The sequence below is a fragment of the Phyllobacterium sp. SB3 genome (assembly GCF_040009165.1).
Classification (GTDB): Bacteria; Pseudomonadota; Alphaproteobacteria; order Rhizobiales; family Rhizobiaceae; genus Phyllobacterium.
Genome location: NZ_JBDYKI010000004.1, coordinates 112926 through 341859, shown reverse-complemented (window position 1 = coordinate 341859; position 228934 = coordinate 112926). Strand labels below are relative to the sequence as shown.

Genomic DNA, 228934 nt, shown 5'->3' with positions numbered 1-228934 from the left:
AACGCCCGCTTCGCGCCTCGCGCTGATTGGTGTGATCCTGCTCTGCATTGCATCAGCCTATCTCGTGTTTTTCGTCGCCGAGCGCGTCGATCGCTTTCTGGGTGAAACCGGACGTTCGATCCTCACGCGTCTGCTGGGTGTTATTCTCGCGGCGTTGGCGGTGCAATTCGTTGCCGACGGCATAAAAACATTCATCACAGCGTGATTATATCGGCTTGTCCTCCTCCGCAGCTTCCCGCTGGGTGATCAAACGGGCGCTACGTGCGCCTGTTACCGATATCCATAACCAGCTTAATGCAACCGCAAGCCGGTTTCGTACGCCAATCAAGAAGTAGATATGGGCCAGTCCCCACAGCCACCAAGCTGGATAGCCTTTTAGCTTGATAAACCCGAAATCTGTTACCGCGGCACGTTTGCCGATTGTCGCCAAATCGCCAGCATGTCGATAGCGAAACGGCTTGGGTCCATTGTCCCCGGCGAGACGGGCTTTGATTGTTTTCGCCACATGCGCGCCCTGTTGCTTTGCGGCCGGAGCTATGCCCGGAACCATGCCCTTATCGCCATTGGCAACTGTCGCTGTATCACCAATCACGAAGATTTCGGGGTGATCCGGTGCTGTCAGGTCGGGATTGACGGCAAGGCGCCCTGCCCGATCGGATGAAGCATTCAACCATTTGGCAGCGGGAGATGCCTGCACGCCAGCTGCCCAGATAATCGTCTTAGCCTGCAGTGATTGCCCTGCGAATTCGACGCCATCGGCATGGCACGCGGTGACAGGATTGCCGACATGTACTGTAACGCCCAGCTTTTCGAGCGCGCGTTGCGCGTATGCAGAAAGCTCTTCGTTGAAGGCCCCGAGCACGCGAGTACCGCCCTCTATCAGCACGACCCGTGCTGTGGCTGGATCAATCACACGGAAATCGCCCTTTAGTGTATCGCGCGACAGATCGGCCAATGTTCCGGCAATTTCCACGCCTGTGGGTCCGCCACCAATAATGACAAATGTGAGCAGTTCCTGACGCTTTGCCGGATCTGGCTCGCGCTCGGCTTTTTCGAATGCGGTCAGAATACGCCGGCGTATCATAGTGGCATCTTCCAAGGTTTTCAGCCCGGGCGCAAAGGGCTCCCAATCGTCGTGACCGAAATACGCGTGCCGGGCGCCGGTTGCCAGAACAAGCGTATCGTACGGAATGGTTTCCCCATCGAGCGTTGAAACAGTCTTTGCAGTCGTATCAACACTGTGCACCGTGCCGAGCAGCGTTTTCACATTCTTGAATTTTCGCAAAAGGTGCCGGATCGGCCAGGCGATCTCCGACGTTGCCAGTGTCGAGGTTGCGACTTGATAGAGCAACGGCTGGAACAGGTGGTGATTGCGTTGATCGATCAATGTTATGTCGATATCGACATTGCGAAGGTTTTGAACTGTGACCAGACCGCCAAAGCCTGCGCCAACGATAACGAGACGATGACGGGGTGCGGCTGGTGTTTCGACTTGTGTCATAACCGGGCTCCAATGCACTTGCGCAACAGGTCTAACAGACCCCTCAGCTTGCGACAATTGCACTAAAGTCCGGTCAGCAATGCATTATCAATCGGGCCAATAGCGGGCTTACGCCACGGTTGCCGGCTCACGCTGTATATGCGTCTCGAAAAGAGACGTGCCAATATTATGCGCAGTATCGAAATGCTTGGCGGGGTCTTGCGAGTCCGATTCCAGAAGCAGAGTTGATGACACTACGGGAGCGCCGCAATAGTCGAATATCCCATGATCGATCTGTGTTTTCATGGCGTCATCATAGCCATGTTTCTCATAGGTTCCGGCGTCCGCCCCACCAATCCCGACAAGATGAATTGGAAGATGGCCGAGCTTTTTCTCCAATTTCCCATCCCCGTCATCATAGGCCCAGCCATTTGAAAACACGCGATCAATCCATCCCTTTAGAAGGCCGGGCATAGACCACCAATAGACTGGAAAGACGAGTACCAAAGCATCGGACTTGTCTATCCGCGCCTGCTCATCTGCGACATCGGACGGTGCAGGCGCTTTCTTTCGGTGGGCCGCAATGTCACCTTCACTAAATCTTGGATCAAAACCTTCTGCGGTAAGGTCAGCCAGTTCGTAGGAATGACCGGTCCCGGAATGCAATAAGCCCTCTCCGATCCTGGCAGCAATGCTGCTGGTCAGCGAGTTTGGTTCCGGGTGCGAGATAACAATAAGCGCATGCATGTCGATAACTCCTGAAGAGCGGTTGCAGATAGCAGTACAATACTATATACTTTTAGTAAGTTACTTTTGGTATATAGCGATGTCAAGCACAGAATCTACAAACCTTCCTTCCCAATCCTCTCCACGTCAGCGACTTTCAAGGCAGGCACGGCATCGTCAATTGCTGGATGTCTCATGGCGGCTGATACGGGACGAAGGAACAGAAGCCCTGACGCTCGGGCGCCTCGCCGAGCAGTCGGGCGTCACCAAACCGGTCGTCTATGATCATTTCGGCACGCGCCCCGGTTTGCTCGCGGCTCTCTTTATGGAGTTTGATGCCCGTCAGACTGCAATCATGGATGCCGCCCTTGAACGTGCAGCGCACAGTTTGATTGATGTCGCCAAGACGATCGCTTCTTCGTATGTCGATTGTGTTCTCACACAGGGACGTGAAATACCTGGTATCATTGCAGCGCTGAAAGGTTCACCGGAACTTGAAAAAATAAAGCACGATTTTGAAGCGATCTTCATAGAAAAATGCAGAGGCCTTCTGGATGCTTTTTCTGGCGTAGAAGGTGTTTCATCAGCGGGACTATGGGGAATGCTTGGTGCCGCTGAAGGCTTGTCGAATGCCGCAGTGGGCGGCGATATCACACCGTTACAGGCTAAGAACGAGCTTTACGAGATAATCATTTCGATGGTTCAACGAAGCGCATAAAGCGACTGACGGGCCACTCCGGCCAGCCGTTACTAGTCGGAATAAGCTCGGCTTAAATGCGATTTGTGCCGAATGACTATACAAAGTCACCCGGCACGCTCAATCAGTTTATGGTGCAATCAAGCAGCGCAGATCAGAACGGAATTTCGTCGTCGAGATCGCGCGAGAAGTTCCCGCCGCTTGAGCTGGAAGAACTACCTGCATTGGAGCGGCCGAAATCGGAGCCGCCGCGATCATCACCCACTTGCCCGCGACCGGAATTGCTCTCGAATGAACGTCCGCCGCCAGCTCCCGCACCCTCACCGCGCGAATCCAGCATTTGCAGTTCACCACGGAATTTTTGCAATACTACTTCTGTCGAATAGCGGTCATTGCCAGTCTGGTCCTGCCACTTACGGGTTTGAAGCGCACCTTCCAGATAAACCTTCATGCCCTTCTTCAGGTACTGTTCGGCAACTTTGGCAAGATTGTCATTAAAGATGACAACCTGATGCCATTCGGTCTTTTCCTTGCGTTCTCCGCTATTCTTGTCGCGCCAGCTTTCCGAGGTCGCAATACGCAGATTTACAACGGGATCGCCTGAACCAAGCCGCCGGACTTCCGGGTCAGCGCCAAGATTTCCAACCAAAATGACCTTGTTGACACTGCCTGCCATGTTAAAAACTCCACAAATTCCAATTTTAAATTTTGGCTATCATACAGAAGCCGTGGCAGCGGCGGACAATTGATTGCCACTATCCACAATATACAACTCGTTACCGAACCGTGCTTCAATCTCCAATGCAACACTCCTGCCAGATTTGTCAGGAGACATTCCCGCACTGCTTACATACTTCGATCATCTCTGATGGACGTATCAGCCGTCAGCCCGCCGTCGAACACATTCACAAACGTCAAGAGTCAGTGTCCGTAATTTTTGTTCTTTCTTTGTTCTATCACTTGCTCTAACAATGTCAACATGGCTATGGTGATTCAAGACGGTGGGTAAAACCCGGCCTCGTAAATTATCCATAACGCACTAAATAAAGGGAACGCTTCTCCTAGAGAGCAATTCCCCAAAATAGCGGCATGCCCTGTCAAAGGCGAACGAACATGAGCGATCAGAAGTACATTTCCATTCGCGGTGCGCGCGAACATAATTTGAAGAATATCGATCTTGACCTGCCGCGGGACAAGCTGATTGTCATGACCGGCTTGTCCGGTTCGGGCAAATCATCCCTCGCCTTTGATACGATCTATGCCGAAGGTCAGAGACGCTATGTCGAAAGTCTTTCGGCTTATGCGCGGCAATTTCTGGAAATGATGCAGAAGCCGGATGTCGACCAGATCGACGGCCTGTCTCCTGCAATTTCCATTGAACAGAAGACAACCAGCCGCAATCCGCGCTCGACAGTGGGAACTGTCACAGAGATTTATGACTATCTGCGCCTGCTTTATGCACGCGTTGGCGTTCCCTATTCGCCGGCAACAGGATTGCCGATCGAGAGTCAGACCGTCAGCCAGATGGTGGACCGCGTCATGGCACTTGAGGAAGGCGCTCGCCTGTTCATTCTCGCGCCTATCGTGCGTGGTCGTAAGGGCGAATATCGCAAGGAACTCGCTGACCTGCAAAAACGCGGCTTTCAGCGTGTAAAGGTCGATGGCACATTCTATGAAATCGCGGATGTCCCGGCGCTGGACAAGAAGTACAAGCACGACATCGACGTTGTGGTCGACCGTATCGTCGTACGCCCGGACATTTCTGCGCGCCTCGCTGATAGCCTGGAAACCTGCCTGAAACTTGCTGATGGCATCGCTATTGCGGAATTTGCTGACAAGCCGCTACCTGCGGATGAAACGTCCAGTGAATCGGCCAATAAATCCAAGAACGAAACGCATGAGCGTATCATGTTCTCGGAAAAATTTGCCTGCCCCGTGTCAGGCTTTACCATCACGGAAATTGAACCGCGCCTGTTCTCGTTCAATAATCCGTTTGGCGCCTGCCCGACCTGCGATGGCCTTGGTACGCAAAAGGCAATCGATCCGACGATGATCATTCCGGACGAGGCGTTGACGCTGAAAAACGGCGCGATTGCGCCTTGGGCGAAGTCAAGTTCTCCCTACTACAGCCAGACGTTGCAGGCGCTTGGTGAAGCCTACGGATTCAAGCTTGGCGATCGCTGGCGCGACCTGAATGAGGATGCACGCGAGGCTATTCTTTATGGCACCGGCAGCCGCGAGATCGCATTCTCCTATGATGATGGCCTGCGCTCTTACCGCACGACCAAATCATTCGAGGGTGTCATTCCCAATCTGGAGCGCCGCTGGAAAGAGACGGATTCTGCCTGGTCGCGTGAGGAAATAGAACGCTTCATGTCCGGCACGCCCTGCCCGGCCTGCAAAGGTTATCGTCTGAAGCCCGAAGCGCTCGCCGTGAAAATTGGTGGCCTGCACATCGGTCAGATCACTGAGAAATCCATTCGTCATGCGGATGCATGGTTCAGCGATATCGACAAGAGTTTCAATGAGAAACAGACTGAGATCGCGGCGCGTATTCTCAAGGAAATTCGCGAACGCCTGCGGTTTCTCAACGATGTCGGCCTCGATTATCTCGCGCTTTCACGTAATTCAGGCACATTATCGGGCGGCGAAAGCCAGCGCATCCGGCTTGCATCGCAGATTGGCTCAGGTCTCACCGGCGTACTCTATGTTCTGGATGAGCCATCCATCGGCCTGCATCAGCGTGATAACGAACAATTGCTCAAGACATTGCGTCACCTGCGCGATCTTGGAAACACGGTCATCGTCGTTGAACATGATGAAGACGCGATTCTGACCGCAGATTACGTTGTTGATATCGGCCCCGCAGCCGGTATTCACGGTGGCGAAATCATTGCGGAAGGCAGTCCGGCAGACATTATGGCGAGCCCGAAATCTCTGACCGGCAAATATCTGTCCGGCGAGATAGAAGTGGCTGTTCCGGCGGAACGCCGCAAGGTCAACAAAAAGCGGATCAAGATTGCCGGAGCGCGGGGCAACAATCTGAAAAACGTCTCGGCAGAAATTCCGCTGGGTACCTTCACCGCCGTAACCGGCGTTTCGGGTGGCGGAAAGTCAACATTCCTTATCGAGACGCTGTTCAAAGCCGCATCGCGCCGGATCATGGGTTCGCGTGAACATCCTGCCGAGCATGATCATATTGAGGGGCTCGAATTTCTCGACAAGGTCATTGATATCGATCAGTCGCCGATCGGACGCACGCCGCGTTCCAATCCAGCTACCTATACGGGCGCGTTCACGCCAATCCGCGACTGGTTTGCCGGTTTGCCCGAAGCCAAGGCGCGGGGTTATCAGCCTGGTCGCTTTTCGTTCAACGTTAAAGGTGGGCGCTGCGAAGCATGTCAGGGCGATGGCGTTATCAAGATCGAAATGCACTTCCTGCCTGACGTCTATGTCACCTGCGATGTCTGTCACGGCAAACGTTACAACCGCGAAACACTGGAAGTTCTGTTCAAGGGCAAATCGATTGCCGACGTGCTCGATATGACTGTTGAAGAAGGTGCCGAGTTCTTTGCTGCGGTCCCCGCCGTTCGTGACAAATTGCAGACACTGGCCAAAGTCGGGCTTGGTTATATCCATGTCGGCCAGCAGGCAAATACGCTTTCCGGCGGCGAAGCGCAGCGCATCAAGCTTGCCAAGGAACTATCCCGCAAGGCAACGGGACGGACACTCTACATTCTGGATGAACCAACAACTGGCCTGCATTTCCATGACGTAGCAAAACTTCTTGAAGTTTTGCATGAGCTTGTGGATCAGGGTAATACGGTTGTGGTGATCGAGCATAATCTCGAAGTCATCAAAACTGCGGATTGGGTGATTGATCTGGGGCCGGAAGGCGGCGATGGCGGGGGTGAGATCGTTGCAGTCGGGCGACCGGAGGATATTGTCGATGTCGAACGCTCTTACACAGGTCAGTTCCTGAAAGAGCTTTTGCGGCGCCGCCCGGGACACAGGGCACAGGCCGCAGCGGAATAGAAGAGGTTCGGTTAAGTACAAAAGCTGGGTGGTCGTTTCCACCCGGTTAGAGGGAGGAGATTGAGATGGCGGGCACCATTCGCGCAGGTATCGGCGGCTGGATTTTCGAACCATGGCGCGGAACCTTCTATCCTGAAGGTCTCGCGCAAGCCAAAGAACTCAATTATGCGGGCCAGCATCTCCAGACAATAGAGATCAACAGCACCTATTATGGCACACAGAAGCCGGAAACCTTTGCCAAATGGGCTGGTCAGGTGCCGGACGGTTTCATTTTTGCCGTCAAGGGCAACCGTTTTGTCACCAACCGCAAGGTGCTGGCCGAAGCTGGCGAGTCCATGGAGCGGTTCATTAAATCCGGTCTTGCCGAACTTGGAGATCGTCTGGGTCCATTGATCTGGCAGTTTGCACCGACGAAAAAGTTCAACGCCGAGGATTTTGGCGCGTTTCTTGACCTCCTTCCCCGTAAAGAAGCGGGCCTGCCGCTTCGTCACGCTGTTGAAGTACGCAATCCTTCGTTTATCGATCCTGATTTTATCGCCTTGGCTCGCAAGAAAGACGTTGCAGTCGTCTATGCCGAACATTTTGACTATCCCGAAATCGCCGACGTAACTTCAGATTTTGTCTATGCCCGGCTTCAAAAGGGCGATGATAATATTGAAACAGCTTATTCAGCTAAGGCTTTGGACAAGTGGGCTGAGCGGTCACAGCTTTGGTCTAAGGGGGGTGTGCCGGATGATCTTCCCTTGGCCGCTCCCGACCAGAAGATAGAGAAACGGCCTCGCGATGTGTTCGTTTATTTCATTCACGAAGGCAAAGTGCGCGCTCCGCAGGCAGCTCAAGCACTCGCGAAACGGATTAAGTAGCCTCCACCCCACACCTTGCCTAAATAATGAGCACTATGCATAATTTTTATGCGACACAGGACTTCACATATTGCCCTTTCAATCGAGGGTATCTTGCAAAAATCAAAAACTCCGCACGGCTACAGGCTTAGATTACTGTTTCAAATTTATTCTTCAAAAGCGATGGAATTGGCACGCTTCATGCTTTTAATATGGACAAGCGGGCATAGGCCCGCCGGTTACATAGGGAGATCGATCTCTGATGAAGAAAATCGAAGCCATCATCAAGCCGTTCAAGCTGGACGAGGTGAAAGAAGCACTGCAGGAAGTGGGGCTTCAGGGCATCACGGTCACTGAAGCCAAGGGCTTTGGCCGCCAAAAGGGTCACACGGAATTGTATCGTGGCGCAGAATATGTCGTCGACTTCTTGCCGAAGGTTAAGGTGGAAATCGTCTTGGGCGATGAATCCGTTGAAGCAGCGATAGAAGCAATTCGCAAAGCTGCACAAACAGGGCGCATCGGCGACGGAAAAATCTTTGTCTCGAATATCGAGGAAGTTGTCCGCATTCGTACCGGTGAATCCGGTATCGACGCCATTTGATCCAATCCGTTGCCGGCAACGCATCCGGCACCCAATCATCGCGCTTAATAAGGAAAATTGGTATGACGACTGCAAATGATATTCTCAAGCAGATCAAGGACAACGACGTAAAGTTCCTCGACCTGCGCTTTACAGATCCCAAGGGCAAGCTGCAGCACGTGACGATGGATGTCGCTGAAGTCGACGAAGACATGTTCGCTGATGGTGTCATGTTCGATGGCTCGTCTATTGCCGGCTGGAAGGCCATCAACGAATCCGACATGGTTCTCATGCCCGACACTGATACGGTTCACATGGACCCGTTCTTCGCGCAGTCGACCATGGTTATTCTTTGCGACATTCTCGATCCGGTCTCGGGCGAATCCTACAATCGCGACCCGCGCGGCACAGCCAAGAAGGCCGAAGCCTATATGAAGGCGGAAGGCGTTGGCGATACGATTTTTGTTGGCCCGGAAGCTGAGTTCTTTGTTTTCGATGACGTGAAATACAAGGTAGATCCATATAATACAGGCTTCAAGCTCGATTCCACAGAACTGCCGTCCAACGATGACACCGACTATGAGACGGGCAATCTGGGTCACCGTCCGCGCGTCAAGGGCGGCTATTTCCCTGTGCCTCCTATCGATAGCGCACAGGACATGCGCTCCGAGATGCTCACCGTTTTGACGGAAATGGGCGTTCGCGTTGAAAAACATCACCACGAAGTGGCTGCTGCTCAGCACGAACTTGGCATCAAGTTCGATCATCTGACACGCAACGCCGACAAGATGTTGATCTACAAGTATGTCGTGCATCAGGTTGCCAATGCCTATGGCAAGACTGCTACCTTCATGCCGAAGCCAATCTTCGGCGATAATGGCTCGGGCATGCACGTCCACATGTCGATCTGGAAAGATGGCAAGCCGACATTTGCAGGCAATGAGTATGCTGGCCTGTCAGAAAGCTGCCTGTTCTTCATCGGCGGCATCATCAAGCACGCCAAGGCAATCAACGCCTTCACAAATCCGTCGACCAACTCCTACAAGCGTCTGGTCCCGGGTTATGAAGCTCCGGTTCTTTTGGCCTACTCTGCCCGTAACCGTTCAGCTTCTTGCCGTATTCCGTTCGGTTCTTCGCCGAAGTCAAAGCGCGTTGAAATCCGTTTCCCGGACCCGACAGCAAACCCATATCTCGGCTTTGCCGCCATGTTGATGGCTGGTCTTGATGGCATCAAGAACAAGATCCACCCCGGCCAGCCGATGGACAAGGACCTTTATGATCTTCCTGCAAAGGAACTCAAGAAGATCCCGACCGTTTGCGCTTCGCTGCGTGAAGCTCTCCAGAGCCTCGACAAGGATCGCGCCTTCCTCAAGGCTGGCGGTGTATTCGATGATGATCAGATCGACTCGTTCATCGAACTGAAGATGGCTGAAGTGATGCGTTTTGAGATGACCCCGCATCCGGTCGAATACGACATGTACTACTCGGTTTGATTTGATCCAGAGCAGAATACAAAACCCCGGCCAACGCCGGGGTTTTTCGTTTGGAGCATTATGGGCAGATCAGCCTTCTAGACCGATACAGCTTCCAGTATTTTGACTGCGGCCTGCATTTCACGCTGACGAATTGCGCGGCGTGCCGCAGCTTCGGCATCCACGCCCCACTGTTCTGCTGTCCAGTCTTCTTCAAGATGAGCAAGCTTCCAAGCCTCGTCGCCGGAAATTTCACCTTTTGCAACAGCGAGCGCTAAAATGGCTGAGCCGGTCAGCGTCGTGATCGTATGGAGCGATGCAATCGCGAAAGGATCGGTGAAGCCGCCAAGATGAACGCTGAAAGCACCGAGGGCTTCGCGCGGCTGTTCCACATGCATCACACCTTCTGCCAGAATAAAGCGCGCATTAAGTGTTGTTGCTGCCCAATCGACAATCGGGTCCCAGGATTCTGTCTGGCGCTGTACCAGTCGTTCGGGTGAACCGGCGCGATAGCAAAGCATATCTGACGACGCAAACCGCAGCACATCTTCAAGCACGACCTGTGGATCATTGACGATCCCGTCAATTGCGGTGTTGGCAAGGCGTGTCGCCGGCATGCGCGCCGGATCGATTTCTTTTTCCTGCACGGAAAATTCGTCAGCGATGATCTGTGCTGCTGCGCGGGTGGGAAGCAACAGGTTCTGCCGCGCAGGTGTTTTTACGCCGCGCCCGTCCAGTTCCACGGCAAACTGTCCATCGCGCTCAGCGACTGCCGCTTCTTTATAGAACCGTTTTGGCAAGGGCAATTTCGAGGTGATTTGCGCACGGCGAACAGGGTCCGGATCGGTAAGCTCCTGCTTTGTGTCCATGCTGAAAAGTTCATCGCGCATATCAATGCCTATACTTAATTGTCTTCGTTTCCGTCATTTTCGTCCAGACCCAACAGGTTCCATGTCTGCACCATATGCGGTGGCAGTGGCGCGGTAACATCGATAATGCCACCTGATGGATTTGGTATGCGGATGCGCCTCGCGTGAAGATGCAACCGATTCTGAATGCCGCCGGGGAAAGACCAATTGGTATCGGCTTCGAAATATTTTGGATCACCGATAATCGGGCAACCAATGTGTGCTGCATGAACGCGAAGCTGATGTGTCCGGCCGGTATATGGCTCCATTTCCAGCCAGGTCAGCACCTGCCCGGCAGATTCTATCACGCGGTAATAGGAGATTGCGTGGTCCGAATCCGGCTCGCCATGCGGGACCACCCGCATGCGGTCACCATCTTCCGTCGCTTCCTTGGCAAGCCATGTGGCAATCTTGTCCTCGCGCTTGCGCGGGATACCTTTGACCAGTGCCCAATAGGTTTTCTTGGTCTCGCGTTCGCGGAATGCTGCAGTCAGCGCCTGCGCTGCGCCGCGGGTGCGGGCAACCACAAGCACGCCGGAAGTATCACGGTCCAGCCGATGAACCAGTCGGGGCTTTTCGCCCTTTTTGTTGCGCCACGCTTCCAGCATGTCGTCGACGTGCCGATTTACGCCGGAACCGCCCTGCACTGCCAATCCCGCAGGCTTGTTGAAAACATAGACCTTCGGGTCTTCGTAAAGCAGCATCTGCTTGAGAACATCGCCATCGTCACGGCCGCGTATGCTTTTGCCGGTCAAGTGCCCCTCAGCCTTGGAATCGACCGGCAGTGGCGGAATGCGAACAGTCTGCCCGGCTTGCAGGCGCGTGTCGGATTTGGCGCGTGATCCATCGATGCGGATTTGCCCGGAGCGCAACAATTTCTGCAGATGCCCGAACCCCAAGCCCGGGTAATGTACTTTGAACCAACGATCGAGGCGCATTTCCGCCTCACCCGTATCGACTGTTTTTTGTTCTACCGCTGCCATCAGCTCAAGCCTTTTAATCCCAGACCTTCAGATTCGGCGTGTCCTGAGCGTTTGAAACGCGGAAATCGCATCGAATGATTATTTATGGAGTTATAAAGGTCTTGTCGGCAGCGCTTAGCATTAAGCGACCGTTCTTGCGAGCCATAATCCTAAAAACAGTGCAGCAATGCTCAATACGACGCTCAACAGCACGTAAAATGCGGCACTTGCAGCCTCGCCCCGCTGCCAAAGCAACACAACATCGAGCGAAAAAGACGAGAAAGTCGTGTAACCGCCCAAAATCCCGATTGCCACGAACAGGCGAAGTTCTTCAGAACCATCAAAGCGGCGTGCCAGCAATTCAATGAACAGCCCCATCAGCAATCCGCCGATCACATTGACCGCAAGCGTACCATAGGGAAAGGCTGCACCAAAGAAGCGCGTCATGAGGATACCGGTGAGATATCTCAAGACCGAGCCGATGGCGCCTCCGGATGCGACGAGTAATATTGCGTTCATGTTACATTCAGTTCAGCTGGTTTAATTTGCAATCTCAGTAAGTTGACTCATCACGGGACGTTACGAGCCGTAGAAAAATGTTCCCATCCCGACAGGGAACAATCAAGACTTTAGAGCATTGAATATTGCGGTGCACAAGAGTCTGATGCAGTGTCATTTCTACGCGCGAGTGGCGGACCAAGCAATCGGAGTGGCAAAGTGTCATTATTAAACATCTATTGGAGATCCCTCCAATATCTCGGCGCCGAGAGGCGTGCGACCATGTTTATATGCATCGCCAATATCGCACTCGCTGCAAGCATGATCGTAGAACCATGGCTTGCCGGCCGTGTGATTCAGGCCATCGCAACCAAAACAGCTATCATTCCTCCGCTCAGCCAACTGGCTGCTGTGGGCTTGTTCCATATCGGAGCCAACGTTCTGGTATCTCGCGAAGCAGACAGGTTGGCCCATCGCCGCAAGCTTGCTGTTCTTACCGAATCCTATAATCGCGTTATCAGCATGCCACTTGCCTGGCATCATCAGCGCGGTACATCAAATGCCCTGCACACATTGCTTCGTGCGGTTGAAACTCTTTTCGGCCTGTGGCTCGAATTCATGCGCACCCATCTGGCGACTGCCGTTGGCCTCGTGCTGCTGTTCCCGCTCGCTCTCAGCCAGGATTGGCGTTTAACCTCGGTCCTCGTTGTGCTTGGCGTGGTCTACATGATGGTTGTGCGTGTCGTCACCAGCAAGACCAAGGACGGTCAGGCTCAGGTGGAACGTCACCACATCACAGCGTTCAGCCATGTTAGTGACTCCATGAGCAATATCTCGGTATTGCAGAGCTACAACCGCGTTGAAGAAGAAACCCGCGCATTGCAGACTTATACAAAGAACCTGCTGGAATCCCAGTATCCGGTTCTGAACTGGTGGGCTCTTGCTGCCGGTATCAATCGGATGGCATCAACGATTTCGATGATTATCGTTCTGCTGCTTGGTTCTTACTTCGTCATGCGTGACGAGATGAATGTTGGTCAGGTTGTCGCCTTTACAGGTTTTGCCGGTCTGCTTATCGGCCGCCTCGACCAGCTAAGCGCTTTCGTCAACCAGATCTTCGCTGCCCGCGCCAAGCTCGAAGACTTCTATGCAATGGAAGAATCGGCCGCCTATGCTGTCGAACCGAAGTCCGTACATGATATCGATAATGTTACTGGCGATGTGGAATTCCAGAATGTTTCCTTTGAGTTCCCGCATTCTTCGCAGGGCTTGAAAAACGTAACGTTCAAGGCGAAGGCTGGTCAGACTGTTGCTATCGTTGGGCCTACGGGTGCCGGCAAGACAACGCTGATCAATCTCCTGCAGCGCGTTTACGATCCCAAGGAAGGCCGTATTCTTGTCGATGATATCGACACGAAGACAATCAGCCGCCGCTCGTTGCGTAATGCCATTGCGACAGTGTTCCAGGATGCGGGTATGTTCAACCGCACGATCGAAGACAATATCCGTGTTGGTCGGCCTAAAGCCTCCGATGAAGATGTCTTCGCCGCTGCGGAAGCTGCCGATGCAAGCGACTTCATCCTCTCGAAGTCAGCCGGTTATGACACTGTTGTCGGCGAGCGCGGTTCGCAGTTGTCCGGTGGTGAGCGCCAGCGTGTGGCCATCGCCCGTGCGATCCTCAAGGATGCACCCATTCTTGTACTGGACGAAGCAACGAGTGCCCTCGACGTTGAGACAGAAGCCCGTGTGAAAGTTGCGGTTGATAAGCTTTGCCAGAACCGTACGACATTCATCATTGCGCACCGCTTGTCGACTGTACGTGACGCCGATCTCGTATTGTTCATGGATCAGGGTGAAGTTGTTGAATCTGGCAGCTTCGATGAACTGGCTCACCAGAATGGCCGTTTCACCTCACTGCTGAAAGCCGGTGGTTTGAAGCTCGACGATGATACGGCGAATGTAACGCCCTTCCCGCGCAAGCCGGCAGCGGCCTGAAAGACTAGCGAATAAACAAAAGGCCGCTGATCAGCGGCCTTTTTCTTTTGATGCTATGCTCCAGTATCGCCAAGGCAAATACCAGACGAAACGCGCTCCAAGCGCTACTGGCACCGGGTCCAATCCACTGGTGCCGCCCGGCCCACAGCGGGCAAATCTGAATAGACCCATCCAGCCACCAGCCCAAAAGCCATGCCGGGCAATTGCTTCATAGGTGTATTCCGAGCAAGTCGGCAGATGCCTGCACGAGTTCCCGATAAATCCCGAGAGGGTCAGTTGATAAAGACGGACCAGCCCCGTGCCAAGTAGACGTCCGGGCGTCTTGCGCCACGGGCCACCCCAATTGCGGGAGTATTTGGCTGGATGCTTATGCGCTGGGTCATTGCACATAAGTCAGGCTGCGGCTTCTGCGTTTTTCCTGTCAATCTGATCAAGACAATCAACCACGGCATCGAAGGTCAGCATGGTAGAATTGTGCCGCGCCTTGTAGTCGCGCACAGGTTCGAGAAACTTCAGCTCCTCGAAGCGTCCTTCAGGTGGTGCGCCGTTTTCCTTCAACATACGCAACATCGTCAAGCGTAATGCACGGAGTTCTTCGGGAGTTGCACCAACCACGTGCCTTGCCATGATTGAGGACGAGGCTTGCCCCAGCGCGCATGCCTTAACATCATGAGCAAAATCCGAAACGACGCCATTTTCGACTTTTAAATCAACGATGACAGTTGATCCGCACAATTTGGAATGCGCTTTCGCAGATGCATCGGGAGCATCGAGACGGCCTAACCGCTGAATATTGCCGGCAAACTCCAGAATTCGCGTATTGTAAACGTCATTGATCATGATGTGCCAATCTTCATCTTAAACGCGTCACAACTCGACGTTGATGCTCTATGAATTCTCTATAGACTACCTATATAGTATGCGAGCAGGCATGCATAAAGTCGCATAGATTAATTTTGCAATGGGATGTATGACTATCGGGCGGCTAATTGATCCGCTCTTACTTCAATACACCGTCCGTTCCGTGACAGGGAACGATTATCGTGTATTGCCGTTTAACTCGTCGCTCCTTTGAGGGCGGCTACGGGAGATCGCGATGGATGCGGTAGTGAAGAACTTGCAGTCAGCCACTGCAAAGCAAAATAATGTTCGCCGTCCAACTCAGGAAGAAGCAGAAGCAGCGGTACGCACCCTGCTCCTTTGGGCAGGTGATAATCCTGACCGCGAAGGTCTGCTGGACACGCCTGAACGTGTCGTCAAATCATACAAGGAACTGTTTTCCGGCTACGCACTCGACCCCGCCGATGTGTTGGGGCGAACCTTTGAAGAAATTGCCGGCTATGAGGATATGGTCCTCATTCAGGACATTCCTTTCTTTTCTCACTGTGAACACCACATGGTTCCGATCATCGGCAAGGCGCATGTCGCCTATCTGCCTGATGGGGAGAAGGTTGTCGGGCTGTCAAAGATAGCGCGCGTTGTTGATATCTTTGCGCATCGCCTGCAAACGCAGGAAAGCATGACGGCACAGATTGCAAGTGCAATACAAGACTCGCTGCGCCCACGCGGTGTTGCAGTCATGATCGAAGCTGAGCATATGTGCATGGCCATGCGCGGCATCCGCAAATCCGGCTCGCTGACCACGACAACGACTTTCACAGGCTCGTTCAAGAATGAGGTCAATGATCAGGTTCGGTTTATGACCATGGTGCGGGGCCGCTGAGGATAAGAATGGCCGATACTTCACTTTCTGCTGCCTCCGGTCACAATCATGATGTCGAAGAAGGCACTGTATTTACCCCGCGGTTTGACGCTGCGGGGTTGATAACGGCTGTGGTGACGGACGCGCGGGATGGCGAATTGCTTATGGTTGCGCATATGAATGCGGAAGCTTTGCAGCTGACGATTGACACGGGAATTGCCCATTACTGGTCCCGATCACGTCAAACGCTATGGAAGAAAGGCGAAACCTCCGGCAATCTGCAAACTGTTGTCGAACTTGGCACCGATTGCGATCAGGACGCCCTGTGGTTGAAAGTAACTGTTGCTGGCGACGGGCCGACTTGCCACACGGGTCGCCGGTCATGTTTCTATCGCAATGTTGTCGCGCAAGATGGAAAGCCATCATTGGTAATGAAGTTTTAGATGAAGCGATGCCTCGCATCCGCCGTTTTCGACGTTTGTAGTCGCGTTTCATTGGTCAGCTAAGAACTGTTATTCACGCAATATTCAGGTTTTAGTTACCACAATCGAAGTCGAATGAAAGTCCACGACTCTAGGAGTTTATGCCATGCTCGAATGGGCATCGCGCCGGACACGTGCAGCAGAATCGATCGGCATCAGCAATGGTTCTGATGAGAAGGCCGTAGCACCTGAAAGGCCCGTTCAAAGCAAAACGCCCATCGCCCTCGCGCTTGGCGGCGGCGCTGCGCGTGGTTGGGCCCATATTGGTGTGCTGCGTGCGCTGGATGAAGCAGGCATCGAAATCTCGATGATTGCCGGAACATCGATTGGCGCGCTTGTTGGCGGCTGCTATCTTGGCGGGAAACTTGATCAGCTTGAAGAGTTTGCGCGCAGCCTCACCAAACGCGGTATTTTCAGCCTGCTCGATTTGCGTTTTGGTGGCAACGGCCTGTTCGGCGGCATGAAGCTGGATCGCAGACTGCGTGAACATCTCGAAGAACTATCCATCGAAGATTTGCCCAAGCCTTTCATCGCCGTCTGTACTGAAATCAACACAGGCCATGAGATATGGCTGACCCGCGGCAGTCTTATCACTTCGATGCGCGCATCCTACGCCCTGCCCGGTGTTTTCGAGCCTGTCGAATGTAATGGACGCATTCTGGTCGATGGTGCCTTGGTCAATCCCGTGCCAGTTGCCGTATGCCGGTCATATGAGCAACCACTGGTTGTTGCGGTCAACCTTCACTATGATCAATTTGGCCGCGCTGCTGTCATCAAACATTCCGCCGAAGCACCGCATCCACAGGCTGGCGATGTTGAGGGTTCAGGCTCGCGTCGCCCGGCCTATTCGAAGCGCCTCGGGATTACCGGCGTTATGATGGAATCCTTCAACATCATTCAGGATCGGATTTCGCGCGCGCGCATGGCAGGAGATCCGCCGGATATTGCGTTGCTGCCCAAAGTTGGCACGATTGGCCTTGCGGAGTTCCATCGCGCCGACGAAGCAATCCGAAGCGGGTATGAGGAGACAATGGCCCGCCTCGGCGAACTTGAACGCATGCAGAAACTGGTTTTCTAAGTTCTTGTCCACTCGGCAACAAGGTTCCGAAAGATAATCAATCCGAGATTTCAGAGTAGAAATGGCTCACTCATACGTTCGAGTGCCAGCTGCTGGAAAATTGATGGTGCCCTTCTGACGGACCACGCCGACAGGACCTGGCTTGCATACTCCTGCACGGTCCGTCCTGCAGACAGCTCCAAATCATATCTCTGACCAACATGAATTCGATGATAGTCATCGGCTGCGCTTCCTATCGGTCGGTCTGCGCGTATTGTTTCCCTTTTGACGAGTTCATCAAGATTGCAGTGAAGCCCGACGAAGAAGACATCAAATGGCGCGAAAAGCACCGCCAGATCGGATACCCATTGGGGTTCCTCAAGGATATGTTCGAGCACAATATTATTGCCGGCCGAGGCATAGGCTACGAGCGAATGATGGAATCCCTCAAAAAATGCGCTGCGATGCTCTCCCCAGTTGAAATCTCCGCGCCGAAAGCGGTCCAGTGGCAAGATTCCGGAATCACGGAGATGATCAATCGAAACATGCCAGAAAGGCTCAGGCAATTGTGACTGAAGAGCGCGCGCAAGGGTAGACTTGCCACTACTTGATGCACCATGGATGAAGATTATCTTTGCTGTCTTTTTCAACCCGCACCTGAACCCCGCGATGAATTATTGCGGTATTACGTCGGCTTCGTTGCAGCAAAATGAACCCTTAGTGCTTTGATGAATTCGCACTAAGCAGTTGCAATATAACTGCGGATTTCCTGCGACTCGCGCTCTACTTCTTCAATGCGAAGCTTCACAACGTCACCAATCGAGACAATTCCGTGCAGGCGCCCGTCTTTTTCAACCGGCAAATGGCGGAAACGGCCTTGAGTCATCGTTTCCATTACCTGATTGATCGTGTGACTTTCGCTGCATACCTTCACTTTGATTGTCATGATCTCCGAAATCGGCTTCCACAGAGCATCAGCACCTTCGGCTGCGATGGCGCGAACGACATCGCGTTCCGACAAGATGCCTTTGATAGCCTTTTTCTCATCGCAAACAACAATCGCACCGATTTTATGCTTTGCCAAAACCGTGATTGCATCTGCCAGTGACATATCAGGATTAGTGCTGAAAACGTCATAGCCCTTGCGTTCAAGAATCAATCTGACTGTCATGTGCATCCTCCTTCATGTTCGACCGCTGCATCTCCCCCGATGCGCTTCTGCGATCTAACTCATCGTGCTTATATGTTGCACCTATTGCAACTGCATTGCAATTACGTGGATCACTTGAAAGTTGGTCTGCACAAAGAGATTTGGCTAAATCGGATTCAAAGTATCGCGCCGTAACCATTTGATTTGACGCGATAGCTTGTACTCATGCTTTTACAAGATTGTTCAGGCATTGCGCCGGTCGAACAGCGATATCCCAAAGAAACCGATGATAAATCCGCCTATATGAGCCTCCCAGGCAATCGATGCGGAGCCTTCCGCCCCGAGCGACAACACCCCGGTAACAATATTGGTGACAAACCAGACGCCAAGGAAGGTAAGAACCGTACGCATGCGCAGGGCAACGCCGATGGGGAGTATTTCTCCAATGAAGGCCGCCGAATTGCGTGACGTAGAGCGCCGGAAGCCAAATCGGGCGGCAGCACCCATCATGCCGGAAACAGCGCCTGACGCGCCGACAAGAGGCGCCATGCTATCGGGATAGATCGCGTAATGGGTTAGCGCGGCGGCGATTGACGTAACAATCCAAAAGAGCGTTGAACGCAAGGGGCCGATACGTGCCGCCAGCGGAGATCCGAACGCTGCCAGCCAGATCATGTTCAGCGCAATATGAGCCACGCTTCCGTGCATGAATGAATAGGAAATGCTGGTGAACCATGCCAGTGCTGAACCGCCGCCGCCAAACTGCGAAAAGCGTGCAGGAATAAAGGCGTAGTTCCACAGGAATTCAATGGCCTGCCCGCCTGTCAGAATATAGGTCTGATAGACGAAAACGGCTATGCAAATGCCAATAGCTGCAAGGATGATACCCGGAATATTGAACATCGGTTCTCCTCCCGATGGTCTGGCTCGCATGCTTTCTGGTTCAGTCATTGCTGTATCGACCTCGTTTCATCCCGGCACGTTAGAGCCATTCTTGTTGAAACAGAACGATTCTATTTCAGCAAGAAAGGCTCTAACGGCTTCCGGTTTCCACGCCAAGGCGGGGAACCGATAAGTCAGCTGTTTCAAACAGAAAGAAGGCCGCCCGGTGACGGACGGCCTCAAATTTAAGGTCAGGTATGAAATCTTGTAGGCTTTTGTCCCACATTCCTTGCAACGGCTCAACGTAAACCACTTGTTAACCTTAACGGGCCGCCGCGGTGGACATGGGCACATCTAACGTGGCGTTGATATCCCGTCGGTGACACAGTCCGCCCACATCCTGATCGGACGAACGGATATATGCAGCCTGGAAAATCACAAGAGCTAATCGCCTACTGGGAGCAACTGCGCGGGCCACGCGCAGCGCCCGAACGTAGCGAAATAGCGCCTGCTGCCATCGCCCGGCAATTGGCAGATATTTTCATTCTCCAGGCAAGTCCGGGAGGCGAGCCGAAGTTTCGTCTCGCAGGAACCCGCATCTGCTCTATTCATGGCCGCGAACTGAAAGATACGTCATTTGCTGCGCTTTGGCAGGCACAGGACCGTCACAGCATTCTACGGCTGATTGCCAATTCAATGACCGGCAAAAGTCCTGTGGGTATAAATGCCGAAGGTACAAGCGCACGTGAACGTGCGGCACTTTTCGAGTTTACTTTATTGCCGCTGGCCAACGAGATACACGAACAGTTTCTGATTGGAATGATCGTCACGCTGGGGCAACCATTTTGGCTCGAATCTGATTCCATCGTTGAAAACCGCATAAGATCGATCGCGACACTGGAACCTCGCCGGATCAGAACTGATCAAAGCGTTGCGCGACTGGCGCAAGGTCCGAAAAGCGCTATTCACACAATTATCGGTGGCAAGGCAGACCACCTGCAGTTGCTGGACGGCGGAAAAACCTCAAGACAGGTTAAAGGAGATGTGAAACCATTACCGCGACGTTAAGAATTATGGCATAGTTTAGCGCCAACAGGCTTAACGAATTCCATTATCTGGACAGAACGATGCAACTCACCCGCGATGGCTCAAGTCCAGGCTCTGCCACCACGGCCAAGTATTACAGCGTCAAAGTCCAGCTCTATGGCCGGTTCATGCTCGAAGATCGTACTGAGCACGTCTGCCAGATCAATGAAATGTCTCCCGGCGATGTCGTCATCAGCACGGACGTGATGGCTAATAATGGCGAACGCGTTATAGCCTATATCGATCATATCGGTCGGGTCGAAGGCACTGTTGAACGGCTCGTGAGCGGCGGTTTTCTTGTGTCACTCATCGCTTCGGACCGCAAGAAGAACAAGATCGCCGCCCAATTGACCTGGCTTGCCAACAAGCATGAGCTGGATATGCCCGAAGACCGCAGGCATCAGCGTATTGCGCCACGCAATCCGATTACCAGTCTTTCCATGGCGGATGGACGGAAATATCCATGCCGGATCGTTGATCTTTCCATTTCCGGTGCGGCGGTGGAGCTTCGCATGCGCCCTGCCCTTAACAGCCAGGTTATTCTCGGCACCATGCGCGGACGCGTTGTCCGGCATTTTGAGGAAGGTGTCGCCATTGAATTTTCTTCCGTGCAAAGTCGCGAAGCCATTGATGCGGCCTTTGAGGAACAGCCGTAACCCGTCACCTTGGCATTATTTTCAGTTTTTTCTTCATATCGCAGAAATATTTTTGTCGCGATTGCTGCGAGAGCATGGCAATTGTCCGGCGATACTTTCTCAAGCGTTAAGCCAATATAAATGATAAGATATTTATTTAAACCAATGCTTAATTCTAATATTCTCAGATTTATTCAAAACGTTACTACTTTAAACTGAATAATAACTATTATTAATACATAGTAACTCCCCAATTCCTTTATTTTTTACTACTTAATTCAATCACATTTACTCATCGAGATTTCCGCTCAATCAAACTCTGTCTGCCATTGTCACCTCAACCGGGGAGACGACGGTAATGATAAAAAAGACAATCCTACTTGGCGCTGCATTCTTTTTAATGTGCATCGCCGCCTATGCTGAAGCGGGTGTTTCAGCGTCAATCATGAAAACAGGTGGGCGCACCTCGCAGCCAATCGGCCATTATGAGTTCTGCCAGACATATCGCAGCGAATGCAGCGTCAAGAGCAGCAATGATACGCCGCTCAGCCTGACATCAAAGACATGGAATATGCTTGTTCAGGTCAACAGTCAGGTAAATGCGCAGGTTCGTCCTGAAACTGATATGGACATATGGGGTAAGGCGGAAGTCTGGTCCTATCCGACGACAGTTGGGGACTGTGAGGATTATGTCCTCTTAAAGCGCAGGCTGCTTAATGAAGGCGGCATTCCGCTCAGCAATCTGTTGATCACGGTCGTCCGTCAGATGAATGGTGAAGGTCATGCTGTGTTGACGGTCCGCACCGGCCAAGGTGATTACGTCCTCGATAATCTCGAAGCGCGCATCAAGCCATGGAATGAAACAAACTATGATTACCTCAAGCGCCAATCAACGAAGAACACCGGCGCATGGGTTTCAATCAATGATGATCGCCAGGTATTGGTTGGCAGCATTGAAAAATAATAAGTCCTGACCCTAGGCGATCTCCAAGCCACTCATGAAGCGTTTGCCATTCTCAACATAATGGGCAGCTGAAAGCTTTAACTGCTCTATCGCTGCATCATCCAGCGTACGAACAACTCTGGCGGGAGAGCCGACGATTAATGAATTATCCGGAAACTCCTTGCGCTCGGTGACCAATGCACCCGCCCCGACCAGAGAATTCTTGCCGATCTTTGCGCCATTGAGAATGATCGCCCCTATACCGATCAAGGTATTTTCCCCGATTGTGCAACCATGCAGCATGGCCCGATGCCCGATTGTGCACCCGTCACCTATTGTCAGCGGATAGCCCATATCCGTGTGCATGATCGTGTGTTCCTGCACGTTGGTGTTACGGCCAACGTGGATGAGTTCATTATCACCGCGCAGCACTGCCCCAAACCAGATGCCGGCATTCTCACCGATGAACACTTTACCGATAATCGTTGCATCAGGCGCTATCCAGTTTGACTTGAGGTGCTCAAACTGCGGCTCATGGCCATCAAGCATGAAAATCGGCATTGGCTTTCCTCCAGAATCACCCGGCTCATTGATATTCAGTTAACCATAAATCAGCACATAAGCCGCTACATTGCCTGCAGGAATCTCTTACGGGTAAGAATTCATGCAGGCGACAACGCAAAAGATTGAGGCGATTTCGGCAAGCCTGCTCTTGCGGAAGGTCTTTTATTGCGTGGCTGCGCTTGGCGCATTATCGCTGTGCCTGACTATAGCAGGTTATTTTCTGGGCCATACGATTTCGCTCGGCGGTCACACCGAGGACACCTCAGTTCAGGAAATCGTCATCGGCAATGACATACTGCAAATTCCGGCAAACATGATCCGCTTTGACAGGCAACGCCGTAATGGAATTGCGGAGCGTGTCGATCTTTACCTCCACTGGCCGGAAATGCAGGGTTATTCCCCCGAATTCAAGGATGATTTCAATGGCGCCGGATCAGAAAAGAAATTGCTATTCCTGACGTTTGAAACGCGACAGGGAAGTCAGGATATGTCCGGACGCTACGGTCCGGTCTATCTTCCGCTAACCGAAGGACCCGGTGTTGCAGGCCCCGCTGATTTGACGATCCAGCGCTTCAGGAGCGATAGCGGCTTTGTCAATGAGGAGCTTCTTGTTGCACCGGATCATGGTGCGAAACGTCCCTTCGTCGCCCGCTGCCTTGATGAGCAGTCATCGCGCGATAACCTTGCTTCCTGCCAAAGTGACATTTTCGTCGGCGGCGATTTGCAGCTGACATATCGGTTTCCAAGGGAAATGCTTGAAGACTGGCAGATTTTGGATAGGCAAATTGCAGAGTTTGCGCGTGGGCACATTAAAAGTGCCGAGTGAAATCCACATCAAGTTGCGAAGAGATTCCCGATATGCCGTACCGAAAATGGTTATTTTTGAGAACCGGCGCGGAGCGTACATTAGGTACGTGAGCACGGGATCGAAGAAAATCTCCATTTGCAGCACGGCATAGCGCGAATATCAAGACAACTGACTATAGATCCATTTCCAGAATTGCCATGGAGAAGTTGTAGGACAACTCACCCTCGTCTTCGTCCTTGTAGACCAGACCGAGAAACTCGTCGCCCAGATAAAGTTCTGCGGAATCATCCTTCCGTGGGCGGGCCTTCACTACCAATTCCGTATTGCGGAATGTCCGCTTGAAGTAGCTGTCGAGTTTTTTCAGTTCTTCGGGTTTCACCTAAAATCTCCTGTCATATTCGTCGAGTCAGAGCGGTTTGCCATGCGGCACTGTTCCCTGTAAAGGGCTGACTGCAATCGTTTGTAATACAGAAACGCGCTTATTCGAAATTGGTTACAAGCTGGTCCATGGCACGTGATGGCTCCGAGCAGCCTGCTTCTCCAACAATGCGTGCAGGAACACCAGCTACGGTCACATTGTGCGGAACAGGCTTCAGAACGACCGAGCCGGATGCCACTTTCGAGCAATGACCGATCTCGATATTGCCAAGAATATTTGCTCCGGCACCAATAAGAACGCCGTTGCGAATTTTGGGATGACGATCGCCGGTTTCTTTGCCCGTACCGCCGAGCGTAACGCCCTGAAGAATAGAGACATTATCCTCAATAACAGCGGTCATACCGACGACGATGCCCGTGGCGTGGTCGAAGAACACGCCCTGCCCCATGGGAACTGCCGGATGAATATCTGTCTGGAAAACGGAAGATGAGCGGCTTTGCAGATAAAGCGCAAAATCATTGCGGCCTTCATGCCATAACCAATGTGCAAGACGATGAGTCTGGATGGCCTGAAATCCCTTGAAATAGAGGATAGGCTCCATAAACCGCGTGCAGGCAGGGTCACGATCATAAACAGCTTGTATATCGACGCGCAGAATCTGCGACCAGGATGGATTCGCTTCAAGCATCGCCGTAAATGTCTGGCGCAATAGCTCGGACTCGACATCCGGGTGATCGAGGCGCTGGGAAATACGATGAATAACCGCCTGTTCCAGCGACTGATGATTCAAAATAGTTGTGTAAAGAAACGTCGCAAGCAATGGTTCATTGCGCACGACTTCTTCTGCTTCGGCCCGGATTGCATGCCAGATCGGATCGATCTGCTTGATCGAGCTAGTCATCTTTATCGGAACGCTTGCTGACATTTTCTAGCTCCAGGCATTCAGTCGAATTTTATACTCTGCGGTCGATTATACGGCAAAAGCGGTTTCTTGACACCTCAAATTCCAAAGCAGGAAGCGCAAGTAATTTTGAAGATGCCGTTCATATGCTTGATCATTGCCACTATCGACAAACGCCATGCCTAGGCCAAACTACGCGTTTCTGCAAGGAATGAAGCTGGTTTTGCTTAGCGAGTGATAGGATTACGCTGATAAAACTCCAGCACCGCCTGCTTGAACACTTTATCGCCCACCGCCAGCATATGGTCGCGATTTGGAATGTCGATTGCTTCGCCATGAGGCATCAGCGCAGCAAGCCTTTGAGCGCTGCCCCCGATATCATCCTTTGTGCCCACGGCAACGAGTGTCGGCTGCTTGATACGCGCCATATTTTCAGCGCTGATTTCTTCCTTTGAAGTAATGACGCAAGCTGCCAGCGCGATCTTGTCGCTTCTGGTCTTGTCCGCGAACATCCTGAACATCTTGCCCCGCGGGTGCGTGATCGCTTCGGGATCATCTGCCATCAGCGCTTCAGCGATAGGTGACCAATCGCCGGCGCCTTCAACCATGCCCATGCCCAAACCGCCAAACACCAGATCATGCACGCGGTCCGGATGCTCCAAAGCGAGAAAAGCGCTGATGCGCGCGCCCATTGAATAGCCCATTACATGGGCTGACTTTATTTCGAGATGGTCGAGCAATGCCGCAGCATCGCCCGCCATGCGTGTTGGCGTATAAACTGACTTGTCATGCGGTTTGTCGGATTCGCCGTGGCCGCGATTATCTATCGCAATCGTCCGATAGCCAGCGGCCGTCAATGCAGGAATCCAGCCCGGCTGCACCCAATTGTAAAATGACGATGAAGCAAAGCCATGAATGAGCAGGACGGGCTCGCCCTCGCCTTCATCGACATAGGCAAGCTTTAACCCGTCATTTTCAAAGAATTGCATTTTTCTGTCCGTTATTTGACTTCAATTGCGGGATGCCGCACCTTGTCGCCAACTCTTAAACCGAGACGTTGTGCCGTTCCAGCCTTTACTTCAACGACAAACCTTACCGGCCCGCCAGACGAAATAGTATCACGCGAAAACGGCACGGCATTTTGGCGGATTGCCGCGATGCGGCCGCTTTCATTGAGGAAGAGCATGTCCAATGCAGAGGGCGTGTTCTCCATCCACATGGTAACAAGCCTTGTCCGGTCAAACACAAACAGCATGGCGCTGTTATCCTTGAGGTCGGTCCGGAACATCAACCCACGTTGACGCTCTTCTTCCTCATCAGCAACTTCAACACTGAACGGCACGTCGCCTTTGGCTGTGTTGATCGTCAGCAGCACGGGATCTACCGGCAAATGCATAGGTTCGTTTTCCTGCGCCAGCGCAGGAAAAGCGGATATCAGGGAAAACAGAATAGCGGTCAGAAATAGCTTCAGGCGGCTCATCAACTGGTCTTCAGTGAGAAACTGGCAATTGCGTGCCGATGTCAGGATGAATTTCCGAAGCCATAAGGCCCTTTTCGCCATTGCCGAAACGGATCAGTACAACTTGTCCGGGCCGTAGCTCGGTAAGTCCGAAATGGCGCAACGTTTCCATATGAATGAAAATGTCTTCCGTACCCTCGCCGCGTGTCAGAAACCCGAACCCTTTGGTGCGGTTGAACCACTTGACCAGAACGCGTTCCAGACCGCTGGAGGGCGTCACAGTCACATGCGTACGTACAGGAGGAAGCTCGGTCGGATGCACCGCAGTCGAATTGTCCATCGACTTGACGTGGAAACATTGCATGCCACGCTCGCCCTGCTTGACTTCGCAAACCACGCGCGCGCCTTCGAGGGCAGTCTGGAAACCATCACGGCGCAGACAGGTTACATGAAGCAGAATGTCAGGAAGATCAGAATTATCCGGAACGATGAACCCGTAACCCTTGGCAACATCGAACCATTTGATCGCGCCGGAAACCTCGATGAGATCAAGACTATCGTTTGCGCCTTCGTCATTGTGGGAGATTTCGGTCGATACTGTTCTGTCTGACATGAAGCGAGCCCCTCCTCTCCCGAAAACGAAACACTGATTCTCTTATTGAAGAATAACACCTGTCCGATAGCGGAGAGCAAGTATCAACTTGGTGTTTTCTTTCAAACTATAACCAAAACCTGCGTTTATCCTCAATCAGTCTCATGAAATTAGCTCGCGGGTTTGTTCGCGTAAGCAATAAGTGTTATCGATATTGCCAGTCACTTGCCCTTGCTGGCGAGACGACATTGCTGTTTCAATCCCACGAAAAGAACCCAAAGGCTAAAGATGCGCTATCTCCACACAATGGTCCGCGTCCGCGACATCGACGAATCGCTGGATTTTTATTGCAACAAGTTCGGCCTGAAAGAAGTTCGCCGCACCGAAAATGAAAAGGGACGTTTCACGCTCATCTTCCTCGCAGCATCGGAAGATGAAGGCCGCTCGGCGGCCGAACGCGCGCCTGAACTGGAACTGACCTACAATTGGGACCCGGAGGAATATACGGGTGGCCGTAATTTCGGTCATCTAGCCTATGTTGTCGATAATATCTACGAAACGTGCCAGAATCTGTCAGACAAGGGCGTCGTCATCAACCGTCCTCCCCGTGACGGCAATATGGCTTTCATCCGCTCGCCCGATGGCATTTCCATCGAGCTGATCCAGAAAGGTCCGGCACTGGCACCGCAGGAGCCATGGCTATCCATGCCAAATACCGGCACCTGGTAATTATTGAATCCGATATAGCCTGTCCGGCCATTCCGGGCAGGCCAAGCCACAACCCGGCTAAATTCAATCCTCTTGCATCTTCCAAGGTCCACGCTCTCCTGTTATCAGAAATGAGCAATTTGGAGGAACGCCATGAAGGATGTGCTTATCGAGCTTGAGCGCCGCAGGACTATTGCGCGCGAAGGTGGCGGCAAGACCCGTATCGAGGCCCAGCACAAGCGCGGCAAACTCACTGCGCGCGAACGTATCGATATTTTCCTCGATGAAGGCTCCTTTGAAGAGTTCGACATGTTCGTCGAACACCGTTCCACTGATTTTGGCATGGAAGACACCAAATTTGCCGGTGATGGCGTTGTCACCGGCTGGGGCACCGTCAATGGCCGCACTGTCTTTGTGTTTGCCAAGGATTTTACCGTCTTCGGTGGTTCACTCTCCGAAGCTCATGCTGAAAAAGTTCAGAAAATACAGGATATGGCGCTGCGCAATCGCGCACCTGTTATTGGGCTGTATGACGCTGGTGGTGCGCGTATTCAGGAAGGTGTGGCAGCGCTTGGCGGCTATGCTGAAATTTTCCAGCGCAATGTACTTGCATCCGGTGTCATCCCGCAAATATCGGTGATTATGGGCCCTTGTGCAGGCGGCGATGTTTATTCGCCGGCCATGACTGACTTCATCTTCATGGTGCGTGACACTTCATATATGTTTGTCACGGGGCCGGACGTTGTGAAAACCGTCACCAATGAGACCGTGACCTCCGAACAGCTCGGCGGAGCGTCGATCCACACGACCAAATCGTCAATTGCAGACGGTGCCTATGACAATGATGTCGCAGCACTTCTCCAGATGCGCCGCCTGATCGATTTTCTGCCCGCTTCAAACACTGCCGAGCTGCCGCAGATCGAATGCTATCAGCCGACAGACGAGATGGATTACTCACTTGATCGCCTTGTGCCGGATAACGCGAACAAGCCCTATGATATCAAAGAGCTGATCCGCAAAACTGTCGATGAAGCGGATTTCTTTGAAATTCAGGAAAGCTTCGCCAAAAACATCGTTATAGGTTTTGGCCGGATAGAAGGCCGCACTGTCGGTATTGTCGGCAACCAGCCAATGGTGCTTGCTGGCGTCCTCGATAGTGATGCTTCCCGCAAAGCCGCACGTTTCGTACGCTTCTGCGATTGCTTCAACATTCCCATCGTCACCTTCGTCGATGTACCCGGCTTCCTTCCCGGCACAGCGCAGGAATATGGCGGGTTGATCAAACATGGTGCCAAGCTGCTTTTTGCCTACGCGGAAGCCACTGTTCCCAAAATTACGCTCATCACGCGCAAAGCCTATGGCGGCGCTTATGATGTGATGGCTTCAAAACACCTGCGGGGTGATATCAATTATGCCTGGCCTTCGGCGCAGATTGCCGTCATGGGTGCCAAGGGTGCCGTGGAGATCATCTACCGTAAGGATATTGGCGATGCCGACAAGATTGCCGAGCACACCAAACGCTATGAAGATCGCTTCCTGTCACCATTCGTTGCCGCTGAACGCGGCTATGTCGATGAAGTGATCATGCCCCATTCCACCCGCAAGCGGATTTCACGAGCGTTGCGCATGTTGCGTAACAAGGATCTCGAAAACCCTTGGAAGAAACACGACAATATCCCGCTTTAAACGTACCAAATTGAACTTCATCATTACCAGCAAGCGTGGCTAAAACAAAAGGCTCCCCACAGGAGAGCCTTCAACATCCAATATATCTGGAATTACCGGCGGAAGCTGAAGCCGCCGCTTGAGTCCCGCAAAATCTGGGAAATCGAGCGCTTATCGCATGGCTCGCTAAGCTTTTTTGCAGCTTTGACAAGCTTGGAATTGGTTTTGGCCACCTGTGCCATCTTCAGTACATTTGTATCAACTGTCGATGACGTATCGTTATTTATTGTTATCATTATTTGATACCTCCATAAAAATACCCTCAGAGAGAGTAAACCCCTACCGGCATACAGTTTAAATTCCGTTGCATTATGGCTTTCTACGAAAACTAAACCGATTTAACAAATCACTATTTGTATCCGATTTTGACTTGTATTTGATATAACAAGTGAAACGCGCAAAGGTTCCGGCAAAGCCAAGAAAAGCGCAATGAATGTTTCGGGCTTCACACCCTGCCCGCAACTTAATGATCGCGCAGCGGTAATATTTGTGCCAAAAATTTCCCGGAACAAAATGAAGGGTCTGCGCCTTCCACAGGAATGACGGGCGCGCGTGCCGCTCCTGCAGTCCCGCTGGAAGTCAGAACAGGCAACTTGCGAACAAATAAGGCCAAAGTAGCTGGCGATCAGTTGCCGCCAGTTCTACGGTCACTTTGGCTGCACAGTCTGAAAAGGCTTAACTGCTCTTCACGCCGACCTTGTTTTGGATATCTTCGGCGGTTTCTTTGACGAAAAAGGTCAGCCCCGTCGTGATCGTGACAATATGGGTGCCCGTCCCATAGGGATTAAACGAGACAACATGATCGAAGTTCAACGTGATGTGATCGCCATTTACGTCTGTAAGCTTGATCCACATGGCCTTACCTCCCTGTATGATGAAGAGCGTCTCCAGAAGAGGGAAGCAGGATTCTTTCAATCAAGCAATCACTTACCAGAGATTCCTTCCGTCAACCTCGTCCACCCGCAGCGAAGCGATGTCAAAATCTTCGAAGAGCCGCGCATTCACGCTGATACGCGGGTTTTCCCAGTCGGGCTGGTAGTCCACCCAGGTTGGTACCTCTGAGAAAGTGCCACAACCGCAAACATTGCAGTGGTGATGTTTTGCCATACCGTTTTTCGAGTATATGGCATCAGCTTCCGGCTTTACTGAAAGCTTCACCTGATCAGGTGTGTAGTAGGCCCAAAGCGCTCCGCGCTTCGCGCAAAATGTGCAACTGCAAACCGTGACAGATTCAGGAACTTCACTGACTTCAAATTTGATTGCCCCGCAATGACATCCGGCCGGAATAGTCATGGTTCTCTCCCGTTCGATGAGTATCTCAACGCAGGGAATACATGAGACCTCCTGACAACCTAGTGTCAGGAGCATCATTATTTTGTCTTTCTCCGGTAGTGATAACTATAGAGTTCCTGGTTGAATCCGAGCGAAGCATAAAGCGCCCGTGCAGGCTGATTGTCAGTAGCAACTTGCAGACATGCCGCCGTTGCTCCCTCGTCTTTCGCCCAATCCAGTAAAGCGCCTACCGTTCGCTGACCAAGACCACGCTTTCGGTAATCCGGATCAGTAGCTACCGACTCCAATACAAGAAGACCATTGCTTATGGCACCATATGCCTTGGCAACGATTTTGCCATCCACACTAACGGAGGCAAAAGCCTTGGGCACCACGATCGACGCAACCATGGCGCTGAATATGACCTGTTCTTCGTTGGACCAACCGGCGATGCGTGCGCTGTCGCGCAACCAGTCGGGAGTCATTTCGCGGGAAAGGCCAGCCGCCGAGGCATTTTGTGCCTTGTGCTGTGCCAAATCGCAGCGAAGCACGGTACTTCCACCTTCAAAGTCGTAATTGCGCTCTACGAGTAGCGGCTCCATTTCATTGGCGATGGCGGGAATGCGGAAAATGAAATCGCGTCCAAGCGATTGATAAAGCTTTTCAGCGGCATCAATGACGCCAGCCGGTTTAGCGCGGGGACCACCCAAAGGATTGACCGAATTGGCACGACGGACGCCGCCACCGGAAAATCGCATCAGCCAGCCACCATGCAGAACCTGCCTTGGCGATGGCCAGGCATTGAAACAGGCTTCCTCGACCCGCCAGTTCAGATCGTCATCCAAATTGTGTGCTCCTATACCGCCTGCCCTGCCACCCAGCCGGATGACCATGCCCATTGAAAATTATACCCGCCAAGCCAACCAGTTACGTCTACAACCTCACCTATGAAATAAAGGCCCTTTGCAGCTTTCGCTTCCATGGTTTTCTGGTCCAGCCCATCGGTATCTACACCGCCAAGCGTCACTTCGGCAGTGCGGTAACCTTCCGAACCTGCGGGCTTGACCTGCCATTCATTCACGGCCTTCTCGACTGCCAGCAATTGTTTGTCTGAAAGATCAGCAAGATGCTTATCGATACCACTGTTTTCAGCAATCAACTGCGCCAGCCGCTTTGGCAGCAATTCACTCAAGGCGGTCTGCAATGCCTGACGACCATTGCGCGTTCTCGCGGCGCGCAAGGCATCAAGTACCTTTACACCGGGCAGCATGGCCACGCTGATCGTGTCACCTTCCCGCCAAAATGAAGAAATCTGCAATATGGATGGTCCGCTGAGACCACGATGAGTGAAAAGCATGGCCTCGGCGAATTTGGTCTTGCCATGACTGACCACCGCGTCAACGGAGATGCCCGAAAGCGGCTTGAGTGGTGCCAGAGTGTTCTCGTCAAAGGTTAGCGGGACCAATGCCGGACGAGTTTCTGTAACGTCCAGACCAAACTGTCGGGCGATGTCATAACCGAACCCTGTTGCGCCCATTTTCGGTATGGATTTACCACCGCAAGCAACAACAAGAGAACTGCATTTTATCTTGTCGCCAGCCAGATCGACCAGATAGCCGCCGTCGCTTTGCGCGATTGAATCGACAGTTGTCCGCAGGCGCAGGTCCACTCCCGCCTGCTTCATTTCCGTCACCAGCAAATCGATGATCTGCTTTGCAGAGCCATCACAGAAAAGCTGGCCGAGTGTCTTTTCATGCCATGCAATGCCGTACCGGTTTACTAAGCCCAGAAAATCGCGCTGCGTGTAGCGACGTAAGGCGGAGATACAGAAATGCGGGTTCTTGCCGATGTAGTTCTGCGGTGCCGCATTGATATTGGTGAAATTACAGCGCCCGCCGCCGGAAATACGTATCTTGTCGCCGGGCGAAGCAGCATGGTCGACAATCAGCACGGATCTGCCACGTTTGCCCGCCTCAATGGCGCACATCATGCCTGCCGCACCCGCTCCAATGATGAGAACGTCGACTTGCGGGATCATGGCGCAGGAAACAGCTGATCGGTGCGCCCCGCCAGCCAATAGGCCAGCAGTCCGGCCCATTCACGCCCTGCGATAGCCACGTTCTGCAAGGAATCCTGTGGGTTATCCTCCGCGAGCCCGATGGTTTCAGCCCCGGATGCGCGGTAATCCGCCGGCCATGGCACCACATCAAAACCCGCCTTGCGGAACAGCCCCATGGAGCGCGGCATATGGAATGCCGATGTAATGAGCAGCCAGGTTTCTCCCGGTTTTGCTTCCACCATTTCTTTGGTAAACACCGCATTCTCATAGGTATTGCGTGATTTGCTCTCAAGGATCAGCCGTTCTGATGCCATACCAAGGGCTGTCAGCAGGCGCGGCGCGGTTACACCGTCTGCTTCACCATCCAGCAACAAGGTGCCCGTTCCACCCGTCACCACAACCTTTGCTTCCGGATGACGGCGCGCCAGAATGGCAGCTTCAACGAAACGATCGCCGCTGGCATTGAGTTCATAGCCGCCGCGCACCAGATTGACACCGCCTTCGAAACCGCCGCCGAGCACAATAATGCCGTCGACCTTTTGCGGCAGTGTATCCGGTCGCTGAAAACGATCCTCCAGTGGATTGATCATAAGTGCGCCAAGCGTCGTCCACGCGCCAAGACCCAGCACCAGAAACGCAATTGCCGCCGTCGTCATTGCCAGACGCCGCCAGCGCCAGATCAGCAACAGGAATGTAAGAGCCATAAGAATGATGGCGAAGTTCAGCGGTTGCGCGAAAAACCAGAAAATCTTTGAAAATACAAAAAACATGATTACCCTAAATGAGCCAGCATCTGCACCTTGTCGATTTCGCGCTCAAGGCTTGTCGACCACTCCGGCCCCTGCTCGACAATGTTGAAGCCTTCGCGCTGATAGAGTCTGATTGCGCCGGTATTGCGGGCATGCGTGCTGATCCGAGCCTTCAAATACCCAGCCCGCTGTATTGCCGCTTTCATTTCACGCAACAGTGTCGATCCAATACCCTGTCCCTGTACCGCCGGAAGGACCCAGAGATCGGAAATGTAGTCATTATCTTCTTCCCGCGCACCCCAACCGGCCACTTCCTGCCCGACTTCAGCAACGAGTACGGTAGGATAAGAAGTTTCAGCGAAATCCCGGAAGGCCTTCTCCACATGCGTACGCATGCCGGGCATTTCCGGTTCAAACGAAAAGATATTGGAAGCCCAGGCGCTGGAGCCGACAGCAGCGATTGCTCCTATGTCGGCTGTTGTTGCGCGCCTGATTACCACCATTTCGGAGCGTTGAACTTGCCTGCCGCCTGCTCGATCACATAGGCGGTCTGGAACAGTGTTTCTTCGTCGAATGGCCGCCCGATCAGCTGGAGGCCAAGCGGCAGACCGCGGCTGTCCAGACCAGCGGGAACAGCAATGCCCGGCAGGCCTGCCATGTTCACGGTAACAGTGAAAATATCATTCAGATACATTTTCACCGGATCGGAATTCATCTCCTGATCCGCAATACAGAAAGCTGCCGAGGGCGTGGCAGGTGTAAGGATCGCATCAACGCCCGCATGGAAAACGTCTTCGAAATCCTTCTTGATCAGCGTGCGTACCTTCTGTGCCTGTAGATAATAGGCATCGTAATAGCCAGCAGACAGCACATAGGTGCCGATCATGATACGACGCTTTACCTCTTCGCCGAATCCTGCGGCGCGGGTGTTTTCGTACATATCAACAATGTCCTTGCCCGGAACACGCAAGCCGTAGCGAACGCCATCATAGCGCGCGAGGTTCGATGAGGCTTCTGCTGGGGCAACAATGTAATAGGCCGGAAGCGCGTATTTCGTATGCGGCAATGAAATATCAACAATCGTCGCACCGGCATCCTTGAGCCAGCTAATCCCCTGCTGCCAAAGCTTTTCGATTTCCTCGGGCATGCCGTCAACGCGGTATTCTTTTGGAATGCCGATCTTGATGCCCGCAAGCGGCTTGCCGATCACGGCTTCATAGTCAGGCACTGCGATATCAACGGAGGTTGTATCCTTGGCATCGACGGAAGCCATCGACCTCAACATGATAGCCGCGTCACGCACGTCGCGGGCAATCGGCCCTGCCTGATCCAGCGATGATGCGAAGGCAACAACGCCCCAACGCGAGCAACGGCCGTAAGTCGGCTTGATACCAACTGTGCCGGTAAAAGCTGCTGGCTGGCGGATTGACCCACCCGTATCGGTCGCAGTGGCACCGGCGCAAAGCCGCGCAGCGACCGCTGCGGCAGAACCGCCTGATGAGCCACCTGGCACGAGATCGGTGTTGGAGCCTTTTGCGCGCCAAGGGTTTTTCACGGGCCCGTAATAGGAACTCTCATTGGAGGACCCCATGGCAAACTCGTCCATGTTCAGCTTGCCGAGCATGACAGCGCCATCTGCCCAAAGATTGGCTGTAACAGTCGACTCGTAATGCGGCTTGAACCCGTCCAGAATATGCGATGCCGCCTGCGTGTGGACGCCTTCAGTGCCGAACAGATCCTTGATACCGAGCGGAATGCCTTCAAGCGCACCGGCATTGCCGGCAGCGAGACGGGCATCGGAAGCTTTCGCCATCTCGAGCGCCTTTTCAGGTGTCGTGACGATATAGGCGTTCAGCGCCTCGTTTGCGTTCTCGATTGCCTGAATATAGGCGCCAGTCAGTTCCGTGGCAGTAATTGCCTTGGCTTTCAGCTGGTCGCGCGCCTCGGCAATGGTGAGAGCGGTTAGATCGGTCATCGTAAGTCCTTATTGGGCTGGCGCTAATGCGAGCCGCTTTTCGTAAAATGCACTATATTCAGAATCCGGATAGTCGAGCAGTGCGCCGCAACGCGTGAACCCTGAGCGCTCATAAAGGCGCCAGGCCGGTTCAAATCCGGACGTCGATCCAGTTTCCAGAACCAGCCGGTTCATCCCTTTGTCACTGGCAAGCGCCGTAATTGCCTCAAGCAAAGCTGAGCCGATGCGTTGTCCGCGAACCGTTGGTCGGGTAAACATGCGCTTGACCTCACCGACACCATCGCCATGGTCTTTCAACGCGCCACAGCCTATTGCCTGTCCCGTTTCATCGCGCGCTACTAGCACCGTAGTATCCGCGTCAGCCATCTGTTCGACTGTCATCTTGAACTGAAATTCCAGAGGCGAAAGCGGCAGAAGGTGATCATTGAGATCGCTCACCAGCGATCGCACATCATCCTGCAAGGGGGTTTCTATCGCAACAGAAACAGCCATGACGAAATTACTCCACGACCTTTGGTACGACGAAGAAGTTTTCTTCAGTTGTCGGCGCGTTGGCAACGATATCGGCAACCTTGTCGCCATCATTGACAACATCCTGACGCTTCTTCATGGCCATGGGCGTTACAGAGGTCATCGGCTCGACACCCTCGACATTCACTTCGTTCAGTTGCTCAACGAAACCGAGGATCGTATTCAGTTGGCCGGTCATCCGGGAAACATCATCCTCGGTGACCGCGATGCGGGCAAGGTTCGCAACGCGTTTTACGGTGGCAGTATCGACGGACATGGGAATTCCTGAATTCAGATTTTGATGTTGCAGCTATAGTGTCCGTTACGCTCGAGCGCAACGGACAACAACAGATACGCGTTACTGCGCAGGGTCTGGCGCTACTTCCTGCTGTTCGTCGTCCAGTGGAGCGTCTTCCGTGTCTATTGAATCGTCATCCAATGTGGCTGCATCATCGTCGTCGGTGACAGCGGAATCGTCATCCGGGGTCAGACCAAAGATGGAGCTGTCAAACAGAGGCTTTCCGGCAGCGTCCGGACCTTTGACGGCATTGCCGTTGATCTGGATCGAACCATCCACTTTCTGATCGACAACCCATTGGATTCGTCCATCGGGTAATTCGTTGCCGAAATCCTTAGCCAGCTTGGCGAAGACGATATAATTTTTGATCTCCGGCTCTTCTTCCGAAGCCTTGTTGAGCCGATCCACCAGCTTGTCAAATCCGGCCATTTCCCATGTGGTACGGCTCTGCGGTTTGAGCATCGGGAACGTCACCTCACCCTCTACCGAAAGTTCCGCATCGATTGTTCTGACAAGACTTTTCGAGATAACAACCTTTGGCGGATTAAGCATGAAGGCGGCCGCTGTGTTTTCGGTAAACTCATCCGAAAGCGGGCGTTCCTTGTTCAAATCCATTTCCTTGATGGCGCCGCGAACAACCGTATCGAGATCGAGCCCCTCCGTGCCGAAAGAAAGCTCAACATCGGTCGGAAGGAATGGAGCGCTCCAGTCCGGAATAGGTAAAACCGGATACTGGAGGCCATTCGTCCGCACAGCGTAATTATAGGTGCCATTTTTGCTGATACCGTCGAGGTTCAATTCCTGCGAAATATTCTTGGCAAGAAACGGCCCTACTGGCGACTCAACATTCAAATTCGAAAAATGATACGACCCAACCAGTTTTTCCCAGAGCGGCAAGACAGCAAGCAGTTTTGTCTTCAGTTCAGCCTGATTGGTTTCCGTGAGCTTGGTCTTTTCTTCCGGCGTCTTGGCAAAGTCGTCTGAGTGCGCAACAAAAAATGCCCAAAGATCCAAAAGCTCTACGTATCTGAAACCATTACCTTTCCCATCAACACCAAGGCTCGCGGCACTAACGCCGATCTTCATCAACTCCTCAGATGCAGCCGGATCGGTTGGCTTTACTTCACCATCAGTCACTGTCTCGTCAGCAGCAGGGTCGGACTTGAATGAAATCGTTTCCTTGAAATCGTCAATTGTTTGGACTTGTGTGAAATCCACGCCGCCAGACGCATTGGCTGTTGCAACCATTTCGGCTTTCGCCTTGCCCGCTGTCGCTTCCATTTGCTGCGTTGGGGCAGTTGAACTCATCTTGAAGCCATCATATGTGGCTGTTGCCTTGGAGAAAGTTCCAATCTTCGGATCGAAATTGCCCTTCAAATCCATATTGTCAGCTGACCACTGCGTGCTTTCTTTGCCGGTCGGCGCATCTATTTCAATCGAACCTTTGAACGACGTCTTCGACGAGACATCCCATGATCCGTCAGCCAATGGCTTGGTCAAAAAACTGTATTCGCCGAAGTCACCTTTGAAAAACTCCTGCTTCGGCAGAACTTCGAGCAGCTTGGCCGTGCTCAAGGTGACCTTGTAGTTGTCACCCTCCGGCTTGACACTCAGGATATTCTTTTCGATGGCAGTCTTGCCGAAATACTTCGACAAGGTCGTTGCAAGTTCCTTCGCGCCATTGGCGTCGACTGTTTGCGCGGCAGCGGGTGTAAGAGCCAGAAGCGAGCAGGAAATCAGCAGCAATTTACGCAAGATATTCTCCAAGGTTTTCCGGTGATGTGCATCACCGCTGCAAACGGCTCTAACAAACCAAAATCAAACAGTAAAATGCTTATTTACCTCAGCGACAACAACTTCGCTGTCTCCCCCTTCCATTCCGGCAACAAATTTGTCAGCGGTCTGGTCGATGATAGGGAAGGATGCGTAGTGGCACGGGATGACTTTTCCGAATTTGAAATAGCGGCGTGCTGCAAGTGCTGCGACTGCTCCACCCATGGTAAAACGGTCGCCAATCGGCACAATGCCGATCTCCGGCTGATGCAGTTCATTAATCAAAGCCATATCGGAAAAGATGTCTGTATCGCCCATATGATAAAGCGTCGGCTCATCTTCAAAATGCAGCACGATGCCGTTTGCATTGCCGAGAGAGTGCGAAACCCCATCCTCAGTCATGTGTGCAGATGAATGCAGCGCATTGACGTAAGTAACTGTAAAACCGTCATAAGAAACAGTTCCACCCGTATTTGTCGGATCGACGCGCGCGACACCTTTTGAACCCAGCCACGTGACCAGATCAGCATTGCCTGTAACCAAGGCGCCCGTATCGCCGGATATCCCAACGGTATCGCCAACGTGATCGCCATGGCCATGCGTAAGGATGATATGGTTGACGCCTTTGGTCGCTTCCTTGAAATCAACGCCTTTGGCACCAGGATTTCCATTGAGGAATGGATCGATCAGAATGATGTTCTTCGCAGTTTCAATACGGAAACCGGAATGGCCCAGCCAGGTGATTTTCATTGTTCTCAATCCTTCGTCAGTTAAGTCATGCCTCGCCAGAAGCGCTTATTATGTTTATGTGACAGATTAAACCGATCAATCAACGATCAATCAACGATCAGACAACAGCAGGAAGCAAAAGACTTTGACGATTTTGGCCATTGAGCAACTGGAAGAGCATGTCGCTGGTGGCAAGACCGTTGCAGGACTTGATCTCGGCACCAAGACAATCGGGATTGCTATTTCAGACCGGGGTTTTTCCTTTGCAAATCCGCGGCCCGTGCTGAGGCGCGCCAAATTTACTCATGACGCACGGGATCTGCTGAAAATGCTCGCCGCTGATAATGTCGGGGCGATTGTCATTGGTTTACCGGTCAATATGGATGGCAGTGAGGGACCCCGTGTACAGGCGACCCGCGCCTTCGTTCGCAACATGGAAAAGCTTACCGATCTTCCATTTGTCTATTGGGATGAGCGCCTGTCAACCGTTGCGGCCGAACGCGCCCTTATCGGTATGGATGTCTCAAGACAAAAGCGGGCGGAACGAATTGACTCGGCCGCCGCTGCTTTCATTTTGCAGGGCGCATTGGATCGCCTGCAAAGCCTGCGTCAGGAAACCGACGCAGACGGCAATTCCTTTGCATAGGAAGCAGCCGCGCGTTCAGCGCGCCATGCCTTCACCCAGGCGATGATCTTGCGGCGACGCCGGAATGCAATCAGCAGCAACACCAAGCCAGTATCGAAAATGCACGCTCTGGCAACCAGCGGCGGAATGCTCTCCGGCGCTATTCCGAGGATATTGCCGTAGATCGTGAAGACCTGATCATGCAATTCGCGGCTGAAAAAGTGCATGCCCATGCTTATGTCGTAGTAGGACAAGAAGTACCATCCCCACAAGAAAAGCAGCGGTCCGCCCCAGAAAATCAGGAAGTTGCGCATTGAATGCTCCTTGATGGGATGACAGGCTTCATTGGCTTAACCCACGGTTTTTACGAAGTGTTTCGACTCAAACTGATATCTGTTAAGAGGTTAGCCGCAACGTAAACCATTTGTTAAGGTTAATTTAAGAAAATTTAATTCAAATTGAAGGAATTAGCGAGAGCCCTCTTTGGCCTCGACAGCAGTTTTTACGTGTCATTTTAGAAAAATTTGACTCAAATGCCGTTTAGGCGACGCTGGCAAACGGTTGGTTTACCGCATCCCCGCCGAATCAGGCAGCAGATGGATACAGCGAATTGACGATATTTGAGGCGTTATGCCGGGCATCGAGCATGCCATAGGTCGTACGCCACTGACCGCCGAGACGTGTTTCGATGAATGCGTCGGCTATGTCTTCCGAATGAAGATAACGCAGTTCGGCACCTGCGGCGGCCAGCGCCAGTTGCTCGGTCAGGATGCGCGCTGCACCCTCGTCGTTTTCAGCCACGCGCATGGCAGCGCGAAGCACTTCCACAGTACCCTGCCCGCCACGCCCAAGCTGCGAGCCGATCCAGTTCAGAACTTCATCGAAAAGCTGTGGCCCGCGCTTCAGCACGCGCAGCACATCGAGCGCCATGACATTGCCGGAGCCTTCCCAGATCGCATTGACCGGAGCCTCACGATAGAAGCGCGCAAGATTGCCTTCTTCGATGTAGCCATTGCCGCCGAGACATTCCATTGCTTCATAAAGCATCGCCGGTGCGATCTTTGCCACCCAGTATTTGACCACTGGCGTCATGACGCGGGCAAAAGCCGCCTCGCCGCGATCCCGGGCTGCGTTGTCGAATGCTCGGGCAAGGCGCATGGTCAGCGCTGTGGCAGCCGCTGAATCCAGTGCCATATCGGCGAGCACACGTAGCATCAAAGGCTTGTCGATAAGCGGACCACCGAAGACGATGCGATGACGGGCGTGGTGCACGGCTTCCGCCAGCCCTGCCCGCATCAAACCCGCCGAGGCAATCGAGCAATCGAGCCGTGTCAGCGTCACCATATCGATGATGGTTTTAACGCCATCGCCGGGATTGCCGACCATCTGACCGAGCGCATTCTCGAACTCAACCTCGGACGAGGCATTTGAACGGTTGCCGAGCTTGTCTTTCAGCCGTTGGAAGCGGAAACCATTCGATGAGCCATCAGGCAGGATACGCGGCACCAGAAAGCACGACAGCCCTTCGCGCGCCTGAGCCAGCACCAGAAACGCATCGGACATCGGAGCAGACATGAACCACTTATGCCCGGTGATGCGATAGAAACCGCTGCCAGCGGGTTCCGCCTTGGTCGTGTTGGTGTTGACGTCCGTGCCGCCCTGTTTTTCGGTCATGCCCATGCCGAGGGTCAGGCCCGTCTTCTTTGCTGGCGATTTATTACTTGAATCATATTTGCGCGGCACGATCAGCGGCGACCATTCGCGGTACAGGTTTGGTGCGGCCATCAAAGCGGCCAGCGATGCACTGGTCATTGTCAATGGGCAAAGGTGCCCGCATTCCAGTTGCGAGGTGAGGAAAAAGCGGCTGGCGCGTGCCTGATGCCGCAAACCGGACTCCGCTTTGCCATCCTCCCATATGGACGAATGCAGGCCCTGCCCGACAGAGCGGCGCATCAAGGCATGATAAGCCGGATGATACTCAACCACGTCAGCGCGAAAGCCCTGACGATCATGCGTCCGCAGCTTCGGCGTTTCTGTATTGGCAAGCCGCGCCAGATCCAGTGCATCGGCAGACAGCACGAAACGCCCGCTCTGTTCCAGTTCATCACGCACGCTTTTCGGGAATCGCTTGGTGATCTGCATCAATAGCGGATCGCCCAGATAAGCGTTTTGCCCGGTCATTGGTGGGGTCTGGTTAAGCACGTCGTGGGTTTTCAAGAAACTGTCCTGATTCAAATTCGCTTTTCTTCTATATGGAGCGAACATTCTGACAAGCGGTTAATATATGGACTCTTTCCTGATAGTCGATATTCATCGTGGCGATGCACAGCCATTTCGACTTTTCAGACAATTAATTGGGGAGCGAGGGATAATGGCGTCCGGCAGCGCTTGCAGCCAGGAGTTATCGCGCTTATAGGGGACACTTGATATGACATCAAAAACCTCTCCTTTGCTTTTTCCCCACCGCCACTTGCTTGGCATCAAGGGGCTTTCCCCGCAAGACATCATCCAGCTTCTCGATCTCGCCGACAGCGAAGTCGCCGTTTCACGGCAATCGGAGAAGAAAAAGACGACCCTGCGGGGCCGCACCCAGATCAACCTGTTCTTTGAGGCATCCACGCGAACGCAATCCTCCTTTGAGCTTGCGGGCAAGCGCCTCGGCGCGGACGTGATGAATATGTCCGTTGGCAATTCGTCGGTGAAAAAAGGCGAAACGCTGATTGACACGGCGATGACGCTCAATGCGATGCGCCCTGATATCCTGATCATCCGCCATGCTTCCGCCGGTGCCGCAGCGCTTCTGGCGCAAAAGGTCGGCTGTTCGGTGGTCAATGCCGGTGACGGCGCGCATGAACATCCAACCCAAGCCCTGCTCGATGCGCTGACAATCCGCCGTGCCAAGGGCAAGGTTGCCCGGCTGACGGTCGCGATTTGCGGCGATGTCCTGCATTCGCGCGTCGCGCGGTCAAACATTATCCTGCTCAATGCCTTGGGCGCGCGCGTTCGTGTGATTGCGCCTTCAACACTCCTGCCTGCCGGTATTGCCCATATGGGTGCTGAAGTCTTCCACAGCATGGAAGAAGGTCTGAAAGACGTGGATGTCGTCATGATGCTGCGTTTGCAGCGCGAGCGCATGGCCGGCTCTTTCGTGCCGTCGGTGCGAGAATATTTCCGCTATCACGGGCTTGATCGTGAAAAGCTCAAATACGCCAAGCCCGACGCTCTGGTCATGCATCCCGGCCCAATGAATCGCGGTGTTGAGATCGCGTCCGATGTCGCCGATGGTTCGCAGAGCGTCATTCAGGAACAGGTGGAAATGGGCGTCGCTGTGCGCATGGCGGTCATGGAAGCCTTGCTTGATCCGCGCCGTAATCCGGAAGGAGTTGCCGGATGAGCACCACCGTTCTCAACAATGCCCGCATTGTCGATCCCTCGCGCGGTCTCGATGAAGTCGGCACTCTCATTATAAAGGACGGCAAGATCGTCGCCAGCGGTGCCGATGCCCGCAATCAGGGTGCACCTGCTGGCTCCACCATTATTGATTGCCGTGGCAAGGCGGTGTTGCCCGGGCTTGTAGACTCTCGCGTGTTTATCGGCGAACCGGGCGGTGAACATCGCGAAACCATTGCATCGGCAAGCCATGCGGCAGCGGCTGGCGGCGTAACCTCCATCATCATGATGCCGGACACTGATCCGGTCATCGACAATGTTGCGCTGGTCGAATTCGTCAAGCGCACAGCGCGCGATACCGCAGTCGTCAATGTTTACCCGGCAGCGGCAGTTACCAAGGGCTTGTCCGGCGAGGAAATGACCGAGATTGGCCTGCTTCGCGAAGCCGGAGCCGTGGCAATTACCGAGGGTCGCCATTCGATCGCGAATACGCAGCTGATGCGCCGCGCCCTAACCTATGCGCGGGATTTTGGCGTCGTTCTTGCCCATGAAACGCAGGACGCTCATCTTGGCGTCAATGGCGTGATGAATGAAGGGCTTTATGCCAGCTGGCTTGGCCTTTCCGGCACGCCGCGCGAAGCCGAAGTCATTCCGCTGGAGCGCGACATGCGCCTTGCTGCCTTGACCAAAGGCGCCTATCACGCGGCACAGATTTCCACTGCCATGTCTGCCGAGGTGATAGGTCGGGCAAAGCAGAATGGGCTGAACGTTACCTCAGCGGTATCGATCAATCATCTTTCGCTCAACGAAAATGACATTGGCGAGTTCCGCACCTTCTTCCGCCTGCAACCTCCGCTGCGTCTGGAGGAAGATCGCCTCGCCATGGTCGAAAGCCTGCGCGATGGCACCATCGACATTATAGTTTCTGCGCATGATCCACAGGATGTCGATACGAAGCGCCTGCCCTTTGCGGATGCGGCCGCAGGTGCAATCGGCCTCGAAACCCTGCTTGGTGCAGCACTGCGTCTTTACCACAATGGCGATGTACCGCTTCTTCGCATCATTGAAACTCTGTCCACGGCCCCTGCCCGGATTTTCGGTCTTGAAGCAGGTTCACTGCAGCCTGGCGCGATAGCGGATATGACCATAGTTGATCTTGACGAACCGTGGATTGTCAGGGAAGAAGATTTGACGTCTCGCTCAAAGAACACCTGTTTTGAAGGCGCACGTTTTCAGGGCCGCGTTGTCCAGACATTTGTTGCAGGAAAATCGGTCTTTTCAATTTAAACCCAAGGGAACGGGTATATGTCGGATTTCTTCAACGCCGGAATTCCACTTCTGCTCCTCTCATTGGTCTTCGGCTATCTGCTGGGGTCCATACCGTTTGGTCTGATTTTGACACGAATGGCTGGCCTCGGCGATGTGCGTAGCATCGGCTCCGGCAATATTGGCGCGACGAACGTGCTGCGTACCGGCAACAAGAAGCTCGCCGCAGCTACCCTCATCCTTGATATGTTGAAAGGCACCGCCGCTGTTCTTATCGCTGGCATAGCCGGTCCCGAAGCTGCCATTGCTGCTGGTCTCGGCGCCTTTCTTGGCCATATCTTTCCTGTATGGCTTAAATTCAAAGGCGGTAAAGGCGTAGCTACCTATATCGGCGTCCTGCTCGGCCTGTTCTGGCAAGGTGCGCTCATATTCGCAGCCGTTTGGCTCATCATCGCTTTTACAACCCGCTATTCATCCCTTGCCGCGCTCATCGCCGCCATAATTACCCCTGTCGCATTATATTTTATCGGTGTTCACCAGATCGCATTTTTATTTCTCATTTTGACAATCATCGTTTTCTTTAAACACCGCGCCAATATTGAGCGGCTTGTTTCAGGTACCGAAGGTAGAATCGGCTCTAAATAATGAATGAAAAAGAGAAAGGCATTCGCCTTTCTGACGAGCAGAGGCTGAACTGGCTTCGGCTTATCCGTAGCGAAAATGTAGGCCCGGCGACGTTTCGTGACCTGATCGCCCATTGTGGATCTGCGTCCAATGCAATCCAAATGCTTCCCGAACTTGTCCGCCGTGGCGGGCGGGGCAAACCGATCCGCATAGCCAGTATGGATGACGCCGAACGGGAACTGCGTGCTGCGGCAAAAATGGGTGTCTGTTTCACGGGCATAGGTGAACCGGATTATCCGCACTATCTGCGGCAAAGCGACAATCCGCCGCCATTGGTGGCGATCAAAGGAAATCCTGATGTTTTCAGATTGCCTCCGGTTGCAATCGTTGGCGCACGCAACGCTTCGCTTGTTGGCATCAAGTTTGCCCGTATGATTGCACGCGAGCTTGGCGAGGCAGGCTTCGCCACCATTTCAGGCCTTGCCCGGGGTATTGATACCGCCGCACATGAAGCAAGCTTACAGTACGGAACCGTGGCCGCCATGGCTGGTGGTCTTGATCATCCCTATCCTCCAGAAAATCTCGGACTCTATAAAGCCATTCCGGAACAGGGTGGTGCTGTTGTCAGCGAGATGCCGCTTGGCTGGGAACCCCGAGCGCGGGATTTTCCACGGCGTAACCGCATAATCGCAGCATTATCCCTAGGTCTGGTGGTTGTGGAAGCTGCCGAAAGGTCCGGCTCGCTCATCAGTGCGCGTCTGGCCGGCGAACTCGGCAGACTTGTGTTCGCCGTACCCGGATCGCCGCTTGATCCAAGAGCAAAGGGCACCAACGAGCTTTTGAAAAATGGCGCCATTGTAACAACAGGAACGGATGACATCATCAGCGCGCTTACTCCCCTTATAGAGCGGCCCACTCTTGAAGATTCGGCCTTCCTTGCACCTGCGAGCGAGCTTACCTCGCCCGCCTCGCCGGATGAGACCGAAAGGGACCGGCTGTTTAGCTTGCTTGGGCCGGTGCCTGTCGATGTGGATGACATCATTCGAACCAGTGAATTGCACCCCTCGGCGGTAATGCTGATTCTTCTGGAGCTGGATCTTGCAGGCCGATTACAGCGACACTCAGGAGGACACGTTTCGTTGGCGTATGTCTGATACCTTGCGAATATTCTTTCGCAGTTGGTCGCTGCTCTCTATATAAGCAATTTCGATAAGATAGGCTAACATGTCCATATTATTGGTTTTAGCCATTGCTCTTAATTCTCCGAGCATCAACTGAATGAATCTGGCGTGCTCAGTTTGATTATTTTGATTGCCACTCATAATATCATCCTTAGATATAATTCTTAATCAAAAATATGCGGTATACCTGGATCGTAATATCTTAGATCATGCCTATATAAGTCGCTGTTTTACAATCCTTTATCTATTCAATGAAAAAATATGGACAGTGAATCAATCCTGCGGTTGGATCTGAACACAAAATACCATTAATTGTATAAGCTCGACGAGCAACTCTGGGTTGTATTTGACGATTTTTCGCTTACAGACCTTGACGTTGTCTCTAAGCCTGTTCATTTCACAGGCCTATTCCGAACTAAAATTAGTGCTTTTGCAATCTGACAAGGGCAGGAAAGCTCAATTCTGTAATGAACGTTGTTGTCGTCGAATCGCCTGCCAAGGCCAAAACCATCAATAAGTATCTCGGATCGGGTTACACCGTCCTGGCGTCCTTCGGCCATGTCCGCGATCTGCCGGCCAAGGATGGCTCAGTGCGCCCGGACGATGATTTTTCGATGTCCTGGGAGGTAGACTCTGCCTCATCCAAGCGTCTTGGCGATATTGTGAAGGCTTTGAAGGACAGCGACGGCCTTATTCTCGCAACCGATCCGGATCGCGAGGGAGAGGCCATTTCGTGGCACGTGCTGGAAGTTTTGCAGCAGAAAAAGGCAATTGGCAAAAAGCCGGTCAAGCGTGTTGTATTCAATGCAATTACCAAAGGCGCAGTGCTTGAGGCGATGGCCAATCCACGTGACATCGATATGCCGCTGGTCGACGCTTACCTTGCGCGCCGTGCTCTCGATTATCTCTTCGGATTCACTCTTTCGCCGGTACTTTGGCGCAAATTGCCGGGTGCCCGCTCGGCTGGCCGTGTGCAATCGGTTGCATTGCGCCTTGTCGCCGACCGCGAAGCCGAGATCGAACGCTTCATCCGTGAAGAATACTGGAACATTGCCGCGCTTCTGAAAACGCCACGCAATGATGGCTTTGAAGCCCGTCTGGTTTCCGTGGATGGCAAGAAGCTCGGCAAGCTCGATATCAAGAATGGCGAGCAGGCTGGTGAAATCCGCGTTATGCTCGAAGGCGCGACTTTCAAGGCGGCTTCTGTTGAAGCCAAGCCGATCAAGCGCAGCCCCGGACCTCCCTTCACCACGTCAAGCCTGCAGCAGGCAGCTTCCGGACAGCTTGGCTTTTCTGCCTCGCGTACCATGCAGGTAGCGCAAAAGCTCTATGAAGGCATGGATCTCGGCACAGAAACCGCCGGTCTGATCACCTATATGCGTACTGACGGCGTGCAGATGGCGCCGGAAGCGGTGCAAGCCGCTCGTCAAACCATCGGCAAAGTCTTTGGCGAGAAATACGTGCCTGAAAAGCCGCGTTTCTATTCCACCAAGGCCAAAAATGCGCAGGAAGCCCACGAAGCTGTCCGCCCTACGGATTTTAATCGGCATCCAAAGGATATGCGCAAGTTCCTCGATGCCGATCAGGCCAAGCTTTATGAACTGATCTGGAAGCGTGCGATTGCGAGCCAGATGCAATCGGCTGATATCGAGCGTACCACTGTCGAGATCGATGCAAATAACGGTTCGCGTGCTGCTCAGCTTCGTGCAACCGGCTCTGTCGTACGCTTTGATGGCTTCCTTGGTGCCTATACGGATCACCGCGAAGAAGAAGACGTGGATGAGGATGGTGGTCGCCTTCCAGAGGTTCGTGCTGGCGAAGCCTTGGCCCGTGAAAAGATCAACGCGACACAGCACTCAACCGAACCGCCTCCACGTTATTCGGAAGCCACACTCATCAAGAAGATGGAAGAACTTGGTATCGGCCGTCCGTCCACCTATGCCTCGACGCTCGCAACCTTGCGGGATCGCGAATACATAACAATCGACAAGCGCAAGCTTATCCCCGAAGCCAAAGGCCGTCTGGTTATCGCGTTTCTAGAAAGCTTCTTCCAGCGCTATGTCGAATACGACTTCACAGCCGATCTTGAAGAAAAGCTCGATGAGATTTCCGATGGAAAGCTTAAGTGGAAAGATGTCCTGCGTGCCTTCTGGACGGATTTCTTCGGTTCCGTCGACGGCATCAAGGAATTGCGTGTAACCAATGTTCTTGACGCATTGAATGACCGGCTCGGACCTTTGGTCTTCCCGCCCCGCGAAGATGGCAGCGATCCGCGTATCTGTCAGGTTTGCGGCACGGGCAATCTTTCACTGAAGCTCGGTAAATACGGCGCTTTCGTAGGTTGCTCGAACTATCCGGAATGCAAGTTCACCCGTCAGCTTGGTGGCAGTGAGGCTGCAAACGAAAATGGCAATGGCGGCGATGAACCGAAGGTGCTCGGCAAGGACCCTTATACGGACGAGGACATTACTGCCCGCAGCGGACGTTTTGGCCCCTATGTCCAGCGCGGCGAAGGCAAGGAAGCCAAGCGCGCCAGCCTGCCAAAGGGTTGGACTCTGGATACACTCGATCACGAGAAAGCACTGGCACTCCTCTCCTTGCCGCGGGATGTAGGGCAGCATCCGGAAACGCAGAAAATGATCTCGGCAGGTATCGGCCGCTATGGCCCCTACCTTACTCATGATGGCACTTACGCCAATCTGGAAAATGCCGAGGAAGTATTCACGATCGGCCTCAACCGCGCTGTGACTGTCATTGCTGAAAAGCAGGCAAAGGGTCCGGGGCGTGGACGCGGCACACCGGCAGCGCTGAAAGATCTCGGCGAGCATCCGGATGGTGGCCCTATAACAGTTCGCGATGGCAAATATGGTCCTTATGTCAATTGGGGCAAGGTCAATGCGACACTTCCCAAGGGCAAAGATCCCGCTGGCGTCAGCGTTGAAGAGGCCCTTGCGTTGATTGCCGCAAAGGCCGGTTCAGCGCCAAAGAAGAAGGCACCTGCCAAAAAAGCAGCGGCGGCAAAGAAGCCGGCAGCGAAAAAGGCAGCTCCTAAAAAAGCTGCAGCGAAAAAAGCAAGTTAGGATCAGATAATTGGCACGCCGTATCTCTCCACCTAGCGGAAAAAAGCGGCCTGCCCATTCTGCTTCCTCCGGTCTTATCAAACCAGTGCGCGAGGCCCGCATGCCCAGCCGCGAAGAGATTCTCCAGTTCATCAAGGAGAATCCAGATCTCGCGGGTAAGCGCGATATAGCCAAGGCGTTTAATCTTAAAGGCGATGCCCGCATTGCCCTGAAAGATATCCTGCGCGATCTGGCTGGCGATGGGCTTGTTGAAAAACGCGCCAAACGCCTTGCCATGCCGGGCAGCCTGCCTAGTGTCGCCGTGCTCGACATTACAGGACGCGAGGGTGATGGCGGCCTGATCGCCAAGCCAGCCGAATGGGATGCGAACCATACGGAACGCCCCCCGGTTGTCTTTATTCGCACTTCGCGTAACCAGAAAAGCCCGACTGTGGGTGTCGGCGACCGGGTTCTTGCCCGTATTTTTCAGAGCGCTGATCCGAGCGGACCTGCCTACACTGGTCGCGTCATAAAAAAGATCGAGCATCGCAAGGATGCAGTGCTTGGCGTGCTGCGCAAACTCGATAATGGCGAATGGCGTCTTGAGCCGGTAGAGCGGCGTCAGGCGGAGCTTGCCATCGACCCCGCACAACTCGACAACGCCAAGGCCAATGATCTTGTTGAAGTCGAGGTTTCAAAAATAAGCCGTTATGGCCTCGCACTTGGCCGCATTACCCAGATCGTAGGCTCTGTCGCCAGCGAAAAAGCGCTGTCCATGATCGCTATTCACGAGCATGAAATCCCGCATGTTTTCCCTGACAGCGTGATGAGCGAGGCTGAAAAAGCGAAGCCTGCCACCATGGCGCATCGCGAAGACTGGCGGAAAGTTCCGCTGGTGACGATCGATCCGGCTGACGCCAAGGATCACGACGATGCGGTTTACGCGGAACCTGATACCGACGAAAAGAACGTCGGTGGGTACATAGCAACCGTCGCGATTGCCGATGTTGCGGCTTATGTCACACCGGATTCGCAGCTTGATCGCGAGGCTTTGAAGCGCGGTAATTCCGTATATTTCCCGGATCGGGTTGTCCCGATGCTACCAGAACGCATCTCCAACGATCTATGCTCCCTGAAAGAGCTGGTGGATCGCCCTGCCCTTGCTGTCCGCATGACATTCGACAGCGAAGGCCGCAAAGTCTCCCACACATTCCACCGCATCATGATGCGTTCGCATGCACGCCTGTCCTATCCGCAGGCGCAGGCAGCAATAGACGGCACAACGGATGAGAAAACAGCGCCGATCCTTGATACTATTCTCAAGCCGCTTTGGGCCGCCTATGCAGCACTGAAGCGTGGCCGCGATGCCCGCGAGCCGCTTGAGCTGGATTTGCCTGAAAAGAAGATATTGCTGACGCCGGACGGCGGTGTCGACAAGGTTATCATTCCGCCGAGGCTCGATGCGCACAAGCTCATCGAAGAGTTCATGATCCAGGCGAATGTTGCTGCTGCCGAAACGCTGGAGCGCAAAAAGCAGCCGCTCATCTTCCGCATCCATGATGCTCCGTCACTGCAAAAGCAGGAAAGCCTGCGCGAATTCCTGCGCACGCTCGATATCTCGCTTGCCCGTGGTGCGGACATGCGCCCGAACCACTTCAACAACATACTGAAGCGGGTGGACGGTACCGAACAGCAGGATATGGTCAATCAGGTCGTGCTGCGCTCGCAATCACAGGCCGAGTATAATCCTGCCAATATTGGCCATTTCGGGCTCAATCTGATGCGTTATGCGCATTTCACCTCGCCGATCCGCCGTTATGCCGATCTGATTGTGCATCGCGCGCTGATATCTGCACTCGGCCTTGGTCCAGATGGTATCACGCTCAAGGAAGAATCTGCCCTGCCTGAAATTGCAGCGCTGATTTCGACATCGGAACGCCGTGCCATGGCGGCAGAGCGTGCAACGGTAGACCGGCTCATAGCGCATCATCTTGCCGATAAAATCGGTGCAAGTTTCGAAGGCCGTGTGCAGGGTGTGACCAAAGCTGGTCTTTTTGTCTCACTTGCGACATATGGCGCGGATGGCTTCATCCCCATTTCAACTCTCGGTGATGACTACTATCATTATGACGAAACCAATCATGCGCTCTCCGGCGAACGCAGCGGCAAAGGCTTCCGCCTCGGCGATAATGTCGAAGTTCGTCTTGTAGAAGCCTTGCCCGTCGCCGGCGCATTGCGGTTTGAAATGCTGACAGAGCCACACCCGGTTCCCAGCGGCGTACGCTCGCATCATAAGGCGACACGCTCTGCACGTACCAGCCAGAAACGTTTCCCGGGCGGGTCACGTGGCAAGCCGGGAGGCCGGAGAGGTCGAGGATGACAGAACAGATCATTGGCAAAGATATCGCACACACGAGGCCGCACCGGCCTGTGGGTCAGGCGATGTGGCGTGGCTTCCTGGGGCGCTGCCCGCACTGCGGACAGGGCAAACTCTTCCGGGCCTTCGTCAAATCGGTCGATAATTGCTCGGTCTGCGGCGAAGATTATACCCATCATCAGGCCGACGATTTTCCAGCCTATATAACCATCACAATTGTCGGGCATATTGTGCTTGGTGGCTTTCTGGCGATGGAAACACTTGTCATATTGTCGAACTGGGCGCATCTGGCAATCTGGGTGCCGCTGACGATCATCATGTCGCTTGCGCTGCTCCAACCGATAAAGGGCGCGATCATAGGCTTGCAATGGGCAAATTACATGCACGGGTTTGGCGAGAGCAGCGATCCCAAGCCATCGGAATAGCAATTTTATGGCCGTGAATGACCAGAGGAAACAGATTCCCTCCGAGCAGGGTATTGTGAAGAAGCACCTCCGCCCTCGGGATGCTGCTTCTCTGCTTATTGTTGACCGGTCCGGTGATGATCTGCGTATCCTGATGGGCAAGCGCCATATGCGTCATGTCTTTATGCCGGGCAAATTCGTCTTTCCCGGCGGGCGAACCGAATCGGCCGACGGGCGTATGAAAGCAATTGCCGAACTGTCGGAACATGACCGCAGCAAGCTGCTTGATAATATGGCCGGACGCTCGAGCATTACCCGGTGCCGTGCGCTGGCTCTTTCGGCAATTCGCGAGACCTATGAAGAAGCAGGGTTGTTTCTTGGCCGGAAAACCGAGTTTTCGGATGTTTCGCACCCCGACTGGGCAGCATTTGCCGAGCGCAATGTGATGCCGGACCTTTCGGCCCTTCGCTATTTTGCAAGAGCAATTACACCGCCCGGCATGCCACGCCGCTTTGATACGCGGTTCTTTCTGGCATTTCGCGAGGCGGTTGCCGATTCGCTTCCTGAACAGACTGGTCCCTCACAGGAACTGGAAGAACTGGCTTGGCTTTCATTTGCTGAAGCGCTTGAACTCGACATTCCGGATATCACCAGAATTATCATACGCGAAGCCCAAGGCGTGCTTGCGGCAAACCCCTCCCTTGATCCCGGCAATCCTGTTATCCGGTACCGCGTAAAGTACGGACGATTCGTCCGGGAGGTTTTTTGATCAATGGATGCAACAACGTCTGACCAGATAAAAGCCGGGTCGTCCTGGCGTGCGCTAGTCGCTGCCATCGCGACAATCAGCGCGGTCGGTGTGGCTATCGGGCTTGGAATTCCGCTGTTGAGCGTGATTCTGGAGAATCGCGGCCACTCAGCCACTATGATCGGCCTGAATGCTGCTGTTGCCGGTATTGCTTCCATTGTCGCTGCGCCCTTTGCAGCGCCCATTGCTGCCCGATTCGGTGTTGTTCCGACACTGCTGGCGATGCTTCTGATGGGCGGCCTTGCCTTTTTTGGCTTTCATTTTTTCACCGACTTCTGGATGTGGGTTGTCCTGCGTGTGTTCCTGCACTTCGCTCTGACCATGCTATTCATCCTGTCGGAATACTGGATCAATGCCGCCGCCCCACCCGAAAGACGCGGGCTGGTGCTCGGTATTTATGGCACAGTGCTGTCCATGGGTTTTGCGCTCGGGCCTTGGCTGTTTGCACAGATCGGCAGCGTTGGAATTACACCCTTCGCTGTTGGGTTCGGCATTATCATCGTAGCCATGCTGCCCGTGATGTTTGCATGGAAAGAAAGCCCGGATTTTCACGAGGAAGAGCACGTTCCGTTCGCTCCCTTCATCTGGGCCGTCCCGACTGCAACCGCAGCTGTCTTTGTTTTCGGTGCTGTTGAAACAGGCGGCTTCGCTTTGTTTCCGGTATTCGGCGCGCGCATCGGCTATAGTGAAGCCAATGCGGCCCTGCTTCTTACGACCATCGGCCTTGGCAATGTTCTTATGCAAATCCCGATTGGCCTGCTGAGCGACCACGTGAAAGACCGCCGCAAAATCCTCCTTGCCTGTACGCTGATCGGTCTCCTCGGCATGGGGTTACTGCCGTTCATCTATTATAGCTGGTATCTCGTTGCCGCCCTGCTGTTCGTCTGGGGCGGCGCAGTTGCAGGCCTCTATACAGTTGGCCTGGCTCACCTTGGCTCGCAACTGACCGGGCGTGAACTTGCATCCGCCAATGCCGCCTTCGTGTTTTGCTATGCGGTCGGAATGCTCGTCGGACCGCAGGCAATAGGTATCGGAATGGATGCCATGGGCCCAAGTGGTTTTGCCGTTGCGCTGGCTGTGTTCTTTGCCGCTTATGCGCTTCTGGTCGGCTCAAGGCTGATCAGCCGGAAGGGCTGAGGCTTTATCTCTCCCCTTGTGGGAGAGAAAGTGATTTCAGCATCTTAGCTCTTGCTAAGTGCTAGAAATCACAAGAGAGGGGAAGGTGCTCTAAGGATTCTGCAAACTCGCCTCGTGTAGAATCTGCGAACAGACACCGTCGAGATTATCGAGAACCTCATGGTTCCAGAAACGCAGAATCTTAAATCCTGCCTTGTTTAAACTCTCATCCCGCACAGCGTCTGCTGCTGACTCAGAATGCTGGCCACCGTCCAGCTCAACAATAAGTCTCTGTTTCAGGCAGGCAAAGTCAACAATATAGGTCAAAATTGGCACTTGCCGCTTAAATTTAAGATCGCTCAAGCGATGGTTCCTGATTGCCTGCCACAACAAATTTTCCGGCAAAGTAGCGTCCTGCCGCATGTTTCGTGCATAGGATCGAATTCTGAGTGGTATTTCCTGCCTGATAATTGTTTCCCCTCTCTTGGATTTTCTAAGGATTTAGCAAAGTGGCTAAATCCAAGAAAATCCTTTCTCCCCCACAAAGGGGGAGATACTCAGCGTCGCACTAATGTGACGCCTGTAACAACAAACGCAGGGTTGAATATGTTCGAGACGAATCTTCGCGCCGGTTGTCCAGACATCTCAAGGCGCTTTAAAGTGCGGTGGATCGCCAGCCGAGGGTTGACTTTTAACGCCGTTGGTTTATGTGTCCGACCAACTTTCCGCTTGATGCCACACTGCTGGACTTGAATAGCGGTCCTTCATACTCAGAACAGGTAGTTTAAAATGGCTAAGGCTGCGAATATCAAGATCAAGCTTCTGTCGACCGCTGATACCGGTTTCTTTTACGTTACGAGCAAGAACAGCCGTACGAAGACAGAAAAGATGTCCTTCCGCAAGTACGACCCGGTCGCGCGCAAGCATGTTGAATTCAAGGAAACCAAGATCAAGTAATCTTGTTTTTCCTTACACAGATCAGCCGCCTTCGGGCGGCTTTTTTGTTTTTAAGTGCTTGGCAGTCGTATCGCCCGCCGACTTATGCCGCAGCAGATACGACCTTATTCCGGCCCGACGATTTGGCACCATAAAGTGCATCATCGGCACGTTTCATCAAATTATGCACCGTATCGCCATCAGGTAGTACGCTTGCAATGCCGATGCTGATCGTCATGGGCACGGACGTCCCCGTATTATTGATCTCGAACGGCGTCGATGCGACTTCGCGACGAATACGTTCAGCGACGATCGATGCCAGTGTCTGATCCGTATCCGGCATAACGATAAAGAACTCTTCACCGCCATAACGGCTGGCGAGATCGCTGCCGCGTACATTGCGACGCAACCGTCTGGCGAACTCACGCAGAACCTCGTCGCCGCCATCGTGCCCATAGGTATCGTTTATGGACTTGAAACGATCAATGTCCGTCATGAGAATCGAAAGTGGGCGTCGGCGCTCTACAGCACGTTTGAACAACGTAGCCAAATGGGTTTCGAGATAAAGCCGGTTGTGCAAACCTGTCAGGCTGTCAGTCACAGCCATCTCATAGGTTTTAACGACGCTTGCCCGTAGCCCATCATGATAGGCCTTGCGGCGTAATTGGGTGCGCAGGCGCGCAAGAAGCTCATTCGGGTTAACCGGCCGCACCAGATAATCATTGATGCCCAGCTCCAGCGCGCGGCGTATCAGGGGCTCCTCACCCATATCCGCAACAAGAATAATCGGCAGCGAGCGCGTATTATCAAGCGAACGCAATTGCGCACAAATCCGCAATGGATCGAACCCGGCGAAACTTGATGAAATAATAAGGCAATCGTGGTTCCCCTGCACTGCCTTGAAGAAGCCGGCTTGCGGATCATTCTCCACATCGACAGAGCATTCCTCGCCCAATATGCGCTTTATCTTTTCAATGCTTTCCGGCCGCTCATCGATCAACAGCACGCGGGAAAACTTCGCGGCATCATTACCGGTTGGCAGACGCAGAATGGATTCGAGGCCAACATCGCGTGTCGTGGCCACACGCAACCGCAGCTCGTCCGTCAGGTTTTTGAGGCGAACCAGACTTTTCACCCGGGCAAGCAGCTGGAGATCGTTCACCGGCTTTGTCAGGAAATCGTCGGCACCGAAGTTCAATCCGGTGATCCGGTCGGAATCCTGATCAAGCGCAGTCACAAGTATCACCGGGATATGGGCTGTTGCAGCTCGCGACTTCAACCTGCGGCAAACTTCGAACCCGTCCAGGCCCGGCATCATAATATCAAGCAGGATGACATCGATATTGCTGTTCTCGGCAATCTCAAGCGCTTCATAACCATCCGTCGCCGTAACAACTTCATAGTACTCGGCGCGAAGTCTAGCCTCCAGAAGCTTCACATTGGCTGGAACGTCGTCAACGACAAGTATGCGGGCCGTCATATTCAATTCTCCCGACGGTCAAGCGTCGCCCAAATAGGATTTAATTGTTTCGATGAATTTTGGAACCGAAATCGGTTTGGAAATATAGGCTTCGCATCCACCCTGCCGAATACGCTCTTCATCGCCTTTCATGGCGAAAGCGGTTACCGCTATGACAGGAATGACATGCAGATCGTCGTCCGCCTTGAGCCACTTCGTGACCTCCAGTCCCGATACTTCCGGTAATTGAATGTCCATAAGGATAAGGTCTGGACGATGCTCCCGCGCCAGATCAAGTGCTTCCAGACCATTGCGTGTGCGTATCGTCTCATATCCACTGGCTTCGATAAGATCGCGGAAGAGCTTCATATTAAGCTCGTTATCCTCGACGATCATGACTTTCTTCACCATTGGCAGTTTCCTGTTGATCACTCTCGAACGATACTGGCCACCTGTGAATCTTTTATACCAAGGGTGGAAAGTCCCGACTTTATTGATTTCTGAAATAACGTCTGATGATTGATGAAAAGAAAACTCTTCCGCTCAATTCAGAAATGCCGTTGATCATGTTTAACCAAGCATTTATTCAACATCTTCTTTTGGCTATGTTCAACAGCTATTAACCAAATTTTCCAATCACCCCACCGGGCGTGAGCCTGGAATTTCCTCTACTGCGGTTCGCATGCAGCACAACTTACGGATGAATTAATTAAAATGCAGAAGATCGATTCTGATGAAGCGCATAGTCTTGCGATCAATGCTCTTGTGTTTTTATCGCAAGACAGCGAATTACTCTCCCGTTTTCTGGCGTTGACAGGCATCACCGCAGATCAGATTCGCCTCGCTGCGCAGGAGCCCGGTTTTCTTGCGGGCGTGCTGCAATTTTTTCTCGCGCACGAACCTACCCTGCTGCACTATTGCACGGAGACTGACACCGATCCAGCCTTGTTCCAGCAAGCTCTTCGCTTGCTGCCCGGCGGACATCAGGAAGCTTACTGAATAGTTGGTAAGCCGTTGAGGCTTGTTGCAACGGCTGACGCTGTTCGCTAAGGTCGGAACGTTCATTTTATGTTCCGGGCACCATGGCCAGTCTTAACAATCCGCAATTCGGTTTTTGCCGTGACTGTCTGGCAGCACAGGCGAGCGAGGCAAAACGTTGCCAGCTTTGCGGAAGCCCGCGACTGCTCCGCCATAAGGAACTTTATCAGCTGGGTATTGCCCACGTTGATTGCGATGCCTTTTATGCATCCGTGGAAAAGCGCGATAATCCTGAACTGCGCAACAAGCCTGTCATTATTGGCGGCGGAAAACGTGGTGTTGTCTCAACAGCTTGCTACATTGCGCGCATCCATGGTGTGAGGTCTGCCATGCCCATGTTCAAAGCGTTGGAGGCTTGTCCGCATGCCGTTGTCATTAAACCGGATATGGAGAAATATGTCCGGGTCGGGCGTGAAATCCGGCAGATGATGCGCGACCTGACGCCCCTTGTTGAGCCTCTATCGATTGACGAGGCTTTTCTGGATTTATCCGGTACGGAACGCTTGCACCATGATCCGCCGGCAAGGGTCATGGCGCAATTTTCAAATAGGGTGGAACGGGAGCTTGGGCTCTCCGTTTCAGTCGGCCTTTCCTACTGCAAATTCCTGGCCAAGATCGCGTCGGACTTTGAAAAACCACGCGGCTTTTCAATCATTGGAGAAGAAGAGGCCCTCACCTTTTTGCACGATAAGCCCGTTACAATGATTTGGGGTGTCGGCAAGGCGTTTGCAGCAACACTGGACCGGGATGGCATTCGCACAATTGGCCAACTCCAGACAATGGAACTTGGCCCGTTGATGCGCGCCTATGGTACCATGGGACAGCGGCTTTATCGCTTGTCTCGTGGTTTGGATACGAGACGGGTCGAGCCTGAAGGCGAAAGCAAAAGCGTTTCTGCCGAAACGACCTTCAACGAAGATATCGCCGCTTTGGAAGAGCTTGTTCCTATCCTCCGCTCACTCTCCGAAAAAGTTTCGAGACGACTCAAAGCTTCTGATATTGCCGGGCGCACCGTCGTGCTCAAATTGAAGTCCCGCGATTTCAAATTGAAGACGCGTAACCGCCAGCTTGCCGATCCGACACAACTCGCCGACAGGATTTTTCGCACGGGCGTTTCTTTGCTGGAGAAAGAAATCGACGGAACACGTTTTCGTTTGATCGGAATTGGCGTGAGCGACCTCAGCGATGACGGTCGGGCTGACCCTCTCGATCTCGTTGATGTGCAGGCAACTAAACGTGCAGTTGCCGAAACTGCCATAGACAAGCTACGCGGGAAATTTGGCAATCATGCCGTCGAAACCGGCTATACGTTCGGCAAGATCAGAGCACGCACAAAAGAACCGCCGGATGAGATCGATTAGAGTCAAAACACGCGGCAATTCGAGCAGATTCATGTAGAACGCTAGAAAAACGGTTGATTTTTGCAGCAAATTCGCAATCTGTGACTGTAATTTGGTTGTGTGTAGTTGAAATCAACCCATTTCGACTTCGACAATTCCCGGAATTGCTTTCATGGCACTCGCAATCTGCGGACCAACACGATAGCGGTTCGGCAACTCGATCTCGACCTCGTTTGCGCCATTCTGCTTGATCAGAATCAGGCTCACGACCTGCCCGTCATTTTGCGGCGTCAGATAAGGCGTAATGGCTGCCAGAGGCTCACTGGAGCGCATGTAGAGCCGCAATGCCTTCTGCATGCGTGTTGCCTCATCCTCAAGTGAATGTGCCGTCTGTATGCGCAAGCTGATGCCTTCCGGCCTGTCCTCCGCGCCAACCGTAATGACAACGGATCTGCCCGGCTCCAGCAAATCGCGGAACTGCGCCAAAGCTTCCGAAAACAGTATCGCTTCAAATTGCCCTGAAGAATCAGAGAATTGGATGATCCCCATCTTGTTGCCAGTCTTGGTACGGCGCTCCTGTTTGGCTGTGATTGTTCCTGCCAGCCGCCCGGCATTGGCACCGCGCTTCACAGCCGCAGAAAATTCCGACCAGGTTTGCACACGCATCTTGTCGAGGATCGGTTGATACTCATCAAGCGGATGCGCCGACAAATAAAATCCGGCATCTTCAAATTCACGCCTCAACTTTTCTGAAGAAAGCCAAGGGCTTACAGATGGAAGTTGAATTGTTTGTGCAGTAGCAGCCATGCCACCGAAAATGTCGGCTTGACCGCTGACGCTGTCTTCCTGTGTGCGTTGCGCATGACCGATAATGCGATCCAGACCAGCAATGAGCGCTGGTCGCTCGCGCCCGAAGCAATCGAATGCCCCGACATTGATCAGGCTTTCAAACACACGCCGATTAACGACTCGCGGATCAATTCGTTCACAGAAATCCTCAAGGCTGGCGTAGGGCGTCGCCCCGCGTTTTTCGACAATATGGTCAACCGCCGCCTCACCAACGCCCTTTATCGCTGCCAACGAATAATAGATGCGGTTTTCACCAACTTCGAATAGCCGGTACGATGTATTTACCGAAGGCGTTACAACCTCGATACCCAGCCGCACCGCCTCCCGGCGGAAATCATTGAGCTTATCGGTATTCGACATATCGTAAGTCATTGATGCGGCTAGGAATTCAACCGGAAAATGCGCCTTCATATAGGCGGTCTGGAACGATACGATCGCATAGGCCGCAGCGTGCGATTTGTTGAAACCGTAATCGGCAAACTTCGCCAGAAGGTCGAAAATGAAGTTGGCCTGTGGTTTGGTTACACCGCGCTCTACAGCACCGTCGACGAACCTCACCCGTTGCAAATCCATCTCGGAACGGATCTTCTTGCCCATGGCGCGCCGCAGTAGATCCGCTTCACCCAAGGTGTAACCAGACATTTCCTGCGCGATCTGCATCACCTGTTCCTGATAGATGATGACGCCTTGCGTTTCCTTGACGAGATGGTCGATCTTTGGATGGATCGACGCCATCTCCTCATCGCCGTTCTTGCGCGCATTATAGGTCGGGATGTTCTCCATCGGACCCGGACGGTAAAGCGCTACAAGCGCAATAATATCCTCGATCCGGTCAGGCTTCATGCCGATAAGCGCCTTGCGCATACCGGTACTTTCCACCTGAAACACGCCGACTGTCTCGCCGCGTGACAGCATCTCGTAGGTCGGTTGATCATCAAAAGGCAGGTTCGAAAGATCAACAATAATATCGCGGCGGCGCACCAGATTGACCGCAGTTTGCAGCACAGTCAGCGTTTTAAGGCCCAGAAAGTCGAATTTGACCAGTCCGGCCTCTTCAACCATTTTCATGTTGAACTGTGTTACCGGCATATCCGAACGCGGATCACGATACATTGGAACCAGTTCGGATAGCGGCCGGTCGCCAATGACTATGCCTGCGGCATGTGTAGATGCGTGCCGGTAAAGCCCTTCAAGTTTCAGGGCGATATCGAGCAATCGCTCGACAACCGGCTCCTTGTCACGCTCCTCGCGCAAACGCGGTTCGTCCTCGATGGCCTTTGAAAGTGTTACAGGATTGGCCGGATTGGCGGGTACCATCTTGGTCAGACGATCCACCTGCCCATAGGGCATTTCGAGAACACGTCCAACGTCACGCAACACGGCGCGCGCCTGCAATGTTCCGAAAGTGATGATCTGCGCTACCTGATCGCGGCCATACTTTGCCTGAACGTAGCGGATGACCTCATCGCGCCGTTCCTGGCAGAAGTCGATATCAAAGTCCGGCATGGAAACGCGGTCGGGATTGAGAAACCGCTCGAACAGCAGCGAGAATCGAAGCGGGTCAACGTCAGTGATCGTAAGCGCATAGGCAACAAGCGAGCCAGCACCCGAACCACGCCCCGGCCCTACGGGAATATCGTGGGCTTTCGCCCATTTGATAAAGTCCGCAACGATGAGAAAGTAACCCGGATATTTCATGCGGGTGATAACTGCGATCTCATATTCGAGGCGCTCGGCATATTCCTCGCGTGTATGCACTCCGGCAAGCCCGGCGGTCGCAATACGCTGCTCAAGTCCCTCACGCGCCTGACGAGCCAGTTCCTCGGCTTCTGCGGCCAATGCGGCTTCCGGATCATCACTCTCACCCGTAAACCGCGGCAGGATGGGCGCACGACTTTTGGGATAATAAGAGCACCGCATCGCAATCTCGACGGTGTTTTCCACAGCCTCCGGCAAGTCGGCAAAGAGCTGTACCATCTCCTCTTCGCTCTTGAGATAGTGATCCGGACTCAGGCGCCGTCTGTCATCAATGGACAGCAATGACCCCGACGCAATTGCCAGCAATGCATCATGCGCCTCATAGTCAGCGCTCTTGGAAAAGAATACATCATTGGTGGCAACGAGCGGCAATTCCAACTCGTAAGCCAGATCGACCTGTACTGCCTCTAATGACTTGTCGTAACCACGATGACGCTGCAACTCAATATAGAGCCTGTCACCGAACAGCGATTTGAGCGTGAGCAGCCGTTGGCGGGCGCGGTCGGTCCGATCATCTTTGATTGCCTTGGCTATAGCGCCGTCCGGTCCGCCGGACAGAATAATGATTCCATCCGTTCTTCCGGTCAGCCACTCGGAGGCTATATGAACCGGATCACCCGCCGGCGTCTCCAGATAGGCGCGGCTAACCAGCCGAACGAGATTGGCATAGCCTTCCTCCGTTGCAGCAAGAAGAATGATCGGGGCAAGACCAAGTGCCTCACGCCTGTTTACGTTGCGGCTTTCTTCGGTCTGATCGTGAAATGCGATATCGAGTTGGCAACCGATAATCGGTTGCAGGCCCGCTTTTGATCCTTTTTGCGCAAACTCAAGTGCCCCAAAAAGGTTGTTCGTATCGGTAATCGCTATGGCTGGCGCCTTGTTGGCTGCTGCAAGGTCAATAACCTTGGGAACCTGCAGCGCGCCTTCAAGCAACGAGTATGCTGAATGGACCCTCAGATGGACAAAGCGCAGCGGGCGCTTTTCTGCATTACCTATGCTGTCCTGCCCATCTGCCACTATTCATCTCCGAACTGTTGAACGGAGAACCGATTCCACCGCGCCTACATAGTCCAATATGCGCGATGTGGTGTCCACCCGAATTGATTGGCAGGGCCATGTGAACGGTGGATAGTTGGCACCTGCTCAATCGTCTTTCGGGTGTTGATTGTTTCAGATTACACTCACCCACATTGCGAAGGTTGCAATGAAAAGGCTGATCGTAACAAATGACATGACATCCTGGAAAAGTTCGCTCATCGGTAAAACCCTTCTTCGTTTGCTCTATGTATATGTTTTGTTCTATTTTTGTTCCGAAGTCAAGCGAAACCGATAGCGCGATTAACGCTATGGTTTTCAAATTGCTAATGGGAAGTAAATAAGGGTGCCAAATCAGAGATTGGTGATTTTACCGTCCTTCAACGTAACCCGTCGATCCATCCGTCGAGCCAGTTCGTGGTTATGCGTGGCGATCATTGCCGAAAGGCCGGATTGACGCACAAGTGCCTCAAGAGCCTCGAACACATAAGATGACGTAACGGGATCAAGATTGCCTGTAGGCTCGTCAGCGAGCAGTACAAGCGGTGCATTGGCTACGGCGCGAGCAATAGCCACGCGCTGCTGTTCACCACCGGAGAGTTCACTTGGGCGATGCGATGCCCTCGCCCCAACCTTCATGTAATCAAGCAACTGCTGCGCACGCTCCGATGCCACCGCTGGCTTCATGCCGCGTATCATCTGGGGCATCATCACATTTTCCAGAGCCGAGAACTCAGGCAACAGATGATGGAACTGATAGACAAATCCCACATCGTTGCGGCGTATCGCTGTCCGCTCTTCATCCGACAACGCACCACAAGAGCGGCCGTCGAGAATCACATCGCCGCTGTCCGGGCGTTCAAGCAAACCGGCGGTGTGCAACAAGGTTGACTTGCCAGCACCGGATGGTGCAACGAGGGCAACCATCTCGCCCTTGCCCAAGGAAAAACTCGCATCGTCAAGGATGATGAGTTCCCGTCCGATTTCATCATAGCGGCGGCCGACACTAATCAGCTGCAGAATAGGCCCAGCCATATTATTCGTACCTCAGAGCTTCAACGGGATCGAGTTTGGCAGCGCGCCAAGCGGGGAAAAGCGTCGCCAGAAACGACAGGACAAGCGCCATGAGAATAACGGTAAACGTCTCGTTGAAATCCATCTTGGCCGGCAATGTACTAAGGAAATAAAGCTCGGGATTGAACAACGTCGTTCCGGACAACCAGGAGAAGAACTCCCGGATGCGTTCAACATTCAGGCAAACCACAACGCCTAATGCCACGCCGGCAATCGTGCCGGTAACTCCGATGGCCGCCCCCGTCATCAGGAATATGCGCAGGATTGAATTTCGTGTCGCGCCCATCGTGCGGAGGATAGCGATATCACGCCCCTTATCCTTCACGAGCATAATCAGTCCTGAGATGATATTCAGCGCTGCGACCAGAACAATGAGCGTCAGGATCATGAACATGACGTTGCGTTCGACCTGAAGTGCCGAGAAGAATGTCTGGTTGCGCTGTCGCCAGTCAGTCAGCATGACGGAACGTTGAGCCGCTTCTTCAATGGGCTTTTTCAAAGCATCAACATCGTCGGGCTTGTCAGCAAATATTTCGATGGATTGAACCTTGTTGTCCTGATTGAAATAAAGCTGCGACTCCTCAAGCGGCATCAACACAATCGAAGCGTCATATTCTGACATGCCAATCTCAAAGATGGCGGTAACGGGATAAGACTTGACACGCGGTGCCATCCCAAGCGGAGTGACATCGCCATCGGGAGATATGAGCGTCAGCCTGTCGCCGAGGCCCAGTCCCATATTCTCCGCCATGCGCGTGCCTATTGCCACACCGCCTGCGGTATTGAAGCCTTGAAACGTACCCTGCCGGACATTCTTTGCTACGAGTTGAAGCTTGTTGATATCGTCTTCGCGTAAGCCTCGGACAAGCGCACCGGACCCGGCTCCCACATTGCCTTTTGCCAGCACCTGTCCTTCGACAACCGGAATCGCGAAGGATACGCCCGGGACTGCATCGATGCGCTTGATGACTGCATCAAAATCGTCGAGAGGGCGGTCCATCGGCTGCATGATGACATGGCCATTGATCCCGAGAATTCGCGTCAAAAGCTCTGCACGAAAACCGTTCATGACCGCCATGACGATGATCAACGTCGCAACGCCAAGCATGATACCGGTGAAGGAAAAGCCCGCGATAACAGAGATAAAAGTCTCCTTGCGCCGTGCACGCAGATAGCGCCAGGCAATCATACGCTCAAAGGCGGAGAACGGCTTGGGGCCGGATGGAGCGGTCGCTACTTTTTCTGTCATAAAGTTCCCGCCTGAAAGTCCGCAGGTCCGGCCAGTTTGTTGATTGCTGCTTCAATGGTCAGGGTTTCGCGCTCACCCGTGGCACGGTCCTTGATTTCAATTTCGCCAGCGGCAACACCGCGCGGCCCGACGATCACTTGCGTCGGCAATCCGATCAGATCCATCTTCGCGAATTTCGCGCCAGGACGATCATCGGTATCATCAAGCAATGGCTCAAGACCGGCCTTGGTCAAGGCATCGTAGAGCTTCTGCGAGACTGCATCGCATCCTTCATCGCCCGGCTTCATATTAACGATACCGGCACCGAATGGAGCAACGGCCTTTGGCCAGATGATTCCATTTTCGTCATGGGAAGCTTCGATGATCGCCGCAATAACCCGCGATGGGCCAATGCCGTAAGACCCCATTGAAACCATATGTTCCTTGCCATCAGGTCCGTTGACCTTGGCGCCCATTGGCTCGGAGTACTTCGTGCCGAAGTGGAAAATATGGCCGACTTCAATACCGCGCGCCGCCATTTGATGAGATCCTTCGACCTTTGACCAGGCGGCCTCGTCGTGCATTTCATCAGTCGCGGCGTAAGGCGTTGTCCACCGCGTCACGATATCGGCAATCTGCTGATTGTCATCGAAATCTGTATCAGCGCCCGGCACTGGCAGATCAAGATAGGCTCGGTCACAGTAAACCTGGCTCTCACCGGTTTCCGCAAGGATAATGAATTCGTGACTCAGATCACCGCCGATTGGCCCCGTATCCGCACGCATGGGAATGACCTTGATACCGAGACGCGAGAATGTGCGCAGATATGCAACAAACATACGGTTATAAGCAGCCTTGGCCCCTTCGAAATCTATATCGAAGGAATAGGCATCTTTCATCAGGAATTCGCGCGAACGCATAACACCAAAGCGGGGACGGCGCTCATCACGGAACTTCCACTGAATATGATAAAGATTCAGCGGCAAGTCCTTGTAGGATTTGACATAAGCGCGGAAAATCTCGGTAATCATTTCCTCATTTGTCGGACCGAACAACATCTCGCGGTCACCACGATCCTTGATGCGAAGCATCTCGTCACCGTAAGCGTCGTAGCGACCGCTTTCGCGCCAAAGATCGGCGGACTGGATCGTCGGCATCAATAGCTCTATTGCGCCTGAGCGATTCTGTTCTTCACGGATAATATTGCTTACTTTGTTGAGAATGCGCAGTCCCGCCGGCAACCAGGCATAAATACCTGCTGATTCCTGGCGAATCAGGCCAGCACGAAGCATGAGCCTGTGCGAGACGATTTCAGCCTCTTTAGGATTTTCTTTAAGGATAGGCAGAAAGTAACGGGAAAGCCGCATTGAAGGTCACCAAAATTGAACAACGCCTGAGTGCTTGAAGAATCAGGCAAAACCAAGTGCAAAGTCGATATTTCTTACCGACTTCACAGCTGATTGGGAACCCGCAACTGCATATCACACAGGTTGATATTGAGACGAGATTCACTCTCCTGCAAGATTTCTAATCAAAAGATGACAGGAACGAATATTTTTCGTGACATTTCGAAGGCAGTCCGCTATTTTTTTAAGCATAAGGAGAAAGTAAGAATATTTCTGCTTTCCTACGCGGTCAAAGTCTTGGGAGGATGTGACCCGGGCGCGGTTTCCGCAGCCGCCACGCAAGTGGATGGGTCAGACGCGATCTTTAAATGCAAGGCGAAAGCCTTGCATTTTTTTGTCTTCATTTATGAATTGCGCTCGTTACCAAGTCACGAAAATCGTGAACAAATAACCAACTGTTATTATTACATTTTTTAAAATTTATACACACTCGTTTGCTGCATCAGGCAGCTAAAAGACTTCAGATAAAGCAATACAACATCGAATTTGCCACTTCTTAAAAAGAATCCCGAGCGTCCAAAACAGTATTTTTATTCAAACGTTATTCTAAGTAATTTCAGGCTAATCATTTAATGACCCAACCATTACGTACTATCTGCGTGGGAACAGTTACCCGCAATCGCCCTATTATGTTGCAAGCACTCCTTGATTCTTATGCAACGATGGAGACGCCGATTCATACCAGGCTGGTTTTTGTCATTATCGAGAACAACGAAACGGCAACTCTTCACGACATTGTCGAACGCTTTAGGGCGAAGGTTACAGGCTGCACTGTCGAGTATGGCATTGAATCGCGTCTCGGCATCTCGTTTGTACGCAACCGTGTACTTGATTTTGCCATTTCGAGCGGCTGCGACCTGCTCACTTTTGCCGATGATGATGAAGTCGTAGAGCCAGACTGGCTGGTTCAGCTACTTGCAGAGCGGGATTCTGCTGATCTGGACATTGTTGGTGGCCCGGTACGGCTCTCATCCGTAGAGAACATCTCCGTCTGGAAGAGAATGATTTGGCAAGCTATTAAGAACATGATGAACAAAGGAGAAATGGAAACCTACTCCAAACGTGCTAGTGGCGCAGCCGATAAATTATGGATAGCGACCAACAACTGGATGGGTGACCTAGATTTTTTTCGTTCGACCGGCCTACGTTTTGACGAAGGGCTTGGTTTGAATGGTGGAGAAGACTGGAAGCTATATCGTCAAGCCAAAAAAGCCGGGGCAAAAACCGGTTGGGCACCGAACGCAATCGTCTACGAGACGGCAGCGCCAGAACGATTGACTTTGGCTTATCAATTCAAACGAAGCCGAGATCATTGTGCAATTGAAACAAGAGCAAAGCTGAAGAACAGGCGACTATATACGTGCTATCGGACGCCGGGATCGATTCTGGCGCGACTGCTAAAGCTCATTATTCAACTCATAGCGACGCCATTTACGCCGGGTGAGTCGCTTGTAAGGATAGCAGCGTACATAGGTGGCATTGTAGGCTTAATACAAGCGTTCACTCACTACCACTCACCGCATTATCAAAAAACGACGGGATACTGATTTTACTCAGTCCAGCTGCGGGAAGAATACCGGGAGATCGTTCACGCCGTAACCGAGCTTTTCGTTGACCACGTAGAAAATCGCAAAAATGACGGCGGAAACGATTGTTGTCCAAAGAAACACTCGTCCCATGCGCTGCTTATGCGGCGCGCTGGGCGTCGTTCCCAAGGTAACATCATCTTCGTCGGCTTGAGTGCGTAGACCGATTGGTAGCATCGTGAAAAGTGTCAGCCACCAGAATATGAAATAGACGGCCATCGCTGTTGCAATCGGCATCACTCTTGCTCCAGTTCGATCAATGTCCCGTTAAAGTCCTTCGGGTGGAGAAACAAAACAGGTTTGCCGTGTGCGCCAATTTTTGGCTCTCCATCACCCAGAACACGGGCACCCTGTTCTTTTAGCTGGTCGCGCGCCGCCAGTATATCGGGCACTTCGTAGCATACATGGTGGATACCGCCGGACGGGTTCTTTGTGAGGAACGCCGAAATCGGCGACTCGGCAGATAGCGGTTCAAGCAGCTCGATTTTGGTATTACCCACATCGATGAACACAACCGTAACGCCATGCTCGGGTAGAATTTGCGGCTCGCTCAGCTTTGCTCCGAGCGTATCCCGATAAATGGCAGAAGCCGCCCCCATATCAGGAACTGCAATCGCCACGTGGTTGAGCCGTCCAAGCATTGCTTAACCTCAGACCTTTGTCACAAACACGGTGACAATCGGCTTCTTGCCCCATGCCTCATTGGCAGCGGAGCGAACTGCGCGGCGAATTGCTTCCCTCACCATGGCAAGATCGCGTCGTTTCTCGCGTGGGATACTTTGCAAGGCACCTACGGCAGCATCGTAGAGCAGATCTTCGAGAAGCTCGCCTTCATCATCCACTTCAGGAATACCGAAAGGCACAAGCTCCGGATCTTCAAGGATGTTGTACTTGGCGTCGAGGATGAAAGAAACAGCAACGTGGCCGACATAAGAGAGCTTGCGGCGATCGACGATCCCAACCTCTTCTTCGTCACCAATCAGCCTGCCGTCTTTTATCAGCCGGCCAAAAGGCGCTTCGCCGATAATTTCAGCACGGCCCGGCGCAAGACGCAGGATATCGCCATTTCGTACTTGTGGCACTTCGGGAATGCCAGCCATGGCAGCAAGCGAACCCTGCCCGACAAGATGAGCCGCCTCACCATGAACGGGAACCAGAATGCGCGGACGAACCCACTCGTACATACGCTTCAACTCGTTTCGGCGTGGATGCCCGGATACGTGAACCAGTTGATCGCCATCGGAAATGATCTGCACACCCTGCTCAATCAAAAGATTTTTGGTATCGTTGATGGCCTTTTCATTTCCCGGAATGGCACGCGACGAATAAATCACGGTATCACCTGGAGACAGCGCAACGCTGCGCATCTCGTCACGTGCAAGCTTGGCAAGCGCGGCGCGCGGCTCGCCTTGGCTGCCGGTGAGAATGATGACCATATTTTCCCGCGGAATATAACCATAATCATCTTCTGACAGGAATTCCGGTACGCCGTCGAGATAGCCAAGTTCGGTCGCAACATCGATCATGCGCTTCATGGAACGGCCGAGTACGAGCGTCTGCCTGCCCGCATCCCTTGCGGCGAGAGCGATAGAACGGATGCGCCCGACATTGGAAGAGAACGAGGTGATGGCGACGCGGCCACGCGCGGTTTCAATGATCTGCCGCAGGCTTTCGCCAACTTCCTGCTCTGATGGAGACTCACCATCGCGCAAGGCGTTTGTGGAATCGCACATCAGGGCAAGAACGCCTTCATCGCCCAAAGCGCGGAACCGCGCTTCGTTGATAAGCGGTCCGATGGATGGCTCAGGGTCCATCTTCCAGTCGCCGGTGTGAATGACAGTGCCAAGCGGCGTCTTGATCGCCAGCGATACTGGCTCGGGGATTGAGTGCGTTACAGCCAGAGCTTCAAATTCGAAGGGGCCGACATTGAAGGTTTCGCCAGCGCGGTAAATCGTAACCGGAATGTTGGGGGCTCCGGGTTCTGAATGACGCTTGGCTTCAAGCAGTCCGGCAGTGAACGGCGTAGCATAAACGGGTACGTTGAGTAGCGGCCACAGATCCAGTAGTGCGCCGTAATGATCTTCATGCGCATGCGTAATGACAATGCCCTTGAGATTGTTACGCTCGGCTTGCAGAAAACGGATGTCTGGGAGGATCAGGTCAGCACCGGGAAGATCCGGCCCAGCGAAGCTTACACCCATGTCAACCACGACCCATTCGCGTTTGCGTGCGGGGCCATAACCATAAAGGGCCAGATTCATGCCGATTTCACCGACACCACCTAAAGGCAGAAAAACAAGTTCCGCTTGATCGGAATTTGCCATTTATACTCCTAAAAACTGAAGCTCATTCAGCGTTTGCCGATGCCACTGTTCCAAAATGAACGTCACCGGCTGCAATCTTTTGCCGTACGCCGTCATTATCACGAATGACGAACTGGCAGTCTTCGTCAATTGTTTCAAATATACCACGCAGTACCGTTCCGTCTATTCGAACGGCGACTTCACTGCCAATTCCTGCGGCCTGTGAGAGCCAGCGCTTGCGAATATCACTCAAGCCGCGTCCGTTTGCCCAAATGCGATAGTTCTCTTCCCAGGCATCCGACAAAGCCAGAAACAAGGTTTCGGCATCGCAAGTCGCGCCAAGTCGAGCCAATGAAGTAGCTGGATAAGGGACATCTTCCGGATAGGCAACAACATTAACGCCAATGCCAATGACTACTGCCAAACGCCCGTCTGGCATAATGGTCGACTCAAGCAGAATACCGGCCATTTTTGCACCGCCTGCGAGAAGGTCATTTGGCCATTTGAGTTCTACTCGTAGCGGCGCTTTTCCTGCTCCAGCGTTACCAGCACCGTCCATGCCTACGGAAAAGTTGGCTGTCGGGCACACCGCATTGAGTGCATCAGCCAGAGAGAGCCCCGCAACAAAGCCCAGCGTGGCCGCGCTTTTCAGCTCAACATTGCCGGTAAGCAGCAGTGAAGCAGCGAGATTTCCCTCAGGGGAAGACCATGCCCTGCCGCGTCGCCCTCGCCCGCTTGCCTGCTTCTTGGACACTATCCAGAGTTTGCCGGGGTCACCCGCTTGCGCTCGCTCCAGGGCGACAGCATTGGTTGAGCCAATCGTTTCGAAAGCTTCCAGCCGAAAACCATTCTGCTGGGCGATTGGCGATAGGGAAAATCCCGTCAAACTCTTAGACCTAGAAGAAAGACTTGGATGCGGCTTCCGCATAGGTGCTGACCGGACCGCCGATCAGGACATATAACAGAACAAGCAATCCGGACGCGCCAAGCACAAGACGAAGCTCGCCAGCGACGGGCACGAACCCGCCGACAGGCTCATCGAACCACATAATCTTGATGATGCGAAGATAGTAGAATGCACCAACAACTGAAGCGACGATACCGATAATGGCAAGCGCATAGAGATTGGCCTGCATCGCGGCAAGGAATGTATACCATTTACCCCAGAACCCGGCGAGTGGCGGAATGCCTGCCAGCGAGAACATGAGAATTGTCAGAATGGTTGCCATGATCGGGTTTGTGCGCGACAGACCCGCAAGATCGCCGATCTGTTCGACGTTTCCGTCCTTACGGCGCATCGCCAGAATGAAAGCAAATGTGCCAAGCGTTGTGACCAGGTAGATCAGCATGTAAATGGCAACGCCCTTGACGCCAACCTGTGTACCGGCAGCAAGACCCACAAGCGCATAGCCCATGTGGCTGATCGACGAATATGCCATCAGACGCTTGATATTACGCTGACCGATAGCTGCAAAAGCACCAAGGATCATCGAAGCAATAGCAATGAAAACGACAATCTGCTGCCAGTCATGAGTGATCGGTTGGAATGTATCGACCGATACGCGGGTCAGCAAAGCCATCGCCGCCATTTTTGGCGCTGTTGCAAAGAACGCAGTTACCGGAGTCGGCGCGCCTTCGTAAACGTCAGGTGTCCACATGTGAAATGGAACCGCGGAAATCTTGAATGCAAGACCTGCGAAGATAAACACCAAGCCGAACACAACGCCAAGCTGACGTTCGGAACTGGCGAGCGACTGTGCAATACCCTCAAAGCCGGTATGGCCGGTAAAGCCGTAAACGAGTGAAATACCGTAGAGCAGCATACCCGACGACAACGCACCGAGAACGAAATATTTCAAACCGGCTTCCGTTGAGCGAACACTGTCACGATTGATAGCGGCAACGACGTAGAGTGCCAATGATTGCAGTTCGAGGCTCAGATAAAGGGACAGCGTATCATTCGCCGAAATCATCAGCAGCATGCCGACATTGGCAAGAAGGATCAGGATCGGGAATTCGAACTTGTCGAACTTTTCGCTTTTGGCAAAGCCGGCCGACATGATCAAGGTAACAATCGAGCCAACCAGTGTCAGCACCTTCATGAAGCCCGAGAACGAGTCATTGATGAATGCGCGACCGAAAGCATTGCCCTGCTGTGGAAACACGGCAACAAGTGCCAGAGCCAGCAAAAGCAGCACAACGCTGAGACCATTGACCAGCTTGTACGACTTCTCGCCGGAGAATGCTCCGACCATCAGGAGAGCCATTGCTCCCACTGCCAGAAGCAGTTCGGGAGCCATGAGCGTCAGGTTGGCAATCATATCGGTCTGCATCGGCCTTGGCCTCTTCCTGCTATTTCAACGCCAGAGTGGCGGCTGAGGACAGCGCGTTATTGTATTGATTGATAAGTGCATGGACGGAGCTTGCCGTCGCATCGAATACCGGCATCGGGTAAACGCCGTAGAAGATCGTCAGGATCAGCAGCGGATAGATCACTGCCTTCTCACGTGGCGACATATCCAGAAGCGCTTTCAGGCTTTCCTTGTCCAGCGAGCCGAACACAACGCGGCGGTAGAGCCACAGGGCATAGGCAGCGGAGAAAATCACGCCTGAAGTAGCAAACAACGCTACCCACGTGTTGACGCGGAATACACCCATCAAGGTCAGGAATTCACCGATGAAACCGGAGGTGCCGGGCAATCCGACATTCGCCATGGTGAATATCAAAAACGCCACGGCGTATTTCGGCATGTTGTTGACAAGACCACCATAGGCCGAGATTTCACGTGTATGGGTGCGGTCATAAACAATACCGACGCACAGGAACAGCGCTGCAGAAACCAGACCATGCGAGAGCATCTGGAACAATGCGCCCTGAATACCCTGCTCGTTTGCCGCAAAAATACCCATCGTCACATAGCCCATATGAGCAACAGACGAGTAAGCAATCAGCTTCTTGATGTCTTCCTGCATGAGGGCGACAAGCGATGTGTAGACGATAGCGACAACTGAAAGCGTGTAGATGATCGGTGCAAAGTCAGCGGAGGCAACCGGGAACATCGGAAGTGAGAAGCGCAGGAAGCCATAGCCGCCGAGCTTCAACAGAATGCCGGCCAGAATGGCAGAAGCGGCGGTCGGCGCTTCAACGTGTGCATCAGGCAACCAGGTGTGGACCGGCCACATCGGCATCTTCACCGCAAAGGAAGCGAAGAATGCGAACCAGAGCCATGTCTGCATCGAAACCGGGAAGGAATGTGCCAACAGTGTCGGAATATCCGTTGTTCCAGCCTGCCAATACATTGCCATGATGGCGAGCAGCATCAGAACCGAGCCAAGCAACGTATAAAGGAAAAACTTGAAGCTGGCATAGACACGGCGCTTACCGCCCCAGACACCGATGATAATGAACATCGGGACCAGAACCGCTTCGAAGAACACGTAGAACAACACGATATCCAGCGCACAGAATACGCCAATCATAAGCGTTTCCAGAACCAGAAACGCGATCATATATTCCTTCACACGCGTCTGGATCGCTTCCCAGCTGGCCAGAATGCAAAGCGGCATAAGGAACGTCGTCAGGATGACGAACAGCATGGAAATGCCGTCAACGCCCATATGATATGAAATACCGCTATCGAGCCATGCCGCCTTTTCTACAAACTGGAAGCCTGCTTCCGCGTTGTCGAAATAGTACCAGATCGGCAATGACAGCAGGAAGGTAATGATCGTCGTCCACAGTGCAACATTGCGAATGTTACGGCGTGCAGCATCGCTGTCATCACGAATGAGCAGGATCAGAAAGGCACCGACCAATGGCAAGAAGGTAACGGTGGTAAGAATTGGCCAGTCGGTCATCAGAAGTTGCTCCCGAGCATCATCCACGTGACGAGTGCGGCGACCCCGATGAGCATCGCGAACGCATAGTGATAAAGGTAACCGGTTTGCAGACGCACGACACGGTTGGTGACATCGACAACACGGGCTGAAATGCCGTCCGGTCCATGGCCATCAATCAGCCAGCCATCGCCACGCTTCCAGAGGAACTTGCCGAGAGCCATGGCCGGGCGAACGAACAGGAAGTCGTAAAGTTCGTCGAAATACCATTTGTTCAAAAGGAACTGGTAGAGGCCGGAATGCTGTTCGGCTAGGCGCTTGGGTGTCTCTGGCGAGCGGATATAGAAATACCAGGCACCGATGAAACCGGCGACCATTGCCAGGAATGGCGACATGGCGACGATAAATGGCACGTGATGGTATTCCGCCAAAATCTCATTCTCGGGACCGGTAAACAGTGCACCCTTCCAGAATTCGGCATACTCGTGACCGAAGAAGTATTCCTTGAACACGACACCGGCAAACAGGGCACCAATTGCCAGAATGAACAGCGGTACCAGCATGATGTAAGGTGATTCATGCACGTGATGCATGACATCGTGACTGGCGCGAGGCTTGCCATGGAACGTCATGAAAATCAGGCGCCATGAATAGAAACTGGTGAATACGGCCGCAATCACGAGCAGGATGAACGCGTAGCCGGAAGCCGGATTATGCGATGCAAAGGCAGACTCGATAATAGCATCCTTGGAGAAGAACCCTGCCGTTCCGATAACTGTACCCGGAATGCCGAGACCAGTCAGCGCAACCGTGCCAATGACCATCATCCAATAGGTCTTGGGAATGAGTTTGCGCAGACCACCCATGTGGCGCATGTCCTGTTCATCGGACACGGCATGGATTACCGAACCGGCGCAAAGGAACAACAAAGCTTTGAAGAATGCGTGCGTGAACAGATGGAACACGCCTGCGCCATAAGCACCAAGGCCAAGCGCCACGAACATATAACCCAGCTGTGAACAGGTCGAATAAGCGATGACGCGCTTGATATCGTTCTGAACAAGACCAACTGTTGCTGCAAAGAATGCAGTCGTCGCTCCGATAAAGGTAACAAAGATCAAAGCTGTATGCGACAGCTCGAATATCGGCGACAGACGCGCAACCATGAACACACCGGCAGTGACCATCGTTGCCGCATGGATCAGCGCGGACACTGGTGTCGGGCCTTCCATGGCATCTGGCAACCATGTGTGCAGCAGGAACTGCGCAGATTTACCCATGGCACCCATGAACAACAGCAGACAGGCAATGGTAATCGCGCCCTGCTTGTCGAGTTCATAGCCAAGGAAGTTCAGGACAACCTTGCCAGCATCCGCAGCGCCTTCAGCTGGCAGGTAGGTTGCCGCTGCGCTGAACAATGTATCGAATTGCACTGTGTCAAAAAGCACGAAAAGCGAGAAGATACCGAGCAGAAAACCAAAGTCACCAACGCGGTTGACGATAAACGCCTTCATGGCGGCGGCATTTGCAGAAGGCTTCTTGAACCAGAAACCGATAAGCAGATAGGAAGCCAGACCAACGCCTTCCCAGCCGAAGAACATCTGAACCAGATTGTCGCCGGTCACCAGCATCAGCATGGCGAAGGTAAAGAGCGAAAGGTAGGCAAAGAAGCGCGGGCGATGCGGATCGTGATGCATATAGCCGATTGAATAAGTATGCACGAGCGCAGAGACCGTATTGACCACGACGAGCATAACGACCGTCAGTGTGTCGATACGCAGAGCCCAATCGAAGCTAAGCGAACCGGATTCCACCCAATGCAGAACAGGAACCTTGAACGCTTCACCGTGACCGAGACCAACCGTCACAAAGGCTATCCACGACAGGATAGCGACCAGGATCAACAGACCAGTCGTTACATACTCACTCGCCTTGGCACCGATTGACGAGCCAAAAAGGCCCGCTATCAGAAAGCCGATCAGCGGCAGGAAGACAATCGCCAGATACAGCATGCCCCCGTCAACCTTTCATCATATTGACGTCTTCCACGGCAATCGACCCACGATTGCGGTAGAATACGACGAGAATTGCAAGACCAATTGCAGCTTCAGCGGCGGCAACAGTCAGAACAAACAATGCGAAAATCTGGCCAACCAGATCACCTAGCGCGGCGGAGAAAGCCACGAAATTCAAATTAACGGCCAAAAGGATCAGTTCGACCGACATCAGGATAATGATGACATTCTTCCTGTTGAGGAAAATGCCGAAGATACCCATTGTGAATAGCAGGGCAGAGACAGTGAGATAGTGAGCGATACCGATTTCCATCATCAAATACCTTTGCCTGTTTCGACCTGTTTGATTTCGACAGACGTTTCAGGCGTCCGCGCGACCTGTTGCGAAATGTTCTGACGCTTGACACCTTCCTTGTGGCGCAGTGTCAGGACGATCGCACCGATCATCGCAACCAGAAGCACGAGACCGGCAATCTGGAAGAAATAAACGTAATCCGTGTAGAGAATGTCGCCGAGCGCTGCCGTGTTGGTACGCGTAGCGATATCCGGTGTCGGCTGAACGACAACCGAAGCAACATTGGGCGCGAACACAGAGCCACCGAGAACGACGATCAGTTCAACCGCGAGGATGATCCCTACAAGCGCACCCACTGGTGCATATTGCAAGGCGCCGCTTTTCAGTTCGGCGAAGTCCACGTCCAGCATCATGACGACGAAGAGGAAGAGAACCGCTACCGCGCCGACGTAAACAACCAGAAGGATCATCGCCAGGAATTCAGCGCCGGTCAGTAGGAAGAGCCCCGCCGCGTTGAAGAAGGCAAGGATAAGGAACAGCACGGAATGCACTGGATTGCGGGCTGCAATCACCATGAAAGCACTGGCGATTGTTATGAAGGCGAAGAGGTAAAAAAACGCCGCCGCTATACCTGTCAGCATGGGTTCCCCCGATTTCCATTCCGGCAGAATCTTCTGCCATTTTCAACGAATCGGCTGCTCAACCGGCAACCGATCCTCTAAATTTCATGCGTCTTAGCGCATGTTCCTGTCCGGTTGAAGCGGCCGGACATGGACACAAGCGCGCAGTCAACAATCAGCGGTAAGGCGCATCCATGGCGATGTTACGCGCCAGTTCCCGCTCCCATCGATCGCCGTTGGCGATCAACCGCTCCTTGTCATAGTAAAGTTCTTCACGGGTTTCCGTGGCGAACTCGAAATTCGGTCCTTCAACAATCGCGTCAACCGGGCAGGCTTCCTGACAGAAGCCGCAATAAATGCACTTCACCATGTCGATGTCGTAGCGCACCGTGCGGCGCGTACCGTCATTGCGGCGCGGACCAGCTTCGATGGTGATTGCCTGTGCCGGGCAAATGGCTTCACACAGCTTGCAGGCGATGCAACGCTCTTCACCATTTGGATATCGGCGCAAAGCATGCTCACCACGAAAACGCGGGCTGATCGGCCCCTTTTCATAAGGATAGTTCAGCGTTGCCTTTGGCGCGAAGAACTGGCGCATCGACAGGAAGAACGCATTGACGAACTCCAGCAGGAGCAGCGATTTGGCAGCTTGTGCGAGCGAACTCATGGTGTAAGCCCCGTAATTTTGAGAAAGGCTGCGGTCGCGACAACCATGAACAGCGAGATCGGCAGGAATACTTTCCAGCCAAGACGCATCAATTGGTCATAGCGGTAGCGCGGAACAAATGCCTTCACCATGGCGAACATGAAGAAGCACATGAAGAGTTTCAGAAGGAACCAGATTACACCCGGCACCCAGTTAAGGAACCATACGTCAACCGGAGGCAGCCATCCACCAAGGAACATGATGGTCGTCAACGCGCACATCAGGGTGATGGCAACATATTCGCCAAGGAAGAACAGCAGGAACGCGGTCGACGAATATTCAATCATATGACCGGCGACGAGTTCCGATTCAGCTTCCACGAGATCGAAAGGCGGGCGGTTTGTCTCGGCCAGAGCCGAAATGAAGAAGATGATGAACATCGGGAACAGGCCGAGCCAGTACCAGTCAAGGAAGGAGCTTGGCAGGCCAGCCATCGTACCAAGGCCATCTCTCTGCGAATTCACGATATCCGTCAGGTTCAATGAACCGACGCAAAGCAGGACCGTGACAATCACAAAGCCGATGGAAACTTCATAGGAAACCATCTGCGCGGCAGAACGCAGTGCGCCGAGGAATGGATACTTCGAGTTGGATGCCCAACCGGCCATGATCACGCCGTATACTTCCAGCGAGGAGATCGCCAGGACATAAAGAATACCGACATTGACGTTGGCGACAGCCCAGCCTTCATTGACCGGGATAACCGCCCATGCGGCCATGGCCAAAACCGACGAAACCAGTGGTGCCAGAAGGAAAATACCCTTGTTTGCGCCGGATGGAATGATCGGTTCCTTGACAACGAACTTGAGAAGATCGGCGAAAGACTGCAACAAGCCGAACGGCCCGACAACGTTTGGACCGCGACGCAACTGTACAGCGGCCCAGATCTTGCGATCGGCCAGCAGCAGGTACGCGATGATCAGCAACATCACGACAAGCAGCAGCAGCGATTTTCCGAGGATAATCAGCAGCGGGACGATGTAAGTGTAGAATATTTCTTCCATGTCAGTCTCTTCCCGCCTACTCGGCTGCCTGCTTGAAGCCGCCCTTGGCAAGCGCAGAGCACTCCGCCATCACAGCAGAAGCCCGCGCTATCGGGTTGGTTAGGTAAAAATCAGCTACCGGCGAAACAAAGGCCGTCTTTTCGACCGAGCCAGATGCGTTTGCCAGCTTTGCTACATCGGCAGAAGAACCGGATTCGATTGCATCAACCGCAGCGAGATGCGGATACTCCGCATAGAGCTTCGAACGCAAGGCTGCCAGAGAGTCGAATGGGAGTTTTTTACCAAGAACATCCGACAAGGCACGCAGTACGGCCCAATCTTCCTTGGCATTGCCCGGAGCAAAACCGGCGCGATTGGTCATCTGCACGCGGCCTTCCGTATTGACGTAAGTACCCGACTTTTCAGTGTACGTCGCGCCGGGCAGGATAACGTCTGCATTGTGCGCGCCTTGATCACCATGCGTACCGATATAGATCGTGAATGCGCTGCTCTTGTCTGACCATGGAAGTTCGTCAGCGCCGAGCAGGAACAGCACGTCAAGCGCACCATTCATTTCGGCAACCTTTTTGCCGCCTTCGCCCGGTACGAAACCGATATCGAGCGAACCGACGCGGCTGGCAGCTGTGTGAACAACGCCGAAACCATTCCACTCATCGCCAAGTGCACCCGTGTCGGCAGCAATCTTGGCGGCAAGGCCCAGCACCGCAGCACTGTCGGCACGGTTGAGAGCACCCTGCCCGATGAGGATCAGCGGGTTCTTTGCCTTCTTCAGCACACTATGGAATTTCAATGAACCTGCAGCGAGATCCGCCAAGGTTTCAGCGCCGGCACCGAGATACTCGTATTTGAGGCGCATATCTGCCTGTTCGCCGATAACCGCAATCGGGATGCCTGCAGCGCGCCAGCGCTTGCGTAGACGTGCGTTGAGCAGCGAAGCCTCAAAGCGCGGGTTCGAACCGATTATCAAAACCGCATCGGCCTGTTCGATACCGTCGATTGACGGGTTGAAAATATAAGATGCACGGCCATTGGCTGTGTTCAGCACAGAACCATCCTGACGGGCATCGATATTTGCAGAACTGAGCGACTGCATCAGCAATTTCAAGGCGTACATTTCTTCAACAGTTGCCAGATCGCCGGCAATCGCACCGATTTTCTCACCGCTTGTCTTCGCGACAGCCTCTTTGATCGCGTCAAATGCTTCTGGCCAGCTGGCAGCAACAAGCCGCCCACCCTTGCGGATATAAGGCCGGTCAAGACGTTGTGTACGCAAGCCATCCCAGATGAAACGTGTCTTGTCGGAAATCCATTCCTCGTTCACCTGCTCGTTGACGCGCGGCAGAATGCGCATCACTTCGCGGCCACGCGTATCAACACGGATCGCAGAACCAACAGCGTCCATAACATCGATGGATTCGGTCTTGGTCAGTTCCCATGGACGCGCCTGAAAGGCATAAGGCTTCGAGGTCAATGCACCGACCGGGCAAAGGTCGATAACATTGCCTTGCAGTTCCGAGGTCATCGCCTGTTCGAGATAGGTGGTGATTTCAGCATCTTCGCCACGGCCGATCAGGCCAAGCTCCGAGATACCCGCAACTTCAGTGGTAAAGCGAACGCAGCGCGTGCAGTGGATGCAGCGTGTCATGATCGTCTTGACCAATGGTCCGATATATTTGTCTTCAACGGCGCGCTTGTTTTCCTTATAGCGCGATGAATCAACGCCGAAAGCCATCGCCTGATCCTGCAGATCGCACTCGCCGCCCTGATCGCAGATCGGGCAATCCAGCGGGTGATTGATCAGCAGAAATTCCATAACGCCCTCACGGGCCTTCTTGACCATAGGCGTATTGGTGAAGATTTCGGGCGTTTCGCCATTCGGGCCGGGACGCAGATCACGCACACCCATGGCACAGGAAGCGGCAGGCTTGGGTGGTCCGCCCTTTACCTCGATAAGGCACATACGGCAGTTGCCGGCGATCGACAAACGCTCATGGAAACAGAAACGCGGCACTTCCGCACCCGCCGTTTCTGCTGCCTGCAGAAGCGTGTAGTGATCCGGTACCTCGATCTCATTACCGTCGACTTTGATCTTCGCCATCGTCTGTCCAACCTCGCGGAACATTCCGCATTTTCTTCCGGCTGCCTTGAAGGCTGCCAACAATTTCATACCGCCGGTACGACCGGCATGCTCTTTATTTTACTTCGCTCACCAAACGGTTTACCTGGCCAATCCAGTCATCCCGCGAGATACGCCCGTTTAATTTCAACTGCTCATCGATTTTGGCAGCATCTGCCGCCGACCATGCTGCAATCTGTGCATAAGACCGAACGCCCATAGCATTGAGAACTTGCTCGAGCTTCGGTCCAACACCCGAAATCTTTTTCAGATCATCCGTCACCTTTGGTGAGATGCTGTCGGTCAGACCCGCCGCAGCCGATTTAACTACCGGCTGAGCGACCGGAGGCTTTGTGTCCGCCCTGGCCTTTTCACGAATAACCGTCTTTAGAGCTGCGATATCAACAGGAGCATCAGCTTTCGCTTCAGACTGAGTAGTTGCAGTCTTCAAATCGAATGAGCCAAGCATCGCATTTGTCCAGATACCGAACATGCGGGTTGCAATTTCGGTGCTTGCAACGGAAACCGCCGCTGCAACCTCAAGCTGAGGCCCCAGCAGATTGACAACTGGAATCATCTGTTTCGGCAAAAGAGCCGTCCAGTCAGATCCCAGTGGTTTGTTTCCGATGTCGGACATCAATCTTTCAACCTTATTCCGCTGCAACAAGCACGGGACGGCTTGCATCTGCGTTGCGTGAGAACTCATCGATGCGGCGTTCAATTTCCGGACGGAAATGACGGATCAAACCTTGAACCGGCCAAGCAGCAGCGTCACCCAACGCACAAATCGTGTGCCCTTCAATCTGCTTTGTCACATCGAGCAGCATGTCGATTTCGCGCTTCTGAGCGTTACCGGTCACCATGCGTTCCATGACACGCCACATCCAGCCTGTCCCCTCGCGGCAAGGAGTGCACTGGCCACAGCTCTCATGCTTGAAGAAGTAAGAAAGGCGGGCAATCGCACGTACAATATCCGTCGACTTATCCATGACGATAACGGCAGCCGTCCCGAACGATGATTTGACAGCACGGAGTCCATCAAAATCCATAGGGCAGTCGATAATGTCAGCAGCCGGAACGACGGGACAGGAAGCGCCACCGGGAATAACCGCGAGCAAATTATCCCAGCCGCCGCGAATACCACCTGCATGACGCTCGATCAATTCACGGAAGGGAATGCCCATCTCTTCTTCGACCGTGCATGGATTGTTCACGTGGCCGGAGACCATGAAAAGCTTGGTGCCAACGTTGTTCGGGCGACCGATACTGGAAAACCATGCTGCGCCGCGGCGCAAAATGGTTGGGGCGACAGCGATCGACTCGACATTGTTCACAGTTGTCGGGCAGCCATAGAGGCCCATATTGGCGGGGAATGGCGGCTTCAGGCGTGGCTGACCCTTCTTGCCTTCAAGGCTTTCAAGCAGCGCAGTTTCTTCACCGCAAATGTAAGCTCCGGCACCGTGATGGACATAGATGTCGTAATCCCAGCCGTTCTTGTTATTCTTGCCAAGGAGACCTGCATCGTAGCATTCGTCGATAGCAAGCTGCAGCGCTTCACGCTCACGGATATATTCGCCGCGTACATAAATGTAGCAGGTGTGAGCAGCCATGGCGAAACCGGCGATCAGACAGCCTTCGATCAGCGTGTGCGGATCATGGCGCATGATATCGCGATCCTTGCAGGTGCCAGGTTCGGATTCGTCGGCATTGATAACGAGGTAGTGTGGACGGCCGTCGCTTTCCTTCGGCATGAAGGACCATTTCAGACCAGTCGGGAAGCCCGCACCACCGCGTCCGCGCAGCCCGGAAGCCTTCATTTCGTTGATGATCCAGTCACGACCCTTGGCGATGATGCCCGCTGTGCCATCCCAATGGCCGCGTGACATCACGCCCTTCAACGACTTGTCGTGAAGGCCATAGATATTATTGAAGATGCGGTCCTTATCAGCAAGCATTTCGCACCGGTCCTACTCTCTTCGTCCATACGAGCGAATGCACATTCTGCATTCGCCATTCCAATTTATCTCGGCTTCTTGCCGAAAACCTTGATGTATTCCGCTTCGCCGCCCTTGGCCAAAGCCTTGGCTTGCTTGACCCAATCGTCGCGTTCGATACGGCCCTTGAAATTCAGGTAGTTATCGACCCATTCACGCTCGGCTTTCTTCCACGCTGCGACCTGCGCAAAAGTAAATATACCAAGATCGTGAAGAATGGTTTCGATCTTCGGGCCAACGCCCGCGATTAGCTTCAGATCATCGATAGCTGCTGGCTTTTCGATACCGGCGGGGCGGCTCTTGTCGGTCAGCGATACAGCCTTCGCCGGAGCCTTTATTGTCTGCACGGCAGGCTTTTCGCCAAGAGAGCCTTCAGCCAATGGCGGATTCTTGATCAGACGTGCAGCGGCGCTGGCTTGCGGCGCTGGCTCCGAAACGGCTTGTTCAGCGCCCTTTGGAGCTTTTACCTTCGATGGCGATTTGATAGCCGGATTGGTTGCATCGTCGCTCGTAACCGGCTTGCTTGCATTTGATGGCGGCACTTGCGCCTTGTCCCCACCTGACTTTGAACCACGCGCGGATTTGGAAGCAGTATTGTCATTAAGCGATGTCGGGCCACCCTGCGGAGCCGAGAAATGACGATCAATCTGCGGGCCCACAGGCACCGAGGCACCATTGCCTGCTTCGAAAGCATCAATGATTTCTTCGAGGCGTTCCGGCGTCAAATCCTCATATGTATCCTTGAACACCATGATCATTGGAGCATTGACGCAGGCACCGAGGCACTCGACTTCTTCCCACGACAAAGTGCCGGATTCATTGAGATGGAATTGCTCATGATGAATCTTGTGCTGGCAGATTTTCTTCAGGTCTTCCGAACCGCGCAGCATGCACGGCGTTGTGCCGCAAACTTGAATGTGCGCGCGTGTGCCAACAGGCTTCAATTGAAACTGAGTATAGAAAGTCGCAACTTCAAGCACACGGATCATCGGCATGTCGAGCATTTCCGCAACATGTTCAATGCATGCCTTGGTAACCCAACCATCCTGCTCCTGCGCCCGCATCAATAGCGGTATGACAGCAGATTGCTCACGGCCTTTAGGGTATTTCTTGATTGTAAGCTTCGCCCAAGCGCTGTTTTCGCGATTAAACGCGAATTGAGCAGGCTGGACGTTATCTTCGGCTAGACGACGGACTGACATTAACGATCAACCTCACCAAATACGATATCGAGCGAGCCGAGGATTGCAGATACGTCGGCTAGCATGTGGCCACGGCAGAGAAAATCCATGGCTTGAAGATGAGCAAATCCCGGTGCGCGCAACTTCACGCGGTACGGCTTGTTTGACCCATCGGAAACGAGGAACACGCCGAATTCGCCTTTCGGCGCTTCGACAGCAGCGTAAACTTCACCGGCAGGCACATGGTAACCTTCGGTATAGAGTTTGAAGTGGTGGATTAGCGCTTCCATGGAACGCTTCATCTCACCGCGCTTCGGCGGGACAATCTTTGCAGACGTATTGGAAACAGGCCCTACCCGCTCCTTGCCCAGCAACAGCTCAACGCACTGGCGCATAATGCGAACAGACTGGCGCATCTCTTCCATGCGGATCAGATAACGATCATAGCAATCACCGTTCTTGCCGATCGGAACATCGAATTCCATTTCCGAGTAGCATTCGTAAGGCTGCGATTTGCGCAAATCCCAAGCGGCACCTGAGCCACGGACCATAACGCCCGAAAAGCCCCAAGCCCAAGCATCTTCAAGTGTGACGACGCCGATATCGACATTGCGCTGCTTGAAAATACGGTTCGGTGTGATCAGGTCGTCAAGATTTTTAACAGTCGTCAGGAACGGATCGCACCATTTGCCGATATCTTCAATCAACTGGTCCGGCAAATCCTGATGCACGCCGCCCGGACGGAAATAGGCAGCATGCATGCGCGCGCCGCAGGCACGCTCGTAGAATACCATCAACTTTTCGCGCTCTTCAAAGCCCCAGAGCGGCGGCGTCAATGCGCCAACGTCCATGGCCTGTGTCGTCACGTTCAGCAGATGCGAAAGAATACGGCCGATTTCCGAGAACAGAACGCGGATAAGCTGACCGCGCTTCGGAACTTCGATTTTGAGCAAACGTTCGACCGCCAGGGCATAGGCGTGTTCCTGATTCATCGGCGCCACATAGTCGAGGCGATCAAGATACGGCACAGCCTGCAAATAGGTCTTGGCTTCCATCAACTTCTCTGTGCCGCGATGCAGCAGGCCGATATGCGGATCGACGCGAGCTACAACTTCGCCGTCCAGCTCAAGCACCAGACGCAAAACGCCATGTGCCGCAGGATGTTGCGGGCCGAAGTTAATGTTGAAATTACGAACCTGAGTTTCAGCCATTGTTGGCTTCCTGACATTGTGCGGATGGATTGCTGTTCTCGCTCATCGGGAGGACCTCAATTCACCTGGGCCTTCTCGTCGCCCGGAAGCACGTAGTCCGTGCCTTCCCAAGGAGACTGGAAGTCAAAATTGCGGAATTCCTGCCTAAGCTCGACAGGCTCGTAGACGACGCGCTTTACTTCGTCATCGTAGCGAACTTCGACGAATCCTGTCAGGGGGAAATCTTTGCGAAGTGGATGCCCCTCAAAGCCATAATCCGTGAGGATGCGGCGAAGGTCCGGATGCCCGGAAAACAGGACGCCATAAAGATCGTACGTCTCGCGCTCGTACCAGTCAGCACCCGGATATACCGGTGTTGCCGAAGGAACCGGCGTATCTTCGTCGGTTGCCACCTTCACGCGGATGCGCAGGTTCTGGCGGGGTGAAAGCAGATGATAAACCACATCAAAGCGATGAACACGCGATGGATAGTCAACGCCGCTAATATCGATCAATGAGATGAACTGGCACTGCACATCGTCGCGAAGGAATGTCAGCGTGGCGAGCAGTGCATCAGCATCAACTTCGATGGACAGATCGCCATAGGCAATGCCGACTGACTTTAATGTCAGGCCCGGCTTTTCTGTCAGGTAGCTCGCCAGTTCGTTCAATGCTTCTTCAAACATCGCGCTCACCTTATCGCTCGATCGTGCCGGTTCGGCGGATTTTCTTTTGCAGCATCAAAACGCCGTACAAGAGCGCCTCAGCGGTTGGCGGGCATCCCGGCACATAAATGTCGACGGGAACAACGCGGTCACAACCACGAACTACTGAGTACGAGTAATGATAGTACCCACCGCCGTTCGCGCACGAGCCCATGGAGATAACATAGCGGGGCTCCGGCATCTGGTCATAGACCTTGCGAAGCGCTGGCGCCATCTTGTTGGTCAGCGTCCCGGCAACGATCATCACGTCTGACTGACGCGGTGAAGCGCGGGGTGCAAAACCAAACCGTTCGCCATCATAGCGCGGCATGGACGTGTGCATCATTTCAACGGCGCAGCACGCAAGACCGAAAGTCATCCACATCAGCGAGCCGGTACGTGCCCATGTTACCAATGCGTCGGCAGAGGTGACCAGAAATCCCTTATCGGCCAGCTCATTGTTTATCTCGCCGAAAAATGCATCGTCGGAACCGATCAGTTTGCCTGTGTTCGGATCGATAATACCTTTTGGCTGCGGTGCCACGAGGGTGGTGGTGCTGTCGGTCAATCCCATTCCAGCGCTCCCTTTCTCCACTCATAAATAAAGCCGACCGTGAGGACGCCCAGAAATACCATCATTGACCAGAAGCCGAACCAGCCCACATCACCGAACGATATCGCCCAGGGGAAAAGGAAGGCCACTTCCAGATCGAAAATAATGAAAAGGATAGAGACAAGATAGAAGCGCACGTCAAACTTCATGCGGGCGTCGTCAAAGGCGTTAAAGCCGCACTCGTATGCCGACAATTTTTCAGGGTCAGGCGCGCTGTATGCAACCAGAAACGGCGCAATCAACAGTGCCAGACCGATTACCAGCGCCACACCGATAAAGATAACGATGGGCAGGTAGGAACTTAATAGCTCGTTCATGATCCGTCTTTTTCTGCCTTGTGAACTCAGGCTGACAAGAATGCCATGTCATACACATGACTGCCGATAATGCACGGCAGATCGCGCCGTCTTTTGAAGTTGGCTCGATGGCCGAGGGTTAGCGCGTTAGCGCCATGCACGCAAGTGCAACAATCGTCGCGAAGGTATGCGCCAATTATCATCTGCACGGTATTCCGTAATGTAAAAAGCAGTTGTTTTGGGCATTTTCACCCCCATTTTGCTGGAAAAAGGCCGCAAAAGGCTTTTTAGAATGATATTAATGTAGATTGTCGGGTTCAACGCTGCGGCATGGCAAATCCCAACTGCGACATTCGGTCCTATAACCGATTTAGGCTTAATAGCGGGCATGCATGCGGGTGCCGTAAAGCCGTTTTGGCTTTCACCTGATTTATACGCTTCCCGCATTGGAAAAAGTTCAAATACCTGCAAGTGGCTCAAGGCCGAATTGCTGACCTTCGTCAGAAATCATTTTCGCCCGATGCGCCTTTCGGTCCAGCAGCGTGGACCATATGGCCACGGCGAGACCGGCCAGCGTCAAAGCTGCTCCGACAAATGGCAAATACTGATACGGAACACCCAAAGTAAGCGCGGCACCGCCAATCCATGCGCCAGAGGCGTTACCGACATTGAAAGCACCCTGATTGAGGGTCGCTGCGAGATTCGGCGCCTCATCTGCGGATTCGACCACCCGCATCTGCAGCGGCGGCACGATAACGAAGGTCAGTACCCCCCAGAAGAACACGGTGGCAATCGCGGCTGTTGGCAGGCCTGTCACCTCAGCAAAGATGACATGTACAAAAGCCAGTGCAATCAACGTGCCAATAACAGTTGGCATTAGCTTCCAGTCAGCCAGCTTACCGCCAATGACATTGCCGACGGTCATACCTGCACCGAACAGAAGCAACACCCAGGTTACTGCCGAGGTGGAAATACCCGACACATCGGTCAGGATTGGTTTGATATAGGTGAACACCGCGAAAAGGCTGGCCGATGCCAGTGCCGAGATCGCCATGGCCAGCCAAACCTGCAGTTTGCCCAGGACCTTGACCTCACTGAGTATCCCTCCGCCTTTCTGCTCACCCTTTGACGATGGAACAAGCACTATGATGGAAATAACCGATGCAATACCTATCGCGACAACCGCAAAGAATGTAGCTCGCCAGCCATAAACTTCGCCGAGGGCCGTTCCGGCAGGAACGCCAAGGATGTTGGCAAGCGTAAGCCCGGCGAACATCAGCGCGATTGCGCTTGCCCGCTTGTGACGAGGCACAAGATTTGCCGCAACGACAGAGCCAATTCCAAAGAATGCGCCGTGACCGAACGCGGTCACAACCCGCGCAATCATCAGCATCCAGTAATTAGGGGCAATTGCACAGAAGAGATTACCGATCACAAACAGCAAAGCCAGTCCGACCAGCACTGGCTTTCGCGGCAGTGAAGCGGTTGCGATTGCGATGATCGGCGCGCCGATAACGACACCTAGCGCATATCCGGTTACCAGAAGGCCTGCACTCGGGATCGATACTGAAAGATCGGCCGCAACCTCCGGCAACAGCCCCATGATGACGAACTCGGTCGTACCTATGCAGAATGAGGCGATGGCTAGGGCTAGAATCGGCAAAGGCATGGCAGGCAACCGCAAATGAGAGAAAGTACGATGCTGCATACACTACAAAAGTAATACAACTGTTTTTTGTGCAATGCAGCAATGCATTATCGGTTGGCCTGCACAATTGTCATTGGACAGAGCGGTCAAATTCAACCGAAGCGCGATAGTTCCTACTGCTGCCCGCTTTCGATGGCTTTCAAATCTTCTGCCTGCTGCTGCCGCAGCAATCGAATCTCCGCCTGCTTGCGTGCAGCGGCTGCCGGATCAGCGGAAGGGCCTTTTTGGCTGTTCTTTGCAGCCGTGGTCCTGTTGCGCAGATCATCTTTCTCCTGCGGGGTAAATTGAGTCGTCTCGCCTTTCGGATCAGGCGTGAAATGAGGATAGGTTCCGGTGTTGACCGGCCCCGTCAGCGGCGAATTCGACATTGGCGCAGGGCTTGTATTGGCGCACGCGCTCAAGCCAATGATCATAACGGCGCCTGCCGAGCAGCGCATGAGCAGTTTGAGCGAGATTTTCATTGTGTGTCCTGACTCAGAAAAACGATATTTATCATGGCTACAATAAATGCACCTTGGAGGGATAGCACCAACTTATGTTATCATGTCAATAATGCTGAGCGGGAGAATTGGCGGGAGGATGCCACTGTATGGACAATCAAGGCGATAAAAGCACAAAGACACCCAATCTGGATCACTATGTGGTCAAGGACCCGGAAGCCTTTGCCCGCAATGTCGCCCATATGATCGAACAAGCAGGAAAAGCTGCTTCTGCATGGGTTGAGCCACGCGAAAAAGGTTTGAAACGCGACACGCTCGCCGATCCTGTCACCGATGTTGTCAAAACACTGTCGAAAGTTTCCGAGTATTGGCTGTCCGAGCCCAGCAGAGCGCTTGAGGCCCAGACAAAACTATTCGCGAGCTACATGACAATCTGGTCAAACTCCATCCGGCGCATGAGCGGCGAGGATGTCGAGGATGTCGCTACACCCGAAAAAGGCGACAAGCGCTTTACAGACGAAGACTGGGGCCGCAATGCTTTCTTTGACTTTTTGAAGCAGGCATATCTTGTCACGGCTCGCTGGGCTGGCGATCTGGTCGAGAACGCCGAAGGCCTTGATGAGCACACACGCCACAAGGCTTCGTTTTACGTGAAGCAGATTACAACTGCCGCCTCGCCCAGCAATTTCCTTTTGACCAACCCTGAACTTTACAAGGAAACAGTAGCGAGCAATGGCGAGAATCTTGTTCGCGGCATGAAGATGCTGGCGGAAGACATCGTTGCGGGTGGCGGCGACCTGCGCTTACGTCAATCGGATTTGACCAAGTTCGCGCTCGGAGAAAACGTTGCGACAACCCCCGGAAAGGTTATCGCCAGAAGCGACGTGGCGGAAATCATCCAATATGAACCAACGACCAAAGATGTGCTCAAGCGCCCTCTCCTGATCTGCCCGCCATGGATCAACAAATTCTATATTCTCGATCTCAACCCCGAAAAGTCTTTCATCAAATGGGCGATCGACCACGGGCATACTGTTTTCGTCATCTCCTGGGTCAATCCGGATCAGCGTCATGCTCAAAAAGACTGGGTTGCCTATATCAATGAAGGCTTGCGCTTCGGGCTCGATGCGGTCGAGACAGCGACCGGCGAACGGGCCGTGAATGCAATCGGCTATTGCGTTGGTGGAACTCTGCTCAGCGCAGCACTGGCACTGTTTGCCAAGGAGGGTGAAGATCGAATCAAAAGCGCGACGCTTTTCACCACTCAGGTAGATTTCACCTATGCCGGGGATTTGAAGGTGTTTGTCGATGAGGATCAGATAACGGCGCTGGAGAATGCCATGTCGGCGGAGGGCTATCTTGATGGCACGCGCATGGCAACCGCGTTCAATATGCTGCGATCCGGTGATCTGGTCTGGCCCTATGTCGTCAATAACTACATGCGTGGTCGCGATCCGGTGCCGTTTGACCTGCTTTACTGGAACGCCGATGCAACGCGTATGAGTGCTGCCAACCACTCCTATTACCTGCGCAATTGCTATCTCGATAATAATCTCGTGCGTGGAATGATGAAGCTGGCTGGCGAAAGTCTGTCACTGGCCGATGTGAAGATCCCAATCTACAATCTTGCTGCAAAAGAAGACCATATCGCTCCCGCACTATCTGTGTTTACCGGCTGCAAGTATTTTGGCGGTGATGTTACTTATGTACTGTCTGGTTCGGGACATATTGCCGGTGTGGTCAATCCTCCTGCCAAGAACAAGTATCAATATTGGACTGGAGCGGCACCCATTGGTTCATTCGATGCGTGGCTTGAGAAAAGCGGTGAGCATCCGGGGTCTTGGTGGAATCACTGGCATGCCTGGATAGAAAATCAGGACAACACGCGCGTCGCCCCACGAATACCGGGTGAAAATAACGTGCAGGTTCTCGCCGATGCACCGGGTACATATGTGAGAATACGCGTGTAGTCTTACAGCAAATACGCCAGTATTTGCTGTAACTAACGGTTAAAGACCATGGCAGAAACATGTCCGATCACGCTTTCGCCTCATTGCGTATATAGTTCGTGTCTTGTGCAGATGGGTAAAAACAATTAGTTATTGTCGCTCTCTGCCGGTGTATTTACGCCTCAATAGAACTTCGTGGGCTTATTGCTCTTATAAAACGGGCCGGATTGAATTATCGAATCGTGCCGGACGTCCATACGGGGGAATCGTTGAAAACACTGCCGCGTTCAGTTTCAGCCTTACGGGCAAGTACAGTCGTATGCGTTATTGGTCTTGCTGCCTTTGCAGCAACATCTTGTACGTCGACTGGCTCAAGCCCCGGCGTTACTTCCGCATTGGCGGTTGCACCAACTGATACGGCTGCGGGCGACGCTCAAACCTCCCTACCCTCCGGCGGCAACACGCAAGTTACACCTGAAGCACTTGCATTGGCCGGCACCACCGAAACAAATGCCCTTCAGGCGATCAATGGCGCTGCAAAGCCAGCCGAAGGCAAAGCTGAATTAGCCAAAGCTAATGAAAAGACCGAAGCGCAGGGCTCAGCAGAGACTAAAACCGAAGAGGTGCAAGTTGCCAGCGCAGCAACAGTTGTTGCGCAGCCTCCCGTCAGAACGTCACTTTTTGGGAGCATGACCAAAACGCCCGCTCCCGTGCCTGAGACACCTGCGGCAGCAGCTGAACCAGTGAAGCCTGAAGGCAAGGCAGCCCCGGAAACGACCGTCGCTGACTCAGCTCCTCCGGAAGAAACCAAACCGGCAGCTACTGCACAGAAGAATAATGGTGCGCTGTTACGTTTGTTCTCAAATAATCGTTCAAAGCCCGCAGGTCAGCGTCTTGTCGCGGTCATCGAACCAAAATCCAAGCCAAGTGCACCAGCCGACTCATCTGATGGTGATCTTCCGTCAGCGGAATCCTTTGCAGGCCGGACCGAGCATCTCGCGTCGCTGCCGGGCGTTCGACCAAATGCTGGCATCCAGATCATGCAACGCGACAGTTTGTATGACGATGATGACGTTGAAGCAGCGGGGGCTCCGGTGATTTTGGCATCGGCCGCGGGACTTGCCCGCCTTGCTCCGAACGGACTGAAAGTTCAGCGCGAAAGCGTCGATGTTGCCTGCCTGAAACCGCAATTGGTCGGCATTCTCAAGCTGATCGAGCGGAAATACGGCAAATCCGTCATCGTCACGTCCGGCTACCGCAGCCCGCCTTACAATCGCAAGGTGAATGGTGCCAAGGCATCCCTGCATATGTCCTGCGCTGCAGCAGATATTCAGGTTCCTGGAATCAGCAAGTGGGAACTCGCCAATTATGCACGCGCCATGACCGGTCGCGGCGGCGTTGGAACTTACTGCCATACCGAATCGGTACATGTGGATATCGGTCCGCGCCGTGACTGGAATTGGCGCTGTTCCAAGGGAAAAGGTTGATCCAGGCCGGATTGTGTTCCGCAGATAATGGCTGCCCTGCGACCGTCCGCTGAACAAAATTCGCACAAATTGAACTTTTTCTAAAAAAGAATGCTTTATGGGGTTGCGGCGGAAATACTGTTTCACTATAAGCCGCTTCACCGGAGGCGCCCATCGTCTAGCGGTTAGGACGGCGCCCTTTCACGGCGCAAACAGGGGTTCGATTCCCCTTGGGCGTACCACTTCTTTCTCAATGAAAATCAGCGACTTGTATGGCAATGCTAAATTGCCCTTGCGATTATGTATGCAAAAACGGCCAGCTCTGGGTGAGCTGGCCGTTTTTTCGTCTCGGATAAATTAGTTCGCAGGCGCAGGCTGTGCCGGCGCAGGTGCTGGCTCTGCAGGGGCTGGCGCTGCAGGCGGAGTTGTGGGCTCTGTGGTGGTTGCAGGTGGAGTGCTCGTGCCTTCCGCAGGCTTGTTATCACAGGCTGCAAGGGAGAAAGCCGCAACTGCCATCAGAGGCAGGAAAATCTTGTATTTCATGAAAGTCCTCCTAACGTTTTGTCCCTCCGCACAGCATGTGACACTCTGGAGAATTAGAACACCCCGGTTTTTTCAAGCTTTGTCACGGCATGTTAGACAAAGTTATGAGGCTGATATGATGAGCTGACATATCATGAATCGCTGTCATGATTCCGATCGTGGCAGCAGGACTCGGTTTATACCTCCAACGAGTCCGATTCTCCCACCCCAGAGCAAACTTGCCTGCCTTTCCCAAGGCAGGTTTTTTGCGGGCAGCACGCCTCTGAACAAACTTCATTCCAACATATTGTTGGCCTGTTTCCCGCTAGTATGGCGGTATGCAGGAAATCACGACGATGAATAACAACACCAAGACGACATTGAAATTTCTGGCAGCCGGAATTGCGGCTGCTGCCATGGTTATGATGGCGGATACCACGCTGGCAGAAGTAATAAATGCGGTCCTGCAAAATCGTTGAAAGCTGTCGATTTAACGAGCAGGTTGCGTTAATCCTCCCGGATGATCTTTGCTTCCCCGCTCATTACCGGCACGCTGGTGCAACGCTACAAGCGCTTTCTCGCGGACATCATTCTGGATGACGGCACGGCCATTACCAGCTCGGTTCCCAATACCGGCTCAATGCTGGGACTGACAGACCCCGGCATAAAGGTTTGGCTCTCGCACAGCGATGATCTCAAGCGCAAATACCCCCACACGCTGCAAATGGTTGAAGTGGCAGGGCATATCGTCGGCATAAACACCGGCTTGCCCAACCGGATCGCCGAGGAGGCAATTCTCGCAGGACTGATTCCATCGCTTGCCGGTTATGCTACCCTTAAACGGGAGCAACGTTACGGCGCCAACTCACGCATTGATCTGTTGCTTTACGATTCGGACCGCCCGAGCGCCTATGTCGAAGTAAAGAATGTGCACTTCTCACGCACACCGGGGCTGGCAGAATTTCCTGATTCTCCGACTATTCGTGGCGCAAAACATCTGGACGAGCTTGGCAACATGGTGGAAATTGGCCATCGCGGCGTCATGCTCTATGTCATTCAGCGTGGCGATTGCGATAGTTTGAGGATATGCGGCGATCTGGACCCGGTTTATGCGGCTGCTTTTGAGCGGGCAATGCGGCGCGGGGTTGAAGCTTACGCCGTAAAATGCCACATCACGCCTGAAGGTATTGTTGCAGTCAGTACAATGCCTATTATCGATTAACGCCAACGGTTAAGTTTAATGGTTAGCTATCTAGACGCACAGAGCGCTCCCCTGAAGAATACAGGGCAGATTCGGCTTCATGGCCCCGAAGGCTTCGAAGCAATGCGTAAGGCTTGTCAAATCACGGCACGTTGCCTGGATGAACTCGCCTCGATTGTAGCTCCCGGTGTAACGACCAACACCATTGACCGTTTTGTTTTTGAGTTTGGTGCCGATCAGGGCGCACTACCCGCCACCTTGAACTATCGTGGCTATACCAAGTCCAGCTGCACATCCATCAACCACGTTGTTTGCCACGGCATTCCGGATGACAAGCCGCTGCGTGAAGGCGATATCGTCAATATCGATGTTACCTACATTGTCGATGGCTGGCACGGCGATTCCAGCCGCATGTATCCGGTTGGCGAGATCAAGCGCGCCGCAGAACGGCTTATGGAAGTGACGCATGAAAGCCTGATGCGTGGTATAGAAGCCGTTCGGCCCGGCGCCCGCACAGGTGCCATCGGTGCTGCAATCCAGACTTACGCTGAAGCTGAACGTTGTTCCGTCGTGCGAGACTTCTGTGGCCATGGCGTGGGGCAATTGTTCCATGATGCGCCGAACATCCTGCATTATGGGACGCCAAACGAAGGCGTGGAACTGCGCGAAGGTATGATTTTCACCATCGAACCTATGATCAATCTTGGCCGCCCGCATGTGAAAGTGCTGGCCGATGGCTGGACCGCTGTCACCCGTGACCGGTCGCTGACGGCTCAATACGAGCACACTGTCGGTGTTACAAAGGATGGTTGCGAGGTTTTCACAGTATCACCTGCCGGGTTGTTCGCACCCGGTTTAAAACTCGGATAACGCCGTATGAGTGAAGAAAAGCCCGAGTTGCCTTTCTTCCTCAACGAAACCTCCCCAGCAATCTCTTCAGATCAACCTGTCGTTGAGACAGGTAAAGCTCCACTCAACGTGGAGCCACAATTGGGGCCCACTGAAACGCTGCCGCACTATCTCGGGCACCGTGAACGCATGAAAGAGCGATTTCAAAGCATCGGCCATGTTGGCTTTGCCGACTATGAAATGCTGGAAATGCTGCTCTATAGATCGATCAGGCAGGGCGACACAAAACCGCTGGCCAAGGCGCTGATCGCACGCTTTGGCTCACTTGCAGAGGTTCTAGGAGCGCCGGAGCACCTCCTGCGTGAGGTGAAAGGTTGTGGTCCGGCAATAGCTTTCGATCTGAAGTTTATGTCCGCCGTCACTCATCGCATGATCCGCAGCGAGATTCGTGAAAAGATCGTTCTTGGTTCATGGGCGAAGGTAATGGATTATTGCGTGGCTGCGATGGCCTACGAACCACGCGAACAGTTTCGCATTCTTTTTCTTGATAAGAAAAATGCTCTTATCGCGGATGAGGTTCAACAGGTCGGCACCGTCGATCATACGCCCGTCTATCCACGCGAGGTTATTGCCCGTGCCTTGCAGCTCTCAGCCAGCGCAATCATTCTCGCGCATAACCATCCATCCGGCGATCCGACACCTTCTAAAGCTGACATCGATATGACGAAGACGATTGCCAATATCGGCACTCAAATGGGGATCGTTGTGCATGATCACATCATTATCGGAAAAAATGGCCATTCAAGCCTGAAAGGACTTGGCCTCTTTTAGGTTCAAGGCTTTGATCTGAAGAGATACACGGCGCTTGCATCTGGCGAACTGGCTTCGCCGTCGCCAAAATCAGGCACTGAATGTTTCGATAGTACACGCAGCCGCTCCCGCGGCAAATACTCTCTTCCGGGGTCACCCACGATAACAGTAATTCTCGCAGCAATACATTTATCAAGATAGGCCGTAACCTTGCCTGCGAGGTTTGGATCATAAAATAAATCGCCTATCGCGATAATATCAGTTTCTGGCGGCGCATTATTGAGAATGTCTTGGCAGATGGTAGTTATGTGCACTCCATTGACTGCCGCGTTCAAGCGGTTTGCAATCGAAGCATTAGGATCGATATCCACTGAAACGACAGCCTTCGCGCCAGCTTTGGCGGCTGCAATTCCCACAATGCCGGAACCCGAACCCAAGTCCAGCACGCGCCAACCCGCAACCACTTCCGGATGGTCCAGAATATGCCGTGCCAGCACTGTCCCGCCGGCCCAGCGATAGGCCCAATAAGGCGGATGGTCATCGCCATGTATATCCTTGTTACCAAGCTTACCCACCCTGCTGGCCGGGTGTGCAGTATAAAGCGATATCTCCGGCACGGACGGAACGGGAAGAAGGTGCAGATTCTGTGTTATAAAGTCCGACAGGTTTACTTCACCGCCAACCGCACTAACCAATTTGGTTTTTTTCAATTTTGTCTTTCTGGATGGGTGTCGCAATTGCAAACTTCTATCGCCGGTAGTCATTAAAGGAAAACCATAAAAACGGCATTTCAAGTTTTCCTGACAGAATGCTGTCAGCACCGCCTCCGCTATCATAAGCTTACTGAAGAGTGGAGAAGCACAGATGTTACAAGCCTGCCTCAATGGTGCACGCATGCGGGACTATCACCCAGCCGTGCCGTTCTCGGGTGCTGAACTTGCTAAAGACGCAGAGCTGGTTGTTGCTGCCGGCGCACAGGAACTGCACATTCATCCACGCGGCCCGGACGGAATGGAGACTCTCGATCCAGTCATTGTTGCCAACACATTGCGGACAATTCGCGAAGTAGTGCCCTCGGTTCCAATCGGCCTTTCCACACAGTGGAGTATTGCGCCGGTCGGAAGAGCCCGACATGAGCCGATCCATCATTGGGAAACACTGCCAGATTACGTTTCAATCAATCTCATAGAAGAAGATGCAAGCGACTTGATGTCTCTGGTTTTTAGCAAAGGCATCGGTGTAGAGGCTGGTCTCTGGTCTATCAGCGATGCGGAACGATTTGTAAGGTTGAATAATGCAGATCAATGCCTGCGCGTACTGATCGAAATCCTTGAGCAAGACATCGAAGAAGGGCTCAAGGTAGCCAACGACATTCAGAACGTTCTGAAGAATGCCGGTATCAACTTGCCCATATTACTTCATGGTGACGAAGCAAGTGTCTGGCCAATTTATCGGGAGGCGATGGTAAAGAAATTTGACAGTCGCATTGGTCTTGAGGACTACAATCGCCTGCCCTCCGGCCAGATGGCCAGAGATAATGCCGAACTGATCCAGACCGCGGTAAATCTCGTCTGGTGATTTGGTAAAAGAAAACGGCCCCGCATTGCGGAGCCGTTTTCAGTATTGCTTTGAGAAGCTGCAGACGAGAAGCTTATGCTTCGTCTTCAGTCTTTTTCTTGGCTGCCTTTTTCGGCGCTGCTTTCTTGGCAGGCTTCTTGGCTTCGCCGGACTTTTCTTCCGACTCGTCATCAGCCATCAGCTCTTCTTTCGTTACCTTCTTGTCGGTAACGTTGATGCTGGCCAGCAGGTGATCGACAACCTTCTCTTCGAAGATTGGAGCGCGAAGATTGTTGATTGCTTCCGGAGTCTTGCGGAAGAATTCATAGATCTGCTGTTCCTGACCTGGATACTGACGAACCTGATCGTAAACAGCGCGCTGCATTTCTTCTTCGGTCACTTCGATACCGGCCTTGTTGCCGATTTCGGAAAGAACGAGACCAAGACGTACGCGGCGTTCAGCAAGCTTGCGATATTCTGCGCGGGCTTCTTCTTCCGTTGTGTCTTCGTCTTCAAAAGTCTTGCCAGCCTGTGCGAGGTCCTGACCGATCTGAGCCCAGATGTTGTTGAACTCGGCATTGATCAGGCGTTCTGGCGATTCGAACTGGTACTCGCCGTCCAGAGCATCGAGAATCTGACGCTTGACCTTCTGACGTGTGAACGAACCGTACTGGCTCTCGATCTGCTCGCGGATAACCTGACGCAGACGATCAGCGCTTTCGATGCCGAGCTTCTTTGCAGTTTCGTCGTTGATTTCGAGTTCACCTGGCTTTGCAACTTCCTTGACAGTGATGTCGAAGGTTGCGTCTTTGCCTGCAAGGTGAGCAGCCTGATATTCTGCCGGGAAAGTAACCTTGATCTGCTTTTCATCGCCAGCTTTGACGCCGATCAGCTGATCTTCAAAGCCCGGAATGAACTGGCCGGAGCCGAGAACCAGCGTTGCGTCGCTGTCCGCACCGCCATCAAAAGGAACATCGTCGACCTTGCCGAGATAGTCCATGGTAACGCGGTCGCCGCTTTCAGCCTTGCCCTTCTTGGTTTCGAAGGTCTGGGCAGAACTTGCAACGCGCTTGACCTGCTCTTCGACTTCCTCATCGGAAACATCAACGATCTCGCGGGTGATGCTGATCTTTGAAGTGTCCTTGATTTCTATCGCTGGCAGAACTTCGTAATTCAGCGAGAATTCGAAATCAGCTTCACCGGAAAGAACCTTGTCAGCTTCTTTTTCGTCTTCAGTCATGACGACTTCAGGCTGTGTAGCTGACTTTTCGTTGCGATCCGAAAGAATGGTGCGCGAAGAATCGCTCAGGATTTCGTTGACGACTTCAGCCATGAACGACTTGCCGTACATCTTGCGAAGGTGGCTCATTGGCACCTTGCCGGGACGGAAGCCATTGATGCGCGCCTTTGCGCTTGCACCCTGGAGGCGTTCGGAAAGCTTTGCTTCCAGATCCTTGGCCGGAACAACGACCTTGATCTCGCGCTTCAGCCCTTCATTGAGCGTTTCAGTAACCTGCATGTCCAAACCTTCACTTTTTTAACATTTGTCCCGCCGTCACCGGCTCGTTCGCCAAATTGCGGGAGAAAAACTGTTGCCTATGTGGCTCCGGGTGCAGATGAGCAAGCCTTGGCTTCGTCATCCACGTTGATTTTATTGCCGTATTTCCAACCCAACTCTCGATTTGTGCCACGCATTGTATTACAGACTGTGGCACAAAGTTGGGTGAGAAATCGCACCTTCACCGACTGGTCGCTCCCTTTACTCGGCTCAGGTATAAAAATCAATGGCAGAGCCATGCAGGCGGGCAAAATAGCATCGTGCAGCACGGTTGCAGCCGGAGATTGCAAGGTGACAAGAAATTGGAACTGTGCAAATCTATGCAGGTGGGGACTTTTTCGGATTGAATTAATTATGGCTGCACTGTGTTAAAATTGTGCAGCGCCCTCTCGCAAACGTTCCCAGCCGACATTATCTGACTTTGCTCTACTCGACCTGATCGTTCGCAAAGATGGTATTGATTTTGTTTATTTCAGCCGAAGTTGCTGCATCTTTGCGACACGCACGGGACGTCTTACAGTCATGGAGGCCTACCCTTTGTCACGATCGCTTTTAACTACACTCAAGTTCGGTTTGACAGCCGCTCTCCTTTCCTCGGGTGCTGCATTGGCACAGGAAGCAGCAGCGCCGCCGCCTCCCCCGGTATCGGTTGCAAAGCCAGTCGTTCGCGACGTTGTAGACAGTGATGAGTTCATTGGTCGCTTCGAAGCCGTCGATGAAGTGTCCATTCGCTCACGTGTTGCCGGTTATCTCGACAAGATCGAGTTCACTGACGGCGCACTGGTCAAAAAGGGCGATCCGCTGTTTACGATCGATCAGCGTCCCTTCGAAACAGCACTATCGCAAGCCCAAGCCTCGCTTGAGGTCTCAAAGACGACTCTCGTTTATGCCGAAGCGCAGTTCAACCGCACCGAGTCTCTGGCCGCAAGCGGTACTCTCTCCGCATCGCAGCTGGATGACCGGCGCCGTGATTTCATCTCCGCTCAGGCTAATGTCCGTGGCGCAGAGGCAGCTCTGGCCCGGGCACAGCTTGATCTTGAATATACGAAAATTACTGCTCCATTGAGCGGTCGCATTGATCGCCGTCTTATCTCTGTCGGCAATCTCGTCCAGCCGGACCAGACGATTTTGACGACAATCGTTTCCCTCGACCCGATTGATTTCTACTTCAACGTCGATGAGCGCAACCTGCTTTCCTACGCACGTACCGCACGTGAAAATGGCAGCACATTGCAGGAAGGTGCCGCGGGGCTGGAAGTAACGGTCCGGCTGACGGATTCCGCTGAGCCACCTGTGAAGGGTAAAGTCGATTTTGCTGAAAACCGTCTGGACGACCAGACGGGAACGATGCGCGTGCGGGCACGCTTCGACAACCCGAAATTCATCTTGCAACCCGGCCTGTTCGGCCGTGTCGATGTTGCAGCATCCAATAGCTATAAGGGTATTCTGATCCCGGACGAGGCTATTGGTTCCGACCAGAATGAACGCATCGTCTTCACAGTCAGCGAAGATGGCACAGTTACACCAAAGCCGGTTCGTCTTGGACCGAAGCTTTACGGTTACCGCGTCATCCGTTCCGGCATGACTGGCGATGAAACAATCGTCGTGAATGGCCTGATGCGCATCCGCCCGGGTGCGAAGGTCAAGCCGGAACTGGTTGTCCTGCCACCGGAGGCTGCGACCGCTGACGCGACCAAGGCGGCGGGAGCTGCGCAATGAGATTCGCGCACTTTTTCGTTGACCGGCCAATCTTTGCGAGCGTTCTATCTATCGTCTTGCTGATCGTCGGCGGCATTGCCTATACACAGCTGCCAGTTGCGCAGTATCCTGAAATAGCACCTCCAACCATCATCATCCGCACCTCTTATCCGGGTGCCGATGCCGAAACCATTGCCAATACGGTGGCAACGCCCATCGAGCAGGAAATCAATGGCGTCGAGGACATGCTGTATATGTCCTCCTATTCGACCGCCGATGGTTCGATGGCTTTGACTGTTACGTTCAAGCTCGGGACCGATCTTGATAAGGCACAGGTTCTTGTTCAGAACCGGGTGTCCATTGCCGAGCCGCGCCTTCCAGAAGAAGTCCGCCGTCTTGGTATCACTACCACCAAAAGTTCACCTGATTTGATGATGGTCGTGCATATTCTTTCGCCAAATGGTCGTTATGACCAGCTTTATGCGTCCAACTATGCGCGCTCCCGCGTGCGCGACGTATTGTTGCGTCTGGATGGTGTCGGCGATCTGATCATCTTCGGTGAACGCGAATACTCCCTGCGTATCTGGCTCGACCCTGAAAAACTCTCAGCCTATGGCATGACATCGAGTGACGTGGTGCAATCGCTGCGTGACCAGAACGTGCAGGTTTCGGGCGGTTCCATAGGTGGCCCACCTTCATCGGGTACCAATGCGTTCCAGTATACAGTCACTACCGAAGGCCGTTTCAGCGATGCCCGACAGTTCCGCTATGTTATTGTCAAGGCGACAGAAAGCGGTCGTCTGGTGCAGTTGCAGGACGTGGCGCGCATTGAGCTTGGTGCAAAAGACTATGTCACCAACTCATATCTGAATGGCAGTCCTGCGGTTGCCTTGGGTATTTTCAGCCGCCCGGGCACCAACGCCCTCGCCGCTGCGGAATCAATTCGCAGCACAATGGAAGAGCTGAAGAAGGACTTTCCTGACGGGCTGACCTACGACATTGTTTATAATCCCACCGAATTCATCGCTGAATCGATCAATGAAGTGTACAAGACGATCATCGAGGCCGTTATCCTCGTGGCACTCGTCGTGCTTGTCTTCCTTCAATCCTGGCGTACAGCGATCATTCCGATTGTGGCAATTCCGGTTTCCCTCATCGGAACACTGGCATTGCTGCTTGCCTTCGGCTTCTCGCTCAACATGCTCACCCTGTTTGGATTGGTTCTTGCCATCGGCATTGTGGTCGACGACGCCATCGTGGTCGTCGAAAATGTTGAGCGAAACCTTGCAACCGGCATGACGCCCAAGGAAGCGTCGCACGTGACAATGGATGAGGTCGGCACCGCTGTCATCGCCATTTCGCTGGTTCTGATTGCTGTTTTCGTGCCGACTGCCTTCATCCCCGGCATTACGGGGCAGTTCTATCTGCAATTCGCCATCACTATCGCGGTCGCGACTGCAATCTCTGCCCTCAACTCGCTGACACTCTCGCCAGCTTTGGCTGCGATTGTTTTGCGGCCGCACAACCATAAGGAATCGAACAATCCTGTCGCCCGTTTTGGCCGGACATTGGCCAATGGCTTCAATACCGGTTTCGACAAGATGGCGAACGGCTATTCGTGGGTCATTCGTCACCTCGTCAGTTCATTCATCGGCATTGCGGCTTCCCTGCTGGTTTTTGTCGGGCTGCTTGTCGCTACCTGGTACATGGCAACTTCAGTTCCCCGCGGCTTTATTCCGACGATGGATCAGGGCTACGCCATTGTGGTTGTGCAGTTGCCGGACGGAGCTTCGCTAAATCGTACGGATGCTGTCATTGAAAAGGTATCGAAGATCGTTCGCGACGTACCGGGCGTGAAGAATGCTGTAGCCTTTTCCGGTTTCAACGGTGCCACCTTCACCAATGCGTCGAACTCCGGCGTGGTATTCGCAGCATTCGACTCCTTCGAGAACCGGCTTGAAGAAGGGCATAACGCCAACCAGATTATCGGTCAGCTTTATGGAAGTCTTCAGAGCATTCAGGAAGCTTTCATTATCGCCGTGCCACCACCTGCGATTAGCGGTATCGGCAATTCCGGCGGCTTCAAGATGCAGTTGCTGGATCGTGACAGTTCCGACATGCGCCGTGTGCTGGCTCTGGCCTATCAGATGATGGGCGAAGCAGCGCAGACACCCGGTGTGACTGGCGTTTTCACGACCTTCTCCGCTTCCAGCCCGCAATACTTCCTTGAAGTGGACCGTGACAAGGCACGGGCGTTGAATGTTCCAATTCCGAATATCTTTGAAACACTTTCGACAAATCTTGGAACCTCATACGTCAATGATTTCAATGCCTTCGGGCGCGTTTATCAGGTGCGTGCGCAGGCAGATCAGCAGTTCCGTCTGGATCGGCAGGACATTCTTGCTCTGAAAGTACGCTCGGCCACTGGAGCACTTGTTCCGCTTGGCACGCTGATTGAAATCAGAGACACAACCGGTCCTTCTCTGGTGCAGCGCTACAATATGTATGTGTCTGTACCATTGCAGGGTAATGCCGCTCCCGGCGTGTCAACTGGCGCTGCTCTCGACCAGATGGAGGCGCTGGCAGCCAAAACGCTCCCGCAAGGCACGACGTTCAACTGGACGGAACTCGCCTTTCAGGAACGCGCTACCGGCAACACGGCAGTGTTCATCTTCGCTCTGTCGGTCATCTTCGTCTTCCTTGCCCTTTCGGCCCAGTATGAAAGTTGGGTGTTGCCTCTGGCAATTATCCTGATCGTTCCGCTGGCCGTGCTTGCAGCACTGATAGGCGTGGCATTGCGAGGTATGGATAACAACATCCTCACGCAAATTGGTCTCGTGGTGCTGATTGGTCTGGCGGCGAAAAACGCGATCCTGATTGTCGAGTTTGCCCGGCAGCATGAGGATGAGGGCGCTACGCCTGTTGAAGCGGCCATCGAGGCCAGCCGCTTGCGTCTGCGGCCGATCCTGATGACCGCCTTCGCCTTTATCTTTGGTGTTGTACCACTGATGATTGCAACCGGCCCCGGCGCGGAAATGCGTCAGTCGCTGGGAACAGCCGTGTTCTCCGGAATGCTCGGCGTTACCTTCTTTGGTCTGTTCCTGACACCGGTGTTCTACGTTGTGCTCCGATCATTCCGGCGCAAAAGGAAACCTGTCGCAGAGCAAGCTGCAGCGCATTAACAAAAAAGCGCGGAGTCATAACAGCCCCGCGCTTTTTACTTTGGTCCGCAGGTTCAAGGCAGGCGATATCTGTAAGCTGGAGAAAGCATGTCCCGGCTCTTATATGTAACAGATGCGCGCTGGCTTGGCGTCAGATTCAAATCGCGCAGCATGTAGGCATTCAAATCAGACGCATCGCCTACTGGCGCTGAAGTCTGTTTGGCCAAACCCGCCCACAAAATCGCAAACGAACTCAGCCCGAAAAATCGCAATTCGGTCATTACACTCTCCATCGAGCTATTAGATGTGCTGTTGTGTTGAGAGATGTAGTACCTTATTGTTGGGAGCACCAACGCGAATTGAGCGGCAAGCCATCAGTAAATTTAATGGGTCAACATGTCATCCCTACCCCTTGGCGCCATCCGGGTCTTTGATTGCGTAGCGCGGCTGCAGAATTTCACGAAAGCTGCTGACGAGCTTAACATGACCCAATCTGCGGTCAGCTATCAGATCCGGCTGCTCGAAGATTACGCCGGAGCCCCCTTGTTTCAGCGTCTTGCACGCGGCGTTATCCTGACACCGAAGGGCGAAACGATAGCGCCGGTCATACGTCGCGCTCTGGCAGACATGGGTGAGACTTTCCGCAGCATTCGTGAAGAACAAAACTCCGTGCTTGTCGTTTCAGTCATCCACACCTTTGCCAGCAATTGGCTGACACCGCGCATTACCGACTTTCAGGATTTGCACCCCGAGCTTTCTGTAAGGTTCGATATTTCGTCCCGACTGCTGGATTATGATGCCGAAGGTATCGATTGCGGCATAAGAAGCGGTAGCGGCACTTGGCCGGGGATGACATCGCATTGGCTTTTATCCGGCGGTTTCACCCCGTTAGCCAGCCCCGCTTATCTCGAACGCCACGGCAGACCTGAAAAACCGGCGGATCTTCTCAACTACCACCTTATAACTCCAAACGATAATTGGTGGCCTACGTGGTTTCGCGAGGCTGGCGTTGAAGGTCCGCTAACAATGACGAGACCCGGTGTGGATATCGACACTCAACAGATCATTGGCGGGCTGGCTTTATCCGGCGGCGGTGTCGGTCTGGTCTCAGGAGCTTTTTTCCAGAACGAGATCGAAGCAGGAACGCTAGTCAAACTGTTCGATATCGATGCCTCGACCGGCTCCAACTATTATCTGGTTTATTCCGCCAGCAAGCAATTACCGACGAAAGTGAAATTGTTCCGGGACTGGATTATTTCCTGCGCTTGTACCCCGACGTAATTGCCTGATCGGCGATAATCCGCTCAAGCAGCAAAACATTGTTGCCTTTGTAAACTGCCTGCGAAAATTCTTTAAAGCCGAGCTTTCCGGCCAGCTTCAACGAAGCATGATTCCAGTGATCGATCATGCAGACCGTGCGTGCTGAAATGCCCTGCGTATCGAACCAGTTAAAGGCAGCGTGTGCAGCTTCAGCCGCCAGCCCTTGGCCATGTTTCGTGTACTTAATTCGCCACAGAGCCTCGGGCACGCCATCAAATGAAGGGCCATTGCCGCGATGGAACCGTGCAACTCCTGTCTCGCCGATCAGCTCTCCGGTCTGGCGATCAACAACAAGCAACGGGCCATAACCAAAAATTGCCCAATGCCCGAGCCAGCGTAGTAGCCTGTCCCAAATTTGCTCTTCTGTCAGGCCGGGTAATATTGGCACGTCCTCGCCTATATTCGGATCATTCACCCAGATTGCCTTATAGGATTCGAAATCGCCAATGCGCTGCGGACGCAACAAAAGACGGCTTGTTTCGATCATTATCAGGACTTCCCCCACGCATGCGCAACTTACAGAAGCAGTGCCGTATTCTCAATGTGTCGGGAATATTTGTGGTGCGGATAGAGGGACTCGAACCCCCACGGTCTCCCGCCAGAACCTAAATCTGGTGCGTCTACCAATTTCGCCATATCCGCATCCGAGGCACGTAGCCGAACCTCAAGCGCGCGTCTCTATAGCACCGTCTTTTCAAGGGTCAAAGGAAAAAGCCGGGTTTTTACAGTAATATTCTCAACCGGCATTTCTAATAGAGAGGCTCTTCGTAAAGAACGCTGCCATCACTTCGCAGAGCGCGGATTTGCGCCTCTCCCTCATCCGAGACGGCAACGACAACATCAATCTTGCGCTCACGCTGCTGTTCCTCGATAGCGATTCCCTGGCCTTCGGGAACATAGTAGCGCTCTATGCCGTAATTCACACGATAAGTGCTGTCCGGAGCTAAATAACCATAATTCATCATGCGCCCCCGTATCTGCACTTCTTCAGGCTTGAGGTCAGAACGTGCCTCCCACGAAGCACTCGCAAAGCTCCAACGATCATCTGAGCCTTTGACCAGCGTGACATAAACGTCAATCAGGCCGCTTACTTCCGGTCGGCTGCCGGATATTTTATCAGCGCTGATACTGGAGATATCGTAGGAAAGCGTCACGTAATCGCCGCGCAGGAAATCGCGTGGGTCTATGGGCTCGCTCAGCAGGATGATATCTTTGCCACCGCGCAGAATAGACGCCCGCTGCTCGACCATCGCGTACAGGGCACCCGATTGCAGCAGTGCCACGATAATTCCGAGCCAGATAATGCGCTTGCCTGTGAACATCATGCTGCTCCCTGCGCCGCTGCGGTTTTCGCTTGAAGCCTTCTTTCCATCCGCACGACAAAGGCCGCCAGCAGCAGAACCAGCACACCGGCACACAAGAAGAAGCTCGCCGTTCCGATGAGCGTACCGATCGTCTTGAATGCCAGATACAGCACTTCCAAAGAGAATACGGTATAAGACAACCATCTGACGGCCAGATTGCGATATCCGGATAACGTTAGACCACCTATTGCTGAGGCCAGAATTGCAACAGCAGATACGACCTCATTACCCTTCGTGGTACTGCTGAAAATATTGTCAAAAAAATCGAACTGAAACAGACCCAATGTGATGATCAGCATGAGGAAACCATATCCGGCCAGCGCTTTCGACCAACCGGAAAAACGTTCAACCATATTGGTCAGAAATGTGTCCGCAAGAAAAAGTGCCGAACCTGCCGCAGCTGCAATCCACAGAACCGTTGCATCATTCATATCTGCCCAGACAACGAATACATAGGTGATGGCTGTTAATGCAATGAAGTGGCGAGCCAGCCCAGCTTTAGCGTACCAGGCCAGTCCGGCACTGATAAAAAGCAGCAGTGGCACAAGCCACAAATAGGTCTGGCTTTTCATATTTTCGTCCAGAATGATCAGGATATACAGCGCTGTCGTTGCAACAGCTGCGATAACCAGCACTCCGGAGCGCAGACAGAAAGCTGCAATCATCGTACCAGCGATCCAGAGCAGGACGGCATCAGAAGCCTCGCCGGACAGGTGATACATCTGGCCGATCAATGCGATTCCAGCGCCAAACGTAATCGCTGCAATCAGGTAGAGTACCTGACTGAATATTTTATCGCCGAGACTAGCGCGCCAGGCACCGCCAACAAAACCGATCCACAGCACCGAAATGATCATGACCACGCGAACAAGACGTGGCATTGCCTCCCAGTTCGCCGCGACGAGCGATATGATTGCAGCACCAAGCAGCACGGCGCCAAGCACGGCCAGAATTCCGCCAAGACCGAAGCCGGAGCGGGTTTTCTCCACGTCCTTGCGCAAAAGATCAGCCGTAACCTCGTCAATCAGGCCGGCCTGCTGCCAGCGGGCAATGTGCTTTTTAATGCCAATCGAAAATGCCACGAAGTGCTCCTGAGTCTTGCATGACTTCAAATAACGCCAGCGACGGACAAAACGCAATTACCACCCGTGATCGGCTGAATTACTGCTTCCACAATTTTGTGCACTGCAACAATTAAAATCGATTAATGATGCAATGCAGCATTTGCATAGCTGATCTGCAATCTTGTCTCTGCAACTTTGGAGGGTCATGCACTATCTTCAGTTCAACGATCAAGAGTGATCAACCAAACAACAAACCGAAGTGGTGATTGAAATGAACCTTATCCGCTCTTACAGCAACTGGCGCCGTTATCGCGACACGGTTACTGAATTGAACCGCCTGTCGACACGTGAACTTAGCGATCTGGGCATTGCCCGTTCGGACATCCCGTTCGTCGCCAAGAAGTCCGCAGTACGCTAATAGCGTAAAAAGAATATCGCCGGGGCTTTACCTCCTCCCAAAGCCTCCGCGATCAAAGTCCGGCACTCCTCCTCCCAGCCGGTCTTTAATTAACGACACCCACCGCACCTCCTCCCGCGGTGGGTGTTGTTGTTTATGAGGCACGCTCCTCCTCAGCGCTGCCCGTCATATCCCCGCCCCTGCCATTCTGATAAACGCATGACATCCGGCGGCCCGCCTGCGGGCTCGTACCAGGAGTCGACAGCCCAAAATGTTCCCGCGCGATCCCTAAGCACGGCTGTGAAGTGCGGGTAGCGACCATCGACGAAGTTTCCACGCGAGTCCCGGTTTCCAACGGTATGATGGCGCAAGAGGCCAGCCCTCTGCAGATAAGTCAAAAAGTGCGTGGTATTCGTCGACTCGTCTACGCAATCCATCTGTCCTTTTTCACGCCCTTTGCCGAAATCCATTTTCGGTCGATCCCTGATACCAATCACGTCTGTGCTGCGACGCTCAAATATCTGCACTGCCTTTCGCACAGCAGCACGTTCGGCCCCCGCTGATCTGCGCCCGCCATTCATAATGGAAGCAATTTTGCTCCGCTCGGCGGGTGTCAGGGTCACGGCGGTTTTGAATGTGCAGCCATAGCCATGGCAGACACTGAAACTCTGGGCATGTGCATCCGATATGGATACCAGTAACAGAGCCGGTAACAGGGCGAGAAAAGCGTGTTTCATCATGGCAGAATACACCGAAACGCTTATCAACCTCCTGACGAAATCGTGTGGTAACCAATGGCGGGGTGGAAACCACCGCCGTCCGGCCCTACATTGAAACTCCCACCTCAAAAAATCCCCGGGAGTTCATCATGGAACAACGTCGCCTTGGCCGCACAGGCCTCACCATCGCCCCATTGGTCTTTGGCGGAAACGTCTTTGGCTGGACCGCAGACAAGAAAACCTCCTTTGATCTGCTTGACCGGTTTGTCGATGCCGGTCTCAACGCCATTGATACGGCCGACGCTTACTCCCGCTGGGTTCCGGGCAACGAAGGCGGCGAGTCCGAGACCATCATCGGTGAGTGGATCAAAGAGCGCAAAGCACGCGACAAGGTGGTGATTATCACCAAGGTTGGCTCTGATATGGGTCAGGGCAAAAAGGACCTGTCACCTGCCTATATCGCCAAAGCTGCCGAAGCTTCCTTGAAACGCCTGCAAGTCGACGCAATCGACCTCTACCTGTCCCATTGGCCCGATCCCGATACACCATATGAAGAAACACTTGCCGCCCACGAGAAACTGCTGAAAGCAGGCAAAATTAAAGCTATTGGCTGCTCCAATCTCGACGCGGATCAATTGCGGGAATCGCTCGACGTTGCAAAAAACAAGGGCCTGCATCGCTACGATGTATTGCAGCCTGAGTATAATCTCTACGACCGCGCAAGCTATGACGGGCCATTGCGCGACCTCTGCATTGCTGAAGATATCGGCGTCATCACGTATTTCAGTCTGGCGAAGGGTTTTCTCTCCGGCAAATACCGCAGCGAGGCAGACCTAGGCAAAAGCCCGCGTGGCGGCGGCGTGAAGGATTACCTCAACCCTCGCGGAAATCGCATTCTTGCAGCGCTTGATGATCTATCCGACAAGCATAAGGCGAAGCAGGCCGAGGTTGCGTTGGCCTGGATCATTCACCGCGAAGGTGTAACCGCGCCTATTGCCAGTGCAACATCGCTCGAACAGCTTGATAGCCTCATCAAGGCCGCGACTCTGGAACTCAGCAAGGACGATCTGGCGACGCTGGATACTGCCAGCGCCTGATTTTGCCATACACGAAATGAAAGCCGTCACAGTAATCCGTGGCGGCTTTTCCATTGAAGCATGCAATCAAAAAGACTATTGGTGCGCCATGTCACACAAACCCGTACACATTATTGGCGGCGGTCTCGCCGGTTCCGAAGCTTCATGGCAGCTTGCAGAGGCTGGAATTCCTGTCATCCTGCATGAAATGCGCCCCGTGCGCGGCACGGATGCCCACAAGACGCAGGACCTTGCCGAATTGGTTTGCTCCAATTCCTTCCGCTCGGATGATGCCGAAACCAACGCCGTTGGCGTGCTTCATGCGGAAATGCGCCTTGCCAATTCGCTGATTATCGCTTCCGCCGACGCGCATCAGGTTCCCGCAGGCAGTGCGCTTGCGGTGGATCGCGATGGATTTGCGCAAGCCGTTACAGCAAAGATCGAAGCGCATCCACTTATCACCATCGAACGTGAGGAAATCACCGGCCTGCCGCCCGCAGATTGGGACAAGGTGATCATTGCTACCGGCCCGCTAACAGCGCCGTCATTGGCGGAAGCTATCGGCAATGAGACCGGCGCAGACTCCCTCGCTTTTTTCGATGCCATTGCCCCAATTGTACATTTCGACTCCATCGACATGAACACCTGCTGGTTCCAGTCGCGCTACGATAAGGTCGGCCCCGGTGGTAACGGCAAGGATTATATCAACTGCCCCATGTCGAAAGAGCAGTATGAAGCTTTCATTCAGGCTTTGATCGCAGGCGACAAGACCGAATTCAAGGAATGGGAAGGTACACCCTATTTCGATGGCTGTCTGCCGATTGAGGTCATGGCGGAGCGTGGCTCAGAGACTTTGCGGCATGGTCCGATGAAGCCGATGGGCTTGACCAATGCTCACAATCCAACAGTCAAGGCCTATGCGGTGGTGCAGCTGCGTCAGGATAATGCGCTTGGCACGCTCTACAATATGGTCGGTTTCCAGACAAAGCTGAAATATGGCGCGCAGACTGACATTTTCCGCATGATTCCGGGCTTGGAGCATGCGGAATTTGCGCGTCTAGGTGGTTTGCATCGCAACACCTATCTGAATTCGCCGCTCCTGCTTGATCCGACATTGCAGCTGAAATCCCGGCAAGGCTTGCGTTTTGCCGGACAGATCACGGGATGCGAAGGTTATGTCGAGTCCGCCGCTATCGGACTTCTCACTGGCCGTTTCATGATTGCAGAGCGTCTTGGCCAGCCAGTTACACCGCCTCCGGCGACCACTGCTTTCGGTGCTTTGCTCGGCCACATAACCGGCGGCCACATTGTTTCTGACGAAGAACCCGGCAAGCGCTCATTCCAGCCCATGAATGTCAATTACGGCCTCTTCCCCCCGATCGAAGCGCCTACTACATCGGAAGGCAAGCGTTTGCGCGGCAAGGATAAAACCAACGCCAAGAAACGCGCCATGAGCGCCAGAGCATTGGCGGATTGCCGGGCTTGGCTCGGCCTGCCTGCTGTTGCACAGGCTGCCGAGTAATCCACTTATTCTTTAGCGGTGACACTGTGCGTGCTTCGACAAGCTCAGCATGAGGTGATTTGGGCTTTGCAGAACGAACCATAAGCGTTGCACGGTTTAAGCCCTGCCACCAGACCACCTTCCTCATGCTGAGCTTGTCGAAGCACGCACAGCACCATTGCAATCGCACTTAAATATGCAGTGCGTGTCCTAACGCTTTCAATGCTGCCTCCTGGAAACCTTCGCTCTGTGTCGGATGAGCGTGGATCGTTCCCGCAATATCCTCGAGACGCGCTCCCATTTCCAAAGCCAGCGCGAACGAAGCCGACAATTCCGAAACGCCAGTTCCAACTGCCTGAATGCCAAGCACGAGATGATTGCCGGCAGCGGCAACAACTCTCACGAAGCCTTCTTCGCCTTCCTGCGTCATGGCGCGGCCATTGGCGGCAAACGGGAACAGGCCAATCTTGACCTCATGACCCGCCTGTTTCGCCTCTTCCGGCGAAAGGCCAACAGTCACGATCTCAGGATCAGTAAAGCACACGGCTGCAATCGCCCGCTTATCCCAGCTGCGATTATGTCCGGCAACGATCTCCGCAACCATTTCGCCCTGCGCCATTGCACGATGCGCCAGCATGGGTTCACCAGTCACATCGCCGATGGCATAGACCCCCCGCATTGACGTGCGGCACTTGTCATCGATCCGCACGAACTTGCCGTCCATATCGAGATCAACTTCCTCAAGCCCCCAACCTGTCGTCACTGGCTTGCGCCCGACAGTCACCAGTACTTTGTCAGCGGCAATCTTGTCGTCCTTGCCATCAGCCTTCTCAATGAGAAGCGCATCACCCTTTGCGCTCATGCCCTTTGCTTTAACGCCTGTAAGAACAGTTACACCCAAAGCATTGAGATTCTTGACAATTGGCCTTGTCAGCTCTGCATCATACTGAGGCAAAATCTTCGATTGCGCCTCAACAACAGTCACCTTCGAGCCAAGCTTGGCATAGGCAGTGCCAAGTTCAAGACCGATGTAGCCGCCACCAACAACGACCAGTTTTTCCGGAACCGTCTCAAGTGAAAGTGCTTCCGTTGATGAGATCACATTACCGCCGAAGGGCAATGTCGGCACTTCCACCGGCGCGGAACCAGTTGCGATGACGATATTCTCGGCGCGAATGATCTGCTGGCCAGTCAAGGTTTCAACTTCGACAGTTTTTCCGTCGCGGAATTTTGCCGTTCCCGTCACGATCTTTACATTGGCCTTCTTCAAAAGACCGGCAACACCATTGTTGAGGCGGCTGACAATGCCATCCTTCCAAGCGATTGTTTGCGTGAAGTCGATTGCCGGATCGCTCACCGATATGCCCAGCGGCGTCTGCTTTGCCGCGAAATGCGCAACCTTGGCAAATTCGTCCGCCGCATGGATCAGCGCCTTGGAAGGAATGCAACCAACCATCAGACAGGTGCCACCCACTTTGGCAGCTTCCACGATAACCGTATCAATATTAAGCTGCCCGGCGCGAATAGCGCAGATATAGCCGCCCGGACCAGCGCCAATAACCAGCAATTTGCAGGTAATATCCTTCATGGGTCTCAGTCCTCAACAAATATCATGGCTGGTGTTTCGAGAAGCGCCTTGATGCGCTGGATAAACACGGCTGCATCCCAGCCGTCGATCACCCGGTGATCGAAGCTTGACGACAGATTCATCATCTTGCGCGGTATGAAAGCAGTACCATCCCACATCGGCCGGATCATGATCTTGTTCACACCGATGATTGCCACTTCCGGGTGGTTGATGACGGGCGTGGTTACAACGCCGCCCATGCTTCCAAGCGAAGTGATCGTGATGGTCGAACCGCTAAGCTGTTCGCGTGTAGCTGTGCCGGTCTTTGCCGCATCTGCGAGCAAATTGACCTCGGCAGCACAATCCCAAAGCGTTCTTGCCTCGGCATGTTTGACGACCGGCACCACAAGCCCGCCCGGCGTTTGAGCTGCAATGCCGATGTGGACGCCGCCATGCTGATGAATAATATTCGCCTCGTCATCGTATAGCGCATTGAGTTGCGGCTGGTCGGCAATAGCCTTGACCATTGCACGCATAAGAAATGGCAAAATGGTCAGTTTGGCCTGATCCGGGCGCTTCTTTGTGTTCAGAGCTGCGCGCAATTCTTCCAGCGACGTAACGTCGATTTCTTCGACATAGGTAATGTGCGGTATGCGTGATTTTGCAATCGCCATCTTCTCGGCAATCTTGCGGCGAAGCCCGACAACCTTGATCTCCTTGACGGAGTTGTCAGGGCTGAGCGCTGCAACACCGGGTTTCTGGGCGCCTCGCGAGAAAAAACCATCAAGGTCTTCATGAGTGATCCGGCCAGCTGGACCCGTCCCGCTGACTTGACGCAGATCGACACCATTGTCACGGGCGCGCTGCCTTACAGCGGGAGAAGCAAGAGGCTTTTCGCCCTCACCGCGTGGCGCGCTCGTATTGAAGACAGGCTTGGCAGATGCCGGTTTTGATGCCTCCTGAGGCTTTGGCGCAAGAGCCGGTTTTCTCTCTGGTTTTGCTGCTTCAACTGGCTTGTCCGCAGGCGCTGGCGCTTCAGCCTTTACAGGCTTGGCTGGCTCAACGGCGACGGCATGCCCCTCACCTTCGATCTTCAGGCGGATGATGGGCGAGCCAATCGGGATGACCTCACCGATCTCGCCGCCAAGCCAGATAATCTCGCCATCAACTGGCGATGGAATTTCGACCGTTGCCTTGTCGGTCATCACGGCAGCGAGAACCATATCCTCGCGCACCAGATCGCCGACTTTCACATTCCATTCGACCAGTTCAGCTTCTGCAACGCCTTCGCCAACATCCGGCAGTTTGATGACATACTCGCCCATTTCAGAGTCCTTCCAGCGTTTCAACGAGCGCGCGTCCAACGCGCGACGGACCGGGGAAATAGTCCCACTCCTGCGCATGCGGATAAGGCGTATCCCAGCCAGCAACGCGCGCTACCGGCGCTTCAAGCTTGTAGAAGCAGTGCTCCTGCACCAGCGCCGCAAGTTCGGCCCCAAAGCCTGAGGTCAACGTTGCCTCATGCACGACAATGCAGCGCCCGGTTTTTGATACGGACTCGATGATTGTTTCGAGATCGAGCGGCAGCAATGTGCGCAGGTCGATGATTTCCGCATCGATATTGTGCTCGGCCGCTGCGGTCTCGGCTACATAGACCATGGTTCCATAGGTGAGGATCGTCAGTTGCGAACCTTCACGGCGCTTGATCGCCTTACCCAGCGGCACTGTATAATGGCCGTCCGGCACCTCACCGAGATCGTGCTTCGACCATGGCGTAACTGGCCGGTCGTGATGACCATCGAATGGACCGTTATAAATGCGCTTGGGTTCAAGGAAGATTACCGGGTCCGGGTCTTCGATTGCCGAGATCAGCAAGCCCTTGGCGTCGTATGGATTAGACGGCACGACGACCTTCAAACCTGAAACATGCGTGAACAGCGCTTCGGGGCTCTGACTGTGGGTCTGACCACCAAAGATACCTCCGCCGACTGGCATGCGCACGACCATCGGGCAGGTGAAATCACCATTGGAGCGATAGCGCAGGCGTGCAGCCTCCGAAACAATCTGGTCATAGGCCGGATAAACATAATCAGCGAATTGGATTTCAACGCATGGCTTCAAGCCATAAGAGGCCATGCCGATTGCAGCGCCGACAATACCGGCTTCGTTGATCGGCGCATCAAAGCAGCGTGTCTTGCCGTATTTTGCCTGCAACCCTTGCGTACAGCGGAAAACGCCGCCGAAAAACCCGACATCCTCACCGAACACGACCACATTCTCGTCGCGTTCCATCATTGTATCCATCGCGTCGCGAATGGATTCGATCATTGTTTTACGTGGCATGGATTAAACCCCCGCCTGCTGACGTTGACGGCGGAGATGCGGAGGCATTTCCTCATAGACACCCTCGAACATATCGCGGGCTGAAGGCTTGCCACCCGCATGCAATGTTCCAAAGCTTTCGGCTTCTTTCTGCGCAGCGATAACCGTATCGAGTATTTCCGCTTCGGTTTGAGTGTGCCGCTCTTCCGACCATGCACCGCGTGCAATCAAATGGTTCTTCAAACGCATGATCGGGTCGCCAAGCGGCCAAGCTTCGGATTCCATTTTTGGCCGGTAGGCGGACGGATCGTCCGATGTGGAATGCGCTCCAGCGCGGTAAGTCACATATTCAACTAGCGTTGGCCCGAGATTACGGCGGGCGCGTTCTGTCGCCCACTGAGCAACAGCGAAAACAGCAAGATAATCATTGCCATCGACGCGCAGTGCCGGAATACCAAAACCAAGGCCACGCGCCGCAAAAGTGCCCGAACCGCCACGCGCAATGCCCTGAAATGTCGAGATAGCCCACTGGTTATTGACGATATTGAGAACCACTGGTGCTTTGTAGGTCGACGCAAAGACCAGCGCAGCGTGAAAGTCAGACTCAGCGGTCGAACCATCACCGATCCATGCCGCTGCGATCTTGCTATCCTTCTTGATCGCCGAAGCCATGGCCCAGCCAACAGCCTGAATGTACTGGGTGGCCAGATTGCCGGAAATCGAGAAGAACCCGTGTTCCTTCGATGAATACATAATCGGCAGTTGCCTGCCCTTCAATGGATCGCGCTCGTTGGAATAGATCTGGCACATCATCTCAACCATCGGGTATTCACCCGCGATCAAAAGACCAGCCTGACGATAGGTCGGGAAATTCATGTCACCCTGCACCAGCGCCTTGCGGAAAGCACAGCTGACTGCCTCTTCGCCCAGATGCTGCATGTAGAACGAGGTCTTGCCCTGCCGTTGTGCAATCTGCATGCGTGCATCGAATGTACGCAGCGTCATCATGTGGCGCAGGCCTTCGACCAGTTGGTCATCGGTCAGCAGATTGGCCCAAGGTCCGACAGCTTCACCTTCAGGATTGAGCACGCGGATAATGGAGAATGCGAGGTCACGCATATCTTCGGGATTGGTGTCAACGTCCGGCCGTCTTACCGAGCCTGCATCGGGAAATGTTACGTTGGAGAAATCCGGTTCGCCGCCCGGACGCACCGCCGGTTCCGGGACGTGGAGACTTAGCGGCCCAAACTCTTCAACAATACCATCGTCCGACATTACGCAGACCTCCCAATCAATTTATGCCTTTTGTCCATAGTAGCATAAAAGACTGGCGTGGCGGCAACGCCCGTTTCGCGGAGCCGGTTCTTGAAAAGCAAGAATTTAAATCAGAAATCAGCGATAAGCCAATGATATCATTTATATTATTCTACGGCTTATCAGAAAGAGCTACTTTCACCGTCAATAAAAAAGCAACGATGCGCCGGTTCTGATATGGCGCATCGGTTATTTCATTCAAACAGCCACGATATTTTGTAATGAAATATTCAATCCGCGCTGGAAATACCTATGCGGCTGCAATCAAAAGCATATTCCGGCGGGCATTTTCCCTTATTGCATCGCGATAAATGCCATTGAGCAGTGAAAGCATATCGTCATTGGCAGCTACGGGAATCGTCTCCGCATGCCTGTCCATATCGGTGATCTGCGCCATCATGGAGCCGACTATCTCATGGAGGCCAAGCTTGCGCTTGCCATTTGCGATGTCCCGCCAAGCTTGAACAGCGATGCACAATAATGAGTGCGTACTTTCAGACAAACCGGCAGCACTCAGCAATGCGCCCAGCACATGCGGTCGCCCATCAATGAGCAAGCTGCGAACACGGCTATGCTTGTATCCTGACAACGCGACCAGAATTGCACCAAAAAAGTCGATCTTTCCTGTAGCTGCAACCCGAATGACAAAGGCGGTTGTGATATCTCCGCGCAGTTGCAGATGCTCGACCAGAGCCGGATACTCTTCGATAGGCGTTGCAGCGACGAGATCGATGGAAGCTTTCATACAAGCGTCTTGGGTAATACGCTCTGCCCTGCGGCTGCCCATCAAAGCCTGAACGATATCCATCTGACATAGCGCTTCTGCTGTTCTCACAGCCAGCATATGACGGCAATCTGCTGGAAGCCGCTCATCATCAACCAATAGAGATCGCACTTCCGCAATATGCCCGAGGCGCTCAAGCAGGCGGCGGTAGCTTACCGGCATGATTTTCGCCTGTGTATTGGCGAGAAGTTCGAGAACAGCATCTGTCTCGCCTACTTCGATAATCGCGGCACAAACCGTTGGCGACACCCTTGCCCGGCTCGCAATGACACGTTGCGCCTTGCCGCACCCACCGGCGACGCAATCAATCAGATCGCTATCGTTTAAAAGGACCGAACGGCCGAGAATATAAGTCGAGATTTCAATCTGGTCGCGCGCAAGGCTGGCAACAATATGGGCCGGTGCACGCACGCTCGTTGAAAAGGCCTCCGCAAGTGCGAGCCGTACCTTTGGCGAAGGATCGTCCAGAAGCAAAGTAAGTACAGCTTCTGTTGCGCAACGCTCGTCATGTTCAAGCTCGGAATGCAGATAGATATGCGCCAAGGCAGCCGTGGCATGACAACGTTGCGCCACCGACGCATTCTCGATCATCCTGAGATAGTGCTGTATCGGCATCCCTTAGCGCCCCCGATTTTTCTTCTGGATCGAGACTAGCGGAAAAAGGTTTACGATCGGTTCACCATATTCATTAACCACGATGGACGGTGTAGCCCTGTTGCGAACTGCCCAATGCCGTCATAGTCTCCGGCAAAATCATTGCGGAGGTTCGATTATGGCTGGCTTGTATCTGGAAGAGTTTGAGGTTGGGCACGTCTTCAATCATGCGCTTCGCAAGACAATCACCGAAAGCGACAACATGCTGTTTTCGGTCATGACCTTGAACACCCAGCCGCTTCACATTGATTTTGACTTCGCCAGCAAGACCGAATGGGGGAAACCTCTCGTCAACTCATTGTTTACATTGGGTTTAATGATTGGAATTTCCGTAAACGATACCACCATCGGCACGACGATTGCCAATCTTGGCATGACAGATGTGACCTTTCCTTCGCCCCTGTTCCATGGCGATACGGTGCACGTGGAAACACAGGTCATTTCAACGCGCCCGTCCAAATCCAAGCCGGATCGTGGAATTGTTGAATTCGAGCATCGTGCCTTTAACCAGCACGGTGTTCTCGTCGCAAAATGCACGCGGCAAGCCATGATGAAATCCAAGAGTGCTGCCTGATGCGCTCGCTACTGTTTGTACCCGGCGATTCGGAGAAGAAGCTCGAAAAAGGCCTGACCAGCGAAGCTGACGTTTTGCTGATTGACCTTGAAGATTCTGTAAGTGCGGAGCGCAAAGCAGCAGCCCGGCAAATTACAGCTGATTTTCTGAAATCAAACCATGGCAAATCAGCGCCCCGGCTTTTCGTCCGCATCAATGATCTTTCCAGCGGTCTTGCTGATAATGACCTTGCCGCAGTCATGCCATCCCTACCTGTTGGTATTCTTCTTCCCAAATCCAATAGTGGTAAGGATGTAACGCAGCTCTCGACCAAACTGAATGTGCATGAGGCGCTGACGGGACTTGCCGAAGGCGTTACGCAGATCATTGCAATCATCACCGAGACTGCGATTGGCACGCTTTCTGCCGGAACCTATCCTGATGCTTCAAAACGTCTGATTGGCCTCAGCTGGGGTGCAGAAGACCTGTCCGCTGTTATCGGCGCAACAGCCGTGCGGGATGAAGCCGGGCGTTACACAGACGTATTCCGCATGGCCCGTGCAGTCACAATTCTCGGTGCTTCTGCCGCCGATGTCGCAGCCATAGACACGGTATATATCGACTATCGCAATGAAGAAGGGCTGATCCGCGAATGCACAGAGGCCGCACGCGATGGTTTCACAGCGAAGCTGGCAATCCACCCGGCTCAGGTTCCGGTTATCAATCAGGTATTTACCCCTTCGGCCGAAGCAATCGAGCAGGCAGAACGCATCATTACAGCCTTTGCGGATAATCCCTCGGCGGGCGTTATAGGTATTGACGGTAAAATGTTCGACCGGCCGCATCTGAAAAGGGCGGAGCGGCTTGTTACCAGAGCAAGATCACTTTGATTCGCCCCATTTGGGCCTGAACATCTGATATGTCGCCTCCGTGGTGGCGAAATCCATATAGCCGAGCCGGGAAACCGGCTTGGACTTGGTGATATCAACAAGGCCATCGGTCAGAACGTCTTCGCTGATATGCACCCCGACCACTTCGCCGGTCACCATGATTGCAGTAACCGGATTTCCGTTGCGGTCTTTAGGCTGGCGAATCTCTGTCACCACACATTCCAGTGTTGCAAAAGCTTCGGCCACGCGCGGCGCGGTGATCAATTCACAATCTGCCGGTGTCAGCCCGGCATAGTCAAATTCGCTGGTGCCACGCGGCGCATTCACCGAACTTGCATTCATCGCAACCGCAAGGTGACTGCTGACCAGATTGGCCGCGAACTCGCCTGTCTCTTCAACAAAGGCAACGCTGTCCTTGTAGCCCTCCGAACAGAACATGATGAGACACGGCTTTGTGCTGATCATGTTGAAGAACGAGAAAGGCGCGAGATTGATCGCGCCCGTCTTGGATCTGCTGGATATCCAGCCGATCGGGCGCGGCGCAACGATTGCCTTCAGCGGATCATGCGGAAGGCCGTGCCCGTCATTGTATTTGTAAAACATACTATCAGCCCTTCCAGGGGCCTGAATATTCGGAAAGCACCGCATCGATCTCAGGACGCGGCCGTTCAGGCACTTTCTGTGCGCAGGTTCCGATGTGAACAAAACCTGTTACCCGCTCATGCGGAGCAAGTCCGAGCAGCGCCCGACCCTTCTCATCCGAAGAATACCAGTTGCTGATCCAGTTTGTGACATATCCCAGTGCGTTGGCGGCAAGGCATAGTTTCATGGCCGCAGCACCGGAGGAAAGGAACTGTTCCCATTCGGGAATATGATGTTCAACTGGAGAGAAAACGACGCCGATAACCAGCGGAGCACGGGCAAATCGCTTCAGTTCCTGTTCGCGGCGCTGCTCCGTCAGCGGGCCTTCCCGCTCTTCGCAAAGCTCTGCGAGATATTTTCCGACTTCAACGCGAGCATCACCCCGATAAAGAATGAAGCGCCAAGGTGTTAGACGGCCATGGTCCGGTACCCGCGAAGCGATGGTGATGATCTTGCGAATCTCTTCGTCCGATGGCGCTGGAAGACCAATGGCAGAGATTGGTGTGGAACTTCTTGTCGATAGAAAATCGAGCACTGACGTGGATGCAGATGTGTTCATGGAGTAATCGAAACGACCCTGTTGTAATACTGCGCGGACAATGGCTTCGTTTTATCAGCCAAGTAAAGACACGAGATTGAGAAAAGCCTTGAAATTGCCACCGGCTTGGATCAAAAGCTTGCATGGGCGTATTCCAGACAATTGCCGCAGGCAGCATTCTCCGCAAACCTTTGTTTGCTGTCGTTGCATTTGCCTGTGTGGCATTAACTGCACCTGCTGGTTTCGCGCAATCGCTTACGCAGGACCTGCCGGAAACCGCACCACTCGAACTACCCAATATCGCACCGCCCGCTGGCAAAGGCGATTTGCCGAAAATTCCCAATTTGAATGAATATGCCAATCCAAAGGCGCCGCAAAACAGCCCGCTTATCAACGAGCCGGAACTCGTTCTTACGGCAAAACTCTCTGAAGAGAGCGACGCGATCAGTCGTGGTTTGGTGTGGCGGGTCTTTTCGCCCGAGCCCGGGCCGGATGGAAAGCTGAGCCTTTTGGCTACAGCCAAAGGTGGCACTACTTCGTTCAATCTTGCGCCCGGCAGCTACCTGATCCATGTCGCCTTCGGCCGTGCTGGCGCTACCAAACGCATTTCCATGACTCGCGCCAAGCGCAGCGAGACAATGATTCTCGACGCAGGCGGGATCAAGCTGAACGCTGTTCTGTCTGGCGGCGGCCGCATTCCTCCCGACCGGTTGAGATTTGCGATCTATGAGGATCACGAAGACGCCAATGGCGAACGCGCCCTGATTATCCCTGACGTCAAGCCGGATAGCGTTGTCCGCCTGAATACGGGCACCTACCAGATCGTTTCCAACTACGGCACGGCAAATGCTGTCATTCGCTCGGATATCCGCGTTGAGGCTGGCAAGATCACCGAGGCAAATGTTGAACACCGCGCTGCGCTGATGACCATGAAGCTGGTCCGTGAGGCTGGCGGCGAAGCGCTTGCCGATACGGCTTGGTCAGTGCTCACCACATCAGGCGATATCGTGCGGGAAAGCGTTGGCGCTTTTGCATCCATGGTTCTTGCGGAAGGCGAATATGTCATCGTCGCCAAGAACAAGGACAAGATTTATCAGCGTGACTTCAAGGTAGTGGCTGGCCGCAACGAGGATGTTGAAGTGATCGCTTCAAATGGCGCAAGCACTGCTGCTACGCCAAACCAGCCTGCCGATGGTGAAGAGCCGCTGGACTGACGGGGCAATGGAACACAGCTTGCAATAGTGTTTTGCGTGGTTCGACGAGGCTCACCATGAGGAGACTTTTTACACTGCAGAGCCGCTCCCGCAACGCCTAATGGTTCTTGCAGACAACCCACCTTCCTCATGGTGAGCTTGTCGAACCACGCACTACAAGACCTGCAATTCACCAGCCTCACCGTTTTCCACCACCTATCCGTCATCCTCGGGCTCTTGACCCGAGGATGACGGATAGGTGGGTGCTCTACAGAACCCGGCTGCAATGCAAACACGGCATTATACAAATATTGCAGCAATGTTTGCCGGTCTTCGAGCGTCTTCAGCTCTTCCCAGCTGATAATATTGCCGATCCGGACATTGATGGATTTGCCTGAAAGGCGCCGAAACTCGCGGATCAGTAGCGATATGCGCAGCGTCATCGAAACTTTGCTTGCAAGGTGGAACAATCGTCCATTCTGCCCACCGAAATAAACCGGGATGACCGAAGCCTGCGCTTGCCTGATTAGTTTGGCGGGGAATATCTTCCACGGCAAGTCTTCAGCGCGGCCAAAACCCTTGCGTGCCGTCGCAACGCCACCCGCCGGGAAAACAACAATCGTTACGCCCTCTTTGAGAAGCCGCACCGCTTCATTGCGCGTCGCCATGTTCATAGCCATGGCTTCCTTGGTCTCGTCGAAACACACGGGCAAGGCATAGGGGCGGATTTCCGGCACTTTCAAAAGATCATTATTGATAAGAACACGGAACGGCCTGCCCAGTTGTTCGGCAAGCGCAAGCGCTGCAATACCGTCACCAATGCCGAATGGATGGTTGGCAATAAGCACCAGCGGTGTATCTGGAAGGTTCTGCGGCGGCCACTGATCCGGCCCTTCGAGCCTGACATTGATCAGTTCCATCATGCGGCAGAATACATCTATTCCAGCCGGAACGATTTCGGTTCGCCAAGTATTATAAAGCCCGACATAATGATTACGGCCGGAGATCGCTTCAATCGAGCGGATCAACCATTGAGTCAATCGCGTCTGGGTATCGTTGGCATAGGAAAGTTCGGAAAACTGCACCGTGAGACCCCGGAGATTCATTTCGGGGATTATCCCGATTATTTGTGACAGCGCGATGAAACCCACCGCGCTGTCACCAACAGTGTTATTCGGCAGCCAAACGAAGCAGATCGGGCGGTGTTGCCTCATGCTTCAACTGCTGGATTGCCTCATCCAGTGATAACGATGTCTGGTTCTGCGAACCGAGACGGCGCATGTTCACACTCCGCTCTTCCGCTTCACGCATACCGCAAACGAGAATGACAGGAACCTTCTGCAAGGAATGCTCACGCACCTTGTAGTTGATCTTCTCATTGCGGAAATCAGTGATGACCTGAAGGCCAGCGGCTTTCAGTTCCTTGGCAACCTGACGACCATAATCATCGGCTTCCGTGGTGATCGTGGCAACCACAACCTGCACCGGCGCAAACCATAGCGGCATATGACCGGCAAAATTCTCGATCAGGATACCGAGGAAACGCTCCATCGAACCGCAGATGGCGCGATGGATCATGACCGGCTGCTTCTTTTCGGAAGTCGAGTCGATATAGAAGGCGCCGAAACGCTCCGGCAGGTTGAAGTCCACCTGCGTCGTACCGCACTGCCACTCGCGGCCAATGGCGTCTTTCAGCGTGTACTCAAACTTCGGACCATAGAAGGCGCCCTCACCCGGCAAAATTCCGGTCTTGATATCGTTCGACTGCTGCTGGATCTGTTCGAGGACGCCCATCATGACGGCCTCGGCACGGTCCCACAATTCGTCTGAACCAACGCGCTTTTCAGGGCGCGTCGACAGCTTGATGGTGATCCCTTCGAAGCCGAAATCCTTGTACACGGAAAGGATCAGGTCATTGATACGCAAGCATTCTGCGGCCATCTGTTCGTCTGTGCAGAAAACGTGTGCGTCATCCTGCGTGAAGCCGCGCACGCGCATCAAGCCATGCAAAGCGCCCGATGGTTCATAGCGATGAACATTGCCGAATTCGGCAAGACGCACTGGCAGATCGCGGTATGACTTTAGGCCGTGCTTGAATATCTGCACGTGACCCGGACAGTTCATGGGCTTCAGCGCGAAGACACGCTCATCGTCAGTCTCGTCACCAGCAACCGTGACCTTGAACATGTTGTCACGGTACCAACCCCAGTGACCTGACGTTTCCCAAAGCGACTTGTCCAGAACCTGCGGCGCATTCACTTCCTGATAGACGCCATCAAGCCTGCGACGCATGTAGTTGACCAATGACTGGAACATGCGCCAGCCCTTGGCATGCCAGAACACGACGCCCGGGCCCTCTTCCTGAAAATGGAACAGGTCCATTTCACGGCCAAGTTTGCGATGGTCGCGTTTCTCCGCCTCTTCAAGCATGTGCAGGTAAGAATTGAGGTCGTTATCGTTAGCGAAAGCCGTACCATAGATACGGCTCAGCATGGGGTTGTTGCTGTCACCGCGCCAATAGGCACCGGCAACCTTCATGAGCTTGAAGGAATTGCCGATCTGCCCGGTTGAAGCCATGTGAGGTCCGCGGCAAAGATCATACCAGTCGCCCTGCGCATAGATTTTAAGGTCCTGCCCTTCGGCGATAGCGTCAACAAGCTCAACCTTATAAACCTCGCCCTTCTCGGCAAATACCTTACGCGCCTTCTCACGCGACCAGATTTCCTTCGTGAACGGCTTGTTGCGGGCAATGATCTCCCGCATTTTCTTTTCGATCAGCGGCAAGTCTTCCGGCGTGAATGGCTCGTTCTTGGCAAAATCATAATAGAAGCCGTTCTCGATCACAGGCCCTATGGTGACTTGCGTTCCGGGAAAAAGTTCCTGTACAGCCTCAGCTAAAACGTGCGCGCAATCATGGCGGATCAGTTCCACGGCGCGCGGGTCTTCGCGGGTCAGTATCTCTATCGCGCCGGAAGCGCCAAGTGGATCGGACAAATCACGCACAGTGCCATCGACAGCGTATGCGACGGCTTTCTTGGCCAGTGATTTTGAAATGGATTCTGCAAGTTCCGCACCGGTCATGGCCGCGTCATAGTCACGCTTGGAGCCATCGGGGAATTGCATGGATATAGTTTTTGCAACTGCCTGCGACATAAGGTTTCTCCTATCCAGTCCCGCCAACGATTGCGGGTGGTTTTCTAAAGCTGCCGGATTCTTATCCGGTCGCGGACTTCTAAATGCAGATTGGTTTCAGGTAAAGGGCCCCGAATATAAAAGACTGCAGAGTGCTCATGCGTGGTTCGACAAGCTCACCATGAGGAAAATCTGCAAAATGCACGATATTCATCGACGGTCCGAATTTTCCTTCATGCAACGCAACACCATTCCTCATGGTGAGCTTGTCGAACCACGCATAACTGTTGTGCAACTAACGTTATTCCTCGCCGCGTTCCTGACGCAGCTTGCTCCAATAGTCCATACGCTTGCGGATTTCGCGTTCAAAGCCCCGTTCCGGCGGGTCATAGAAGCTTTGCCGCCCCAGCGCTTCCGGAAAGTAATTCTGTCCCGAGAACGCGTCAGGCTGGTCATGATCGTAGGCATAGCCCTTGCCATACCCCTCGCCCTTCATCAGTTTTGTCGGCGCGTTGAGAATGTGCTTGGGGGGAAGCAGAGAGCCATTGGCTTTGGCAGCATTCATCGCCGCCTTGTAAGCAGTATAGACAGCATTGGATTTCGGCGCAGTGGCGAGATAAACGCAGGCTTGAGCCAGCGCCAGTTCACCCTCAGGCGAGCCCAGATAATCATAAGCGTCTTTTGCCGCGTTGCAGATCATCAGAGCCTGCGGGTCGGCAAGACCGATATCTTCGCTTGCCATGCGGACCAACCGCCGCCCGAGATAAAGCGGGTCTTCGCCAGCGTCGAACATGCGGCAAAGATAATATAAGGCGGCATCGGGATCAGAACCACGCACGGATTTGTGCAGGGCTGAGATCAGATTGTAATGCCCATCCTGCCCCTTATCATAGACGGGTGCCCGGCGCTGAACGATTTGCTGCACCCGTTCCGCATCGAAAACCTCGCCTTCGCGTGCCGCCCGCCAGACTTCTTCGGCAAGCGTCAGAATTGCACGGCCATCGCCATCCGCCATGCGCACCAGACTGGCCCGCGCCTCATCATTCAATGGAAGCGCTTTACCCTCATGGCTTTCCGCACGTTCGAGCAATGCCACCAGACTGGTTTCATCATGAGGATGAAATACCAGTACCCTCGCCCGCGAGAGCAAAGCCGCATTGAGTTCAAAGGATGGGTTTTCGGTCGTCGCGCCAACAAGCACGATCGTGCCATCTTCCATGACAGGCAGGAAAGAATCCTGCTGGGCACGGTTGAAGCGATGAATCTCATCGACGAACAGCAATGTCTGACGGCCGGACATTTTGCGTGCCCGCGCCATCTCGAAAACCTTTTTGAGGTCTGCCACACCGGAAAAAATCGCAGAAATCTGCTCGAAAGCGAGATTTGTCTCATTTGCCAGCAGGCGTGCAACTGTCGTCTTGCCCGTGCCGGGAGGCCCCCAAAAGATCATGGAGCCGAGCGATCCGGAATCGATCATCCGGGTCAGCGCACCTTCCGGTCCGGTCAGATGTGTCTGGCCGGTTACCTCACTCAAATTACGTGGTCGCAGACGGTCAGCAAGCGGCCGGCTCCTGTCCGAAGCCGGGTCATCACCTACCGAAAACAAATCCGCCATACTCGCTACTGCCTTCTGCGACTCTTTTATCGAATGATCTGGCGAACTATGGCACCGCCACGCTCAAACTCGAAGCGCCAAAGCACCGGATTGGCAGACATTGCCTTGCTCAGATCAGCAATGCTATCGATTTCCGCCCCGTTTATACCCCGGATGATATCACCGGGTTGCAGGCCGATGCGCGCGGCGGGAGAATTCGGATAAACCTTGTCGACAGCCACACCGTCGGTATCCTCCGGCAACTTTAAACGCGATATGCTGGAAGGACTGAGCTTCAGCACAAGTGCTCCCGATAACGGGTTCTTGCCTTGGATCATCAATTGGTTGTCAGGCGAATCCGGATCGGGCTTTTGCAAAGCCACCATCACGGATTTTTCCTTGGATTTGCTCAGGATATCGAACTTCACAGTCTTCCCGATACCTGCCGTAGTCATGCGATATCCAAGCCCATCCGGATTTTCGATCCGCACGCCATCCACATTCAACACCACATCGCCAACCCGCAATCCCCCCTTTTCAGCGGGACCGCCCTTGGTCACATTCGTTACGAGGGCGCCATAAGGCTGCCTCATGCCAAGACTCTCGGCCACATCGGGAGTAACGTTCTGGAAGGCAGCGCCAATATACGGGCGCTCAAATGTATCAGCGCCACCCTTTGCCGTATCAACAACCGCCCGCACCATATTGGCCGGTATGGCAAAACCGATGCCGACAGACCCGCCGGATTTCGAAAAAATCGCGGTGTTGACGCCTACAAGTTCACCATCCATACCGATCAGGGCACCACCGGAATTGCCGGGATTGATCGCCGCGTCGGTCTGGATAAAAAAGTCAAAGTCGGAAATGCCAACCCGTGTCCGGGCCTGCGCCGAGACAATACCGCTTGTAACTGTCTGACCGACACCAAACGGGTTGCCAATTGCCAGGACCAGATCGCCTACTTCCACCTTGTCGGAATCAGCAAGCTTCAATGAGGGCAAAGGTTCGCCTGCATCGATCTTCAAAATAGCAAGATCGGTCGACTCATCTTTGAGCAGAACCTTCGATTCAAACTCACGGCCATCGGACAGAGCAATCTTGACAGTATCCGCATCGCGGATCACGTGGTTGTTGGTGACGATAATGCCGGTCCCATCGACAATCACGCCCGAACCCAACGATGACTGGACGCGTGGCGGACCACTGAATTGCCGGCCACCGAAGAACTGTTCGAAAAACGGATCGCCTGCGAATGGCGAGCGCTGCTGTACGGAGTGCGCGGCATAGACATTGACCACTGCACCGGCAGTTTGCTTGACCAGAGGCGCATAAGACAATTGCACCTCGGTGCGGCTTTCCGGCAATTGCTTCGCAACGTCAGCCGTCGTCTGTGCGTAAGCAGGCAGAGCTGCTGCTGTAAAGACAACCGCTCCAAGTAGAATTGCCCGCGCTGAAGCGACCACTCCCGAGCCTCGCAAAACAGAATCCATATCAATCTCCGATAGCTAATGAATCAGTCAAACTGCTTCGACCAATGTGGTGATTTCGTGCCAGGATACCAGCCGTTAAACAAAGCAAATTTGAGACATATCGTTCCATACCAAGCCGGAAAAGCATGACTTTCTCCATGCCGGGCTTTGCGTTAGTGTTATCGGGAAAATCGAGCATTGGATAATTGAGCAAGACACGAGGCCATTTCAGGATTTATCCGAGCAGCAACCCCGGCATGCAAATTGTCGAGGCGGTGACAAGTCATAGCTTTGCCCGCCACACGCACGACCAGTTTGGCATTGGGGTTATTCATCAGGGAGCGCAAAAATCTCTCAGCGGCCGCGGGATTGTGGAGGCTGGAGCGGGGCATGTCATCACCGTTAACCCGGGCGAAGTCCATGACGGCATGCCTATTGGCGATGCAGGACGTTCATGGCGAATGCTCTATCTCGATCCCGATATTGTCGAAACAATACTCAATGATTTGCGTGAGGGCAGCTCCGGAGAAATCGAGTTCATTGAACCGGCTTTCGATGACGCAATTGTAGCCGCAAGATTTCAGCAACTCTTTCAATCGCTCGTCAGCGGAAACGGCGGGCCGCTTCTGCATGAAGAACGTTTGATAAACCTGATCGCCCGAACTCATAAAAAAGCGGCAGCGACCAAGAGCATGCCCGCTGCCATTCATCTTGCAAAACAGCGTATAGACGATGAACCGGCAGCCTCATTTACATTGGCCGATCTCGCTAAAATCAGTGGTCTCAGCCGCTTTCAGATTCTGCGTGGCTTTGCTGCCGCAACCGGCTTCACCCCTCACACCTACATCATGCAACGGCGGACCGATATGGCCCGCCGCCTCATTATGAGGGGTACACCTCTTGCAGAAACAGCAGCGGTCTGCGGCTTTGCGGATCAAAGTCATATGAACCGGATTTTCGCCCGCAAATACGGAATTTCACCCGGTTCCTACGCCGCATCATTATCCTGATAGTTTTCGTGGTCTCTGCAATCCTGTTCAAGACCCGGCGTACGGACTCAAGCTTTAATCCTTCCCATTGGAGCAAGGAGCATAGCTTATGAGTTTGGAATTCCTCATCACATCGCTGATCATCGTCATATCACCAGGTACCGGCGCCGTTTACACCCTTGCAACAGGCATCACCCGCGGAGCAAAAGCCAGTATCGCTGCGGCGTTCGGATGCACAATCGGCATAGTTCCTCATATGGCAGCGGCTACAGGTGGTTTAGCAGCGATCATGCACACAAGCGCACTGGCCTTTCAGACATTGAAATATCTGGGCGTCGTTTACCTGCTTTTCATGGCGTGGAATGCTTTGCGGGAAAATGGGTCGCTGCGAGTTGAACAGCAGAATACGGAAGTTTCATCAGGCCGCATTATCATTACTGCGATCCTTATTAACATCCTCAACCCGAAACTGTCGATCTTCTTCCTCGCCTTCCTGCCGCAATTCGTCAGCACGAATGAGCAACAGCCATTATTGAAGATGCTGAGCTTAAGCGGAGTCTTTATGGCGATGACCTTCATCGTTTTCGCCATCTACGGGCTTTTTGCGGCTTCCGTTCGTGACAAGGTTATCTCACGTCCGAACGTTCTTATGTGGATGCGCCGTTCATTTGCCGCAGCCTTTGTCGGCCTTGGAATAAAGCTGGCTTTAACGCAGCAATAACATTTGATGCTTCCGCTTATGCCTGCAAGAACAGTTTATCCTGCAGGCTTTGGCCAGCAAATGACGGATGCCACTTCATTATTCTGGATCGTGTTCCGCCCCTTGGCTTTGGCAACATACAGTGCCCGGTCTGCCCGGCTTAGCAAAATCTCGAGTGTATCAAGCTCATCCTGTCTAACGGCAATCCCACCACTGACGGTTATGCGTAGCTTGTCTCCTGACGGTAGGAAAATTTCTGCATCTTCTACGGCCTGACGAACTCTTTCTGCAACCATTGACCCGTCAAAGAAACCCGTACCCGGCAGAAGTATAACAAACTCCTCGCCTCCAAAACGTCCGAAAAGATCACCGTTACGCAGCGATTTCGTTACTCTGGCGGAAAACTCAACAAGCACAGCATCGCCCGCCGCATGGCCATATTGATCATTCACGCGCTTGAAGTGATCAATATCCAGCACAATGACAGTTGTTGACTGTTCATTGGCCAGATTCTCATCGAGTACTGCTTGGCCTTTGGTAATGAGAGCGCTGCGCGATAATGTATTTGTCAGGAAATCGTGGCTGGCCGCATACCTCAATTTCTTTATGAGTTCATTTCGCGTGACGTTCATGCTGGCAACTGCGAGAGGGCCAAGCGCGATCAATCCCACTGCAAACCGCAAGGACATGATTTCCTTCATGTGATCTGGTTGCGGCCAAGATGGGAAAAGGCTCCCCGATTGAAATATCATCGGCCAGATACTGAATAGAAATGTGAGAAGCGTCACACTAAAGATATCATAGCGCAACGCACACCATAAAAGCGCTGGGACCGGGTAAGCAAAGGCACCCGGCCCTTCCAGCAATATGCTTGCAGCTATTGTGATACCCAATGCCACCATGGGCAATATGTCATACAAATCAGGTCCTGCCAGAATTTTCCGGCATACCGATTTGAGTGAAACAAATGGCCGTGGCGGTGCTGCCAGAACCATCGGCAGTATGATCAGACTATTGGCAAACTCGCTGATCACGCAGAACCGGGTGGTGGTTTCGACGCCGCCATGAACCAGAAAGATAGCTGGTGCGTTGCCCATCACGCCTGCTGCCGAGGCTCCAATAGCGCAGCCGATGCAAAGATATACGATTGAAAATGGTCTGCGCAGACGTCGATCTTCCAACGACAATCGGGCGAGGAAAAGGTATCCGCCGATAACGAACGACATATGAGCTGCAGCGAGCCAGGCCGACATCAGGAAATCAGAATTTGTCATGCCAGCAGCAAGGTATCCAGCAAACGCGCTCAACCAGCCTGTAGGTGTAGACAACACAGGATTACGTATCATCAGACCAAGTAACACCGCATTGGCGGGCCAAAATGACAGCAAAATACTGGTTGGGCGATAATTAATTGCGAAAGCCGCGCAACCAAATACAACTATAAAAACAGACAACGAACACAATGCACTGGAAATATATCTATTTCTGGATGATCTAAAAAAATAAATATCAACCAAAAGACCCTCCTGAAAAACTTACTAAAAATATATTATGAATAATATCCGGAATACACGCATGCAATGAAATATGCGGCTGCGTATACGTTACCTATTCTCTCAGCACAACCAATCAAGCACCTCGCATTGGTTGTGCTTAGTCGATTTATAGTTCAAGTCGCGGGCAGATGCGTCTTCCAGATGGAGTGAGGCCCTTCCACGTAATTATCGTGGGGCATCTGTGGAAGCAGTCGATTATTGTCTGACAGACAAGCGCTATACTATGTCAATAATTTATTGGAGTTTTGTTCCCCGCCAATGCAGCGGTGCCGATAATCGAAGGCCCATTGACGCAGGAAATGTATTCTAAAAAATATATAAAAGAAAAAGGGAGCCGAGGCCCCCTGATCTATCTTCAACCAAACGAGCGCTGATTACGCTGCTTCGGCTTCGTTGGCGCGTTCTTCTTCAACGCGGGCCAAATCCTTGGAACCCTTGGCGCTGACATCACGATCAACGAATTCGACAACTGCGAGCGGTGCATTGTCACCGGTGCGGAAGCCTGCCTTCATGATGCGGATGTAGCCGCCATTGCGCTGGCCATAGCGTGGCGCAAGCGTATCGAACAGCTTGGCAACCAGCTTGGCATCACGGATAGCCGAGATGGCCTGACGACGAGCGTGCAGATCACCGCGCTTACCGAGCGTGACGAGCTTTTCTACGATTGGACGAATTTCCTTGGCCTTGGGCAGCGTTGTCACGATCTGCTCATGTTCGATCAAAGATGCAGCCATATTGGCAAACATCGCCTTACGATGGCTGGCAGTCCGGTTAAGCTTGCGGCCTGAATTACCGTGGCGCATGAGCCTTCTCCTTCAGTTTTCTTTTCGGGCTCATTGCCCGGGCTAAATTTCTCAGTTCGGGCTCATTGCCCGGGCTTATTTGCCGGGCATAGCCCGGATTAGTACTGGTCTTCGTAACGCTTGGCGAGATCTTCGATGTTCTCTGGCGGCCAAGCTGGAACTTCCATACCAAGATGGAGGCCCATGGAAGCCAGAACTTCCTTGATTTCGTTCAGCGACTTGCGACCGAAGTTCGGTGTGCGCAGCATCTCTGCTTCCGTCTTCTGAATGAGATCGCCAATGTAGACGATATTATCATTCTTCAGGCAGTTTGCCGAGCGAACCGAAAGTTCGAGTTCATCGACCTTCTTGAGCAGAGCAGGATTGAACGCGAGTTCAGTAACCTGTTCCTGCTGAACTTCCTTCTGCGGCTCGTCAAAGTTGACGAAGATCGCCAGCTGGTCCTGAAGAATACGCGCTGCATAGGCAACAGCGTCTTCACCGGAGATCGAGCCATCAGTCTCGATCTGCAGGATCAGCTTGTCATAATCGAGAACCTGACCTTCGCGGGTGTTCTCGATCTTATAGGAAACCTTGCGGACCGGCGAATAAAGGCTGTCGACTGGAATAAGACCAATCGGAGCATCTTCAGCGCGGTTACGGTCAGCAGGAACATAACCCTTGCCTGTGTTGACAGTGAATTCCATACGGATTTCAGCGCCTTCATCGAGCGTGCAGATCACGTGTTCCGGGTTCAGAATTTCGATGTCGCCAACAGTCTGGATATCGCCAGCCGTTACAACGCCCGGGCCTTCCTTGCGGACGACCATGCGCTTTGGACCATCGCTTTCCATGTGGATAGCAATTTCCTTGATGTTGAGCACGATATCCGTGACGTCTTCGCGAACGCCGGGGATCGATGAGAATTCATGAAGAACGCCGTCGATCTGAACCGCAGTCACGGCAGCACCGCGCAGCGAGGACAGAAGAACGCGGCGCAAGGCATTGCCCAGCGTCAAGCCATAACCGCGCTCAAGCGGCTCAGCGACGACAGTTGCCTTGGTCTTCGAGCCGGAGGTCTGGAACTCGACCTTGTTCGGCTTGATCAGTTCTTGCCAGTTTTTCTGGATCATCTATGTTTTCCTTATCCTTGCCAGTGCCACCATCCAATCGTGGCCTTGAAGCGTGGAAACCCCATAAGGGGCTTGAAGCCGATGAGCTGAAATCAACCCACCGGCCAAATCCTAGAGCAAAAGACTAGACGCGACGACGCTTGCGCGGGCGGCAGCCATTGTGCGGGATCGGTGTCACATCACGGATCGATGTGATTGTGAAACCGGCAGCCTGCAAAGCGCGCAGAGCAGATTCACGGCCGGAGCCGGGTCCGCAAACTTCAACTTCCAAAGAACGCATGCCGTGTTCCTGTGCCTTCTTTGCACAATCTTCAGCAGCCATCTGAGCAGCAAACGGTGTAGACTTGCGCGAGCCCTTGAAGCCCTGCGCACCGGCCGACGACCAAGCAATCGCATTGCCCTGCGCATCAGTGATGGTGATCATTGTATTGTTGAATGTCGAATTAACGTGGGCAACGCCCGACGAAATATTTTTACGCTCGCGACGTTTAACGCGCGTGGCTTCCTTGGCCATGATAGTCCTTTCAGTTGATCTCGACGCCTCCGTATTTCCAGAGGCTCCACCGTGGTTTCAGTTAACGTGCGAAACCAGCACAACCCGCCCCGAAAGGCAGAACCGGCGCAGCGAACTGCGCCGATGAATATTACTTCTTCTTGCCGGCGATTGCCTTGGCAGGTCCCTTGCGGGTGCGCGCATTTGTATGCGTGCGCTGACCGCGGACCGGAAGCGAGCGGCGATGACGCAGACCGCGATAGCAGCCCAAATCCATCAAACGCTTGATGTTCATCGAAACTTCACGACGCAGATCACCCTCAACGTGGTAATCGCGATCGATTGTTTCACGAATCTGCAGCACTTCGGCATCGGTCAACTGATTGACGCGACGCTCCGCAGGAATGCCGACTTTCGCGACGATTTCCTGTGCAAATTTTTGACCGATCCCGTGAATATACTGAAGCGCAATAACAACGCGCTTATTCGTCGGGATGTTGACGCCAGCGATACGAGCCACGTCTGTTCTCCTTGTTAACCGGCAGAGCTGGATCACCGATACGGCTGCCAGATGACGGGATGAAAATTAATATTCGAGGACAAACATAAACGATCAGCCCCGAACCTTTATTACCGGATCGGCGCCGACCGCTTTATATCCAAGCGAATTTGCGCCGTACTTGAAGGAATCGCTGTGAAAAGTCAACTCCTCCAAGAAAATTAAGTCAGCCCTATAGTTCCGACAGAATTTTTTCGATTGATGCCGTGACCTCTTCGAAGTCGGCCATACCATCAACCTTCTTCAACTTGCCCTTGGCGTAGTAGTAGCCGATCAGGGGCGAAGTCTGCTTGTAGTAAGCCTCAAGGCGCGTGCGCACCGTTTCGGCATTGTCGTCCGGACGGCGTTTGAATTCCGTCGAGCCACACTTGTCGCAGACACCCGCGACTTTCGGTTTCTTATTCGTGTCGTGATAACCGGTTCCGCACTTGGCACAGGTGTACCGGCCGGATATGCGCTCGACGAGAACATTGTCGTCTACTTCGAGTTCGATCACACAATCCAGTTCCAGATCCTTGTCAGCGAGCATCTGCTCTACTGCATCGGCCTGAACCAGGGTGCGCGGATAACCGTCGAGAATGAATCCCTTGGCTGCATCCGGCTGATCAATGCGTTCTGAAACGATCGCATTGACGATCTCGTCGGAAACCAGATTGCCGGCATCCATGACGGCTTTGGCCTTGAGGCCTACATCTGTTCCGGCATTTACTGCCTCTCGCAACATGTCCCCCGTGGAGAGTTGCGGTATGCCTAACTTTTCTACCAAGCGCTGAGATTGAGTTCCCTTACCTGCCCCCGGTGGTCCGAGAAGTATTAATCTCATCTGTTGCGTTTCCCTCCACGGAGCTTCGACTTCTTGATAAGCCCCTCATATTGATGCGCGATCAGGTGACCCTGGATCTGCGCAACCGTATCGAGCGTGACGCTCACGACGATCAGCAGCGACGTGCCGCCGAGATAGAATGGAACACCGGCCCAGGAGATCAGGAATTCCGGCAGCATGCAGATCAGAACCAGATAGGCAGCACCGATGACCGTAACGCGGGTCAGCACATAGTCGATATATTCGGCTGTGCGCTCACCGGGACGAATGCCGGGAATGAAGCCGGAATGCTTCTTCAACTGGTCGGCAGTGTCCTTCGGATTGAAAACAAGCGCCGTATAGAAGAATGCGAAGAAAACAATCATCGCAGCATAAAGGAACATATAGGCAGGCTGGCCATGGCCGAGCGAAGACAGAATGCTCGTTGCCCATGCAGGCATCTGCTCGCTTTGAGCAAATCCGGCAACTGTCGCAGGCAGGAGAAGCAGCGAAGAAGCGAAGATCGGCGGAATGACGCCAGCAGTATTCAACTTCAAAGGCAGGTGCGATGTATCGCCCTGGAACATGCGATTGCCAACCTGACGCTTCGGATACTGGATCAGAAGGCGGCGCTGGGCACGTTCAACGAATACGATGATGCCTATAACAGCAATCGTCAAAACGATGATAGCCAGAATGACGCCTGTTGAAAGAGCACCGGTACGGCCAAGTTCCAGCGTGCCGGAAATGGCCTGTGGCAGGTTGGCGACAATACCGGAGAAGATGATGAGCGAGATACCGTTGCCGATGCCGCGCGCAGTGATCTGCTCACCGAGCCACATCAGGAACATTGTACCGCCGACAAGCGTAATGACTGTCGAGAACAGGAAGAACGGACCGGGATCAGTAACGATACCCTGACTTCCCTGCAGACCGACTGCAATCGCATAGGCCTGAACCGTAGCAAGGAGCACGGTGCCATAGCGTGTGTATTGATTGATGACCTTACGGCCCTGCTCGCCATCCTTCTTCAACTGCTCAAGAGCAGGAATGACGGAGGTCATGAGCTGAACGATGATCGATGCCGAGATATAGGGCATGATGCCAAGCGCAAAGATCGCCATGCGTTCAACAGCGCCGCCTGCGAACATGTTGAACATGCCGAGGATGCCTTGCGCCTGATTGTTGAATGCCTGGGCAAATGCTCCAAGGTTGATACCCGGCAGCGGGATATATGTACCGAGCCGGTAAACCAGCAATGCGCCGAGCGTAAACCAGATACGCTTCTTGAGCTCACTGGCTTTCGAAAAAGCTGAGAAGTTTAGATTTGACGCGAGCTGTTCAGCGGCTGAAGCCATTATAGTCTCCGGTCTGTGCCGTCAGAGCAGTATCCCGCTCCAACTTTTGTTCTTTCGCAATTTCGAGCGGAAAACCGGCAGCCACTTTTCCTGAAATCGCGTTAGAGCCCGTTCTTTACCCGTTTGGGGGGAATCGACGGTCCTACCCCAGATATGATGCGGGAAGAAAAGGTACAAGCGGCGATCGTAAAGATCGCCGCTTGTCTGTTCTTATTTATTCTGCTGCTGCAGGTGCAGCTGGCAGCTTGACTGTGCCGCCGGCCTTTTCGATCTTTTCGATCGCGACCTTGGATGCACCGGAAACTTCGAAGGTTACCGCAGTCGTGATTTCGCCGTCTGACAGAAGACGAACACCATCCTTGGCGCGGCGGATAATGCCGGCAGCCTTGAGGGCTTCGATCGTGACAGTCGCCTTCGGGTCGAGCTTCTTGGCATCGATTGCAGTCTGCACGCGGCCGACCGAAACGGTGTTGAAGTTCTTCGAGAAGATGTTGGTGAAACCGCGCTTTGGCAAGCGACGGTAAACTGGCATCTGTCCGCCTTCGAAGCCGTTAATGGCAACGCCGGAACGGGACTTCTGACCCTTGACACCACGACCGGCTGTCTTGCCGGAACCAGAACCGATACCACGGCCGACGCGCTTGCGGGCCTTGGTTGCGCCTGGATTTTCACTCAGATCATTGAGTTTCATTTGTCTAATCTCCGGTATCAAGCCTCGTCCACGACGCGGACGAGATGTTGAACCTTGGCAATCATGCCGCGAATTGAAGGCGTATCTTCAAGTGTGCGACGACGATGCATTTTATTGAGGCCCAAGCCAACGAGCGTTGCACGCTGTTCTGCCGGACGGCGGATAGGGCTGCCGATCTGTTCGACCGTAACCGTCTTACCCTTCTTCTTCTCAACCATGACTTTGTCCTTTAGTCTCTACAGTGAGCAAGAGCCGAGACCCTGCCCTGCTGCGCCACTTATGGCCTATTCTTCCGAACCGACCACATCGCGGCGGCGAGCCTGCAGTGTCGAATACTTGATACCGCGCTGTGCAGCGATGTCCTTCGGGTGCATCTGATGCTTGAGAGCATCGAATGTCGCGCGAACCATGTTGTATGGGTTCGACGAACCGAGCGACTTGGCAACAACGTCCTGTACGCCGAGAGTCTCGAAGACTGCGCGCATTGGACCACCGGCGATGATACCTGTACCAGCCGTTGCTGCGCGAAGCAGAACCTTGCCGGCGCCATGACGGCCATGCACATCGTGATGCAATGTACGGCCTGAACGCAGCGGTACGAAAATCATTTCGCGCTTGGCAGCTTCAGTTGCCTTGCGGATAGCTTCCGGCACTTCGCGCGCCTTGCCATGACCGAAGCCAACGCGGCCCTTCTGATCGCCAACAACGACGAGAGCAGCAAAACCGAAACGACGGCCGCCCTTTACGACTTTTGCAACACGGTTGATGTGTACAAGCTTGTCAACGAATTCGCTATCGCGCTCTTCGTTACGGCCACCACGATCGTCGCGGCCTCTCTTTTCCTGTGCCATGCTCCTAATTCCTTTTTCTTTTCCGGTAGCACGAATGACATTACAGCGCCGTGGATATGATTTGGGTCCACATAGATCGCGGTAACAGTTTAGTACGCGAAGTCCGGCTTACAAGAGACGAGCCCTTGCAGTCCCGGACTTCGAAAGTCTTTACCCTGAAAACCAGGTCTTAGAAACTAAGACCGGCTTCGCGGGCTGCTTCAGCAAGTGCCTTCACTCGGCCGTGGTAAATATAGGCGCCACGATCGAAGACAACTTCCTTGATGCCGGCCTTGACAGCGCGCTCTGCAACGAGCTTGCCAACCAGTGCCGCTGCATCCGAATCTGCACCGGTCTTCAGCTTGCCCTTGAGGTCAGCTTCGAGAGTGGATGCGGATGCAATAGTGTGACCATGCGCGTCATCGATGATCTGCGCATAGATATTCTTTGAAGAACGGTGGACGCTGAGCCGCGGACGGTCACCGGCAACCGCCTTGAGCTGGCGGCGAACACGCGAAGCGCGACGCTGAATGATTTCTTTCGGCGATGCCATGACACGAGTTCCTTACTTCTTCTTACCTTCTTTGCGAACGATCTTCTCGCCCGCATATTTCACGCCCTTGCCCTTGTAAGGCTCTGGGCTACGATATTCGCGAATCTCAGCTGCGACCTGGCCTACCTGCTGCTTGTCGATACCTGTGACGACGATTTCCGTCGGCTTTGGCACTGCAACAGTGATGCCTTCCGGCACCTGATAGACAACTTCGTGGCTGAAGCCAAGTGACAGCTGCAGGTTCTTGCCCTGCATGGCTGCACGATAGCCGACGCCGCTGATTTCAAGACGCTTTTCAAAACCGTCCTTAACACCTGTGAAGATGTTGACGACCATAGTGCGGCTCATGCCCCACTTTGAACGGGCGACTTTGGAACCGTCACGCGGATTAACGCTGACGGCACCGTCTTCGAACTTGACCACTACGTCGTCATTGGCAACGAAGGACAATTCACCCTTCGGGCCTTTGGCCTTGATGGTCTGGCCGTCTACGCTGGCTGTTACGCCTTGCGGGACTGCCACTGGTTTTTTACCGATACGAGACATTTTTCAAACCTTTTCAAGCCGGTGATTAGAATATACGGCAGAGCAGTTCGCCGCCGACATTCTGTTCACGTGCCTCATGGTCTGCCATAACGCCCTTAGGCGTTGACAGGATCGAAATACCAAGACCGTTCGCAACCTGCGGGATCGACTTGACCGACACGTAAACGCGGCGACCGGGCTTCGAAATACGGGTAATTTCACGAATTACCGGTACATTCTCAAAATACTTCAGTTCGATTTCGATTTCGGACTTGCCGTTGTCGAAGTCTACCTGGCTGTATCCGCGGATATAGCCTTCGGACTGAAGAACATCCAGAACGCGGGCGCGAAGCTTGGAGGCTGGTGTTGAAACCTTGCCCTTCTTGCGCATGATTGCGTTACGGATACGTGTCAGCATATCGCCGAGAGGATCTGTCATAGACATCGCGTTCTCTCCTTACCAGCTCGATTTCACGATGCCAGGCACCTGACCGAGCGAACCCAGCTGGCGCAATGCGATACGCGACATTTTGATCTTGCGGTAATAACCGCGCGGACGACCCGACACTTCGCAACGATTGCGAATGCGGACCTTGGTGGAATTGCGTGGCAGTTCTGCCAGCTGGATGGTTGCGCGGAAGCGCTCATCCAGAGGAAGCGACTGATTCATCACGACAGCCTTCAGGCGCGCCCGCTTTGCAGCGAAACGCTTAACCAGAAGACCGCGGCGCTTGTTCTTTTCGACTGCGCTCGTCTTTGCCATTTCAAATACCTCGCTACGCTTGCCGTTACTGGCGGAAAGGGAAGTTGAAGGCGCGCAGAAGAGCGCGGGCTTCATCATCCGTTTTTGCAGTCGTGCAAACGATGATGTCCATGCCCCAGATCTGATCAACCTTATCGTAGTTGATTTCCGGGAACACAATGTGTTCCTTGATGCCCATGGCGAAGTTGCCACGACCGTCAAAGCTCTTTGGATTCAGGCCGCGGAAATCTCGAACGCGCGGTAGTGCGATCGTGATCAGACGGTCGATGAATTCGTACATGCGCTCTTTGCGAAGAGTTACCTTCGTTCCGATCGGCATATTCTCACGTACCTTGAAGGTAGCGATCGAATTGCGCGCACGGGTAATAACCGGCTTCTGGCCAGCAATCAATGCCAGATCTTCAGCTGCGACAGTTGGCTTCTTAGAGTCAGCTGTTGCTTCGCCTACACCCATGTTGAGAACAACCTTGGTGATGCGCGGGATCTGCATTTCGTTTTCGTATTTGAACTCTTCGAGAAGAGCTTTACGAACCACGTCGAAGTACTGTGTCTTCAGACGAGGTGTAATGTTTGCATCAGCCATCGATCAGATCTCCTGAACGCTTTGCTACACGTACCTTCTTGCCGTCTTCAAGAACCTTGAAACCAACGCGGGTTGGCTTTCCGTCCTTGTCAGCAATAGCGATGTTCGACAGATGGAGCGGCGCTTCTTTCGAAATGATGCCGGCTTCCTGGCTCTGTGTCTGCTTCTGGTGACGCTTTACAAGATTAACGCCGCGAACGAGCGCCTGCTCATCCTTCGGCAAAACTTTGATTACTTCGCCGGTACGGCCCTTGTCCTTACCAGCTAGAACGACAACGCGGTCGCCTTTACGGATCTTCTGCATCGTCTGCTCCTTACAAAACTTCTGGAGCCAGCGAGATGATCTTCATGTGGCTCTTTGCGCGAAGTTCGCGCGGAACCGGTCCGAAGATACGCGTGCCGATAGGCTCTTTCTTATTGTCGATCAAAACAGCAGCGTTCTTGTCGAAACGAATTACGCTACCATCTGCGCGACGGATGTCCTTGGCTGTGCGAACAACCACAGCTTTCATCACGTCACCCTTTTTAACGCGGCCGCGCGGAATTGCTTCCTTGATCGAAACGACAATAATGTCGCCGACCGAAGCATATTTCCGCTTCGAGCCGCCCAGCACCTTGATGCACATGACACGACGTGCGCCGGAATTATCCGCCACGTCGAGGTTTGTTTGCATCTGAATCATGACTAGCCGCCTTCTTCTTGTTCAACCGGACTGGACTTTCCTTGCCCCTCGCGATTGTGCGTACTTACATACAGATATTAATATTAGCTTGCCGGGGCGTCAGTTACGACAACCCAACACTTGTCTTTCGAAATTGGCTTGGATTCCTCGATGGAAACCAGGTCGCCAACCTTGAACTGGTTGCTCTCATCATGCGCCTTGTACTTCTTGGACTGGCGCACAGTCTTCTGGAGGAGCGGGTGCGAATAGCGCCGCTCGACCTTGACCACAATGGTCTTGTCGTTTTTGTCGCTCACGACAACGCCCTGCAGAATGCGTTTAGGCATGGTTTTCTTCCTTAAGCCTTGCTCTCGACCGCTTTTTGGCGGGCGACAGTTTTAATGCGCGCAATATCACGGCGGATCTGCCGAACGCGAGCGGTTTTTTCCAACTGGCCGGTTGCCTTCTGGAAGCGCAGGTTAAACTGCTCTTTCTTCAGCGAACCAAGTTCTTCATTCAACTGATCGAGGCTCAAGGCCCGGACTTCTGCGGATTTCATAACATCCACCCCTTATTCTGCGATGCGCTGAATAAAGCGCGTCTTGACCGAAAGTTTCGCCGCTCCGAGGCGAAGTGCCTCACGGGCGATTTCTTCCGAAACGCCGTCGAGCTCGAACATGATGCGGCCTGGTGCGACACGGGACGCCCAATAATCAACCGAACCTTTACCCTTACCCATGCGGACTTCGGTAGGCTTGGATGTTACCGGCACATCCGGGAAAATCCGGATCCACACGCGACCGGCACGTTTCATGTGACGGGTAATTGCACGGCGAGCGGCCTCGATCTCACGCGCTGTAACGCGGTTCGGCTCGAGGGCCTTCAGGCCGAAAGCACCAAAATTCAGATCCGTGCCGCCCTTCGACGCGCCGTGGATACGGCCCTTGAACTGCTTACGGAACTTTGTGCGCTTAGGCTGCAGCATTGTTCTCTACTCCAAAATTCTCGTTTCCGAAAGACGCTATTTTAAGCGTTTTCGCGGCGACGGCCTGAACCCTGATGGCTGGCATCACCTTCAACAGCACGGCGTTCCGAAGCCATTGGGTCATGCTCAAGGATTTCGCCCTTGAATACCCAGACCTTGACGCCGCAAATGCCATAGGCAGTCTGCGCTTCAGCAGTTCCGTAATCGATATCGGCACGAAGGGTATGCAGAGGCACGCGGCCTTCACGGTACCATTCCATACGCGCAATTTCCGCACCGCCAAGACGGCCCGAGCAATTGATACGAATGCCTTCTGCACCAAGACGCATTGCCGACTGAACGGCACGCTTCATGGCACGGCGGAAAGCGACGCGGCGTTCAAGCTGCTGCGCGATCGACTGGGCAACCAGTACAGCGTCTGTCTCTGGCTTGCGGACTTCGACGATATTGAGAGTTGTGTCCGCATTGGTCATTTCTGACAGTTTCTTGCGCAACTTCTCGATATCGGCGCCCTTCTTGCCGATGATCAGACCCGGACGGGCAGCGTGGATCGTAACGCGGCACTTCTTGTGCGGACGCTCGATAACTACCTTGGAAATGGCAGCCTGCTTCAGTTCGTCCATCAGATACTTGCGGATCTTCAGGTCTTCGTGCAGCAACTTGCCATATTCACCTGTGTTCGCATACCAACGCGAGTCCCAAGTGCGATTGATGCCCAGGCGGAAACCAATCGGATTAATCTTCTGGCCCATTATGCGGCCTCCCCTTTTTCCTCAGCTTCGCGAACAACGATCGTCAGATGCGAGAATGGCTTCTCGATCCGGCTTGCACGACCGCGACCACGAACGTGGAAACGCTTCATCACGATTGACTTGCCTACATAGGCTTCAGCAACAACCAGAGCATCAACATCCAAATCATGGTTGTTCTCTGCGTTGGCGATAGCTGATTCGAGAGTCTTTTTCACCGTTCCTGCAATCCGCTTGCGCGAAAATTCCAGATCGGCAAGAGCGGCATTAACCTTCTTGCCACGGATCAGAGCAGCCACCAGATTAAGCTTCTGAGGGCTGATGCGGAGCGTACGGGCAACGGCTTTCGCCTCGTTGTCCTTTAGCTGGCGCGGAGCCTTAGCCTTGCCCATCGTTATTTCCTCTTCGCTTTCTTGTCCGCGCCATGACCGTAATAGGTACGCGTCGGAGCGAATTCACCAAACTTGTGTCCGATCATCTCTTCGTTGACCGAAACCGGCACATGCTTGTTACCGTTGTACACACCGAAGGTCAGACCGACGAACTGTGGCAGGATCGTGGAGCGACGGCTCCAGATCTTGATAACTTCACTGCGACCGCCCTCACGTACCTTCTCAGCCTTCTTGAGAAGATAGCCATCGATGAACGGGCCTTTCCAAACTGAACGAGCCATTTCAGACTACCTCTCTTACTTCTTGCGCTGATGACGCGAACGAGCGATAAACTTGTCCGTCGACTTATTGGAGCGCGTCTTCTTGCCCTTCGTAGGCTTGCCCCACGGAGTAACCGGATGACGTCCACCTGACGTACGGCCTTCACCACCACCATGGGGGTGATCGACCGGGTTCATGGTAACACCACGATTGTGAGGCTTGCGACCGAGCCAACGGCTGCGACCTGCTTTACCAAGGTTGATGTTGCCGTGGTCGGGGTTCGATACTGCACCAACCGTTGCAAAGCAAGAACCATGTACAAGACGCTGTTCGCCCGAGTTCAGGCGAAGGATCGCCATTCCCTGGTCGCGGCCAACGAGCTGCGCATATGTACCTGCCGAACGGGCGATCTGACCGCCCTTGCCTGGCTTCATTTCCACATTGTGGATGATGGTGCCGACCGGCATTGCTGACAATGGCATTGCATTGCCTGGCTTCACGTCTGTCTGTGCGCCGGCAATAACACTGTCGCCAACTGCAAGACGCTGCGGAGCCAGGATGTAGCTCAGTTCGCCATCTTCGTAGCGGATAAGCGCGATGAACGCGGTCCGGTTCGGATCGTATTCAAGGCGTTCAACCTTGGCAGCCACATCATGCTTGCGGCGCTTGAAATCAACGAAGCGGTATGTGCGCTTGTGACCGCCACCCTGGAAACGCACGGTAATGCGACCAGTGTTGTTACGACCACCCTTCGACGACAGACCTTCGGTCAAAGCCTTGACAGGCTTGCCCTTGTAAAGCTCCGAACGGTCCACGATGACCAGCTGGCGCTGGCTTGGCGTGGTTGGATTATAATGTTTGAGTGCCATTGTCTTTACTCCACGGCCCCTCAGAGACCAGTCGAAATGTCGATTGACTGGCCTTCGGCCAATGTCACGACTGCTTTCTTGACATCACTCTGGCGTCCGACGATGCCGCGAAAACGCTTCACCTTGCCTTTGCGCACAGAAGTATTGACTGCAGTAACCTTCACGCGGAAAAGCGCTTCGACTGCGGCCTTGATTTCCGGCTTCGTCGCCTTCTTGGCTACATTGAAAACAACCTGGTTGTTTTCCGAAACCATGGTCGACTTTTCAGTGATAACCGGGCTGACGATCACGTCGTAGTGGCGAAGATCGGTCATTTGAAACGCTCCTCGAGTGCTTCAACTGCAGCTTTGGAAAGCACGAGCTTGCCGCGACGCAGAATGTCGTAAACATTGATGCCCTGAATTGGCAGGACGTCGATGTTCGGGATGTTCGAAGCTGCACGAGCGAAATTCGCATCGATTTCGGCACCGCCGATAAGGAGCGCATTCTGCAAGCCGAGCTTGGCGAACTGCGAAACAAGTGTCTTTGTCTTGGCTTCCGTCGCGAGCAGATCATCGATGATGATCAGATCGGATGCCTTGACCTTGGCGGACAGGGCATGACGAAGCGCAAGAGCGCGTACCTTCTTCGGCAGGTCATGAGCATGGCTGTGAACAACCGGGCCATGAGCCTTACCACCACCACGGAACTGCGGTGCACGGGCTGAATGGTGACGAGCGCGGCCCGTACCCTTCTGCTTGTACATCTTGGCGCCTGTCCGTGCGATTTCCGAACGGGTCTTTGCCTTGTGCGTGCCCTGCTGCTTGCGGGCAAGCTGATAGCGGACCATGCGCTGAAGGATGTCGTCGCGTGGCTCAAGACCAAAAATCTCTTCGGAGAGTTTCAGCTTGCCGGCGTCCGCGCCTTCAAGTGTTGTAATCGTGAGATCCATTATTCGGCCCCCTCAGTTGTCTGCGCTACTTCTGCATCAGACACAGCTGCTGCGGCGTTTGCGGCATCGTCAATCAATGCGCGAAGGCCAGCTGGCTTCGGAGCATTATCTGGAAGCGCTACCTTGACGGCATCACGTACCAGTATCCATGCACCCTTCGAACCAGGAACAGCACCACGAACCAGAATAAGGCCGCGATCCAGATCAGTCGAAACAACTTCGATGTTCTGGGTGGTGATACGGGTTGAACCCATATGACCGGCCATCTTCTTGCCCTTGAACACTTTACCCGGGTCCTGACGCTGACCGGTAGAACCGTGAGCGCGGTGAGTAACCGAGTTACCGTGTGTTGCGCGGTGACCGCCGAAGTTATGGCGCTTCATCGAACCGGCAAAACCCTTACCGATTGAAGTACCAGTCACATCGACCTTCTGGCCTGCAACATAATGTTCGGCGGTGATCTCGACGCCGACATCAAGAAGATTGTCAGCAGAGACGCGGAATTCCGCTACTTTCGCCTTTGGCTCGACCGAAGCTGTCGCGAAATGACCGCGCAAGCTCTTCGTCGTATTCTTTACCTTGGCCAGACCAACACCGAGCTGAACGGCAGTGTAGCCATTCTTCTCGACTGTACGCTGAGCCACAACCTGGCAGTTCTCCATGCGAAGAACTGTTACCGGCACATGCTCGCCAGCGTCGTTGTAGACGCGAGTCATACCCAGTTTCTGTGCAATTACACCTGAACGCATCGGTTCATCCTTCCGTCCTCAAGCCTTACAGCTTGATCTCGACATCAACACCAGCAGACAGATCGAGCTTCATCAGCGCGTCTACAGTTTGCGGGGTTGGGTCTACGATATCGAGAAGACGCTTATGTGTGCGCATCTCGAACTGCTCGCGGCTCTTCTTGTCGATGTGCGGCGAGCGGTTAACCGTGAACTTCTCGATCCGTGTAGGTAGCGGGATCGGTCCGCGCACATTGGCACCGGTACGCTTGGCAGTCGACACGATTTCCCGCGTCGAATCGTCAAGGATCCGATGATCAAACGCCTTGAGGCGAATGCGGATGTTTTGACCGTTCATTTCATCTTTTCCTTGTTTAGCGGAGACGCCCTATAACAGGCGTCTTCCGCATAAAACCTTAATTTACTCAATGATCGAAGCGACGATGCCTGCACCGACCGTGCGGCCACCTTCACGGATAGCGAAGCGCAGCTTCTCTTCCATGGCGATTGGCACGATCAGCGTCACATCAACCGAGATGTTGTCGCCAGGCATGACCATTTCCGTGCCTTCCGGCAAAGTCACTACGCCCGTCACGTCGGTCGTGCGGAAGTAGAACTGCGGACGGTAGTTGGAGAAGAATGGCGTATGACGGCCACCTTCGTCCTTCGTCAGGATATAGGCTTCTGCCTTGAACTTCGTGTGCGGCTTGACCGAACCTGGCTTGGCAAGGATCTGACCACGTTCAACGTCTTCACGGCCAACACCGCGAACCAGTGCACCGATGTTGTCGCCGGCCTGGCCCTGATCGAGCAGCTTGCGGAACATTTCAACGCCGGTAACCGTCGTCTTGGCGGTCGCCTTGATGCCGATGATTTCAACTTCTTCACCGACCTTGACAATCCCGCGCTCAACGCGGCCAGTCACAACCGTACCACGACCCGAGATCGAGAAAACGTCTTCGATCGGCATCAGGAATGGCTGGTCAATCGGACGCTCTGGCGTTGGGATGTACTTGTCAACTTCAGCCATCAGCGCGCGAACTGCGTCTTCGCCGATTTCCTTGTTGCTGTCTTCAAGCGCGGCCAAAGCAGAACCCTTGACGATCGGTACATCGTCGCCCGGGAAGTCGTACTTGGAAAGAAGCTCGCGAACCTCAAGTTCAACCAGTTCGAGCAACTCGGCATCGTCAACCTGATCAACCTTGTTCAGGAACACGACGATCGCAGGAACACCAACCTGACGGGCAAGCAGAATGTGCTCGCGGGTCTGGGGCATCGGGCCGTCAGCGGCCGAAACAACCAGGATCGCGCCGTCCATCTGCGCTGCGCCGGTGATCATGTTCTTCACATAATCGGCGTGGCCCGGGCAATCAACGTGGGCATAGTGACGTGCAGGCGTCTCATATTCAACGTGTGCCGTCGAAATGGTGATGCCGCGTGCCTTCTCTTCAGGTGCAGCGTCGATCTGGTCATACGCCTTGTACTCACCGAAATACTTCGTAATCGCTGCCGTCAACGACGTCTTGCCATGGTCAACGTGACCAATCGTGCCGATGTTTACGTGCGGCTTATTACGTTCAAACTTGCTCTTAGCCATCTGAGCTCTCCGTTATATGTTCGCCTGCTCAGGCTTAACTTCAACTGTCAAGCGCAACCTGTTGGTTACGCAAACTTCTTCTGAATTTCCTGCGCGACTGCTGCCGGGACAGGTTCGTAGTGGTCGAACTGCATGGTGTACTGTGCACGGCCCTGGCTCATCGAACGCAGGTTGCTCACATAACCAAACATGTTGGCCAGCGGGACGTTTGCATTGACGACAGTGGCAATACCACGCGCTTCGGTACCCGAAATCTGACCACGACGTGAATTCAGATCGCCAATCACGTCACCGACGTAATCTTCAGGCGTAACAACCTCGACCTTCATGATCGGCTCGAGCAGCTGGGCACCTGCCTTCTGCGCACCTTCGCGGAATGCAGCGCGAGCTGCGATTTCGAAGGCGAGAACCGAGGAGTCGACATCATGGTAGGCACCGTCGATCAGCGTGGCTTTCACGCCGAGCATCGGGAAGCCTGCGAGCGGACCCGCACCCATGACACTCTGGATGCCTTTTTCAACACCCGGGATGTATTCTTTAGGAACAGCACCACCGACAATCTTCGATTCAAAGATGAAATCATCACCTTCATGCGGCTCGAAGATAACCTTGATACGGGCAAACTGACCCGAACCGCCGGACTGCTTCTTATGCGTGTAGTCGATTTCAGCCTTGCGGGTGATCGATTCACGGTAGGCAACCTGAGGCTGACCAACATTCGCTTCAACCTTGAATTCGCGACGCATACGGTCAACGAGAATGTCGAGATGAAGCTCGCCCATGCCGGCGATGATTGTCTGACCTGATTCTTCATCCGACTTGACGCGGAATGAAGGATCTTCAGCAGCAAGACGATTGAGCGCGAGGCCCATCTTTTCCTGGTCGGCCTTGGTCTTTGGTTCGATCGAGATTTCGATGACCGGCTCAGGGAAGATCATGCGTTCAAGAATAACCGGCTTCAGAGGATCGCAAAGCGTATCGCCTGTTGTGGTTTCCTTGAGGCCTGCCAGAGCAACGATGTCGCCGGCAAACGCTTCTTCGATGTCTTCACGTGAATTCGAATGCATCTGCAACATACGGCCGATACGTTCGCGCTTTTCCTTGACTGTATTGTCAAGTGAAATGCCCTTGGTCAGCTTGCCGGAATAGATACGGCAGAATGTCAGCGAGCCAACGAATGGATCGTTCATGATCTTGAACGCGAGCATTGACAGTGGCTCTTCGTCGGACGACTTGCGAACTGTTTCCGCATCGGTCTTCGGATCGATGCCCTTGATCGCAGGAACGTCAACAGGCGAAGGCAGGAAGTCAACAACACCGTCGAGCAGAGGCTGAACGCCTTTGTTCTTGAATGCCGAACCGCAGAATACCGGATGGAAGTCAACGCGGCATGTACCGATACGGATCAGTTCACGCAGCTTGTCATTGTCTGGCATGTTGCCTTCGAGGTAAGCCTCGGTAGCAGCTTCGTCGACTTCAACAGCGGTTTCGATGAGCTTTTCGCGGAATTCTTCAGCACGATCCTTGAGATCAGCTGGAATTTCTACGACATCCCATTCAGCACCGAGCTGTTCGTCACGCCATACAAGCGCCTTCATCTCGATCAGATCGATAACGCCCTTGAACTCTGTCTCAGCGCCGATTGGCAGCTGCATGACGAGTGCCTTGGCACCAAGACGTGTCTTGACCATATCAACGCAGCGATAGAAATCGGCGCCGGTCTTGTCCATCTTGTTGACGAAGATCATACGTGGAACATGATATTTCTCAGCCTGACGCCATACGGTTTCAGTCTGCGGCTCTACACCGGCGTTGGCATCGAGCAATGCAATCGCACCGTCGAGAACGCGCAGCGAGCGCTCTACTTCAATCGTGAAGTCAACGTGGCCAGGAGTGTCGATGATGTTGAAGCGGCGCTTCTTGCCATCACGACCTGTCCAGTAAGTCGTGGTTGCAGCGGAAGTGATCGTGATACCACGCTCCTGCTCCTGCTCCATCCAATCCATCGTAGCGGCGCCGTCATGGACTTCACCGATTTTGTGCGACTTGCCGGTGTAATAAAGAATACGCTCGGTAGTCGTTGTCTTGCCGGCGTCGATGTGCGCCATGATACCGAAGTTACGGTAGTCTTCGATTTTATATTCGCGGGCCATGATCTGGTGCCTCTAAGAATAGGGTTTCGACGATTACCAGCGGTAATGCGAGAATGCGCGGTTGGCTTCTGCCATGCGATGCGTGTCTTCACGCTTCTTCACAGCTGAGCCGCGGTTGTTTGCAGCATCCAAAAGCTCACCGGAAAGGCGATCAACCATTGTCGTCTCGTTGCGGCCACGGGCTGCATTGATCAGCCAACGGATTGCAAGAGCCTGACGGCGCTCCGGACGAACATCGACCGGCACCTGGTAAGTCGCACCACCAACGCGGCGTGAACGTACTTCTACGTGCGGCGCTACATTGTCGAGAGCCTGATGGAACAGGGCAACCGGCTCCTGCTTGCTCTTGGCTTCGACTGACTCAAGCGCACCGTAAACGATACGTTCGGCAATCGACTTCTTGCCATGATGCATGACTGCATTCATGAACTTTGTCAGAACGAGATCACCGAACTTTGGATCCGGGTTGATCTCACGCTTTTCTGCACTATGGCGTCTGGACATATTCTTTGTCTCTTATCTGCATCGGGTTGACCTACCTGGTGGCCAAAGTCCCGGAAAATCTTACTTCGGACGCTTCGCACCGTACTTGGAACGGCGCTGCTTACGGTTCTTGACGCCCTGTGTATCCAGAACACCACGGATGATGTGGTAACGAACACCCGGCAAATCCTTTACACGGCCGCCGCGGATCATCACGACAGAGTGCTCCTGAAGGTTGTGACCCTCACCCGGAATATATCCGATAACTTCGAAGCCGTTGGTCAAACGCACCTTGGCGACCTTACGGAGAGCCGAGTTCGGCTTCTTCGGTGTCGTCGTATAGACGCGAGTGCAAACGCCGCGCTTTTGCGGGTTTTCCTGCAATGCAGGGACTTTATTGCGCTTTACCGGCGCAGTGCGCGGCTTGCGGATCAACTGGTTTACGGTAGGCATTCAACCTTCCCTCTTTGTAATGCGTATCAAAGCGCTAGCGCTTCGGCACAAATCTCGTATCTTCGCCCGTCAGGGCCGTTTCAGCGCCATGCTCATGCACGAATTCGGGCAACTAAACCACCGCGAGGGTGGTTGCCCGAATAAAAGCAGAGGAAGCCAGTTAGGCCTCATGCGAGCGGCAAATTGCATTTCGTTCGTAAAACGAACCCTGTTTGAGATGAACTCCAGAGCGTGTCGCTCCGAAATGACCAATCTCACATCGGCTCAGATGGGCTGCTGATACTGGTGTTCCGGCCTTTCGTCAAGCCTGAACCCCAAATATTCTTGAAGCGCGCAGCATTTGCTGGCGCTTTTGCAGTCCGAAGACCGATAGTTTCGCCAGACAATCATTAATTCAAGTTAAATTTCGTTTTCTTCACAGGGATTCTCGGCGACTCGGGTGCCACACAGACCCGTTCTGTCTATTCTCCCCTCAGAAATCGAAGAATCGGGAATCAAACCAATGCCAACGGACAATCCGGAGCTAAAAATCGTTCATCTGGTCGTTGCGGACGTGTGGAAAGCCAAACAGGAAGAACCGCGTCAGGTTCACCTTCTTCTTATGAGGGATGATTCCGAGGGCCTTGTAGATTTCGCGCTGCAGATTCTCGCCAACGAAGGTTATGACGAAGCAGAACTGCTTGAAATCGGCACCCTGACAGAAGAACCAACTGAAGAACCCCACCTGTCCGCCTATAAGAATGCGCTGACTGGCCAGATCGCGATGATAGAGTTCAATGAATAATTGCCGCTTGTCATCAAATCTACAGTCAGCAAATTTATAAGGTGCATTACATCGGGATGGATAGGTTTGCATCCGGCCTGATACCGCAGGTTGCATTTGTACTATTCCCTGCGTAACATTTTCGTAGACCTCTAAATACAAAGTCGTAAATCTAAAGGCATAGTATGGAATATGAGTTCTTCGATGCAGGCTTGACGCAGGCTGATCGACTTTTGCGCATATCCACTCCGTTTGGAGAGGATATAATGCTGCCGGAGAAGATGATCGTTCACGAACAGATCAACGGCCTTTTTGAAATTGAAGTTGTCGTCAAATCCAAACGTACTGATATCAAGCCGGATGAAATCGTCGGCAAGATGGTTGATCTGTCGCTCGAGATCGCTATTGGCCAGCGCCGCCCATGGAACGGACTTGTCACGGAGCTGATGGAAGGGCCGCCTGTATCGCGTGGCTTGCGTACCTATCGATTGATCGTGCGCCCGCACCTTTGGTTGCTGTCCCAGCGCAGTGACCACAGAATCTGGATGGACCAAAGCTCTGTTCAAATTCTCGAAACACTACTGAAAGAACACGGGATCAAAGGTGCCGTTACAGGTGGCATCGTCACGCCCCCTGCTCCCGAACACTACAGCGTGCAATATGGTGAGACCGATTTGGCCTACCTGACCAGACGGCTTGAGGTTGACGGCATTTTCCTCTGGTTCGAACATGAGGAAGGCTCCCACACGCTGCATGTGGCAAGTCACCCGTTCGGTTACACGGAAGGCCCCGAAACCGATGTACGTCTGGCGGCTGGCTCATCGGATCGCAATCATATCACCAGCTTCCAGCGCAGCTATCAGTTCACTCCCGGCAAGCGTGCTACAGGCGACTGGAATTTTCAGAAGCCGACTGACGCGCAAGGGGCAGTTGCAAGTTCTCTGGTTTCGTTACCCGGCAATGCCGAATATGAATTGTTTGAATATCCGGCGAAAGCGCTGGATACGACTTCCAATGAACAGGCATCAAAGCTACGCATGCAGGCTGTGGAAGCTGACCATGAGAAGATCAATGGTGGCTCTTCAATTCGCACTCTTGCTGCCGGGCGCAAATTCAAGCCGTACGAAGTATCGCATGCGGATCATGCATTTGAAGAATATGTCATTACAGCAATAAGACATGTCATTGTCGATCACTCCTACGAAACCGTGGAAGGCGGCGAGCTTGAATACGAAAATTCATTCGTTGCTTTGCCGTCGCGCCTCCCCGCTACTCCGCACCGCTCTACCCCTCGCCCGCGCATCGATGGGTCCCAGGTTGCCATTGTTGCCGGACCAAAGGGCGAAGAAATCCACCCCAATGAATTTGGCCAGATCAAGGTGTGGTTTCCCTGGCAGCGCAAGCGCGCCAAGAAGGATGGTTCGGACACCTGCTGGATTCGCGTGATGCAGTCATGGGCGGGTGCCGGGTTCGGCGCGCAGATCATTCCTCGCATCGGCATGGAAGTCATGGTCACCTATCTCGAAGGTGACCCCGACCGGCCGGTCGTGACTGGCATCGTGCCAAATCCGAGCACGAAGGTTCCTTACGATCTGCCTGTTAACAAGACACGTACGGTCATCCGGTCAAACACACATAAGGGTAAAGGCTTTAACGAGCTGTCGTTTGAAGATGAGGCGGGGAAAGAAAACCAGTTCTTCCATGCCCAAAAGGATCAGACGACACGGGTTCTCAATAACCGGACAAAGCGTGTGGACGCCAATGAGGTCTCTTCTGTGGGTGCCAACCGGGCTGTTGAGGTCGCGGGACACCAGAAGCACGAGATTGGCGGCTCAATGAATATGGTGGTTGGCGGGACCGGCGGGAATGCACTCGCTCTCGTCTCGCAAATGGCTGGGCTAGCCGGACAGACTGCGGGACTGATGCAGCAGGCAGGACAAACAGCAGGCGGAGCCCCCAACCTTGTCAACTTCGCCATGTCGCTGGGCCAATCTGCACTCGGCTTTCTTTCGGCGACGGGGCTTGGGTCACGGGATGGCGTTGTCTCTGGACCAAGCCCACGCTCAGACCAGGGCACAGCCCTTGCGGCATCAGGTGATGGCATGGGTCAAGCCACCGGCGCCCTGTTCCAACTGCCCGGTATCATGAATACCATCGTCGGCAATTTCAAATCCGACACCATCGGCGTTGCCCGAGCCGAGCAGATAGGCGTGAGCAAGGTAACGAATATTGGATCAACCCACTTCACCCAGATTGGTAAAGAGCAAAACACCAAGGTCGGCGAAACAATCAAAGTCGAGGTTGGCAAGCTTTATAATATTGTTTCCGGCGAGAAATATCATGGCGAAGCCAAGACCTGGGAAATCTATGCTGATGACGAGATACGCCTTTCTACTCCCGGCGGATATATCACCCTCAACAAGAAGGGTATCAAGCTCTACGCACTTAAAATCGACATCGAAGGCAACGCGATCAACTTCAAAAAGGGCGGACCTGGCAAAGGTGCGTCATGCCTTAAGACGATGTCTCAATCCCAGACAACTTTTGTGCGTTCGTGAGGTCACTGATGGCAGAGCCTTTGTCCACCCCCCCCAATGCTGAAACCACTGCACGTACGTTTCGTGCCGTACTCGACAGATTGCCGAGGCCATTGTTTGCTGTGCTCGATGGCGGCCATTTTGACGATTTGGAAGATGAGTTGGCGGATGTCGGTATATCCAGCCGTTCGCTGTTCCTGAAAGGCGGTAATGAGGACATTCGTCGAGAAGGACCTTGGCTGGTTGCTCTGAACAATCGCAGAGCGTATGACCAAATAGAGGAATTGGCACTTGCAAAGCCGTGCGCCGTGTTCTGGTCTTGTCCTGAAGGCGAGCAGGCATTGTGGCAACACTTGAGAAGCATCAATGAGGTCCTGATACCTGACAACCGCATTCGGAATAATGACGGTCACTCAGGTAAGCCCATCAAATATGAACGAGTGCTGTTCCGGCACTGGGATTCCAACGTTCTCGCCCCTATCGTGCGATTGTTTGACGTCAGGCAGTTCGCTTATCTGTTCGGACCTGCGGAAACGATTTTCATGAATGCCGTCGACAATGGTGGGCTCACACGCGTGCCAAGGCCAGAGGGTCTTCCAACGGCCCCGCGTGGTACTCTGACTATCTACGCTGATCAGCTTGAAACTATTGAAGCCCGGCACGAGGCCTCTTACTGCCAACGGATGTCCAAGCATCTCAGAGATATGGCGCCGCACGAAACAGCGACCATGAGCGAGCAAGAGCTGAATGACCGAGTTTTGCGTTATGAGCAATCGGGTAACAAACTTGGGCTCACGCAAGAGCGATCGTTGAGTATCTGGGGATACATGATGCTCGCCAGTGGAGATCAGTTCGAGCATCAACCGAAAATCCGGGCATTCTTGCACTCGGGTCCGGGTACCCCTGACGAGAATGTCGAAACTCTACTCCATCAAATGAATCGACTTGCAAGTACAATTAACGAGGTTGGTTGATGCCTTTTCTCGGTTTGGGAGTTCCCGTTTTAGCGGGAGCGGGAGGCGGCGGCGCAGTCCTTGCGGGAACAGCGGCGACTACAACCGTTGTCGCTGGAACAGCGGCAACTGGCGCAACAATATCGACTGGAACCTTGCTGGCTGGTGCGGCAGTTGTCGGCACGGGCCTTATTTTAACCGGAGATACGCCTGTCAACTCTGTCGCAGCCGGAGCTCTCTCACCGACCCTGACGCCCGAACAGAGGGCAGAGCAGATGAGGAGAGCTCAGGAAATTGCAAAGGGGCTAGCAGCGACGGCGGCTGCCGCCTGTGCTACCGGACAATGCCCTTGTCACAAAACTGTAGTTGTCTCACAATCGGCTTACCCCGAAAGTGCAAATCATATCCTCGATGCGCAAGCGGCAGGTCAACCAATGACATTGACCATTGATAGAGGCGGCGCTACCGCTCGCCGACAGGCTTCAATAGGTAGATTTCCCCGTGAGCCCGGTAAACAGCCAGACGAGTATCCGCCAGCGATGTTTTTGGAAGGCGGTGCCGGAGCGAGTGTGCGTAATATCACAGCCAGTGATAATATGGGATCTGGCGCATCGATAGGTAATCAGCTGAGACCGGCAACGAGATATCCGGATGGGTGCAAGGCTACAATAGTAATAGGACCATAAACAATGACCGAACGTTTTCCTCTCACCATAAGCTATGCGCAGATCGCCGTGTTCGACCCCGATCTCGAGAACCCTTTTAACGACTGGAACGATCGTCAATATACGCAAGGGTTTTCCTGGCGCGAAGGTAGCGTTTCTTTTGCCGTACCAGACGGTGATACTGCTTTTGTCGAGGTGCTCACCGAAAATGAGAGAAGCGAGCTATCGGGGGAGCCCTCGCGCGTGATTTTAGTACCCTTTGAGATACCACAAAACCAAGTTGTCATCGCTTCGATCATGGACGAACGGCCCACGGTGCTCGGTGCTGGAAAATATCAGCTAACCTTTGAGTTGCTCGAGGGAGGCGTCCAAGGCGGCGAGACCTACGAAAAGCTTGTGAGGCTGACTTTCGTTAAAAGTGATGCGCCTGTGTTTGAAATCAAAGTCGCGGACGCGGAGATGAATGTTGATCTGCCCCTCGACAAGAATGCCGCTCCGGCGAAGTAAGCAGCAATGCCCGACGGGCCGGGACAGCTAATGGACACGAACTCTGCAGAGAGAATGTCTGAGGAAAATAACCTGTTTCGTTTGGTAGTGATTAAATGACACAAGATACACAAACTTCGATATTTTCCAGCCAAGGCGATCCGGACCGGATTGAAACCCATCGCCTTATTTTGCGCCAGCCAGTCTATTCCGATGCACCGGGGCTACATGCACTTTTATCGGATCCCGTTACCTGTCACTTCAGTCCATTTCGACCTTTCACTGATGCCGACACCCATTTTGCGATTGTTGAATGGCGTGAGGCTCGTGACCGAGGACTTCGTACTTTTGTGGGGGCAGACCGATCCGACCCAACTGTTCCCATCGGGTTCATCCAAGTTGGCCCCGACGAGGAGTTGGGTGGACTGATGTCACCCAAAAGAGCTGGTGATGGCCTTGCCACGGAGGCAATGCAGGTAGTTATCACAGCTTTGCAGCTTCGCAACGCCTGGACTATTATCGATGCAGAACACACGGCACTTATCCATACGCTTGGAAAGGTAAATATCAAGCAGCAGAGAATACTGTCCGCATATCGAATTCACCCGCAGATTTCGCTTGAGAAAAGAGATTGCGTGCTGCTCCGGCAGGAGGAAAATCATCAAGACGAAATCTGACGTCCAGTTAAATCGCTCAGAACGGTAAAGTCCGCAGAGATTATCGGACAAACCCGCATAACAGCACGAAATCTGGTAGCCATCAGAAAAGAACTGCAGAGTTTTAACGTGAGATACACTCGACCATTCAGCGAGATTCTATCTATATTGATTTTGGCATGGAGATTGAACACCCATTGGACGAGATGTTTCTCTCAAATACAGTCTATCCTGGTATGAAATCAAAATGAGAGTGAAACGAAGCTCTCGGAATTGAAGAATGAGGAAGTGAAATGCCTGCAATGCCTGTAACACTCAAAGGCCACATGCATACCTGCCCCATGGTTGATCCCGGCCCTCGCCCGCATGTTGGCGGACCGGTTGTTTCAACCGGACAGAGCTTTGTCAAAGTTAACGGCATTCCAATTGCAACGGTTACAGATAAATGCCTTTGCAGCGGCGTTCCGACAACAGCTGCAATTACTGGCGGCTCATCAGTCGCAAAAATCGATGGCAAGAAAATTGCCCGCGTCACTGACAGCTGTGAACATGGCGGCAAGCTGGTTCAAGGCGAAAGTTGGCTCACATTCGAATAGCATTTTCCTTTGGATGAATCCGTCGCTATCAACAGATTATATCCGGGCAATATTCATAATACCATAAATCGAATGATCCCATTTTCAGAAAATTAATTGCCGTCGCATACCCGCGCTTGAAAGACACCGATCATCGCGGCAGTTTCGCCATTCTCGATGAGAAATTTAGGCATTCATTCCACCATCTCGAGCATTTCGAGCTTATATGCAAGCAAAATGGACGATTTTTGCAGCAAATTCGCTATCTGAAGCTGCAATTTGGTTGCGGCTAGTTGAGCCAGCATAGAAAAGGCCGCCCGGGATTCTCCGGGGCGGCCTTTTTGATTTTGGTTCGGGTAACCAGCTTACTCGGCTGGCTGACCTGTCATGTCTGTCAGCATTGGGCCAGCTTTCGCGGCACTTGCTCCGGCTTCCTTGCGGCGCTCGTCGATAATCAACTCGTCGCGGGCTCCGGCAATGCGGCGGATCTGCTTGACCGTTCCGCCTGTACCTGCCGGGATCAAACGTCCAACGATGACGTTTTCCTTCAGGCCCTGCAGAGCATCCATCTTGCCGGCAACAGCAGCTTCCGTGAGGACGCGTGTTGTTTCCTGGAAGGATGCTGCCGAGATGAACGAAGGTGTCTGCAAAGATGCCTTGGTGATGCCGAGCAGCACCGGAGTACCATAGCCCGACTTCTTGCCATCTTCTTCAAGACGCTCGTTAATTTCGTCCAGCTCGATCCGATCAACATGATCGCCAGGAATAAAGCCTGTGTCACCGGATTCAGTGATTTCGACCTTCTGAAGCATCTGACGGACAATCACTTCGATGTGCTTGTCGTTGATCAAAACGCCCTGCAAACGATAGACTTCCTGGATTTCGTTGACGAGGTAGGAAGCCAAAGCTTCAACACCCTTGATCGCCAGAATGTCATGCGGTGCCGGGTTACCGTCGAGGATATAATCGCCCTTTTCGATAGCATCGCCATCCTGAAGATGGAAAGGCTTACCCTTGGGGATCAGATACTCAACTGGCTCGAGTGTCTCATCGTTCGGTTCGATAACGATGCGGCGCTTGTTCTTGTAATCGCGGCCAAAACGAACCGTACCATCGATTTCGGCGATGATCGCATGGTCCTTTGGACGACGTGCTTCGAACAGTTCCGCAACGCGTGGCAGACCACCCGTGATGTCCTTGGTCTTGGCGCTTTCCATCGGAATACGCGCAAGAACGTCACCGGCCTTAACGTGCGAGCCAGGCTCGACCGAAAGGATGGATTCCACTGACAGCTGGAAGCGAGCATCGCCGCCCTTTGCCAGTTTCAGGACCTTGCCGGCCTTGTCCTTGACCACGATGCATGGCTTCAGATCGGAACCGCGAGGAGTCGAACGCCAATCGATAACAACACGCTTGGTGATACCGGTGGACTCGTCCGTCGTTTCCGTAACAGAGAGACCGTCGACCATATCTTCAAATTCAACATGACCTTCGACTTCCGTCATGATTGGACGGGTGTATGGGTCCCACTCAGCCACACGCTGGCCGCGCTTAACCGTATCGCCATCATCAACATAGATGCGCGAACCATAGGTAACGCGGTGTGTCGCGCGTTCCTTGCCTGTTGCATCGAGAATGACAACTGCCATGTTGCGGCCCATGACGACCAGATGGCCGTCCGAGTTACGCACCACGTTGCGGTTGCGGATCTGCACTGTGCCTTCATAGCTGGCTTCGAGGAACGACTGATCGACGACCTGCGCTGTACCACCAAGGTGGAACGTACGCATGGTCAACTGCGTGCCCGGCTCACCAATCGACTGAGCGGCGATAACGCCGACAGCTTCACCCTGGTTGACCGGAGTACCACGGGCCAGATCGCGGCCGTAGCACTTGGCGCAGATGCCGCCACGGGTCTCACATGTGAGAGCCGAACGGATACGGATCGACTGAACGCCAGCCTTTTCGATGGCATCAATGTCGAACTCGTCGATGATATTGCCGCCAGTAACAAGCACATCGCCTGAAACCGGATGCAGGATATCTTCGAGTGCAGTACGTCCGAGAACGCGCTGACCAATTGTCGCAACAACCTGACCAGCATCAACGATAGGCTGCATGGTGAGGCCCGTTGTCGTGCCGCAATCAACCGAGATGACGATGCAATCCTGAGCGACGTCGACGAGACGGCGTGTCAGATAGCCGGAGTTGGCCGTCTTCAAGGCGGTATCGGCAAGTCCCTTACGGGCACCGTGGGTCGAGTTGAAGTACTCGTTAACGGTCAGGCCTTCCTTGAAGTTCGAAATGATCGGCGTTTCGATGATTTCGCCCGAAGGCTTGGCCATCAGACCGCGCATACCGCCCAACTGACGCATCTGGTTCGGAGAACCACGGGCGCCGGAGTGCGACATCATATAGATCGAGTTCATCTGCTTCTGACGGCCAGTAACAGGATCGAACTCGACAGCCTTAATGCGGGCCATCATTTCGTCAGCGACCTTCTCGGTGCACTTGCCCCAAGCATCGACAACCTTATTGTACTTCTCGCCCTGAGTAATCAGGCCGTCATTGTACTGCTGTTCGTATTCTGTCGCCAAAGCTTCGGTTTCAGCAACCAGCTTCGCCTTGGTTTCCGGAATGACCATGTCGTCCTTGCCGAACGAAATACCGGCGCGGCAAGCGTGGCCGAAGCCGAGCTGCATGATACGATCGCAGAAAATGACCGTCTCTTTCTGTCCGCAATGGCGATAAACCGTGTCGATCATCTTGGAGATGTTCTTCTTGGTCATTTCCTGATTGCAGATGTCGAAAGGCACGTTGTGGTGCTTCGGCAGAAGTTCACCGATGATCATGCGGCCAGGAGTCGTGTCGAAAATCTTCGACGTCGGCTTGCCATCAGCATCGATGCTCTTGAAGCGGCCCTTGATCTTCGTGTGAAGAGTAACAGAACCATTGCCGATAGCATGATGAAGTTCGCCCATATCGGCAAACGCCATGCCTTCGCCCGGCTCTTTAACCGCAACAATCGACAGATAGTACAGGCCGAGAACCATGTCCTGCGACGGAACGATAACCGGCAGACCGTTTGCTGGGTGCAGGATGTTGTTCGTCGACATCATGAGAACGCGGGCTTCAAGCTGCGCTTCCAGAGAAAGCGGAACGTGAACAGCCATCTGGTCACCGTCAAAGTCCGCGTTGAAAGCGGTACAAACGAGCGGATGCAGCTGGATAGCCTTGCCTTCGATCAGGGTGGGTTCGAATGCCTGAATACCAAGACGGTGCAACGTTGGAGCACGGTTCAACAGAACCGGATGCTCGCGGATGACCTCGTCGAGAATATCCCAGACTTCCGGCTTTTCCTTTTCAACCAGCTTCTTGGCCTGCTTGACGGTTGAGGAATAACCCTTTGCGTCCAGACGAGCGTAGATGAACGGCTTGAACAGTTCGAGCGCCATCTTCTTTGGCAGGCCGCACTGATGAAGCTTCAACTCAGGACCAGTCACGATAACCGAACGGCCGGAATAATCGACGCGCTTGCCGAGAAGATTCTGACGGAAGCGGCCCTGCTTGCCCTTGAGCATGTCGGACAGCGACTTCAGCGGACGCTTGTTAGCACCGGTGATGACACGGCCGCGACGGCCGTTATCGAACAACGCATCAACCGATTCCTGAAGCATGCGCTTCTCGTTGCGGATGATGATGCCAGGAGCGCGCAGTTCGATCAGGCGCTTCAGGCGGTTGTTACGGTTGATCACGCGACGATAAAGGTCGTTCAGATCGGACGTAGCAAAACGTCCGCCATCCAGTGGAACCAGAGGGCGCAGATCCGGAGGAATAACCGGAACGATCTTCATGATCATCCATTCCGGACGGTTACCCGATTCCAGGAAGTTTTCGACGATCTTCAGACGCTTCATCAGCTTCTTCTGCTTCAGATCGGACGTTGTTGTCGCTAGATCTTCACGCAGGTCGCCAGCAATCTTTTCCAGATCCATGGAAGCCAGAAGTTCATGAATAGCTTCTGCACCGATCAGCGCAGTGAAGGAGTCTTCACCGTACTCATCGACAGCAATCATGTATTCTTCTTCCGAAAGAAGCTGGTGCTCCTTCAGGGCAGTCAGGCCTGGCTCGGTCACAATGTAGTTCTCGAAATAGAGAACGCGCTCGATGCCCTTGAGGGTCATGTCGAGCAATGTGCCGATACGGCTTGGCAGGGACTTCAGGAACCAGATATGCGCAACTGGCGCAGCAAGTTCAATATGGCCCATGCGCTCACGGCGAACGCGTGACAGCGTGACTTCCACACCGCACTTTTCGCAGATGATGCCCTTGTATTTCATGCGCTTGTACTTGCCGCACAAGCATTCATAGTCCTTGATCGGCCCGAAGATCCGAGCACAGAAAAGACCATCCCGCTCCGGCTTAAACGTGCGGTAGTTGATCGTCTCCGGCTTCTTGATCTCACCGTATGACCAGGACAGAATCTTCTCAGGGCTGGCGATCGAAATCCTGATGGAATCGAATGCCTGAACAGGCGCCTGAGGATTGAAAAGATTCATGACCTCTTGGTTCATGCCGTTTCTCCATGGGGCAAAAAGTGCCCTCTCCTTGCGATGAATATCCGCCACCGCGGTCCATCTAGATCAAATGCCGCTTCTTCAGCGGCTCGAAACGAATGTCAGGGTGCACGAAATTTGCTCGTGCACCCTGACGTTTTTTACTCTGCAGCGTCAGGCAATGCCTGTTGCTGTTCCTGCTGGCGTGTATCGTCCAGCTCGACATTGAGGCCGAGCGAACGCATTTCCTTGACGAGAACGTTGAAGCTCTCCGGAATGCCTGCTTCGAACGTATCGTCGCCACGGACGATTGCTTCGTAGACCTTGGTACGACCGGCGACATCGTCGGACTTGACCGTAAGCATTTCCTGCAGCGTGTAAGCCGCACCGTATGCTTCCAGTGCCCAGACCTCCATTTCACCGAAGCGCTGACCGCCGAACTGAGCTTTACCGCCCAGTGGCTGCTGCGTAACGAGCGAGTAAGGTCCGATCGAACGGGCGTGGATCTTGTCATCAACCAGATGGTGCAGCTTCAGCATGTAGATGTAGCCGACAGTCACCTGACGATCAAAAGTTTCACCCGTACGTCCATCGTACAATGTCGACTGACCAGAAGACTTGAGGCCTGCCTGCTCCAGCATCACGTTGATGTCTGGTTCATGCGCACCATCAAATACCGGCGTAGCAATCGACACACCGCGCTTCATCTGCTCGCCAAGACGAACGATGCTCTCATCGTCGTAATTGCGAACCGGCTCGTTGCGGTCGTTGTCGGGAATGATCGACTCGATCGTTGCCCGAAGTGGAGCAATGTCACCCTGCTCGCCCAGTGCGTGCTGCGCCTTGTAGGCTTCGATCAGTTCCCCGATCTTCTTGCCCATTCCGGCGCAGGCCCAGCCCAAATGCGTCTCAAGGATCTGACCGACGTTCATTCGGCTTGGCACGCCAAGCGGATTGAGAACGATGTCAACATGCGTTCCATCTTCAAGGAACGGCATATCCTCAACAGCAGCGATACGCGAAACAACGCCCTTGTTGCCGTGACGGCCAGCCATCTTGTCGCCTGGCTGGATTTTGCGCTTCACAGCGACAAAGACCTTGACCATCTTCATGACGCCTGGAGGCATCTCATCGCCGCGCTGGACCTTCTCGACCTTGTCCATGAAGCGCTGTTCAAGCAACTTCTTAGAGTCATCGTACTGGTTGCGCAGAGCTTCGATTTCGCCCTGGATCTTTTCGTCTTCGACAGCAAACTGCCACCACTGGGAACGCGGGTATTCACCCATGACGTCCTGAGTAACGACTGTGCCCTTCTTGAAAGCCTTCGGTCCGGCAACAGCAGATTTGCCGTTGAGAACGTCAGCAAGACGGCCATAAACGTTGCGGTCCAGGATAGCCTGTTCGTCGTCGCGGTCCTTGGCCAAGCGTTCGATTTCCTCGCGCTCGATAGCCATGGCACGTTCGTCCTTTTCAACGCCGTGGCGATTGAAAACGCGAACTTCCACTACCGTACCGTAAGTCCCGGGCGGCATGCGCATTGAAGTATCACGAACGTCCGAAGCCTTTTCACCGAAGATGGCACGAAGAAGCTTTTCTTCCGGTGTCATCGGGCTTTCGCCCTTCGGTGTGATCTTGCCGACGAGGATATCGCCCGGCTGAACTTCAGCACCAATGTAAACAATGCCGGCTTCGTCCAGGTTCTTCAGGGCTTCTTCCGAAACGTTCGGAATGTCGCGCGTGATTTCTTCCGGTCCAAGCTTCGTGTCACGAGCCATGACTTCAAACTCCTCGATATGGATCGAGGTGAAGACGTCATCCGAAACGATCTTTTCAGACAGCAGGATAGAATCTTCGTAGTTGTAGCCATTCCAGGGCATGAACGCGACCAGCACGTTGCGGCCGAGAGCCAAATCGCCCAGATCCGTCGAAGGACCGTCGGCAATGATATCGCCCTTTTCGATCCGGTCGCCTACACGTACCAGCGGACGCTGATTGATGCAGGTGTTCTGGTTCGAACGCTGGAACTTCATCAGACGATAAATATCAACGCCTGACTTGCCCGGAACGAGATCTTCCGTTGCGCGGATAACGATACGGGTCGCGTCGACCTGATCGACGATACCTGTACGGCGTGCACCGATGGCAGCACCCGAGTCACGAGCAACAACCGGCTCCATACCTGTACCGACGAATGGCGCTTCAGCACGAACCAGAGGAACGGCCTGACGCTGCATGTTCGAGCCCATCAGAGCGCGGTTGGCGTCATCGTTTTCAAGGAACGGAATAAGCGCTGCGGCAACCGATACGAGCTGCTTTGGCGAAACGTCCATCAGATCCACGTTTTCACGTGGCGCCATCAGAACTTCACCCGCATGACGGCAGACAACGAATTCATCCGTGAACGCGCCGGAAGCATCCAGTTCCACATTGGCCTGCGCCACGTGATACTTGGCTTCTTCCATTGCCGACAGATAAACAACGTCGTCCGTTACCTTGCCGTCGATGATCTTGCGGTACGGGCTTTCAATGAAGCCATACTTGTTGACCCGGGCAAAGGTAGCGAGCGAGTTGATCAGACCGATATTCGGGCCTTCCGGCGTTTCAATCGGGCAGATACGGCCGTAATGCGTAGGATGAACGTCGCGGACTTCGAAGCCTGCACGTTCGCGGGTCAAACCGCCAGGTCCCAAAGCCGAAAGACGACGCTTGTGCGTAATCTCGGACAGCGGGTTGGTCTGATCCATGAACTGCGAAAGCTGCGAGGAACCGAAGAACTCACGAACCGCAGCAGCTGCTGGCTTCGCGTTGATCAGGTCCTGCGGCATTACAGTGTCGATTTCGATGGACGACATACGTTCCTTGATGGCGCGCTCCATGCGAAGCAGACCAACACGGTACTGGTTTTCCATCAATTCGCCGACCGAACGCACACGGCGGTTGCCGAGATTGTCGATGTCGTCGATTTCACCGCGACCATCGCGCAGATCAACCAGCATCTTGACGACTGCAAGAATGTCTTCCTTGCGCAGAATACGGACAGTATCTTCCGCATCCAGGTCAAGGCGCATGTTCATCTTGACGCGGCCAACAGCCGACAGATCATAACGTTCGCTGTCGAAGAAGAGCGATTTGAACATCGCTTCCGCCGAGTCGATTGTCGGTGGCTCACCCGGGCGCATGACACGGTAAATGTCGAACAATGCGTCCTGGCGGCTTTCGTTCTTGTCCACGGCAAGCGTGTTACGGATGTATGGTCCGATATTGACGTGGTCGATATCGAGTACATTGATTTCCGAAACGCCGGTGTCGAGCAGAACCTTGAGTGTCTTCTCGTCAAGCTCATCGCCTGCTTCGAGATAAACTTCACCGGTTTCCATGTTGACGATATCTTCAGCGAGATATGAGCCGAGCAGATCGTCTTCAGTCGCCTTGATGAACTTCAAGCCTTTTTCCGCAAGCTGCTTGGCGCTGCGTGCAGTCAGCTTCTTACCGGTTTCGAGGATAACCTCGCCGGTGTCAGCGTCGATAACGTCAGTGGTCGCCTTGAAGCCGCGGAAGCGGTCAACGGAGAATGGAATGCGCCAAGTATCGCCGTCACGGTTGAATGTGAGCGAGTTGTAGAATGTCGACAGGATCTCTTCAGGATCCATGCCAAGTGCCATCAACAGCGACGTTGCCGGGATCTTACGGCGGCGATCGATACGTGCGTACACCACGTCCTTGGCATCGAATTCGATATCGAGCCATGAGCCGCGATAAGGAATGACGCGTGCAGCAAACAGAAGCTTGCCGGACGAATGGGTTTTACCCTTGTCGTGATCGAAGAATACGCCCGGTGAACGGTGCATCTGCGAAACGATCACGCGCTCGGTGCCGTTTACAATGAACGTGCCGTTATCGGTCATGAGCGGCATATCGCCCATGTAAACGTCCTGTTCCTTGATGTCCTTGATCGACTTCGCGCCGGTATCTTCATCGATATCGAACACGATTAGGCGCAGCGTCACCTTGAGTGGCGCAGCGTATGTCAGATCGCGCTGACGGCATTCGTCAACGTCGAATTTTGGAGCTTCGAACTCGTACTTGACGAATTCGAGCATGGAAGCGCCAGAGAAATCCTGGATTGGGAAAACAGACTTGAATACAGCCTGCAAACCTTCGTCCAAACGTCCGCCCTTGGGCTCTTCCACCATCAGAAACTGATCGTAGGAAGCCTTTTGAACCTCAATGAGGTTCGGCATCTCTGCGACTTCCGGAATCTTACCGAAAAACTTGCGTACGCGCCTACGACCATTGAAAGAATGGGTCTGAGCCATCGTCGCTCCTCGTCTTTATGCCAGAAACTGGCCTGTTTCTTAAAACCGCGTATGCGGCCCCGTGAACGGGACAAAACCCGTTTCCTGAAAGCACCAAACTGCCATCAGGAAAAGGGTTGAGTACCGGGCCCTCCGTGGAGGGTAGTCGGCGGACAGGTTGCCCTGCCCGCCAATAACGCAAGGATTACTTGAGTTCGACCTTGGCGCCAGCTGCTTCGAGCTGTGCCTTGATCTTGTCTGCTTCGTCCTTGGCTGCGCCTTCCTTAACTGCCTTAGGAGCAGCTTCAACGAGGTCCTTGGCTTCTTTCAGGCCAAGACCGGTGATTGCGCGGACTTCCTTGATCACGTTGATCTTGTTAGCGCCGGCATCGGTCAGAACGACGTCGAATTCAGTCTTTTCTTCAACAGCAGCTGCAACTGCACCACCGCCAGCAGCGGCAACAGCAACAGGAGCAGCAGCAGAAACGCCCCACTTCTCTTCGAGAAGCTTGGAAAGTTCCGCAGCTTCAAGAACTGTAAGGTTGGACAGGTCTTCTACGATCTTTGCGAGATCAGTCATTGTGATATTCCTTTACAAGGTTCGATATATTGACAGCGAGAACGGCCTTATGCCGCTTCGTCCTTCCGGGCATAGGCGCCAAAAACGCGGGCGAGCTGAGCTGCCGGTGCGTTTACAACCTGAGCGATGCGGGAAGCCGGTGTCTGGATCATACCAACCAGCTTTGCGCGCAACTCGTCGAGTGATGGGAGTGCGGCAAGAGCCTTCACGCCATCGGCATCGAGAGTTGTTGCTCCCATTGAGCCACCGAGGATAACGAGCTTTTCGTTGCCCTTAGCAAATTCAATGGCGATCTTTGGTGCCGTAATCGGATCATTGGAATAGGCAACAAGTGTCTGACCTACGAATAGATCAGAAATGCCTTCCGAATCCGTGCCTTGAAGAGCGATCTTGGCAAGGCGGTTCTTCGCGACTTTAACAGTGCCACCAGCATCACGCATCTTGGAGCGAAGGTCGCTCAGCTGCGCAACGGTGAGACCGGTATAGTGGGCCACGACAACTGAACCGGAATCCTTGAAGACCCCATTCAGCCAAGTGACAAATTCGCGCTTTTCCGCTTTTTCCACTGTCTCTCTCCATTTGACAGAAATGCGATATTGCATTCCTGCCGGGTTGCCTTTTGTTGCAAGCCTTCAGTCCGAAAACTGAAACCAGACAACAGTTGAGGATCCTGTCCCCTCTGCTTCGCCGGAATGGCTGCAAGCGAAAGGCAACTACGGTTCGAACCTTGTTCCTTGGGCAAAGCCCTCAAATCAAAGTTTTTCCACGTCTCATGCAGGTTCTTACGAATTAAGGCGAACCACCCGCAATCTCGGACAGGATAACCGGATTTTCATCCGGTTATCCAGGCCCCGAAAGGCCTGGAATTCTTTTTATTCAAGCGGTTAGGCCTGAATATTCAATCAACAGTTACGCGATGCGTACTGTTGCAGGGTCGATCTTTACGCCAGCGCCCATAGTCGAAGAAATCGCGACGCGCTTTACGTATTCGCCCTTGGAACCAGCAGGCTTTGCCTTGGTTACCGCATCAGCAAAGGCCTTGATGTTTTCTTCAAGTGCCTTGGCATCGAAAGAAGCCTTGCCAACACCGGCGTGAATGATACCGGCCTTCTCAACGCGGAACTCAACAGCGCCGCCCTTCGAAGCCTTTACAGCTGCCGTAACGTCAGTCGTAACCGTGCCAACCTTTGGGTTTGGCATCATGCCGCGCGGTCCGAGAACCTTGCCGAGACGGCCAACAAGCGGCATCATGTCCGGCGTCGCAATGCAGCGATCGAAATCGATCTTGCCGCCATTGACGATTTCAAACAGATCTTCCGCACCAACGATGTCAGCACCGGCAGCCTTGGCTTCATCAGCCTTGGGGCCACGTGCGAACACGGCAACACGAACGGTACGGCCAGTGCCGTTTGGCAGATTGACAACGCCACGAACCATCTGGTCCGCATGACGGGGATCAACGCCGAGGTTCATTGCAACTTCGATGGTTTCGTCGAACTTGGCAACCGCACGCTCCTTGACCATGGCAATCGCCGAAGTCAGATCATAGAGCTTGTTGCGGTCAATGCCTTCACGAACCTTCGCTACGCGCTTTGCTACTTTTGCCATTGGATCAGCCCACCACTTCCAGGCCCATCGAACGGGCAGAACCTTCGACCATGCGCATTGCAGATTCAACATCTGCTGCGTTAAGGTCTTTCATCTTTGCTTCAGCGATTTCGCGGACTTTCTCGCGCGTAACCTTGCCGGCAACGACCTTACCTGGCTCTTTGGAACCGGACTTCAGGTTTGCGGCCTTCTTGAGGAAGTAAGAGACCGGAGCAGTCTTCATTGCAAAAGTGAAGGACTTGTCCTGATAATATGTAATCACGACTGGAACAGGTGAACCCTTTTCCATTTCCTGCGTAGCCGCATTGAAGGCCTTGCAGAATTCCATGATGTTGATGCCGCGCTGACCAAGTGCCGGTCCGATTGGCGGGGACGGCGTTGCCGATCCTGCCGAAACCTGCAGCTTGAGCTGGCCTGCTACTTTCTTAGCCATTATACTCTGCCTTATGGTTATGCCGGATAAACCGGCACTTTTACATTATGCTGGAAAACCAGCGGTTGCAGTTTGGTGGTTCGGTTTGAGAACCCGGCTAAGGTTTCTCGCCTCCCACCTTTCGTCACCGTGGTGACAGGACAGCTACACGAGCCGCCCGAGTGATCAGACTTTTTCCACCTGACCAAATTCCAGATCGACCGGGGTCGCACGGCCGAAGATCGAAACTTCGACCTTGAGGCGTGAACGCTCTTCGTCAACTTCCTGTACAGTACCGTTGAACGAGGCAAACGGACCGTCAGCAACACGAACGCTTTCACCAATCTCGAACGAGATCGAAGCCTTCGGACGCTCGACGCCCTCCTGAACCTGAGTCAGGATGCGCTCTGCTTCCTTGTCGGAAATGGCAATCGGCTTATTGTCCGAACCAAGGAAACCTGTAACCTTCGGCGTGTTCTTGATCAGATGATAAGCATCATCCGTCAGATCAGCGCGAACCATGACATAGCCCGGGAAGAACTTGCGCTCTGCATCAACCTTGCGGCCGCGGCGCACTTCAACCACTTTTTCAGTTGGAACGAGGATCTTTTCAAAAAGATGCGACAGACCCTTCTGTCGTGCCTTTTCTTCGATCGACTCGGCAACCTTCTTCTCAAAATTCGAATAGGCGTGAACGATATACCAGCGCGCGGTCATTGTTGAATTCCCAATCCCGATTTTCTTGTCAGCCTGCGTTAACGACCAAGACCGAGAATGAGATCAATCCCGTATGCCATCAACTGATCAGCTGCGAAAAAAAAGATCGCAGCAAAGAACGCCATTATCATCACCATCGCCGTGGAAATGAGCGTTTCGCGACGCGAAGGCCATGTGACCTTTGCGGTTTCAGCGCGCACTTGCTGAAAAAAAGTTATTGGATTCGTTTTGGATGCCATTTACCGCTCGTGCGTGTCATTTCGCTGTAAACATACTGCATTAATAATAGAATGCCGACTGTTCACACCATTACGGCCCGTAAAGCTGATTATTCAGCTCCACGCACCGCGTGTCTGTTGACGTTACATAGAACCGATTCCGGTAAAACACAAGGCCCCGGAGTCAATTCCTTCTCAACATCTGCAGTTACACCATCCAATCGTGTACGCAGCAGACTATATAGATGGCAGGGGAGACAGGATTCGAACCTGCGACCTACGGTTTTGGAGACCGCCGCTCTACCAACTGAGCTACTCCCCTATCTTCGGGGCGTACATTCCACAAAGCCGCTGGCTTTTCAAGGGCCATATTACAAACTTCTTGCTTTATAAGACGAAGTTCGTTGCTCTACGCCATGAGAACAGCGTGCAAAAAGTTATTTCTTTCCTCAAAATGGAAGCGATCGGGTTCAGCAACGAATGGCGCAATATAATTTCGCGCAGCTGCTGCCAAATTCGTACCCCTGCTCTCTCGAGCTTTAGCAATATCAAAGCCGAAAAGATTAATGGAATCGAATCGCACCCCTTCGGTCTTCGCTATAAAACCATGTTCGAATTCCGTCTTGCCGACGTAATATTCCGCAATTTTCCCTGTCCACTCTAACGTATAACTGCCGTCAGAGGTGCGGCTATGGAGCTTAATCTTGTGATCTGCGACAGCATCATGCCCTAATAAATATATGCCAAACGCTTGAGTATCAAAAAACGTATCCCATCTCACGGGTAGAGGATCAGCGGAGAAATGATATTCATTGCAGTCAAATGAAAACGGCTTTGTGCCATTTGATACGGCTATGCCGGGACTGGAGCTTGTTTGACTTCCGCCAATCCAGCATCGTTGATAATTGTTCCAGGCGTGTTTTGATTCCCAATCCGCTTTGCCGTCTTCGTCTCCGGCTGCGAGATGGGTGCCATCTATCGCATAATAATCTTCCGAAATTAATTCGAATGCGATCGACATAGCCGGCTCCGGTTGCGGACCATCGAAACAATACGGCCCGAACTCATTGTAGATTGTCGCACTCCATGTGCAGGATTTGATGCGATGTCCATCCGGCCAAGGGTTGCCCGGAAACACTATGCGCCCGTTAATATCACCCACCTGCGTGCCCTTTGTTTACCGATACTTCCCAGATTGTCACACGGAACAAGCAGCCATGCAAAAAGGGCGATCCGATGGACCGCCCTTCCCTAACTCGAATTGTCAGACGACAGTTTTACTCAATGATTGAAGCGACGATGCCTGCACCGACGGTGCGGCCACCTTCACGGATAGCGAAGCGCAGCTTCTCTTCCATGGCGATTGGCACGATCAGCGTCACATCAACCGAGATGTTGTCGCCAGGCATGACCATTTCCGTGCCTTCCGGCAAAGTCACTACGCCCGTCACGTCGGTCGTGCGGAAGTAGAACTGCGGACGGTAGTTGGAGAAGAATGGCGTATGACGGCCACCTTCGTCCTTCGTCAGGATATAGGCTTCTGCCTTGAACTTCGTGTGCGGCTTGACCGAACCTGGCTTGGCAAGGATCTGACCACGTTCAACGTCTTCACGGCCAACACCGCGAACCAGTGCACCGATGTTGTCGCCGGCCTGGCCCTGATCGAGCAGCTTGCGGAACATTTCAACGCCGGTAACCGTCGTCTTGGCGGTCGCCTTGATGCCGATGATTTCAACTTCTTCACCGACCTTGACAATCCCGCGCTCAACGCGGCCAGTCACAACCGTACCACGACCCGAGATCGAGAAAACGTCTTCGATCGGCATCAGGAATGGCTGGTCAATCGGACGCTCTGGCGTTGGGATGTACTTGTCAACTTCAGCCATCAGCGCGCGAACTGCGTCTTCGCCGATTTCCTTGTTGCTGTCTTCAAGCGCGGCCAAAGCAGAACCCTTGACGATCGGTACATCGTCGCCCGGGAAGTCGTACTTGGAAAGAAGCTCGCGAACCTCAAGTTCAACCAGTTCGAGCAACTCGGCATCGTCAACCTGATCAACCTTGTTCAGGAACACGACGATCGCAGGAACACCAACCTGACGGGCAAGCAGAATGTGCTCGCGGGTCTGGGGCATCGGGCCGTCAGCGGCCGAAACAACCAGGATCGCGCCGTCCATCTGCGCTGCGCCGGTGATCATGTTCTTCACATAATCGGCGTGGCCCGGGCAATCAACGTGGGCATAGTGACGTGCAGGCGTCTCATATTCAACGTGTGCCGTCGAAATGGTGATGCCGCGTGCCTTCTCTTCAGGTGCAGCGTCGATCTGGTCATACGCCTTGTACTCACCGAAATACTTCGTAATCGCTGCCGTCAACGACGTCTTGCCATGGTCAACGTGACCAATCGTGCCGATGTTTACGTGCGGCTTATTACGTTCAAACTTGCTCTTAGCCATAATCGTCGTTCTCTCGTCATCACAACCGGTCTAGAGGCCGGTACCATGTTTGTAGTCAGACGAGACAGCGAGCCGTCCGTCAGCACAGTCACCCGCCCGGCCAAACACGACCGATCCGGGTTGGGTTTGTCTTGGGTTATGCTCGTTCATATGGGGACACATGAGCGGCGTACAAGCTCAAGACAAAATCGAAGAGCACCATACGCGCTCTCGCGTGTACGCGGTGCTCTCTATCGAAACTGGAGCGGGTAGCGGGAATCGAACCCGCATATTCAGCTTGGAAGGCTGCTGCTCTACCACTGAGCTATACCCGCACAACACTCAAATTGGCACATAATCTCCACCAAGACCAATTCGTCTTGGGACTATGCGCCAGGCGGGCGGTTCCGGCAGTGGTGGAGGAGGTTGGATTCGAACCAACGTAAGCCAAGCTAACGGATTTACAGTCCGTCCCCTTTAACCACTCGGGCACTCCTCCGGTCACTGCCGATGGAACCGCGCCATTTGGCACTTTGCAAACATCGGCCAGATCGTCGATCAGGCTGCTGCTTGCGGAGGGCCTTATGCCGACTAGGCTACGTGGTGTCAACACTTACCGAAAGAAAATGAATGAGTTGTGGAAATTGCTCGCCGAAATAGGCCAATCAATGAGCTACAGCCAATAAATTCAACGATTAGTCGTATCGCTGCGCAGCTTGAAAGAGTATATGGTCGCGCCATGACGACACAAAAACCCACCCATACGCAAAAAGATTCACACTACGCGACATTGCGCCGCCAGTACCGCGACCAGAAAGCCGGAGGACCGCCGCAACAAGCGGATCGCGCCTCTCGCCCTCAGGTGCCCGGTACGCAGGCGCCGGAAGGATTGGTGCGCCTTTATGGCCTGCATACGGTCCGCGCCGCTCTGGATAACCCTGCGCGCCAGATAAAGCGCATGCTGGTGACAAAGAATGCTCTCGACCGGCTGGAAATAACCGATACGAGTAATCTACGCTTCGACGTGGAGATTGTAGAGCCACGCGCGATCGATAAGGAAACCGGCTCCGATGCTGTTCATCAGGGCGTGATGATCGAGGCAAAGCCGCTTAAAGCACAATCTCTGAAGGCGCTTCAGGAAAGTCAGCTGCTGCTGATTCTTGATCAGGTAACAGATCCGCACAATGTTGGAGCAATCATGCGCTCGGCGGTGGCTTTCGGTGCAGGCGCCATCATCACCACGGCACGCCACAGCCCGCAGGAATCAGGTGTACTGGCAAAAGCTGCTTCTGGGGCGCTGGAACTCATTCCACATATCGAAGTGCGCAATCTTGCCGATGCCATCACCGAACTGCATGAAATTGGCTTCACGACGATAGGGCTTGATTCGGAAGGGCCGCTCGAGCTTGAGAAAACGATGCAGCAAGGCCGCATCGCACTTGTACTTGGCGCCGAAGGAAAAGGTTTACGGCAGAAGACACGCGAGACTGTTACCCACCTCGCTCGTCTGGACATGCCCGGCGCCATCAAATCGCTGAATGTGTCCAACGCTGCTGCAATCTCGCTTTATGCCGCACAGCGCTTCCTCGAAGTCTAATTACAAGCCAAACCAAAGTTTTCGGCTAATTTGCCCGCTATGATAGAAAATCAAGTCTATCCATGGCGGGTATTAGATCGTGCACCGAATTGATGCATTAATAGCGCGATTAGGTCATAGCACAATCAAATTGCCTTGGCTGCCGCCCGACCGGCAGTCCGGCCTGAGAATATACATCCGCCGAGAAAGGTTCCTTCAAGCGAATTATAACCGTGAACCCCTCCACCGCCAAACCCAGCCGCCTCGCCTGCTGCATACACACCCGCCAGCGGCTCGCCGCCTTGTTTAAGGACCCGAGAACTCAAGTCGGTCTCAATGCCGCCCAGCGATTTGCGTGTGAGGATATTGAGCCGTACCGCTATCAGGCGCCCATGCTTCGGATCGAGTATCTTGTGCGGAGGAACAACCCGAACAAGCTTGTCGCCGATATAATTGCGAGCACCCCGTATCGCGGTAATCTGTGCGTCCTTGGTATAGGCATTATCGACTTCGCGATCACGTGCGGCGATCTGCGCCTCAAGATTCTGCTCGTCGATCAGATTGTCTCCGCTTAATGCGTTCATTCGCCGTACAAGATCAGACAGATTGCTTTCAACGATGAAGTCCTCGCCTTTATCGAGGAAGGCTTTTACGGGAGCCGGAATACCTCCAACGGCTCGCTTCAACACCTGCCGCCAGCTCTTGCTTGTGAAATCCGGGTTCTGCTCTGAGCCAGAAAGGGTGAATTCCTTTTTCACTATGGTTTCGTTCAAAACAAACCAGGAATAATCATAGCCGGTTTTCATGATGTGATCGAGCGTCGACAATGTATCGAAGCCCGGCAGGCATGGCGCGGGAAGTCGATTTCCCTTCGCATCGAACCACAAGGACGATGGACCGGGCAAAATACGGATGGCGTGTTTCGACCAAATCGGGTCCCAATTGTGGACCCCTTCAACGTAATGCCACATGCGGTCACCATTGATCAGATGCGCGCCGCTTTGTTCAGCAATACCCAGCATCAAACCATCGACATGATCGGGCACGCCGCTGATCAAACGCTTTGGCGCTTCACCCAAGCGCTTGGGCCAGTTTTTGCGAACGAGTTCGTGATTGCCCCCGATACCGCCGCTACAGACGATGATTGCCTGAGCACGCAATGTAAATGAACCGCTGATCACACGTGAGCTTGGTTCGCTGCGTTTTACATCGCTCGGCTCCAGCACTTCACCTTCGACACTATCGACAACACCGCCATTTGTACCGAGCGATGTCACCCTGTGCCGAAAACGAAAACTCAAAAGGCCTTTTTGCTCTGCTTCACGAGCCCGGCGTATAAAAGGCTCGACAACACCCAATCCGGTTCCCCATGTAATATGAAAACGTGGGACTGAGTTTCCATGCCCCGTGGCCAGCGAACCGCCGCGTTCTGCCCAGCCAACAATCGGGAACCATCGCATGCCTTGAGCATGCAGCCACGACCGCTTCTCGCCTGCTGCAAAATCGACGTAGGCCTCTGCCCATTTTCGCGGCCAATGATCTTCCTCACGATCAAAACCCGCAGACCCCATCCAATCCTGCAACGCCAGTTCGCGCGAGTCCTTGATTCGTAAACGCCTCTGTTCGGGACTATCCACAAAAAACAAACCACCAAAGGAGCGCCACGCCTGCCCGCCTAGAGTTTGCTCGGGTTCCTGATCAACAATGATTACGCGCTTGCCTGCATCCGTTAGCTCGGTAGCAGCAACGAGCCCAGCCAGGCCCGCCCCGATCACAACAGCGTCCGCATCATATGCCATATTTGAAACCTCCCCATCCCAAACAGCAATTACAGATTACCTTTACGTCAACGTTGTCACGCAAAATCGATTCCTCGGCAAGCTGTATTATGTTCGAGCTGTCGGCACTCCGGTTTTCGACGACAATGCAAATTCTCTTTCGCGCACTGTCAAAAGAGATCGACATGAAGGGCTTGATCGGTTTGGTTTTCGGTCTTTCTGCAAAATTATTTCGTATAAACTACATTTTCCATTTTACACTTGGGAGCTTTGTGCTAATCGAACGCCGCTGCCCTTATAGCTCAGTTGGTAGAGCATCTGATTTGTAATCAGAGGGTCGGGAGTTCGAGTCTCTCTGGGGGCACCACCTTTTCCGCTTGAATAGCCGAGATTCGTATGAACTGGGGGGAAATTCGCGTTCCTGCATAATGCGACTACACCGCGTAGCGGGCATTCATCCTGATTACCATCCGCAACTGCTCGGTTCCTTTACCATACATCGCTTTCGACTTTTGCCAGAACACGCCCGGCGTGCTAGGCGATAGATCCTTATTCGTTCATACCCACAGGCAGCCATGAACCGGAAAATCGAAACATTTGCTTTTCTTTCCTCCGGCACTCCGGATTCGGATGAGGCGGTGCAGGAATTGACCAAAAACTACGGTCAATCCGACGCCCGCGATGCTGATGTCATCGTTGCACTGGGAGGTGACGGTTTTATGCTGCAGACATTGCAGCATTATATGAACCAGGGAAAAATGATCTATGGCATGAACCGTGGATCTGTTGGCTTCCTTATGAACGAGTTCAACAGTGCCGGTCTGAAAGAAAGGATCGAGGCTGCGCAATCGGAGACAATCAGGCCGCTAAAGATGGTGGCTGAATCGGTTGAGGAAGGGACTGTTACAGCTTTCGCCCTCAACGAAGTTTCCCTGTTGCGCCAATCATATCAGGCCGCGAAAATCCGCATCAGCGTTGATGATCAAATCCGGCTGGAAGAACTGATTTGTGACGGCGTGATGGTCGCGACACCTGCCGGATCGACAGCCTATAATCTTTCCGCACAGGGCCCTATCCTGCCTCTCGATGCACGCCTTCTTGCGCTTACGCCGGTTTCAGCTTTTCGGCCCCGACGCTGGCGCGGTGCCCTTCTACCAAACAAGGTGACAGTCCGCCTCGATATTCTTGAACCCGAAAAGCGCCCGGTGAACGCTGTAGCAGATCACACGGAAGTAAAATCGGTCCTATCCGTTACAATCGAAGAAGCTTCCCAGTTGCGGGCAACCATTCTGTTTGACAAAAACCATTCCTGGAATGAGCGAATTCTCAAGGAACAGTTCCTTTATTGACAACATTAGAATAAAATGACGGACAATTGTAACAAACTCTTAAATGTGACCATACCGAAGAGTTGACTTTTGCTGGTATGAGCCGTAACGCAATTGCAGCAAACGCTATGCAATCAAGCGTCAGATGCTTCTGGCAAATGCAGCTTTATGCCAATAACAGGCATGCATGGTACCGACTGCAGATAGAAAGTTAAATCTCCATTGACCACCTTTACTGATCTGGGCCTTTCACCGAAAGTGCTCGATGCTGTAGAAGCAGCAGGATATACAATCCCGACACCTATCCAGGCAGGCGCCATTCCACATGTGCTGCAACGCAAGGATGTCCTCGGAATTGCCCAGACGGGAACCGGTAAAACCGCTTCATTCGTATTGCCTATGTTGACGCTGCTTGAGCAAGGGCGCGCTCGTGCCCGTATGCCACGCACACTCATTCTCGAACCAACACGCGAACTCGCGGCGCAGGTGGAAGAAAACTTCGTCAAATACGGAAAAAACCACCGTTTGAACGTTGCGCTGCTCATTGGCGGTGTTTCTTTCGATGATCAGCTGCGCAAACTTGAACGCGGTGCAGATGTGTTGATTGCAACACCCGGCCGTTTGCTCGACCATTTCGAGCGTGGAAAACTGCTTTTGAGTGCTGTTGATATTCTTGTCATCGATGAAGCCGACCGGATGCTCGATATGGGCTTCATTCCGGATATTGAGCGTATCTGCAAGTTGATACCATTCACACGGCAGACACTGTTCTTCTCGGCGACTATGCCGCCGGAAATCACCAAGCTGACAGAACAATTCCTGCATTCACCAGTGCGCATTGAAGTGGCGAAAGCGGCAACGACTGCAAAAACTGTCGAACAGAAGCTGGTAAAATCGGGCAAGAAAGATTGGGAAAAGCGGGCAATTCTGCGCGACCTGATCCGCGCCGAAGCTGATGGACTTAAAAACGCGATCATCTTTTGCAATCGCAAGAAGGACGTATCCGAGTTATTCCGTTCGCTCGTAAAGCATGAGTTTGACGCTGGCGCGCTGCATGGAGACATGGATCAGCGTGCCCGCACAACCATGCTGGCGAACTTCAAGGACAATAAGCTCAAGATACTTGTTGCATCCGATGTTGCGGCGCGTGGTCTCGATATTCCAGACGTGAGCCACGTGTTCAATTTCGATGTACCGATCCACTCCGAAGATTACGTCCATCGCATTGGCCGTACAGGCCGCGCCGGACGATCAGGCAAAGCGTTCACTTTGGTAACACCAGCGGATGTCAAATATCTCGCAGCCATCGAAAAGCTGATTGGCGAAGATATCACATGGCACGACGGGGACCTGTCCACCCTCCCCGTTTCCAGCGAACCGGATGAAGCACCACGCCGCGGACGCGGTGGTCGCGACAAGCCCGCACCAAAGCGTCGCCGCAACGAAGGCAGGGAGCGTGAGCGGCCGCAATCGGAAATTGATATCATTGCCGCGGCTGAAAAAGCCAAGGACATTGAAGTCGAGCCATTGGACGACCAGCCGATTGTCCGTACAGCCGACAAGCCCAACAAGGCTGCCATTAAAGCTGAAAACGACCAGCGTCGTGCACGCCCTGCACCCGCCCGACCCGAACAGCGGTCAGAGCCACGCCGTGACCATCGCCGTGATCGCGATGACATGGGTGTCGCTCCGATCGGTTTTGGCGATGAAATTCCTGCATTTATGCTGATTGATACCAAGATCTAAGGGCGTGCTGTGAATAGTCCGGGTGTTGGATGTGGCCTCGTATTCCTGAAAGACGCCCACATACTCTTGCTCCAACGCAAGAAAAGTCCCGAAGCCGGCTCTTGGGGCATACCGGGCGGCAAAGTGGACTTTCTAGAGATCGCGGAACATGCGGTGCGGCGTGAGGCACTCGAAGAGACCGGACTTTCAGCTGGCACCATTAGTTTGCTCGGTATCAGTGAGCAATTATTTCACGAGGAGCAACAACATTGGCTGGGAGTGCTCTTTCTTGCCGAAGATTTCTCCGGCGAAGTACAATTGCTTGAGCCTGAGAAACATGACGGAATAGATTGGTTTTCGCTTGAGAACTTGCCAGATTTACTGACACTGCCAACAAAACACGCTCTCGATCTCATACGGCAGCACGCGGGCTGACTTGAACTATTTGGCTACGCGGAGGGCTGCTTCATAGGCCCGACGGGCCCATTCCGTCATAATTTCCGGATCGTCAAAAGCATCTTCAGGAACAGACCAGTAAGGCATTTTTACCGGTTTGGACTTACCCGCATAGGTCCATTGCTCGCAGCCTGCTGCTTCAAATTCCGGAATTGAAACGGTATCGGCCTTGAGCAGAATACTTCCGGTTGAGAGTTCGAGGGCGATAATCAGCCCCTCGAAATAGATACCTTTCCCACCGAACATCCGCCGGATGGCAACAGGGCCTAACCCTGCAAATAAATCGTGAATCGCATCATTATCCACTTCAAAAGTCAGGAAGCGGCAGACGCCAAAGCCTCGGGCTTTGCTGGCGAGAGTTCAACGGATTCGCCGCAACCGCAAGCTGATGTCTGGTTCGGATTGTTGAAAACAAAACCTGTTCGGAGCTTGGAGACTTCGAAATCCATTTCTGTACCAAGCAGATAGAGTACTGCCTCTGGAGCGACGAAAACCTTCGAACCGCTTTTCTCGATGACGTCATCGCCTGCCTTGGCTTCGGTAACAAGGTCAATCGTATATTCCATGCCTGCGCAGCCGCCTTTCTTGATACCCACTCGAATACCGAGCGCGTTCTCTCTCGTCGCCACAATCTCGCTTACGCGGTTTGCGGCGGCTTCGGTCAATGTGATGACAGAAAAACGACCCATTTATCAGCTCTCTTGTTCAAGACAGATGCAACAATCACCTGTCACCATAGTTAGTGTTACACGGACGTCACTGCAAGTGTTCAAAATACACATGCGCTTATAAACTAGACACACGGAAGGCACGGATCATGAATTATCGTTATTGTGTGCTTATTGGCATCGCTACACTAGCTATCGGCTCGATCCCTGCTCTTTCCCAGGAATCTCAGGCACCCGCAGCGCCGGAAATCAAGACGCAATCTGCAGAAACACCGGCACCTGCTCCAACCAGCGAAGCCAAACCGGTGACACAGGCCGAAAGCCAGACACCGCCAGAATATCTTGATAATCGCAGCACACCGGAAACTCTTATCAAGTCTTATTACAATGCCATTAACCGGCAGGAATATGCACGCGCCTACAGTTACTATGTTCCTGACAGCCCTCCCCAGCCATTTCCGCAGTTTCAGGCAGGATACGAGAATACCGCCTTGGTGACGGTTCAGTTTGGTAAGGTTGAAGGCGAAGGCGCGGCCGGTTCTGCATACTGGAGCCAACCCGTTGCAATCAAATCTGAGGCCAAAGACGGAGTTGTCACAGTCTATTATGGATGCTATCGCCTGAAACTTGCCAATCCTGCAATACAAGGCGTGCCATTCGTGCCGCTATCATTGATCGATGGCACGCTCCAAAAATCTGAAAAGAGTATGGAAGAGAGTGTCCCCGAAGGATGCGAGGCGCCTTAAAAAATCCCGGCGCCATATGCCAGAAGATCTGAAGCAAAACAGATTGCAGCACCAATTATTGCTCCTATACAAATCAGGGCAACAACATAGTTTTTTCTTGATTTCAGCAAAGACCGTCTCTCGGACGCATTGATGATGTGATGAAGTCCATGAGGCCACGAAATATCAGTCATATGTGCACTGCCAAGGTTGCAGCGCACCGAACAGCATGTAACGAGAATTATCCACGCAAAATGGTGGTGGAAATGCTCCCACCTGTGCAAGAAAATTAGTCATCAATATTATTCCAGCAACAATGCCTATCTTAATGAAATGTCTTCGCAGAATATACACGTCCGCTTATTTATTGCATAAAGCGAATTGCTGGAGGCCACAATCCGGACCTTAGTTCTAACACTAAAGTTTAATATCTGGATGGATTCAATAACGACAGCCTTCGCAAGCGAGACTAAAGAAGCAGAGTAATTAGCCGCCATTAAGTATTGTAGAGCGCAATCACTCCCAACCCGGCGCTCACACATGCCGTAAAGAGAGAAAATGAAACTTGGCCGCGTAACCTCGCTCGCTCACTGGCAACGTCTGCCAACAGTTTAATCGGACATCGCCCATCAGACATTCCTGCAATGTCAGCAGCATTGAAGGTTTCGGATATTTGATGCTTGTGCCACCCCGCCTTTAATAACAGCAGTAAAGCAACAAAACAGAGAATGGGCCCTAATAACCAGAGGCCATAAAGCATTCTAGATAACTCACGCGATAATAAAAAAATAAATGTCTACAAATTAAGGAAACAAATTGGAATTTACATGTAGAAATTGACGACAACAAGCTAGACCTTAGTCGTAGTCAGTATTCATAATTTATAGATACTCAGTACCAGCCAACGGCAACCTGCGCTTCTTCGGACATACGATCCGGTGTCCATGGCGGATCAAACGTCATGGTTACATCAACGAAGCTTACACCTTCAACTGCGCTGACGGCATCCTGAACCCAGCCTGGCATTTCGCCTGCGACCGGGCAGCCGGGCGCAGTAAGTGTCATTTCGATCTTTACCGAACGATCATCTTCTATATCGATCTTGTAGACGAGGCCAAGCTCGTAAATGTCCGCCGGAATTTCCGGATCGTAGACAGTTTTCAAGGCTCCGATGACGTCATCCGTCATACGGGCCAATTCGTCGGCAGGTATAGCCGAGACCTGTTCTGGCTCGACCGTCTGCACGTCTTCGGGAACTGTGTTTTCCAGTGTTTCGGCTTTATCGCTCATGGTGGTCACCCAAAAAACTTTCGCGCTTTTTCCAGCGCATCGGCGAGAACATCGATCTCGTCCCTCGTATTGTACATCGCGAATGATGCACGGCATGTGGACGTTACACCGAAGCGTTTCAAGAGCGGCTGCGCGCAATGTGTTCCGGCGCGAACAGCAACTCCCGCCCGATCGATGACCATAGAAACGTCGTGCGCGTGAATGCCTTGCAGCTCAAACGAAATGATGGCGCCCTTACCTTTGGCATCGCCAAAAATACGCAACGAATTGATCTCGCGCAGCCTTTCATGAGCATAATCGCGCAGATTTTCTTCGTGCGCCAATATAGCATGACGACCAATCTTCTCGACATACTCAATTGCTGCGCCAAGTCCAATCGCCTGTGCGATAGGCGGGGTCCCTGCTTCAAAACGATGTGGCGGATGATTATAGGTAACGATATCTTCCGTCACCTCTTCGATCATTTCGCCGCCGCCCTGAAATGGACGCATCGCTTCCAGCATCTGTTTGCGCCCATAAAGCACGCCGATACCAGAGGGGCCATAGATCTTGTGACCCGTAAAAATATACCAGTCGCATCCAAGTTCCTGTACATCGACAGGCAAGTGCACAGCGCCCTGACTGCCATCGACAAGCACAGGAATACCGCGTGCATGAGCGATACGGACGATTTCCTTGATAGGTGTTACAGTACCCAGCACATTCGACATGTGCGTGATTGCAACGAGCTTTGTACGATCTGTAAGGCGTTTTTCGAATTCTTCGATATGGAATGCACCTTGCTCATCGACTGGGACCCAAACCAGTTTTGCTCCCTGGCGCTCGCGAATAAAATGCCAAGGCACTATATTCGAGTGGTGCTCCATGATCGACAGGACAATTTCGTCGCCCTCACCGATATTCGGCATGCCATAGCCATAGGAAACTGTATTGATGGCTTCCGTTGCTGACTTCGTAAAGACGATTTCATCAACTGAGCCAGCATTCAGAAAACGGCGAACGCTTTCGCGGGCCTTTTCATACGCATCGGTAGTCGCGTTGGAGAGGAAATGCAGACCACGGTGCACATTGGCATATTCATTGGAGTAGGTGCGTGAGATCATATCAATAACGGCTTGTGGCTTTTGTGCCGAAGCGCCGTTGTCGAGATAAACCAAGGGCTTTCCATAGACTTCCCGCGACAGGATCGGAAAATCCCGGCGGATTGCGTCTACATCATAGCCGCTGTTGATGATCTTCGTATCCATGATAGCTGCACTTATCCTTGGGGTTTGCCGCGTCGATCAGATATGCGCGTTCAGCCATTTATCGAGAATCGCTTCCAGCGCTTCTACCAAAGGTTCACTTTCCAGCTCTTCAATAATCTCTGCGACGAAAGCCTTGATCAAAAGACCGCGAGCTTCGTTCTCAGGGATACCGCGGGCCTTCAAATAAAACAGATGATTGCCATCTATCTCGGTAACAGTCGCACCGTGACCGCAGGCTACATCGTCAGCAAAGATTTCAAGTTCCGGCTTCGCATCGAATTCGCCATCGTCAGACAAAAGAAGTGTGTTGCACGCCATGCGTGCGTCTGTCTTCTGGGCGATCCTGTTGACCTTGATCTGCCCCTGAAACACGCCACGGGCACGATCGGTAACAACATTGCGAACGATCTGCACTGATGTTGTGTTCTCGACCAGATGGCCGAGCGTCATCGTAACGTCGGTATGTGTATCGCCTGCAAGCAGATTCACACCGCGCAATTGGAAATCAGAGCCTTCGCCTTTGACCAGCACGTGCACTTCCTGACGCACCAACTTGCCACCCGCGTTGACGACATAGAGTGTAAGCTTTGAATTGGTGCCGAGAGTAGCGGTAAACTGCGCCAACTGAGTAGCATCCGCGCCCTGCTCGCGCAGAATGATCCAGTTTATTTCCGCACCATCGGCCACAGTCAAATTACTGACGCTTGTTGAAAAACCCTCGCCCTCACCGCCAGTTTGACGCTCTATGACTGTCGCCTTGACGCCTTTTCCGAACTGAACGGGAAAACGGACATGTCCCTGCCCGCGAATCTGCGCGTTCTGTATCTCTAACGGCGCTTCAAGCTCGACGCCATCTGCAACAACGATGCTCCAACCGTCAGTGACGTAAGCTGCGTTGATCTGGCCGATGGCATCGTCGCCGTCGCGTATGGCCAAATGCCGTATTGCGGCACCGTTGGCGAGCGTTTCGCTGAATTTGGTAAATGTAACAGATTCAACATTGGGCGAATGGAGTGCAACGCCGTTCGAAACAGTTGCTACCGAAGAACCGGCTATAACTGATGGCAATGCAGTGCTACCAGCAGTTGCGTCATATGCCGGTACTGCGCGCAGCAAAGTGCGAAGATCAGTGTAATGCCACGCCTCTACTCGTCGTGAGGGCAATCCCTGCGTCTTCAAGGCCTCTATAGCATTATCGCGAGCACTGACAACTTCGCCATCGCCCGGCAATTCACCCATGCGATCAAGAAAAGCATCGACCAAGGCCGATTCCGCTGCGGTGGGCTGACGCCCGGTATGAACATTCATGACATCAATCCTTAAGCGGCTTCACCGATAATATCGGCATAGCCGTTCTCTTCGAGATGAAGTGCAAGATTCTTGTCGCCAGATTTGATGACCTGGCCCTTGTAAAGCACGTGCACGCTGTCGGGAACGATATAGTCGAGCAGGCGCTGATAGTGGGTAATGACAATCACGGCGCGGTCAGGTGAGCGTAGTGCATTGACGCCATCAGAGACGATCTTCAAGGCATCGATATCGAGACCGGAGTCGGTTTCATCAAGCACGCAAAGCTTTGGCTCCAGCAGTTTCATCTGCAGGATTTCAGCGCGCTTCTTCTCACCGCCGGAAAAACCAACATTGAGAGGACGTTTCAGCATCGCCAGATCCATGTCCAGCGATCCTGCCGCCGTTTTCACCCGGGAGATAAACTCAGGAATCTTCAACGGTTCTTCACCGCGCGCCTTGCGCTGCGAGTTCAAAGCAACTTTGAGAAATTCCATCGTTGCAACGCCAGGTATTTCCATTGGATATTGAAATGCCAGGAAAATGCCTTTCGCTGCACGTTCTGCAGGGTCAAGCTCCAGAATGGATTCGCCGTTGTAGAGAATGTCGCCTTCGGTAACTTCGTAATCGTCACGCCCAGCGAGAATGTATGACAAAGTTGATTTACCCGAGCCATTCGGACCCATGATCGCAGCAACTTCACCAGCTTTAACTGTAAGATTTAGACCGCGAATGATTTCCGTGTCGGTGTCTGCGATCTTCGCATGGAGATTTCTGATTTCCAGCATTTTAGTACCCTTTGATATTCCGCGGATCAGCCATGGCGATCCTGATGTTTAAATTCCGTGCAACTGTTGATGCTACGCTAGGATGAACTGTCGCCGCTTAGGCTTTTGAGCCGTTCTACAACCGATGCCAGCTCTTTACGCGCTCTCATCAATTCCGGCTCAAGAACGCGTTCCGTCGCGGTGGAAGCTCGACCAAGTGTATCCGTAAGCTCGTCGATAACACTGCCAAGCTCCTTGTAACGCTTGCGCAACCGGTCCAGTTCTTCCTTCGTGACGGTGACAGCCATTATCCAACGCTCCCCTCGAGACTGATGCCGATCAGTTTCTGTGCTTCCACAGCGAACTCCATCGGCAGTTCCTGAATGACTTCCTTGACGAAACCGTTGACGATCAATGCAATCGCTTCTTCTTCAGGAATGCCGCGCTGCATGACATAGAACAGTGCATCTTCAGAAATCTTCGATGTAGTGGCTTCGTGCTCAAACTGAGCAGTCGCATTCTTCGCCTCAATGTACGGTACGGTATGTGCGCCGCAATCATTGCCGATCAACAGCGAGTCGCACTGAGTAAAGTTACGTGCATTTTCCGCCTTGCGATGAGCAGAAACCTGACCGCGATAGGTATTGTTCGACTTGCCGGCAGAGATACCTTTAGAAATGATGCGGCTCGACGTGTTCTTGCCAAGATGCAGCATCTTCGTGCCACTATCGATCTGCTGATGACCATTGGACACGGCAATCGAGTAGAATTCGCCGCGTGAATTATCACCGCGCAGGATAACAGACGGGTATTTCCAGGTAATCGCCGAGCCGGTTTCAACCTGTGTCCAGGAAATCTTGGAGTTAACACCGCGGCAATCGCCGCGCTTGGTGACGAAATTGTAGATGCCACCTTTGCCTTCCGCATCTCCGGGGAACCAGTTTTGGACGGTCGAGTATTTGATCTCCGCGTCGTCCAGTGCAATCAGTTCAACGACTGCCGCATGCAGCTGGTTTTCGTCGCGCTGAGGTGCTGTGCAACCTTCGAGATAGGATACATAAGCACCCTCTTCGGCAATAATCAGCGTGCGTTCGAACTGGCCTGTATCCCGCTCGTTGATGCGGAAATAAGTGGACAGTTCCATGGGGCAGCGAACGCCCTTCGGCACATACACAAACGAGCCATCAGTGAAGACCGCAGAGTTCAGTGTTGCGTAGAAGTTATCCGAAACCGGTACAACGGAGGCCAGATACTTCTTGATCAGCTCGGGGTGTTCGCGAATTGCCTCGGAAATAGAGCAGAAAATAACGCCAGCCTTTGCCAGTTCGGCCTTGAACGTTGTGACAACGGACACGCTGTCAAACACCGCATCAACGGCGACACGACCTGATTTATAGACGTTGTCGCTGGCTTCTTCGTCTTCGTCACTTGGGCTTGGTTCACCAACCTTGCGAACACCAGCCAGTATTTCCTGTTCTTTCAAAGGAATACCGAGCTTTTCGTAGGTGCGTAAAAGCTCTGGATCAACTTCTGCAAGCGAAGTCGGACCCGTCTGATTCTTTGGACCGGCATAATAAACCATGTCCTGAAAGTCGATTTTCGGGTAGTTGACGCGGGCCCATGTGGGCTCCTCCATCGTCAACCAACGCTCATAAGCTTTAAGACGCCATTCAAGCATCCATTCCGGTTCATTCTTCTTGGCAGAAATGAAACGGATAATGTCGGCATTCAAGCCTTTAGGCGCTTTATCCATTTCGATAAGCGTTTCAAAGCCGTATTTATATTGGTCCACGTCAAGCGTACGGACCCGATCAATGGTTTCCTGCACTGCAGGCATTGGCGTTCTCCATCCTCGCGGGGTTCAAGGTCCCGCAGTTGCAAACGTCAAGGCAGTATGTCGTCTTGAATATTTGCCTTTATGTAATGTGCATTCGCACGATTTAACACCGGTATTCACCGGATTTTTTGCATTTATCGACGAAAAGACGCCAATAAATGAAATCCTCTATGCTGCATCAGCGGCTGCTATCCCCGAGCGATCCCTTCGGGCGACAATTTTTGTTAACGCGTCAAGAAAACTAGCGATGTCCGCGTCACTCGTATCCGGGGCGGTGGAAACCCGCAGTCCGCCAGTTCCATCACCGTGGCCCATAGCTGCCAGAACATGGCTGGGTCCTACTTTTCCGGACGAACATGCAGAGCCTGCTGATAACGCAATACCGGCAAGATCGAAAGCTATTTGCACCGTTTCTGCTTTGACATGCGGCAATGAGAAGAGAGTCGTATTCGGTAGCCTTTCAACATCAGCGCCATAGATTATCGCATCGGGTGCAATCGTACGGATGCCATTCTCCAATGTTTCACGCTGTAAAACCGGCCAACCATCTTGCTCAAGGCGTTCGCGGGCAATTCTTGCAGCTGCAGCAAAACCCGCAATCAATGGCAGGGCTTCGGTTCCAGCACGATGTCCCTTTTCCTGCCCACCACCACGTACAAGCGCTTTCGGCATTACCAAGTCTGAAACGGCGATAATCGCGCCAACACCTTTCGGTCCACCAATCTTGTGCGCAGATAGAATCAAATAATCCGCTGAACCTGTTGTAATATCCAGCGGAACTCTGCCTGCCGCCTGCACGGCATCAGCGATAAACAACCCGCCAAACTGCTTAATCAACGCGCCTATCTCTGCAACCGGCTGTATGACACCGGTTTCATTGTTGGCAGCTTGTACAGCAACTAAAGGCAGTCCTTGGTTGCGGTCATGAGATGACAGAAGCTCTTGCAGCCGCTCGACATTCAACAGGCCATTGCCATTAACCGGGATGATCTCGACCTGCTCTGCCGTAAAACGGCCACCGGCCAGCATGCACGGATGCTCGCTGGCACTTACATAAAGCCGTGAGAGGCGCATTTCTGCTCTTCCCATCAAGTAATGCGGCATCAAAAGGGTTGAAGCTGCCTCTGTGGCTCCCGATGTAAAGAATACATGATCAGGCTTGGCGTTTACGAGTGCAGCAATATCGCGGCGTGCCGCTTCAAGAATTGCCTTGGCAGCACGGCCTTCCATGTGAACTGATGATGGATTGCCCGTTTGCATCAGCGCATCGACAATGGCCTCGCGCGCCGCTGGGATAAGCGGAGCACTTGCATTGTAGTCAAGATAGGCGCGACTGCGGGCCATATCGGGATCAAATCCTATTCTTTTGCGGTCTATATGACCTGAAAGCGCAATTTTCTTGAAATTGCACCTCGTACCAGCCTATTAAGCCGCTTCGATATAGTTTCTACACCAGTTTTGAACGGTTCTAAACTGGTTTTATGGGTGCTGTTGATTGCCGTCAAGCCCGGCCGGTCAAGAAGCGCTCGTTGGCGAAGACTGGAGTATACATGCCTGAAGTAATTTTCAATGGACCTGCGGGACGTCTTGAAGGCCGTTATCAGCCTTCGATGGAAAAAAATGCTCCTATAGCCATCATTCTGCATCCCCATCCGCAGTTTGGCGGCACGATGAACAACAAGATCGTCTACGATCTTTTCTATATGTTCCAGCAGCGCGGATTTACAACACTACGGTTCAACTTTCGTGGCATTGGCCGTAGCCAAGGCGAATTCGATCATGGATCAGGCGAGTTGTCAGACGCTGCCGGTGCTCTTGACTGGGTGCAATCCCTGCATCCGGATTCAAAGACTTGCTGGGTAGCCGGTTATTCCTTTGGTGCGTGGATCGGCATGCAATTGCTTATGCGCCGCCCGGAAATCGAAGGCTTTATTTCCGTTGCTCCGCAGCCGAATACTTATGACTTCTCATTCCTCGCCCCCTGCCCCTCATCCGGGCTGATTCTTCATGGCGATCAGGACAAGGTTGCACCACCTAAAGATGTGCAGGGCCTCGTAGACAAATTGAAGACGCAGAAAGGCATAACCATCACGCAGAAGACGATGGTTGGTGCAAATCACTTCTTCTCCGGCATGACTGATGAAGTCATTGCTGAATGCTCGGATTACCTCGACCGCCGACTCAATGGCGAGTTGGTAGAAGCTAAACCAAAGCGTCTGCGTTAAGGCGAGCTAGTTCAAGAATGGCACCCCGAAAATCGGGGTGCATATCTACCGGGTCGTCACCGGCCAAAATCACGGACGTCTTTCGCAGCGCAGCTTTGCAGCGCCGGACCAATCAGGAATAAATCTATGTCTGCCTTCAAATCCGAATTCTTGCACACGCTTTCCACGCGCGGTTTCATCCATCAAACATCTGATGATGCAGGCCTCGACGCGCTTTTTGCCAAGGAAACCGTGTCGGCCTATATCGGTTTTGACCCAACTGCCTCCAGTCTTCATGCCGGCGGTCTGATCCAGATCATGATGCTGCATTGGATGCAGAAGACCGGACATCGCCCTGTGGCACTGATGGGTGGTGGTACCGGAATGGTGGGCGATCCATCTTTCAAGGATGAGGCGCGTAAGTTGATGACGCCTGAAATTATTCAGAGCAATATCAATGGCATCAATCAGGTTTTTGCGAATTACCTCAGCTTCGGAGATGGACCGCAAGACGCGCTGATGGTGAACAATGCTGAATGGCTGTTGCCCTTGAACTACCTTGAGTTCCTGCGTGATGTTGGCCAGCATTTTTCCGTCAATCGCATGTTATCCTTCGACTCGGTCAAGCAGCGGCTTGATCGCGAACAGTCGCTTTCATTCCTCGAATTCAACTACATGATTTTGCAGGCCTATGATTTTGTTGAGCTGAACAAGCGTTATGGCCTTCGCCTGCAGATGGGTGGTTCGGACCAGTGGGGCAATATCGTCAATGGTATCGATTTGGGTCACCGCCTCGGCACACCGCAGCTTTATGCATTGACTTCGCCTTTGCTGACCACCTCTTCCGGTGCCAAAATGGGTAAGTCCATGAACGGCGCAATCTGGTTGAATGCTGATCTGCTCAGCCCCTATGACTTCTGGCAATACTGGCGCAACACGGAAGATGCGGATGTCACGCGCTTCCTGAAGCTCTACACAACCCTGCCGTTAGATGAGATTGAACGCCTCGGCGCATTGGGTGGCGCAGAGATCAACGAGACCAAGAAAGTGCTTGCGACCGAGATCACTGCTTTGCTGCATGGCAGGCAGGCAGCTGAGGAAGCGGCGGAAACAGCACGCAAGACATTTGAGGAAGGCGCATTGGCGACCAATCTGCCTACAGTGGAAGTTGCTGCTGGGGAACTGGAAGCAGGCGTCGGCATTTTGACGCTTCTGGTCAAAGCTGGCCTTGCAGCTTCAAATGGAGAAGCCCGACGCCACGTTCAGGGTGGGGCGGTTCGTATAAATGATCTGAACATTTCGGACGAAAAGGCTCAAGTTGGGACGTCAGAAGTGACAGCGGACGGCGTCATCAAATTGTCGCTCGGCAAGAAAAAGCACATTTTGGTACGTCCGGGCTGAGCCTGCACAGGCGTTTGTGCGCGGGCCAAAACCGCGCATAAACAAGCTGTCAATTATTGAAATTCGAATATTGAGCGGAAGATGCCCGGCGCTATCACAGATATCGGGTTTACAATGATCTGGGGCTGCTTCAGCGGGCCTATCAGCTTGTAGGTAATACCGATCAGCCCGCGATCCCTGCCATTGCCGAGAAACAACCCAAGCACAGGCAAATCGCCAAATATTCTATTGATGCCATAGGCAGGCATAAAAGTTCCCGTCAGAGCCATATTGCCTTTTGGATCACTCAACACACCTTGGAAGGTAGTCCCGATCGTCGAGCCGCGGATGACTCCATTCGCCAGATTAATGTAATTCTCGCCCTTTTCGATCTGCGAGAAACCGCGCTCAAACGTCACCGTCGATACGTCAATATTCTTCTTCACGGCCTCATTGAGGCTTGTCCCGTTGGGCGAAGATGAAACGAGACTTGCGAGCCTTGGCTCATTGACGAGTGTGAAGTTGCGAGCGTCGATCTGTCCGCGTAGCGGTCCATCGCCTTTCGAGTCCAGCGTTACGTTAATATCGCCGCCCTGCATCTTGTCGTAGAATCCAAAGAACCGAAGTACAGCACCCGCATCCTTGGATTGCAGACTGATGGACCGCGATCCACTTTCGGAACTATCAGCGGCCAAAATCTTTCGCCCGGCTTTGGTTGACGCGTTGAACGCCAGACCGGACACGGTAGACCCTACCCCTTCATATGAAAGCGAAACATTGCTGAAATCTTCCGAATAAAAGCCCGTGACAGAGCCTATATCCGCATTGACCAGAATGCGCTGCTTTCCGCCGGCGCTGGCACTTTCGCCTCGCTGTTTTCTCTCGGTGATCTGATTGAGCAAAGGCCTTGCGTCAAACGCGTCGCCTTTCACATCAACGCGATACCCATATTGGGTACGCGTCACCTTCACCGCGACATCATCGCCCCGATTGAGTTTGGCAGTGCTGAACTCAGCCGTTTTCAAATCGCCATCGACAACACTGACGTCACCCCGAAGGCGGAAAGTATCTCCTGCCACATCGAGATCGCTGATCTTCACATCATTGCCATCCTGTTGGATCGCAAATTTTGCACTGGCTTTGACACCGGAACCCTTGGTCCAACCCAGCTGTGCCAGCCGGATTTCGGCTTTGCTCAAATCAGCTACCGCCAGACGCGATCCGTCCGGTGCTTTTTTAATGTCTACGGAAATCGGCCCGGACAGGAGCGGATCAAGAGCAGGGAAAAGGTTATTGCGGATTTTGTCATCGAGTTTGAGCGTAACCTTCTGTTCACGCTGGGCAGTATTGCCACCCAAAGGCTCGAAAAGCTCGATTTCAGCCGGCACTCCGTTGAGTTTGGCTGTGGCATCAAGACGAGCTTCCGACTGGGTGACCAACAAGGTGCCATCGGCATTCTCAACCGTCTGCCCATCGATCTTTTTGTTGATCGAAATATCTGACAGCTCCATGTCAGCTGTCCATTTCAGGCTCCCCGGCGGAGAATGTCGTGTCACGGGAAAAGTCACCAATACGTGTGACTTTACATTGCCCTTGATGTCATCGGGAACGAAAGGCAGCTTGTTCAGGCCATTAATCGGCTTGAAGCCGATAATTTCGGCAACGGCGGAAGCATCGCCTTCCAGATTGAGATCAAGCTCCGACAGGACCGGCCTTTGCGGTCCCCAAGGTATGATCAGCTTCCCATCAATAATTCGCGCCTCACGATTATTAGGTGTGAACGAGGATCCCTTTTTAAGCGTGATGGTGGTATAGGCGCCGCGAACGCTAATTTTGCCGTTTGCATCACGAACCGCCGGTAGATCACCGACAATATCAAAGCGTGAATCGTCAACAGCGAAATCAACCTGCACTTCGTTTTCCGTCAGCGGCGGCGGCTTCCCCAGACCATTGAAGCGTCCGGCCGGGAAAACAACATCGATACGACTGTCTTTCGTCATGCCTCCATAAAGATTTTCGAGCACCCAGCGTCTTGCGCCAGTGGCAGCCCAGACCGGCCATAATTGTTTGGCGTGTGAGACCGGCATTTTGGGAATACGCAGGTTCAGATTCATGGCTGGTGATCCCTGCCCGAAAGTCGCACCAGCCTGCCCGTAAAGTTCACTTTCGCCGCTGCTACGCACGGCAATTTCCGAAACATCCAGTCTTTTTGCGATAGGATCGTATCGTCCACCAACACGCGCATTGAATTCCAGGGGTTGCTCGGTCGAATCCTGCGGCTTGGATTTTGCCCGCTCGGTTACAAGCTCGAAACGATAACTGGGATTTGACGGTGCACTGCCATCTGTCTTAACAGGCTCCGGCCCTATCGCACCTTCAACCACACCGTCAAAAGCACCGAAATGAAGTCTCGAAGGCTTGATCTCGACCTTACCTGAACCAGAGACGTGCTCGAATGTAATAGCTGATGCAACAGTCATGTCGTCGACATTGCCTATGGTGACTGGACCCTCATCAATATTGACAGTTCCCCAAACCCTGGCTGGCTCGGCAATATTTGCGGCAATGCCGTCGAGCTTCAAATCAGAGAGGTTGTCATAGGTAAAGTAAGCGCCGTCCGGTTTGATTCCATCAACGTCCGCGACTGGCGCAGTACCGAACTTTCCGGAAAGCGGAATTTTGTTGATTGCAATTGAGAAAGCCTCGATTTTTCCGCCAGCAGCCGACCTCTTTGCCTGAGCAGATAGTTCGATCTCTTTTCCCTGCCACTCAACAATACCGTCGATGGCGACAGGACCATCAGTTTCCGACAGATCCAGCTTAACAATACGCAAGCTTCTGGGTTCGCCGGCAACTGTGAAGTCAAATGCTGTATCCAAAATGGAAATGTCGCGGGTCTCACGTTGATCAAGCAGTGAGACGGCACTTTCAAGACTCGCAAAGATCGCTTGCGAGGCTCCGTCCAAATCAATCAAGCCACGCTCGTCCTTGGGAACAATACTCATGAAATCAAAAGGAGTATGCGACGTTACTTTTATCTCTGCGCCTTCCAGTTCCAGGCGCTGCACCCGCACATTACCTTGCAGCAACGGCAATGTAGCCAGACCGATACGCACCGCGCGCACGTTGTTGATCGCGATGCCGCGCTTGTCGTCGATAATGTTGACGTTGCGCGCTTCCAAAGCCACATGACGCCGTTGATCAAGCGAGATTTGCGCTGACTGGATTGTCGCATAGGCATCAGGACCGACGACCGATTTCAACGCCTGCTCGGCACGCTGTGTCAGCGCCTCGCCACCAATACCGACACGCAAAACTGCAAATGCTATTCCAACAAGCACAGCAAGAAGAATAATAAAGGAAAAACAAGCACCTGTAAGCTTGTATAGAAGCGAACGCTGACGCAAAGTGGCTACCGGCGCCTGAGCTTGCGTGCTGGCAGACGGGTGCTTGTGCAGCTTCGTGAAATCACGCTTTGTGAAGCGGACTTTTTCCGGTTTCTCTGTCAAATTCCCAAGCCAATTGAGGAATCAATTGGGAAACCGTAGATGATTCCCGTACCTCGCTATAGTTGCGTAAATGAAGACCGCATACAAGAATCAAAGAAAGGCATTCCTATGACAATTTTGGAAATCGGCAGCAACGCTCCGGATTTTACACTGCCGAAAGATGGCGGCGGCACGATCACCTTGTCTGCGCTGCGTAGTGGCCCGGTGGTTCTGTATTTTTACCCGAAGGACGATACGAGCGGTTGTACACAGGAGGCTATCGAATTTTCGGGGTTGAAGCCCCAGTTTGAAAAACTTGGCGCAAAGGTCATAGGCATGTCGCCAGACCCTGTAAAAAAACACGATAAGTTTATCGCGAAGCACGACTTGAAAGTCGATCTGGTTGCGGATGAAGACAAGAAAATTGTCGAAGCTTATGGCCTCTGGGTCGAGAAGAGCATGTACGGCCGCAAATATATGGGCGTCGAACGCACGACATTTCTGATTGGCGCTGACGGAAAAATCGCAAAAATCTGGAACAAGGTTAAAGTGCCCGGCCATGCCGCAGAGGTGCTGGAGGAAACCAAGGCCCTCATCTCCTGATAGACCATTAAACTCCTTGGCAACTTTGAATCTATCAGAGTTTATTAACCTTACTAAAGTCTAATACTTTGATAGATCGAAGCCCGCCAACATGGTGCAGCCGCAGTGAAGAAACCTCAGAATCAAAGCATCTTCAACGGCATAAAAGAGCCCCACACGATTATCATCGCGCGGGGCGATACCATTCGCCATTTTACCTTGAAACCATGGATGGCTGTCGCCGCCAGTACTTTCGCCATTGGATTGGCAACTTGCTATCTGTTGGCGACATCATATCTGGTGTTTCGTGACGATCTCATTCACGGCAGTGTTGCTCGTCAAGCTCGCCTGCAGCAGGCCTATGAAGATCGCATTGCGTCCTTGCGAACACAGCTTGATCGGGTAACCAGCCGCCAGATGCTCGACCAGAAGTTGATGGAAGGCAAAATCAGCGAACTCGTAGAGCGTCAGAAAACTCTGAGCGAGCAAAATAATCGTCTTGGACCTGTCCTTGAACGTGCAAGCAAAAACCTTCCTGCAGAGTTGCGCGCAGATAACAATCTTCCAAGCCTTGCAGATTCTGAAGAGTCCGAAGGATTTTATGGCATAGATCCCATTATCACTGGGCCAACAACATCCAGTCGCAAGATTGTCCCGACAAGCAAACCAGCCAAGCTTGGCATCGACAAAGCAGAACTGCTATTCGATCGTGTGGATCGCTCTCTCGGCATGCTTGAGACACATCAGGCAAAGCAGTTGCAGGCTCTGTCGAACAAGGCATATGAAAGTGCTGATCGAATTAATGACGCACTCGCAAATGCGGGCGTAAAATCACCCATTTCTCAAGAGCAGATCGGCACGGGCGGACCGCTCATTCTGGCTAGTGCCAGCCTCGCAACAGATTTTGATACAAGCATCGCTGATCTTGACGCCGCACTTTTGCAACTAGAGCAGGCCAAGAAGATGGCAAATTCGGTTCCGATTGCTAATCCCGTACCCGGCATGCCGGTTTCAAGCCCATTTGGCACCCGCAGAGATCCACTGCTGGGATTGTTGGCGTTTCATTCAGGAATGGATTTTCGGGCAGCGAGCGGAAGCTCCGTACTCGCAACTGCCAAAGGCACAGTGACAGCCGCTGATTACAATGGCGGCTATGGAAATATGGTAGATATCGACCACGGCAATGGTCTCTCGACACGCTATGGCCACATGAGCCAAATCCTCGTTACGGTTGGTCAGCAGGTAAATATTGGCGAGGTAATTGGTAAAGCTGGTAGCACAGGACGCTCAACAGGCCCTCACCTGCACTACGAGGTACGCAAAGGTGGCAGCGCTGTTAATCCAGCCAGCTTTCTCAGCATCGGTCGCCAGATTGCAGCCGAGCTGTAAATAAGATTGATTTAAGCGATGTCTTCTACTTCAACATCCGTGCCGTGGACACGGTGGGCAAGTGCCGCTTCCATGAACATATCGACTTCGCCATCCAGCACGTCCTGAGGACTGGTGCTTTCCACACCCGTGCGCAGGTCCTTCACCAACTGGTACGGCTGAAGAACATAGGAACGAATCTGGTGTCCCCAACCAATATCGGTCTTTGACGCAGAGATTGCATCGGCTGCCTGTTCACGCTTCTCCAGTTCAGCCTCATAAAGACGCGCGCGCAACATTGACCACGCGGTTGCACGGTTCTTGTGTTGCGAACGTTCTGCCTGACACTGCACAACAATCCCGGTCGCAATGTGCGTGATGCGTACGGCCGAGTCGGTCGTGTTGACGTGCTGTCCACCAGCGCCAGAAGCGCGATAGGTATCGATACGAACATCAGCTTCGGTAACCGCAATGTCGATATTGTCATCAACAACCGGGTAGACCCAGATACTGGAAAATGAAGTATGGCGCCGCGCATTTGAATCGTAAGGCGAGATACGAACCAGCCGGTGAACGCCTGACTCTGTCTTCATCAGACCATAGGCATTGTGCCCTTTAACGAGGATAGTCGCAGATTTGATACCCGCTTCTTCCCCATAATGGACTTCAAGCAGATCGACCTTGTAGCCCTTACGCTCAGCCCAGCGGGTATACATGCGTAAAAGCATGTTGGCCCAATCCTGGCTTTCCGTACCACCTGCACCGGAGTGCACTTCGACATAGGTGTCGTTGGCATCGGCTTCACCCGAAAGCAGGGTATTGATCTGGCGTCTGTCCACTTCAGCCTTGATGTCGCGGATAGCAGCCTCAGCCTCGTCAACAATTGACTTGTCGCCCTCCTCTTCACCCATGGCGATCAACTCAATATTATCTTCGAGTGTCTGCGACAATGTGCGGATGGAGTTGATGCTGTCCTCTAGCTGCTGGCGCTCGCGCATCAGTTTTTGCGCTTCCTGCGCGTCATTCCATAGCGCCGGATCTTCGGCAAGCTGGTTCAGATAGCCCAGACGTTTGATTGAAGTATCCCAGTCAAAGATGCCTCCTCAGCAGGCTTATGGCCTGCTTGATCTCATCGACCAGCGTCTCGATTTCGGCGCGCATGGGGTATTATTCCTTAGAGTTCATTCAAATTTCGGCGGACCATATTGACTGGTCCGCACGATGTAAAGGCTTGAAAACGTCAACGAAGACGCAAGGTTCGGTGATCAGAAGAGTCCCCCGCCACCGCCCTGTATGGCGCGATTGACGTTAGGTGACTGAACTTCTACTGGCGAGCCTTCGGAGAAGGTATCCATGCCGATAACGGAATAGCTGCCTGCTGGACCTGTGCCCGGCTTGAATGCTTCCATGATGACATTCGCGCCACCTTCGGAGGCCTGCATACCAGTTTTGCGATCAATAGGCAGAACTGTCATACCCTCAGGTACACGGAAATCAACCGAGCGCTGATCTTTCAACGCAGCTTCGGCGAAATCCTTAAATACTGGAGCAGCAAGGCCGCTCCCCGTGAAGCCATGGCCCATGGGCTGCGGATTGTCGTAACCAAGATAGACGCCAAAAACGAGGTCAGGCGTAAAGCCAATGAACCACGCGTCTTTTTCATCGTTTGTAGTACCTGTCTTGCCAGCAATCGGGCGGTTCAAGCTTTTAAGAATAGTCGCGGTACCACGCTGAACGACGCCTTCCATCATGGAAGTGATCTGATAGGCGGTCATTGGGTCAAGTACCTGATCCCGGTCATCGATCAGTTCAGGTTCATTCTGCCCTGTCCATTCGTCTGCCGAGCAATTCTCACATTTGCGCTCATCATGCTTGAACACGGTCTTGCCGTAGCGGTCCTGAATGCGGTCGACCATGGATGGCGTGATCTTGCGGCCACCATTGGCGATAATCGAGTAACCCGTCACCATACGCAATACGGTGGTTTCACCCGATCCAAGCGACATAGCCAGAACCGGCAGCATTTTGTCATAGATGCCAAAGCGTTCGGCGTATTCCGCAACAAGCTTCATGCCCATGTCTTGAGCAAGGCGGACAGTCATCAAATTGCGGGACTGTTCAATGCCGTAGCGCAGGGTCGATGGCCCGGCAAATTTGCCGCTGTAGTTCTTCGGTGCCCAGACACCGAGACTACCACCTTGGTCGACCGAAATCGGACCATCCAAAACCACGGAAGCTGGCGTGTAGCCATTATCAAGTGCGGCTGAATAAACGAATGGCTTGAATGAAGAACCAGGCTGACGCATGGCCTGCGTTGCACGATTGAACTCCGACTGGGCGAAGGAGAAACCACCAACCATGGCGAGAACGCGGCCCGTGTGCGGGTCCATCGCAACAGCGCCGCCTTCAATCTTGGGAATCTGATGCAGGTCGAATTCAGTCTCGCTGCCTTCTTTCTTTTGGACGAAGACTACGTCGCCGACATTGAATACGCCTTCAAGAGACTTGGCACTTGTACGCTTGTCGCCATCGATAACCCGGAAAGCCCATTTGATATCGTCAGCAGCGATTGTACCCTGCTTGCGTTCCTGCACCACTTTACCGGATGCATCCTGCTCAGGGCGCAGGCCGATAATCGCCTGTTGCGGCGTTACCTCCAGCACGACGGCAAGTCGCCAATCGGGGACGTCAGAAAACTCTTTGATCTCAGAAAGCGGGATACCCCAATCGCCTGCTGTCGAGATGGTCTTATAAGCGCCGCGATAGCCCTTGGCTTCGTCGAACTTGAACAATCCATGCTGCAAGGCAGCACGTGCCTGTACCTGCATTTTCGGATCAAGCGTCGTACGAACGGAAAGTCCGCCTTCATACAGGGCATTCTCGCCATAACGTTGAATGATCTGGCGGCGCACCTCTTCGGTGAAGTATTCGGATGCAAAGAGATAATTCCCCGTATGGCGCGGTGTTACGCCCAGCGGTTCATTCTTTGCTTCCTTGGCCTCTTCGGCCGTCACATAGCCATTTTCGGCCATACGGTCGATAACCCAGTTCCGGCGCTCGATTGCGCGGTCAGGCTGGCGGAAGGGATGATAGTTGGATGGGCCCTTTGGCAACGCAGCGAGATAGGCGGCCTGCGCAATCGTCAATTCATTGACCGACTTATTGTAATAGGTCAGCGCTGCACCGGCGATACCGTAGGAATTCAGACCGAAGAAAATTTCATTGAGATAAAGCTCAAGAATACGGTCTTTCGAATAGGCTTGCTCGATGCGGAAAGAAAGAATGGCCTCCTTGACCTTTCGGCCAATAGTCTGATCATTGCTGAGAAGGAAGTTCTTTGCAACCTGCTGAGTGATGGTCGAAGCACCGACAGGACGGCGCGAGCCCCAGTTCTGGACGTTCACCACGATGGCACGGGCCAAGCCGCTGATATCGACGCCTGGATGCTGGTAGAAATTCTTGTCTTCCGCAGAAATAAAGGCGGCTTTCACACGATCAGGAACAGCCTGGATAGGCAAATATAAACGACGTTCACGCGCAAACTCTGCCATGAGCTGACCATCGGACGAGTGAATCCGCGTCATGACGGGAGGTTCATATTTCGCCAAAACTTCGTAGTCGGGCAAATCTTTTGAAATACTGACAACATAAAGCGCAACGCCCGCTGCACCCAGCAGCGCCATCACGGTGCCGATTCCGAAAAAATATCCGATCAAGCGTATCATGTGTATCCGGAATCCATTTTACCCAGTTGGCATATAACATCGCTGCACTTGAAGCTATGCAGGCCGTGTCGCGGAAAACACCAACCCCCGAAGGGTTTTCCATTTCCGGTATCCCATTTGCGAAACCCGGATGTTGCTGACGCAATTGGGCGACAAATGTGACAAAGGCAAGGACAACCCGTCTGCGTTCACAATTTAAATACTAATTGTGGAGTTTCGGCAACGCACGCATGGGTTGCGCCATGCCCTAATTGAGCGCGCCAGCTGTCTTCAAACCTGAAAATTCACCGACAGCGTTTGCCAGTCTTGTGGCGACATGGGTACGCCACGCCGGATCGAGCATGAGTTTTTCATCTTCCGCATTGGAAAGATAACCGATTTCCACCAGCACAGACGGCACATCTGGCGCACGCAAGACCTGAAATCCTGCAAATCTGTGTGGGTTGTTGATCATATTCACGTCTTTTTTGAGCGAATTGACCACGTTCTTGGCGAAGCTCAGCGAGAAGTTGTGGGTTTCACGCCGCGTCAAATCCATGAGAATATCGGCAATCTCCGGCGTTTCGTTGTCGAAAGTGATACCAGCGACTGCATCAGCCCGGTTTTCGCGATCCGCCATGGCGCGCGATTCGGCATCGGAAGCCTTGTCGGACACAGTATAAACTGTAGCACCCCGAATATTGCCTCGATTGATCGTATCGGCGTGCAGCGAGATAAACAGATCAGCTTCATATTGCCGGGCAACACGAACCCGCTCTGTAAGACGCAGGAATGTATCGTCGGTTCTGGTCATTTCGATACGCAGGCCGGGTATTTTGGCAAGCTCATCGCGCAGCTGCTGTGCAAACATCAGCGTCACGTTTTTTTCCATGATGCCGCTGGCGCTCTCAGCGCCACTATCGATACCGCCATGACCGGGATCAATGACGACTGTGAAAGGTTTTGGAGCCTTGCTCTTTTCATCCGGTGCAGCCGAGGCGATCCTGTCTCCAGTCGGCGTGCTTTCCGTCGAGGCTGTCGTGGCGTTCTGCGTTCTTAGATCTTCTGCAAACTTTCTATCGGAAGACGCGACCAGATCAGCAACCATCCTGTAGCCGGGGCTGTTGTCATTCTTGATGACATCGATCCGCTCTACGGCAAATGGTCCCTTTAGCGAGAAAATAAGCCGCGAGCGCTCGGCGTCGAGCATCCCGTAGCGCACATCGTCCACTAGTCCACGGGGCTCGACGGACTTCTTGTCGAACGCAAAAACTGTTTTTGGCATATCGACTACAAGCCTGTGCGGGTGCTCGAGCAGCATGGTCGATACATCGGGCTCACGGTCGAAATTGATCACAACACGCGTGCGCAGCTCGTCACCGGCTACCTGATATGTGAGAGCGGCCAAATCATCAGATGCGTAAGAATTTATGGTCGCCGGCAATAAAACCAGCAAACCCGCAAATGCAGCCAAAACTATCCGACAAATCACATTCATCTCTTTACCGATTGGCACCAGCTCTGGGTGTTCGTTCCCCGCTGGCACCTCTTCTGTATCAGATCAAGCACATGCTTGCACCCCGCGGATGCAGCACCACTTGTAACCAATAGGTAAGGAACCATGGTTAATATTGTCTTATAGGAGACAGTTCCAGACACCAGAATGACACGATTATGAAGAAGCCCTTGTCATAATGCAGTACACCTCCTAAAAGCAAAGGTGGGTTAGCTTCATGCCCCTTGGAATCAGAACTTTGATGTCACGGCTAATGACCGGATGACAAAGGTAAATGATCTGGAGTGGCGATAGCGATTTTCGCTGTAGCTAACCGAAAAAGAATTTGGCGCGAGCGGACAGGGATTGTCTGCAGCGCTTCTGTGAACGGCAGATCGCCCGGATAAAGGCGTATCAGGCCAGCCCTATCAAGGGTGTTACCGCATGGTCCAGGAATCTCTGGTTTTTGAATCATGCAGAATCTTAAGTTTGTTACTGCGTCCTTTGTGCGTTTAAGGACGCACGGCGCAGTAACGGGTCGGCACAGCGTGAAAAGCGTGCCATTCATGAGGTCGTTTCGTCAGGAACAGGAATGTTTGTTACAGACAGTATCATAACCGGCTTGCAAGCCGCGGCTGCCCGAGGGCAGCTCCGCGCGACGCCGGTTCTGTCTGTTCCTGCGAACTTTAATATATCCGGCAAATGTGAACGCGCTGCACCAGAAACCCCATGGGTTTCCTGGTTGTCTGGCGTTGCCAACGTTTTGGCCGGGGAGAACAGATATAATGTCGGACAAAATGCTAATCGACGCCTCCCACCAGGAGGAAACACGGGTTGTCGTGGTTCGCGGCAATCGAATTGAAGAATTTGATTTCGAATCTGAACATAAAAAACAAATCAAGGGCAATATCTATCTGGCGCGTGTAACGCGCGTAGAGCCATCGCTTCAGGCAGCTTTTGTGGAATATGGCGGCAATCGCCATGGTTTTCTTGCGTTCAGCGAAATCCACCCGGACTATTACCAAATCCCGGTTGCAGACCGGCAGGCGCTGATCGAGGCTGAAGCCGAAGCTGCCAGTCAGGATGAAGACCATGAAGAAAACGCCAGTGAGCAGCGCACGCGCGATCGGAATGATCGCGGCTCGCGCAATCGGCGTCGCGGACGTCGTGGTTCGCGTCAGGGCGACGATGCTGCAAAGCTTGATTCTACAGAGTCGGATGATGAAAACGCTGTAGCTATTGATGTTGGCGAGGCATCCGAGACGACAGATCAGCCCTTTATCAATGCAGACGACAGCGACTCTTCTGATGATGAAGGCAATGGCCAGACAATGGCTGCTTCCATTGAAACCGATGTGATTTCAGAAGCTGTCCAAGTGGACATGGACGATAATTCTGATGACGAAGACAAGATTGTCGAATCGGAAGGTGGCGAAACACGCTCAAGACGTTCGCGAAACCGTTCGAACGACGACAAGGAAGAGCCGCACGACGAACTCGACGAAGTTGAGTCGGTCGGTGCAGAAGATGCAATGGAAGAAGTGCCGACGCATCAACGCTTCCAGCGCCGTCAGTACAATATTCAGGACGTTATCAAGCGTCGTCAGATATTGCTGGTGCAGGTTGTTAAGGAAGAGCGCGGCAACAAGGGCGCTGCCCTTACAACCTATCTCTCGCTAGCCGGGCGTTATTCTGTCCTTATGCCAAACACTGCACGCGGCGGTGGCATTTCGCGCAAGATTACCAGCATACAGGACCGCAAGCGCCTCAAGGATATCGTCAAGGATCTAGAAGTGCCAAAAGGCATGGGCGTCATCCTGCGTACAGCCGGAGCCATGCGTACCAAGCCTGAAGTCAAGCGCGACTATGAATATCTGATGCGTTTGTGGGAAAACGTGCGCAGCCTGACGCTTGCATCCAGCGCGCCTACCCTCGTTTATGAAGAAGGCAGCCTGATCAAACGCTCAATCCGCGATCTTTATAATAAAGACATCACTGAGATTCAGGTCGCAGGCGAAAATGGCTATCGTGAAGCCAAGGATTTCATGCGCATGCTCATGCCGAGCCATGCCAAGGTCGTGCAGCCTTATCGTGACCTGACACCAATCTTCGCTCGCAATGGCATTGAGGCGCAGCTTGATCGCATGTTGCAGCCGCAGGTTACCTTGAAGTCAGGTGGTTACATCATCATCAACCAGACGGAAGCTCTGGTTGCGATCGACGTTAACTCCGGTCGATCAACACGCGAACATTCGATTGAAGACACAGCCCTTCAAACCAATCTTGAAGCGGCGGATGAAATTGCCCGCCAGTTGCGTCTGCGCGATCTTGCTGGTCTTATCGTTATCGATTTCATCGATATGGAAGAGAACCGCAACAATCGTGCCGTTGAAAAGCGGATGAAGGATTGTCTCAAGGATGATCGCGCCCGCATTCAGGTTGGGCGTATCTCGCATTTCGGACTTCTTGAAATGTCACGTCAGCGCATCCGCGCCAGCGTTCTGGAGAGCACAACTCAGGTTTGTGCCATGTGCGGCGGTACCGGCCATGTACGCTCCGCCTCCTCTATTGCGCTGCATGTCATGCGGTCGATTGAAGAATATTTGCTGCGCCATTCGCAAAACAACATCATTGTTCGCACAACAGTCGCTACGGCACTCTATGTATTGAATCAGAAGCGCCAAAATCTCGCAGATCTTGAGACGCGTTTTGGTTTGACCATCAGCATCGAAGCTGATGACAGTGTTGGAGCACAGCACTTTGCCATCGACAAAGGTTCACTGGCACTCGGTCCTGTTGTGCCGCTTTCAGAAGCGCCGTCTTTGGGTATCGTCGATGATTTCGACGAAAGCGATCCAGTCATCGAAGAAATTGATGATGAAGCAGAGACCACTTCCACTGAGCCGGGCCGTTCGGATGACGACGCATCACGCAAGCGCAAGCGCAAGCGGCGGCGGCGTGGCGGTCGTGACCGTCATGAGAATGGTGGGACTGACCAAAATCAGGCCTCAGCCGGTGATGAAGACTCTGACGATGCTGACCAGCCGCCTGTAGAGGGTGAGAATGCAGCGCAAGCTGCAGCTCGCGAAGAAGAGAACGAGCGGCGCAAGAAGCGTCGGCGTGGACGTCGCGGCGGGCGCAAGAACAAGCGCTTCGAAGATGGCGATGATGCAAACCGTAGCACTGCGAAAGCCGTACCGGATGCCGAACCTGTTTTCGTCTCGATCCCTCTTCCCGATTTCTCCAAAGCCAAGCTTGCAGAAGTTTCAGCCGTGATCGCTGAAGCCCCTGTCGTTGCACCAGAGCCTGTCGAGACAGGAACCACTGAGGCGGCTGTTGAAGAACCACCTGTCAAAGCACCGGCAAAGCGCCGTTCCCGTGCTAAGGCTAGTGCTGAGAAGGTTGAGGTTATTACCGGGGAAACTCCGGCTGAGGCTGAGTTACCTGTAGAAGCTCCCGCAAAGCCGAAACGTGCTCCGCGTAAATCTGCAAAGAAGACTGAAACCGCTGCCGCTGCTGAGGCAGTCGTTGCAGAGCCAGTTGCAGAAGCTGCGGCACCAAAAGCTGAACCGACACCGGAACCTGTGGTTGAAGCTGCGCCCGCACCGAAGAAGGTCGACGACAGCACACCTGTCATCACGTCGACGGGAAAAGACAAGAAGACCGACAATGAACCGGCTCCCAAAAAAGGCTGGTGGCAAAAGAAGGGCTTCTTTTAAGAACTCCTGAATTATCGCAACTGAAAAACCGGCTGATAGCCGGTTTTTCTTTGTTCTGATCATTTTTCTCTCAAGAGTATCGTAATTCTGCCTGAATAAACCGACTTTTCACATTTCAAGGAGCTTTTAGAAGCTCTCTTTCTTTCAAACATCGATTTGGGTACGAATAGGCATGATCGTATTGCAAAAGACAGTTTCATATAGGCCTCTCGCAAACTTGATGCGTGGAGCGATTGCCACCATAACAGCCAGTGCACTTTGCATCATTCAGACTGGCAGCACCTTCGCTCAATCCTCCTCAGTGCCAATTGTCCGCGACGCGGAAATTGAAGCCTTGGTTACGGATTACGCGGCTCCAATCATCAAGACGGCTGGTCTTGGCAAGCAATCCATCAAGATCGTTCTGGTTAATAGCCCCAGTTTCAATGCCTTTGTTGATGGGAGACGCATATTCATTAACACGGGTGCACTGCTTGAAGCCGAAACACCCAACGAAATTATTGGTGTACTGGCTCATGAAACCGGGCATCTTGCAGGAGGTCATCAGTTCAAGCTGCGTGAACAACTCGCGGCGGCAAAGACAATGGCAGTTGTCGCCGGATTGCTGGGCATAGGTGCAGTCGTAGCCGGTGCCGCCAGCAAGCAAAGTGGACTGGCGCAGGCTGGTGGCGGCATTGCCATGGGTGCTCCGGAAGCCGTCATGCGCAACCTCTTGAATTATCAGCGCACAGAAGAAATGGCCGCCGATCGCTCGGCGATCACCTATCTGGCGAATACGGGCCAATCCGCCAAAGGCATGTTGACGACATTTGAACGGTTCTCAAATGCTCTCTCCCTCACGGGAACGCGTGTCGATCCGTACCGCATCAGCCACCCCATGCCGCGTGAGCGCATTGCCAATCTCGAAACATTGGCGCGGGCAAGCCCGGATTTTGACAAGAAAGATAGTCCGGCCCTGCAACAGAGGCACGACCTTATGCGCGGTAAAATCGCCGCCTATACAGCCGGAGGAGCACGAGTGTTGCAAATCTTCCGAAAAGACCCTTCAAATATTGGCGCGCGTTACGGTGATGCTATTGCCACTTTCCTGAATGGTTCTACGGAGTCAGCACTGGGCAAAATTGATGCTTTGATCAAACAGCAGCCAAAGAACCCGTATTTCGAGGAGATCCGCGGAGAGATTTTGCTGAAACAGAACAAGCTTGATCAGGCAGCGAAAGCTTTCCAACGGGCTGGTAATCTTGATCCCCGGAAGTCCAGCCTGATCCGAATGAATTACGGTCGCACTCTGATGCTCACTGGAAAACCCGACAACCTGAAAACTGCTGTCAGCGAGCTGAAGGCCAGTATTGGTCGTGATCGGGAATCTCCAACAGGCTACGCCTATCTGGCACAGGCTTATGGTCAACTCGGTGATGCGGCGCGATCAGACCTGGCGAGCGCTGAGGAAAAATACTATTCGGGCAAAATTCAGGATGCTCAAATCTTTGCGATCCGCGCCCAGCGCGCCTTGCCAAAGGGCTCCCCTGAGTGGATACAGGCGCAAGACATAATCAATGCCAAGCGCAGCAAGAGCAAATGATTGCCAAAGCAGAATTCTGCCAGTGGAATAAAAAGGGATAGACATCATGACAAAAGCCCCACTCATCGGCATCGCCGCCGGGCTTATCGCTATCGGTGCTTTGGCGCTTGGCTATCAGGCTGGCCGGTCGCAGGTAGCGCTTGCCGCGCCTGAACCGGCAGCTGTTGCAGCGCCGGCAATTGACCGGACCGAGATTGAAGGGATCGTCAGGAACTATCTGATCAACAATCCGGAAGTCATGATCGAAGTACAAACCGCGCTGAACGAGAAACAGGAAGCCGCACAGCAACAGGCTTCCACCGAAATTATCAGTGAAAACAAAGATAAGCTCTTCCAATCACCAATGGATGCGGTTTTCGGCAATCCGAAGGGCGACGTCACGATAGTCGAGTTTTTCGACTACAATTGCGGTTACTGCAAAAAGGCATTGCCAGACATGGACGCGCTGCTCAAAAGCGATCCCAATCTGCGTTTTGTCATGAAAGAATTCCCGATCCTCGGTCCTGACTCCACGCGCGCCCATCTTGTTGCCAAGTCTTTCAAGACCCTGATGCCCGAAAAGTATCTGGAGTTCCATAGGGATCTTCTTGGTGCCGAAGGTCGCGCAACTGAAGATTCTGCGATGGCAATTGCAGTCAAGCTGGGTGCCGATGAGGCCAAGATGCGTGAAACCATGAAACAACCGGAGATTGCCAATGCTTTCCGCACCAATTTCGAGTTGGCGCAAAGCCTGAGTATTACCGGCACGCCGTCCTATATTATCGGCAACGAAGTGGTCCCCGGAGCACTTGGCGCGGACGCTCTTGCAGAGAAAATCAGCCATATTCGCAACAAATAGTTGTTGCTTCTTGCCAAACGAATTGTGGACAAGCAATAAGGCGTATTTGCAGGCTTTCCGCTTGGACATAAGCCGTCTATATGGGACCAGAACCTTTCAACCTGCCCGGTAAACATGAAACAGCAAGTCTTCATCCTCAACGGCCCAAATCTCAACATGCTGGGAAAGCGTGAACCCGGGATTTATGGTGCGACGACACTGAGCGATATCGAGGCTATGTGCCGGGCCGAGGGCGAGGTTCTGGGTGTCGATATTGAGTTTCGCCAATCCAATCACGAAGGTGATCTGGTGAACTGGATTCAGGAAGCAGGAGAGCGCCGCGCTCTGGTGCTGATCAATCCGGCCGCCTACACGCATACTTCCATCGCGCTGCACGATGCTATTCGTGCTGCCGGGGTTACTCTGGTGGAAGTCCATATTTCAAACATTCACGCGCGCGAGCCATTCCGCCATCACTCTTACGTTTCCTCTTTGGCCAAAGGGGTGCTATGTGGCTTCGGAGTTGATGGCTACGTCATGGGTCTGCGCGCACTCGTCAAGCTGGCGCCGCAATAATCGGCATTCGCCAAACAGCAATAAGGGGCTTGAAAAAGCATGGCTACCAAAACCACCGGGATCGACAAGGTCATGATCCGCGACCTCGCGGAAATCCTGAATGAGACAGACCTTACCGATATCGAGATTGAACAGGGTGACTTACGCATCCGCGTATCACGGCAAATAACAGTGCAGGCCAGTGCTCCTGTCTATGCACAGGCTACAGCGCCGGCAGCAGTTGCATCTCCTGCGGCAGCCGCAGCGCCTGCCGCTCCGGCCGGTGATCCATCGAAGAATGCTGTTCCCTCCCCGATGGTTGGTACTGTCTATCTATCACCTGCTCCTGGTGCCCGTGCATTCATCGAGGTTGGCACACAGGTCAAGGAAGGCCAGACCCTTCTGATCATAGAAGCCATGAAGACGATGAATCAGATTGCCTCGCCTCGCGCTGGCACTGTTACCTCAATCCTCGTTTCGGACAGCCAGCCCGTAGAGTACGGCGAGTTTCTGGTCGTAATCGAATAGACGGAACCGTTACTGGATCGAGAGCGCAATGTTTCAGAAAATACTCATAGCCAATCGCGGTGAAATTGCCCTGCGCGTCCTTCGCGCGTGCAAGGAGCTTGGCATTCAGACAGTCGCCGTGCACTCAACTGCCGATGCGGATGCCATGCATGTACGTCTCGCCGATGAAAGCGTCTGTATCGGACCTCCTCCTTCGCGCGATAGCTATCTGAATATCCATCAGATCGTTGCTGCCTGCGAAATTACTGGTGCTGACGCAATTCATCCCGGCTACGGCTTCCTTTCGGAGAACGCGAAGTTCGCGGAAATCCTTGAAGCGCATAACATTACTTTCATCGGCCCTACTGCAGCTCATATCCGCGTTATGGGTGACAAGATCGAAGCCAAGCGCACTGCAAAGCGTCTTGGTATTCCGGTTGTCCCGGGTTCCGATGGCGGTGTGACCGATGATAAGGAAGCGGCACGCATCTGTGCGGAAATCGGCTATCCCGTCATCATCAAGGCTTCTGCCGGCGGTGGCGGGCGCGGCATGAAGGTCGCGCTGAACGAAGATGAGCTTTCAATTGCCCTATCGACCGCACGAACTGAAGCTGGTGCGGCATTCGGCGATGATGCAGTCTACATTGAAAAATATCTGCAGAAGCCACGCCACATCGAAGTTCAAGTGATGGGCGATGGTTTCGGCAATGCCGTGCATTTGGGCGAACGCGACTGCTCGTTGCAGCGCCGTCACCAGAAGGTTTGGGAAGAGGCAAATTCGCCTGCGCTCAATTCCGATGCCCGCGAAAAGATCGGCATGATCTGCGCCAATGCCATGGCCGATATGGGTTATCGTGGTGCAGGTACGATTGAGTTTCTCTATGAAAACGGCGAGTTCTATTTCATCGAAATGAACACCCGTCTTCAGGTCGAGCATCCTGTGACTGAAGCAATTACCGGCATTGACCTTGTGCACGAGCAAATCCGTGTCGCATCCGGTGGTGGCCTTTCCGTAAAGCAGGAAGATATCCGCTTCTCCGGCCATGCCATCGAGTGCCGCATCAATGCTGAAGATCCGCGCACTTTCGCGCCATCTCCAGGCAAGATCACCCATTGGCACACACCGGGCGGACTTGGCATCCGTGTCGATTCGGGCGTCTATACGGGCTATAAAATCCCGCCATACTATGACAGCCTCATTGGCAAGCTCATTGTACACGGCCGCAACCGCGTTGAGTGCATGATGCGTCTTCGTCGCGCTCTGGACGAATTCGTCGTGGATGGCATCAAGACGACGCTGCCGCTGTTTCAGGATTTGATCAACAATCCCGATATCGCCAATGGCGACTACGATATTCATTGGCTGGAAAAATATCTGGCTGGTGACGCCCCAGAAACAGCCGAAGAATAATCCAAGGCTTGAGCCTTTCTTGCTTAAATAGAATCGTTCTGCTGGTGGGAATTCGTGGACAAGGTCGAGGGGGTTAGCGAGGCCGATGTTTTCCCATCGGACGAGACTAAAGCCCGATGGATTTGGCCCGAATTCACCCGGCCTTTTAGGTTTCCGGCTGACGGCCAACCACGTTGTCAGGCAGCTTCGTCCGATGGGTAAACATCGACCTTGCTACCTTCCGCGTGGATTGTCTCATCATCCGAGAAACAGAACTTGCTTCTATTTAAACAAGAAAGGCTCAGGAATGGCGGGTAAGAACCCGGAACAAACATTTATTCTGGACCCCGAATTGCTGCTTCGTGCTTACGCAACCGGGGTCTTTCCTATGGCCGAAGAGGCCGATAGTCCGGAAGTTTTCTGGGTACGTCCCGAGAAACGTGGCATCATCCCGTTTGAAAATTTCCATGTTTCTCGCAGCCTGCGCAAAACCGTGCGCAAAGCGATCTTTGATATTCGCTACGATACGGATTTTGAAGGGGTCATTGCCGGCTGTGCAAGCGGCAGCGGCGAGCGTGCCCGCACATGGATCAATCAGCCAATCCGCAACGCCTATGGCAAGCTGTTCGAACTCGGCTATTGCCATACGGTTGAAGCCTGGCGAGATGGCGAACTTGTCGGCGGACTTTACGGCATATCGCTAGGCTCCGCATTCTTTGGTGAGAGCATGTTCTCGCGCCAGCGTGATGCTTCCAAGGTTTGCCTCGTGCATCTGGTCAGCCACCTTATCGAGAAAAACTTCACGCTGCTCGATACACAATTTACCACTGATCACCTTGAGACATTTGGTGCTGTCGAAGTGCCGCGCCGACAATACCAGAAGATGCTCGAGAACGCCCTCGCCCAGCCTGCAGACTTCTGACGACAAGAATATTTTCGTCAAAGAGTAGGATTCATAGTTTTCCATTCGTCCTCTGGTCGGGAATGAACCCAACAGGAGAACTTCGATGAAAATCAACGCTTATCTTAATTTCGACGGCAACTGCGAAGAAGCTTTCAAGTTTTATGAAAGCGTACTTGGCGGCAAAATCGAAGCTATAATCCGCTATGATGAAATGCCGGAAGGTAGCGACTTTCCGCCTGAATCGGCAAAGAATGTCATGCACACCATGATGACCATCGGCGATAATGTATTGATGGGCTCAGATGCGCCACCACCCTATTTCCAAAAAGCACAGGGCATGACGGTCGCGATTAATGTCGACACTCCAGACGAAGCAAAGCGTCTGTTCGCTGATTTGTCGAAAGATGCAGAAAGCATCATGATGCCTCTTGGCGAAACCTCATGGGCTCAGCAATTCGCGATGCTTACAGACCGTTTCGGCACACCATGGATCGTCAACTGCCCAAAACCCATGTAGGGGTCAGCTTTTGTCGGGCGCAGGTATATCCGACTTCTGTTTGCAGGCTTTCAGCCAGACATCGTAAACCGGGTGTTCAACAGCGTTGAGCCCCGGACTATCGGCAAACATCCAGCCGGAAAAAATCTTGCGGATTTTTCGGTCGAGCGTGATCTCATCGACTTCGACAAAAGTATCCGTTTTGGGAGCTTCTGTATCGGGGCGTGTATAGCAAACGCGTGGCGTCAATTGCAGCGCACCGAACTGGACCGTTTCGTTGATATAGACGTCGAACGTCGTGATCCGGCCGGTAATCTTGTCGAGCCCGGAAAACACCGCAATCGGATTGGTGATTTTTTCCTGCGCCAAGCCGGGAGCAGTCAAAGCTGCCAAAGCAATCGCGCCGACAAAAAGTCTGCTAATCAACTGGCCTTTAAAGAAGGGAAAGAACTGGGTCGGACGGATCATTTCACTTCCGGTTTGGCATATACGACGAAGATTCCTCTCCGTCGATAAAGATCAATTGTGGCGACAAAAAATCCGCTTAGTTTCCCGGTGTCCAGGCATCGTAATCGCCGGTCACTGCCGGACGGTTATCCCCATGCGCAATCGAGCCCTTTGGCCGGTAAGCAGCAGCGGAACCTGTCAGGTTCTGCTGATGATTCTTTTCCCATGGATGAGGCTTGTAATCTTCCTGTGACGGCGCCGTAGCAACGCGGTGATGCATCCAGCCATGCCAACCGGCTGGGATGGCCGAAGCCTCGGCATAACCATTATAGATGACCCAGCGGCGCTTGCGGCCTTCGGAGTCGAACGTGCCTTCGTAGTAAACATTGCCAAACTGGTCTTCACCAACCTTCGTGCCCTTGCGCCATGTAAAGAAACGGGTACCGATTGTCTGGCCGTTCCACCATGTGAAAATCTGGGTAATGAGGTTTTTCATAGCAATCCTGCTTGCAACGAAGTCGTTTTGTTACCGGGTTTATGGCCGTATCACTGGCCGATAGCAAGGGTCAAGTTGACGCTGGAGCCGCTTTCAAACTGAGTTTGAAACCCGCATGAGATTTCTCAAAGCCAAGGCGTTCATAAAAGCGATGAGCATCCGGGCGTTTGTTGCTCGATGTCAGTTGCACCAATGAAACGTCATGATCGCGTCCGATCTGCAAACAATAGCTGATCAATTGCGCTCCGATACCTTTTCCGCGCATATCGGCTCTGGTCTGCACTGCCTCGATTGCCATTCGTTTGCGACCACGGCCGGTCAATGAGGTGATGAAGGTAATTTGCGCGGTTGCAACAACCTCCCGGTTGATAATTCCGACAAAAAGCCGGTCATTCGGGCTGTTGCGAATGGCAGCGAATGCACACTCATAGTCCGGCTTCGCACTCGCGTCGGTCGTATCACCATGACCGCCGACTGCATCATTGGCAAACAAAGCTATGAGTTCAGGCAGGTCATCGATCGTAGCCTCCCGAAAGCTCAGACCACTTTCAATATTCATGGTGCGAGTTCGTATCCGGTGAGAGATTTTTCGAGAACGATTACCGAAATCCCCGAATTAGGCTGGCCCCAGTCATCAATCTTTGTGCTGGTTTTCTCGAATCCCCTGCTCTCGTAAAATTCGACAGCGTTTCGATTCTTGTCGATCACTTCAAGCTGTAGCGCAAAGACACCCGGAAACGCGCTTTCGACCTCAGCCAACAGCAATGATCCGACACCTTTCTTCTGATGTTCCGGATGCACGTAAAGCTGATTTAGGATCGAAAGCTTGTGGTCCTTCTGCGAAGCATAGGCCATACCCATAATATCAGCTCCATCATCGGCGATAATGAATTCCGAATAGGGTTTGGCCAGCTGTTTCTTGAGCGCATCCAGCGAATGGTAACGAGCTGTAATGTCGTTGACCTTCTCAACGCCATACACATCATCGTAGGTGGCGTGCCAGGTCTCGACCAGCAAGTCGCGGACAGCGCTCAAATCTTCCTTGGTTGCGCTGCGGACCCACATTTACTCTGTGATCCCCAGCTTGGCTTTGACCAGATCGCTCAGCACCTGCGGATTTGCTTTACCACCTGTGGATTTCATGACCTGCCCGACAAACCAGCCAGCGAGGCTTGGCTTGGCTTTGGCCTGCTCAACCTTATCCGGGTTAGCGGCGATGATTTCATCAACAGCCTTTTCGATAGCGCCGGTGTCAGTGACCTGTTTCATGCCACGGCTTTCAACGACGTCGCGCGGATCGCCGCCCTCATTCCAGATGATCTCAAACAAATCTTTCGCGATTTTGCCAGAGATCACGCCTTCCTTGATGAGATCGATTATCCCGCCAAGCTGATCCGGTGAAACAGGTGACTCTTCGATACCCTTGCCTGCCTTGTTCAAAGCACCGAGAAGATCATTGATCACCCAGTTGGCTGATAGTTTGCCATCCCGGCCCTTGGCTACTGCTTCATAGTAATCGGCAATGGCTTTTTCGGTCACAAGGATGGACGCATCATAGACAGACAGGCCGAGTGCTGAAACCAAACGGGCCTTTTTGTCGTCTGGAAGTTCTGGAAGGTCTGCCTTCAATTCATCGACATAGGCCTGTGTAAATTCCAGCGGCAGAAGATCAGGATCGGGAAAATAGCGATAATCATGCGCTTCTTCCTTGGAACGCATGGACCGCGTTTCGCCCTTTACCGGATCGAAAAGACGTGTCTCCTGATCAATGGAACCACCATCCTCCAGAACCGCAATCTGGCGGCGTGCCTCATACTCAATCGCTTGGCCAACAAAGCGGATGGAATTGACATTCTTGATTTCGCAACGCGTGCCAAACTCGCCGCCCGGTTTACGAACCGAAACGTTGACGTCGGCCCGCATTGAACCTTCGTCCATGTTGCCGTCGCAAGTGCCAAGGTAACGCACAATGGTACGCAGCTTAGTCAGGTATGCCTTCGCCTCATCGGACGAGCGCATATCCGGTTTCGATACGATTTCCATCAAGGCAACGCCGGAACGATTCAAATCAACGTAAGACATTGTTGGATTCTGGTCGTGCAGCGACTTGCCGGCGTCCTGCTCAAGGTGCAGGCGTTCAACGCCAATCTCAATATCTTCAAATTCGCCCTTCTTGTCGGGACCAACGGAGATAATCATCGTGCCTTCGCCGACGATTGGCTGCTTGAACTGTGAAATCTGATAGCCCTGCGGCAAATCCGGATAAAAATAGTTCTTGCGGTCAAAGACCGACTTCAGATTGATCTGCGCCTTTAAGCCAAGACCGGTACGCACTGCCTGACGCACGCACCATTCATTGATGACAGGAAGCATGCCGGGCATCGCCGCGTCCACCAGCGAAACATTCTCGTTAGGGCCCGCACCAAATGTTGTCGAGGCACCAGAAAACAGTTTTGAATTGGAGGTTATCTGGGCATGGACTTCCATGCCGATGACGATTTCCCAATCGCCTGTGGCACCTGAAACAAAACGCTTGGGTTCGGGCGTGCGGGTATCAACGAGAGTCATGCTGGTCTGTCGTTCCTGAATGAAAATATCTGAATACTGGCTAGTGCAATCCGGCTTATGAGGCAAGTGATTCTGAGGTTTTGGCCTATCAGGCTCAAGCTTATGACGCCTTGCAGCGCCATTTACCTCGCGAACAAGATCAATGAACGCCCGAAGTCCTGCAAAAATATGGCGACGACCGGGTTAATATAACAGTTTGATGTGAATGTATTTGGCGTCATATCAGTGAGCTAACTCTCAACCATCTCGCGCAGTGCCATGCGCTTGAAATGCTCGACCAGCGCAGCCCCTTCCCCGCGCTCAACAGATATGGCGAGGCGCATCGTCGCCTCGCCGAGTTGCATAATGAGAAAGCTTGAGCTTTCCAGTTCCTGCCTGTTTAAACGGGAGCCTGATTTTTCACGTGCGTTGGCCAGCGCTGCGCCGTTAATGCGGCTGTCCGAAATATCGATATCCCGCAGCGCTTTATCTGCCTGTGTGCCTGACCAGATATCGCGCATTACGGGCTCTGCCAGAAACATCGCGTAATAGATATCAATCAGCTCGCCGAAAGCCTTGATCAACCCTTCACTATCCTGAACGCCGCCCAATCCATCGGCAATACATTCCTGACCCGCAACATTATAGCGCTCTGCCAACGTGCGAATGATAGCGGCCTTGTCTGGAAAATACTGGTAGAGCGAGCCAATCGAAATTCCCGCCATCTCTGCGACATCGCTCATGCGCATGGAATCGCTTCCCGCCTTTTCGATCAGCTCCGATGCACATCCAAGGATGCGCTCCACACGTTCCCTGCTCCGGCGTTGTGTCGGTTCGCGGCGTGTAGTGGACGCTTGATCGACGGGGAGAACCTGATTCATGAGCAACCCTCACATTTTTATTGACTCTTATAATATGAGGATTTATCACATTTGCAAATATGAGGATTACTCATGTTTGCTTGGAGGTAAAAATCATGAACATATCCACTGGACAAAAACCCATTCTCATCGTCGGCGGTACAGGAAAAACCGGACGGCGGGTCGCCGAGAGACTAACTGCGCAGGGCCTTCCTGTTCGCATAGGATCGCGCAACGCTTCACCCGCCTTTGACTGGGAGCAGCCAGAAACATGGTCTGCGTCGCTTGAGGGCGTCTGCGCTGCATATATTACCTACTACCCGGATCTCGCAGTTGCCGGTGCTGCGGAAACCGTTGGCGATTTCATAAAGCTTGCATTGCGTAAGGACGTGCGGCGGCTTGTCTTGCTTTCCGGGAGGGGCGAACCTGAAGCACAGCATGCGGAAAAACTGTTGCAGCAATCCAGCGCTGACTGGACAATCGTGCGTGCAAGCTGGTTCATGCAAAATTTTAGCGAGAGCATGATGCTGGAGCCAATCATCGCCGGTACGCTGGCTCTTCCGGCGGATAGCGTTCGCGAACCATTCATTCATGCCGATGACATAGCCGATGTGGTAGCTGCTGCTTTGACCGATGATCGCCATATCGGCCAGCTCTATGAGGTGACTGGCCCAAGACTGCTTACTTTCGCAGAAGTAACTGCCGAGATCGCCAAAGCAACGGGGCGCAGCATAGATTACCTCACCATCACACCAGCAGAGTTCATGGAAGGACTTGCTGCAGAAAACGTTCCAGATGACATTGCGGGCTTGGTCAATGAGCTTTTCACAGTCGTGCTGGACGGACGAAACGAGTATATCAGCAACGGGGTTCGTGAAGCGCTCGGCCGCGCACCGCGTGACTTTTCAATCTTTGCGAGTGAAACTGCCGCGACCGGCATATGGGAGCAGAGACAATGATCGTTCTTTTACCAGTTCTGACCATACTCGCCGCGGTCGGCAGCGGCATCATGGCTGGCCTCTTCTTCGCATTCTCCAGTTTCATCATGACAGCATTTTCGAGACTTCCGCCCGAACAGGGTATTGCGGCTATGAATTCGATCAATGTGACCATCCTCAACGCAACATTTGGTCTCGCCTTTTTCGGCACGGCTCTGCTCTGCATTTTTCTGACAATAGTTAGTTTCATGCGCTGGGCAGAGCCCGGGTCGGCATGGCTGCTCACAGGAAGCCTGCTTTACCTGATCGGGATAATTGCCGTTACGATTGCGTTCAACGTGCCACTGAATGATGCGCTGCAAGCCGTCTCGCCTGACGGTCCCGAAGGAACCGCGCTTTGGACACGCTATCTCGCGGAGTGGGTGCCATGGAATCATGTCCGCACAATCGCCAGCATAGGCTCGCTGGTTGCATTCGTGCTGGCTTACGCAAAGCTGGGTGCAGCTTAAAGCTTCACCCTCTTTGACACCCTACCCTTGCATTGCTATATAGCCGCCATCCACGCGATGGAGTTTTTATGTCCAATCAGTCTGAGTCCCACTAAAGCCCCAACTTCTATGAGGTTTGGGGCATGAAAACAGGAGCCCCGCGCCAGTTCTATATGGCTGCGGATGTGTTCTCATGGGCATTTTTGCCCGTTTTCGGGACTTATCAAAATGGACATTTCGCGCGACGAACAGCGCATTCTACACTTGCTCGCCCAAGGCGGTAAAATTCTGCTTGAAAAAGACGAGCGTAAAACCATCCGGGAAATCATCTGCCTTACGCGTGATGGTGCTCGATATACGGCCTGCGATTTAAGGCTGTTTCGTAAACTGAAACAAAAGAAAGCCATCGCCTCATCAGGTGGTGGGCCTTATCGGGTAACGCGGCGAGGTCTTCAGCTGGTCCGCTCTGAACTCGACAATCGTTGAGACTGGCTGGTGGCGCTGAAAGACGCCACCAGCTGCTACAGTCTGCTCGCAACAGCAAACGAGGTATTTTTCGGTGATTCCCTGTTCTTTTTTCTGTTCGACATGGTGTATTCCCGAAGCAAATTGCTCTAAGAGAACCGCTTAAACACACAACGGAATTGATATTGCTCATGGGTCTTTCCAACACTGTTCAGATCACACCGGAACTAATCGCCTCGCATGGGCTGAAGCCGGATGAATATCAACGCATTCTCGATCTGATCGGACGCAAGCCCAGCTTTACCGAGCTTGGTATTTTCTCCGCCATGTGGAACGAGCATTGCTCTTATAAATCATCGAAGAAATGGCTCCGCACATTGCCCACCACTGGCCCGCAGGTCATTCAAGGTCCGGGCGAAAATGCCGGTGTCGTCGATATTGGTGATGGCGATTGTGTCGTTTTCAAAATGGAAAGCCACAATCATCCATCCTACATCGAGCCCTATCAGGGTGCTGCAACAGGGGTTGGTGGTATTCTGCGCGACGTGTTTACCATGGGTGCGCGTCCAATCGCAGCAATGAACGCCCTACGCTTCGGCGAACCCTCCCATCCGAAAACTCGCCACCTTGTTTCAGGTGTTGTTGAAGGTGTGGGCGGCTACGGCAATTCTTTTGGCGTGCCGACAGTTGGCGGCGAAGTCAACTTTGATGCGCGCTACAATGGCAACATTCTCGTCAATGCCTTTGCTGCCGGCCTTGCCAAGACTGATGCTATTTTCCTTTCCGAGGCTAAGGGGGTAGGTCTTCCCGTCGTTTATCTCGGTGCCAAAACCGGGCGTGATGGTGTCGGCGGCGCGACAATGGCGTCTGCCGAGTTCGATGAGTCGATTGAAGAGAAGCGCCCGACAGTGCAGGTTGGCGATCCCTTCACGGAAAAATGCCTGCTGGAAGCCTCGCTTGAGCTGATGGCTTCGGGCGCGGTTATCGCCATTCAGGACATGGGTGCCGCTGGCCTCACCTGCTCTGCTGTTGAAATGGGGGCCAAAGGCAATCTCGGGATTGAACTGATCCTGGATAAGGTGCCGGTACGCGAAGAGCGTATGACAGCTTACGAAATGATGCTTTCCGAAAGCCAGGAGCGCATGCTCATGGTTCTGCGCCCGGAAAAAGAGGAAGAAGCACAGGCCATTTTCAAAAAATGGGGTCTGGATTTTGCCATCGTCGGCCACACCACTGACGACCTCCGTTTCCGCGTCATCCATCAGGGCGACGAAGTTGCCAATCTTCCTATCAAGGATCTTGGCGATCAGGCTCCTGAATATGACCGGCCTTGGATGGAACCCGGCAAGCATGCTCCGCTGCCAGCGTCGAACGTTCCACAAGTTGAAGACTATGGCGCAGCACTTTTGCAGATGTTGAACTCGGCAGACCTGTCCTCTCGTCGCTGGGTCTATGAACAATACGATACGCTCATTCAGGGCAACTCCCTGCAATTGCCGGGCGGCGATGCAGGCGTGGTCCGTGTTGAGGGCCATCTTACCAAGGCACTCGCTTTCTCATCAGACGTGACACCACGCTATTGCGAGGCCGATCCTTACGAAGGCGGCAAGCAGGCTGTGGCTGAATGCTGGCGCAATCTTACAGCCGTTGGGGCCGAGCCTCTCGCGGCGACCGACAATCTTAACTTTGGCAATCCGGAGCGGCCCGAAATCATGGGTCAATTGGTAAAGGCCATTGGCGGCATAGGTGATGCTTGCCGTGCTCTCGCCTTCCCCATCGTTTCAGGCAATGTCTCGCTTTACAACGAGACCAATGGGCAGGGAATTTTGCCGACTCCGACTATTGCCGGCGTTGGCCTTATTCCAGACTGGTCAAAAACAGCCAAGATTGGCGGCATGTCCAATGGGGACGTCCTGATCCTCATAGGCGGCGATGGGACACATCTTGGACAGTCAATCTATTTGCGCGATCTTCATGGGCGTGCCGATGGTCCAGCTCCAGTGGTCGATCTCGCGAACGAGAAGCGCAATGGTGATTTCGTCCGCTCGGCGATCCGCAATGGCCAAGTCACTGCCTGCCATGATTTGTCCGATGGTGGACTTGGCATTGCCTTGGCGGAAATGTGCATGGCATCCGGCAAGGGCGCTTCAGTTACTGTTGGTGAAGATGCGCCACATGCTCTGCTCTTCGGTGAGGATCAGGCGCGCTATATTATTGCTGTATCATCCGATATGGCAAACTTCGTGACGCTGAATGCCGAAGGCTCCGGCATTCCATTCCGTAAGCTTGGAACCGTCGAAGGCAATGCATTGAAGATCGGACAGTTGCTCTCCATATCAGTAACAGACCTGACAAACGCCCACGAATCGTGGTTCCCTGACTATATGAACGGTCCGGCAAACCAAAAAGATAAGGCCGCTTGAGGAGAACGACATATGGCTATGGATGCACGTGATATCGAAAAAATGATCCAGGACGCCATTCCCGACGCGAAGATTACCATCCGAGATCTGGCGGGTGATGGCGACCACTATGCTGCTGAAGTTGTGGCCGAAAGCTTCCGTGGCAAGTCGCGGGTTCAGCAGCACCAGATGGTCTATGACGCGTTGAAGGGCAATATGGGCGGCGTTCTGCATGCTCTAGCCCTACAGACCAGCGCACCGGAATAAGTTATCTTTGTTCAAAAACTGCGATGATCGGCCCAACGGGGTCGATCCCGCCAATCAGTGTTTTCTTGTCATTGGATATCGCTGAAATGGTCCCATCGAAATAAAGTGCATTGTCACAACCCAGCCCATCTTTGAACAGACGGGCAAAACTTCCAAAGCTGACAGGGGCCATTGATATTGCCAGTACAATTGTATTGGCGTCGCGCAGACCAATACCGTTGCGGATAAAGCGCGACGTTCCGTTTGGCTCGAAACGCGAATGAACCTGGCCATTAATAACCAGCATTGGTCCGGATTGTGTTGCTATGCGAACTTCGGGCGTGCCTGCGGCGAATGCACCAGTTTCAAGAATACCGGGCGTCCCGTCCTTTCCAATGAAGAACACACCATTGGGCTTGAGAAAGAAGTTCCCCTCCCCATTGTCTGTCGTCAAACTTCCAGTCTCCTTACCATCTTCGACGTACAGGCCGACTGGAGACAGGTCCTGCTCGTACATACCCGCATTCATTGCCAGGATCGGGCGTGCGTCCTGTGATTGTGCAGCAAGGAATGCTTTCAACGAACCATAAGGCTTGCCGTCAGCGTCTGCCCGGGCCAGTTCAATATGATGTGATCGCAGGTCAATCTCACAGATAATCGAATCGACGTTTTCAAATGTCATCTTCCGGCATTCATCCGGAAGATCTGCATCCGAAACGTCTATCTGCGGTATAAGGGGCGATTTTGGCTGGGACGATGGCCACAAAAACCAGATAATCCCGCCCAAAGAGAAGAATAAAATGAAGCTGATCGTAATGATGATACGAGATGACACAATGACCAGCCTTGTTTTGCCAGAATTGAAGCGCTATTTGTTAGAAAAGATCAATTTGGACCAATGATGGCGATTCGTCGCGCTTTGGTAGGAAAGGTTTGCCGAAATGAGCGGTATCAACGAATTTATCGACAATGAAGTGAAGAGCAATGATGTTGTTCTGTTCATGAAGGGCACACCGGGCTTTCCCCAGTGCGGCTTTTCCGGTCAGGTCGTGCAGATACTCGATTATATCGGTGTTGATTATAAGGGTGTGAACATCCTTTCTTCCGATGAGCTGCGTCAGGGAATCAAGGAATATTCGAATTGGCCAACGATCCCGCAGCTTTACGTAAAAGGCGAATTCGTTGGCGGTTGTGACATTATCCGTGAAATGTTTCAGGCTGGCGAACTTCAATCTCTCTTCAGCGAAAAGGGTGTCGCCACCAAGGCCGCCTGATTACGCAATAAAATCAGTCTATTCCGCGCTTTAGCGGAATTATATTCTAAAGGCGTCGGACACTCCGACGCCTTTGTCGTTGTTTTTACGGTCCATTGAGATTCCGGACATAACGGCCGTTCCAAGTGGCTTTTCGAAAAGCGATCAATGGGCTTCAAGGCTGTTGACCGGCACGAGAGAATGCCCCTTCCCGGTTGTTATTTCCTGAACCTCAACGGACATTGTTCGCAGGTTTGAAAATGAATACGTCCACCACAAGCTCAACTCCAAACCTTGGCGGTATGACCAAGATCGAGTTTATCGCGATGATGGCAGCGCTCATGGCGCTTAACGCCCTTGCCATCGACATCATGCTGCCGGGATTGCAGGAAATCGGTGCAAGCCTCGGCGTGATTAGCGAAAACCATCGCCAATATGTGATTTCGGCCTATTTGATGGGCTTTGCCATTTCGCAGCTGTTCTACGGGCCGATTTCTGATCGTTTCGGTCGCCGCAAGCCAATGTTTGTCGGATTAACTATCTATATTTTCTCGGCGATGGCCTGTGTCTTCGTGCCAAGTTTTGCCTCACTGCTGGCATTTCGCCTGCTTCAGGGCATTGGATCAGCAGCAACACGCGTTATCACAATCTCTATTGTTCGTGACGTCTACGGCGGTCGTATGATGGCGGAAGTCATGTCTTTGATCATGATGGTTTTCATGGTGGTGCCGGTTATTGCACCGGGCACAGGCCAAGCAGTCATGCTGTTTGGCAACTGGCATCTGATCTTCATTTTCATGGCAGTTATCGCTGCCGCCGTGATGTGCTGGGTTTATATTCGCCTTCCGGAAACACTCGATCCTGCTGATGTGCGTCCATTTACGCTGAAATCAGTGACCCGCGGATTCATCATTGTTCTCACGAACCGGGTAGCACTTTGCTATACGCTCGCCAGCGCGTTCATCTTCGGTGCGCTTTTTGGGTTCATCAATTCCGCGCAGCAGATTTATGTCGGTATCTATCAACTCGGCGTGTGGTTCCCCGTGGCATTTGCAGCAGTGGCTGTCACCATGGCTTTCTCTTCGTTCGTGAACTCCCGCTTCGTCGGGCGCTTCGGCATGCGCCGCCTCTCCCACGGAGCACTGCTGGCATTTTTGACGGTCAATGGCCTCTGGCTGTTGGTGACATTGTTGGGTCCGCACCCCACGCCCTTCCTGATCTATTTGCTGTTCTTCGCAGTCGCCATGTTCCAGTTTGGCTGGATCGGCTCGAACTTCAATTCGCTTGCCATGGAGCCGCTGGGGCATGTGGCAGGTACGGCATCATCGGTTCTCGGCTTTATGGGAACCGCTGGCGGCGGTGCAATCGGGGCACTGATTGGACAGGCTTTCGATGGCACGACAACGCCATTGGTGGCAGGCTTCTTCGTACTATCATTGATCGGTCTGGTGTTCGTTCTCATTGCTGAGCGGGGACGACTGTTTCAGCCGCACAACAAGCCAGTCTAGGTATTCGATCCGAAACGAAATGTGGCGAATTTGCCTTGAAAAAGCCAGCTTTCGCCACATTTTAGAGAGCAAAATTGCTGAAGATTTGCCAAAAACCACACAAAAATTGACTGAAAGAGCCCGAAAATGTTCAGATATTTCGGGCCTTTCCCTATTTTACAGAGCCTGTTTGAGGAGGTTTTTGGTCATAGGAATTTGTTCTCAGCTGAGAACTTTTTCCCACGCCCTTTCGATCAAGCGGCTGCCCAAAGCGCGGATCGCAAGTCGTTCCAACTAGCTTTGTCCGGCGCAATCAGCAGTCCACCATCCAAATGATGAGGTTCGTAAATCGAGCCATCGAAGCGTGCAACATACCCACCTGCTTCCTGATGGATGAGTGCCCCTGCAAGATGGTCCCAAGGCATCAACTTGTTATACATGGCGAAATGCGCTCCGCCCGAGGCAATCAGCCTGTACTCATGAGCCGCACAGCGGAAACCGAATGAAGCTTTGCACTTCGCTTGATTGCGCGTGAATGTTGAGCGCAGCGGTTCCTCGACAAACTGCCATGACATTGCACCGAGCATGCTTGAGATCGGTGCTGGTGGCGCCACGCTCAACTTGCGTTTGAGGTTCGTGGCGGAACGCAGTTCAGTCCCCGCTCCTTTCACGCCGACCACCCAATCATGTCCAACCGGATCATGAATTATGCCCGCGACGGTCTCTCCATTAATCACCACCGCAAGCATTACCCCGAATAACGGTACGCCATGGGCAAAGTTATAAGTGCCGTCAACAGGGTCAAGAACGAAAGCCAGCGGCGCATCCTTGAGCTTGCCCAGCAATGAGCCATCGGTTTCGCACGCTTCTTCGCCAAGAATGAATGCATCCGGGTATCGCTGGCGCAGTTTCGCTGTAATGACCCGCTCTGCGTTGATATCTGCTTCAGTTACGAGGTCTAGCGCCGATGTTTTCTGCTTTATATCGCCCGCCCCTAGCGAGCGGAACCGTGGCATGATTTCTTCTTTGGCCACCTCAGCGAGGAGATCGCCGAGCCAATCCATGGATTGTTCATCAAATGTCATTCGCTTGCATTTCCTTTTAGAGACAGGCCTGCAAAATCAAAGATTTTGCGATCCAGCAAATGGCTTGGCCGTGTATTGGAAAGGGCGCGGATCATGATTTCCTTGCGGCCCGGCATACGTTTCTCGATGTCAGAAAGCATGGCCTTCATCATATTACGCTGAAGTCCGTCCTGACTGCCGCAAAGGTCGCAGGGTATGATCGGGAACTGCATTGTATGGGCAAATTTCTCCAGATCATCCTCGGCGCAATAGCTCAAAGGCCGCAACAGCATCAGGTCGCCATCATCGTTAAGCAGTTTCGGCGGCATGGCCGCAAGCCTGCCACCATGAAACAGGTTCATCAGGAATGTTTCAAGAATATCTTCACGGTGATGCCCCAGAACAAGGGCAGAGCATCCCTCTTCCCGTGCTACGCGGTAAAGGTGCCCACGCCGCAACCGCGAACAAAGCGAGCAATATGTCTGGTTTTCGGCTACCTTATCGGTGACAATGGAATAGGTATCCTTGTACTCGATGCGATGTTCAATTCCATGACGAGTCAGGAACTCAGGCAAGATATGCTTGGGGAAATTCGGCTGTCCCTGATCGAGATTGCAGGCGATCAGTTCAACCGGCAGCAGTCCGCGCCATTTCAGATCTAGCAGAAGCGCAAGCAAGCCATAGGAATCCTTGCCGCCTGAAAGCCCGATCAGCCAGCGCTCGCCCGGCTTGACCATAGCAAAATCTTCGAGAGCCTGCCGCGTATTGCGCAATAACCGCTTGCGCAGCTTGTTGAACTCGACATTGGATGGCACGCCGAGAAACATCGGATGACAGCCCGAAGCTTCAGCAATATCCAAATCATGAATAGTCATGGGAACACCTCATAGGCCCCTTCATTGCCTCGCAAATTCCAGCAATGCAAGGCTTTCTCACTGTCCGAAGACTGACCAGCCTGTCCGTTGTGCCAGAAGCTCCAGTGCCGCAGAGCCCAACTGTGAATTGCCATTCTCGTTCAGTCCCGGAGACCACACTGCAATGGAGGCCTTTCCCGGTGCTATCGCCAGAATTCCACCGCCAACACCGCTTTTTCCCGGAAGACCGACACGGTACGCAAAGTCGCCTGAACCATCATAATGCCCGCACATGAGCATCAGAGCGTTGATCCGGCGCGCGCGGCTTGGAGAAACCACACTGCCGCCGCTAAGCGGGTTGCGGCCTGCTGACGCTAGATATAGCCCAGCATGAGCAAGCTGGTGGCATGACATGGCCACCGCGCAGTGATGGAAATAAACCCCCAAGACATGCTCGGCAGGATGGTTGAGATTGTTGAACGATCTCATGAAATTAGCGAGTGCTACATTGCGATAACCGGTATTGGTTTCCGAACGGGCCACATTATGATCAATGGCAATCGTATCATCGTCGGCCAATTGGCGGATGAATTGTACAATCTCTGCAATTGCTTCTTTTGGAGCATGTCCGGCCAAGACCACATCCGCCACCGCAATTGCACCGGCATTAATAAATGGGTTGCGCGGTTTACCCTTCTCCTGCTCAAGCTGTACAATTGAATTAAACGCATTGCCGGATGGTTCCCGACCCACCCTTTTCCATAGCCCATCACCAATTTTGCCGAGCGCCAGAGTCAGGGTGAAAACCTTTGAAATACTCTGGATTGAGAAAGAGGTTTCGGCGTCTCCCGCAGAGTACACTTGCCCATCCACAGTCACCAAAGCTATCCCAAATTGCTTTGGATCGACCGTTGCCAGTTCGGGAATATAGTCGGCAAGTTTACCTTCGCCGATTCTGTCAGAGAGATCGCGATAAACGCTATCGACAATGGATTGTAGCTCCGTCATTCCCGCTTCCTCTTTGATCCTGCAACAAAAAAGCCGCCAGGATTGCTCCAGGCGGCTTTTTTCAACAACTTCAATACCCGATTAACGCGAGTAGAATTCGACGACCAGGTTTGGTTCCATCTGTACAGCGTATGGCACATCGGAGAAGGCCGGAACGCGGTTGTACTTGGCAACCATCTTGGTGTGATCAACTTCGATGTATTCAGGAACATCGCGCTCAGCAAGCTGTACAGCTTCCAGAACAATCACGAGCTGCTTTGACTTTTCGCGAACTTCGATCACGTCGCCAGCCTTGCAGATGTAAGACTGAATGTTGGTGCGACGGCCGTTCACGTTCACGTGGCCATGGTTGACGAACTGACGCGCTGCAAAGATCGTGGGAACGAACTTTGCGCGGTACACGATCGCATCCAGACGCGACTCGAGAAGACCGATGAGCTGTTCACCAGTATCGCCCTTGCGGCGTGATGCTTCTTCGTAGGTCTTGCGGAACTGCTTTTCCGAAATGTCGCCATAGAAGCCCTTGAGCTTCTGCTTTGCGCGCAGCTGAACACCGAAGTCGGACAGCTTGCTCTTGCGGCGCTGACCGTGCTGGCCTGGGCCATATTCACGGCGGTTTACAGGGGACTTAGGACGACCCCAGATGTTTTCGCCAAGACGGCGGTCAATTTTATACTTGGACGATTCGCGCTTGCTCATCGCATTTCCTTTCAACAAAACCAAACCAGAGTTCAACACCCTGGTTCAAGGAAACGCGCCCTCCTCTGCCTTCCGTTTTCGAAGACTGACAGAACGACCCACGCACGCTTTGCGAGATCACTCACGGGACACGTCAAATGAAACGCAGAGCTGTTAGGCCCTGCGTTGTTGTGGCTTCTAGTGTGAAGGTTGCCTGATGTCAAGCGCGGCGGATGTTTCAACGGCTCATATAAATTGAAACCGATGACCGGCTTCGCACGTTAGGGTATACGCTCAAACAGGAGTAGAGCCGATAATGACCCTATTCTCGCGTCGTTCGCGTTTCAATCTATTCGTCCTTCTATCCCTTACCGCATCTATTTCAAGTCTGGCGCTCGTGAATTCGGCGGGCGATGCGGATGCTCGTCACAGGCGTGGCCACCAAAGCAGAACAGCCAAACCCGCGTTGCCGGTTGTTCCACCCGTTCCGCTCGACAATCCTCGGGCGGCGACGGCGACGGAAGCCCCGAAACCTGAAGAAAAGCCAGTTGAAGAGATACAGAAGGCTGATCCTAAGGAAACGCCTGTGCCTGATCAGAAACCAGTTACGGAGCCCGTACCTGAAGCCAAACCTGCTGAAAAGCTAGTCGAATTGCCGAAGGCCGAGCAGCAGGGGCCAAAACCTGAGGACGCGATAAGTGACGAAAGACCTGAGCACGATCAGACGCCCGAAAAGACTGATCCTGCCACGTCACCGGACCGGGTTTATCAGAATGCCTGTCCGGCAATCATGAATGGCGAAGTGCAAGGCGAGTTGGTGCCACCTCTTTCGGAAGGGACATGCGGGGAGCGTTCACCGCTGAAAATCACAGCCATCGGCAAGGACAATCCGGTGAAGTTCGCTGCGCCGATCATAACCAATTGCGCTATGGCGGGATCGCTTGCCAACTGGGTTGTCGAGATTCAAAAAGAAGCTCAGAAGAATTTCGGCGCCGAGATTGAGAGCATAGCGACCGGCTCTGACTATCAGTGTCGGAAGGTCAACAATGGTCGTAAAGGGCGCGTTTCGGAGCATGCATTTGCCAATGCTTTGGACATCATGTCTTTCAAGTTCAAGAACGGAAAAACCACAGAGCTGGGATCAGGCTGGAAAGGTAAACCGGAAGAGCAAGCATTCTGGTTGTCGTTGCACAAGGCAAGCTGCGAGCGGTTTATGACCGTCATAGGGCCAGACGGAGACGCCGCACATCAGGGTAATCTCCATCTTGACCTGGGATGTCATGGCAAAAGCTGTGAGGCGCGAATCTGTCAGTAACAGTGCGCGCCGATAGTCAGGTCTTTTTCTTTGGCAAGTTCTTGTGATCGGTTTCCGCAAACTCTTCAAGTTGCTTCTCATTCATCGATTCGTACATGCTCTTCGACGCACCCTTGAGTTCGCTTTTTTTGGTGTCTCCACGTTTTGCGGAAAGTGCTGCACCTGCAGCTTTTTGTTGGGCTTGAGACTTTGCCGGCATTGTCATTTCTCCCTTCCATGTTATTGGAATTGGAGAAACGCAAGGCGGTGGGGAGGGTTCCCTTATTCTGTCTTTGCTGCATCGAAGGCAGCCCGGGCGGCGCGCAGGTGATTGCGGTTTGCCACAGCCCACTCACCCAGCGCGCCAACTGGCACTGCAATGGAATGGCCCATGTCAGTAAGTGCATAAGTTACTTCGGGGGGCGATGTCGGCTTGACAGTGCGCAGTACAAGGCCATCGCGTTCGAGCGAGCGAAGAGTGACCGTCAGCATGCGCTGAGAAATGCCTTCGATCATACGCCGCAGTACATTAAACCGACGAGGACCAGATTGCAGATTGATGATCGTCAGCATGCTCCACGAATCACCGACCCGATCCAATACTTCACGCATCGGGCAGAGACCACCATCCTCAGCCTTCATTGCTGGCATTGATTCGAGCAATGGCACGTTACTGCGCGTGTTTGTGTGTATACTCATTTCTACCATCCATACATTAAACACCAACCCTAAGGCGGTTACCTCGGTGTGCCCTGAAACGGAAAAAGTGCGTTCTTTTCAGCTCAATCCATCTATCATAGATAGTTATTGTTAGTAACCAGAAAACGATGCGTACCCGCATCAAGGAGCATATGATGAAAATTGCATTGATCGGTGCCACCGGTTTTGTTGGCAAGGAAATTCTGAAAGAAGCCGTTGCACGCGGGGATAGCGTTACCGCTTTGGCACGCAATTCGGCAAAGGTAGAGAAACTGAGCGGCGTTACTGCGGTAGACGCAGATGCTTTGGACACCAAGGCGCTGGCAGAAAAACTCAAAGGCCATGATGTTGTGATCTCTGCCTATAATCCGGGTTGGACAGATCCAAACATTCAGGCGGTTCATATCAAGGCCAGCAAATCGATCACCGAAGCCACCAAATCTGCTGGCGTGAAGCGATTGATTGTTATCGGTGGCGCAGGAAGCCTTTATGCGGAAGATGGAACTCAGTTCGTGGACGGCGCGCACTTTCCAGCAGAATATAAGGAAGGCGCTCTTGGCGCTCGCCAAGCGCTAAATGATCTTCGCACCGAGACAAATCTCGATTGGAGCTTCGTTTCTCCTCCGTTCAATCTGGCACCCGGCCCGCGCACCGGCAAATATCGTCTCGGCAAGGACAATCCAGTTTTCGACGCCGAGGGCAAGAGTGCAATCAGTGCAAGCGATCTCGCAGTTGCGATTGTCGATGAAGCACACAATCCAAAGCACAAACAGCAGCGCTTTACAGCAGCATATTGAATTCTTGGCTGCCCTGATCACAACAGTTGGGGCAGCTAAAAATCTTCCGGTTCAGGAATGCGCCCGAAAGCGATTTTTGAGCCAATGTAATCACCGGGACCTTGAGCAGAACCCAGATTAAGAGCTTTCGATCCGTGACGGCTGCGAATCTTGTCAATCAGATCAGAGACGCTTTCCCATTGCTCGCGGTGCTTAACGCTCTCGCCTGTATCAAACAAATCTTTTGCACCCTCTTCTTCTGCGAAAAGATCGTGCAAAACCACTGTAACCGAACTTATGTTTCGCATTTTGCCTGCCTCAACCATTTTCTGGTGGAGTTTGTTGAGGCAATCCAGAAAACTGCGATCATCACGCGCCGGTCGAAACTGGCCTTCCATCGTCACACGGCTGTCTCTTCGAACGCCTACAGTGTAGCTCATTGCCCCTGCACGATAATGCGAGCGGCGGAGGCGCCGTGCGGCGCTCAAGGTCAATAATCTTGCACATTGCAGCACCTTTTCCGGAGTTCTCCAATCTGGAGGCAGATTTCGGCCATGACCGTACATACGCTTTACAGTGTCCGGCTTCTCGACAGCATAACCATGCAAAGCAGAAACGAGCCGCTCACCCTCAACACTGTTCCAAATAGCGCGGGCATGTTTAGGCGCAAGACTCCACAAACCTTGGATGTTTGTGACTCCAGCTTGCTCCAGCCGGCTCTCCATGCCCTTGGAAATGCCCGGCAGATCGCGCAGTTTCAGATCGAATAACCGTCCCGGCAGGTCGGAGTGATCAAGCATTACAAAGCCATCAGGCTTGTCCATTTCTGCAGCAACCTTTGCCAGAAGTTCGTTGAAGGAAATGCCAATCGAGCATGTCAGGATCGGGCCGATATCATCGTGCAATATACGCTTGATCCGCGCCGCCAGCGTCTGTGCCTGGCGCGCCT

Annotated in this window: 227 protein-coding genes, 6 tRNA genes and 2 pseudogenes (2 of these 235 only partly in view); 83 read left to right on the top strand and 152 right to left on the bottom strand. The window is 53.2% G+C overall.

Annotation, left to right across the window (positions count from 1 at the left end):
- Positions 1–205, top strand: the 3' portion of a protein-coding gene (locus tag ABKW30_RS17125; RefSeq protein ID WP_348600113.1) for a MarC family protein. The gene continues 425 nt to the left of window position 1, outside the view; only the last 205 of its 630 coding nucleotides appear in the window; its start codon lies beyond the left edge, outside the window; it ends in the stop codon at positions 203–205.
- On the opposite strand, the gene ABKW30_RS17120 is transcribed toward ABKW30_RS17125, so the two are convergent.
- The gene (locus tag ABKW30_RS17120) at positions 206–1501 is read right to left on the bottom strand and encodes an NAD(P)/FAD-dependent oxidoreductase (protein WP_348600111.1); all 1296 of its coding nucleotides are present in this window, start codon (positions 1499–1501) and stop codon (positions 206–208) included.
- Between the two features lie 108 nt (positions 1502–1609).
- Positions 1610–2227: an NAD(P)H-dependent oxidoreductase gene (locus ABKW30_RS17115; protein ID WP_348600110.1), complete on the bottom strand. Its 618-nt coding sequence runs from the start codon at positions 2225–2227 to the stop codon at positions 1610–1612.
- A gap of 79 nt (positions 2228–2306) precedes the next feature.
- On the opposite strand from ABKW30_RS17115, the gene ABKW30_RS17110 reads away from it, so the two are divergent.
- On the top strand, positions 2307–2924 hold the full coding sequence (locus ABKW30_RS17110; RefSeq protein ID WP_348600108.1) for a TetR/AcrR family transcriptional regulator: 618 nt from the start codon (positions 2307–2309) through the stop codon (positions 2922–2924).
- Positions 2925–3057: 133 nt separating this feature from the next.
- Here the strand turns inward: ABKW30_RS17110 and ABKW30_RS17105 are convergent, their stop codons facing one another.
- Positions 3058–3579, bottom strand: a complete 522-nt coding sequence (locus ABKW30_RS17105) for a single-stranded DNA-binding protein (RefSeq protein ID WP_348600107.1) — start codon at positions 3577–3579, stop codon at positions 3058–3060.
- 437 nt (positions 3580–4016) lie between these two features.
- On the opposite strand from ABKW30_RS17105, the gene uvrA reads away from it, so the two are divergent.
- The 4 genes from uvrA to glnA all read left to right on the top strand — a co-directional run bounded on the left by uvrA (position 4017) and on the right by glnA (position 9853).
- Complete coding sequence (gene uvrA / locus ABKW30_RS17100) at positions 4017–6938, top strand: excinuclease ABC subunit UvrA (RefSeq protein WP_348600105.1); 2922 nt, start codon at positions 4017–4019, stop codon at positions 6936–6938.
- Between the two features lie 59 nt (positions 6939–6997).
- On the top strand, positions 6998–7801 hold the full coding sequence (locus tag ABKW30_RS17095; RefSeq protein WP_348600426.1) for a DUF72 domain-containing protein: 804 nt from the start codon (positions 6998–7000) through the stop codon (positions 7799–7801).
- A 241-nt stretch (positions 7802–8042) separates the two neighbouring features.
- On the top strand, positions 8043–8381 hold the full coding sequence (locus ABKW30_RS17090) for a P-II family nitrogen regulator (protein WP_008123000.1): 339 nt from the start codon (positions 8043–8045) through the stop codon (positions 8379–8381).
- 62 nt (positions 8382–8443) lie between these two features.
- Positions 8444–9853 (top strand): type I glutamate--ammonia ligase, encoded by a 1410-nt coding sequence (glnA, locus tag ABKW30_RS17085; RefSeq protein ID WP_348600104.1) that lies wholly within the window; start codon positions 8444–8446, stop codon positions 9851–9853.
- Between the two features lie 77 nt (positions 9854–9930).
- Here glnA and ABKW30_RS17080 read toward each other — a convergent pair whose 3' ends face one another.
- The 3 genes from ABKW30_RS17080 to crcB all read right to left on the bottom strand — a co-directional run bounded on the left by ABKW30_RS17080 (position 9931) and on the right by crcB (position 12221).
- Positions 9931–10722 (bottom strand): ATP12 family chaperone protein, encoded by a 792-nt coding sequence (locus tag ABKW30_RS17080; protein ID WP_348600103.1) that lies wholly within the window; start codon positions 10720–10722, stop codon positions 9931–9933.
- 14 nt (positions 10723–10736) lie between these two features.
- Positions 10737–11723: an RluA family pseudouridine synthase gene (locus ABKW30_RS17075; RefSeq protein WP_008122997.1), complete on the bottom strand. Its 987-nt coding sequence runs from the start codon at positions 11721–11723 to the stop codon at positions 10737–10739.
- 120 nt (positions 11724–11843) lie between these two features.
- On the bottom strand, positions 11844–12221 hold the full coding sequence (gene crcB, locus ABKW30_RS17070; RefSeq protein ID WP_348600102.1) for a fluoride efflux transporter CrcB: 378 nt from the start codon (positions 12219–12221) through the stop codon (positions 11844–11846).
- Positions 12222–12419: 198 nt separating this feature from the next.
- Here crcB and ABKW30_RS17065 point away from each other — a divergent pair, with 198 nt between their 5' ends.
- Positions 12420–14195, top strand: a complete 1776-nt coding sequence (locus tag ABKW30_RS17065) for a glucan ABC transporter ATP-binding protein/ permease (protein ID WP_348600100.1) — start codon at positions 12420–12422, stop codon at positions 14193–14195.
- Positions 14196–14225: 30 nt separating this feature from the next.
- Here the strand turns inward: ABKW30_RS17065 and yidD are convergent, their stop codons facing one another.
- Positions 14226–14585: a membrane protein insertion efficiency factor YidD gene (gene yidD, locus ABKW30_RS17060; protein ID WP_348600099.1), complete on the bottom strand. Its 360-nt coding sequence runs from the start codon at positions 14583–14585 to the stop codon at positions 14226–14228.
- 3 nt (positions 14586–14588) lie between these two features.
- On the bottom strand, positions 14589–15035 hold the full coding sequence (locus ABKW30_RS17055) for an iron-sulfur cluster assembly scaffold protein (protein ID WP_348600098.1): 447 nt from the start codon (positions 15033–15035) through the stop codon (positions 14589–14591).
- Between the two features lie 256 nt (positions 15036–15291).
- Here ABKW30_RS17055 and folE point away from each other — a divergent pair, with 256 nt between their 5' ends.
- The 3 genes from folE to ABKW30_RS17040 all read left to right on the top strand — a co-directional run bounded on the left by folE (position 15292) and on the right by ABKW30_RS17040 (position 17457).
- Positions 15292–15918 (top strand): GTP cyclohydrolase I FolE, encoded by a 627-nt coding sequence (gene folE, locus ABKW30_RS17050; RefSeq protein WP_348600097.1) that lies wholly within the window; start codon positions 15292–15294, stop codon positions 15916–15918.
- An 8-nt stretch (positions 15919–15926) separates the two neighbouring features.
- Positions 15927–16340, top strand: coding sequence for a phosphoribosyl-AMP cyclohydrolase (hisI, locus tag ABKW30_RS17045; RefSeq protein WP_348600095.1), 414 nt, complete (start codon positions 15927–15929; stop codon positions 16338–16340).
- 145 nt (positions 16341–16485) lie between these two features.
- Positions 16486–17457, top strand: coding sequence for a patatin family protein (locus ABKW30_RS17040; protein WP_348600094.1), 972 nt, complete (start codon positions 16486–16488; stop codon positions 17455–17457).
- A 50-nt stretch (positions 17458–17507) separates the two neighbouring features.
- On the opposite strand, the gene ABKW30_RS17035 is transcribed toward ABKW30_RS17040, so the two are convergent.
- The 3 genes from ABKW30_RS17035 to ABKW30_RS17025 all read right to left on the bottom strand — a co-directional run bounded on the left by ABKW30_RS17035 (position 17508) and on the right by ABKW30_RS17025 (position 19537).
- Positions 17508–18086, bottom strand: coding sequence for an AAA family ATPase (locus ABKW30_RS17035; RefSeq protein ID WP_348600093.1), 579 nt, complete (start codon positions 18084–18086; stop codon positions 17508–17510).
- An 89-nt stretch (positions 18087–18175) separates the two neighbouring features.
- Positions 18176–18607: a CBS domain-containing protein gene (locus ABKW30_RS17030; RefSeq protein ID WP_348600092.1), complete on the bottom strand. Its 432-nt coding sequence runs from the start codon at positions 18605–18607 to the stop codon at positions 18176–18178.
- Positions 18608–18829: 222 nt separating this feature from the next.
- On the bottom strand, positions 18830–19537 hold the full coding sequence (locus ABKW30_RS17025) for a rhomboid family intramembrane serine protease (protein ID WP_348600091.1): 708 nt from the start codon (positions 19535–19537) through the stop codon (positions 18830–18832).
- A gap of 351 nt (positions 19538–19888) precedes the next feature.
- Between ABKW30_RS17025 and ABKW30_RS17020 the strand changes: the two genes are divergently transcribed.
- From ABKW30_RS17020 to ABKW30_RS17010, 3 genes are all read left to right on the top strand, one after another.
- Complete coding sequence (locus tag ABKW30_RS17020; protein WP_348600090.1) at positions 19889–20536, top strand: PAS domain-containing protein; 648 nt, start codon at positions 19889–19891, stop codon at positions 20534–20536.
- Positions 20537–20595: 59 nt separating this feature from the next.
- Positions 20596–21210 carry a PilZ domain-containing protein gene (locus ABKW30_RS17015; RefSeq protein ID WP_348600089.1) on the top strand — a complete coding sequence of 205 codons (615 nt, stop codon included), beginning with the start codon at positions 20596–20598 and terminating at the stop codon, positions 21208–21210.
- Positions 21211–21589: 379 nt separating this feature from the next.
- Complete coding sequence (locus ABKW30_RS17010; RefSeq protein ID WP_348600425.1) at positions 21590–22153, top strand: transglutaminase-like cysteine peptidase; 564 nt, start codon at positions 21590–21592, stop codon at positions 22151–22153.
- A 12-nt stretch (positions 22154–22165) separates the two neighbouring features.
- Here ABKW30_RS17010 and ABKW30_RS17005 read toward each other — a convergent pair whose 3' ends face one another.
- Entirely contained in the window at positions 22166–22693 is a 528-nt protein-coding gene (locus ABKW30_RS17005; protein ID WP_348600088.1) for a gamma carbonic anhydrase family protein, read from the bottom strand.
- A 103-nt stretch (positions 22694–22796) separates the two neighbouring features.
- Between ABKW30_RS17005 and ABKW30_RS17000 the strand changes: the two genes are divergently transcribed.
- The gene (locus ABKW30_RS17000; RefSeq protein WP_348600087.1) at positions 22797–23522 is read left to right on the top strand and encodes a hypothetical protein; all 726 of its coding nucleotides are present in this window, start codon (positions 22797–22799) and stop codon (positions 23520–23522) included.
- A gap of 154 nt (positions 23523–23676) precedes the next feature.
- Here the strand turns inward: ABKW30_RS17000 and ABKW30_RS16995 are convergent, their stop codons facing one another.
- The 5 genes from ABKW30_RS16995 to ABKW30_RS16975 form a co-directional block, all read right to left on the bottom strand.
- Positions 23677–23883 (bottom strand): DUF3126 family protein, encoded by a 207-nt coding sequence (locus ABKW30_RS16995; protein ID WP_348600086.1) that lies wholly within the window; start codon positions 23881–23883, stop codon positions 23677–23679.
- Between the two features lie 100 nt (positions 23884–23983).
- Entirely contained in the window at positions 23984–24808 is an 825-nt protein-coding gene (cysE, locus tag ABKW30_RS16990; protein WP_348600085.1) for a serine O-acetyltransferase, read from the bottom strand.
- Between the two features lie 203 nt (positions 24809–25011).
- Complete coding sequence (locus ABKW30_RS16985; protein WP_348600424.1) at positions 25012–25788, bottom strand: alpha/beta hydrolase; 777 nt, start codon at positions 25786–25788, stop codon at positions 25012–25014.
- On the bottom strand, positions 25785–26264 hold the full coding sequence (locus tag ABKW30_RS16980; protein ID WP_348600084.1) for a DUF192 domain-containing protein: 480 nt from the start codon (positions 26262–26264) through the stop codon (positions 25785–25787). The genes ABKW30_RS16985 and ABKW30_RS16980 overlap by 4 nt, the downstream gene beginning before the upstream one ends.
- A gap of 10 nt (positions 26265–26274) precedes the next feature.
- Positions 26275–26856, bottom strand: a complete 582-nt coding sequence (locus ABKW30_RS16975) for a cold-shock protein (protein WP_348600083.1) — start codon at positions 26854–26856, stop codon at positions 26275–26277.
- Between the two features lie 267 nt (positions 26857–27123).
- Here ABKW30_RS16975 and gloA point away from each other — a divergent pair, with 267 nt between their 5' ends.
- Positions 27124–27564: a lactoylglutathione lyase gene (gene gloA, locus ABKW30_RS16970; protein ID WP_348600082.1), complete on the top strand. Its 441-nt coding sequence runs from the start codon at positions 27124–27126 to the stop codon at positions 27562–27564.
- Positions 27565–27696: 132 nt separating this feature from the next.
- Complete coding sequence (locus ABKW30_RS16965) at positions 27697–29229, top strand: acyl-CoA carboxylase subunit beta (protein ID WP_348600081.1); 1533 nt, start codon at positions 27697–27699, stop codon at positions 29227–29229.
- A 92-nt stretch (positions 29230–29321) separates the two neighbouring features.
- On the opposite strand, the gene ABKW30_RS16960 is transcribed toward ABKW30_RS16965, so the two are convergent.
- The 12 genes from ABKW30_RS16960 to ABKW30_RS16905 all read right to left on the bottom strand — a co-directional run bounded on the left by ABKW30_RS16960 (position 29322) and on the right by ABKW30_RS16905 (position 38654).
- Positions 29322–29504, bottom strand: a complete 183-nt coding sequence (locus ABKW30_RS16960) for a hypothetical protein (protein ID WP_348600080.1) — start codon at positions 29502–29504, stop codon at positions 29322–29324.
- Positions 29505–29943: 439 nt separating this feature from the next.
- Positions 29944–30123, bottom strand: a complete 180-nt coding sequence (locus ABKW30_RS16955; RefSeq protein ID WP_348600079.1) for a flagellar FlbD family protein — start codon at positions 30121–30123, stop codon at positions 29944–29946.
- Between the two features lie 72 nt (positions 30124–30195).
- Positions 30196–30561, bottom strand: coding sequence for a GFA family protein (locus tag ABKW30_RS16950; RefSeq protein WP_348600078.1), 366 nt, complete (start codon positions 30559–30561; stop codon positions 30196–30198).
- Between the two features lie 77 nt (positions 30562–30638).
- Entirely contained in the window at positions 30639–31385 is a 747-nt protein-coding gene (locus tag ABKW30_RS16945; RefSeq protein WP_348600076.1) for a GNAT family N-acetyltransferase, read from the bottom strand.
- A gap of 11 nt (positions 31386–31396) precedes the next feature.
- Positions 31397–32575 carry an NAD(P)/FAD-dependent oxidoreductase gene (locus ABKW30_RS16940; protein ID WP_348600423.1) on the bottom strand — a complete coding sequence of 393 codons (1179 nt, stop codon included), beginning with the start codon at positions 32573–32575 and terminating at the stop codon, positions 31397–31399.
- A complete protein-coding gene (locus tag ABKW30_RS16935) occupies positions 32575–33369 on the bottom strand; it encodes a YdcF family protein (protein WP_348600075.1) in 795 nt (264 codons plus the stop codon). The genes ABKW30_RS16940 and ABKW30_RS16935 overlap by 1 nt, the downstream gene beginning before the upstream one ends.
- Before the next feature lie 2 nt (positions 33370–33371).
- Complete coding sequence (locus ABKW30_RS16930; RefSeq protein ID WP_348600074.1) at positions 33372–33851, bottom strand: GNAT family N-acetyltransferase; 480 nt, start codon at positions 33849–33851, stop codon at positions 33372–33374.
- Complete coding sequence (gatA, locus tag ABKW30_RS16925; protein WP_348600073.1) at positions 33842–35323, bottom strand: Asp-tRNA(Asn)/Glu-tRNA(Gln) amidotransferase subunit GatA; 1482 nt, start codon at positions 35321–35323, stop codon at positions 33842–33844. The genes ABKW30_RS16930 and gatA overlap by 10 nt, the downstream gene beginning before the upstream one ends.
- Positions 35324–35332: 9 nt before the next feature.
- A complete protein-coding gene (locus tag ABKW30_RS16920; protein ID WP_348600072.1) occupies positions 35333–35815 on the bottom strand; it encodes a GNAT family N-acetyltransferase in 483 nt (160 codons plus the stop codon).
- A 7-nt stretch (positions 35816–35822) separates the two neighbouring features.
- The gene (gene gatC, locus ABKW30_RS16915; protein WP_348600071.1) at positions 35823–36110 is read right to left on the bottom strand and encodes an Asp-tRNA(Asn)/Glu-tRNA(Gln) amidotransferase subunit GatC; all 288 of its coding nucleotides are present in this window, start codon (positions 36108–36110) and stop codon (positions 35823–35825) included.
- An 81-nt stretch (positions 36111–36191) separates the two neighbouring features.
- Positions 36192–37886 (bottom strand): hypothetical protein, encoded by a 1695-nt coding sequence (locus tag ABKW30_RS16910; RefSeq protein ID WP_348600068.1) that lies wholly within the window; start codon positions 37884–37886, stop codon positions 36192–36194.
- A gap of 63 nt (positions 37887–37949) precedes the next feature.
- The gene (locus ABKW30_RS16905; RefSeq protein ID WP_348600066.1) at positions 37950–38654 is read right to left on the bottom strand and encodes a metal-dependent hydrolase; all 705 of its coding nucleotides are present in this window, start codon (positions 38652–38654) and stop codon (positions 37950–37952) included.
- 124 nt (positions 38655–38778) lie between these two features.
- Between ABKW30_RS16905 and ruvX the strand changes: the two genes are divergently transcribed.
- Positions 38779–39279: a Holliday junction resolvase RuvX gene (gene ruvX / locus ABKW30_RS16900; RefSeq protein WP_348600065.1), complete on the top strand. Its 501-nt coding sequence runs from the start codon at positions 38779–38781 to the stop codon at positions 39277–39279.
- On the opposite strand, the gene ABKW30_RS16895 is transcribed toward ruvX, so the two are convergent.
- Together ABKW30_RS16895 and ABKW30_RS16890 are read right to left on the bottom strand one after the other, a co-directional pair.
- The gene (locus tag ABKW30_RS16895) at positions 39243–39572 is read right to left on the bottom strand and encodes a DUF6105 family protein (protein ID WP_348600063.1); all 330 of its coding nucleotides are present in this window, start codon (positions 39570–39572) and stop codon (positions 39243–39245) included. The two genes, ruvX and ABKW30_RS16895, sit on opposite strands and share 37 nt — an antisense overlap.
- Before the next feature lie 271 nt (positions 39573–39843).
- Positions 39844–41475: an acyl-CoA dehydrogenase family protein gene (locus ABKW30_RS16890; RefSeq protein ID WP_348600062.1), complete on the bottom strand. Its 1632-nt coding sequence runs from the start codon at positions 41473–41475 to the stop codon at positions 39844–39846.
- A 211-nt stretch (positions 41476–41686) separates the two neighbouring features.
- Between ABKW30_RS16890 and ABKW30_RS16885 the strand changes: the two genes are divergently transcribed.
- The 9 genes from ABKW30_RS16885 (at position 41687) to ABKW30_RS16845 (ending at position 53504) form a co-directional block, all read left to right on the top strand.
- Positions 41687–42652: an aspartate carbamoyltransferase catalytic subunit gene (locus ABKW30_RS16885; protein ID WP_348600060.1), complete on the top strand. Its 966-nt coding sequence runs from the start codon at positions 41687–41689 to the stop codon at positions 42650–42652.
- The gene (locus ABKW30_RS16880; RefSeq protein ID WP_348600059.1) at positions 42649–43935 is read left to right on the top strand and encodes a dihydroorotase; all 1287 of its coding nucleotides are present in this window, start codon (positions 42649–42651) and stop codon (positions 43933–43935) included. The genes ABKW30_RS16885 and ABKW30_RS16880 overlap by 4 nt, the downstream gene beginning before the upstream one ends.
- Positions 43936–43953: 18 nt before the next feature.
- A complete protein-coding gene (gene plsY, locus ABKW30_RS16875) occupies positions 43954–44559 on the top strand; it encodes a glycerol-3-phosphate 1-O-acyltransferase PlsY (protein WP_348600058.1) in 606 nt (201 codons plus the stop codon).
- Positions 44559–45692: a DNA-processing protein DprA gene (gene dprA / locus ABKW30_RS16870; protein WP_348600057.1), complete on the top strand. Its 1134-nt coding sequence runs from the start codon at positions 44559–44561 to the stop codon at positions 45690–45692. The genes plsY and dprA overlap by 1 nt, the downstream gene beginning before the upstream one ends.
- 494 nt (positions 45693–46186) lie before the next feature.
- Positions 46187–48799, top strand: coding sequence for a type I DNA topoisomerase (gene topA / locus ABKW30_RS16865; RefSeq protein ID WP_348600056.1), 2613 nt, complete (start codon positions 46187–46189; stop codon positions 48797–48799).
- A gap of 100 nt (positions 48800–48899) precedes the next feature.
- Complete coding sequence (gene rnr, locus ABKW30_RS16860) at positions 48900–51158, top strand: ribonuclease R (protein ID WP_348600422.1); 2259 nt, start codon at positions 48900–48902, stop codon at positions 51156–51158.
- Positions 51155–51580 carry a DUF983 domain-containing protein gene (locus ABKW30_RS16855; RefSeq protein ID WP_348600055.1) on the top strand — a complete coding sequence of 142 codons (426 nt, stop codon included), beginning with the start codon at positions 51155–51157 and terminating at the stop codon, positions 51578–51580. The genes rnr and ABKW30_RS16855 overlap by 4 nt, the downstream gene beginning before the upstream one ends.
- Before the next feature lie 55 nt (positions 51581–51635).
- The gene (locus ABKW30_RS16850; RefSeq protein WP_348600054.1) at positions 51636–52328 is read left to right on the top strand and encodes an NUDIX hydrolase; all 693 of its coding nucleotides are present in this window, start codon (positions 51636–51638) and stop codon (positions 52326–52328) included.
- A 3-nt stretch (positions 52329–52331) separates the two neighbouring features.
- A complete protein-coding gene (locus ABKW30_RS16845) occupies positions 52332–53504 on the top strand; it encodes an MFS transporter (protein WP_348600053.1) in 1173 nt (390 codons plus the stop codon).
- Positions 53505–53594: 90 nt separating this feature from the next.
- Here ABKW30_RS16845 and ABKW30_RS16840 read toward each other — a convergent pair whose 3' ends face one another.
- A complete protein-coding gene (locus ABKW30_RS16840) occupies positions 53595–53927 on the bottom strand; it encodes a DUF559 domain-containing protein (protein ID WP_348600421.1) in 333 nt (110 codons plus the stop codon).
- Between the two features lie 345 nt (positions 53928–54272).
- Here ABKW30_RS16840 and rpmG point away from each other — a divergent pair, with 345 nt between their 5' ends.
- Positions 54273–54440, top strand: coding sequence for a 50S ribosomal protein L33 (gene rpmG / locus ABKW30_RS16835; protein WP_008122896.1), 168 nt, complete (start codon positions 54273–54275; stop codon positions 54438–54440).
- An 82-nt stretch (positions 54441–54522) separates the two neighbouring features.
- Here the strand turns inward: rpmG and ABKW30_RS16830 are convergent, their stop codons facing one another.
- A complete protein-coding gene (locus ABKW30_RS16830; protein ID WP_348600052.1) occupies positions 54523–55899 on the bottom strand; it encodes a PleD family two-component system response regulator in 1377 nt (458 codons plus the stop codon).
- A gap of 18 nt (positions 55900–55917) precedes the next feature.
- Complete coding sequence (locus ABKW30_RS16825) at positions 55918–56289, bottom strand: response regulator (RefSeq protein WP_182550888.1); 372 nt, start codon at positions 56287–56289, stop codon at positions 55918–55920.
- A gap of 303 nt (positions 56290–56592) precedes the next feature.
- On the opposite strand from ABKW30_RS16825, the gene ABKW30_RS16820 reads away from it, so the two are divergent.
- Entirely contained in the window at positions 56593–56877 is a 285-nt protein-coding gene (locus tag ABKW30_RS16820; protein ID WP_348600051.1) for a DUF3572 domain-containing protein, read from the top strand.
- Positions 56878–56960: 83 nt separating this feature from the next.
- Positions 56961–58277: a DNA polymerase IV gene (locus ABKW30_RS16815; protein ID WP_348600050.1), complete on the top strand. Its 1317-nt coding sequence runs from the start codon at positions 56961–56963 to the stop codon at positions 58275–58277.
- Between the two features lie 111 nt (positions 58278–58388).
- Here the strand turns inward: ABKW30_RS16815 and dnaE are convergent, their stop codons facing one another.
- From dnaE to proS, 4 genes are all read right to left on the bottom strand, one after another.
- Positions 58389–61880: a DNA polymerase III subunit alpha gene (dnaE, locus tag ABKW30_RS16810; RefSeq protein ID WP_348600049.1), complete on the bottom strand. Its 3492-nt coding sequence runs from the start codon at positions 61878–61880 to the stop codon at positions 58389–58391.
- A gap of 372 nt (positions 61881–62252) precedes the next feature.
- Positions 62253–62933: an ABC transporter ATP-binding protein gene (locus ABKW30_RS16805; protein ID WP_348600048.1), complete on the bottom strand. Its 681-nt coding sequence runs from the start codon at positions 62931–62933 to the stop codon at positions 62253–62255.
- A gap of 1 nt (position 62934) precedes the next feature.
- Positions 62935–64221, bottom strand: a complete 1287-nt coding sequence (locus ABKW30_RS16800) for a lipoprotein-releasing ABC transporter permease subunit (protein ID WP_348600047.1) — start codon at positions 64219–64221, stop codon at positions 62935–62937.
- Positions 64218–65567: a proline--tRNA ligase gene (gene proS, locus ABKW30_RS16795; protein ID WP_348600045.1), complete on the bottom strand. Its 1350-nt coding sequence runs from the start codon at positions 65565–65567 to the stop codon at positions 64218–64220. Before proS ends, ABKW30_RS16800 begins: the two co-directional genes overlap by 4 nt.
- Positions 65568–66178: 611 nt before the next feature.
- On the opposite strand from proS, the gene ABKW30_RS16790 reads away from it, so the two are divergent.
- A complete protein-coding gene (locus tag ABKW30_RS16790; RefSeq protein WP_348600044.1) occupies positions 66179–67153 on the top strand; it encodes a glycosyltransferase in 975 nt (324 codons plus the stop codon).
- Between the two features lie 6 nt (positions 67154–67159).
- On the opposite strand, the gene ABKW30_RS16785 is transcribed toward ABKW30_RS16790, so the two are convergent.
- The 21 genes from ABKW30_RS16785 to ABKW30_RS16685 form a co-directional block, all read right to left on the bottom strand.
- On the bottom strand, positions 67160–67429 hold the full coding sequence (locus ABKW30_RS16785) for a DUF1467 family protein (RefSeq protein ID WP_348600043.1): 270 nt from the start codon (positions 67427–67429) through the stop codon (positions 67160–67162).
- Positions 67429–67833, bottom strand: a complete 405-nt coding sequence (gene mce / locus ABKW30_RS16780; protein WP_348600042.1) for a methylmalonyl-CoA epimerase — start codon at positions 67831–67833, stop codon at positions 67429–67431. The genes ABKW30_RS16785 and mce overlap by 1 nt, the downstream gene beginning before the upstream one ends.
- 9 nt (positions 67834–67842) lie before the next feature.
- Positions 67843–69516: a ribonuclease J gene (locus ABKW30_RS16775; protein ID WP_348600041.1), complete on the bottom strand. Its 1674-nt coding sequence runs from the start codon at positions 69514–69516 to the stop codon at positions 67843–67845.
- Positions 69517–69538: 22 nt separating this feature from the next.
- Positions 69539–70381: a biotin--[acetyl-CoA-carboxylase] ligase gene (locus tag ABKW30_RS16770; RefSeq protein ID WP_348600040.1), complete on the bottom strand. Its 843-nt coding sequence runs from the start codon at positions 70379–70381 to the stop codon at positions 69539–69541.
- Positions 70382–70391: 10 nt separating this feature from the next.
- The gene (gene nuoN, locus ABKW30_RS16765; protein ID WP_348600039.1) at positions 70392–71828 is read right to left on the bottom strand and encodes an NADH-quinone oxidoreductase subunit NuoN; all 1437 of its coding nucleotides are present in this window, start codon (positions 71826–71828) and stop codon (positions 70392–70394) included.
- Positions 71829–71847: 19 nt separating this feature from the next.
- Positions 71848–73353 (bottom strand): NADH-quinone oxidoreductase subunit M, encoded by a 1506-nt coding sequence (locus ABKW30_RS16760; protein WP_348600038.1) that lies wholly within the window; start codon positions 73351–73353, stop codon positions 71848–71850.
- A complete protein-coding gene (gene nuoL / locus ABKW30_RS16755; RefSeq protein ID WP_348600037.1) occupies positions 73353–75344 on the bottom strand; it encodes an NADH-quinone oxidoreductase subunit L in 1992 nt (663 codons plus the stop codon). Before nuoL ends, ABKW30_RS16760 begins: the two co-directional genes overlap by 1 nt.
- Before the next feature lie 7 nt (positions 75345–75351).
- On the bottom strand, positions 75352–75660 hold the full coding sequence (nuoK, locus tag ABKW30_RS16750; RefSeq protein WP_115055399.1) for an NADH-quinone oxidoreductase subunit NuoK: 309 nt from the start codon (positions 75658–75660) through the stop codon (positions 75352–75354).
- A 2-nt stretch (positions 75661–75662) separates the two neighbouring features.
- Positions 75663–76283, bottom strand: a complete 621-nt coding sequence (locus ABKW30_RS16745; protein ID WP_348600036.1) for an NADH-quinone oxidoreductase subunit J — start codon at positions 76281–76283, stop codon at positions 75663–75665.
- A gap of 154 nt (positions 76284–76437) precedes the next feature.
- On the bottom strand, positions 76438–76929 hold the full coding sequence (nuoI, locus tag ABKW30_RS16740) for an NADH-quinone oxidoreductase subunit NuoI (RefSeq protein ID WP_008125221.1): 492 nt from the start codon (positions 76927–76929) through the stop codon (positions 76438–76440).
- On the bottom strand, positions 76926–77972 hold the full coding sequence (nuoH, locus tag ABKW30_RS16735; RefSeq protein ID WP_348600035.1) for an NADH-quinone oxidoreductase subunit NuoH: 1047 nt from the start codon (positions 77970–77972) through the stop codon (positions 76926–76928). Before nuoH ends, nuoI begins: the two co-directional genes overlap by 4 nt.
- 16 nt (positions 77973–77988) lie before the next feature.
- Positions 77989–80070 (bottom strand): NADH-quinone oxidoreductase subunit NuoG, encoded by a 2082-nt coding sequence (gene nuoG / locus ABKW30_RS16730; protein WP_348600034.1) that lies wholly within the window; start codon positions 80068–80070, stop codon positions 77989–77991.
- A 94-nt stretch (positions 80071–80164) separates the two neighbouring features.
- Positions 80165–80725, bottom strand: a complete 561-nt coding sequence (locus ABKW30_RS16725; RefSeq protein WP_348600033.1) for a hypothetical protein — start codon at positions 80723–80725, stop codon at positions 80165–80167.
- Positions 80726–80738: 13 nt separating this feature from the next.
- On the bottom strand, positions 80739–82043 hold the full coding sequence (gene nuoF, locus ABKW30_RS16720; protein ID WP_115055306.1) for an NADH-quinone oxidoreductase subunit NuoF: 1305 nt from the start codon (positions 82041–82043) through the stop codon (positions 80739–80741).
- Between the two features lie 65 nt (positions 82044–82108).
- Positions 82109–83284, bottom strand: coding sequence for an NADH-quinone oxidoreductase subunit NuoE (gene nuoE, locus ABKW30_RS16715; RefSeq protein ID WP_348600032.1), 1176 nt, complete (start codon positions 83282–83284; stop codon positions 82109–82111).
- Positions 83284–84474, bottom strand: coding sequence for an NADH-quinone oxidoreductase subunit D (locus ABKW30_RS16710; protein ID WP_008125208.1), 1191 nt, complete (start codon positions 84472–84474; stop codon positions 83284–83286). The genes nuoE and ABKW30_RS16710 overlap by 1 nt, the downstream gene beginning before the upstream one ends.
- 56 nt (positions 84475–84530) lie before the next feature.
- A complete protein-coding gene (locus tag ABKW30_RS16705; RefSeq protein WP_348600031.1) occupies positions 84531–85139 on the bottom strand; it encodes an NADH-quinone oxidoreductase subunit C in 609 nt (202 codons plus the stop codon).
- A gap of 10 nt (positions 85140–85149) precedes the next feature.
- Positions 85150–85731 carry an NADH-quinone oxidoreductase subunit B gene (locus ABKW30_RS16700; RefSeq protein ID WP_348600030.1) on the bottom strand — a complete coding sequence of 194 codons (582 nt, stop codon included), beginning with the start codon at positions 85729–85731 and terminating at the stop codon, positions 85150–85152.
- Complete coding sequence (locus ABKW30_RS16695; protein WP_008125200.1) at positions 85722–86087, bottom strand: NADH-quinone oxidoreductase subunit A; 366 nt, start codon at positions 86085–86087, stop codon at positions 85722–85724. Before ABKW30_RS16695 ends, ABKW30_RS16700 begins: the two co-directional genes overlap by 10 nt.
- A 436-nt stretch (positions 86088–86523) precedes the next feature.
- Positions 86524–87735, bottom strand: coding sequence for an MFS transporter (locus ABKW30_RS16690; protein ID WP_348600029.1), 1212 nt, complete (start codon positions 87733–87735; stop codon positions 86524–86526).
- A 152-nt stretch (positions 87736–87887) separates the two neighbouring features.
- Positions 87888–88235 (bottom strand): hypothetical protein, encoded by a 348-nt coding sequence (locus ABKW30_RS16685; RefSeq protein WP_348600028.1) that lies wholly within the window; start codon positions 88233–88235, stop codon positions 87888–87890.
- A gap of 128 nt (positions 88236–88363) precedes the next feature.
- Between ABKW30_RS16685 and phaC the strand changes: the two genes are divergently transcribed.
- From phaC to ABKW30_RS16670, 3 genes are all read left to right on the top strand, one after another.
- Positions 88364–90184 (top strand): class I poly(R)-hydroxyalkanoic acid synthase, encoded by a 1821-nt coding sequence (gene phaC / locus ABKW30_RS16680; RefSeq protein ID WP_348600027.1) that lies wholly within the window; start codon positions 88364–88366, stop codon positions 90182–90184.
- Between the two features lie 248 nt (positions 90185–90432).
- Positions 90433–91650 (top strand): D-Ala-D-Ala carboxypeptidase family metallohydrolase, encoded by a 1218-nt coding sequence (locus tag ABKW30_RS16675; RefSeq protein ID WP_348600025.1) that lies wholly within the window; start codon positions 90433–90435, stop codon positions 91648–91650.
- A gap of 146 nt (positions 91651–91796) precedes the next feature.
- Positions 91797–91871: transfer RNA gene (locus ABKW30_RS16670), tRNA-Glu, on the top strand.
- 115 nt (positions 91872–91986) lie between these two features.
- Here the strand turns inward: ABKW30_RS16670 and ABKW30_RS16665 are convergent.
- Entirely contained in the window at positions 91987–92172 is a 186-nt protein-coding gene (locus tag ABKW30_RS16665; protein ID WP_348600024.1) for a hypothetical protein, read from the bottom strand.
- A 335-nt stretch (positions 92173–92507) separates the two neighbouring features.
- Between ABKW30_RS16665 and ABKW30_RS16660 the strand changes: the two genes are divergently transcribed.
- From ABKW30_RS16660 to radC, 4 genes and pseudogenes are all read left to right on the top strand, one after another.
- Entirely contained in the window at positions 92508–92630 is a 123-nt protein-coding gene (locus ABKW30_RS16660) for a hypothetical protein (RefSeq protein ID WP_348600022.1), read from the top strand.
- 41 nt (positions 92631–92671) lie between these two features.
- Entirely contained in the window at positions 92672–93373 is a 702-nt protein-coding gene (gene sfsA / locus ABKW30_RS16655; RefSeq protein WP_348600021.1) for a DNA/RNA nuclease SfsA, read from the top strand.
- 18 nt (positions 93374–93391) lie between these two features.
- Positions 93392–94222 (top strand): type I methionyl aminopeptidase, encoded by an 831-nt coding sequence (gene map, locus ABKW30_RS16650; protein WP_348600020.1) that lies wholly within the window; start codon positions 93392–93394, stop codon positions 94220–94222.
- A gap of 141 nt (positions 94223–94363) precedes the next feature.
- Positions 94364–95032 (top strand): annotated as a pseudogene (radC, locus tag ABKW30_RS16645) (DNA repair protein RadC); the annotation flags it as partial.
- A gap of 2 nt (positions 95033–95034) precedes the next feature.
- Here radC and ABKW30_RS16640 read toward each other — a convergent pair.
- The gene (locus ABKW30_RS16640; RefSeq protein ID WP_348600019.1) at positions 95035–95721 is read right to left on the bottom strand and encodes a 50S ribosomal protein L11 methyltransferase; all 687 of its coding nucleotides are present in this window, start codon (positions 95719–95721) and stop codon (positions 95035–95037) included.
- Positions 95722–95875: 154 nt separating this feature from the next.
- On the opposite strand from ABKW30_RS16640, the gene ABKW30_RS16635 reads away from it, so the two are divergent.
- Entirely contained in the window at positions 95876–96589 is a 714-nt protein-coding gene (locus ABKW30_RS16635) for a 3-keto-5-aminohexanoate cleavage protein (RefSeq protein ID WP_348600018.1), read from the top strand.
- A 73-nt stretch (positions 96590–96662) separates the two neighbouring features.
- Here the strand turns inward: ABKW30_RS16635 and tig are convergent, their stop codons facing one another.
- Positions 96663–98087: a trigger factor gene (gene tig / locus ABKW30_RS16630; protein WP_348600017.1), complete on the bottom strand. Its 1425-nt coding sequence runs from the start codon at positions 98085–98087 to the stop codon at positions 96663–96665.
- Positions 98088–98663: 576 nt separating this feature from the next.
- Between tig and ABKW30_RS16625 the strand changes: the two genes are divergently transcribed.
- Together ABKW30_RS16625 and ABKW30_RS16620 are read left to right on the top strand one after the other, a co-directional pair.
- A complete protein-coding gene (locus tag ABKW30_RS16625; RefSeq protein ID WP_348600015.1) occupies positions 98664–99845 on the top strand; it encodes an efflux RND transporter periplasmic adaptor subunit in 1182 nt (393 codons plus the stop codon).
- Entirely contained in the window at positions 99842–103006 is a 3165-nt protein-coding gene (locus ABKW30_RS16620; RefSeq protein ID WP_348600014.1) for a multidrug efflux RND transporter permease subunit, read from the top strand. The genes ABKW30_RS16625 and ABKW30_RS16620 overlap by 4 nt, the downstream gene beginning before the upstream one ends.
- A 53-nt stretch (positions 103007–103059) precedes the next feature.
- On the opposite strand, the gene ABKW30_RS16615 is transcribed toward ABKW30_RS16620, so the two are convergent.
- Positions 103060–103266, bottom strand: a complete 207-nt coding sequence (locus ABKW30_RS16615; protein WP_348600013.1) for a hypothetical protein — start codon at positions 103264–103266, stop codon at positions 103060–103062.
- A gap of 115 nt (positions 103267–103381) precedes the next feature.
- Here ABKW30_RS16615 and ABKW30_RS16610 point away from each other — a divergent pair, with 115 nt between their 5' ends.
- A complete protein-coding gene (locus tag ABKW30_RS16610; protein WP_348600012.1) occupies positions 103382–104266 on the top strand; it encodes a LysR substrate-binding domain-containing protein in 885 nt (294 codons plus the stop codon).
- Here ABKW30_RS16610 and ABKW30_RS16605 read toward each other — a convergent pair.
- The 4 genes from ABKW30_RS16605 to ABKW30_RS16590 form a co-directional block, all read right to left on the bottom strand.
- Positions 104238–104792 carry a GNAT family protein gene (locus ABKW30_RS16605; RefSeq protein ID WP_348600010.1) on the bottom strand — a complete coding sequence of 185 codons (555 nt, stop codon included), beginning with the start codon at positions 104790–104792 and terminating at the stop codon, positions 104238–104240. The two genes, ABKW30_RS16610 and ABKW30_RS16605, sit on opposite strands and share 29 nt — an antisense overlap.
- Before the next feature lie 72 nt (positions 104793–104864).
- A tRNA-Leu gene (locus ABKW30_RS16600) sits at positions 104865–104947 on the bottom strand.
- A 107-nt stretch (positions 104948–105054) separates the two neighbouring features.
- On the bottom strand, positions 105055–105630 hold the full coding sequence (locus ABKW30_RS16595; protein WP_348600009.1) for a GDYXXLXY domain-containing protein: 576 nt from the start codon (positions 105628–105630) through the stop codon (positions 105055–105057).
- The gene (locus tag ABKW30_RS16590) at positions 105627–106751 is read right to left on the bottom strand and encodes a DUF2157 domain-containing protein (RefSeq protein ID WP_348600008.1); all 1125 of its coding nucleotides are present in this window, start codon (positions 106749–106751) and stop codon (positions 105627–105629) included. The genes ABKW30_RS16595 and ABKW30_RS16590 overlap by 4 nt, the downstream gene beginning before the upstream one ends.
- Positions 106752–107004: 253 nt before the next feature.
- On the opposite strand from ABKW30_RS16590, the gene ABKW30_RS16585 reads away from it, so the two are divergent.
- Entirely contained in the window at positions 107005–107151 is a 147-nt protein-coding gene (locus ABKW30_RS16585) for a DUF1127 domain-containing protein (protein WP_081497128.1), read from the top strand.
- A gap of 152 nt (positions 107152–107303) precedes the next feature.
- Here the strand turns inward: ABKW30_RS16585 and ABKW30_RS16580 are convergent, their stop codons facing one another.
- A complete protein-coding gene (locus tag ABKW30_RS16580) occupies positions 107304–107870 on the bottom strand; it encodes a hypothetical protein (protein ID WP_348600007.1) in 567 nt (188 codons plus the stop codon).
- A gap of 128 nt (positions 107871–107998) precedes the next feature.
- On the opposite strand from ABKW30_RS16580, the gene ABKW30_RS16575 reads away from it, so the two are divergent.
- Together ABKW30_RS16575 and trmFO are read left to right on the top strand one after the other, a co-directional pair.
- Positions 107999–108946: an aldo/keto reductase gene (locus ABKW30_RS16575; RefSeq protein WP_348600006.1), complete on the top strand. Its 948-nt coding sequence runs from the start codon at positions 107999–108001 to the stop codon at positions 108944–108946.
- Positions 108947–109034: 88 nt separating this feature from the next.
- Entirely contained in the window at positions 109035–110447 is a 1413-nt protein-coding gene (trmFO, locus tag ABKW30_RS16570; RefSeq protein ID WP_348600420.1) for a methylenetetrahydrofolate--tRNA-(uracil(54)-C(5))-methyltransferase (FADH(2)-oxidizing) TrmFO, read from the top strand.
- 169 nt (positions 110448–110616) lie between these two features.
- Here the strand turns inward: trmFO and lpdA are convergent, their stop codons facing one another.
- From lpdA to ABKW30_RS16545, 5 genes are all read right to left on the bottom strand, one after another.
- A complete protein-coding gene (gene lpdA / locus ABKW30_RS16565) occupies positions 110617–112014 on the bottom strand; it encodes a dihydrolipoyl dehydrogenase (protein ID WP_348600005.1) in 1398 nt (465 codons plus the stop codon).
- Positions 112015–112019: 5 nt separating this feature from the next.
- On the bottom strand, positions 112020–113318 hold the full coding sequence (locus tag ABKW30_RS16560) for a dihydrolipoamide acetyltransferase family protein (protein WP_348600004.1): 1299 nt from the start codon (positions 113316–113318) through the stop codon (positions 112020–112022).
- Between the two features lies 1 nt (position 113319).
- Positions 113320–114336 carry an alpha-ketoacid dehydrogenase subunit beta gene (locus ABKW30_RS16555; protein ID WP_348600003.1) on the bottom strand — a complete coding sequence of 339 codons (1017 nt, stop codon included), beginning with the start codon at positions 114334–114336 and terminating at the stop codon, positions 113320–113322.
- Positions 114337–114339: 3 nt separating this feature from the next.
- On the bottom strand, positions 114340–115590 hold the full coding sequence (locus ABKW30_RS16550; protein ID WP_348600002.1) for a 3-methyl-2-oxobutanoate dehydrogenase (2-methylpropanoyl-transferring) subunit alpha: 1251 nt from the start codon (positions 115588–115590) through the stop codon (positions 114340–114342).
- A 289-nt stretch (positions 115591–115879) separates the two neighbouring features.
- Positions 115880–117028 (bottom strand): DUF2336 domain-containing protein, encoded by a 1149-nt coding sequence (locus ABKW30_RS16545; protein ID WP_348600001.1) that lies wholly within the window; start codon positions 117026–117028, stop codon positions 115880–115882.
- 157 nt (positions 117029–117185) lie between these two features.
- Here ABKW30_RS16545 and ABKW30_RS16540 point away from each other — a divergent pair, with 157 nt between their 5' ends.
- Positions 117186–117641: a MaoC family dehydratase gene (locus ABKW30_RS16540; protein WP_348600000.1), complete on the top strand. Its 456-nt coding sequence runs from the start codon at positions 117186–117188 to the stop codon at positions 117639–117641.
- Positions 117641–118510 carry a CoA ester lyase gene (locus tag ABKW30_RS16535; protein WP_348599999.1) on the top strand — a complete coding sequence of 290 codons (870 nt, stop codon included), beginning with the start codon at positions 117641–117643 and terminating at the stop codon, positions 118508–118510. The genes ABKW30_RS16540 and ABKW30_RS16535 overlap by 1 nt, the downstream gene beginning before the upstream one ends.
- Here the strand turns inward: ABKW30_RS16535 and ABKW30_RS16530 are convergent.
- Both ABKW30_RS16530 and ABKW30_RS16525 read right to left on the bottom strand, forming a co-directional pair.
- Positions 118502–119113: a flavin reductase family protein gene (locus ABKW30_RS16530; protein WP_348599998.1), complete on the bottom strand. Its 612-nt coding sequence runs from the start codon at positions 119111–119113 to the stop codon at positions 118502–118504. The genes ABKW30_RS16535 and ABKW30_RS16530 overlap by 9 nt on opposite strands.
- Before the next feature lie 4 nt (positions 119114–119117).
- The gene (locus tag ABKW30_RS16525) at positions 119118–119711 is read right to left on the bottom strand and encodes a nitroreductase (protein ID WP_348599997.1); all 594 of its coding nucleotides are present in this window, start codon (positions 119709–119711) and stop codon (positions 119118–119120) included.
- Positions 119712–119833: 122 nt separating this feature from the next.
- On the opposite strand from ABKW30_RS16525, the gene ABKW30_RS16520 reads away from it, so the two are divergent.
- On the top strand, positions 119834–120904 hold the full coding sequence (locus tag ABKW30_RS16520; RefSeq protein WP_348599996.1) for a hypothetical protein: 1071 nt from the start codon (positions 119834–119836) through the stop codon (positions 120902–120904).
- A 257-nt stretch (positions 120905–121161) separates the two neighbouring features.
- Here ABKW30_RS16520 and ABKW30_RS16515 read toward each other — a convergent pair.
- The 4 genes and pseudogenes from ABKW30_RS16515 to ABKW30_RS16500 form a co-directional block, all read right to left on the bottom strand.
- Positions 121162–121968 (bottom strand): annotated as a pseudogene (locus ABKW30_RS16515) (lysophospholipid acyltransferase family protein); the annotation flags it as partial.
- A gap of 85 nt (positions 121969–122053) precedes the next feature.
- Positions 122054–124036: a threonine--tRNA ligase gene (gene thrS, locus ABKW30_RS16510; RefSeq protein ID WP_348599995.1), complete on the bottom strand. Its 1983-nt coding sequence runs from the start codon at positions 124034–124036 to the stop codon at positions 122054–122056.
- Between the two features lie 280 nt (positions 124037–124316).
- Positions 124317–125630: a replication-associated recombination protein A gene (locus ABKW30_RS16505; protein ID WP_348599994.1), complete on the bottom strand. Its 1314-nt coding sequence runs from the start codon at positions 125628–125630 to the stop codon at positions 124317–124319.
- Positions 125631–125656: 26 nt separating this feature from the next.
- A complete protein-coding gene (locus tag ABKW30_RS16500; RefSeq protein ID WP_348599993.1) occupies positions 125657–127099 on the bottom strand; it encodes a DegQ family serine endoprotease in 1443 nt (480 codons plus the stop codon).
- A gap of 236 nt (positions 127100–127335) precedes the next feature.
- Between ABKW30_RS16500 and ABKW30_RS16495 the strand changes: the two genes are divergently transcribed.
- Both ABKW30_RS16495 and ABKW30_RS16490 read left to right on the top strand, forming a co-directional pair.
- On the top strand, positions 127336–128088 hold the full coding sequence (locus tag ABKW30_RS16495) for an AraC family transcriptional regulator (protein ID WP_348600419.1): 753 nt from the start codon (positions 127336–127338) through the stop codon (positions 128086–128088).
- 88 nt (positions 128089–128176) lie between these two features.
- The gene (locus tag ABKW30_RS16490) at positions 128177–128788 is read left to right on the top strand and encodes a LysE family translocator (protein ID WP_348599992.1); all 612 of its coding nucleotides are present in this window, start codon (positions 128177–128179) and stop codon (positions 128786–128788) included.
- Between the two features lie 35 nt (positions 128789–128823).
- On the opposite strand, the gene ABKW30_RS16485 is transcribed toward ABKW30_RS16490, so the two are convergent.
- The 32 genes from ABKW30_RS16485 to rpsL all read right to left on the bottom strand — a co-directional run bounded on the left by ABKW30_RS16485 (position 128824) and on the right by rpsL (position 149655).
- Positions 128824–130041 (bottom strand): diguanylate cyclase, encoded by a 1218-nt coding sequence (locus tag ABKW30_RS16485; RefSeq protein WP_348599991.1) that lies wholly within the window; start codon positions 130039–130041, stop codon positions 128824–128826.
- Between the two features lie 656 nt (positions 130042–130697).
- A complete protein-coding gene (gene rplQ, locus ABKW30_RS16480; RefSeq protein ID WP_115055376.1) occupies positions 130698–131126 on the bottom strand; it encodes a 50S ribosomal protein L17 in 429 nt (142 codons plus the stop codon).
- A gap of 98 nt (positions 131127–131224) precedes the next feature.
- On the bottom strand, positions 131225–132238 hold the full coding sequence (locus ABKW30_RS16475; protein WP_008124954.1) for a DNA-directed RNA polymerase subunit alpha: 1014 nt from the start codon (positions 132236–132238) through the stop codon (positions 131225–131227).
- 124 nt (positions 132239–132362) lie between these two features.
- Positions 132363–132752, bottom strand: coding sequence for a 30S ribosomal protein S11 (gene rpsK / locus ABKW30_RS16470; protein WP_348599989.1), 390 nt, complete (start codon positions 132750–132752; stop codon positions 132363–132365).
- 130 nt (positions 132753–132882) lie between these two features.
- Positions 132883–133251, bottom strand: coding sequence for a 30S ribosomal protein S13 (gene rpsM / locus ABKW30_RS16465; protein WP_091876975.1), 369 nt, complete (start codon positions 133249–133251; stop codon positions 132883–132885).
- A 211-nt stretch (positions 133252–133462) separates the two neighbouring features.
- Positions 133463–134113 carry an adenylate kinase gene (locus tag ABKW30_RS16460; protein WP_008124947.1) on the bottom strand — a complete coding sequence of 217 codons (651 nt, stop codon included), beginning with the start codon at positions 134111–134113 and terminating at the stop codon, positions 133463–133465.
- Complete coding sequence (gene secY, locus ABKW30_RS16455; RefSeq protein ID WP_348599988.1) at positions 134110–135450, bottom strand: preprotein translocase subunit SecY; 1341 nt, start codon at positions 135448–135450, stop codon at positions 134110–134112. Before secY ends, ABKW30_RS16460 begins: the two co-directional genes overlap by 4 nt.
- Before the next feature lie 214 nt (positions 135451–135664).
- Positions 135665–136141, bottom strand: coding sequence for a 50S ribosomal protein L15 (gene rplO / locus ABKW30_RS16450; protein WP_348599987.1), 477 nt, complete (start codon positions 136139–136141; stop codon positions 135665–135667).
- A 17-nt stretch (positions 136142–136158) separates the two neighbouring features.
- Positions 136159–136359 carry a 50S ribosomal protein L30 gene (rpmD, locus tag ABKW30_RS16445; RefSeq protein WP_008124941.1) on the bottom strand — a complete coding sequence of 67 codons (201 nt, stop codon included), beginning with the start codon at positions 136357–136359 and terminating at the stop codon, positions 136159–136161.
- A gap of 66 nt (positions 136360–136425) precedes the next feature.
- Positions 136426–136992 (bottom strand): 30S ribosomal protein S5, encoded by a 567-nt coding sequence (rpsE, locus tag ABKW30_RS16440; RefSeq protein WP_008124939.1) that lies wholly within the window; start codon positions 136990–136992, stop codon positions 136426–136428.
- A gap of 169 nt (positions 136993–137161) precedes the next feature.
- Complete coding sequence (rplR, locus tag ABKW30_RS16435; RefSeq protein ID WP_008124937.1) at positions 137162–137524, bottom strand: 50S ribosomal protein L18; 363 nt, start codon at positions 137522–137524, stop codon at positions 137162–137164.
- 12 nt (positions 137525–137536) lie between these two features.
- On the bottom strand, positions 137537–138070 hold the full coding sequence (gene rplF / locus ABKW30_RS16430) for a 50S ribosomal protein L6 (RefSeq protein ID WP_348599986.1): 534 nt from the start codon (positions 138068–138070) through the stop codon (positions 137537–137539).
- 25 nt (positions 138071–138095) lie between these two features.
- Positions 138096–138494 (bottom strand): 30S ribosomal protein S8, encoded by a 399-nt coding sequence (gene rpsH / locus ABKW30_RS16425; protein ID WP_008124933.1) that lies wholly within the window; start codon positions 138492–138494, stop codon positions 138096–138098.
- Positions 138495–138506: 12 nt separating this feature from the next.
- On the bottom strand, positions 138507–138812 hold the full coding sequence (gene rpsN / locus ABKW30_RS16420) for a 30S ribosomal protein S14 (RefSeq protein ID WP_008124931.1): 306 nt from the start codon (positions 138810–138812) through the stop codon (positions 138507–138509).
- Positions 138813–138837: 25 nt separating this feature from the next.
- Positions 138838–139395 carry a 50S ribosomal protein L5 gene (gene rplE / locus ABKW30_RS16415; protein WP_115055386.1) on the bottom strand — a complete coding sequence of 186 codons (558 nt, stop codon included), beginning with the start codon at positions 139393–139395 and terminating at the stop codon, positions 138838–138840.
- Positions 139388–139699, bottom strand: coding sequence for a 50S ribosomal protein L24 (gene rplX / locus ABKW30_RS16410; protein WP_008124927.1), 312 nt, complete (start codon positions 139697–139699; stop codon positions 139388–139390). The genes rplE and rplX overlap by 8 nt, the downstream gene beginning before the upstream one ends.
- A gap of 10 nt (positions 139700–139709) precedes the next feature.
- Positions 139710–140078 (bottom strand): 50S ribosomal protein L14, encoded by a 369-nt coding sequence (gene rplN, locus ABKW30_RS16405; RefSeq protein WP_008124924.1) that lies wholly within the window; start codon positions 140076–140078, stop codon positions 139710–139712.
- 83 nt (positions 140079–140161) lie between these two features.
- On the bottom strand, positions 140162–140404 hold the full coding sequence (gene rpsQ, locus ABKW30_RS16400; protein WP_008124922.1) for a 30S ribosomal protein S17: 243 nt from the start codon (positions 140402–140404) through the stop codon (positions 140162–140164).
- Between the two features lie 11 nt (positions 140405–140415).
- On the bottom strand, positions 140416–140616 hold the full coding sequence (rpmC, locus tag ABKW30_RS16395) for a 50S ribosomal protein L29 (RefSeq protein WP_008124920.1): 201 nt from the start codon (positions 140614–140616) through the stop codon (positions 140416–140418).
- 12 nt (positions 140617–140628) lie between these two features.
- On the bottom strand, positions 140629–141042 hold the full coding sequence (gene rplP / locus ABKW30_RS16390) for a 50S ribosomal protein L16 (protein ID WP_008124918.1): 414 nt from the start codon (positions 141040–141042) through the stop codon (positions 140629–140631).
- Between the two features lie 41 nt (positions 141043–141083).
- Entirely contained in the window at positions 141084–141794 is a 711-nt protein-coding gene (rpsC, locus tag ABKW30_RS16385; protein WP_348599985.1) for a 30S ribosomal protein S3, read from the bottom strand.
- Positions 141794–142183: a 50S ribosomal protein L22 gene (rplV, locus tag ABKW30_RS16380; RefSeq protein ID WP_008124914.1), complete on the bottom strand. Its 390-nt coding sequence runs from the start codon at positions 142181–142183 to the stop codon at positions 141794–141796. Before rplV ends, rpsC begins: the two co-directional genes overlap by 1 nt.
- Positions 142184–142185: 2 nt before the next feature.
- Entirely contained in the window at positions 142186–142464 is a 279-nt protein-coding gene (gene rpsS, locus ABKW30_RS16375; protein ID WP_008124912.1) for a 30S ribosomal protein S19, read from the bottom strand.
- A gap of 15 nt (positions 142465–142479) precedes the next feature.
- Positions 142480–143313, bottom strand: coding sequence for a 50S ribosomal protein L2 (gene rplB, locus ABKW30_RS16370; protein ID WP_008124910.1), 834 nt, complete (start codon positions 143311–143313; stop codon positions 142480–142482).
- A gap of 20 nt (positions 143314–143333) precedes the next feature.
- Positions 143334–143627 (bottom strand): 50S ribosomal protein L23, encoded by a 294-nt coding sequence (locus ABKW30_RS16365; protein ID WP_008124907.1) that lies wholly within the window; start codon positions 143625–143627, stop codon positions 143334–143336.
- Positions 143624–144244, bottom strand: coding sequence for a 50S ribosomal protein L4 (gene rplD, locus ABKW30_RS16360; protein ID WP_115055395.1), 621 nt, complete (start codon positions 144242–144244; stop codon positions 143624–143626). Before rplD ends, ABKW30_RS16365 begins: the two co-directional genes overlap by 4 nt.
- Positions 144244–144993 carry a 50S ribosomal protein L3 gene (gene rplC / locus ABKW30_RS16355; RefSeq protein ID WP_008124903.1) on the bottom strand — a complete coding sequence of 250 codons (750 nt, stop codon included), beginning with the start codon at positions 144991–144993 and terminating at the stop codon, positions 144244–144246. Before rplC ends, rplD begins: the two co-directional genes overlap by 1 nt.
- A gap of 25 nt (positions 144994–145018) precedes the next feature.
- Positions 145019–145327 carry a 30S ribosomal protein S10 gene (rpsJ, locus tag ABKW30_RS16350; RefSeq protein WP_008124902.1) on the bottom strand — a complete coding sequence of 103 codons (309 nt, stop codon included), beginning with the start codon at positions 145325–145327 and terminating at the stop codon, positions 145019–145021.
- A 63-nt stretch (positions 145328–145390) separates the two neighbouring features.
- The gene (gene tuf, locus ABKW30_RS16345) at positions 145391–146566 is read right to left on the bottom strand and encodes an elongation factor Tu (protein WP_348599973.1); all 1176 of its coding nucleotides are present in this window, start codon (positions 146564–146566) and stop codon (positions 145391–145393) included.
- Between the two features lie 65 nt (positions 146567–146631).
- On the bottom strand, positions 146632–148719 hold the full coding sequence (gene fusA / locus ABKW30_RS16340; protein WP_348599984.1) for an elongation factor G: 2088 nt from the start codon (positions 148717–148719) through the stop codon (positions 146632–146634).
- Between the two features lie 33 nt (positions 148720–148752).
- Positions 148753–149223, bottom strand: coding sequence for a 30S ribosomal protein S7 (gene rpsG / locus ABKW30_RS16335; RefSeq protein ID WP_008121762.1), 471 nt, complete (start codon positions 149221–149223; stop codon positions 148753–148755).
- A 60-nt stretch (positions 149224–149283) separates the two neighbouring features.
- Positions 149284–149655: a 30S ribosomal protein S12 gene (gene rpsL / locus ABKW30_RS16330; RefSeq protein WP_008121760.1), complete on the bottom strand. Its 372-nt coding sequence runs from the start codon at positions 149653–149655 to the stop codon at positions 149284–149286.
- Positions 149656–150157: 502 nt separating this feature from the next.
- Between rpsL and ABKW30_RS16325 the strand changes: the two genes are divergently transcribed.
- The 7 genes from ABKW30_RS16325 to ABKW30_RS16295 all read left to right on the top strand — a co-directional run bounded on the left by ABKW30_RS16325 (position 150158) and on the right by ABKW30_RS16295 (position 156311).
- Complete coding sequence (locus ABKW30_RS16325; protein WP_348599983.1) at positions 150158–150439, top strand: hypothetical protein; 282 nt, start codon at positions 150158–150160, stop codon at positions 150437–150439.
- A 164-nt stretch (positions 150440–150603) separates the two neighbouring features.
- Positions 150604–152976: a type VI secretion system tip protein TssI/VgrG gene (gene tssI, locus ABKW30_RS16320; protein ID WP_348599982.1), complete on the top strand. Its 2373-nt coding sequence runs from the start codon at positions 150604–150606 to the stop codon at positions 152974–152976.
- Between the two features lie 8 nt (positions 152977–152984).
- Complete coding sequence (locus ABKW30_RS16315; protein ID WP_348599981.1) at positions 152985–153929, top strand: DUF4123 domain-containing protein; 945 nt, start codon at positions 152985–152987, stop codon at positions 153927–153929.
- Entirely contained in the window at positions 153929–154594 is a 666-nt protein-coding gene (locus tag ABKW30_RS16310; RefSeq protein ID WP_348599980.1) for a NucA/NucB deoxyribonuclease domain-containing protein, read from the top strand. The genes ABKW30_RS16315 and ABKW30_RS16310 overlap by 1 nt, the downstream gene beginning before the upstream one ends.
- A gap of 3 nt (positions 154595–154597) precedes the next feature.
- Positions 154598–155080, top strand: a complete 483-nt coding sequence (gene comJ / locus ABKW30_RS16305) for a competence protein ComJ (protein ID WP_348599979.1) — start codon at positions 154598–154600, stop codon at positions 155078–155080.
- A 95-nt stretch (positions 155081–155175) separates the two neighbouring features.
- Positions 155176–155736: a GNAT family N-acetyltransferase gene (locus ABKW30_RS16300; protein ID WP_348599978.1), complete on the top strand. Its 561-nt coding sequence runs from the start codon at positions 155176–155178 to the stop codon at positions 155734–155736.
- Between the two features lie 272 nt (positions 155737–156008).
- Positions 156009–156311, top strand: a complete 303-nt coding sequence (locus tag ABKW30_RS16295; RefSeq protein ID WP_348599977.1) for a PAAR domain-containing protein — start codon at positions 156009–156011, stop codon at positions 156309–156311.
- A gap of 344 nt (positions 156312–156655) precedes the next feature.
- Here the strand turns inward: ABKW30_RS16295 and rpoC are convergent, their stop codons facing one another.
- From rpoC to ABKW30_RS16230, 13 genes are all read right to left on the bottom strand, one after another.
- Positions 156656–160864, bottom strand: a complete 4209-nt coding sequence (gene rpoC, locus ABKW30_RS16290; RefSeq protein ID WP_348599976.1) for a DNA-directed RNA polymerase subunit beta' — start codon at positions 160862–160864, stop codon at positions 156656–156658.
- Between the two features lie 143 nt (positions 160865–161007).
- A complete protein-coding gene (gene rpoB / locus ABKW30_RS16285) occupies positions 161008–165162 on the bottom strand; it encodes a DNA-directed RNA polymerase subunit beta (RefSeq protein ID WP_348599975.1) in 4155 nt (1384 codons plus the stop codon).
- A gap of 184 nt (positions 165163–165346) precedes the next feature.
- On the bottom strand, positions 165347–165721 hold the full coding sequence (rplL, locus tag ABKW30_RS16280; RefSeq protein ID WP_008121737.1) for a 50S ribosomal protein L7/L12: 375 nt from the start codon (positions 165719–165721) through the stop codon (positions 165347–165349).
- 47 nt (positions 165722–165768) lie between these two features.
- Positions 165769–166287 (bottom strand): 50S ribosomal protein L10, encoded by a 519-nt coding sequence (rplJ, locus tag ABKW30_RS16275; protein ID WP_008121735.1) that lies wholly within the window; start codon positions 166285–166287, stop codon positions 165769–165771.
- A gap of 343 nt (positions 166288–166630) precedes the next feature.
- A complete protein-coding gene (gene rplA, locus ABKW30_RS16270; RefSeq protein WP_008121732.1) occupies positions 166631–167329 on the bottom strand; it encodes a 50S ribosomal protein L1 in 699 nt (232 codons plus the stop codon).
- 4 nt (positions 167330–167333) lie between these two features.
- Positions 167334–167762 carry a 50S ribosomal protein L11 gene (rplK, locus tag ABKW30_RS16265; RefSeq protein ID WP_008121730.1) on the bottom strand — a complete coding sequence of 143 codons (429 nt, stop codon included), beginning with the start codon at positions 167760–167762 and terminating at the stop codon, positions 167334–167336.
- Between the two features lie 165 nt (positions 167763–167927).
- A complete protein-coding gene (gene nusG / locus ABKW30_RS16260) occupies positions 167928–168458 on the bottom strand; it encodes a transcription termination/antitermination protein NusG (protein ID WP_008121728.1) in 531 nt (176 codons plus the stop codon).
- A gap of 38 nt (positions 168459–168496) precedes the next feature.
- Positions 168497–168697, bottom strand: a complete 201-nt coding sequence (secE, locus tag ABKW30_RS16255; protein WP_008121726.1) for a preprotein translocase subunit SecE — start codon at positions 168695–168697, stop codon at positions 168497–168499.
- A gap of 225 nt (positions 168698–168922) precedes the next feature.
- Positions 168923–168998: transfer RNA gene (locus ABKW30_RS16250), tRNA-Trp, on the bottom strand.
- An 87-nt stretch (positions 168999–169085) separates the two neighbouring features.
- Positions 169086–169697 (bottom strand): hypothetical protein, encoded by a 612-nt coding sequence (locus ABKW30_RS16245; protein WP_348599974.1) that lies wholly within the window; start codon positions 169695–169697, stop codon positions 169086–169088.
- Between the two features lie 256 nt (positions 169698–169953).
- On the bottom strand, positions 169954–171129 hold the full coding sequence (tuf, locus tag ABKW30_RS16240) for an elongation factor Tu (RefSeq protein WP_348599973.1): 1176 nt from the start codon (positions 171127–171129) through the stop codon (positions 169954–169956).
- Positions 171130–171369: 240 nt separating this feature from the next.
- Positions 171370–171443: transfer RNA gene (locus ABKW30_RS16235), tRNA-Gly, on the bottom strand.
- Between the two features lie 79 nt (positions 171444–171522).
- Positions 171523–171607, bottom strand: a tRNA-Tyr gene (locus tag ABKW30_RS16230).
- Positions 171608–171847: 240 nt separating this feature from the next.
- Between ABKW30_RS16230 and rlmB the strand changes: the two genes are divergently transcribed.
- Positions 171848–172705: a 23S rRNA (guanosine(2251)-2'-O)-methyltransferase RlmB gene (gene rlmB / locus ABKW30_RS16225; RefSeq protein WP_348599972.1), complete on the top strand. Its 858-nt coding sequence runs from the start codon at positions 171848–171850 to the stop codon at positions 172703–172705.
- A 125-nt stretch (positions 172706–172830) separates the two neighbouring features.
- Here the strand turns inward: rlmB and ABKW30_RS16220 are convergent, their stop codons facing one another.
- Positions 172831–174483 (bottom strand): FAD-binding dehydrogenase, encoded by a 1653-nt coding sequence (locus ABKW30_RS16220; RefSeq protein WP_348599971.1) that lies wholly within the window; start codon positions 174481–174483, stop codon positions 172831–172833.
- A 270-nt stretch (positions 174484–174753) separates the two neighbouring features.
- Here ABKW30_RS16220 and ABKW30_RS16215 point away from each other — a divergent pair.
- The 4 genes from ABKW30_RS16215 to ABKW30_RS16200 all read left to right on the top strand — a co-directional run bounded on the left by ABKW30_RS16215 (position 174754) and on the right by ABKW30_RS16200 (position 177950).
- Positions 174754–174829: transfer RNA gene (locus tag ABKW30_RS16215), tRNA-Thr, on the top strand.
- Between the two features lie 208 nt (positions 174830–175037).
- Complete coding sequence (locus tag ABKW30_RS16210; protein WP_348599970.1) at positions 175038–175811, top strand: NAD kinase; 774 nt, start codon at positions 175038–175040, stop codon at positions 175809–175811.
- A 201-nt stretch (positions 175812–176012) separates the two neighbouring features.
- The gene (locus ABKW30_RS16205) at positions 176013–177536 is read left to right on the top strand and encodes a DEAD/DEAH box helicase (protein ID WP_348599969.1); all 1524 of its coding nucleotides are present in this window, start codon (positions 176013–176015) and stop codon (positions 177534–177536) included.
- Positions 177537–177545: 9 nt separating this feature from the next.
- Complete coding sequence (locus ABKW30_RS16200) at positions 177546–177950, top strand: NUDIX domain-containing protein (protein WP_348599968.1); 405 nt, start codon at positions 177546–177548, stop codon at positions 177948–177950.
- A 6-nt stretch (positions 177951–177956) separates the two neighbouring features.
- Here ABKW30_RS16200 and ABKW30_RS16195 read toward each other — a convergent pair whose 3' ends face one another.
- Positions 177957–178277 carry a TfoX/Sxy family protein gene (locus tag ABKW30_RS16195; RefSeq protein ID WP_348599967.1) on the bottom strand — a complete coding sequence of 107 codons (321 nt, stop codon included), beginning with the start codon at positions 178275–178277 and terminating at the stop codon, positions 177957–177959.
- A gap of 8 nt (positions 178278–178285) precedes the next feature.
- Positions 178286–178660: a Fe-S cluster assembly scaffold SufA gene (gene sufA, locus ABKW30_RS16190; RefSeq protein WP_348599966.1), complete on the bottom strand. Its 375-nt coding sequence runs from the start codon at positions 178658–178660 to the stop codon at positions 178286–178288.
- Positions 178661–178788: 128 nt separating this feature from the next.
- On the opposite strand from sufA, the gene ABKW30_RS16185 reads away from it, so the two are divergent.
- Complete coding sequence (locus tag ABKW30_RS16185; protein WP_348599965.1) at positions 178789–179385, top strand: hypothetical protein; 597 nt, start codon at positions 178789–178791, stop codon at positions 179383–179385.
- An 870-nt stretch (positions 179386–180255) separates the two neighbouring features.
- On the opposite strand, the gene ABKW30_RS16180 is transcribed toward ABKW30_RS16185, so the two are convergent.
- The 7 genes from ABKW30_RS16180 to ABKW30_RS16150 form a co-directional block, all read right to left on the bottom strand.
- On the bottom strand, positions 180256–180654 hold the full coding sequence (locus tag ABKW30_RS16180) for an SUF system Fe-S cluster assembly protein (RefSeq protein ID WP_348599964.1): 399 nt from the start codon (positions 180652–180654) through the stop codon (positions 180256–180258).
- 5 nt (positions 180655–180659) lie between these two features.
- Positions 180660–181901, bottom strand: coding sequence for a cysteine desulfurase (locus ABKW30_RS16175; protein WP_348599963.1), 1242 nt, complete (start codon positions 181899–181901; stop codon positions 180660–180662).
- A gap of 36 nt (positions 181902–181937) precedes the next feature.
- Positions 181938–183209, bottom strand: coding sequence for a Fe-S cluster assembly protein SufD (gene sufD, locus ABKW30_RS16170; protein ID WP_348599962.1), 1272 nt, complete (start codon positions 183207–183209; stop codon positions 181938–181940).
- Between the two features lie 11 nt (positions 183210–183220).
- A complete protein-coding gene (gene sufC / locus ABKW30_RS16165) occupies positions 183221–183976 on the bottom strand; it encodes a Fe-S cluster assembly ATPase SufC (protein ID WP_115051645.1) in 756 nt (251 codons plus the stop codon).
- Between the two features lie 77 nt (positions 183977–184053).
- Positions 184054–184263 (bottom strand): hypothetical protein, encoded by a 210-nt coding sequence (locus tag ABKW30_RS16160; protein ID WP_008120874.1) that lies wholly within the window; start codon positions 184261–184263, stop codon positions 184054–184056.
- Complete coding sequence (sufB, locus tag ABKW30_RS16155; RefSeq protein WP_348599961.1) at positions 184263–185792, bottom strand: Fe-S cluster assembly protein SufB; 1530 nt, start codon at positions 185790–185792, stop codon at positions 184263–184265. Before sufB ends, ABKW30_RS16160 begins: the two co-directional genes overlap by 1 nt.
- 168 nt (positions 185793–185960) lie before the next feature.
- A complete protein-coding gene (locus ABKW30_RS16150) occupies positions 185961–187136 on the bottom strand; it encodes a cysteine desulfurase family protein (RefSeq protein ID WP_348599960.1) in 1176 nt (391 codons plus the stop codon).
- A 206-nt stretch (positions 187137–187342) separates the two neighbouring features.
- Between ABKW30_RS16150 and ABKW30_RS16145 the strand changes: the two genes are divergently transcribed.
- Entirely contained in the window at positions 187343–188017 is a 675-nt protein-coding gene (locus ABKW30_RS16145; RefSeq protein ID WP_008120868.1) for an alpha/beta hydrolase, read from the top strand.
- A 126-nt stretch (positions 188018–188143) separates the two neighbouring features.
- Entirely contained in the window at positions 188144–189397 is a 1254-nt protein-coding gene (gene tyrS / locus ABKW30_RS16140; protein ID WP_348599959.1) for a tyrosine--tRNA ligase, read from the top strand.
- Positions 189398–189450: 53 nt separating this feature from the next.
- Here the strand turns inward: tyrS and ABKW30_RS16135 are convergent, their stop codons facing one another.
- Positions 189451–192885 (bottom strand): DUF3971 domain-containing protein, encoded by a 3435-nt coding sequence (locus tag ABKW30_RS16135; RefSeq protein ID WP_348599958.1) that lies wholly within the window; start codon positions 192883–192885, stop codon positions 189451–189453.
- Positions 192886–192993: 108 nt separating this feature from the next.
- Between ABKW30_RS16135 and ABKW30_RS16130 the strand changes: the two genes are divergently transcribed.
- Both ABKW30_RS16130 and ABKW30_RS16125 read left to right on the top strand, forming a co-directional pair.
- Entirely contained in the window at positions 192994–193467 is a 474-nt protein-coding gene (locus ABKW30_RS16130; RefSeq protein WP_348599957.1) for a peroxiredoxin, read from the top strand.
- 105 nt (positions 193468–193572) lie between these two features.
- The gene (locus ABKW30_RS16125) at positions 193573–194835 is read left to right on the top strand and encodes a M23 family metallopeptidase (protein WP_348599956.1); all 1263 of its coding nucleotides are present in this window, start codon (positions 193573–193575) and stop codon (positions 194833–194835) included.
- A gap of 11 nt (positions 194836–194846) precedes the next feature.
- Here ABKW30_RS16125 and prfB read toward each other — a convergent pair.
- The 3 genes from prfB to ABKW30_RS16110 form a co-directional block, all read right to left on the bottom strand.
- Positions 194847–195975 (bottom strand): peptide chain release factor 2 gene (prfB, locus tag ABKW30_RS16120; protein WP_348599955.1). Its coding sequence is split into 2 segments (ribosomal slippage): positions 194847–195905 and positions 195907–195975, totalling 1128 coding nucleotides; the frame shifts between segments, so codons are not numbered across the junction.
- 104 nt (positions 195976–196079) lie between these two features.
- The gene (locus tag ABKW30_RS16115; protein ID WP_348599954.1) at positions 196080–198539 is read right to left on the bottom strand and encodes a penicillin-binding protein 1A; all 2460 of its coding nucleotides are present in this window, start codon (positions 198537–198539) and stop codon (positions 196080–196082) included.
- A 247-nt stretch (positions 198540–198786) separates the two neighbouring features.
- A complete protein-coding gene (locus ABKW30_RS16110; protein WP_348599953.1) occupies positions 198787–200016 on the bottom strand; it encodes an N-acetylmuramoyl-L-alanine amidase in 1230 nt (409 codons plus the stop codon).
- A 782-nt stretch (positions 200017–200798) separates the two neighbouring features.
- On the opposite strand from ABKW30_RS16110, the gene ABKW30_RS16105 reads away from it, so the two are divergent.
- The 8 genes from ABKW30_RS16105 to ABKW30_RS16070 all read left to right on the top strand — a co-directional run bounded on the left by ABKW30_RS16105 (position 200799) and on the right by ABKW30_RS16070 (position 210004).
- Positions 200799–203732, top strand: a complete 2934-nt coding sequence (locus ABKW30_RS16105; RefSeq protein WP_348599952.1) for an Rne/Rng family ribonuclease — start codon at positions 200799–200801, stop codon at positions 203730–203732.
- Positions 203733–203904: 172 nt separating this feature from the next.
- The gene (locus ABKW30_RS16100; RefSeq protein WP_348599951.1) at positions 203905–205314 is read left to right on the top strand and encodes a M48 family metalloprotease; all 1410 of its coding nucleotides are present in this window, start codon (positions 203905–203907) and stop codon (positions 205312–205314) included.
- 46 nt (positions 205315–205360) lie between these two features.
- Positions 205361–206152, top strand: a complete 792-nt coding sequence (locus tag ABKW30_RS16095) for a DsbA family protein (RefSeq protein WP_348599950.1) — start codon at positions 205361–205363, stop codon at positions 206150–206152.
- 114 nt (positions 206153–206266) lie between these two features.
- On the top strand, positions 206267–206707 hold the full coding sequence (aroQ, locus tag ABKW30_RS16090) for a type II 3-dehydroquinate dehydratase (RefSeq protein ID WP_348599949.1): 441 nt from the start codon (positions 206267–206269) through the stop codon (positions 206705–206707).
- Between the two features lie 39 nt (positions 206708–206746).
- A complete protein-coding gene (gene accB, locus ABKW30_RS16085) occupies positions 206747–207214 on the top strand; it encodes an acetyl-CoA carboxylase biotin carboxyl carrier protein (protein ID WP_348599948.1) in 468 nt (155 codons plus the stop codon).
- A gap of 28 nt (positions 207215–207242) precedes the next feature.
- The gene (accC, locus tag ABKW30_RS16080; protein ID WP_008120844.1) at positions 207243–208604 is read left to right on the top strand and encodes an acetyl-CoA carboxylase biotin carboxylase subunit; all 1362 of its coding nucleotides are present in this window, start codon (positions 207243–207245) and stop codon (positions 208602–208604) included.
- A gap of 331 nt (positions 208605–208935) precedes the next feature.
- Positions 208936–209505, top strand: a complete 570-nt coding sequence (aat, locus tag ABKW30_RS16075) for a leucyl/phenylalanyl-tRNA--protein transferase (RefSeq protein WP_348600418.1) — start codon at positions 208936–208938, stop codon at positions 209503–209505.
- An 85-nt stretch (positions 209506–209590) separates the two neighbouring features.
- The gene (locus ABKW30_RS16070) at positions 209591–210004 is read left to right on the top strand and encodes a VOC family protein (protein WP_348599947.1); all 414 of its coding nucleotides are present in this window, start codon (positions 209591–209593) and stop codon (positions 210002–210004) included.
- Positions 210005–210007: 3 nt separating this feature from the next.
- Here ABKW30_RS16070 and ABKW30_RS16065 read toward each other — a convergent pair whose 3' ends face one another.
- From ABKW30_RS16065 to ABKW30_RS16040, 6 genes are all read right to left on the bottom strand, one after another.
- Complete coding sequence (locus ABKW30_RS16065; protein WP_348599946.1) at positions 210008–210451, bottom strand: DUF2155 domain-containing protein; 444 nt, start codon at positions 210449–210451, stop codon at positions 210008–210010.
- 76 nt (positions 210452–210527) lie between these two features.
- Positions 210528–210926, bottom strand: coding sequence for an NADH:ubiquinone oxidoreductase subunit NDUFA12 (locus tag ABKW30_RS16060; protein ID WP_348599945.1), 399 nt, complete (start codon positions 210924–210926; stop codon positions 210528–210530).
- 70 nt (positions 210927–210996) lie between these two features.
- On the bottom strand, positions 210997–211485 hold the full coding sequence (locus ABKW30_RS16055; RefSeq protein ID WP_348599944.1) for a GNAT family N-acetyltransferase: 489 nt from the start codon (positions 211483–211485) through the stop codon (positions 210997–210999).
- A complete protein-coding gene (locus ABKW30_RS16050) occupies positions 211482–211991 on the bottom strand; it encodes a GNAT family N-acetyltransferase (protein ID WP_348599943.1) in 510 nt (169 codons plus the stop codon). Before ABKW30_RS16050 ends, ABKW30_RS16055 begins: the two co-directional genes overlap by 4 nt.
- Complete coding sequence (gene gatB, locus ABKW30_RS16045) at positions 211992–213494, bottom strand: Asp-tRNA(Asn)/Glu-tRNA(Gln) amidotransferase subunit GatB (protein WP_008120830.1); 1503 nt, start codon at positions 213492–213494, stop codon at positions 211992–211994.
- 230 nt (positions 213495–213724) lie between these two features.
- Positions 213725–214354, bottom strand: a complete 630-nt coding sequence (locus ABKW30_RS16040; RefSeq protein WP_348599941.1) for a TetR/AcrR family transcriptional regulator — start codon at positions 214352–214354, stop codon at positions 213725–213727.
- Positions 214355–214449: 95 nt separating this feature from the next.
- Here ABKW30_RS16040 and ABKW30_RS16035 point away from each other — a divergent pair, with 95 nt between their 5' ends.
- The 5 genes from ABKW30_RS16035 to ABKW30_RS16015 all read left to right on the top strand — a co-directional run bounded on the left by ABKW30_RS16035 (position 214450) and on the right by ABKW30_RS16015 (position 218893).
- Positions 214450–215292, top strand: a complete 843-nt coding sequence (locus ABKW30_RS16035; RefSeq protein ID WP_348599940.1) for an NAD(P)H-binding protein — start codon at positions 214450–214452, stop codon at positions 215290–215292.
- Positions 215289–215780, top strand: a complete 492-nt coding sequence (locus ABKW30_RS16030) for an anthrone oxygenase family protein (protein ID WP_348599939.1) — start codon at positions 215289–215291, stop codon at positions 215778–215780. The genes ABKW30_RS16035 and ABKW30_RS16030 overlap by 4 nt, the downstream gene beginning before the upstream one ends.
- Positions 215781–215987: 207 nt before the next feature.
- Entirely contained in the window at positions 215988–216245 is a 258-nt protein-coding gene (locus ABKW30_RS16025) for a YjhX family toxin (RefSeq protein WP_348599938.1), read from the top strand.
- Between the two features lie 170 nt (positions 216246–216415).
- A complete protein-coding gene (gene purL / locus ABKW30_RS16020; protein ID WP_348599937.1) occupies positions 216416–218647 on the top strand; it encodes a phosphoribosylformylglycinamidine synthase subunit PurL in 2232 nt (743 codons plus the stop codon).
- A 12-nt stretch (positions 218648–218659) separates the two neighbouring features.
- Positions 218660–218893, top strand: coding sequence for a BolA family transcriptional regulator (locus tag ABKW30_RS16015; protein ID WP_008120822.1), 234 nt, complete (start codon positions 218660–218662; stop codon positions 218891–218893).
- A gap of 1 nt (position 218894) precedes the next feature.
- On the opposite strand, the gene ABKW30_RS16010 is transcribed toward ABKW30_RS16015, so the two are convergent.
- Complete coding sequence (locus ABKW30_RS16010; protein ID WP_348599936.1) at positions 218895–219554, bottom strand: phosphodiester glycosidase family protein; 660 nt, start codon at positions 219552–219554, stop codon at positions 218895–218897.
- 259 nt (positions 219555–219813) lie between these two features.
- On the opposite strand from ABKW30_RS16010, the gene grxD reads away from it, so the two are divergent.
- Positions 219814–220146 carry a Grx4 family monothiol glutaredoxin gene (gene grxD / locus ABKW30_RS16005; protein WP_348599935.1) on the top strand — a complete coding sequence of 111 codons (333 nt, stop codon included), beginning with the start codon at positions 219814–219816 and terminating at the stop codon, positions 220144–220146.
- A gap of 281 nt (positions 220147–220427) precedes the next feature.
- The gene (locus tag ABKW30_RS16000; protein WP_348600417.1) at positions 220428–221633 is read left to right on the top strand and encodes a multidrug effflux MFS transporter; all 1206 of its coding nucleotides are present in this window, start codon (positions 220428–220430) and stop codon (positions 221631–221633) included.
- 233 nt (positions 221634–221866) lie between these two features.
- Here ABKW30_RS16000 and ABKW30_RS15995 read toward each other — a convergent pair whose 3' ends face one another.
- The 4 genes from ABKW30_RS15995 to rpsD form a co-directional block, all read right to left on the bottom strand.
- On the bottom strand, positions 221867–222697 hold the full coding sequence (locus ABKW30_RS15995) for an inositol monophosphatase family protein (protein ID WP_348599934.1): 831 nt from the start codon (positions 222695–222697) through the stop codon (positions 221867–221869).
- A complete protein-coding gene (gene ttcA / locus ABKW30_RS15990; RefSeq protein WP_348599933.1) occupies positions 222694–223551 on the bottom strand; it encodes a tRNA 2-thiocytidine(32) synthetase TtcA in 858 nt (285 codons plus the stop codon). Before ttcA ends, ABKW30_RS15995 begins: the two co-directional genes overlap by 4 nt.
- Positions 223552–223608: 57 nt before the next feature.
- Positions 223609–224538, bottom strand: a complete 930-nt coding sequence (locus ABKW30_RS15985; protein WP_348599932.1) for a glutaminase — start codon at positions 224536–224538, stop codon at positions 223609–223611.
- Between the two features lie 81 nt (positions 224539–224619).
- Positions 224620–225237: a 30S ribosomal protein S4 gene (gene rpsD / locus ABKW30_RS15980; protein WP_008120815.1), complete on the bottom strand. Its 618-nt coding sequence runs from the start codon at positions 225235–225237 to the stop codon at positions 224620–224622.
- A 295-nt stretch (positions 225238–225532) separates the two neighbouring features.
- Between rpsD and ABKW30_RS15975 the strand changes: the two genes are divergently transcribed.
- Positions 225533–226531 carry an extensin family protein gene (locus tag ABKW30_RS15975; RefSeq protein ID WP_348599931.1) on the top strand — a complete coding sequence of 333 codons (999 nt, stop codon included), beginning with the start codon at positions 225533–225535 and terminating at the stop codon, positions 226529–226531.
- 16 nt (positions 226532–226547) lie between these two features.
- Here the strand turns inward: ABKW30_RS15975 and ABKW30_RS15970 are convergent, their stop codons facing one another.
- The gene (locus tag ABKW30_RS15970) at positions 226548–226730 is read right to left on the bottom strand and encodes a DUF3008 family protein (protein ID WP_348600416.1); all 183 of its coding nucleotides are present in this window, start codon (positions 226728–226730) and stop codon (positions 226548–226550) included.
- 62 nt (positions 226731–226792) lie between these two features.
- A complete protein-coding gene (locus ABKW30_RS15965; protein ID WP_348599929.1) occupies positions 226793–227209 on the bottom strand; it encodes a helix-turn-helix domain-containing protein in 417 nt (138 codons plus the stop codon).
- A gap of 152 nt (positions 227210–227361) precedes the next feature.
- Between ABKW30_RS15965 and ABKW30_RS15960 the strand changes: the two genes are divergently transcribed.
- A complete protein-coding gene (locus tag ABKW30_RS15960; RefSeq protein WP_348599928.1) occupies positions 227362–228006 on the top strand; it encodes an NAD(P)-dependent oxidoreductase in 645 nt (214 codons plus the stop codon).
- Between the two features lie 35 nt (positions 228007–228041).
- On the opposite strand, the gene ABKW30_RS15955 is transcribed toward ABKW30_RS15960, so the two are convergent.
- Positions 228042–228934, bottom strand: the 3' portion of a protein-coding gene (locus tag ABKW30_RS15955) for a type VI secretion protein ImpB (protein ID WP_348599927.1). It continues 352 nt past the right edge of the window; the window shows 893 of its 1245 coding nt (coding positions 353–1245); the start codon falls outside the window, past its right edge — the gene reads right to left on this strand; it ends in the stop codon at positions 228042–228044.

What these genes read in the sequence shown, in the direction of transcription:
- ABKW30_RS17120 (WP_348600111.1), bottom strand. Translation starts at nt 1,501, where the DNA reads ATGACACAAGTCGAAACACCAGCCGCACCCCGTCATCGTCTCGTTATC.
- ABKW30_RS17115 (WP_348600110.1), bottom strand. Translation starts at nt 2,227, where the DNA reads ATGCATGCGCTTATTGTTATCTCGCACCCGGAACCAAACTCGCTGACC.
- ABKW30_RS17110 (WP_348600108.1), top strand. Translation starts at nt 2,307, where the DNA reads ATGTCAAGCACAGAATCTACAAACCTTCCTTCCCAATCCTCTCCACGT.
- ABKW30_RS17105 (WP_348600107.1), bottom strand. Translation starts at nt 3,579, where the DNA reads ATGGCAGGCAGTGTCAACAAGGTCATTTTGGTTGGAAATCTTGGCGCT.
- uvrA (WP_348600105.1), top strand. Translation starts at nt 4,017, where the DNA reads ATGAGCGATCAGAAGTACATTTCCATTCGCGGTGCGCGCGAACATAAT.
- ABKW30_RS17090 (WP_008123000.1), top strand. Translation starts at nt 8,043, where the DNA reads ATGAAGAAAATCGAAGCCATCATCAAGCCGTTCAAGCTGGACGAGGTG.
- glnA (WP_348600104.1), top strand. Translation starts at nt 8,444, where the DNA reads ATGACGACTGCAAATGATATTCTCAAGCAGATCAAGGACAACGACGTA.
- ABKW30_RS17080 (WP_348600103.1), bottom strand. Translation starts at nt 10,722, where the DNA reads ATGCGCGATGAACTTTTCAGCATGGACACAAAGCAGGAGCTTACCGAT.
- ABKW30_RS17075 (WP_008122997.1), bottom strand. Translation starts at nt 11,723, where the DNA reads ATGGCAGCGGTAGAACAAAAAACAGTCGATACGGGTGAGGCGGAAATG.
- crcB (WP_348600102.1), bottom strand. Translation starts at nt 12,221, where the DNA reads ATGAACGCAATATTACTCGTCGCATCCGGAGGCGCCATCGGCTCGGTC.
- yidD (WP_348600099.1), bottom strand. Translation starts at nt 14,585, where the DNA reads ATGTGCAATGACCCAGCGCATAAGCATCCAGCCAAATACTCCCGCAAT.
- ABKW30_RS17055 (WP_348600098.1), bottom strand. Translation starts at nt 15,035, where the DNA reads ATGATCAATGACGTTTACAATACGCGAATTCTGGAGTTTGCCGGCAAT.
- folE (WP_348600097.1), top strand. Translation starts at nt 15,292, where the DNA reads ATGGATGCGGTAGTGAAGAACTTGCAGTCAGCCACTGCAAAGCAAAAT.
- hisI (WP_348600095.1), top strand. Translation starts at nt 15,927, where the DNA reads ATGGCCGATACTTCACTTTCTGCTGCCTCCGGTCACAATCATGATGTC.
- ABKW30_RS17040 (WP_348600094.1), top strand. Translation starts at nt 16,486, where the DNA reads ATGCTCGAATGGGCATCGCGCCGGACACGTGCAGCAGAATCGATCGGC.
- ABKW30_RS17030 (WP_348600092.1), bottom strand. Translation starts at nt 18,607, where the DNA reads ATGACAGTCAGATTGATTCTTGAACGCAAGGGCTATGACGTTTTCAGC.
- ABKW30_RS17025 (WP_348600091.1), bottom strand. Translation starts at nt 19,537, where the DNA reads ATGACTGAACCAGAAAGCATGCGAGCCAGACCATCGGGAGGAGAACCG.
- ABKW30_RS17020 (WP_348600090.1), top strand. Translation starts at nt 19,889, where the DNA reads ATGCAGCCTGGAAAATCACAAGAGCTAATCGCCTACTGGGAGCAACTG.
- ABKW30_RS17015 (WP_348600089.1), top strand. Translation starts at nt 20,596, where the DNA reads ATGCAACTCACCCGCGATGGCTCAAGTCCAGGCTCTGCCACCACGGCC.
- ABKW30_RS17010 (WP_348600425.1), top strand. Translation starts at nt 21,590, where the DNA reads ATGTGCATCGCCGCCTATGCTGAAGCGGGTGTTTCAGCGTCAATCATG.
- ABKW30_RS17005 (WP_348600088.1), bottom strand. Translation starts at nt 22,693, where the DNA reads ATGCCGATTTTCATGCTTGATGGCCATGAGCCGCAGTTTGAGCACCTC.
- ABKW30_RS17000 (WP_348600087.1), top strand. Translation starts at nt 22,797, where the DNA reads ATGCAGGCGACAACGCAAAAGATTGAGGCGATTTCGGCAAGCCTGCTC.
- cysE (WP_348600085.1), bottom strand. Translation starts at nt 24,808, where the DNA reads ATGTCAGCAAGCGTTCCGATAAAGATGACTAGCTCGATCAAGCAGATC.
- ABKW30_RS16980 (WP_348600084.1), bottom strand. Translation starts at nt 26,264, where the DNA reads ATGAGCCGCCTGAAGCTATTTCTGACCGCTATTCTGTTTTCCCTGATA.
- ABKW30_RS16975 (WP_348600083.1), bottom strand. Translation starts at nt 26,856, where the DNA reads ATGTCAGACAGAACAGTATCGACCGAAATCTCCCACAATGACGAAGGC.
- gloA (WP_348600082.1), top strand. Translation starts at nt 27,124, where the DNA reads ATGCGCTATCTCCACACAATGGTCCGCGTCCGCGACATCGACGAATCG.
- ABKW30_RS16965 (WP_348600081.1), top strand. Translation starts at nt 27,697, where the DNA reads ATGAAGGATGTGCTTATCGAGCTTGAGCGCCGCAGGACTATTGCGCGC.
- ABKW30_RS16960 (WP_348600080.1), bottom strand. Translation starts at nt 29,504, where the DNA reads ATGATAACAATAAATAACGATACGTCATCGACAGTTGATACAAATGTA.
- ABKW30_RS16955 (WP_348600079.1), bottom strand. Translation starts at nt 30,123, where the DNA reads ATGTGGATCAAGCTTACAGACGTAAATGGCGATCACATCACGTTGAAC.
- ABKW30_RS16950 (WP_348600078.1), bottom strand. Translation starts at nt 30,561, where the DNA reads ATGACTATTCCGGCCGGATGTCATTGCGGGGCAATCAAATTTGAAGTC.
- ABKW30_RS16935 (WP_348600075.1), bottom strand. Translation starts at nt 33,369, where the DNA reads ATGTTTTTTGTATTTTCAAAGATTTTCTGGTTTTTCGCGCAACCGCTG.
- ABKW30_RS16930 (WP_348600074.1), bottom strand. Translation starts at nt 33,851, where the DNA reads ATGGTGGTAATCAGGCGCGCAACAACAGCCGACATAGGAGCAATCGCT.
- gatA (WP_348600073.1), bottom strand. Translation starts at nt 35,323, where the DNA reads ATGACCGATCTAACCGCTCTCACCATTGCCGAGGCGCGCGACCAGCTG.
- ABKW30_RS16920 (WP_348600072.1), bottom strand. Translation starts at nt 35,815, where the DNA reads ATGGCTGTTTCTGTTGCGATAGAAACCCCCTTGCAGGATGATGTGCGA.
- gatC (WP_348600071.1), bottom strand. Translation starts at nt 36,110, where the DNA reads ATGTCCGTCGATACTGCCACCGTAAAACGCGTTGCGAACCTTGCCCGC.
- ABKW30_RS16905 (WP_348600066.1), bottom strand. Translation starts at nt 38,654, where the DNA reads ATGAAAATCACCTGGCTGGGCCATTCCGGTTTCCGTATTGAAACTGCG.
- ABKW30_RS16895 (WP_348600063.1), bottom strand. Translation starts at nt 39,572, where the DNA reads ATGCGCAACTTCCTGATTTTCTGGGGCGGACCGCTGCTTTTCTTGTGG.
- ABKW30_RS16885 (WP_348600060.1), top strand. Translation starts at nt 41,687, where the DNA reads ATGACATCAAAAACCTCTCCTTTGCTTTTTCCCCACCGCCACTTGCTT.
- ABKW30_RS16880 (WP_348600059.1), top strand. Translation starts at nt 42,649, where the DNA reads ATGAGCACCACCGTTCTCAACAATGCCCGCATTGTCGATCCCTCGCGC.
- plsY (WP_348600058.1), top strand. Translation starts at nt 43,954, where the DNA reads ATGTCGGATTTCTTCAACGCCGGAATTCCACTTCTGCTCCTCTCATTG.
- dprA (WP_348600057.1), top strand. Translation starts at nt 44,559, where the DNA reads ATGAATGAAAAAGAGAAAGGCATTCGCCTTTCTGACGAGCAGAGGCTG.
- topA (WP_348600056.1), top strand. Translation starts at nt 46,187, where the DNA reads ATGAACGTTGTTGTCGTCGAATCGCCTGCCAAGGCCAAAACCATCAAT.
- rnr (WP_348600422.1), top strand. Translation starts at nt 48,900, where the DNA reads ATGCCCAGCCGCGAAGAGATTCTCCAGTTCATCAAGGAGAATCCAGAT.
- ABKW30_RS16855 (WP_348600055.1), top strand. Translation starts at nt 51,155, where the DNA reads ATGACAGAACAGATCATTGGCAAAGATATCGCACACACGAGGCCGCAC.
- ABKW30_RS16845 (WP_348600053.1), top strand. Translation starts at nt 52,332, where the DNA reads ATGGATGCAACAACGTCTGACCAGATAAAAGCCGGGTCGTCCTGGCGT.
- rpmG (WP_008122896.1), top strand. Translation starts at nt 54,273, where the DNA reads ATGGCTAAGGCTGCGAATATCAAGATCAAGCTTCTGTCGACCGCTGAT.
- ABKW30_RS16830 (WP_348600052.1), bottom strand. Translation starts at nt 55,899, where the DNA reads ATGACGGCCCGCATACTTGTCGTTGACGACGTTCCAGCCAATGTGAAG.
- ABKW30_RS16825 (WP_182550888.1), bottom strand. Translation starts at nt 56,289, where the DNA reads ATGGTGAAGAAAGTCATGATCGTCGAGGATAACGAGCTTAATATGAAG.
- ABKW30_RS16820 (WP_348600051.1), top strand. Translation starts at nt 56,593, where the DNA reads ATGCAGAAGATCGATTCTGATGAAGCGCATAGTCTTGCGATCAATGCT.
- ABKW30_RS16815 (WP_348600050.1), top strand. Translation starts at nt 56,961, where the DNA reads ATGGCCAGTCTTAACAATCCGCAATTCGGTTTTTGCCGTGACTGTCTG.
- ABKW30_RS16805 (WP_348600048.1), bottom strand. Translation starts at nt 62,933, where the DNA reads ATGGCTGGGCCTATTCTGCAGCTGATTAGTGTCGGCCGCCGCTATGAT.
- ABKW30_RS16800 (WP_348600047.1), bottom strand. Translation starts at nt 64,221, where the DNA reads ATGACAGAAAAAGTAGCGACCGCTCCATCCGGCCCCAAGCCGTTCTCC.
- proS (WP_348600045.1), bottom strand. Translation starts at nt 65,567, where the DNA reads ATGCGGCTTTCCCGTTACTTTCTGCCTATCCTTAAAGAAAATCCTAAA.
- ABKW30_RS16790 (WP_348600044.1), top strand. Translation starts at nt 66,179, where the DNA reads ATGACCCAACCATTACGTACTATCTGCGTGGGAACAGTTACCCGCAAT.
- ABKW30_RS16785 (WP_348600043.1), bottom strand. Translation starts at nt 67,429, where the DNA reads ATGCCGATTGCAACAGCGATGGCCGTCTATTTCATATTCTGGTGGCTG.
- mce (WP_348600042.1), bottom strand. Translation starts at nt 67,833, where the DNA reads ATGCTTGGACGGCTCAACCACGTGGCGATTGCAGTTCCTGATATGGGG.
- ABKW30_RS16775 (WP_348600041.1), bottom strand. Translation starts at nt 69,516, where the DNA reads ATGGCAAATTCCGATCAAGCGGAACTTGTTTTTCTGCCTTTAGGTGGT.
- nuoN (WP_348600039.1), bottom strand. Translation starts at nt 71,828, where the DNA reads ATGCAGACCGATATGATTGCCAACCTGACGCTCATGGCTCCCGAACTG.
- ABKW30_RS16760 (WP_348600038.1), bottom strand. Translation starts at nt 73,353, where the DNA reads ATGACCGACTGGCCAATTCTTACCACCGTTACCTTCTTGCCATTGGTC.
- nuoL (WP_348600037.1), bottom strand. Translation starts at nt 75,344, where the DNA reads ATGCTGTATCTGGCGATTGTCTTCCTGCCGCTGATCGGCTTTCTGATA.
- nuoK (WP_115055399.1), bottom strand. Translation starts at nt 75,660, where the DNA reads ATGGAAATCGGTATCGCTCACTATCTCACTGTCTCTGCCCTGCTATTC.
- ABKW30_RS16745 (WP_348600036.1), bottom strand. Translation starts at nt 76,283, where the DNA reads ATGCTGACAGGTATAGCGGCGGCGTTTTTTTACCTCTTCGCCTTCATA.
- nuoI (WP_008125221.1), bottom strand. Translation starts at nt 76,929, where the DNA reads ATGAGTTCGCTCGCACAAGCTGCCAAATCGCTGCTCCTGCTGGAGTTC.
- nuoH (WP_348600035.1), bottom strand. Translation starts at nt 77,972, where the DNA reads ATGGAAGAAATATTCTACACTTACATCGTCCCGCTGCTGATTATCCTC.
- nuoG (WP_348600034.1), bottom strand. Translation starts at nt 80,070, where the DNA reads ATGGCGAAGATCAAAGTCGACGGTAATGAGATCGAGGTACCGGATCAC.
- ABKW30_RS16725 (WP_348600033.1), bottom strand. Translation starts at nt 80,725, where the DNA reads ATGTCCGACATCGGAAACAAACCACTGGGATCTGACTGGACGGCTCTT.
- nuoF (WP_115055306.1), bottom strand. Translation starts at nt 82,043, where the DNA reads ATGCTTGCTGATAAGGACCGCATCTTCAATAATATCTATGGCCTTCAC.
- nuoE (WP_348600032.1), bottom strand. Translation starts at nt 83,284, where the DNA reads ATGTCAGTCCGTCGTCTAGCCGAAGATAACGTCCAGCCTGCTCAATTC.
- ABKW30_RS16710 (WP_008125208.1), bottom strand. Translation starts at nt 84,474, where the DNA reads ATGGCTGAAACTCAGGTTCGTAATTTCAACATTAACTTCGGCCCGCAA.
- ABKW30_RS16705 (WP_348600031.1), bottom strand. Translation starts at nt 85,139, where the DNA reads ATGTTTGAAGAAGCATTGAACGAACTGGCGAGCTACCTGACAGAAAAG.
- ABKW30_RS16700 (WP_348600030.1), bottom strand. Translation starts at nt 85,731, where the DNA reads ATGGGATTGACCGACAGCACCACCACCCTCGTGGCACCGCAGCCAAAA.
- ABKW30_RS16695 (WP_008125200.1), bottom strand. Translation starts at nt 86,087, where the DNA reads ATGAACGAGCTATTAAGTTCCTACCTGCCCATCGTTATCTTTATCGGT.
- ABKW30_RS16690 (WP_348600029.1), bottom strand. Translation starts at nt 87,735, where the DNA reads ATGCCTTTGCCGATTCTAGCCCTAGCCATCGCCTCATTCTGCATAGGT.
- ABKW30_RS16685 (WP_348600028.1), bottom strand. Translation starts at nt 88,235, where the DNA reads ATGAAAATCTCGCTCAAACTGCTCATGCGCTGCTCGGCAGGCGCCGTT.
- phaC (WP_348600027.1), top strand. Translation starts at nt 88,364, where the DNA reads ATGGACAATCAAGGCGATAAAAGCACAAAGACACCCAATCTGGATCAC.
- ABKW30_RS16665 (WP_348600024.1), bottom strand. Translation starts at nt 92,172, where the DNA reads ATGAAATACAAGATTTTCCTGCCTCTGATGGCAGTTGCGGCTTTCTCC.
- ABKW30_RS16660 (WP_348600022.1), top strand. Translation starts at nt 92,508, where the DNA reads ATGAATAACAACACCAAGACGACATTGAAATTTCTGGCAGCCGGAATT.
- sfsA (WP_348600021.1), top strand. Translation starts at nt 92,672, where the DNA reads ATGATCTTTGCTTCCCCGCTCATTACCGGCACGCTGGTGCAACGCTAC.
- map (WP_348600020.1), top strand. Translation starts at nt 93,392, where the DNA reads ATGGTTAGCTATCTAGACGCACAGAGCGCTCCCCTGAAGAATACAGGG.
- ABKW30_RS16635 (WP_348600018.1), top strand. Translation starts at nt 95,876, where the DNA reads ATGTTACAAGCCTGCCTCAATGGTGCACGCATGCGGGACTATCACCCA.
- tig (WP_348600017.1), bottom strand. Translation starts at nt 98,087, where the DNA reads ATGCAGGTTACTGAAACGCTCAATGAAGGGCTGAAGCGCGAGATCAAG.
- ABKW30_RS16620 (WP_348600014.1), top strand. Translation starts at nt 99,842, where the DNA reads ATGAGATTCGCGCACTTTTTCGTTGACCGGCCAATCTTTGCGAGCGTT.
- ABKW30_RS16615 (WP_348600013.1), bottom strand. Translation starts at nt 103,266, where the DNA reads ATGACCGAATTGCGATTTTTCGGGCTGAGTTCGTTTGCGATTTTGTGG.
- ABKW30_RS16610 (WP_348600012.1), top strand. Translation starts at nt 103,382, where the DNA reads ATGTCATCCCTACCCCTTGGCGCCATCCGGGTCTTTGATTGCGTAGCG.
- ABKW30_RS16605 (WP_348600010.1), bottom strand. Translation starts at nt 104,792, where the DNA reads ATGATCGAAACAAGCCGTCTTTTGTTGCGTCCGCAGCGCATTGGCGAT.
- ABKW30_RS16595 (WP_348600009.1), bottom strand. Translation starts at nt 105,630, where the DNA reads ATGATGTTCACAGGCAAGCGCATTATCTGGCTCGGAATTATCGTGGCA.
- ABKW30_RS16585 (WP_081497128.1), top strand. Translation starts at nt 107,005, where the DNA reads ATGAACCTTATCCGCTCTTACAGCAACTGGCGCCGTTATCGCGACACG.
- ABKW30_RS16580 (WP_348600007.1), bottom strand. Translation starts at nt 107,870, where the DNA reads ATGATGAAACACGCTTTTCTCGCCCTGTTACCGGCTCTGTTACTGGTA.
- ABKW30_RS16575 (WP_348600006.1), top strand. Translation starts at nt 107,999, where the DNA reads ATGGAACAACGTCGCCTTGGCCGCACAGGCCTCACCATCGCCCCATTG.
- trmFO (WP_348600420.1), top strand. Translation starts at nt 109,035, where the DNA reads ATGTCACACAAACCCGTACACATTATTGGCGGCGGTCTCGCCGGTTCC.
- lpdA (WP_348600005.1), bottom strand. Translation starts at nt 112,014, where the DNA reads ATGAAGGATATTACCTGCAAATTGCTGGTTATTGGCGCTGGTCCGGGC.
- ABKW30_RS16560 (WP_348600004.1), bottom strand. Translation starts at nt 113,318, where the DNA reads ATGGGCGAGTATGTCATCAAACTGCCGGATGTTGGCGAAGGCGTTGCA.
- ABKW30_RS16555 (WP_348600003.1), bottom strand. Translation starts at nt 114,336, where the DNA reads ATGCCACGTAAAACAATGATCGAATCCATTCGCGACGCGATGGATACA.
- ABKW30_RS16550 (WP_348600002.1), bottom strand. Translation starts at nt 115,590, where the DNA reads ATGTCGGACGATGGTATTGTTGAAGAGTTTGGGCCGCTAAGTCTCCAC.
- ABKW30_RS16545 (WP_348600001.1), bottom strand. Translation starts at nt 117,028, where the DNA reads ATGCCGATACAGCACTATCTCAGGATGATCGAGAATGCGTCGGTGGCG.
- ABKW30_RS16540 (WP_348600000.1), top strand. Translation starts at nt 117,186, where the DNA reads ATGGCTGGCTTGTATCTGGAAGAGTTTGAGGTTGGGCACGTCTTCAAT.
- ABKW30_RS16535 (WP_348599999.1), top strand. Translation starts at nt 117,641, where the DNA reads ATGCGCTCGCTACTGTTTGTACCCGGCGATTCGGAGAAGAAGCTCGAA.
- ABKW30_RS16530 (WP_348599998.1), bottom strand. Translation starts at nt 119,113, where the DNA reads ATGTTTTACAAATACAATGACGGGCACGGCCTTCCGCATGATCCGCTG.
- ABKW30_RS16525 (WP_348599997.1), bottom strand. Translation starts at nt 119,711, where the DNA reads ATGAACACATCTGCATCCACGTCAGTGCTCGATTTTCTATCGACAAGA.
- ABKW30_RS16520 (WP_348599996.1), top strand. Translation starts at nt 119,834, where the DNA reads ATGGGCGTATTCCAGACAATTGCCGCAGGCAGCATTCTCCGCAAACCT.
- thrS (WP_348599995.1), bottom strand. Translation starts at nt 124,036, where the DNA reads ATGTCGCAGGCAGTTGCAAAAACTATATCCATGCAATTCCCCGATGGC.
- ABKW30_RS16505 (WP_348599994.1), bottom strand. Translation starts at nt 125,630, where the DNA reads ATGGCGGATTTGTTTTCGGTAGGTGATGACCCGGCTTCGGACAGGAGC.
- ABKW30_RS16500 (WP_348599993.1), bottom strand. Translation starts at nt 127,099, where the DNA reads ATGGATTCTGTTTTGCGAGGCTCGGGAGTGGTCGCTTCAGCGCGGGCA.
- ABKW30_RS16495 (WP_348600419.1), top strand. Translation starts at nt 127,336, where the DNA reads ATGCAAATTGTCGAGGCGGTGACAAGTCATAGCTTTGCCCGCCACACG.
- ABKW30_RS16490 (WP_348599992.1), top strand. Translation starts at nt 128,177, where the DNA reads ATGAGTTTGGAATTCCTCATCACATCGCTGATCATCGTCATATCACCA.
- ABKW30_RS16485 (WP_348599991.1), bottom strand. Translation starts at nt 130,041, where the DNA reads ATGACAAATTCTGATTTCCTGATGTCGGCCTGGCTCGCTGCAGCTCAT.
- rplQ (WP_115055376.1), bottom strand. Translation starts at nt 131,126, where the DNA reads ATGCGCCACGGTAATTCAGGCCGCAAGCTTAACCGGACTGCCAGCCAT.
- ABKW30_RS16475 (WP_008124954.1), bottom strand. Translation starts at nt 132,238, where the DNA reads ATGATCCAGAAAAACTGGCAAGAACTGATCAAGCCGAACAAGGTCGAG.
- rpsK (WP_348599989.1), bottom strand. Translation starts at nt 132,752, where the DNA reads ATGGCCAAGGAAGCCACGCGCGTTAAACGTCGCGAGCGTAAAAATATT.
- ABKW30_RS16460 (WP_008124947.1), bottom strand. Translation starts at nt 134,113, where the DNA reads ATGAGATTAATACTTCTCGGACCACCGGGGGCAGGTAAGGGAACTCAA.
- secY (WP_348599988.1), bottom strand. Translation starts at nt 135,450, where the DNA reads ATGGCTTCAGCCGCTGAACAGCTCGCGTCAAATCTAAACTTCTCAGCT.
- rplO (WP_348599987.1), bottom strand. Translation starts at nt 136,141, where the DNA reads ATGAAACTCAATGATCTGAGTGAAAATCCAGGCGCAACCAAGGCCCGC.
- rpmD (WP_008124941.1), bottom strand. Translation starts at nt 136,359, where the DNA reads ATGGTTGAGAAGAAGAAGGGTAAGACGGTTACGGTCGAACAGATCGGC.
- rpsE (WP_008124939.1), bottom strand. Translation starts at nt 136,992, where the DNA reads ATGGCACAGGAAAAGAGAGGCCGCGACGATCGTGGTGGCCGTAACGAA.
- rplR (WP_008124937.1), bottom strand. Translation starts at nt 137,524, where the DNA reads ATGGCATCGCCGAAAGAAATCATTCAGCGTCGCGCTTCGCGTGTTCGC.
- rplF (WP_348599986.1), bottom strand. Translation starts at nt 138,070, where the DNA reads ATGTCTCGTATCGGTAAAAAACCAGTGGCAGTCCCGCAAGGCGTAACA.
- rpsH (WP_008124933.1), bottom strand. Translation starts at nt 138,494, where the DNA reads ATGTCTATGACAGATCCTCTCGGCGATATGCTGACACGTATCCGTAAC.
- rpsN (WP_008124931.1), bottom strand. Translation starts at nt 138,812, where the DNA reads ATGGCAAAGACGAGCGCAGTCGAAAAGAACAAGCGCCGCGGTCTTCTG.
- rplE (WP_115055386.1), bottom strand. Translation starts at nt 139,395, where the DNA reads ATGGCTGATGCAAACATTACACCTCGTCTGAAGACACAGTACTTCGAC.
- rplX (WP_008124927.1), bottom strand. Translation starts at nt 139,699, where the DNA reads ATGCAGAAGATCCGTAAAGGCGACCGCGTTGTCGTTCTAGCTGGTAAG.
- rplN (WP_008124924.1), bottom strand. Translation starts at nt 140,078, where the DNA reads ATGATTCAGATGCAAACAAACCTCGACGTGGCGGATAATTCCGGCGCA.
- rpsQ (WP_008124922.1), bottom strand. Translation starts at nt 140,404, where the DNA reads ATGCCTAAACGCATTCTGCAGGGCGTTGTCGTGAGCGACAAAAACGAC.
- rpmC (WP_008124920.1), bottom strand. Translation starts at nt 140,616, where the DNA reads ATGAAATCCGCAGAAGTCCGGGCCTTGAGCCTCGATCAGTTGAATGAA.
- rplP (WP_008124918.1), bottom strand. Translation starts at nt 141,042, where the DNA reads ATGCTGCAGCCTAAGCGCACAAAGTTCCGTAAGCAGTTCAAGGGCCGT.
- rpsC (WP_348599985.1), bottom strand. Translation starts at nt 141,794, where the DNA reads ATGGGCCAGAAGATTAATCCGATTGGTTTCCGCCTGGGCATCAATCGC.
- rplV (WP_008124914.1), bottom strand. Translation starts at nt 142,183, where the DNA reads ATGGGCAAGGCTAAGGCTCCGCGCCAGCTAAAGGACAACGAGGCGAAA.
- rpsS (WP_008124912.1), bottom strand. Translation starts at nt 142,464, where the DNA reads ATGGCTCGTTCAGTTTGGAAAGGCCCGTTCATCGATGGCTATCTTCTC.
- rplB (WP_008124910.1), bottom strand. Translation starts at nt 143,313, where the DNA reads ATGGCACTCAAACATTATAATCCAACCACGCCAAGCCAGCGCCAGCTG.
- ABKW30_RS16365 (WP_008124907.1), bottom strand. Translation starts at nt 143,627, where the DNA reads ATGACCGATCTTCGCCACTACGACGTGATCGTCAGCCCGGTTATCACT.
- rplD (WP_115055395.1), bottom strand. Translation starts at nt 144,244, where the DNA reads ATGGATCTCACGATTACAACACTTGAAGGCGCGGACGCCGGCAAGCTG.
- rplC (WP_008124903.1), bottom strand. Translation starts at nt 144,993, where the DNA reads ATGCGTTCAGGTGTAATTGCACAGAAACTGGGTATGACTCGCGTCTAC.
- rpsJ (WP_008124902.1), bottom strand. Translation starts at nt 145,327, where the DNA reads ATGAACGGTCAAAACATCCGCATTCGCCTCAAGGCGTTTGATCATCGG.
- tuf (WP_348599973.1), bottom strand. Translation starts at nt 146,566, where the DNA reads ATGGCTAAGAGCAAGTTTGAACGTAATAAGCCGCACGTAAACATCGGC.
- fusA (WP_348599984.1), bottom strand. Translation starts at nt 148,719, where the DNA reads ATGGCCCGCGAATATAAAATCGAAGACTACCGTAACTTCGGTATCATG.
- rpsG (WP_008121762.1), bottom strand. Translation starts at nt 149,223, where the DNA reads ATGTCCAGACGCCATAGTGCAGAAAAGCGTGAGATCAACCCGGATCCA.
- rpsL (WP_008121760.1), bottom strand. Translation starts at nt 149,655, where the DNA reads ATGCCTACCGTAAACCAGTTGATCCGCAAGCCGCGCACTGCGCCGGTA.
- ABKW30_RS16325 (WP_348599983.1), top strand. Translation starts at nt 150,158, where the DNA reads ATGCCAACGGACAATCCGGAGCTAAAAATCGTTCATCTGGTCGTTGCG.
- tssI (WP_348599982.1), top strand. Translation starts at nt 150,604, where the DNA reads ATGGAATATGAGTTCTTCGATGCAGGCTTGACGCAGGCTGATCGACTT.
- ABKW30_RS16315 (WP_348599981.1), top strand. Translation starts at nt 152,985, where the DNA reads ATGGCAGAGCCTTTGTCCACCCCCCCCAATGCTGAAACCACTGCACGT.
- ABKW30_RS16310 (WP_348599980.1), top strand. Translation starts at nt 153,929, where the DNA reads ATGCCTTTTCTCGGTTTGGGAGTTCCCGTTTTAGCGGGAGCGGGAGGC.
- comJ (WP_348599979.1), top strand. Translation starts at nt 154,598, where the DNA reads ATGACCGAACGTTTTCCTCTCACCATAAGCTATGCGCAGATCGCCGTG.
- ABKW30_RS16300 (WP_348599978.1), top strand. Translation starts at nt 155,176, where the DNA reads ATGACACAAGATACACAAACTTCGATATTTTCCAGCCAAGGCGATCCG.
- ABKW30_RS16295 (WP_348599977.1), top strand. Translation starts at nt 156,009, where the DNA reads ATGCCTGCAATGCCTGTAACACTCAAAGGCCACATGCATACCTGCCCC.
- rpoC (WP_348599976.1), bottom strand. Translation starts at nt 160,864, where the DNA reads ATGAACCAAGAGGTCATGAATCTTTTCAATCCTCAGGCGCCTGTTCAG.
- rpoB (WP_348599975.1), bottom strand. Translation starts at nt 165,162, where the DNA reads ATGGCTCAGACCCATTCTTTCAATGGTCGTAGGCGCGTACGCAAGTTT.
- rplL (WP_008121737.1), bottom strand. Translation starts at nt 165,721, where the DNA reads ATGACTGATCTCGCAAAGATCGTAGAAGACCTGTCCAACCTTACAGTT.
- rplA (WP_008121732.1), bottom strand. Translation starts at nt 167,329, where the DNA reads ATGGCAAAAGTAGCAAAGCGCGTAGCGAAGGTTCGTGAAGGCATTGAC.
- rplK (WP_008121730.1), bottom strand. Translation starts at nt 167,762, where the DNA reads ATGGCTAAGAAAGTAGCAGGCCAGCTCAAGCTGCAGGTTTCGGCAGGA.
- nusG (WP_008121728.1), bottom strand. Translation starts at nt 168,458, where the DNA reads ATGACCGCGCGCTGGTATATCGTTCACGCCTATTCGAATTTTGAGAAG.
- secE (WP_008121726.1), bottom strand. Translation starts at nt 168,697, where the DNA reads ATGGCATCCAAAACGAATCCAATAACTTTTTTTCAGCAAGTGCGCGCT.
- ABKW30_RS16245 (WP_348599974.1), bottom strand. Translation starts at nt 169,697, where the DNA reads ATGTCGATCGCATTCGAATTAATTTCGGAAGATTATTATGCGATAGAT.
- tuf (WP_348599973.1), bottom strand. Translation starts at nt 171,129, where the DNA reads ATGGCTAAGAGCAAGTTTGAACGTAATAAGCCGCACGTAAACATCGGC.
- rlmB (WP_348599972.1), top strand. Translation starts at nt 171,848, where the DNA reads ATGACGACACAAAAACCCACCCATACGCAAAAAGATTCACACTACGCG.
- ABKW30_RS16220 (WP_348599971.1), bottom strand. Translation starts at nt 174,483, where the DNA reads ATGGCATATGATGCGGACGCTGTTGTGATCGGGGCGGGCCTGGCTGGG.
- ABKW30_RS16210 (WP_348599970.1), top strand. Translation starts at nt 175,038, where the DNA reads ATGAACCGGAAAATCGAAACATTTGCTTTTCTTTCCTCCGGCACTCCG.
- sufA (WP_348599966.1), bottom strand. Translation starts at nt 178,660, where the DNA reads ATGGGTCGTTTTTCTGTCATCACATTGACCGAAGCCGCCGCAAACCGC.
- ABKW30_RS16185 (WP_348599965.1), top strand. Translation starts at nt 178,789, where the DNA reads ATGAATTATCGTTATTGTGTGCTTATTGGCATCGCTACACTAGCTATC.
- ABKW30_RS16180 (WP_348599964.1), bottom strand. Translation starts at nt 180,654, where the DNA reads ATGAGCGATAAAGCCGAAACACTGGAAAACACAGTTCCCGAAGACGTG.
- ABKW30_RS16175 (WP_348599963.1), bottom strand. Translation starts at nt 181,901, where the DNA reads ATGGATACGAAGATCATCAACAGCGGCTATGATGTAGACGCAATCCGC.
- sufD (WP_348599962.1), bottom strand. Translation starts at nt 183,209, where the DNA reads ATGAATGTTCATACCGGGCGTCAGCCCACCGCAGCGGAATCGGCCTTG.
- sufC (WP_115051645.1), bottom strand. Translation starts at nt 183,976, where the DNA reads ATGCTGGAAATCAGAAATCTCCATGCGAAGATCGCAGACACCGACACG.
- ABKW30_RS16160 (WP_008120874.1), bottom strand. Translation starts at nt 184,263, where the DNA reads ATGGCTGTCACCGTCACGAAGGAAGAACTGGACCGGTTGCGCAAGCGT.
- sufB (WP_348599961.1), bottom strand. Translation starts at nt 185,792, where the DNA reads ATGCCTGCAGTGCAGGAAACCATTGATCGGGTCCGTACGCTTGACGTG.
- ABKW30_RS16150 (WP_348599960.1), bottom strand. Translation starts at nt 187,136, where the DNA reads ATGGCCCGCAGTCGCGCCTATCTTGACTACAATGCAAGTGCTCCGCTT.
- ABKW30_RS16145 (WP_008120868.1), top strand. Translation starts at nt 187,343, where the DNA reads ATGCCTGAAGTAATTTTCAATGGACCTGCGGGACGTCTTGAAGGCCGT.
- tyrS (WP_348599959.1), top strand. Translation starts at nt 188,144, where the DNA reads ATGTCTGCCTTCAAATCCGAATTCTTGCACACGCTTTCCACGCGCGGT.
- ABKW30_RS16130 (WP_348599957.1), top strand. Translation starts at nt 192,994, where the DNA reads ATGACAATTTTGGAAATCGGCAGCAACGCTCCGGATTTTACACTGCCG.
- ABKW30_RS16115 (WP_348599954.1), bottom strand. Translation starts at nt 198,539, where the DNA reads ATGATACGCTTGATCGGATATTTTTTCGGAATCGGCACCGTGATGGCG.
- ABKW30_RS16110 (WP_348599953.1), bottom strand. Translation starts at nt 200,016, where the DNA reads ATGAATGTGATTTGTCGGATAGTTTTGGCTGCATTTGCGGGTTTGCTG.
- ABKW30_RS16105 (WP_348599952.1), top strand. Translation starts at nt 200,799, where the DNA reads ATGTCGGACAAAATGCTAATCGACGCCTCCCACCAGGAGGAAACACGG.
- ABKW30_RS16100 (WP_348599951.1), top strand. Translation starts at nt 203,905, where the DNA reads ATGATCGTATTGCAAAAGACAGTTTCATATAGGCCTCTCGCAAACTTG.
- ABKW30_RS16095 (WP_348599950.1), top strand. Translation starts at nt 205,361, where the DNA reads ATGACAAAAGCCCCACTCATCGGCATCGCCGCCGGGCTTATCGCTATC.
- aroQ (WP_348599949.1), top strand. Translation starts at nt 206,267, where the DNA reads ATGAAACAGCAAGTCTTCATCCTCAACGGCCCAAATCTCAACATGCTG.
- accB (WP_348599948.1), top strand. Translation starts at nt 206,747, where the DNA reads ATGGCTACCAAAACCACCGGGATCGACAAGGTCATGATCCGCGACCTC.
- accC (WP_008120844.1), top strand. Translation starts at nt 207,243, where the DNA reads ATGTTTCAGAAAATACTCATAGCCAATCGCGGTGAAATTGCCCTGCGC.
- ABKW30_RS16070 (WP_348599947.1), top strand. Translation starts at nt 209,591, where the DNA reads ATGAAAATCAACGCTTATCTTAATTTCGACGGCAACTGCGAAGAAGCT.
- ABKW30_RS16065 (WP_348599946.1), bottom strand. Translation starts at nt 210,451, where the DNA reads ATGATCCGTCCGACCCAGTTCTTTCCCTTCTTTAAAGGCCAGTTGATT.
- ABKW30_RS16060 (WP_348599945.1), bottom strand. Translation starts at nt 210,926, where the DNA reads ATGAAAAACCTCATTACCCAGATTTTCACATGGTGGAACGGCCAGACA.
- ABKW30_RS16055 (WP_348599944.1), bottom strand. Translation starts at nt 211,485, where the DNA reads ATGAATATTGAAAGTGGTCTGAGCTTTCGGGAGGCTACGATCGATGAC.
- ABKW30_RS16050 (WP_348599943.1), bottom strand. Translation starts at nt 211,991, where the DNA reads ATGTGGGTCCGCAGCGCAACCAAGGAAGATTTGAGCGCTGTCCGCGAC.
- gatB (WP_008120830.1), bottom strand. Translation starts at nt 213,494, where the DNA reads ATGACTCTCGTTGATACCCGCACGCCCGAACCCAAGCGTTTTGTTTCA.
- ABKW30_RS16040 (WP_348599941.1), bottom strand. Translation starts at nt 214,354, where the DNA reads ATGAATCAGGTTCTCCCCGTCGATCAAGCGTCCACTACACGCCGCGAA.
- ABKW30_RS16035 (WP_348599940.1), top strand. Translation starts at nt 214,450, where the DNA reads ATGAACATATCCACTGGACAAAAACCCATTCTCATCGTCGGCGGTACA.
- ABKW30_RS16030 (WP_348599939.1), top strand. Translation starts at nt 215,289, where the DNA reads ATGATCGTTCTTTTACCAGTTCTGACCATACTCGCCGCGGTCGGCAGC.
- ABKW30_RS16025 (WP_348599938.1), top strand. Translation starts at nt 215,988, where the DNA reads ATGGACATTTCGCGCGACGAACAGCGCATTCTACACTTGCTCGCCCAA.
- purL (WP_348599937.1), top strand. Translation starts at nt 216,416, where the DNA reads ATGGGTCTTTCCAACACTGTTCAGATCACACCGGAACTAATCGCCTCG.
- ABKW30_RS16015 (WP_008120822.1), top strand. Translation starts at nt 218,660, where the DNA reads ATGGCTATGGATGCACGTGATATCGAAAAAATGATCCAGGACGCCATT.
- ABKW30_RS16010 (WP_348599936.1), bottom strand. Translation starts at nt 219,554, where the DNA reads ATGACATTTGAAAACGTCGATTCGATTATCTGTGAGATTGACCTGCGA.
- grxD (WP_348599935.1), top strand. Translation starts at nt 219,814, where the DNA reads ATGAGCGGTATCAACGAATTTATCGACAATGAAGTGAAGAGCAATGAT.
- ABKW30_RS16000 (WP_348600417.1), top strand. Translation starts at nt 220,428, where the DNA reads ATGACCAAGATCGAGTTTATCGCGATGATGGCAGCGCTCATGGCGCTT.
- ABKW30_RS15995 (WP_348599934.1), bottom strand. Translation starts at nt 222,697, where the DNA reads ATGACATTTGATGAACAATCCATGGATTGGCTCGGCGATCTCCTCGCT.
- ttcA (WP_348599933.1), bottom strand. Translation starts at nt 223,551, where the DNA reads ATGACTATTCATGATTTGGATATTGCTGAAGCTTCGGGCTGTCATCCG.
- ABKW30_RS15985 (WP_348599932.1), bottom strand. Translation starts at nt 224,538, where the DNA reads ATGACGGAGCTACAATCCATTGTCGATAGCGTTTATCGCGATCTCTCT.
- rpsD (WP_008120815.1), bottom strand. Translation starts at nt 225,237, where the DNA reads ATGAGCAAGCGCGAATCGTCCAAGTATAAAATTGACCGCCGTCTTGGC.
- ABKW30_RS15975 (WP_348599931.1), top strand. Translation starts at nt 225,533, where the DNA reads ATGACCCTATTCTCGCGTCGTTCGCGTTTCAATCTATTCGTCCTTCTA.
- ABKW30_RS15970 (WP_348600416.1), bottom strand. Translation starts at nt 226,730, where the DNA reads ATGCCGGCAAAGTCTCAAGCCCAACAAAAAGCTGCAGGTGCAGCACTT.
- ABKW30_RS15965 (WP_348599929.1), bottom strand. Translation starts at nt 227,209, where the DNA reads ATGAGTATACACACAAACACGCGCAGTAACGTGCCATTGCTCGAATCA.
- ABKW30_RS15960 (WP_348599928.1), top strand. Translation starts at nt 227,362, where the DNA reads ATGATGAAAATTGCATTGATCGGTGCCACCGGTTTTGTTGGCAAGGAA.